General features: G+C 68.1%; 206 protein-coding genes, 2 tRNA genes and 2 pseudogenes (2 of these 210 running past the window's edge). 89 read left to right on the plus strand and 121 right to left on the minus strand.

Annotation, left to right across the window (positions count from 1 at the left end; all coding sequences use genetic code 11):
- The 20 genes from AC099J_RS08355 to AC099J_RS08450 form a co-directional block, all read left to right on the plus strand.
- Window positions 1-369 carry the 3' end of an STAS domain-containing protein gene (locus AC099J_RS08355; protein WP_479614770.1) on the plus strand. 1,323 nt of this gene lie to the left of the window's left edge, so 369 of the gene's 1,692 nt are visible here — the last part of the coding sequence; the start codon falls outside the window, past its left edge; its stop codon occupies window positions 367-369.
- A 91-nt stretch (window positions 370-460) separates the two neighbouring features.
- Window positions 461-1,006, plus strand: coding sequence for an ATP-dependent protease subunit HslV (gene hslV / locus AC099J_RS08360; RefSeq protein WP_479614771.1), 546 nt, complete (start codon window positions 461-463; stop codon window positions 1,004-1,006).
- A gap of 13 nt (window positions 1,007-1,019) precedes the next feature.
- Entirely contained in the window at window positions 1,020-2,381 is a 1,362-nt protein-coding gene (gene hslU / locus AC099J_RS08365) for an ATP-dependent protease ATPase subunit HslU (protein WP_479614772.1), read from the plus strand.
- Between the two features lie 295 nt (window positions 2,382-2,676).
- A complete protein-coding gene (gene mraZ / locus AC099J_RS08370) occupies window positions 2,677-3,111 on the plus strand; it encodes a division/cell wall cluster transcriptional repressor MraZ (protein WP_479614773.1) in 435 nt (144 codons plus the stop codon).
- Between the two features lie 9 nt (window positions 3,112-3,120).
- Window positions 3,121-4,080: a 16S rRNA (cytosine(1402)-N(4))-methyltransferase RsmH gene (gene rsmH / locus AC099J_RS08375; RefSeq protein WP_479614774.1), complete on the plus strand. Its 960-nt coding sequence runs from the start codon at window positions 3,121-3,123 to the stop codon at window positions 4,078-4,080.
- Between the two features lie 94 nt (window positions 4,081-4,174).
- Window positions 4,175-4,507, plus strand: a complete 333-nt coding sequence (gene ftsL, locus AC099J_RS08380; protein ID WP_479614775.1) for a cell division protein FtsL — start codon at window positions 4,175-4,177, stop codon at window positions 4,505-4,507.
- A 172-nt stretch (window positions 4,508-4,679) separates the two neighbouring features.
- Window positions 4,680-6,428 (plus strand): peptidoglycan D,D-transpeptidase FtsI family protein, encoded by a 1,749-nt coding sequence (locus AC099J_RS08385; RefSeq protein WP_479614776.1) that lies wholly within the window; start codon window positions 4,680-4,682, stop codon window positions 6,426-6,428.
- Window positions 6,428-7,924 carry a UDP-N-acetylmuramoyl-L-alanyl-D-glutamate--2,6-diaminopimelate ligase gene (locus AC099J_RS08390; protein ID WP_479614777.1) on the plus strand — a complete coding sequence of 499 codons (1,497 nt, stop codon included), beginning with the start codon at window positions 6,428-6,430 and terminating at the stop codon, window positions 7,922-7,924. Before AC099J_RS08385 ends, AC099J_RS08390 begins: the two co-directional genes overlap by 1 nt.
- Window positions 7,924-9,303 carry a UDP-N-acetylmuramoyl-tripeptide--D-alanyl-D-alanine ligase gene (locus AC099J_RS08395; protein ID WP_479614778.1) on the plus strand — a complete coding sequence of 460 codons (1,380 nt, stop codon included), beginning with the start codon at window positions 7,924-7,926 and terminating at the stop codon, window positions 9,301-9,303. The genes AC099J_RS08390 and AC099J_RS08395 overlap by 1 nt, the downstream gene beginning before the upstream one ends.
- Window positions 9,293-10,471 (plus strand): phospho-N-acetylmuramoyl-pentapeptide-transferase, encoded by a 1,179-nt coding sequence (mraY, locus tag AC099J_RS08400; protein ID WP_479614779.1) that lies wholly within the window; start codon window positions 9,293-9,295, stop codon window positions 10,469-10,471. Before AC099J_RS08395 ends, mraY begins: the two co-directional genes overlap by 11 nt.
- Window positions 10,468-12,192: a UDP-N-acetylmuramoyl-L-alanine--D-glutamate ligase gene (gene murD / locus AC099J_RS08405; RefSeq protein WP_479614780.1), complete on the plus strand. Its 1,725-nt coding sequence runs from the start codon at window positions 10,468-10,470 to the stop codon at window positions 12,190-12,192. The genes mraY and murD overlap by 4 nt, the downstream gene beginning before the upstream one ends.
- A complete protein-coding gene (gene ftsW / locus AC099J_RS08410; RefSeq protein ID WP_479614781.1) occupies window positions 12,189-13,448 on the plus strand; it encodes a putative lipid II flippase FtsW in 1,260 nt (419 codons plus the stop codon). Before murD ends, ftsW begins: the two co-directional genes overlap by 4 nt.
- Before the next feature lie 58 nt (window positions 13,449-13,506).
- Window positions 13,507-14,580, plus strand: coding sequence for an undecaprenyldiphospho-muramoylpentapeptide beta-N-acetylglucosaminyltransferase (gene murG / locus AC099J_RS08415; RefSeq protein ID WP_479614782.1), 1,074 nt, complete (start codon window positions 13,507-13,509; stop codon window positions 14,578-14,580).
- 79 nt (window positions 14,581-14,659) lie between these two features.
- The gene (gene murC / locus AC099J_RS08420) at window positions 14,660-16,063 is read left to right on the plus strand and encodes a UDP-N-acetylmuramate--L-alanine ligase (RefSeq protein ID WP_479614783.1); all 1,404 of its coding nucleotides are present in this window, start codon (window positions 14,660-14,662) and stop codon (window positions 16,061-16,063) included.
- Entirely contained in the window at window positions 16,060-17,028 is a 969-nt protein-coding gene (locus AC099J_RS08425; protein ID WP_479614784.1) for a D-alanine--D-alanine ligase, read from the plus strand. The genes murC and AC099J_RS08425 overlap by 4 nt, the downstream gene beginning before the upstream one ends.
- Window positions 17,025-17,834, plus strand: coding sequence for a cell division protein FtsQ/DivIB (locus tag AC099J_RS08430; protein ID WP_479614785.1), 810 nt, complete (start codon window positions 17,025-17,027; stop codon window positions 17,832-17,834). Before AC099J_RS08425 ends, AC099J_RS08430 begins: the two co-directional genes overlap by 4 nt.
- Window positions 17,835-17,854: 20 nt before the next feature.
- Entirely contained in the window at window positions 17,855-19,084 is a 1,230-nt protein-coding gene (gene ftsA / locus AC099J_RS08435; protein WP_479614786.1) for a cell division protein FtsA, read from the plus strand.
- Between the two features lie 190 nt (window positions 19,085-19,274).
- On the plus strand, window positions 19,275-20,501 hold the full coding sequence (gene ftsZ, locus AC099J_RS08440; RefSeq protein WP_479614787.1) for a cell division protein FtsZ: 1,227 nt from the start codon (window positions 19,275-19,277) through the stop codon (window positions 20,499-20,501).
- Window positions 20,502-20,702: 201 nt separating this feature from the next.
- On the plus strand, window positions 20,703-21,626 hold the full coding sequence (gene lpxC, locus AC099J_RS08445) for a UDP-3-O-acyl-N-acetylglucosamine deacetylase (protein WP_479614788.1): 924 nt from the start codon (window positions 20,703-20,705) through the stop codon (window positions 21,624-21,626).
- 11 nt (window positions 21,627-21,637) lie between these two features.
- Window positions 21,638-21,814 carry a hypothetical protein gene (locus AC099J_RS08450; protein WP_479614789.1) on the plus strand — a complete coding sequence of 59 codons (177 nt, stop codon included), beginning with the start codon at window positions 21,638-21,640 and terminating at the stop codon, window positions 21,812-21,814.
- Window positions 21,815-21,884: 70 nt separating this feature from the next.
- Here AC099J_RS08450 and AC099J_RS08455 read toward each other — a convergent pair whose 3' ends face one another.
- A complete protein-coding gene (locus AC099J_RS08455) occupies window positions 21,885-22,082 on the minus strand; it encodes a hypothetical protein (RefSeq protein ID WP_479614790.1) in 198 nt (65 codons plus the stop codon).
- 317 nt (window positions 22,083-22,399) lie between these two features.
- Here AC099J_RS08455 and AC099J_RS08460 point away from each other — a divergent pair, with 317 nt between their 5' ends.
- Window positions 22,400-23,671 carry a phospholipase D-like domain-containing protein gene (locus AC099J_RS08460; RefSeq protein ID WP_479614791.1) on the plus strand — a complete coding sequence of 424 codons (1,272 nt, stop codon included), beginning with the start codon at window positions 22,400-22,402 and terminating at the stop codon, window positions 23,669-23,671.
- A 74-nt stretch (window positions 23,672-23,745) separates the two neighbouring features.
- Here AC099J_RS08460 and AC099J_RS08465 read toward each other — a convergent pair whose 3' ends face one another.
- The 14 genes from AC099J_RS08465 to AC099J_RS08530 form a co-directional block, all read right to left on the minus strand.
- Window positions 23,746-25,476: an alkaline phosphatase D family protein gene (locus tag AC099J_RS08465; RefSeq protein WP_479614792.1), complete on the minus strand. Its 1,731-nt coding sequence runs from the start codon at window positions 25,474-25,476 to the stop codon at window positions 23,746-23,748.
- A 238-nt stretch (window positions 25,477-25,714) separates the two neighbouring features.
- The gene (locus tag AC099J_RS08470; protein WP_479614793.1) at window positions 25,715-26,641 is read right to left on the minus strand and encodes a carbohydrate kinase family protein; all 927 of its coding nucleotides are present in this window, start codon (window positions 26,639-26,641) and stop codon (window positions 25,715-25,717) included.
- 40 nt (window positions 26,642-26,681) lie between these two features.
- Window positions 26,682-27,620: an ABC transporter substrate-binding protein gene (locus AC099J_RS08475; RefSeq protein ID WP_479614794.1), complete on the minus strand. Its 939-nt coding sequence runs from the start codon at window positions 27,618-27,620 to the stop codon at window positions 26,682-26,684.
- A 55-nt stretch (window positions 27,621-27,675) separates the two neighbouring features.
- Window positions 27,676-28,677 (minus strand): ABC transporter permease subunit, encoded by a 1,002-nt coding sequence (locus AC099J_RS08480; RefSeq protein ID WP_479614795.1) that lies wholly within the window; start codon window positions 28,675-28,677, stop codon window positions 27,676-27,678.
- Window positions 28,678-28,717: 40 nt separating this feature from the next.
- The gene (locus tag AC099J_RS08485) at window positions 28,718-30,289 is read right to left on the minus strand and encodes a sugar ABC transporter ATP-binding protein (protein WP_479614796.1); all 1,572 of its coding nucleotides are present in this window, start codon (window positions 30,287-30,289) and stop codon (window positions 28,718-28,720) included.
- Window positions 30,282-31,541, minus strand: coding sequence for an ROK family protein (locus AC099J_RS08490; protein WP_479614797.1), 1,260 nt, complete (start codon window positions 31,539-31,541; stop codon window positions 30,282-30,284). The genes AC099J_RS08485 and AC099J_RS08490 overlap by 8 nt, the downstream gene beginning before the upstream one ends.
- Window positions 31,542-31,709: 168 nt before the next feature.
- Window positions 31,710-32,258 (minus strand): crossover junction endodeoxyribonuclease RuvC, encoded by a 549-nt coding sequence (gene ruvC, locus AC099J_RS08495; protein ID WP_479614798.1) that lies wholly within the window; start codon window positions 32,256-32,258, stop codon window positions 31,710-31,712.
- Window positions 32,259-32,268: 10 nt separating this feature from the next.
- On the minus strand, window positions 32,269-33,252 hold the full coding sequence (locus AC099J_RS08500; protein ID WP_479614799.1) for a phosphatidate cytidylyltransferase: 984 nt from the start codon (window positions 33,250-33,252) through the stop codon (window positions 32,269-32,271).
- Window positions 33,252-33,872, minus strand: coding sequence for a lysophospholipid acyltransferase family protein (locus AC099J_RS08505; RefSeq protein WP_479614800.1), 621 nt, complete (start codon window positions 33,870-33,872; stop codon window positions 33,252-33,254). Before AC099J_RS08505 ends, AC099J_RS08500 begins: the two co-directional genes overlap by 1 nt.
- A gap of 18 nt (window positions 33,873-33,890) precedes the next feature.
- Entirely contained in the window at window positions 33,891-34,673 is a 783-nt protein-coding gene (gene mtgA, locus AC099J_RS08510; protein ID WP_479614801.1) for a monofunctional biosynthetic peptidoglycan transglycosylase, read from the minus strand.
- Window positions 34,674-34,849: 176 nt separating this feature from the next.
- Window positions 34,850-35,692, minus strand: coding sequence for a shikimate dehydrogenase (gene aroE, locus AC099J_RS08515; RefSeq protein WP_479614802.1), 843 nt, complete (start codon window positions 35,690-35,692; stop codon window positions 34,850-34,852).
- A gap of 13 nt (window positions 35,693-35,705) precedes the next feature.
- Complete coding sequence (locus AC099J_RS08520) at window positions 35,706-36,566, minus strand: energy transducer TonB (RefSeq protein ID WP_479614803.1); 861 nt, start codon at window positions 36,564-36,566, stop codon at window positions 35,706-35,708.
- Window positions 36,563-38,641 carry a ribonuclease catalytic domain-containing protein gene (locus AC099J_RS08525; RefSeq protein ID WP_479614804.1) on the minus strand — a complete coding sequence of 693 codons (2,079 nt, stop codon included), beginning with the start codon at window positions 38,639-38,641 and terminating at the stop codon, window positions 36,563-36,565. The genes AC099J_RS08520 and AC099J_RS08525 overlap by 4 nt, the downstream gene beginning before the upstream one ends.
- Window positions 38,642-38,684: 43 nt before the next feature.
- The gene (locus AC099J_RS08530) at window positions 38,685-39,284 is read right to left on the minus strand and encodes a YqiA/YcfP family alpha/beta fold hydrolase (protein ID WP_479614985.1); all 600 of its coding nucleotides are present in this window, start codon (window positions 39,282-39,284) and stop codon (window positions 38,685-38,687) included.
- A 113-nt stretch (window positions 39,285-39,397) separates the two neighbouring features.
- Here AC099J_RS08530 and AC099J_RS08535 point away from each other — a divergent pair, with 113 nt between their 5' ends.
- Together AC099J_RS08535 and rodA are read left to right on the plus strand one after the other, a co-directional pair.
- On the plus strand, window positions 39,398-40,933 hold the full coding sequence (locus tag AC099J_RS08535) for a GGDEF domain-containing protein (RefSeq protein ID WP_479614805.1): 1,536 nt from the start codon (window positions 39,398-39,400) through the stop codon (window positions 40,931-40,933).
- Between the two features lie 86 nt (window positions 40,934-41,019).
- A complete protein-coding gene (gene rodA / locus AC099J_RS08540; protein WP_479614806.1) occupies window positions 41,020-42,174 on the plus strand; it encodes a rod shape-determining protein RodA in 1,155 nt (384 codons plus the stop codon).
- A 5-nt stretch (window positions 42,175-42,179) separates the two neighbouring features.
- Here rodA and AC099J_RS08545 read toward each other — a convergent pair whose 3' ends face one another.
- From AC099J_RS08545 to AC099J_RS08560, 4 genes are all read right to left on the minus strand, one after another.
- Window positions 42,180-44,336, minus strand: coding sequence for a peptidase domain-containing ABC transporter (locus AC099J_RS08545; RefSeq protein WP_479614807.1), 2,157 nt, complete (start codon window positions 44,334-44,336; stop codon window positions 42,180-42,182).
- The gene (locus AC099J_RS08550; RefSeq protein WP_479614808.1) at window positions 44,333-45,646 is read right to left on the minus strand and encodes an HlyD family secretion protein; all 1,314 of its coding nucleotides are present in this window, start codon (window positions 45,644-45,646) and stop codon (window positions 44,333-44,335) included. The genes AC099J_RS08545 and AC099J_RS08550 overlap by 4 nt, the downstream gene beginning before the upstream one ends.
- Window positions 45,643-47,370: a cholesterol oxidase substrate-binding domain-containing protein gene (locus tag AC099J_RS08555; RefSeq protein ID WP_479614809.1), complete on the minus strand. Its 1,728-nt coding sequence runs from the start codon at window positions 47,368-47,370 to the stop codon at window positions 45,643-45,645. Before AC099J_RS08555 ends, AC099J_RS08550 begins: the two co-directional genes overlap by 4 nt.
- Window positions 47,371-47,541: 171 nt before the next feature.
- Window positions 47,542-47,835 carry a hypothetical protein gene (locus AC099J_RS08560; protein ID WP_479614810.1) on the minus strand — a complete coding sequence of 98 codons (294 nt, stop codon included), beginning with the start codon at window positions 47,833-47,835 and terminating at the stop codon, window positions 47,542-47,544.
- A 255-nt stretch (window positions 47,836-48,090) separates the two neighbouring features.
- Between AC099J_RS08560 and tldD the strand changes: the two genes are divergently transcribed.
- Together tldD and AC099J_RS08570 are read left to right on the plus strand one after the other, a co-directional pair.
- Window positions 48,091-49,563 (plus strand): metalloprotease TldD, encoded by a 1,473-nt coding sequence (tldD, locus tag AC099J_RS08565; protein WP_479614811.1) that lies wholly within the window; start codon window positions 48,091-48,093, stop codon window positions 49,561-49,563.
- A gap of 199 nt (window positions 49,564-49,762) precedes the next feature.
- Window positions 49,763-50,884, plus strand: coding sequence for a 3-deoxy-7-phosphoheptulonate synthase (locus tag AC099J_RS08570; RefSeq protein WP_479614812.1), 1,122 nt, complete (start codon window positions 49,763-49,765; stop codon window positions 50,882-50,884).
- Between the two features lie 128 nt (window positions 50,885-51,012).
- Here AC099J_RS08570 and mpl read toward each other — a convergent pair whose 3' ends face one another.
- Window positions 51,013-52,416 carry a UDP-N-acetylmuramate:L-alanyl-gamma-D-glutamyl-meso-diaminopimelate ligase gene (gene mpl, locus AC099J_RS08575; RefSeq protein ID WP_479614813.1) on the minus strand — a complete coding sequence of 468 codons (1,404 nt, stop codon included), beginning with the start codon at window positions 52,414-52,416 and terminating at the stop codon, window positions 51,013-51,015.
- A gap of 58 nt (window positions 52,417-52,474) precedes the next feature.
- Here mpl and AC099J_RS08580 point away from each other — a divergent pair, with 58 nt between their 5' ends.
- From AC099J_RS08580 to AC099J_RS08610, 7 genes are all read left to right on the plus strand, one after another.
- A complete protein-coding gene (locus AC099J_RS08580; protein ID WP_479614814.1) occupies window positions 52,475-53,068 on the plus strand; it encodes a hypothetical protein in 594 nt (197 codons plus the stop codon).
- A gap of 50 nt (window positions 53,069-53,118) precedes the next feature.
- Window positions 53,119-53,616, plus strand: coding sequence for a TlpA family protein disulfide reductase (locus tag AC099J_RS08585; protein WP_479614815.1), 498 nt, complete (start codon window positions 53,119-53,121; stop codon window positions 53,614-53,616).
- A 144-nt stretch (window positions 53,617-53,760) separates the two neighbouring features.
- Window positions 53,761-54,216 carry an acetyl-CoA carboxylase biotin carboxyl carrier protein gene (gene accB, locus AC099J_RS08590; RefSeq protein ID WP_479614816.1) on the plus strand — a complete coding sequence of 152 codons (456 nt, stop codon included), beginning with the start codon at window positions 53,761-53,763 and terminating at the stop codon, window positions 54,214-54,216.
- A gap of 126 nt (window positions 54,217-54,342) precedes the next feature.
- Window positions 54,343-55,692: an acetyl-CoA carboxylase biotin carboxylase subunit gene (gene accC, locus AC099J_RS08595; protein ID WP_479614817.1), complete on the plus strand. Its 1,350-nt coding sequence runs from the start codon at window positions 54,343-54,345 to the stop codon at window positions 55,690-55,692.
- 33 nt (window positions 55,693-55,725) lie between these two features.
- A complete protein-coding gene (gene prmA, locus AC099J_RS08600) occupies window positions 55,726-56,616 on the plus strand; it encodes a 50S ribosomal protein L11 methyltransferase (RefSeq protein ID WP_479614818.1) in 891 nt (296 codons plus the stop codon).
- Between the two features lie 23 nt (window positions 56,617-56,639).
- Complete coding sequence (locus tag AC099J_RS08605) at window positions 56,640-58,199, plus strand: DUF3426 domain-containing protein (protein WP_479614819.1); 1,560 nt, start codon at window positions 56,640-56,642, stop codon at window positions 58,197-58,199.
- Window positions 58,200-58,231: 32 nt separating this feature from the next.
- On the plus strand, window positions 58,232-59,134 hold the full coding sequence (locus AC099J_RS08610) for a carbohydrate kinase family protein (protein WP_479614820.1): 903 nt from the start codon (window positions 58,232-58,234) through the stop codon (window positions 59,132-59,134).
- Between the two features lie 275 nt (window positions 59,135-59,409).
- Here the strand turns inward: AC099J_RS08610 and AC099J_RS08615 are convergent, their stop codons facing one another.
- From AC099J_RS08615 to AC099J_RS08650, 8 genes are all read right to left on the minus strand, one after another.
- Entirely contained in the window at window positions 59,410-59,955 is a 546-nt protein-coding gene (locus tag AC099J_RS08615; protein ID WP_479614821.1) for a histone, read from the minus strand.
- A 183-nt stretch (window positions 59,956-60,138) separates the two neighbouring features.
- Window positions 60,139-61,407, minus strand: coding sequence for a ribonucleotide-diphosphate reductase subunit beta (locus AC099J_RS08620; protein WP_479614822.1), 1,269 nt, complete (start codon window positions 61,405-61,407; stop codon window positions 60,139-60,141).
- Between the two features lie 172 nt (window positions 61,408-61,579).
- The gene (locus AC099J_RS08625) at window positions 61,580-64,552 is read right to left on the minus strand and encodes a ribonucleoside-diphosphate reductase subunit alpha (RefSeq protein WP_479614823.1); all 2,973 of its coding nucleotides are present in this window, start codon (window positions 64,550-64,552) and stop codon (window positions 61,580-61,582) included.
- Window positions 64,553-64,892: 340 nt separating this feature from the next.
- A complete protein-coding gene (gene ampD, locus AC099J_RS08630) occupies window positions 64,893-65,516 on the minus strand; it encodes a 1,6-anhydro-N-acetylmuramyl-L-alanine amidase AmpD (protein WP_479614824.1) in 624 nt (207 codons plus the stop codon).
- Entirely contained in the window at window positions 65,503-66,987 is a 1,485-nt protein-coding gene (locus AC099J_RS08635) for a sigma-54-dependent transcriptional regulator (RefSeq protein ID WP_479614825.1), read from the minus strand. Before AC099J_RS08635 ends, ampD begins: the two co-directional genes overlap by 14 nt.
- 2 nt (window positions 66,988-66,989) lie before the next feature.
- Window positions 66,990-68,741 carry a sensor histidine kinase gene (locus tag AC099J_RS08640; protein ID WP_479614826.1) on the minus strand — a complete coding sequence of 584 codons (1,752 nt, stop codon included), beginning with the start codon at window positions 68,739-68,741 and terminating at the stop codon, window positions 66,990-66,992.
- On the minus strand, window positions 68,741-68,965 hold the full coding sequence (locus AC099J_RS08645; RefSeq protein ID WP_479614827.1) for a PP0621 family protein: 225 nt from the start codon (window positions 68,963-68,965) through the stop codon (window positions 68,741-68,743). The genes AC099J_RS08640 and AC099J_RS08645 overlap by 1 nt, the downstream gene beginning before the upstream one ends.
- The gene (locus AC099J_RS08650) at window positions 68,962-69,774 is read right to left on the minus strand and encodes a cytochrome C assembly family protein (protein ID WP_479614828.1); all 813 of its coding nucleotides are present in this window, start codon (window positions 69,772-69,774) and stop codon (window positions 68,962-68,964) included. Before AC099J_RS08650 ends, AC099J_RS08645 begins: the two co-directional genes overlap by 4 nt.
- A gap of 87 nt (window positions 69,775-69,861) precedes the next feature.
- Between AC099J_RS08650 and ffh the strand changes: the two genes are divergently transcribed.
- Window positions 69,862-71,232, plus strand: coding sequence for a signal recognition particle protein (ffh, locus tag AC099J_RS08655; protein WP_479614829.1), 1,371 nt, complete (start codon window positions 69,862-69,864; stop codon window positions 71,230-71,232).
- 111 nt (window positions 71,233-71,343) lie between these two features.
- On the opposite strand, the gene mdoH is transcribed toward ffh, so the two are convergent.
- The 8 genes from mdoH to AC099J_RS08695 form a co-directional block, all read right to left on the minus strand.
- Window positions 71,344-73,377 (minus strand): glucans biosynthesis glucosyltransferase MdoH, encoded by a 2,034-nt coding sequence (gene mdoH, locus AC099J_RS08660; protein WP_479614830.1) that lies wholly within the window; start codon window positions 73,375-73,377, stop codon window positions 71,344-71,346.
- 223 nt (window positions 73,378-73,600) lie between these two features.
- Entirely contained in the window at window positions 73,601-75,025 is a 1,425-nt protein-coding gene (locus tag AC099J_RS08665) for a sigma 54-interacting transcriptional regulator (protein ID WP_479614831.1), read from the minus strand.
- Between the two features lie 11 nt (window positions 75,026-75,036).
- The gene (locus AC099J_RS08670; protein WP_479614832.1) at window positions 75,037-75,735 is read right to left on the minus strand and encodes a hypothetical protein; all 699 of its coding nucleotides are present in this window, start codon (window positions 75,733-75,735) and stop codon (window positions 75,037-75,039) included.
- A complete protein-coding gene (locus tag AC099J_RS08675) occupies window positions 75,725-77,143 on the minus strand; it encodes a sensor histidine kinase (RefSeq protein WP_479614833.1) in 1,419 nt (472 codons plus the stop codon). The genes AC099J_RS08670 and AC099J_RS08675 overlap by 11 nt, the downstream gene beginning before the upstream one ends.
- Entirely contained in the window at window positions 77,140-78,498 is a 1,359-nt protein-coding gene (gene miaB, locus AC099J_RS08680) for a tRNA (N6-isopentenyl adenosine(37)-C2)-methylthiotransferase MiaB (RefSeq protein ID WP_479614834.1), read from the minus strand. The genes AC099J_RS08675 and miaB overlap by 4 nt, the downstream gene beginning before the upstream one ends.
- Window positions 78,499-78,578: 80 nt before the next feature.
- Entirely contained in the window at window positions 78,579-78,992 is a 414-nt protein-coding gene (locus tag AC099J_RS08685; RefSeq protein ID WP_479614835.1) for a hypothetical protein, read from the minus strand.
- A 93-nt stretch (window positions 78,993-79,085) separates the two neighbouring features.
- Window positions 79,086-79,376, minus strand: coding sequence for a type II toxin-antitoxin system RelE/ParE family toxin (locus AC099J_RS08690; protein WP_479614836.1), 291 nt, complete (start codon window positions 79,374-79,376; stop codon window positions 79,086-79,088).
- Window positions 79,376-79,813: an antitoxin PaaA2 family protein gene (locus AC099J_RS08695; protein WP_479614837.1), complete on the minus strand. Its 438-nt coding sequence runs from the start codon at window positions 79,811-79,813 to the stop codon at window positions 79,376-79,378. Before AC099J_RS08695 ends, AC099J_RS08690 begins: the two co-directional genes overlap by 1 nt.
- 154 nt (window positions 79,814-79,967) lie before the next feature.
- On the opposite strand from AC099J_RS08695, the gene AC099J_RS08700 reads away from it, so the two are divergent.
- The gene (locus AC099J_RS08700) at window positions 79,968-82,121 is read left to right on the plus strand and encodes an FUSC family protein (protein WP_479614838.1); all 2,154 of its coding nucleotides are present in this window, start codon (window positions 79,968-79,970) and stop codon (window positions 82,119-82,121) included.
- 20 nt (window positions 82,122-82,141) lie between these two features.
- Here the strand turns inward: AC099J_RS08700 and AC099J_RS08705 are convergent, their stop codons facing one another.
- The 7 genes from AC099J_RS08705 to argH all read right to left on the minus strand — a co-directional run bounded on the left by AC099J_RS08705 (window position 82,142) and on the right by argH (window position 89,103).
- On the minus strand, window positions 82,142-83,458 hold the full coding sequence (locus AC099J_RS08705) for a type II toxin-antitoxin system HipA family toxin (protein WP_479614839.1): 1,317 nt from the start codon (window positions 83,456-83,458) through the stop codon (window positions 82,142-82,144).
- Between the two features lie 36 nt (window positions 83,459-83,494).
- Window positions 83,495-83,800, minus strand: a complete 306-nt coding sequence (locus AC099J_RS08710; RefSeq protein ID WP_479614840.1) for a helix-turn-helix domain-containing protein — start codon at window positions 83,798-83,800, stop codon at window positions 83,495-83,497.
- A 72-nt stretch (window positions 83,801-83,872) separates the two neighbouring features.
- Entirely contained in the window at window positions 83,873-84,931 is a 1,059-nt protein-coding gene (speB, locus tag AC099J_RS08715; RefSeq protein WP_479614841.1) for an agmatinase, read from the minus strand.
- A 4-nt stretch (window positions 84,932-84,935) separates the two neighbouring features.
- Complete coding sequence (locus tag AC099J_RS08720) at window positions 84,936-85,772, minus strand: ABC transporter substrate-binding protein (protein WP_479614842.1); 837 nt, start codon at window positions 85,770-85,772, stop codon at window positions 84,936-84,938.
- 47 nt (window positions 85,773-85,819) lie between these two features.
- A complete protein-coding gene (locus AC099J_RS08725; RefSeq protein ID WP_479614843.1) occupies window positions 85,820-86,587 on the minus strand; it encodes an amino acid ABC transporter ATP-binding protein in 768 nt (255 codons plus the stop codon).
- Entirely contained in the window at window positions 86,584-87,492 is a 909-nt protein-coding gene (locus AC099J_RS08730; RefSeq protein ID WP_479614844.1) for an amino acid ABC transporter permease, read from the minus strand. Before AC099J_RS08730 ends, AC099J_RS08725 begins: the two co-directional genes overlap by 4 nt.
- 123 nt (window positions 87,493-87,615) lie before the next feature.
- Window positions 87,616-89,103 (minus strand): argininosuccinate lyase, encoded by a 1,488-nt coding sequence (argH, locus tag AC099J_RS08735; protein WP_479614845.1) that lies wholly within the window; start codon window positions 89,101-89,103, stop codon window positions 87,616-87,618.
- Window positions 89,104-89,160: 57 nt separating this feature from the next.
- Here argH and AC099J_RS08740 point away from each other — a divergent pair, with 57 nt between their 5' ends.
- Window positions 89,161-90,138: a LysR substrate-binding domain-containing protein gene (locus AC099J_RS08740; protein ID WP_479614846.1), complete on the plus strand. Its 978-nt coding sequence runs from the start codon at window positions 89,161-89,163 to the stop codon at window positions 90,136-90,138.
- Window positions 90,139-90,147: 9 nt separating this feature from the next.
- Here AC099J_RS08740 and AC099J_RS08745 read toward each other — a convergent pair whose 3' ends face one another.
- Window positions 90,148-90,906 carry an IclR family transcriptional regulator gene (locus AC099J_RS08745; RefSeq protein WP_479614847.1) on the minus strand — a complete coding sequence of 253 codons (759 nt, stop codon included), beginning with the start codon at window positions 90,904-90,906 and terminating at the stop codon, window positions 90,148-90,150.
- 55 nt (window positions 90,907-90,961) lie between these two features.
- Complete coding sequence (locus AC099J_RS08750; protein ID WP_479614848.1) at window positions 90,962-91,786, minus strand: TauD/TfdA dioxygenase family protein; 825 nt, start codon at window positions 91,784-91,786, stop codon at window positions 90,962-90,964.
- A gap of 237 nt (window positions 91,787-92,023) precedes the next feature.
- On the opposite strand from AC099J_RS08750, the gene AC099J_RS08755 reads away from it, so the two are divergent.
- The 3 genes from AC099J_RS08755 to AC099J_RS08765 all read left to right on the plus strand — a co-directional run bounded on the left by AC099J_RS08755 (window position 92,024) and on the right by AC099J_RS08765 (window position 93,870).
- Window positions 92,024-92,995 carry a Bug family tripartite tricarboxylate transporter substrate binding protein gene (locus AC099J_RS08755; RefSeq protein WP_479614849.1) on the plus strand — a complete coding sequence of 324 codons (972 nt, stop codon included), beginning with the start codon at window positions 92,024-92,026 and terminating at the stop codon, window positions 92,993-92,995.
- 165 nt (window positions 92,996-93,160) lie between these two features.
- Window positions 93,161-93,373: a DUF4258 domain-containing protein gene (locus AC099J_RS08760; RefSeq protein WP_479614986.1), complete on the plus strand. Its 213-nt coding sequence runs from the start codon at window positions 93,161-93,163 to the stop codon at window positions 93,371-93,373.
- 20 nt (window positions 93,374-93,393) lie between these two features.
- Window positions 93,394-93,870 (plus strand): helix-turn-helix domain-containing protein, encoded by a 477-nt coding sequence (locus tag AC099J_RS08765; RefSeq protein WP_479614850.1) that lies wholly within the window; start codon window positions 93,394-93,396, stop codon window positions 93,868-93,870.
- 45 nt (window positions 93,871-93,915) lie between these two features.
- On the opposite strand, the gene AC099J_RS08770 is transcribed toward AC099J_RS08765, so the two are convergent.
- From AC099J_RS08770 to AC099J_RS08780, 3 genes are all read right to left on the minus strand, one after another.
- A complete protein-coding gene (locus tag AC099J_RS08770; protein ID WP_479614851.1) occupies window positions 93,916-95,862 on the minus strand; it encodes a M61 family metallopeptidase in 1,947 nt (648 codons plus the stop codon).
- Between the two features lie 71 nt (window positions 95,863-95,933).
- Window positions 95,934-96,656 (minus strand): DsbC family protein, encoded by a 723-nt coding sequence (locus AC099J_RS08775; RefSeq protein WP_479614852.1) that lies wholly within the window; start codon window positions 96,654-96,656, stop codon window positions 95,934-95,936.
- Between the two features lie 31 nt (window positions 96,657-96,687).
- Window positions 96,688-97,842 (minus strand): FAD-dependent monooxygenase, encoded by a 1,155-nt coding sequence (locus AC099J_RS08780; RefSeq protein WP_479614853.1) that lies wholly within the window; start codon window positions 97,840-97,842, stop codon window positions 96,688-96,690.
- An 89-nt stretch (window positions 97,843-97,931) separates the two neighbouring features.
- On the opposite strand from AC099J_RS08780, the gene AC099J_RS08785 reads away from it, so the two are divergent.
- A complete protein-coding gene (locus AC099J_RS08785) occupies window positions 97,932-98,858 on the plus strand; it encodes an MOSC domain-containing protein (protein ID WP_479614854.1) in 927 nt (308 codons plus the stop codon).
- A gap of 63 nt (window positions 98,859-98,921) precedes the next feature.
- Here AC099J_RS08785 and AC099J_RS08790 read toward each other — a convergent pair whose 3' ends face one another.
- The 4 genes from AC099J_RS08790 to AC099J_RS08805 are packed head-to-tail and all read right to left on the minus strand — an operon-like array spanning window position 98,922 to window position 103,048.
- A complete protein-coding gene (locus AC099J_RS08790) occupies window positions 98,922-99,815 on the minus strand; it encodes a sugar phosphate isomerase/epimerase family protein (protein ID WP_479614855.1) in 894 nt (297 codons plus the stop codon).
- A 7-nt stretch (window positions 99,816-99,822) separates the two neighbouring features.
- The gene (locus tag AC099J_RS08795; protein WP_479614856.1) at window positions 99,823-100,449 is read right to left on the minus strand and encodes an NIPSNAP family protein; all 627 of its coding nucleotides are present in this window, start codon (window positions 100,447-100,449) and stop codon (window positions 99,823-99,825) included.
- 14 nt (window positions 100,450-100,463) lie between these two features.
- On the minus strand, window positions 100,464-102,209 hold the full coding sequence (locus AC099J_RS08800; RefSeq protein WP_479614857.1) for an FAD-dependent oxidoreductase: 1,746 nt from the start codon (window positions 102,207-102,209) through the stop codon (window positions 100,464-100,466).
- Between the two features lie 14 nt (window positions 102,210-102,223).
- Window positions 102,224-103,048 carry an IclR family transcriptional regulator gene (locus AC099J_RS08805; RefSeq protein ID WP_479614987.1) on the minus strand — a complete coding sequence of 275 codons (825 nt, stop codon included), beginning with the start codon at window positions 103,046-103,048 and terminating at the stop codon, window positions 102,224-102,226.
- 258 nt (window positions 103,049-103,306) lie between these two features.
- Between AC099J_RS08805 and AC099J_RS08810 the strand changes: the two genes are divergently transcribed.
- The 6 genes and pseudogenes from AC099J_RS08810 (at window position 103,307) to AC099J_RS08835 (ending at window position 108,975) form a co-directional block, all read left to right on the plus strand.
- Complete coding sequence (locus AC099J_RS08810; protein WP_479614858.1) at window positions 103,307-104,101, plus strand: shikimate dehydrogenase family protein; 795 nt, start codon at window positions 103,307-103,309, stop codon at window positions 104,099-104,101.
- Between the two features lie 186 nt (window positions 104,102-104,287).
- On the plus strand, window positions 104,288-106,090 hold the full coding sequence (locus tag AC099J_RS08815; protein ID WP_479614859.1) for an FAD-dependent oxidoreductase: 1,803 nt from the start codon (window positions 104,288-104,290) through the stop codon (window positions 106,088-106,090).
- Window positions 106,091-106,179: 89 nt separating this feature from the next.
- Window positions 106,180-106,278, plus strand: a pseudogene (locus tag AC099J_RS08820) (GTPase); the annotation flags it as partial.
- Window positions 106,279-106,433: 155 nt separating this feature from the next.
- Complete coding sequence (locus AC099J_RS08825) at window positions 106,434-107,219, plus strand: DUF3427 domain-containing protein (protein ID WP_479614988.1); 786 nt, start codon at window positions 106,434-106,436, stop codon at window positions 107,217-107,219.
- A gap of 94 nt (window positions 107,220-107,313) precedes the next feature.
- On the plus strand, window positions 107,314-107,934 hold the full coding sequence (locus AC099J_RS08830; protein ID WP_479614860.1) for a class I SAM-dependent methyltransferase: 621 nt from the start codon (window positions 107,314-107,316) through the stop codon (window positions 107,932-107,934).
- Window positions 107,935-107,940: 6 nt separating this feature from the next.
- Window positions 107,941-108,975, plus strand: a complete 1,035-nt coding sequence (locus AC099J_RS08835; protein ID WP_479614861.1) for an HNH endonuclease family protein — start codon at window positions 107,941-107,943, stop codon at window positions 108,973-108,975.
- Between the two features lie 150 nt (window positions 108,976-109,125).
- Here the strand turns inward: AC099J_RS08835 and AC099J_RS08840 are convergent, their stop codons facing one another.
- Together AC099J_RS08840 and AC099J_RS08845 are read right to left on the minus strand one after the other, a co-directional pair.
- Window positions 109,126-111,174, minus strand: a complete 2,049-nt coding sequence (locus tag AC099J_RS08840) for an acyltransferase family protein (protein WP_479614862.1) — start codon at window positions 111,172-111,174, stop codon at window positions 109,126-109,128.
- Window positions 111,175-111,574: 400 nt separating this feature from the next.
- Window positions 111,575-112,246: a recombinase family protein gene (locus AC099J_RS08845; RefSeq protein WP_479614863.1), complete on the minus strand. Its 672-nt coding sequence runs from the start codon at window positions 112,244-112,246 to the stop codon at window positions 111,575-111,577.
- 519 nt (window positions 112,247-112,765) lie between these two features.
- Between AC099J_RS08845 and AC099J_RS08850 the strand changes: the two genes are divergently transcribed.
- Window positions 112,766-114,022 (plus strand): hypothetical protein, encoded by a 1,257-nt coding sequence (locus AC099J_RS08850; RefSeq protein ID WP_479614864.1) that lies wholly within the window; start codon window positions 112,766-112,768, stop codon window positions 114,020-114,022.
- 687 nt (window positions 114,023-114,709) lie between these two features.
- Here AC099J_RS08850 and AC099J_RS08855 read toward each other — a convergent pair.
- Window positions 114,710-115,849, minus strand: coding sequence for a tyrosine-type recombinase/integrase (locus tag AC099J_RS08855; RefSeq protein ID WP_479614865.1), 1,140 nt, complete (start codon window positions 115,847-115,849; stop codon window positions 114,710-114,712).
- Window positions 115,850-116,027: 178 nt separating this feature from the next.
- On the opposite strand from AC099J_RS08855, the gene AC099J_RS08860 reads away from it, so the two are divergent.
- Complete coding sequence (locus AC099J_RS08860) at window positions 116,028-116,534, plus strand: hypothetical protein (protein WP_479614866.1); 507 nt, start codon at window positions 116,028-116,030, stop codon at window positions 116,532-116,534.
- 543 nt (window positions 116,535-117,077) lie between these two features.
- On the opposite strand, the gene AC099J_RS08865 is transcribed toward AC099J_RS08860, so the two are convergent.
- Complete coding sequence (locus AC099J_RS08865; RefSeq protein WP_479614867.1) at window positions 117,078-117,800, minus strand: hypothetical protein; 723 nt, start codon at window positions 117,798-117,800, stop codon at window positions 117,078-117,080.
- A 305-nt stretch (window positions 117,801-118,105) separates the two neighbouring features.
- Between AC099J_RS08865 and ychF the strand changes: the two genes are divergently transcribed.
- The 3 genes from ychF (at window position 118,106) to AC099J_RS08880 (ending at window position 121,516) form a co-directional block, all read left to right on the plus strand.
- On the plus strand, window positions 118,106-119,197 hold the full coding sequence (gene ychF / locus AC099J_RS08870; RefSeq protein ID WP_479614868.1) for a redox-regulated ATPase YchF: 1,092 nt from the start codon (window positions 118,106-118,108) through the stop codon (window positions 119,195-119,197).
- A gap of 529 nt (window positions 119,198-119,726) precedes the next feature.
- Window positions 119,727-121,109 carry a DUF3422 family protein gene (locus AC099J_RS08875; protein ID WP_479614869.1) on the plus strand — a complete coding sequence of 461 codons (1,383 nt, stop codon included), beginning with the start codon at window positions 119,727-119,729 and terminating at the stop codon, window positions 121,107-121,109.
- Between the two features lie 14 nt (window positions 121,110-121,123).
- Window positions 121,124-121,516 (plus strand): VOC family protein, encoded by a 393-nt coding sequence (locus AC099J_RS08880; RefSeq protein ID WP_479614870.1) that lies wholly within the window; start codon window positions 121,124-121,126, stop codon window positions 121,514-121,516.
- A 33-nt stretch (window positions 121,517-121,549) separates the two neighbouring features.
- Here the strand turns inward: AC099J_RS08880 and AC099J_RS08885 are convergent, their stop codons facing one another.
- The 8 genes from AC099J_RS08885 to AC099J_RS08920 all read right to left on the minus strand — a co-directional run bounded on the left by AC099J_RS08885 (window position 121,550) and on the right by AC099J_RS08920 (window position 130,770).
- Entirely contained in the window at window positions 121,550-121,888 is a 339-nt protein-coding gene (locus tag AC099J_RS08885) for a DUF1161 domain-containing protein (protein ID WP_479614871.1), read from the minus strand.
- 42 nt (window positions 121,889-121,930) lie between these two features.
- The gene (locus AC099J_RS08890) at window positions 121,931-122,935 is read right to left on the minus strand and encodes a Bug family tripartite tricarboxylate transporter substrate binding protein (RefSeq protein ID WP_479614872.1); all 1,005 of its coding nucleotides are present in this window, start codon (window positions 122,933-122,935) and stop codon (window positions 121,931-121,933) included.
- Between the two features lie 59 nt (window positions 122,936-122,994).
- Window positions 122,995-124,164 (minus strand): CaiB/BaiF CoA transferase family protein, encoded by a 1,170-nt coding sequence (locus AC099J_RS08895; protein WP_479614873.1) that lies wholly within the window; start codon window positions 124,162-124,164, stop codon window positions 122,995-122,997.
- Window positions 124,165-124,212: 48 nt separating this feature from the next.
- Complete coding sequence (locus AC099J_RS08900) at window positions 124,213-125,061, minus strand: oxepin-CoA hydrolase, alternative type (RefSeq protein ID WP_479614874.1); 849 nt, start codon at window positions 125,059-125,061, stop codon at window positions 124,213-124,215.
- Window positions 125,058-126,179: an acyl-CoA dehydrogenase family protein gene (locus AC099J_RS08905; RefSeq protein ID WP_479614875.1), complete on the minus strand. Its 1,122-nt coding sequence runs from the start codon at window positions 126,177-126,179 to the stop codon at window positions 125,058-125,060. The genes AC099J_RS08900 and AC099J_RS08905 overlap by 4 nt, the downstream gene beginning before the upstream one ends.
- A gap of 10 nt (window positions 126,180-126,189) precedes the next feature.
- Entirely contained in the window at window positions 126,190-127,368 is a 1,179-nt protein-coding gene (locus AC099J_RS08910) for an acyl-CoA dehydrogenase family protein (RefSeq protein ID WP_479614876.1), read from the minus strand.
- Window positions 127,369-127,382: 14 nt separating this feature from the next.
- Window positions 127,383-128,570 carry an acetyl-CoA C-acyltransferase gene (locus AC099J_RS08915; protein ID WP_479614877.1) on the minus strand — a complete coding sequence of 396 codons (1,188 nt, stop codon included), beginning with the start codon at window positions 128,568-128,570 and terminating at the stop codon, window positions 127,383-127,385.
- Window positions 128,571-128,637: 67 nt separating this feature from the next.
- On the minus strand, window positions 128,638-130,770 hold the full coding sequence (locus AC099J_RS08920) for a 3-hydroxyacyl-CoA dehydrogenase NAD-binding domain-containing protein (RefSeq protein WP_479614878.1): 2,133 nt from the start codon (window positions 130,768-130,770) through the stop codon (window positions 128,638-128,640).
- Window positions 130,771-130,868: 98 nt separating this feature from the next.
- On the opposite strand from AC099J_RS08920, the gene AC099J_RS08925 reads away from it, so the two are divergent.
- Window positions 130,869-131,777, plus strand: coding sequence for a LysR substrate-binding domain-containing protein (locus AC099J_RS08925; protein ID WP_479614879.1), 909 nt, complete (start codon window positions 130,869-130,871; stop codon window positions 131,775-131,777).
- A gap of 968 nt (window positions 131,778-132,745) precedes the next feature.
- Here the strand turns inward: AC099J_RS08925 and AC099J_RS08930 are convergent.
- Window positions 132,746-134,359, minus strand: a complete 1,614-nt coding sequence (locus AC099J_RS08930; protein ID WP_479614880.1) for an ABC transporter permease — start codon at window positions 134,357-134,359, stop codon at window positions 132,746-132,748.
- Between the two features lie 101 nt (window positions 134,360-134,460).
- On the opposite strand from AC099J_RS08930, the gene AC099J_RS08935 reads away from it, so the two are divergent.
- From AC099J_RS08935 to AC099J_RS08945, 3 genes are all read left to right on the plus strand, one after another.
- Window positions 134,461-135,531, plus strand: coding sequence for an ABC transporter ATP-binding protein (locus tag AC099J_RS08935; RefSeq protein WP_479614881.1), 1,071 nt, complete (start codon window positions 134,461-134,463; stop codon window positions 135,529-135,531).
- A 227-nt stretch (window positions 135,532-135,758) separates the two neighbouring features.
- Window positions 135,759-136,052 (plus strand): BrnT family toxin, encoded by a 294-nt coding sequence (locus AC099J_RS08940; RefSeq protein ID WP_479614882.1) that lies wholly within the window; start codon window positions 135,759-135,761, stop codon window positions 136,050-136,052.
- A gap of 34 nt (window positions 136,053-136,086) precedes the next feature.
- Complete coding sequence (locus tag AC099J_RS08945; protein WP_479614883.1) at window positions 136,087-136,326, plus strand: hypothetical protein; 240 nt, start codon at window positions 136,087-136,089, stop codon at window positions 136,324-136,326.
- Between the two features lie 22 nt (window positions 136,327-136,348).
- On the opposite strand, the gene AC099J_RS08950 is transcribed toward AC099J_RS08945, so the two are convergent.
- A complete protein-coding gene (locus tag AC099J_RS08950; protein WP_479614884.1) occupies window positions 136,349-137,644 on the minus strand; it encodes an acetyl-CoA hydrolase/transferase family protein in 1,296 nt (431 codons plus the stop codon).
- 145 nt (window positions 137,645-137,789) lie between these two features.
- Here AC099J_RS08950 and AC099J_RS08955 point away from each other — a divergent pair, with 145 nt between their 5' ends.
- Window positions 137,790-139,256, plus strand: coding sequence for a sensor domain-containing diguanylate cyclase (locus AC099J_RS08955; RefSeq protein WP_479614885.1), 1,467 nt, complete (start codon window positions 137,790-137,792; stop codon window positions 139,254-139,256).
- Between the two features lie 60 nt (window positions 139,257-139,316).
- On the opposite strand, the gene AC099J_RS08960 is transcribed toward AC099J_RS08955, so the two are convergent.
- Genes AC099J_RS08960 through AC099J_RS08985 form a run of 6 tightly spaced genes read right to left on the minus strand, consistent with a single transcriptional unit; the run spans window position 139,317 to window position 143,841 of the window.
- Window positions 139,317-140,060: a lysophospholipid acyltransferase family protein gene (locus AC099J_RS08960; protein ID WP_479614886.1), complete on the minus strand. Its 744-nt coding sequence runs from the start codon at window positions 140,058-140,060 to the stop codon at window positions 139,317-139,319.
- Between the two features lie 3 nt (window positions 140,061-140,063).
- Entirely contained in the window at window positions 140,064-141,359 is a 1,296-nt protein-coding gene (locus tag AC099J_RS08965; RefSeq protein WP_479614887.1) for a dihydroorotase, read from the minus strand.
- Window positions 141,360-141,363: 4 nt separating this feature from the next.
- A complete protein-coding gene (locus AC099J_RS08970) occupies window positions 141,364-142,332 on the minus strand; it encodes an aspartate carbamoyltransferase catalytic subunit (RefSeq protein ID WP_479614989.1) in 969 nt (322 codons plus the stop codon).
- Window positions 142,329-142,829, minus strand: a complete 501-nt coding sequence (gene pyrR, locus AC099J_RS08975) for a bifunctional pyr operon transcriptional regulator/uracil phosphoribosyltransferase PyrR (RefSeq protein ID WP_479614888.1) — start codon at window positions 142,827-142,829, stop codon at window positions 142,329-142,331. The genes AC099J_RS08970 and pyrR overlap by 4 nt, the downstream gene beginning before the upstream one ends.
- Entirely contained in the window at window positions 142,826-143,245 is a 420-nt protein-coding gene (ruvX, locus tag AC099J_RS08980; protein WP_479614889.1) for a Holliday junction resolvase RuvX, read from the minus strand. Before ruvX ends, pyrR begins: the two co-directional genes overlap by 4 nt.
- Window positions 143,242-143,841 carry a YqgE/AlgH family protein gene (locus AC099J_RS08985; RefSeq protein ID WP_479614890.1) on the minus strand — a complete coding sequence of 200 codons (600 nt, stop codon included), beginning with the start codon at window positions 143,839-143,841 and terminating at the stop codon, window positions 143,242-143,244. Before AC099J_RS08985 ends, ruvX begins: the two co-directional genes overlap by 4 nt.
- Window positions 143,842-143,885: 44 nt before the next feature.
- On the opposite strand from AC099J_RS08985, the gene AC099J_RS08990 reads away from it, so the two are divergent.
- The gene (locus tag AC099J_RS08990; RefSeq protein WP_479614891.1) at window positions 143,886-145,370 is read left to right on the plus strand and encodes a cryptochrome/photolyase family protein; all 1,485 of its coding nucleotides are present in this window, start codon (window positions 143,886-143,888) and stop codon (window positions 145,368-145,370) included.
- Window positions 145,371-145,397: 27 nt separating this feature from the next.
- On the opposite strand, the gene pgmB is transcribed toward AC099J_RS08990, so the two are convergent.
- The 7 genes and pseudogenes from pgmB to AC099J_RS09025 all read right to left on the minus strand — a co-directional run bounded on the left by pgmB (window position 145,398) and on the right by AC099J_RS09025 (window position 156,658).
- Complete coding sequence (gene pgmB, locus AC099J_RS08995; protein WP_479614892.1) at window positions 145,398-146,051, minus strand: beta-phosphoglucomutase; 654 nt, start codon at window positions 146,049-146,051, stop codon at window positions 145,398-145,400.
- Between the two features lie 31 nt (window positions 146,052-146,082).
- Window positions 146,083-148,521, minus strand: a complete 2,439-nt coding sequence (locus tag AC099J_RS09000; protein ID WP_479614893.1) for a glycoside hydrolase family 65 protein — start codon at window positions 148,519-148,521, stop codon at window positions 146,083-146,085.
- A gap of 628 nt (window positions 148,522-149,149) precedes the next feature.
- Window positions 149,150-154,357, minus strand: a complete 5,208-nt coding sequence (locus AC099J_RS09005; protein WP_479614894.1) for a FimL-related protein — start codon at window positions 154,355-154,357, stop codon at window positions 149,150-149,152.
- A 52-nt stretch (window positions 154,358-154,409) separates the two neighbouring features.
- A pseudogene (locus AC099J_RS09010) lies at window positions 154,410-154,924 on the minus strand (methyl-accepting chemotaxis protein); the annotation flags it as partial.
- Between the two features lie 548 nt (window positions 154,925-155,472).
- On the minus strand, window positions 155,473-156,000 hold the full coding sequence (locus AC099J_RS09015) for a chemotaxis protein CheW (protein WP_479614895.1): 528 nt from the start codon (window positions 155,998-156,000) through the stop codon (window positions 155,473-155,475).
- Between the two features lie 8 nt (window positions 156,001-156,008).
- Window positions 156,009-156,440 carry a response regulator gene (locus tag AC099J_RS09020; protein ID WP_479614896.1) on the minus strand — a complete coding sequence of 144 codons (432 nt, stop codon included), beginning with the start codon at window positions 156,438-156,440 and terminating at the stop codon, window positions 156,009-156,011.
- Window positions 156,441-156,484: 44 nt separating this feature from the next.
- Window positions 156,485-156,658 carry a rubredoxin gene (locus AC099J_RS09025; protein ID WP_479614897.1) on the minus strand — a complete coding sequence of 58 codons (174 nt, stop codon included), beginning with the start codon at window positions 156,656-156,658 and terminating at the stop codon, window positions 156,485-156,487.
- A gap of 99 nt (window positions 156,659-156,757) precedes the next feature.
- Here AC099J_RS09025 and thiD point away from each other — a divergent pair, with 99 nt between their 5' ends.
- The 3 genes from thiD (at window position 156,758) to AC099J_RS09040 (ending at window position 159,868) form a co-directional block, all read left to right on the plus strand.
- On the plus strand, window positions 156,758-157,699 hold the full coding sequence (gene thiD, locus AC099J_RS09030) for a bifunctional hydroxymethylpyrimidine kinase/phosphomethylpyrimidine kinase (protein WP_479614898.1): 942 nt from the start codon (window positions 156,758-156,760) through the stop codon (window positions 157,697-157,699).
- Window positions 157,700-157,734: 35 nt separating this feature from the next.
- Entirely contained in the window at window positions 157,735-159,033 is a 1,299-nt protein-coding gene (gene hemL / locus AC099J_RS09035) for a glutamate-1-semialdehyde 2,1-aminomutase (RefSeq protein ID WP_479614899.1), read from the plus strand.
- 97 nt (window positions 159,034-159,130) lie between these two features.
- Complete coding sequence (locus AC099J_RS09040) at window positions 159,131-159,868, plus strand: glycine zipper 2TM domain-containing protein (RefSeq protein ID WP_479614900.1); 738 nt, start codon at window positions 159,131-159,133, stop codon at window positions 159,866-159,868.
- Window positions 159,869-159,934: 66 nt separating this feature from the next.
- Here AC099J_RS09040 and purH read toward each other — a convergent pair whose 3' ends face one another.
- From purH to dusB, 3 genes are all read right to left on the minus strand, one after another.
- On the minus strand, window positions 159,935-161,539 hold the full coding sequence (purH, locus tag AC099J_RS09045; protein WP_479614901.1) for a bifunctional phosphoribosylaminoimidazolecarboxamide formyltransferase/IMP cyclohydrolase: 1,605 nt from the start codon (window positions 161,537-161,539) through the stop codon (window positions 159,935-159,937).
- Between the two features lie 77 nt (window positions 161,540-161,616).
- Window positions 161,617-161,853, minus strand: a complete 237-nt coding sequence (locus tag AC099J_RS09050; protein WP_479614902.1) for a Fis family transcriptional regulator — start codon at window positions 161,851-161,853, stop codon at window positions 161,617-161,619.
- A complete protein-coding gene (gene dusB / locus AC099J_RS09055) occupies window positions 161,850-162,887 on the minus strand; it encodes a tRNA dihydrouridine synthase DusB (protein ID WP_479614903.1) in 1,038 nt (345 codons plus the stop codon). Before dusB ends, AC099J_RS09050 begins: the two co-directional genes overlap by 4 nt.
- A 129-nt stretch (window positions 162,888-163,016) precedes the next feature.
- On the opposite strand from dusB, the gene AC099J_RS09060 reads away from it, so the two are divergent.
- Window positions 163,017-163,496 (plus strand): YqaA family protein, encoded by a 480-nt coding sequence (locus AC099J_RS09060; RefSeq protein WP_479614904.1) that lies wholly within the window; start codon window positions 163,017-163,019, stop codon window positions 163,494-163,496.
- Between the two features lie 108 nt (window positions 163,497-163,604).
- Here the strand turns inward: AC099J_RS09060 and AC099J_RS09065 are convergent, their stop codons facing one another.
- The 7 genes from AC099J_RS09065 to AC099J_RS09095 all read right to left on the minus strand — a co-directional run bounded on the left by AC099J_RS09065 (window position 163,605) and on the right by AC099J_RS09095 (window position 173,068).
- Window positions 163,605-164,066, minus strand: coding sequence for a DUF2501 domain-containing protein (locus tag AC099J_RS09065; RefSeq protein ID WP_479614905.1), 462 nt, complete (start codon window positions 164,064-164,066; stop codon window positions 163,605-163,607).
- 27 nt (window positions 164,067-164,093) lie between these two features.
- A tRNA-Arg gene (locus tag AC099J_RS09070) sits at window positions 164,094-164,168 on the minus strand.
- Between the two features lie 25 nt (window positions 164,169-164,193).
- A complete protein-coding gene (locus tag AC099J_RS09075; protein ID WP_479614906.1) occupies window positions 164,194-168,387 on the minus strand; it encodes a translocation/assembly module TamB domain-containing protein in 4,194 nt (1,397 codons plus the stop codon).
- A 62-nt stretch (window positions 168,388-168,449) separates the two neighbouring features.
- Complete coding sequence (locus AC099J_RS09080) at window positions 168,450-170,396, minus strand: autotransporter assembly complex protein TamA (RefSeq protein WP_479614907.1); 1,947 nt, start codon at window positions 170,394-170,396, stop codon at window positions 168,450-168,452.
- 4 nt (window positions 170,397-170,400) lie between these two features.
- The gene (locus AC099J_RS09085) at window positions 170,401-171,594 is read right to left on the minus strand and encodes a vWA domain-containing protein (protein ID WP_479614908.1); all 1,194 of its coding nucleotides are present in this window, start codon (window positions 171,592-171,594) and stop codon (window positions 170,401-170,403) included.
- 21 nt (window positions 171,595-171,615) lie between these two features.
- Entirely contained in the window at window positions 171,616-172,221 is a 606-nt protein-coding gene (locus tag AC099J_RS09090) for a GNAT family N-acetyltransferase (protein WP_479614909.1), read from the minus strand.
- A 4-nt stretch (window positions 172,222-172,225) separates the two neighbouring features.
- Entirely contained in the window at window positions 172,226-173,068 is an 843-nt protein-coding gene (locus AC099J_RS09095) for an AAA family ATPase (RefSeq protein ID WP_479614990.1), read from the minus strand.
- Window positions 173,069-173,155: 87 nt separating this feature from the next.
- Here AC099J_RS09095 and AC099J_RS09100 point away from each other — a divergent pair, with 87 nt between their 5' ends.
- Window positions 173,156-173,833 carry a c-type cytochrome gene (locus AC099J_RS09100; protein WP_479614910.1) on the plus strand — a complete coding sequence of 226 codons (678 nt, stop codon included), beginning with the start codon at window positions 173,156-173,158 and terminating at the stop codon, window positions 173,831-173,833.
- Between the two features lie 43 nt (window positions 173,834-173,876).
- On the opposite strand, the gene AC099J_RS09105 is transcribed toward AC099J_RS09100, so the two are convergent.
- Window positions 173,877-174,317 (minus strand): DUF1841 family protein, encoded by a 441-nt coding sequence (locus AC099J_RS09105; protein WP_479614911.1) that lies wholly within the window; start codon window positions 174,315-174,317, stop codon window positions 173,877-173,879.
- A gap of 80 nt (window positions 174,318-174,397) precedes the next feature.
- Here AC099J_RS09105 and AC099J_RS09110 point away from each other — a divergent pair, with 80 nt between their 5' ends.
- Genes AC099J_RS09110 through pcaF form a run of 3 tightly spaced genes read left to right on the plus strand, consistent with a single transcriptional unit; the run spans window position 174,398 to window position 177,008 of the window.
- Window positions 174,398-175,105 carry a 3-oxoacid CoA-transferase subunit A gene (locus AC099J_RS09110; RefSeq protein ID WP_479614912.1) on the plus strand — a complete coding sequence of 236 codons (708 nt, stop codon included), beginning with the start codon at window positions 174,398-174,400 and terminating at the stop codon, window positions 175,103-175,105.
- Window positions 175,102-175,758, plus strand: a complete 657-nt coding sequence (locus tag AC099J_RS09115) for a 3-oxoacid CoA-transferase subunit B (RefSeq protein ID WP_479614913.1) — start codon at window positions 175,102-175,104, stop codon at window positions 175,756-175,758. The genes AC099J_RS09110 and AC099J_RS09115 overlap by 4 nt, the downstream gene beginning before the upstream one ends.
- Before the next feature lie 44 nt (window positions 175,759-175,802).
- Window positions 175,803-177,008 carry a 3-oxoadipyl-CoA thiolase gene (gene pcaF / locus AC099J_RS09120; protein WP_479614914.1) on the plus strand — a complete coding sequence of 402 codons (1,206 nt, stop codon included), beginning with the start codon at window positions 175,803-175,805 and terminating at the stop codon, window positions 177,006-177,008.
- 337 nt (window positions 177,009-177,345) lie between these two features.
- Here pcaF and AC099J_RS09125 read toward each other — a convergent pair whose 3' ends face one another.
- On the minus strand, window positions 177,346-178,026 hold the full coding sequence (locus AC099J_RS09125; RefSeq protein WP_479614915.1) for a surface-adhesin E family protein: 681 nt from the start codon (window positions 178,024-178,026) through the stop codon (window positions 177,346-177,348).
- Window positions 178,027-178,210: 184 nt separating this feature from the next.
- Here AC099J_RS09125 and AC099J_RS09130 point away from each other — a divergent pair, with 184 nt between their 5' ends.
- Window positions 178,211-178,966 carry a sulfite exporter TauE/SafE family protein gene (locus AC099J_RS09130; RefSeq protein ID WP_479614916.1) on the plus strand — a complete coding sequence of 252 codons (756 nt, stop codon included), beginning with the start codon at window positions 178,211-178,213 and terminating at the stop codon, window positions 178,964-178,966.
- Between the two features lie 21 nt (window positions 178,967-178,987).
- On the opposite strand, the gene kefC is transcribed toward AC099J_RS09130, so the two are convergent.
- On the minus strand, window positions 178,988-180,805 hold the full coding sequence (gene kefC, locus AC099J_RS09135; RefSeq protein ID WP_479614917.1) for a glutathione-regulated potassium-efflux system protein KefC: 1,818 nt from the start codon (window positions 180,803-180,805) through the stop codon (window positions 178,988-178,990).
- A gap of 31 nt (window positions 180,806-180,836) precedes the next feature.
- Complete coding sequence (locus AC099J_RS09140) at window positions 180,837-181,454, minus strand: NAD(P)H-dependent oxidoreductase (protein ID WP_479614918.1); 618 nt, start codon at window positions 181,452-181,454, stop codon at window positions 180,837-180,839.
- A gap of 62 nt (window positions 181,455-181,516) precedes the next feature.
- Here AC099J_RS09140 and AC099J_RS09145 point away from each other — a divergent pair, with 62 nt between their 5' ends.
- Window positions 181,517-182,155: a nucleotide-binding protein gene (locus AC099J_RS09145; protein ID WP_479614919.1), complete on the plus strand. Its 639-nt coding sequence runs from the start codon at window positions 181,517-181,519 to the stop codon at window positions 182,153-182,155.
- Window positions 182,152-182,607: a MaoC family dehydratase gene (locus AC099J_RS09150; RefSeq protein WP_479614920.1), complete on the plus strand. Its 456-nt coding sequence runs from the start codon at window positions 182,152-182,154 to the stop codon at window positions 182,605-182,607. Before AC099J_RS09145 ends, AC099J_RS09150 begins: the two co-directional genes overlap by 4 nt.
- Here the strand turns inward: AC099J_RS09150 and AC099J_RS09155 are convergent.
- Window positions 182,598-183,092, minus strand: a complete 495-nt coding sequence (locus tag AC099J_RS09155; RefSeq protein ID WP_479614921.1) for a tRNA (cytidine(34)-2'-O)-methyltransferase — start codon at window positions 183,090-183,092, stop codon at window positions 182,598-182,600. The genes AC099J_RS09150 and AC099J_RS09155 overlap by 10 nt on opposite strands.
- A gap of 15 nt (window positions 183,093-183,107) precedes the next feature.
- Window positions 183,108-183,629: a ComF family protein gene (locus AC099J_RS09160; protein WP_479614922.1), complete on the minus strand. Its 522-nt coding sequence runs from the start codon at window positions 183,627-183,629 to the stop codon at window positions 183,108-183,110.
- Between the two features lie 209 nt (window positions 183,630-183,838).
- Here AC099J_RS09160 and AC099J_RS09165 point away from each other — a divergent pair, with 209 nt between their 5' ends.
- From AC099J_RS09165 to AC099J_RS09195, 7 genes are all read left to right on the plus strand, one after another.
- Entirely contained in the window at window positions 183,839-184,741 is a 903-nt protein-coding gene (locus tag AC099J_RS09165; protein ID WP_479614923.1) for a biotin synthase, read from the plus strand.
- A gap of 164 nt (window positions 184,742-184,905) precedes the next feature.
- On the plus strand, window positions 184,906-185,382 hold the full coding sequence (locus AC099J_RS09170; protein WP_479614924.1) for a DUF2244 domain-containing protein: 477 nt from the start codon (window positions 184,906-184,908) through the stop codon (window positions 185,380-185,382).
- A 37-nt stretch (window positions 185,383-185,419) separates the two neighbouring features.
- Window positions 185,420-186,607: a cytochrome c oxidase subunit II gene (coxB, locus tag AC099J_RS09175; protein ID WP_479614925.1), complete on the plus strand. Its 1,188-nt coding sequence runs from the start codon at window positions 185,420-185,422 to the stop codon at window positions 186,605-186,607.
- Window positions 186,608-186,640: 33 nt separating this feature from the next.
- Window positions 186,641-188,263, plus strand: coding sequence for a cytochrome c oxidase subunit I (gene ctaD, locus AC099J_RS09180; RefSeq protein WP_479614926.1), 1,623 nt, complete (start codon window positions 186,641-186,643; stop codon window positions 188,261-188,263).
- 5 nt (window positions 188,264-188,268) lie between these two features.
- Window positions 188,269-188,385 (plus strand): cytochrome oxidase small assembly protein, encoded by a 117-nt coding sequence (locus AC099J_RS09185; protein ID WP_479614927.1) that lies wholly within the window; start codon window positions 188,269-188,271, stop codon window positions 188,383-188,385.
- A 10-nt stretch (window positions 188,386-188,395) separates the two neighbouring features.
- Window positions 188,396-189,007 (plus strand): cytochrome c oxidase assembly protein, encoded by a 612-nt coding sequence (locus AC099J_RS09190; protein WP_479614928.1) that lies wholly within the window; start codon window positions 188,396-188,398, stop codon window positions 189,005-189,007.
- A gap of 33 nt (window positions 189,008-189,040) precedes the next feature.
- Window positions 189,041-189,922: a cytochrome c oxidase subunit 3 gene (locus AC099J_RS09195; RefSeq protein WP_479614929.1), complete on the plus strand. Its 882-nt coding sequence runs from the start codon at window positions 189,041-189,043 to the stop codon at window positions 189,920-189,922.
- A gap of 46 nt (window positions 189,923-189,968) precedes the next feature.
- On the opposite strand, the gene AC099J_RS09200 is transcribed toward AC099J_RS09195, so the two are convergent.
- Window positions 189,969-190,202: a twin transmembrane helix small protein gene (locus AC099J_RS09200; RefSeq protein WP_479614930.1), complete on the minus strand. Its 234-nt coding sequence runs from the start codon at window positions 190,200-190,202 to the stop codon at window positions 189,969-189,971.
- Between the two features lie 26 nt (window positions 190,203-190,228).
- Here AC099J_RS09200 and AC099J_RS09205 point away from each other — a divergent pair, with 26 nt between their 5' ends.
- Genes AC099J_RS09205 through AC099J_RS09225 form a run of 5 tightly spaced genes read left to right on the plus strand, consistent with a single transcriptional unit; the run spans window position 190,229 to window position 194,312 of the window.
- Window positions 190,229-190,948, plus strand: coding sequence for an SURF1 family protein (locus AC099J_RS09205; RefSeq protein ID WP_479614931.1), 720 nt, complete (start codon window positions 190,229-190,231; stop codon window positions 190,946-190,948).
- On the plus strand, window positions 190,941-191,618 hold the full coding sequence (locus AC099J_RS09210) for a hypothetical protein (protein WP_479614932.1): 678 nt from the start codon (window positions 190,941-190,943) through the stop codon (window positions 191,616-191,618). Before AC099J_RS09205 ends, AC099J_RS09210 begins: the two co-directional genes overlap by 8 nt.
- Window position 191,619: 1 nt before the next feature.
- Entirely contained in the window at window positions 191,620-192,786 is a 1,167-nt protein-coding gene (locus tag AC099J_RS09215) for a COX15/CtaA family protein (RefSeq protein ID WP_479614933.1), read from the plus strand.
- Complete coding sequence (cyoE, locus tag AC099J_RS09220; RefSeq protein ID WP_479614934.1) at window positions 192,783-193,694, plus strand: heme o synthase; 912 nt, start codon at window positions 192,783-192,785, stop codon at window positions 193,692-193,694. The genes AC099J_RS09215 and cyoE overlap by 4 nt, the downstream gene beginning before the upstream one ends.
- Before the next feature lie 3 nt (window positions 193,695-193,697).
- Window positions 193,698-194,312 (plus strand): SCO family protein, encoded by a 615-nt coding sequence (locus tag AC099J_RS09225; RefSeq protein WP_479614935.1) that lies wholly within the window; start codon window positions 193,698-193,700, stop codon window positions 194,310-194,312.
- Between the two features lie 81 nt (window positions 194,313-194,393).
- Here the strand turns inward: AC099J_RS09225 and rpoH are convergent, their stop codons facing one another.
- Complete coding sequence (gene rpoH, locus AC099J_RS09230; protein WP_479614936.1) at window positions 194,394-195,335, minus strand: RNA polymerase sigma factor RpoH; 942 nt, start codon at window positions 195,333-195,335, stop codon at window positions 194,394-194,396.
- A 211-nt stretch (window positions 195,336-195,546) separates the two neighbouring features.
- On the minus strand, window positions 195,547-196,221 hold the full coding sequence (locus AC099J_RS09235) for an alpha/beta hydrolase (RefSeq protein ID WP_479614937.1): 675 nt from the start codon (window positions 196,219-196,221) through the stop codon (window positions 195,547-195,549).
- 203 nt (window positions 196,222-196,424) lie between these two features.
- Between AC099J_RS09235 and AC099J_RS09240 the strand changes: the two genes are divergently transcribed.
- A complete protein-coding gene (locus AC099J_RS09240) occupies window positions 196,425-197,396 on the plus strand; it encodes a PEP-CTERM sorting domain-containing protein (RefSeq protein WP_479614938.1) in 972 nt (323 codons plus the stop codon).
- 24 nt (window positions 197,397-197,420) lie between these two features.
- On the opposite strand, the gene AC099J_RS09245 is transcribed toward AC099J_RS09240, so the two are convergent.
- From AC099J_RS09245 to AC099J_RS09260, 4 genes are all read right to left on the minus strand, one after another.
- Window positions 197,421-197,741, minus strand: coding sequence for a helix-turn-helix domain-containing protein (locus tag AC099J_RS09245; protein WP_479614939.1), 321 nt, complete (start codon window positions 197,739-197,741; stop codon window positions 197,421-197,423).
- The gene (locus AC099J_RS09250) at window positions 197,742-198,116 is read right to left on the minus strand and encodes an autoinducer binding domain-containing protein (protein WP_479614991.1); all 375 of its coding nucleotides are present in this window, start codon (window positions 198,114-198,116) and stop codon (window positions 197,742-197,744) included.
- 71 nt (window positions 198,117-198,187) lie between these two features.
- The gene (locus AC099J_RS09255; RefSeq protein ID WP_479614940.1) at window positions 198,188-198,922 is read right to left on the minus strand and encodes an autoinducer binding domain-containing protein; all 735 of its coding nucleotides are present in this window, start codon (window positions 198,920-198,922) and stop codon (window positions 198,188-198,190) included.
- Window positions 198,923-199,170: 248 nt separating this feature from the next.
- Window positions 199,171-200,187, minus strand: coding sequence for a Bug family tripartite tricarboxylate transporter substrate binding protein (locus tag AC099J_RS09260; protein WP_479614941.1), 1,017 nt, complete (start codon window positions 200,185-200,187; stop codon window positions 199,171-199,173).
- A 224-nt stretch (window positions 200,188-200,411) separates the two neighbouring features.
- On the opposite strand from AC099J_RS09260, the gene AC099J_RS09265 reads away from it, so the two are divergent.
- Entirely contained in the window at window positions 200,412-201,152 is a 741-nt protein-coding gene (locus tag AC099J_RS09265) for a hypothetical protein (RefSeq protein WP_479614942.1), read from the plus strand.
- 9 nt (window positions 201,153-201,161) lie between these two features.
- On the opposite strand, the gene ftsY is transcribed toward AC099J_RS09265, so the two are convergent.
- Window positions 201,162-202,352, minus strand: a complete 1,191-nt coding sequence (gene ftsY, locus AC099J_RS09270) for a signal recognition particle-docking protein FtsY (RefSeq protein WP_479614943.1) — start codon at window positions 202,350-202,352, stop codon at window positions 201,162-201,164.
- A 29-nt stretch (window positions 202,353-202,381) separates the two neighbouring features.
- Here ftsY and AC099J_RS09275 point away from each other — a divergent pair, with 29 nt between their 5' ends.
- From AC099J_RS09275 to coaD, 4 genes are all read left to right on the plus strand, one after another.
- A complete protein-coding gene (locus tag AC099J_RS09275) occupies window positions 202,382-203,800 on the plus strand; it encodes a M16 family metallopeptidase (RefSeq protein WP_479614944.1) in 1,419 nt (472 codons plus the stop codon).
- A 4-nt stretch (window positions 203,801-203,804) separates the two neighbouring features.
- Window positions 203,805-205,268, plus strand: coding sequence for a M16 family metallopeptidase (locus AC099J_RS09280; RefSeq protein ID WP_479614945.1), 1,464 nt, complete (start codon window positions 203,805-203,807; stop codon window positions 205,266-205,268).
- Window positions 205,265-205,888, plus strand: coding sequence for a 16S rRNA (guanine(966)-N(2))-methyltransferase RsmD (gene rsmD, locus AC099J_RS09285; protein ID WP_479614946.1), 624 nt, complete (start codon window positions 205,265-205,267; stop codon window positions 205,886-205,888). The genes AC099J_RS09280 and rsmD overlap by 4 nt, the downstream gene beginning before the upstream one ends.
- 82 nt (window positions 205,889-205,970) lie before the next feature.
- Window positions 205,971-206,471, plus strand: a complete 501-nt coding sequence (gene coaD / locus AC099J_RS09290; protein ID WP_479614947.1) for a pantetheine-phosphate adenylyltransferase — start codon at window positions 205,971-205,973, stop codon at window positions 206,469-206,471.
- Window positions 206,472-206,480: 9 nt separating this feature from the next.
- On the opposite strand, the gene AC099J_RS09295 is transcribed toward coaD, so the two are convergent.
- Entirely contained in the window at window positions 206,481-207,185 is a 705-nt protein-coding gene (locus AC099J_RS09295) for an alpha/beta fold hydrolase (protein ID WP_479614948.1), read from the minus strand.
- A 74-nt stretch (window positions 207,186-207,259) separates the two neighbouring features.
- Here AC099J_RS09295 and AC099J_RS09300 point away from each other — a divergent pair, with 74 nt between their 5' ends.
- Window positions 207,260-207,955 (plus strand): histidine phosphatase family protein, encoded by a 696-nt coding sequence (locus AC099J_RS09300; protein ID WP_479614949.1) that lies wholly within the window; start codon window positions 207,260-207,262, stop codon window positions 207,953-207,955.
- A 47-nt stretch (window positions 207,956-208,002) separates the two neighbouring features.
- On the opposite strand, the gene AC099J_RS09305 is transcribed toward AC099J_RS09300, so the two are convergent.
- From AC099J_RS09305 to AC099J_RS09340, 8 genes are read right to left on the minus strand one after another with little or no spacing between them, the layout of a single operon-like run.
- A complete protein-coding gene (locus AC099J_RS09305) occupies window positions 208,003-208,962 on the minus strand; it encodes a Bug family tripartite tricarboxylate transporter substrate binding protein (protein WP_479614950.1) in 960 nt (319 codons plus the stop codon).
- Between the two features lie 34 nt (window positions 208,963-208,996).
- Window positions 208,997-209,521 (minus strand): carboxymuconolactone decarboxylase family protein, encoded by a 525-nt coding sequence (locus tag AC099J_RS09310; RefSeq protein WP_479614951.1) that lies wholly within the window; start codon window positions 209,519-209,521, stop codon window positions 208,997-208,999.
- 26 nt (window positions 209,522-209,547) lie between these two features.
- On the minus strand, window positions 209,548-210,915 hold the full coding sequence (locus AC099J_RS09315; protein WP_479614952.1) for a tetratricopeptide repeat protein: 1,368 nt from the start codon (window positions 210,913-210,915) through the stop codon (window positions 209,548-209,550).
- A gap of 19 nt (window positions 210,916-210,934) precedes the next feature.
- Window positions 210,935-212,419: an ABC transporter substrate-binding protein gene (locus tag AC099J_RS09320; protein ID WP_479614953.1), complete on the minus strand. Its 1,485-nt coding sequence runs from the start codon at window positions 212,417-212,419 to the stop codon at window positions 210,935-210,937.
- A gap of 54 nt (window positions 212,420-212,473) precedes the next feature.
- Window positions 212,474-213,502: an ATP-binding cassette domain-containing protein gene (locus AC099J_RS09325; protein WP_479614954.1), complete on the minus strand. Its 1,029-nt coding sequence runs from the start codon at window positions 213,500-213,502 to the stop codon at window positions 212,474-212,476.
- On the minus strand, window positions 213,499-214,488 hold the full coding sequence (locus AC099J_RS09330; RefSeq protein ID WP_479614955.1) for an ABC transporter ATP-binding protein: 990 nt from the start codon (window positions 214,486-214,488) through the stop codon (window positions 213,499-213,501). Before AC099J_RS09330 ends, AC099J_RS09325 begins: the two co-directional genes overlap by 4 nt.
- A complete protein-coding gene (locus AC099J_RS09335; RefSeq protein ID WP_479614956.1) occupies window positions 214,485-215,351 on the minus strand; it encodes an ABC transporter permease in 867 nt (288 codons plus the stop codon). Before AC099J_RS09335 ends, AC099J_RS09330 begins: the two co-directional genes overlap by 4 nt.
- Window positions 215,352-215,406: 55 nt before the next feature.
- Window positions 215,407-216,366 (minus strand): ABC transporter permease, encoded by a 960-nt coding sequence (locus AC099J_RS09340; protein ID WP_479614957.1) that lies wholly within the window; start codon window positions 216,364-216,366, stop codon window positions 215,407-215,409.
- Between the two features lie 108 nt (window positions 216,367-216,474).
- Between AC099J_RS09340 and AC099J_RS09345 the strand changes: the two genes are divergently transcribed.
- The gene (locus AC099J_RS09345) at window positions 216,475-216,747 is read left to right on the plus strand and encodes a YfhL family 4Fe-4S dicluster ferredoxin (RefSeq protein ID WP_479614958.1); all 273 of its coding nucleotides are present in this window, start codon (window positions 216,475-216,477) and stop codon (window positions 216,745-216,747) included.
- On the opposite strand, the gene pth is transcribed toward AC099J_RS09345, so the two are convergent.
- From pth to AC099J_RS09380, 7 genes are all read right to left on the minus strand, one after another.
- Entirely contained in the window at window positions 216,738-217,391 is a 654-nt protein-coding gene (gene pth, locus AC099J_RS09350) for an aminoacyl-tRNA hydrolase (protein ID WP_479614959.1), read from the minus strand. The genes AC099J_RS09345 and pth overlap by 10 nt on opposite strands.
- A gap of 121 nt (window positions 217,392-217,512) precedes the next feature.
- Window positions 217,513-218,214, minus strand: coding sequence for a 50S ribosomal protein L25/general stress protein Ctc (locus tag AC099J_RS09355; protein ID WP_479614960.1), 702 nt, complete (start codon window positions 218,212-218,214; stop codon window positions 217,513-217,515).
- 99 nt (window positions 218,215-218,313) lie between these two features.
- The gene (locus AC099J_RS09360) at window positions 218,314-219,288 is read right to left on the minus strand and encodes a ribose-phosphate pyrophosphokinase (protein ID WP_479614961.1); all 975 of its coding nucleotides are present in this window, start codon (window positions 219,286-219,288) and stop codon (window positions 218,314-218,316) included.
- Window positions 219,289-219,336: 48 nt separating this feature from the next.
- Window positions 219,337-219,413 (minus strand) — tRNA-Gln (locus AC099J_RS09365).
- A 30-nt stretch (window positions 219,414-219,443) separates the two neighbouring features.
- Window positions 219,444-220,298: a 4-(cytidine 5'-diphospho)-2-C-methyl-D-erythritol kinase gene (gene ispE / locus AC099J_RS09370; RefSeq protein ID WP_479614962.1), complete on the minus strand. Its 855-nt coding sequence runs from the start codon at window positions 220,296-220,298 to the stop codon at window positions 219,444-219,446.
- Entirely contained in the window at window positions 220,295-220,810 is a 516-nt protein-coding gene (locus tag AC099J_RS09375) for a lipoprotein insertase outer membrane protein LolB (protein WP_479614963.1), read from the minus strand. The genes ispE and AC099J_RS09375 overlap by 4 nt, the downstream gene beginning before the upstream one ends.
- Window positions 220,811-220,815: 5 nt before the next feature.
- The gene (locus AC099J_RS09380) at window positions 220,816-222,582 is read right to left on the minus strand and encodes a tetratricopeptide repeat protein (protein ID WP_479614964.1); all 1,767 of its coding nucleotides are present in this window, start codon (window positions 222,580-222,582) and stop codon (window positions 220,816-220,818) included.
- A gap of 47 nt (window positions 222,583-222,629) precedes the next feature.
- Here AC099J_RS09380 and mutM point away from each other — a divergent pair, with 47 nt between their 5' ends.
- Window positions 222,630-223,445, plus strand: a complete 816-nt coding sequence (gene mutM, locus AC099J_RS09385; RefSeq protein ID WP_479614965.1) for a bifunctional DNA-formamidopyrimidine glycosylase/DNA-(apurinic or apyrimidinic site) lyase — start codon at window positions 222,630-222,632, stop codon at window positions 223,443-223,445.
- Complete coding sequence (mutY, locus tag AC099J_RS09390; RefSeq protein WP_479614966.1) at window positions 223,442-224,524, plus strand: A/G-specific adenine glycosylase; 1,083 nt, start codon at window positions 223,442-223,444, stop codon at window positions 224,522-224,524. Before mutM ends, mutY begins: the two co-directional genes overlap by 4 nt.
- Here mutY and rapZ read toward each other — a convergent pair.
- Both rapZ and recN read right to left on the minus strand, forming a co-directional pair.
- Window positions 224,478-225,389, minus strand: a complete 912-nt coding sequence (gene rapZ / locus AC099J_RS09395) for an RNase adapter RapZ (protein ID WP_479614992.1) — start codon at window positions 225,387-225,389, stop codon at window positions 224,478-224,480. The two genes, mutY and rapZ, sit on opposite strands and share 47 nt — an antisense overlap.
- A 35-nt stretch (window positions 225,390-225,424) precedes the next feature.
- Window positions 225,425-225,521, minus strand: partial view of a DNA repair protein RecN gene (gene recN, locus AC099J_RS09400; protein WP_479614967.1) — the final stretch only. Its footprint extends 1,550 nt past the window's final position; the window shows 97 of its 1,647 coding nt (coding positions 1,551-1,647); its start codon lies off the right edge, out of view; it ends in the stop codon at window positions 225,425-225,427.

The raw sequence follows: 225,521 nt of genomic DNA on the forward strand, positions 1-225,521 counted from the left end.
ACCGAGGCCAGCTGCCGCTTCGTCGACCTGGGTGCGGATGTCGACGCGCCACCCGTGGCGGCCGTGGCGTCGCCCGATGGCGAGCCGCCGGTCGTGAGCGGCACGTTGACGGGCGTGTTGACCGACGACGCCACCGATGCCCTGTCACCATTCGAACGGCAAGGCCTTGGCGACGGTCTGGTCGTGGTGTCGTGCGAACATCTTGTGCGAGCCGATTTCGCCGCGACCGGATCGATCCTGACCTGGGCAGCGGCGCAGCAGGCGGCAGGCCGGCGCGTGCAGTTCCGTAACCTGCACCGGCTGGTGGCGATCTTCTTTCATGTGGTCGGCGTGGGCGAGTACGCCGCGCTGCAGTCGCGCCGCCACTGATCTGCCTGCGCGGCCGCCGGCCGCCTTTCCCGGTGCCGGCCCTTGACCGCCGGCGCTTGTATTTCCAGACTTCAACCCCAAGATCGTCCCCATGGAGCAATTTCACGGCACCACCATCGTCAGCGTTCGGCGCCAGACACCGCAAGGCGTGCAAGTGGCGATCGGCGGCGATGGGCAGGTCACGCTGGGCAACATCGTCATCAAGGGCACGGCCCGCAAGGTACGCAAGATCTACCACGGCAAGGTGCTGGCCGGCTTTGCAGGCGCCACGGCGGACGCCTTCACCTTGTTCGAGCGCTTCGAGGCCAAGCTGGAAAAGCACCAGGGCCACTTGGTGCGCGCCGCCATCGAGCTGACCAAGGACTGGCGCACCGACCGCGTGCTGCGCCGGCTGGAGGCCATGCTGGCCGTGGCCGATCACTCGGCGTCGCTCATCATCACCGGCAACGGCGACGTACTGGAGCCCGAGCGCGGCATCGTCGCCATCGGCTCGGGGGGTGCGTATGCGCAGTCGGCTGCCATCGCGCTGCTGGGCAACACCGAGCTCTCGGCCGAAGACATCGTGCGCAAGTCGCTGGAGATCGCGGGCGAAGTCTGCATCTACACCAACATGCAGCACACCATCGAAACGCTCTGAACTGACCGATCACATGTCTGCGATGACCCCCCAGGAGATCGTCTCCGAACTCGACCACCACATCGTCGGCCAGCAGCAAGCCAAGCGGGCCGTGGCGATTGCGCTGCGCAACCGCTGGCGCCGCCAGCAGGTCGAGGAGAAGCTGCGCGCCGAGATCACGCCCAAGAACATCTTGATGATCGGCCCCACCGGCGTCGGCAAGACCGAGATCGCGCGGCGCCTGGCGCGGCTGGCCGATGCACCGTTCATCAAGGTCGAGGCGACCAAGTTCACCGAGGTCGGCTACGTCGGCAAGGATGTGGACGCCATCATCCGCGACCTGATCGACATCGCCGTCAAGCAGACCCGCGAGCAGGCCATGCGCAAGGTGCGCGTGCGCGCAGAAGATGCGGCGGAAGACCGCGTGCTGGACATCCTGCTGCCGACGGCGCGTGTGCCGGCCACCGATGGCGGATTCGGCTTTTCGGCCTCCAGTGCCCCGGTCGCACCACCCGCCGACAGCACCGCCCGCCAGGCCTTTCGCAAGAAGCTGCGCGAGCACCAGCTGGACGACAAGGAGATCGAGATCGACGTGGTCGACTCCAAGCAGCCGCTGGAGATCATGGGCCCGCCCGGCATGGAGGAGATGACCGAGCAGTTGCGCGGCATGTTCAGCCAGATGGGCCAGCAGCGCCGCAAGACGCGCAAGCTGCGCATCGGCGAGGCCCTGACGCTGCTGGCCGACGAAGAGGCCGGCAAGCTGGTCAACGAGGAAGAGATCAAGACCCTGGCAGTGCACAACGCCGAACAGAACGGCATCGTCTTCATCGACGAGATCGACAAGGTCACCTCGCGCAGCGAAGGCACCTCGGGCGAGATCTCGCGCCAGGGCGTGCAGCGCGACCTGCTGCCGCTGGTGGAGGGCACGGCCGTCACCACCAAGTACGGCGTGGTCCGCACCGACCACATCCTGTTCATCGCCTCGGGTGCCTTTCACCTCTCCAAGCCCAGCGACCTGATCCCCGAGCTGCAGGGCCGCTTTCCGATCCGCGTGGAGCTGCAATCGCTCTCGGTGCAGGATTTCGAAGCCATCCTGACGCAGACCCACGCTTCGCTGGTGCGCCAGTACCAGGCGCTGCTGGCGACCGAGAACGTCACCGTCGAGTTCACCCCCGAGGGCGTGACCCGGTTGGCGCACATCGCGTTCGACGTCAACGAGCGCACCGAGAACATCGGCGCGCGCCGCCTGTCGACCGTGATGGAGCGGCTGCTGGACGACGTCAGCTTCGACGCCGCCCGGCTGGAAGGGCAGACGGTGGTGGTCGACGCCGCCTACGTCGATGTGCGGCTGGCAGAACTCAGCCGCAACGAAGACCTGTCGCGCTACATCTTGTAGCAACCGCACGGCGGTTTGTCCTACAGGCACGGGGCCTGCGGCGGTATGCCGTTTGTCGCCCCGCACTTCTCAGCCGCCGCATGCACTAGCGGCTCTAAGTGCTTCATTTGAAATGACTTTCCCTGTCTTGCGCATCGCAAGTCTGGCCTAAGTCGTTGATTTGATTACAAAAATACTTGACCCCCACCTTGCCGTGCGGGGGTTTCCTGCTACAGTGGGAAAAAGTGCAATTAAGTGGGATTTTGGGGGTTCGCCGAACCCCTTTTGCCCGTTGCGCTGATCAAGGTGGTACGTCGTGTTTCAAGGGCCTTCGTCGCTCAGTCTGGATGCAAAGGGTCGCCTGTCGGTGCCGACCCGGCATCGTGACGTCTTGAGTAAAACGGAGTCTGGTGGCGGCGCGCTCACTATCACACGGCACCCGCACGGCTGCCTGTTGGTGTTTCCGCGCCCGGAATGGGAGCAGTTCCGCGTGCGTATCGCGGCGCTGCCGGTGTCGGCCCAGTGGTGGAAGCGCATCTTTCTTGGCAACGCCATGGATGTGGAGATGGATGCCGCTGGCCGGGTGCTGGTCGCGCCTGAACTGCGCGAGGCCACCGGCATCGGGAAAGAAGCGATTCTGCTCGGGATGGGCAACCATTTCGAGCTGTGGGACAAGGCCACGTACCAGGCCAAGGAGGCCGAGGCGATGCAGGCGCCTACTCCGGCAGCCCTCGAGGATTTCACTTTCTGAAAGCCCGCGGTGGAAACGTCATGGACACACACCACCGTCTTGTTGAACGAAGCAGTCAACGCTCTTTTCAACGAGACCATGCCGGATGCAGCCGGCGGGGCAGGCGCGCGCACCTTTGTCGACGCCACCTTCGGCCGCGGTGGGCATAGCCGCCTGCTGCTGTCGCGGATGACGCCGACGGACCGGCTGGTCGCCTTCGACCGCGATCCTGAGGCGGTGGCAGCGGCAGCGCAGATCGAAGATGCACGGTTTTCCATCCGGCACCAGGCTTTTCATGCCCTGGGCGAAATGCCTGCGGCCAGCGTGGCCGGCGTGTTGATGGACCTGGGCGTCAGTTCGCCGCAGATCGACGACGCGGGGCGTGGCTTCAGTTTTCGGCTTGACGGCCCCTTGGACATGCGCATGGACACCACTCGAGGCCAAAGCGTGGCCGAGTGGCTGGCCACTGCCGAACAACACACCATTTCGGAGGTGATTCGTGACTATGGCGAAGAACGGTTTGCTCTTCCGATTGCAAAGGCGATTGTTGCTCGCCGACAAGAACGGGGCCCAGTTTCAACCACCGCCGAGCTGGCCCAGCTCGTGGCTGGCGCGGTCAAAACCCGCGAGCCGGGCAAGGACCCTGCAACGCGCACATTTCAGGCTCTTCGGATTTTCATCAATGCCGAGCTTGAAGAGCTGCAACAGGCGCTGAGCGCCAGCCTGCGGGTGCTGCAGACGGGCGGTCGGCTGGTCGTCATCAGCTTCCATTCGCTGGAAGACCGCATCGTCAAGCAGTTCATCGCCCGCCATGCGCGCGAGGTGGTGGACCGCCGCGCGCCCGACTGGATGCTGGCGCAGCCGGCCTCGCTGCCGCTCGTCGCGCTGGGCCGCGTCAAGCCGAGCGCGCAAGAGATCGCCGGCAACCCGCGCTCGCGCAGCGCGGTGATGCGCATTGCCGAGCGCACGGCGGCGGAGGTGGCAGGATGAGCGAAGCGCAGTTCCGGCGCCGGGCCGCCCCAAGGCGGAACGCGGCCCCCTCTGGGGGCAGCGCAGTACAGGCAGTGACAAGCGTGGGGGCCCTATGACCCGTTTGAACCTCGTGCTGCTGGTCGCCGTGATGGTCAGCGCGCTCTATCTGGTGCGCACCCAGTACGAGTCGCGCCGGCTGTTCACGGCGCTGGACCGCGCCACCGCACAGGCGCACCGGCTCGATGTGGAGCTGGACCGCTTGCAGGTCGAGCGGCGCGCCCAGGCCACGCCGCTGCGGGTCGAGAAGCTGGCCAAAGAGCAGCTGCAGATGCGCACCGCCACGCCGGCCATCACGCAATACATCAGCGCCACCACGGGCGCACCGATCCCCATGCCCGCGCTGCCGGCCGCGTCGGCGCCGCAACCAACGGGAGTCAGACGATGAGCGCCGCGCCGGGCCGCCCCAAGCAAGCTCGCTCCGCAGGCGAAGCCGAAGCACTGCCAGTGCGCGCCGCGCCGGGCCGCCCCAAGCAAGCTCGCTCCGCAGGCGAAGCCGAAGGCACCCGCGTGTGTGCCGCACGGTGCCGCACCGCATGGCGTTGCGCGAAGGAATCGACATGAGCCCACAGGGCAGCCGCAGCGTGCGCTACACCTCCAGCCCCCTGCTGGCCAGCAAGACGCCGGTGTGGCGCAGCAAGTTCGTGGTCGCCGCGTTGGCGCTGGGCTTTCTGGGCCTGACGGCGCGTGCCGCCTACATCCAGGTCGTCAACAACGATTTCTTCCAGCGCCAGGGCAAGGTGCGCTTCATGCGCACGCTGGAGTTGCCGGCCAACCGTGGCCGCGTGATCGACCGCAACGGCCTGATCCTGGCCTCGAGCGTGGTGGCGGCCAGCATCTGGGCCAGCCCCGAGGATGTGGAGCGTGACCCGGCCAAGCTGCGCCAGCTGGCCAAGCTGCTGGACATGCCGCTGGCCGAGCTGAACAAGAAGCTCGAAGACGAAGACAAGACCTTCGTCTGGCTGCGCCGCCAGCTCGACGACCCCATCGCCCAGAAGATCGAGGCGTTGAAGATCCCCGGCATCCACGCGCGCAAGGAATACAAGCGCGAGTACCCCGAGGGCGAGGCCGCCGCGCACGTGGTCGGCTTCACCAATGTCGAAGACAGCGGCCAGGAAGGTGTGGAGCTGGCCTTCAACCACGAGCTGGCCGGCAAGGCCGGCTCGCGCCGCGTCATCAAGAACCGCCTGGGTGGCGTGGTCGAGGAAGACCTGGACAACCAGGTGCTGCCGGTCGATGGCCGTGAGATCCAGCTGTCCATCGACAGCAAGGTGCAGTTCTTCGCCTACCAGAAGCTGCGCGACGCGGTGGCCCAACACAAGGCCAAGGCCGGCAGCGTGGTGGTGCTGGACGCCATCACCGGCGAGGTGCTGGCATTGGCCAACTACCCCAGCTACGTGCCCGACAAGCGGCGCAACCTCTCGGGCGAGCAGCTGCGCAACCGCGCCATCACCGACACCTTCGAGCCCGGCTCGACCATGAAGCCCATCACGGTGGCCATGGCGCTGGAAGCCGGCCGCATCACACCGCAGACGCTGGTGGAGACCGGCCCCGGCCGCTTCCAGCTGGGTGGTTTCACCATCAGCGACACGCACAACTACGGCACGCTGACGGTCGAGGGCGTGATCCAGAAATCGAGCAACGTCGGCGCACTGAAGATCGCGCAGAAGATGACCCCGCACGAGATGTGGGACACCTACACGGCCCTGGGCTACGGGCAGAAGCCGCAGGTGCAGTTCCCCGGCGCGGTCACCGGCCGGCTGCGGCCGTGGAAGAGCTGGAAGCCGGTCGAGCAGGCCACCATGTCCTACGGCTACGGCCTGTCGGCCTCGTTGTTCCAGATGGTGCAGTCGTACAGCGCCTTCGCGCACGACGGCTCGATCATTCCCGTCACCATGCTCAAGAGCACCGAGCCGGCCGTCGGCACCCGTGTGTTCTCGGCCAAGAACGCGGCGGCCGTGCGGCACATGCTGCAGATGGCCGCCGGCCCCGGCGGCACCGGCCAGCGCGCGCAGACCGTGGGTTATTCCGTCGGCGGCAAGTCCGGCACGGCGCGCAAGCAGGCCGGCAAGGGCTACGCGGTCGGCAAATACCGCGCCTGGTTCACCGGCATGGCGCCCATCGACAAGCCGCGCGTGATCGTCGGCGTGATGATCGACGAGCCCAGCAACGGCACCTACTACGGCGGCACCGTGGCCGCCCCGGTGTTCAGCGAAGTGGTGCAGCAGACCCTGCGCATGATGGGCGTGCAGCCGGACATGGCGGTGCAGCCCCAGGTGATCGCCGAAGCCGTCGAGGAATCGTTCTGATGCAGGCGCTGGCTTCCCCAATCGACGCCGCACTGTGGCTGCGTGGCCGCGTCACCGGCGCGCTGCAGACCGACAGCCGCCGCGTCGGACCGGGCGACGGCTTCATCGCCTGGCCCGGCGCGGCCACCGATGGTCGGCGCTTCGTCGGCCAGGCCCTCGCGCAGGGCGCCACCGCGTGCCTGGTCGAGCGCGAGGGCAGCCAGGCGTTCGGCTTCGCGCAGGCCGGCGTGGCCGCGTTTGCCGGGCTCAAGGCTGGCTCCGGCCCCATTGCCGCGGCCTACTACGAACAGCCCTCGCACGCGCTGGATGTGTTGGCCGTCACCGGCACCAACGGCAAGACCTCCACCGCCTGGTGGCTGGCGCAGGCCCTGTCGCGCGCGCAGCAGGCACAGGACATCGCGCCGCGCGGCTGCGCCGTGGTGGGCACCTTGGGCACCGGCGTGCCACCGGCCGTGGTCAGCACCGGCATGACCACACCCGACCCGGTGCTGCTGCAGGCGCGGCTGCGCGAGTTCGTCTCCACCGGCCTGGCGGCCTGCGCCATCGAGGCCTCGTCCATCGGCATTGCCGAGCACCGGCTCGATGGCACGCGCATCCGCGTGGCCATCTTCACCAACTTCACGCAGGACCACCTGGACTACCACGGCAACATGGACGCCTACTGGCGCGCCAAGTCCGCGCTGTTCGGCTGGCCCGGCCTGGCCGCTGCGGTGGTCAACATCGATGACGCGCGTGGCGCCGAACTGGCGGGCACGCTGGCGGCATCCAAGCTGGATGTGTGGACCGTTTCCATGGCCAGCCCGGCGCGCCTGATGGCGACCGACATCGGCTACGAGGGCGATGGCCTGGCCTTCACCGTGCTTGAGGGTGGCGACACGGCCCGCCTGGCCACGCCGCTGATCGGCCAGTACAACGTCTCCAACCTGCTGGGCGTCATCGGCACACTGCGCGCGCTGGGCTTCGGCCTGGGGGCGGCCGTGCAGGCCTGCGAGGGCCTGCTGCCCGTGCCCGGCCGCATGGAACGCCTGGCGGCCGAGGGCCAACCCACGGTGGCCATCGACTACGCCCACACCCCCGACGCGCTGGAGCAGGCGCTGCGCGCGCTGCGGCCATTGGCCGACGGGCGCGGCGGCCGGCTGTGGTGCGTGTTCGGCTGCGGCGGTGGCCGCGACGCCGGCAAGCGGCCCCTGATGGGCGCGCTCGCCGAGCGCCATGCCGACCACCTCGTCGTCACCAGCGACAACCCGCGCCACGAAGCGCCCGAGACCATCATCGAACAGATTCTTCAAGGCCTGGCCCGGCCGGGCGCCGCCCAGGTGCAGCCCGACCGCGCCCGCGCGATTGCCGAAACCCTGGCCAAGGCCGGCCCCTTGGACGTGGTGCTGCTGGCCGGCAAGGGCCACGAGACCACGCAGGAGATCGCCGGCGCGCTGCTGCCGTTCTCCGACCGCCAGCAGGCCGAGGCCGCGCTCGTTGCCCGGGGGGCTGCGCTGTGATGCATCTGCAAGACGCGCTGGCGTGGATCCCCGGCGGCCGCCTGCACGGTGCCGGCACCACGGCCATTGCCCGCGTGCACAGCGACACGCGCAGCCTGGGCGCGGGCGACCTGTTCGTCGCCATCTGCGGCGAGCGCTTCGACGCCAACACCATGGTGGCCGAGGCCCGGGCCCGTGGCGCCGCTGCGGCCCTGTGCACGCCCGGCGCCAGCGGTGGCTTTGCAGCGCACGGCCTGCCCTGTATCGAGGCGGGCGACACCATCGCCGCGCTGGGCGCGCTGGCGCGTGGCTGGCGCAACCAGTTCGCGCTGCCGCTGATCGCGGTGACCGGCAGCAACGGCAAGACCACGGTGACGCAGATGGTCGCCTCGATCCTGCGCGCTGCGGCTGGCGACGCCGCCTTTGCCACACAAGGCAACCTGAACAACGACATTGGCCTGCCGCTCACGCTGCTGCGCCTGCGCGCCGAACACCGGCTGGGCGTGGTCGAGCTGGGCATGAACCACCCGGGCGAGATCGCGCAGCTGGCCGCCATCGCCCAGCCCACCATCGCGCTGGTCAACAACGCGCAGCGCGAGCACATGGAATTCATGGCCACCGTGGAGGCAGTGGCGCGCGAGAACGGTTCCGTCATCGCCGCGCTGCCCGCCACCGGCACGGCCGTGCTGCCGGCCGGTGATGCCTTCACGCCGCTGTGGCGCGACTTGGCCGGCACCCGCCCGGTGCTCACTTTCGGGCTGGATGCTGCCGACGCCGACGTGCGCGCCGATGCGCCCACCTGGGCCGGCGGCGCCTGGCAGGTGCGCGTGCACACGCCGCAAGGCAGCTTCGATTGCAGCCTGCACATCGCCGGCCGCCACAACGTGCAGAACGCGCTGGCCGCCACGACTTGCGCGCTGGCCGCTGGTGTGCCGCTGCCCGCCATCGCACAAGGCCTGTCGGCGTTCGAGCCGGTCAAGGGCCGCTCGCGTGCGCTGGCGCTGGCCGGCGGCGTGACGCTGGTGGACGACAGCTACAACGCCAACCCCGATTCCGTGGCCGCTGCCATCGCCGTTCTTGCCGACCTGCCGGCGCCGCGCCTGCTGGTGCTGGGTGACATGGGCGAGGTCGGCAGCGAAGGCCCGCGCTTTCACGCCGAGGCCGGCGAACAAGCCCGCGTCGCCGGCATCGAGACGCTGCTGGCCACCGGTGCGCAGAGCGCCGCCGCCGTGGCGGCATTCGGCACTGGTGCCCGGCATTTCGACGAGGTCGACGCCCTGGTCGCCGCCGTGCGCGCGCTGCGCCCGGCCGCAGCCAGCGTGCTGGTCAAGGGCTCGCGCTTCATGAAGATGGAGCGCGTCGTCGACGCACTGCTGCAGGAGGGCACCCATGCTGCTTAGCCTGGCCCAGTGGCTGCAGACGCTGTCGCCCGAACTGGGCTTCCTGCGCGTGTTCCAGTACCTCACGTTCCGCGCAGTCATGGCCGCCATGACGGCGCTGCTGATCGGCATCGGCATGGGTCCGTTCGTGATCCGCAAGCTGCGTGCGCTGAAGATCGGCCAGCCAATCCGCGGCTACGGCATCGAAGCGCATCTGGCCAAGAGCGGCACGCCCACCATGGGCGGCGTGCTGATCCTGCTGTCCATCGCCATCTCCACGCTGCTGTGGTTCGACCTGTCGAACCGCTTCGTCTGGATCGTGCTGCTGGTGACCTTCGGCTTCGGCGCCATCGGCTGGGTGGACGACTGGCGCAAGGTGGTCAAGAAAGACCCCGAAGGCATGCGCTCGCGCGAGAAGTACTTCTGGCAATCGGTCGTCGGCCTGGTCGCGGCCCTGTACCTGGTGTTCAGCATCTCGGAGAACTCCAACCTGCGCGTGTTCGAGCTGTTCCTGTCGTGGGTGCAGTCCGGCTTCGACCTGAGCCTGCCGCCCAAGGCCGGCCTGCAGGTGCCCTTCTTCAAGGAGATGAGCTACCCGCTGGGCGTGCTGGGCTTCGTGGTCTTGACCTACCTGGTGATCGTGGGTTCGAGCAACGCCGTCAACCTCACCGACGGGCTGGACGGGCTGGCCATCATGCCGGTGATTCTGGTGGGCTCGGCGCTCGGCGTGTTCGCCTATGTCACGGGCAGCTCGGTGTTCTCGCGCTACCTGCTGTTTCCGTACATCCCGGGCTCGGGCGAGCTGCTGATCTTCTGCTCGGCCATGGCCGGCGCCGGGCTGGCGTTCCTGTGGTTCAACGCGCACCCGGCCCAGGTGTTCATGGGCGACGTGGGCGCGCTGGCGCTGGGCGGCGCGCTCGGCACCATCGCTGTCATCGTGCGCCAGGAAATCGTGCTGGCCGTCATGGGCGGCATCTTCGTGGTCGAGGCGCTGTCGGTCATCGTGCAGGTCAGCTGGTTCAAGTACACGCGTAAGAAATACGGCGTGGGGCGGCGCCTCTTGAAGATGGCGCCGCTGCACCACCACTTCGAGAAGAGCGGCTGGAAAGAGACGCAGGTCGTCGTGCGGTTCTGGATCGTCACCATGCTGCTGTGCCTGGTCGGCCTGTCGACGTTGAAGCTGAGATGAAGCACCTGCAAGACCTCCACGTGCTGATCCTGGGCCTGGGTGCTTCCGGCCTGGCGATGGCGCGCTGGTGCGCGTCGCACGGGGCGCACGTGAGCGTGGCCGACACGCGCGAGGCACCGCCGCAACTGGCCGTGCTGCAGGCCGAGCTGCCTGCCGTGCGCTTCGTCGCCGGCCCGTTCAGCGCGGCGCTGATCGACGGCCAGCCGGTGCGCGCCGTCTACCGCTCGCCCGGCCTGTCGCCAGAACAGCTGGCGCCGGTGCTGGACGCGGCGCGTGCGATCGGCCTCGTCGTCGGCGGCGAGCTGGATCTGTTTGCGCAGGCGTTGAAGGATCTGGGCGACGACGGCCAGCTTGCCTTGCCGCTGGATGCAGACCCCGATGCCCAACTCCCTTTGCCCTTGGAACAGGGAGAGGGTGAAGACGCGGCGGTCGATGCGCCAGCGCTCACCGCCGAGGGCGCGGCCCCGGCCGTCATCGTCGGCCACAGCGAGGGGGGGGAAGACCTGGACGAGCCCGCCACCGTCGTCGCTCTGCCGCCCGCCGCCACCGGCTACCACCCCGCCGTGCTCGCCATCACCGGCACCAACGGCAAGACCACTGTCACTTCGCTCACTGGCCAGCTGGTCGAGCGCGCCGGCAAGACCGTCGCCGTGGCCGGCAACATCGGCCCCACACTGCTGGACACGCTCGCCGCGCACATCGCCGCCGACACCTTGCCCCAGGTCTGGGTGCTGGAGCTGTCCAGCTTCCAGCTCGATGCCGCCACCGGCTTCGAGCCCACGGCCGCCACCGTGCTGAACCTGACGCAGGACCACCTGGACTGGCACGGCAGCATGGCCGCGTACGCCCAGGCCAAGGCGCGCATCTTCGGCACGTCGACCTTGATGCTGCTGAACCGTGACGACGCCGGCGTCATGGCGCTGCTCCCCAAGCCCGTGCCCGTCAAGGGCTCGCGCGCCAAGCCCGTGCAGCGTGAATACCTGAGCTTCGGCGCCGACCTGCCGCAGCGCCCCGGCGACTACGGCCTGGAGGTCGTGCACGGCATGGCCTGGCTGGTGCGGGCGCTGGAAAGCGATGGCTTGAAGCGCCGCCGCAGCGAAGGCGCCGAAGAGCTGCACCTGCAGCGCCTGATGCCGGCCGACGCGCTGCGCATCCGCGGCCGGCACAACGCCGTCAACGCACTGGCCGCGCTGGCGCTGGCCAGCAGCGCAGGCTGCGCGCTGGCGCCCATGCTGTATGGCCTGCGCGAGTACCGGGGCGAGCCGCACCGGGTCGAGCCCATCGCGCTGCTGCAGGAAGTCGAGTACTTCGACGACAGCAAGGGCACCAACGTGGGCGCCACCGTCGCGGCGCTGCTGGGCCTGGGGGCCGAGCGCCGTGTTGTCGTCATCCTGGGCGGTGATGGCAAGGGCCAGGACTTCACGCCGCTGGCACCCGCCGTGGCGCAGCATGCGCGCGCCGCCGTGTTGATCGGCCGCGACGCCCCGCTGATCCGCGCGGCGCTGGAAGGCACCGGCGTTGCGTTGCTCGACGCGCCCAGCCTCGAACAAGCCGTGCGCCTGGCCGCCGGCCGCGCCCAGAGCGGTGATGCCGTGCTGATGTCACCAGCCTGCGCCAGCTTCGACATGTTCCGCCACTACGAGCACCGGGCCGAGGTCTTCCGCGCTGCGGTGCAGGCGCTGGCCGACGAGGCTGGCGTGTCGATGGAGTCATCGCTATGAACCTGCCCAGCCTGCGCATCCCCGGATGGTTCAGTGGCCTGCCCAAAGCCGCCGCCGACGCCTTGCCCGTCCGTTTGGGCACATCCAACATGGCCCGCACACCCGCCACACCGGTGCGCGTGCTCGGCTTCGACCAGACGCTGCTGTGGGTCACCGTGGCGCTGCTGGCGTTCGGGCTGGTGATGGTCTATTCGGCCTCCATCGCGATGCCGGACAACCCGCGCTTCCAGCGCTACGCGCACACGCATTTCCTGGTGCGCCACGCGATTTCGATCGGCGTCGCTTTTGTCTTCGCGCTGCTGGCGTTCCAGGTGCCGATGGAGACCTGGGAGAAGTGGGCGCCGCGCCTGTTCCTGCTGGCGCTGTTGTTGCTGGCGCTGGTGCTGGTGCCCGTCATCGGCAAGGGCGTGAACGGCGCGCGCCGGTGGATTTCGGTCGGCATCATGAACTTTCAGCCCTCCGAACTGGCCAAGCTCGCCGTCGTGTTCTATGCGTCCAACTACATGGTGCGCAAGATGGACGTGAAGGAGAACTTCTGGCGCGCCGTGCTGCCCATGGGCGTGGCCATCACGCTGGTGGGCGTTCTGCTGCTGCTGGAGCCCGACATGGGCGCCTTCATGGTGATCGCGGTCATTGCGATGGGCATCCTGTTCCTGGGCGGCGTCAACGCACGCATGTTCTTCCTGATCGCGGCGGTGTTGCTGATCGCCTTCAGCCTGATGATCCTGACGTCCGAATGGCGGCGCGAGCGCATCTTTGCCTACCTCGACCCGTGGGACGAAAAGCACGCGCTGGGCAAGGGCTACCAGCTGTCGCATTCGCTGATCGCCATCGGCCGCGGCGAGATCTTCGGCGTCGGCCTGGGCGGCAGCGTGGAGAAGCTGCACTGGCTGCCCGAGGCGCACACCGACTTCCTGCTGGCCGTCATCGGCGAGGAGTTCGGCCTGGTCGGCGTGGTCATCGTCATCGGCCTGTTCTTCTGGCTGATCCGCCGCATCATGCACATCGGCCGCCAGGCCATCGCGCTGGACCGCGTGTTCGCCGGCCTGGTGGCGCAGGGCATCGGCCTGTGGATGGGCTTTCAGGCCTTCATCAACATGGGCGTGAACCTGGGCGCATTGCCGACCAAGGGGCTGACGCTGCCGCTGATGAGCTTCGGCGGTTCGGCCATCCTCATGAACGTGATTGCCATCGCGGTGGTGCTGCGCATCGACTACGAATCGCGTCAGCTGATGCATGGGGGGCGCAGGGGATGAGCAGCGCACGGCCGCCCGAAGCTGCTCGCACCGCAGTGCGAAGCGCGGAGGTTTTCGAATGAGCCATCTGGTCGTCATGGCAGCAGGCACCGGCGGGCATGTGATTCCCGGGCTCGCGGTCGCGCGCGAACTGCAGTCGCGCGGCTGGAGCGTGAGCTGGCTGGGCACGCGCACGGGCATGGAGAACCGTCTCGTGCCGCCCTCGGGCATTCCGCTGGACACCATCGGCTTCTCCGGCCTGCGCGGCAAGGGACTGGTGCACACCATGACCGGCGGCGTGCGGCTGCTGGGCGCTTTCTGGTCGTGCCTGCAGATCTTGCGCCGCCGCCGCGCCGACGTGGTGCTGGGCATGGGCGGCTATGTCTGCTTCCCTGGCGGCCTGATGGCCAGCCTGCTCGGCAAGCCGCTGGCGCTGGTCAATGCCGATGCCGCGCTGCTGATGAGCAACAAGGCGCTGTTGCCGATCGCAGATGCCGTGGCCTTCGGCTTCGACGGTGCAGCCGTCGCCCGGGTCAAGAATGCCCGCGTCACCGGCAACCCGGTGCGTGCCGAGATCGAGGCGCTGCCGGCACCCGCCCAGCGCTTCGCCGGCCGCAGCGGCCCGCTGCGTGTGCTGGTGGTCGGCGGCAGCCTGGGCGCCCGCGTGCTCAACGAAACCCTGCCGCAGGCGCTGGCCTTGCTCGATGCCGCAGGGCGCCCACAAGTGCTGCACCAGACCGGCCAGGGCAACGACGCGAGCGTGCTGGCCGCCTATGCGCAGGCCGGTGTGCAGGCCGAAGTGCGGCCCTTCATCGAAGACATGGCCCTGGCGCTGGCCGAGTGCGATGTGGTGGTCTGCCGCGCCGGCGCCGTCACCGTCAGCGAGTTGTGCGCGGCGGGTGTCGCCGCCGTGCTGGTGCCCCTGATCGTCAGCACCACCTCGCACCAGCGCGACAACGCGCAGTGGCTGGCCGGCCATGGCGCCGGCATCCACCTGCCGCAGGCGGGGCTGACGCCGCGCGACCTGGCCGACCTGCTCGCAGGATTCACGCGCGATGCGCTGCTGGCCATGGCCGGCAAGGCGCGCGCTCTCGCAAAACCCCAGGCGGCCGCCCGCGTCGCCGACCAGATCGAAGGCCTGGTGGCCGCATGAACCACGCAATCCGCCCCATCTCCTCCGTCGCGCACCATGCGGCCGACGACGCCGCGCTGCTTCCCTGCGGAGGTGCACGATGAAACACGCGATTCGCCACATCCACTTCGTTGGCGTGGGCGGCGCCGGCATGAGCGGCATCGCCGAGGTGCTGAGCAACCTGGGCTATGAGATCTCGGGCTCGGACCTGTCCGACAGCGCCACGCTGCGCCGGCTGGCCGACCTGGGCATCCAGACCTTCGTCGGCCACGACGCCGCGCACGTGGCCGGTGCCGACGCCGTGGTCACCTCCACGGCCGTGCAATCGGCCAACCCCGAGGTGCAGCAGGCCCGCGCCATGCGCATCCCGGTCGTGCCGCGCGCGCTGATGCTGGCCGAGCTGATGCGCCTGAAGCAGGGCATCGCGATCGCCGGCACGCATGGCAAGACCACCACCACCAGCCTGGTCGCCAGTGTGCTGGCGGAGGCCGGCATGGACCCGACCTTCGTCATCGGCGGCAAGCTCAACAGCGCCGGTGCCAACGCCAAGCTGGGCAGCGGCGACTACATCGTGGTGGAGGCCGATGAGTCCGACGCGTCGTTCCTGAACCTGCTGCCCGTGATGGCCGTCGTCACCAACATCGACGCCGACCACATGGAGACCTACGGCCATGACTTCGGCCGGCTCAAGGCCGCGTTCGTCGACTTCCTGCACCGCATGCCGTTCTATGGCACGGCCATCCTGTGCACCGACGACGCCGCCGTGCGCGAGATCGTGCCCCAGGTCACCTGCCCGATCACCAGCTACGGCTTTGGAGAAGACGCCCAGGTGCGCGCCATTGACGTGCGCCCGGTCGGCGGCCAGATGCATTTCACGGTGCAGCGCCGCAATGGCGTGACGCTGCCCGACCTGCCCATCGTGCTGAACCTGGCGGGCCGCCACAACGTGCTGAACGCACTGTCGGCCATCGCCGTGGCGGTCGAGCTCAACGTGCCCGACGCCGCGCTGCAAAAAGCCCTGGCCGAATTCAAGGGCGTGGGCCGGCGCTTCCAGATCCATGGCGACGTGGTGGCGGCAGACGGCGGCCCGGTCACCGTCATCGAAGACTACGGTCACCACCCGGTCGAGGTGGCGGCCACGCTGGCGGCGGCGCGCGGTGCCTACCCGGGCCGCCGGCTGGTGCTGGCCTTCCAGCCGCACCGCTACACCCGTACGCGCGACTGCTTCGAGGATTTCGTCAAGGTCATGGGCGAGGCCGATGCTGTGCTGCTGACCGAGGTCTATGCCGCCGGCGAGGCACCCATCGTGGCCGCCGACGGCCGCGCGCTGGCCCGCGCGCTGCGCGTGGCCGGCAAGGTCGAGCCGATGTTCGTGGACGACGTCGCCGAGTTGGCCGGCGTGATCCGCGACAACGCGCACGGTGGCGACGTCGTGCTGTGCATGGGCGCTGGCTCCATCGGTGCCGTGCCAAGCAAGGTGATGGACATGGGAGCGCTGCCATGAGTCAGGCATCCAGCATGGGCAAGGTCGCGGTGCTGATGGGCGGCAGCTCGGCCGAGCGCAACATCTCGCTGCTGTCGGGCAACGGCGTGCTGGACGCGCTGCGCCTGGCCGGGGTCGACGCGCATGCCTTCGACCCCGCCGAGCGCGGCCTGCACGAACTCAAGAGCGAGGGCGTGGCCCGCTGCTTCATCGCGCTGCACGGCCGCCACGGCGAAGACGGCACGGTGCAAGGTGCGCTAGAGCTGCTGGGCATTCCCTACACCGGCTCCGGCGTGATGGCCTCCGCCATCGCCATGGACAAGGTCATGACCAAGCGCATCTGGGAGGCCTGCAGCCTGCCCACGCCGCGCTACCAGGTGCTGCAACCCGGCGCGCAGGAACTGGCCGACGTGCGCACCGTGCCCGATGCGCTGGGCCTGCCGCTGATCGTCAAGCCGCCGCGCGAGGGCTCGTCCATCGGCGTGACCAAGGTGGCGGGCTATTCGCAGATGCTGGACGCAGTGCAACTGTCGGCGCAGTACGACCCCGATGTGCTGTGCGAAGAGTTCATCGAAGGCGAAGAAGTGACCTGCGCCGTGCTGGGTGCGGGCGCCGATGCGCAGGCCCTGCCGGTGATCCGCATCCAGGCGCCCGAGGGGGCCTACGACTACCAGAACAAGTACTTCACCGACGAGGTGCGCTACCTCTGCCCGAGCGGCTTGCCCGAAGACGAAGAGCGCGAGATCCAGCGCATCGTGCTGGCCGCCTACCGCGCGCTGGGCTGCCGTGGCTGGGGCCGCGCCGACCTGATGATCCGCGCCAGCGACCGCAAGCCCTTCCTGCTGGAGATGAACACCTCGCCCGGCATGACCGGCCATTCGCTGGTCCCCATGTCCGCGCGCGCCGCCGGCATCGACTACCCCGCGCTGTGCGTGCGCGTGCTCGCCGCAGCCACGCTCGACACCCCCGCCAAGACCAACGCATGAACGCCGCGCTGTCCGCCCCGGTCGATGTGAAGCTGATGAACGTGACAGCCACGCTGTTGTTCGCCGTCTTCGCCGGCCTGGCGCTGGGCGCGTTGTGCCTGTGGGTGGTGCGCCAGCCGAGCTTTGCGCTGGACGCGATCGAGGTGCGCGGCGACGTCACGCACAACAACGCCGTGACGCTGCGCGCCAACGTGGCGCCGCACCTGCGCGGCACCTTCTTCACGGTGGACCTGGACACCACGCGCAGCGCCTTCGAAAGCGTGCCCTGGGTGCGCCGTGCCGTGGTGCGCCGTGCGTTCCCGAACCGGCTCGCCGTCTCGCTGCAGGAGCACCAGGCCGCGGCCTATTGGGGCGCGGAGAGTGGCTCCAAGCTGCTCAACAGCTTCGGCGAAATCTTCGAGGCCAACGTGGACGAGGTGCACCGCAACGACCTGCCGCGCCTGCTGGGGCCAGAGGGGCAGTCGGGCCAGATCCTGGGCATGTACCGCACGCTGGCGCCGCTGTTCGATCCGCTGGACAGCGCCGTCAGCCAGCTGGAGCTGACCGGCCGCGGCAGCTGGCGCGTGCAGATGGACACCGGCGCCGTGGTCGAGCTGGGCCGTGGCACGCCGGAGGAGATCGAGGCCCGCATCGCGCGCTTTGTGAAGACCGTGACGACCGTGGCCGGCCAGTACGGCCGTGGCGTGGATGCATTGGAGTCGGCCGACCTGCGCTACCCCGAGGGGTTCGCGCTGCGGCTGCGCGGCGTGACCACGGTGACGACCGCCGTGCCGCCGCCCAGGAAGCCGACCCGACCGAGCCGATAGACAAGACAACTGGACCTGATATGGCAAAAGAGTACAAAGATCTTGTAGTGGGGCTGGACATCGGCACCGCCAAGGTGATGGTGGTGGTGGCCGAGGTCATGCCTGGAGGCGAGCTGAAGCTGGCCGGCTTCGGCGTGGCGCCCAGCAACGGCCTCAAGCGAGGCGTGGTGGTCAACATCGACGCCACGGTGCAGAGCATCCAGCAGGCGCTGAAAGAGGCCGAGCTGATGGCCGACTGCAAGATCTCGCACGTCTACACCGGCATCACGGGCAGCCACATCCGGGGCATCAATTCCAGCGGCATGGTGGCGGTGAAAGACCGCGAGGTCACGCAGGCCGATGTGGCGCGCGTGGTCGAAACCGCCAAGGCCATCAACATCTCGACCGACCAGCGCCTGCTGCTGGTGGAGCCGCAGGAGTTCGTGATCGACGGCCAGGACGTGAAGGAGCCGATCGGCATGAGCGGCATCCGGCTCGAAGCCAAGGTGCACATCGTGACCGGTGCGCAGAGCGCGGCCGAGAACATCATCAAGTGCGTGCGCCGCTGCGGGCTGGACGTGGACCAGCTGATGCTGAACCCGCTGGCCTCCAGCCTGTCGGTGCTGACCGAAGACGAGCGCGAACTCGGCGTGGCGCTGGTGGACATCGGCGCCGGCACCACTGACGTGGCCATCTTCACCGGCGGCGCGATCCGCCACACCGCGGTGATCCCGATCGCCGGCGACCTGATCACGAGCGACATCGCCATGGCGCTGCGCACGCCGACCAAGGACGCCGAAGACATCAAGGTCGAGAACGGTTTCGCCAAGCAGCTGCTGGCCGACCCGGACGCGCAGGTCGAGGTGCCGGGCCTGGGCGACCGTGGTCCGCGCATGCTGAGCCGCCAGGCGCTGGCCGGTGTGATCGAGCCGCGCGTGGAAGAGATTTTCTCGCTGGTGCACCAGGTCATTCGCGAGTCCGGCTTCGAGGAGGTGCTGTCCTCCGGCATCGTGCTGACCGGTGGCAGCGTCGTCATGCCTGGCATGGTCGAACTGGGCGAAGACATTTTTCTGAAGCCCGTGCGGCGCGGCGTGCCCAAGTACGGCGGTGCGCTGGCCGACATGATCGCGCAGCCGCGTGCGGCCACCGTCATGGGGCTGCTCGAAGAGGGCCGCATCGCCCGCATGCGCGGCTTCAAGGTGGCACAGAAAAACGGGTCGATGAAGACGGCGATGGGCCGCGTCAAAGACTGGTTCGTCGGCAACTTCTGAAAGGCATCGATGTCATACCCCCCTTGCATCGAGGCCTGGCCGTTGTGGCTGGCGCGTGGCAGCCCGCCACGGCATACGCGATGGCGGTGCACCCATCCGCCGCCGGCGCGTTGACGCACAAGATTTCGGATAGACAGACAAAACAAACCCAGGCAACTGCAACTTATTTTTTGGATTGAAGGAGAAGAACATGCCCATCGAAATGATTGAAGTCGAAGAGTTCAACCTCGGTACGCAGATCAAGGTGATCGGCGTCGGCGGCGGCGGCGGCAATGCCGTCGAGCACATGATCGGCTGCGCCGTGCAAGGCGTGGAGTTCATCAGCGCCAACACCGATGCCCAGGCGCTGAGCCGCACGGCTGCGCACAAGACCATCCAGCTGGGCACCAGCGGGCTGGGCGCCGGCAGCAAGCCCGACAAGGGCCGCGAGGCAGCCGAGGCGGCGGTCGACGACATCCGCGCCGCCATCAGCGGCGCGCACATGCTGTTCATCACGGCTGGCATGGGCGGTGGCACCGGCACCGGCGCGGCCCCCGTGATCGCGCGCGTGGCCAAGGAGATGGGCATCCTGACGGTGGGCGTGATCACCAAGCCCTTCGACTTCGAAGGCCCCAAGCGCATGTCCAATGCCGAAGCCGGCCTGGCCGAGTTGGAGGCGAATGTCGACTCGCTGATCGTGGTGCTCAACGAGAAGCTGCTCGAAGTGATGGGCGACGACGCCACGCAGGACGAAGCCTTCGCACACGCCAACGACGTGCTGAAAAACGCGGTGGGCGGCATTGCCGAAATCATCAATGTGCCCGGCCATGTGAACGTGGACTTCGAAGACGTGCGCACCGTGATGGGCGAGCCCGGCAAGGCCATGATGGGCACCGCCGTGGCGGCCGGCCCCGACCGCGCGCGCATCGCCGCCGAGCAGGCCGTGGCCTGCCCGCTGCTGGAGGGTATCGACCTGTCCGGCGCCAAGGGCGTGCTGGTGCTGATCACGGCGGCCAAGGGTTCGCTGAAGCTGGCCGAATCGCGCCTGGCGATGAACACCATCCGCGCCTACGCCTCGGCCGAAGCGCATGTGATCTACGGCACGGCGTACGACGACAGCCTGGGCGAGCACATCCGCGTGACCGTGGTGGCCACCGGCCTGTCGCGCCAGGGCGCGCGCCGCGCGGCGCCTCCGCTGCAGGTGGTGCAGCGCAACGGCACGGACGGCACGGGCTTTGCGATCCCCACGCTGAACGCCGCCAGCCTGATCGGCGCCGGCGTGGGCGGTGTGGCCCAGCCCGACTACGAGTCGCTGCGCGGCCCGGCGGTCTGGCGCACGCCGAACCGCACCCAGGCCACGGCGCGTGTGGATGCGTTGTCGTCTGGCGGCATGGACGACTACGAGATTCCGGCGTTCCTCCGTAAGCAGGCGGACTAGTAGAGACCAACCCCCTGCGCGGCTGCGCCGCTTCCCCCTTCTGCTGCGCGAAGGGGGACGCACCCAGCGGCCTGGCAGAGCCAGTTCCGCGGGTGCCTTGGCCGGGCTGTGTGTCCGCATTGATTCTGGCAATCAGCGCCATGGTTGCCGCAAAGGCCTTGTGAGGGGCCAGTTCGCACCACGCCAACTAAAATCGTCTGCATGCTTGCCCAACGCACTCTCAAGTCCATCACCAAGGCCGTGGGGGTAGGGCTGCACAGCGGCCAGCGGGTCGAGCTGACGCTGCGCCCGGCGCAGCCGGACACGGGCATCGTGTTCCGCCGTGTCGACCTGCCCGAGCCGGTGGACATTCCGATCAGCGCCGCGGCCGTGACGGACACGCGCATGGCCTCCACGATCTCCAGCGGCAGTGCCAAGGTGCACACGGTCGAGCACCTGATGTCGGCCTGCGCCGGCCTGGGGCTGGACAACCTCTACGTGGACATCAGCGCCGAAGAGGTGCCGATCCTCGACGGCTCGGCCGCGTCGTTTTTGTTCCTGCTGCAGAGTGCCGGCATCGAGCTGCAGAAGGCGCCGCGCCGCTTCATCCGCGTAACGCAGCCGGTAGAGGTGCGCGAAGGCGAGGGTGCCAACTTGAAGTGGGCACGGCTCGACCCGTACCACGGCTTCAAGGCCAGCTTCGAGATCGATTTCGACCACCCGGCCGTCGACCAGACTGGCCAGCGCGTCGAGTTCGACATGTCCACCGATTCCTATGCGCGCGACATCGCTCGCGCACGCACCTTCGGCTTCACGAAAGATGTGGAGATGATGCGTGCCAACGGTCTGGCCTTGGGCGGCGGGTTGGACAACGCGATCGTCATGGACGATTACAAGGTGCTCAACAGCGATGGGCTTCGTTATGACGACGAGTTCGTCAAGCACAAGATCCTCGATGCGATGGGCGACCTGTACCTGATCGGCAAGCCGCTGTTGGCGGCCTACAGTGCCTTTCGCTCCGGCCACGCGCTGAACAACAAGCTGTTGCACGCGCTGCTGGCCCAGCCCGATGCCTACGAGATCGTCACCTTCGACGACGAGCGCAAGGCGCCCGAAGGTTTCGCCCAACCGGCCCGCGCCTGGTAACGCAGCACCGCATGCTGCTGTTTCGCTGGGCCATCTTTTTCCTGTTGATCGCGGCCGGCGTGCTGTTCGCGTTCTATGCCGGCACCGGCCAGGCGCGCTACAAGCGGCTGGGCCTGGTCACGCTGAAGTGGACGCTGATCGCCGCGTTCGGCTTCTTTGCCGTGCTGATCCTGGAGCGCATCGCATGACGTGAGCTGGTGCGCGCCATCAGGCCGCGCAGCAGCGGGCGTCTTCGCGGATCGCTGGAGCCGCTCGTTCTCAGTTCAGAGGCTTTTCTTCTGTCGGCACGGGCGCCGCCTCGTCGGGCATCTTGGGCTCGTCAGACGCGTGGTGTTCCATCGGTGTCTTCTTGCCAGGCTGCGGCGTCGCGGCGGCGCCCGGTGCGATTTCTTCGTTGTTGTGCTTCTTTTCCTGCTGCACCTTTTTGTCGTGGGCAACGTTGCGTGGGTCGGTCATGGGTGATCCTTCGAATAGTGGACCGCCATGTTGAGTTTGCGCAGGCACCACGCCGGTAGGACACCGCGACGTTGTGGGGCGGACTGCAGGCAGAGTTGCCTTCGAGGGCATCGAACAGCGTTCAGCGTCGCGGTGTCGCCGGACTTCATCGGCCCACGCGGCATTCGAGCCATCACAGCCGGCACAGCGCTGATCAGTGATCGTCGGAAGAACCCATAAGATCGGCCTTGCCGCAGCGGCGAGAACGAGCATTCTTCAGCGTTCGCGTGGCCCTGAAGGCGCTAACAGCGCCGTACCGCTCCCAAAGGAATCACCCCTTGTCCACCAGTTCTCCATGGCTGTATCTCTTCCTGTCCGGCGGCATTTGCGTCGTGCTCGTCGGCGTGATCTGGTCGATCCGGCGGCACCGCGCGCCCACGTTGCGCGTGGAATGTGAAACACCCATCAGCCGGCTTGCGCCCTCGATCGCAGGCCTGACGCTGGGGACGGCGCTGGGCGGCAACCGGGTGGAGATTTTGGAGAACGGAGCGTTCTTCGACGCCCTGTTGGACAGCATCGCGGGCGCGCAGCAGACGGTGCATTTCGAGACCTTCTTGTGGAAGCAGGGCGTGCTGGGGCAACGCCTGGCCGATGCGATGACGGCCAAGGCCAGGGCCGGCTGCAAGGTGCGCGTGATGCTGGACGCCGATGGATCGAAGGAGGCGGGCAAGACGGCGATCGCGCAGATGCGCGAAGCCGGTTGCAGGGTGGAGTTCTTCCACAAGCGTGCCTTCGTCAACATCGGCGTGCTGAACGACCGCACCCACCGCAAGATGCTCATCGTCGACGGCCGCGAGGCGTTTGTGGGCGGGCATTGCATCGTGGACAACTGGCTCGGCGATGCACAGGACAAGGAGCACTTCGCCGACCTGAGCGTGCGGCTGCACGGCCCCATCGTCAACAGCATTCAGAGCGCCTTCAGCGAGAACTGGGGCGGCCATACCGGCGAGCTGTTCCTGGGTGACGACGTGTTTCCACACCTGGAGCCGGCCGGCGAGATCGTGATCCACGCGGCGTTTGCCAAGCCGCATCGTTCGGCGCCCGCCGTGAAGATCCTGCACCACACCGTCATCTGCCTGGCACGGCGCCGCATCTGGATTCAGAACCCCTACTTCATCCCGGAGCCGGAAGCCATCGACGCATTCGGCGCGGCCGTCCAACGCGGCGTGGACGTGCGGGTGCTCATGCCCTCGACGGCCGGGTCAGACAACCCCATGGTGCAGCACGCCGGCCACCGCAACTTCGAGAAGCTGCTCAAGTGCGGCGTGCGGTTGTTCGAGTACCCGCACACCCTGTTGCACCAGAAGGTCATGACGGTCGATGGCTGCTGGAGCGCCATCGGGTCGAGCAATTTCGATGACCGCTCGTTCGAGACCAACGATGAGATCACGCTGGGCATCACCGACGAACGCACGGCCGAGCAACTGGACGCCGTCTTCGAGAAGTACGTGGCGCGTGCGCAGGAGATCGACCTGCACACCTGGCAGCACCGCGGCACCTGGCACAAGCTCAAGGACAACGTGGCCTACCTGTTCAACGAGCTGCTGTGAGGCCGCGCGCGTCGCAGCCAGAGCGCGTCGTGCGACGTGGAAGAAGGTGTCTCACTGCGCTGGGACGAGCGCCCTCAGGCGTCCAGGATGGTTCTGTTGTTGATGCCCGGCAAGCTGCGCAGGGTCTTGACCGTCCTGGCCTGGTAGTCGCGACTCCAGACGGTATCGACCTGGACCCACTCGCCACGCGCTTCGCTGGGCGTCAAGGTCAGCACCACGTAGCCACGGTGGCTGCATTCGGCATAGCGAAGGTCGGGGATCATGTCGGGAAACGCATCCTCCAGCACGACGCTGGAGATCAGCGGCAGCGTGCGCTCGAAGCCAGGCGAGCTGACCGACGCCGTGGCGAATTCCACGCCCACGTGCGCGCCGCTTGCATCCGTCAGGTCGCTTGCCCATGCGTTGTGGGTGTCGCCGGCCAGCGAAATCAGGTTCTTGTCCAGACCACGCGCCACGGCCAGCACCGACTCGCGCGCGGCCGGGTAGCCGTCCCATGCGTCCAGGTTGTACGGGGCGCGTCGCTGATCCATCAGCGCCCGCTGCGCATCGCTGCGCAACGGTTCAGGTGTGGCCTTTGCCAATGTGTATTCGGCAAGCGTCTCCACGGTCAACGACGCGGCGACCGACAGGGGAATCTCCATGCGCGCCATCAGCACCTGCTGGCCCAGCACCTGCCAGGTGGCCGTGGACGCCGTCATCTGCGCGGTCAGCCAGGCCGACTGCTCGGTGCCCATCAGCTGTCGCCCGGCGCCGAGGCCCACGCCATCCAGAAAGTCTGGCAGCGTGAGCTGCTCATCACGACCGATGAGCCGCGTGTCCAGTATGTGGAGCGACGCCAGCGCGCCAAAGTCGAAGCTGCGGTAAATCTTCAAGGGATTGGCCGCATCGGCCACGCGGATCGGCAGCCATTCCTGCCAGGCCTGCACCGCAGCGGCACGGCGCGCGGCAAAGCCTCCTTCGGACGATGCATCGTGGTTGCCAGCGCCGCCCGACCATGCGTTGTCGGCCACATCGTGGTCATCCCACACGGCGATCAACGGTACGGCAGCATGCAGCGCGCGCAGGTCGGGGTCTGTCTTGTACTGCGCGTGCCGCAGCCGGTAGTCGGTCAGGGTCAGGAGCTCCTGCCGGGGGCTGGACTCGCGGTCGATGACGAACGCCGTCTGCGATGCGTAGCCCAGCAAGCCGTATTCGTAGATGTAGTCGCCCAGGTGCAGCGCGGCGTCGATATCACCACGCTTGGCCACGTCGGCGTAGACGTTGAAGTAGCCGGCGGGAAAGTTGGCGCACGACAGCACGGCCAGCTTGACCTGGCTGACGTTGCCTGTGGGCAGCGTCTTGGTCCGTCCGATGGGCGAACGCTCTGCCCCGTACGAGAAGCGGTAGTAGTAGAGGCTGGCCGGTAGCAGCCCCGTCACATCAACCTTGACCGTGTAGTCCTGCGCTGGCCCGGTCGCCAGTGTGCCGCGCCCGAGGATGGCGCCGAAGTTGGCGTCGCTCGAGAGTTCCCAGCCGACAGCGAAGTCGCCGGGAGCACTCGGCGTCACACGGGTCCAGAGGATCACGCGGTCTGCGAGCGGATCGCCGCTGGCAACGCCATGCACGAAAGCTTCGCTCGCACTTTCCGAGGGCGGTGGGCTGCTGCTGTCTTCATCGCCGCCGCCGCAGGCCGACAACGCGGCACCGGAGCCAACCGCCATGGCGTACAGCATGGCGCTGCGGATGAATCGTCTGCGTGAGAACTCAGCGTCAGGCGCGCGATCGGGCCGCGAAGCCGCTGTCTCGTCGGAAAATTTGTTGTTCATTGGCGCTCTTTGTGCAGGGGGTGGCAAGGTGCCGCCCAAAGGAAGCGAGCGTTGCCGGGCCGACCCGCTTGCGCAGTAGGCTTGCATGCGCAAACGGCGTCGGTGTGGTCTGACGTCGGAACCGTCGTGGTGCAACTGCCCACCGACCCCGGCAACGCGTAGCCCCAAGCGCAAAGGGCCGCGCCAAACAACTTCGGCGCGGCCCCCGTTTCGTACATCGCCGCAACGCGGCAAGGGATCAGGCCAACTCCGCCCGCCGCGGCATGTCGGCCCCGCGCCGTGAACACGTGATCGACGCGGCCCGCGCAGCGAAACGCAGCATGGCCGACATGTCGTGCACGCTCAACGCGTCCAGCTTCTCGGGCGACAAGGCGTCGTGCTCTTGCAGCCAGGTCAGCATCGCCCCCTGGAACGTGTCGCCAGCGCCGACGGTGTCGATCACGTCCACCAACAGCGACCGGGCCGTGGCTTGGCCAGCACGGCCCCAGGCTTCGCTGCCGGTGGCGCCGCGCGTCACGACCACCAGGTGCGCGCCGCCGTCCAGCCAGCGCTGCGCCACCTGCGCCGGCGCTTCGTCGGGATAGAGCAGGCCCAGATCCTCGTCGCTGACCTTCACGATGTGCGCCAGACGCGTCATCTCCTGCACGATGGGCAGCCAGTGCGCGACGCGCGGCTCGACGTTCAACCGCACGTTGGGGTCATAAGCGATGAGCCGCCGGGGCCGCTCGCGCGCGGCCAGGTGGCGCAGCGCCGTGCCCACCGGCTCCACCGCCACCGCGTACGAGCCGAACTGCAGCACCTGCGTGTCCGCCGGCAGTTCGGGCAGCGTCTCGACTGTCAGCTGCCGGTCGGCCGCGCCATGGCCGTGGAAGGCGTAGCTCGGCACGCCCGTCGCGCCCACGCTGACGACCGACAGCGTGGTCGCAGCGCTGTTGCGCGACACCAGCGCGGTGCCCACGCCTTCGTCGCGCAGCATCTGCATCAGGCGCTCGCCCGGCACGTCTTGCGACAGCGGGCAGAGGAACTGCACCGGCTGGCCCAGCCGCGCCAGGCCGACCGCCACGTTGAAGGGCGAGCCGCCCACCCGCGCGTCCAGCAACAGGCCGGTCGCCGTGCTGTCGCGCACATACACATCCATCAGGGCTTCGCCACAGACCACGAACATTGCGTCTTCCTTGGTTGGTTGTCAGTTGCGCAGCGCGCGCTCAGCGTGGCGTCGACCAGCCCTTGTAGTCCTTGATCGTGGTGCGTGTCAGCAGCACAGACGGCAGCAGCACCATGGATTGCGCCGGCTTCTTGCCATTGAGCACGTCCTGGCCGATCTCGACCGCCTTCTGGGCAATCATGTAGGGGTCCTGGCTGGCCGAGGCCTGGATCTGGTTGTCGGCCTTCAGTGCGGCCTCGATGTCGGGCGCGCCGTCGACCGAGGTGATGACGATGTTCTTGCGGTTCAGCTGGCGCGCGGCCAGATCGGCGCCGATGGCCTGCGGGTCGTTGATGGCGAACACCGCGTCCACCTTGGGGAAGCGCGTGAGGTGGTTCTGCATCACGTTCAGGCCGCCTTCGCGCGAGCCCTTGGCGTCCTGGTCGTCGGACAGCACCTTGATGTCCGGGTTCTTCTTGAACACCGACTTGCAGCCGTTGACGCGGTCGATCACGGCCGAGACCTGCGGGCCGTTCTGGATGATCACGTTGCCCTTGCCGCCCAGCTTCTCGACGATGTACTGGCAGGCGATTTCGCCGGCCTGCACGTTGTTGGTCTGCACGGTCGCATCGGCACCGTTGGCCGCCACGTCCACGCCGATCACGGCGATGCCGGCCTTCTTGGCCTTCATGATGGCCGGCTCGATGGCGCGTGCATCGACGGCGTTGACCAGGATCAGGTCCACGCCCGAGGCGATGAAGCCGTCGATCTGCGAGAACTGCTTGTTCAGGTCGTAGTCGGCCGACAGGGCCGTCACCTTGGCGGCCGGGTTGAACTGCTTGGCCTTGGCTTCGGCGCCCTTGGCCAGCGTCACGAAGAACGGGTTGCCGAGGGAGCCCAGCGTGATGCCGACGCTCTTGATCTGCTTGTTTTGGGCGTGGGCCAGGGGTGCCGACAGGGCGGCGGCGATGGCGGCGAGGGCGATGAGGTGTTGACGCATGAATGTCTCCTTTGGGTCGACTGGGGGTGGGTGAAAAATTGAAGTGGGCTCGTGATCAGGTACGGGCCGAATCCTTGCGGCGGTAGCGATCGAGGGCGACGGCGCCGATGATCACCAGGCCCTTGACGATGTACTGCCAGATGTCGGAGACGCCCATCAGGATCAGGCCGTTGGTCAGCACGGCGATGATCAGCGCGCCGATCAGCGTGCCCAGGATGGAGCCGGTGCCGCCGACGAAGCTGGTGCCGCCCAGGATCACGGCGGCGATCGCATCGAGTTCGTAGGACGAGCCCAGTTGCAGCCCGTTGGCCGCATACAGCCGGGCCGAGGCCATGACACCGCCCAGGCCGGACAGCAGGCCCGAGGCGCAGTAGACGAACAGCAGCACGGCCCAGACCTTGATGCCTGCCAGGCGTGCGGCCTCGGGGTTGCCGCCGACCGAGTAGATGTTCAGGCCCAGCACCGTGCGGCGCAGAATGAACCACGACAGCGCCACGACGCCGAAGGCGATGATCACCAGCCAGGGGATGCCCAGCACGTTGCCGTTGCCGATGAAGGCGAAGGGCAGGTTGGGGTTGAACACGGTGGTGTCGTTGCCCAGCAGCCGCGCCACACCACGCACCGCCGTCAGCGATCCCAGCGTGACGATGAACGGTGGCAGCTTGACGAAGGCGATCAACACGCCGTTGATGAGGCCGAACAGCAGCCCGGCCGCCAGGCCGGCGACGATGCCCATCATGCCCAGGCCGGGGATGTTGGACACCAGCATCGCGGCCACGGCCGAGACGGCGAGGATGGAGCCGACCGACAGGTCGATGCCGGCGGTCAGGATCACGAAGGTCATGCCGGCGGCCAGCACGATGTTGATGGACGCCTGCTGCGTCATGATCGACAGGTTCTGCAGACTGAAGAAGTTCTCGCTGGCGAAGCTGAAACCGATGCACAGCAGGATCAGGATGGGCAGCATGCCGAGCGCGCGGATGATCTCCTTGCTGCGGGCGCTGGAGGAGGGGGCAGGCCCGGCAGCAGCCGGGGTGGCGGTCAAGGGTGAGGCCATGGTTGTCTCCGTGGTGGTTGTGTGGTGAGAAGGGCGTGGATCAGTGCAGCGTGGGCGCTGCGGTGGTGACGGTGGTGGCACCGGTGGCCAGTGCGACAATGTTTTCCTGCGTGATGGCCAGGCCGCTGGCGCCGCCGACTTCACCGACCAACCGGCCCTCGCGCATCACGACCACGCGGTCGCAGACGCCGACGACTTCGGCCAGCTCGCTGGAGATCACGAGCACGGCCACGCCGCGGCGCGCCAGCTCGTCGATCAGGCGGTAGATCTCGCTCTTGGCGCCGATGTCCACGCCGCGCGTGGGCTCGTCCAGGATCAGCACCTTGGGCGCCAGTTCCAGCAGGCGCGCCAGCAGCACCTTTTGCTGGTTGCCGCCGGACAGCGAGCCCACGTTGACGCGCGGTGAGGCGACGCGGATCGAGAGCTGCGCAATCGCGTCGCGGGCACGCTCGAAGGCGCGCTTGCCGTCCATCACGCCGCCGGCGTGGGCGTCGCGCGGGCAGACCATCACGTTGATGTTGTCGCGCACCGAGAGGTCCAGAAACAGGCCCTGGCCCTTGCGGTCTTCCGTCAGGTAGAGGATGCCGGCGCGGATGGCGTCGATGGGTTGCCGGATGTCGAGCACGCCTCCGCTGCCGTTCAAGATCACCTCGCCGCCGGTGCGCTCGTCGGCGCCGAAGATCAGGCGCGCCAGCTCGGTGCGGCCGGCGCCCACCAGGCCGGCCAGGCCCAGCACTTCGCCGGCATGCAGGTCCAGGCTGCAGCCGCGCACGCGCCGGCCATCGGTCATGTCCTTCACCGTCAGCACCTGTGCGCCGGTGTGCTGGCCGTGGTGTTCCTTGCGGTAGAAGCCGGACAGGTCACGCCCCACCATCATCTTGACGAGCTTGTCGCGCGACAGCTCGGCGCGGGTGAGCGTGCCGACGTAGGTGCCGTCGCGCAGCACCGTCACTTCGTCGGCCAGCTCGTCGATCTCGTCCATGCGGTGGCTGATGTACAGGATCGCCAGGCCTTCTTCGCGCAGCTTGCGGATCAGCACGAACAGGCGGTCGGTCTCGTGCGTGGACAGCGGCGTGGTCGGCTCGTCCATCACCAGGATGCGGCAGTCGAACTGCATGGCGCGGGCGATCTCCACCAGCTGGCGCTGCGCGATCGACAGCGTCTCCACGCGCGTCGTCGGGCCGAAGTCGGCGCCCAGGCGCTGCAGCGTGCCGGCGCACGCGGCCGTCATGCCGGCGCGGTCGACCAGGCTGCCTTTGGTCAGGGGGCGGCCCATGTAGATGTTCTCGGCCACCGTGAGGTTGGGCGCCAGGCTCAGCTCCTGGTAGATCACCGAGACGCCCAGGTTCTTGGCAGCCAGCGGGCCGTCGATGTTTGCGAGCTGGCCGTCGATGCGGATCTCGGCGCCGGCGTCGGGCATGTAGGCGCCTGAGAGGATCTTCATCAACGTGGATTTGCCGGCGCCGTTCTCGCCCATCAACGCATGCACCTGACCGGCGCGGGCGCTCAAGCGCACGTTCTGCAAGGCTTTGACGCCGGGAAAGGTCTTGGAGATGCTGCGCAGCTCCAGCAGTGGGGCGCCCGCAGGCGGGGGGGTGGCGAGGTCAGGCATGGACGATCTCCGATGGGCCGTGCGCGGACACGGTGGGGGATGAATGGCCGCGCAGCACATCGGCGCGGGGCGAGAAGCTGAAGAACATCGGCAGGCTGGCCGCGCCGATGGCGCCAGCGTCGGTGCGAAAGCTGCCGCGCAGCAGGCGGGGCGTGTGGCGCGCCTCAGGGGCGATGGCGCGCAGGCCGGCCTCGGTGCGCTGCAGCAGCGCGTCGATCAGGCCGCCGTCGATGTCGCAATCGATCACCACGGCCGGCACGTCCAGCACGGCCAGCGCGGCGCGCAGCGACGGCACGAAGGCGTCGACGCAGTCGTCCAGCCATTCGTTGACGGCCGGCCCACCAGCGGCCACGATGGCTTGGAGCTGCGCATTGCCGTGCACCTCGATGCCGTGGTGCCGCACATGGCGCGACAGCGCGTTCAGCGAAGCGCGCGACAGCAGGATGTCCCACTGGCCGCCCAGTGCCGGGGCTGAGGCGAGCGTGCTCGGCAGCACCGGCATCAGGCCCAGGTCGGCGCCGTTGCCCGAGCTGCCGCGCAGGCTTTCGCCGCCGATCACCGCGCCTGCGCCCAGCGCCGCGCCGATGAACACGTAGAGAAAGTCGTTCTCGTGGCGGCCGACGCCGAACACCAGCTCGGCGATGGCGGCGGCGTTGCCGTCGTTTTCCTTGAACACCGGCAGCTGCACGGCCTGCGACAGCAGGGTGCCGAAGTCGACCTGGTCCCAGATGCGGAAATCAGCGTCCAGCCCCAGCTGGCGCAGCCAGCTGCCCAGGTTGTAAGGCTGCGCCAGGCCGACGCCGGCCAGGCGGCGCCGCTGCGTGGGCGAGAGCTGGGCCAGTACGGTGGCGATGTCCTCCCGCACGATGGCCAGCGCCTGGTCGGGGTGGGGCAGCGACTGGTCGTGTGCTACGCGCGCCAGGATGCGGCCGCCCAGGTCGATCAGCACGGTCTCGATGCCGGTGCGGTCCAGCCGCACGCCGATGCCGTAGGCGCCCGCCGGGTTGATGCGGTACAGGCCGGCCGGCTGGCCGCGCTGGCCCTCCTGGCGCCGGCCGGCGCTTTCGATCAGGCCGGATTGCTCCAACGACTCGACGATGCTGCCCACGGCCGTGTTGGTCAGCTGGGCCCAGCGGGCCAGGTCGGCCTTGGACGCCTCACCGGCGCGGCGCAGGCGCTGCAGCAGGCTGCGCTCGTTGTACTGGCGCAGACTGACAGAGTTGGTGCCGCGGCCGGGGCCTGCTGGTTTCACGTCATGTCTCCTGTTTGAGGGTCGTTTGAATTAATTAATTCAACTTGAATAAATTCTAGTGACGCCGATCGATACGCTCATGCAGGGTTAACCCGGGAAGCGCTGCAACCAGACGTAAAAAGCGGAAAAGCGCGCCGTGGCGCGCTGGGGGGCCGGGCAGTGCCGCGTCTAGCGGATGCGTCCGCCGCGGTACATGCTGGTTGTGGTCCGCGTCAGCGGCGTGGCTGCCGCCAGGCGTGCCATGGCCTGGCCCACGTGGGCATGGGTGATGGCCAGGCCCAGCGCGTCGGCAGCGTCTTTGCCGGGCAAGCCGGGCAAGCCCAGCAGGCGCTTGACCATCTCCTGCACCTGGCTCTTGTCGGCCCGGCCGTGGCCGACGATGGCCTTCTTCATCTGCAGCGCCGTGTACTCGGCCACCGGCAGATCGCGCGAGACCAGCGCCGTCAGGCAGGCGCCGCGGGCCTGGCCGAGCAACAGCGTGGACTGCGGGTTCACGTTGACGAACACGATCTCGACCGCAGAGGCCTGCGGCCCATAGCGGGCCGTGATCTCGCAGATGCCGTCGAACAGTACCTTGAGCCGCGCCGGCAGGTCGCCCATGGCCTGCGCCGAGGTACGGATGGTGCCGCTGGCCACGTACTGCAACTGCTTGCCCTGGGCGTCGATCACGCCGAAGCCGGTGGTCTGCAGGCCAGGGTCGATGCCCAGAATCCTCATGGCGAGCGGCTCAAGCGCTGAAGTACCAGCGCGCCGAGTGGAAGAACACCGGGGCCGCAAAGCACAGCGCGTCCACCCGGTCCAGCAGCCCGTTGGCGCCGGTGACCGAGCGGCCTTCGTTGCCCCAGTTGGTCACCCCGCGGTCGCGCTTGAGCGCCTTCATGACCAGGTGGCCCATGCTGCCCGAGACGCAGGCGACGGCGCCCATGGCCAGCGTCTCCAGCGGGCGAAACGGGGTGATGGCCGTCAGCAGCACGCCCAGGCTGCTGGCCACGGCGACCGAGACGGCCCAGGTGGCCCAGTTGAAGCTCTGGCTGACGGCCGGCGCCGACGGGGGCCGCGGCCAGCGCCGGGCCGCGAGGTGCTGGATCACCATGCAGCTCTGCACCACGAACACCAGGAAGAAGACCAGGAAGGCGCTCTTGCCCTCGTAGTCGCGCAGCGAGAGCAGCAGCAGCGCCGGCACGTGGCTGAGGCCATAGACGCAGACCGTGATGCCCCACTGCAGTTTGGCGTTGCGCTCCAAAAAGCGCAGCGGGTCGCCCGCCAGCGCACTGACCACCGGGATGGCCAGGAACACGTAGACCGGGATGAACACCGTGAACAGGTCGAAGCGTTGTGTGCCCACCAGCCAGTACTGCGCCGGCAGCACCACGAAGAAGGCCAGCACCAGGCTGCGGTGGTCGCCGCGCCCGGTGGGCGACAGCGTGATGAACTCACGCAGCGCGAAGAACGAGACCAGCGCGAACAGCACCGTGGCCACACGCGGCCCCAGCGCCCAGCCGATCCAGAAGATGCTGACCATGAACCACGAGGTCTTCAGCAGCACCCACCAGTCTGCGTGCGCGGCCTGTCGGGCCTCGTCGGTGTCTTGCCGGTTGCGCGCCGACAGCACGACCAGCACGGCCGTGACCAGCGCGAGCAGGCCGAACACCAGCACGAACAGTGCGCCGACCTGCTCGGACGGGGTGAGGCTGCGCAGCCAACGGTTCATCAAATGTCTTTCAGTGCGATCACGGCGGCGCGCGCACGGTCCAGGAAAGCACGGCGCTCTTCGCCGTCTTCGACGCGGATCGGTGCGCCGAAGGTGACCGAGCACAGGATCGGCACCGGCACGACCTCGCCCTTGGGCATCACGCGCTGCACGTTGTGGATCCAGGCCGGCACCAGCACCACCTGCGGAAAGCGCAGCGCCAGGTTGTACAGCCCGGCCTTGAACGGCTGCGGCTCCTCGGCGTTGCCGCGCGTGCCCTCGGGGAACAAGATGATGGAGTCGCCACCATCGAGCGCCTGCGCCAGCGGGGCCAGCGGGTCCTGGCCCTCGACGCGCTCACGGTCCACATAGACGGCGTTGAACACGGCGCTGGTGATCCACTGCCGAAAGGGGGTCTTGGTCCAGTAGTCCTTGGCGGCGATCGGCCGTGTGATGCCGCGCAGTTCGGCCGGCAGCGCGGCCCAGATCATGACCAGGTCGGCGTGGCTCTGGTGGTTGGCGAAATAGATGCGCTGCTCGGCCTTGGGCGGGCAGCCATGCCAGCGCGCCTGGGCACCCGTCAGCGCGCGCACCAGCCACAGCAGCAGCCAGCCCATCAGCTTGGCGCGGTTCGATGTCATGCCCGGGGTCTTGTCGCGCTATGGCAGTTGCACATCGCCCATGCGGGCAACGATGGTGTTGGCGCGGCTGGCCAGGTAGCGCGACTGGGGCAGCTTCTCGTAGTGGCGCGGGCGCGGCAGCATGACGGCCAGGCGCGCGGCCTCGTAGGCGCTCAGCCTGGCGGCGCTCTTCTTGAAATAGTGCTGCGCGGCGGCTTCGGCGCCGAACACGCCTTCGCCCCATTCCACGCTGTTCAGGTAGATCGCCAGGATGCGCTGCTTGTCCAGCAGCGCCTCCAGCATCAGCGTCAGCACGAATTCCTGGCCCTTGCGCAGCAGCGTGCGTTCGCCCGAGAGGAACAGGTTCTTGGCCAGCTGCTGCGTGATGGTGGAGCCGCCGACGATCTTGGGGCCGCGCACCGGTTTGTCCGGCGCCCGTGCGCTTTGCCGTTCAGCGCGCGCCTCGGCTTCCTCGTTCTTTTCCCAGGCCTTCTCCAGCGCTTCCCAGTCCACGCCGTCGTGCTGGCGAAAGCCGGCGTCTTCCGAGGCGATCACGGCGCGCTTGAGATGGTCGGCGATCTGGTCGTAGTCCACCCACTGCTGGCGCCAGCGCCAATCGCGCGGCGGCGCAACGGCCTTGCCGCCCTTGCCGGCTGGCGCAGGCGCAGGCCCCTGCGTCGCCAGCCGCCAGGCCTCGGAGCGCTGGAAGGTCGTGGACTGCGGATCGATTACCGCCATCAGCGCGATGCGCCCGACGAAGAACAACTGCAAGGCCAGCCCGGCCACGACGAGCAGCAGCAGCCAGCGGCCGAAACTGCGCATGTCAGTGGGCGCCCGGCCGCCCGAAGCCACTGAGCGCCCCCTCGGGGGGCAGCGATACGCGGAGCGATGAGCGTGGGGGTTTCAATTCGTGGGCGCCCGGCCGCCCGAAGCCACTGAGCGCCCCCTCGGGGGGCAGCGGACCTCGCGAAGCGGGGTAGCGTGGGGGTTGTGTCATCTCAGTGATCAACCAAGGCGCGCAGTTCGGCCAGCACCTGGGCCGAGGGCGGCCGCACGCCGCGCCACAGCGCGAACGACTCGGCCGCCTGCTCGACCAGCATGCCCAGGCCATCGCGCGCCGTGGCGCCGTGCTGGCGCGCCCAGTCCAGAAAACCGGCAGCAGCCGGGCCATACATCATGTCCACCGCCAGTGCGCCGGGCTTAAGCACGCTGGCGGCCACGGGGATGCCGGCGCCCGCCAGGCTGCTGGCACTGGCGTTGACGACGATGTCGAAATCGCCCTGCACGTCGGCCAGGCCGCAGCCGACCAGCGCGCAGCCGTGCGCGGCGGCCAGCGCGGCATGGCGTTGCACCAGGCTGCGCGCCTTGTCGGCCGTGCGGTTGGCGACGACGATGCGGCGGGCGCCGGCACCCACCAGCGGGCCCAGCACGCCGGCTGCGGCACCGCCGGCGCCGATCATCAGCAGGTCGCGCCCGGCAATGGTGACGCCGGCATGCTGTGTGATGTCCTGCACCAGGCCGGCGCCGTCGGTGTTGTCGGCGTGGATGCCGCCTGCGCGCAGGTGCAGCGTGTTGGCGGCCTCGGCCAGCCGCGCCCGGTCGGACAAGCTGCTGGCCAAGGATGCGGCCTCGAACTTGAACGGCACGGTGACGTTGCAACCCCGGCCGCCCTGGGCGATGAAGTCGCGCACGGCGGCGTCGAAACCGTCCAGCGGCACCAGCTGGCGGCCATAGGCCATGCGCTGACCGGTTAGCTCGGCAAAGCGCGCGTGGATCCAGGGCGAGCGGCTATGCGCCACCGGGTGGCCCATCACGCAGTAGTCATAAGTGTCGGTCGTCATATCGAAATTAGCGTCACTGCGCGCTGACGTTGGTTTGCAGGGTCGCGTCGCGCGTGAAGCGAAAGCGCGAGACCACCAGGATCTGGTCGGCCTTGCGGCGCATGGCCTCGGTGAAGGTGCCGAAGGGCGCGGCGCTGCGGGCGATGGCCTCGGCCCGGCGGTCCAGCGTGCGGTTGCCCGAGCTCTCCACCACCTCGGTGGCCAGCACCTGGCCGCTGTGGTCCACCGTCACGATCATCAGCAACTCGCCATACAGCTTCTTGCCGTTCAGCTCGGGAAAGTTCTGCGTGCCCTTGTCTTCGACGCGGCGGCGCAGGGCGTCGTAGTACAGGGCGTAGACCTCTTCGCGTGTAGCCGGGCTGACGACACGGCGTTTGGGCCGGGCGTTTTCCATCTGCACGCGGCGTTCGATCTCGGCCAGGTGCTTGAGCAGCTGGCGCCGCTTCTCTTCCTGCGCCGGGTCCAGTGGTGCGCTGCCCGGCTGGGTCGGGTCGGGTGGCATGGTGGCCAGCGCGCGCGCGATGCGGGCCAAGAGGGCGGTCTGCTGCTCCTGCATGGCCTCCAGCCGGCGCTGCGTCTCTTCCATGGCATCGCCCACATCGCTGCGCGGGGCAGGCGGCAGCGGCGAGGTCGCGCGGCCCTTGGTGGCTTCGCCGCCGCCGGCCAGATTGGCCTGGGCGACGGCCGTGGCCTTGTCCGGCACTTCCTGCGACTTGGCGTTGACCAGGATCACTTCCAGCGGCGTGTCCTGGAACACACGGTTGAAGCCCTCGGGGTCGATGAAGCGCACGCTCAGCACGGCAGCATGCACCACCACGGACGCCACCAGGGCGACCTGCAGGGTGCTGAGCTGGCGCAGGATGCGGAGGTTCACGGCGCCGGATTATCAGCGTCGGCGGCCACCGGCGCGTCCATGTCCACAGCAATCGCGATCGGGCCGGCGGCGGCTTCTTCTTCGTCCTCTTCAGCGGGCGCTGCATCGGCAGGCGCGGCGGTGCCCGCCACGTCCAACCGCTCGACCACCGTGCCGGCCACGTCCAGCGTGATCAGGTCGATCTCGCCCAGGCGCACGCGCACCTGCGCGCCGCGCGGCAAGTCCTGCGCGCCCATCACGCCCAGCACCAGCGGCAGCGTGTCGGCACGCACCAGGCCCTCGCGCACCACGGTGCCCACGATCTCGCGCATGCCTTGCTGCTGCAGGTACTGCAGCGTCCAGAAGCGCTCCATGCCGCCCTGAAAGCCGTTGTAGGCGCTGTAGGCCGCATCGAACATGGAGATGATGGAGAACAGGTCGGCGTCCTTGGGCTTGAACGGCGCGGCCAGCGCGGCCGTCTTGCCATGGCGGGCGCAGGCGATGATCTGCCACTGGTTCACCAGGTCCACGTAGCGGCGCAGCGGTGAGGTGCTCCAGGCGTAGCACTTGACGCCGATGCCCGCGTGCGGTTGCGCCCGGGTGCCCATGCGCACCTTGACGCCGGGCGCCAGGCTGGCCTGGCTGCGGTAGATGCCGGGCACGCCGCACTCGGCCAGCCAGCTGCCCCAGGTGCTGTTGGCCAGGATCATGGCCTCGGCCACGATCAGGTCCAGCGGCGCGCCACGGCGGCGCACGCTGATTTCCACCCGCTCGGCACCGGCCGGCTCGTCGCCCAGCGGCGCTTCGGCGCTCTCGACCAGGCGGAAGTTGTAGTCCGGCCGGTTGAAGACCTCGGGCTTGCCGCGCACCACCTCGCGCTGCGCCTTCAGGTGCTGGGCCAGCCGGTGCAGGAAGGCCAGCTGCGCCGGCGCGACGCCGGCCAGCCCGGGCTCTTGCGCCACACCGTCGGCGGTGCCGGCCTGCGCCAGCCACTCTTCGGTCACCAGCGCGTCCAGCTGGTCATGGCGCAGGTTGGCGGCGATCGGCACGCGCTCCAGCCGGGTCTCGCTGTCCAGCACGGCCAGCGTTTCGGCGTCCAAGCGCACGTACAACGAGACGGCCGGGCAGTCGCGCCCTTGCAGCAGCGTGTAGCGCTGCACCACGGCGTCCGGCAGCATGGTCAGCTTGTGGCCGGGCATGTAGACCGTGGACAGGCGGGCGCGGCCCAGCTGGTCGATCGGCGTGCCGGGCGCGATCGCCAGCCCCGGCGCGGCGATGTGGATGCCCACTGTGATCTGGGCTGTGCCAAGCCCCTGCACCGACAGCGCATCGTCGATCTCGGTAGTCATCGAATCGTCGATCGAGAACGCCTGCACGGCTGCCACCGGCAGCGTGTCGGTGATCTCGGGCGCCTGCAGCGTGGCAAAGCCCGTGCCCTTGGGGAAGTGGTCGAACAGAAAGCGCCGCCAGTGGAACTGGTAGGGCGAGTCGATGGCCCCGGCGCGTTGCAGCAGCGCCAGCGGCGCGGTCTGCGTGGCACGCGAGGCGTCGACCACGGCCTTGTATTCGGGCGCGTTCTTGTCCGGCTTGAACAGGATGCGGTAGAGCTGGTCGCGCACCGGCGCCGGGCAGTTGCCTTCGCCCAGTTCGCGCGCCCACTCGTCGATTTGCAGCTGCAGCAAGCGCTTTTTCTCGATGCCTGCTAGGGCTTGCTGCACCGTCTCGGCCGGCGCCTTGCGAAAGCGACCCTTGCCGGCGCGGCGGAAATAGTGCGGCGCCTCGAACAGGCGCAGCAGCGCGGCGGCCTGCTGGACCAGCGTGGCGTCGTCGCTGAAATAGACGCGCGCCAGGTCGGCGAAACCGAACTCTTCGTCGCTGGCGAATTCCCAGGCCAGGTCCAGCTCGATGGTCTGCGCCAACGCCTGGGCCTCGCGCAGCAGAACCTCCGGGGCAGGTTTCTCGAACTTCAGCAGCAGGTTGGCGGCCTTGACCTTGACCCGCTTGCCGCTTTCCAACTCGACCTGGGAGGAGGCTTCCGCCTCCGACAGGATGCGCCCGGACATGAACTTGCCGGCTTCTTCGAACAATGCGTACATGCGCTCTATTGTCTGTGAGCCGGATCGGGGCTTCGGCGATGGCTCAGTCCAGGCCCAGGAATTCGAAGACCTCGTCCAGATGGGCGGCGAAATCACTGAGCGCGTGGTCGCCGCCCTCCAGCAGCCGGATGCGCGCCAGCGGCCAGCGCGCCACCATCTCGCGCCAGTCCAGCACCTCGTCGCCCTTGGCGATGACCGCGAACGTGCGGGCCATGGCGGCGCGGGCGGCCGGGCTGTCGGGCCCGGTTTCCATGGCCCGCAGTTCGTCCACATAGGCTTGGTGGAAGAAGAAGCGCTGCGTCGGGTCGTGCCAGGCGGTCAGCTCGCCGATGTGGCGGGCCAGGTCGCGCGCCGGGTGCACGGCCGGGTTCAGCAGCACGGCGCGGCAGCCGGTCTGCTCGGCGATCCAGCCAGCGTAGAAGCCGCCCAGCGAGGAACCGATCACGGCCATGCTGGCGCGCGGCCAGCCGGCAGTGCCCGCCATCAGCATCTGTGCCGCCTCGCGCGGCGAGGGTGGCAGCTGCGGGCACCACCAGGTCAGGTGCGGGTGGTGCGTGCGCACGTGCTCGGCGCACAAGCGCGCCTTGGTCGATCCGGGCGACGAGCGAAAACCGTGCAGATAGAGCAGGTGGGTGGTGGGCATCGGCATGGTGGTGAGGCGAAAGAAGATTTCAGATGGCAACATCTGTGCGTTTTGTCTGACATTTTGGATACGATCACTGGCTTTACCGAACCGGTGTCGTCACGATCCATCCCATGGCAGACCGATCGAGCAGTGAAATCGCGCGTGAGACGTTCAAGCTCCTGGCCGGCAAGCGCCTGGCGCCCACGCCGGAGAACTACCAGATCCACTACCACGAGGTGGCCGGGACGCTGATCCCGGCGCACTTTCCATCGGAACACTTGCGCGCAATTGCCGCGGCGCTGCCGGCCCACAACCCGGGTCAGGAAAAGCAACTCGGCCTGCTCACGTCGGCCATCGGTCAGCGCAGCTGGGACAAGTTCGAGGCCGCACTGGTGGCCTATGTGCAGGTGGGCATCGCGGGTGCCGCGGCCCGCGCCAGCACCATGGGGGAGCTGGAAGCGGCAATGCCGCAAGGCGGCGTGGCGGCGCTGCTGGAACAGATGGCCCGCGTGATCGAAAGCGCGATGCCGGCGCTGGACCTCGAAGACGAGCGCTTCGTCGAGCAGGCCGGCGAGACGGTGCGCACCTTGCGCCAGGCGCCGGACGACCTGGCGCCGCTGCGCCAGCAACTGGCCAATTTCTCGCACCGCCTGTCGTTTGCGGCCGAGGACCAGGCCGAGATCAAGACCTCGCTCTTGCACCTGGTGCACCTGGTGTTCCAGAACATCAGCGAACTGTGTGTGGAAGACCGCTGGCTGCGCGGGCAGATCGACGCGCTGATGAGCGCCGCCACGCCGCCTTTGAGCCTGCGCCGGCTCGACGATGTGGAGCGCCGCTTGAAGGACGTCATCTTCAAGCAGGCCGAGGCCAGGGGCCGGGCCAACGAGGCGCAGGCGCAGATGCAGCAGCTGCTGGCGACCTTCATCGAGCGTCTGTCGCAGATGTCGGAATCGAGCAGCGCCTACCACGGCAAGATCGAGAAGTGCGCGCGCCAGATCGAGCAGGCCAAGAGCATCGAGGAGCTGGGCCCGGTGCTGCAGGACGCGATTGCCGCGACCCGCGCGATGGCGCTGGAGACGGTGCATTCGCGCGACGAACTGCAGGCCATGCGCGCCAAGACCGAGCAGGCCGAGCGTGAGATTTCCCAGCTGCATTTCGAGCTGGACCGCATGAGTGCGCAGGCGCGGCACGACGCACTGACCGGCACGCTGAACCGCCGCGGCCTGGACGAGACCATGACCCGCGAGATCGCCACCGCCGCCCGCAAGGGCAGCGCGCTGTGCGTGGCCCTGCTCGATCTGGACAACTTCAAGAAGATCAACGACCAGCTGGGTCACGAGGGCGGCGACGCCGCGCTGTTGCACCTGGCCGACGTGGCGCGCCAGGCCGTCCGCCCGCAGGATTCGCTGGCCCGCTATGGCGGCGAGGAGTTCGTGATCGTGTTGCCCGACACCGTGCTGGAGGCCGGCATCGCCGTCCTCAAGCGCCTGCAGCGCGAGCTGACCACGCGCTATTTCCTGCGCGGCAACGACAAGGTGCTGATCACCTTCAGCGCCGGTGTAGCCCAGATGGTGCCGGGCGAAGACATGGCGTCTGCGCTCAAGCGCGCCGACGACGCCATGTACCTGGCCAAGCGCACCGGCAAGAACCGGGTGCTGGGCGCCTGACGGCGGTTGCCCCCCGCCAGCGCATGACCTTGCGCGCAGGGTGATGTTGCGCCTGCGGGCGTGCGGGCGCGCTGGATAATCCCGCGATGGCCGCCGTCCTCGATACCCCTGCGCTGTGGCGCCGCGCTTTGCCGCTGTTCCGTGGCTTCGACGGCCCGCTGGCTTTTGCCATCTTCATCCTGGCCGGGGCCGGCATGCTAATCATGTATTCGTCGGGCTTCGACCACGGCACGCGCTTCGTCGACCATGGCCGCAACATGCTGCTGGCCGGCGCCATTCTGTTCGTGGTGGCGCAGGTGCCCCCACAGCAGTTGATGAAGTTTGCCGTGCCGCTGTATGTGGTCGGTGTGGGGCTGCTGATCGCGGTGGCGATCTTCGGCGTCACGAAGAAGGGTGCGCGGCGCTGGATCGATCTGGGGATCACCATCCAGCCCAGCGAGATCCTGAAGATCGCCACGCCGCTGATGCTGGCCTGGTGGTTCCAGAAGCGCGAGGCCCATCCACAGCCCATGGATTTCGCGGTCGGCGCGGTGCTGCTGCTGATCCCGGTGGCCCTCATCATGCGCCAGCCCGATCTGGGCACGGCGCTGCTGGTGATGTCTGCCGGGCTCTCGGTGCTGGTGTTCGCCGGCCTGTCGTGGAAGCTGATCGTGCCGCCGCTGCTGCTGGCCCTGGTGGGCATCGGGCTGCTGGTGGTGCTGGCGCCCACGCTGTGCGCGGACGGGGTGCGCTGGGTGGTGCTGCACGACTACCAGCAGCAGCGCATCTGCACGCTGATGGACCCGGGGCGCGACCCGCTGGGCAAGGGCTTTCACATCATCCAGGGCATGATCGCCATCGGCTCGGGTGGCGTCTTCGGCAAGGGCTTCATGCAGGGCACGCAGACGCACCTGGAGTTCATCCCCGAGCGCACCACCGATTTCATCTTCGCCGCCTTCTCCGAAGAGTTCGGCCTGATCGGCAACCTGCTGCTGATCCTGGCCTTCGTGTTCCTGATCCTGCGCGGCCTGGTGATCGCGCTGGAGGCGCCCACGCTGTTCTCGCGGCTGCTGGCCGGCGCCGTCACGCTGATCTTCTTCACCTACGCGTTCGTGAACATGGGCATGGTCAGCGGCATCCTGCCCGTGGTGGGCGTGCCGCTGCCGTTCATCAGCTACGGCGGCACGGCCATGGTCACGCTGGGGATGGGGCTGGGCATTTTGATGTCCATCGCCAAGTCCAAGCGCCTGCTGCAGTCCTGACCGGGTCAGCCGGCCGCGGGCGTAAACATCGCCGCCACCGGCGCATCCAGCGCCACCTTGCCGTGCTGCAGCGCGATGACCCGGCTGGCGCTGGCGATGGTGTCGGGCCGGTGCGCCACGATTATGCGGGTCAGCTGCAGTGAGGCGATGGCGCTGTTGACCTGTTTCTCGCGCGCCACGTCCAGGTGGCTGGTCGCCTCGTCCAGCAGCAGGATGCGCGGCCGCTTGTACAGGGCGCGCGCCAGCAGGATGCGCTGGCGCTGCCCGCCCGACAGCACCGTGCCCATGTCGCCCACCAGCGTGTTGTAGTGCATGGGCATCTGGGCGATGTCGTCGGCGATGGCGGCCATCTGCGCGCAGGCCTGGACCCAGGCACGGTCGGGTTGCGGGTCGAAAAACGCGATGTTGTCGGCAATCGACCCGGCAAACAGCACATCGTCCTGCAGCACCGTGCCGACCATGCTGCGCAGCGTGTCCAGGCCCAGCGTCTGCAGCGTCTCGCCGCCGATGCGGATCTCGCCTGCGGTGGGCGTCAACACGCCCAGCAGCAGGTTGACCAGGGTGGTCTTGCCGCAGCCCGAGGGGCCGATCAGGGCCACCGACTCCCCGGCCGCGATGTGCAGGTCCACGCCCTGCAGCACGGCGGGCTCGTACGCGCTGTAGGCAAAGTGCAGGCCACGGATGGCGATGTCGGCCGGGCGCGGCGCGGCATCGGCCTCATGGCTTGGATGCAGACCCTCGGTGGGTTCCGGCGGCGTGTGCACGATGTCGGCCAGCCGCTCGCCCTGCAGCCGCAGCATGCGGAACTCGAAGAACTTGTCGATCAGGCCGCCCACGCGGCTGACGAACTGGGTCTTGTAGGCCATGAAGGCCAGCAAGGCGCCCACGGTGAAACGGCCGTCGATCACCATCGTGGCGCCGAGCCAGACGACCAGCAGGTTCTCGACGCCGAACAGCAAGCCGTTCCACTGCTGGTAGAGCAGCCGCAGCTTTTGCGTGCGCAGCCCGGCGTTGACCTGCTCGATCAGCAGCGTGAGCCAGGCGGCGCGGCGTTCTTCCTGCCGCTGGAACAGCTTGATGGTCTTCACGCCGCGCACGGTTTCCAGGAAATGGCTGTGCTGGCGCGCGCCGTGCACGATCTCGGCCTCGGTGGCGCGCCGCAGCGGCGCATACCAGGCCCAGCGCCCCAGCAGGTACAGCAGCATGGCGGCGCAGGCCATCGCGCCGAGCGCCGGGCTGTAGACGAACATCATCACCAGCGTGATGGTGGCCATCAGGCCGTCGAGCACCGCGCCCAGGAAGGAGGTGGTCAACGTGGCCTGGATGCTGTCCACCGCGCCGAAGCGCGACACCACATCGCCCAGATGCCTGCGCTCGAAGTAGTGGGTGGGCAGGCGCAGCAGGTGGCCCAGCACGTTGGCGCGCCATTGCACGCTGAGCATGGTGCCCATGCCCATCAGCGTCCAGCTGCGCGCCGCCGACACGGCCTGCTGCATCAGCATCAGCAGGCCGAAGCCCACGACCAGCACGCTCAGCAGGTCCCGGTCCTGGCCGACGATGACGTGGTCCACCACCCACTGCATGAAGAACGGGCTGGCGAGCGCGAAGGTTTCCAGCACCAGCGAGAGCAGCAGGATCTGCCCGAACGAGCGGTACAAGCCGGTCACCCGCCCCAGCAGGCTGCCGAGCTTGACCGACGGCGGCGCCTCCTTGGGCGTGAAGTCCACATCGGGCCACAGCTCCAGCGCCACGCCGGTGAACGAGCCGGACATCTCGGCCATCGGCAGCCGCCGCTCGCCATGGGCCGGGTCGAGCACGGTCACGTGGTGCTTGCCCACTGCGGTCAGCACCACGAAATGGTTGAAGTCCCAGTGCAGCACGCAGGGCAGCTTGAGCTGGCCCAGGTCGTGCAGCGCCAGCTTGACCGGCCGGCTGCCCAGCTGCATCTGCCGGGCGACCTGCAGCAGGTGCGCCAGCGTCGCGCCCTTGAGCGACACCGGGAAGCGCTGGCGCAGCGTGACCAGGTCGGTGGCGTCGCCGTGGTGGCGCGCCACCATGGCCAGGCAGGCCAGGCCGCATTCGGTGGCTTCGGTCTGCAAGACCAGAGGCGGCGCGCGGCCCAGGCCCAGGGCGAGCCGGTTCAGCAGGGTGCTGTCGCTCACAGCTTGCCTGCCATGCCGTACAGCGGCTCCAGCACCCATTCATACAGGCGGCGCCGGTCCTGCATCACATCGGCCTCCACCACCATGCCGACCTGCAGCGGCCACACCCGCTGGGCGGCGTGCATGGTCTGCGACTGCAGGGTGGCCGTGATGCGGTAGAGCGGCTCGTTGTGGGCGGCTGCGGCGCTGGGCAGGGCGCCGGTGGCCGCCAGTTCGGCCGCAGGCAGGGCGGTCTTCGCAATCGCCGCCACCACACCCTCGGCCTGGCCGAACTTCTGGTACGGGTAGGCCTGGTAGCGCAGGCGCACGGTGTCGCCCACGCGGATGAAGCCGATGGCGCGGCTCGGCGCATACAGGTGGGCCTGCAGCACCGCGCCTGCGGGCACGATGCTGAGCAGCGCGCGCCCGGGGTCGGCGGTTTGCCCGGCCTCGGCCACGATGGCCGTCACCACCCCGGCCTGCGGCGCGTGGATGACCAGCTGCCGCAGCGACTCGCTCTCGGCCAGTTCCTGCTCCACGCCCAGGCGGTTGCGCTCCAGCTCGGCCAACTGGGCCTGGTGGCGCAAGGGCAGGGCGCGCAGTTCGTCGCTGCGCGCCTGGATCTCCTGGGCGGTATGGGCCTGCTCACGCAACAGGCCCTGCAGCTTGACCTGCTGGTCCAGCAACTCGGCCTGCCGCTGCTGGGCCTGCTCTTTGGAATAGAAGCCCTGCGCCACCAGGTCTGCAGAACGAGCTTCCGATTCCGCCGCGAGCGTGGTGCGCTGGCGTTGGCTGGCGATCTGCCCGTCCAGCGTGTCTGCCTGCGCCTTCAGCCGTGCGAGCCGGCTCGCCAGGGCGCCGTGCTCCTGCGCCTGCAAAGCCAGGGTCTGCGCCATCTGGGCCTGCAGGGATGCGCTGCGTTGGCGCACGCGCGCGCTCACCGTGGCGTACACGCCGCTGCCCGGGGGCCCGCTGGTGGACTGGCGGTCGCTGCCCAGCTCGAACAAGGCCTGGCCCTGCTGCACGCTCTGGCCTTCTGCGACCCGCATGCGCTGCACCACGCCCGACTGCGGCACGTGCACCCGCACCAGCCCGGTGGACGGCATCAGGTGGCCCGACAAGGTGCTGCGCTGGGTGTAGCTGCCCCAGGTGAAAAAGCCCACCACCAGCAGCCCCATGCCACAGGCCAGCGCCGTCCACACGCTGTAGCTGAGTGGCCGCACCATCGTGATGCTGCCGAGCCAGTTGCGGTGCTGCCGCTCCAGCGCCTCGGGCCGGAACAGCGGCGGGGCGGGCGGGTGGGTGGTGGTGTGGGCGCCCGGCGCGCTCAAGGCAGCAGCCGGTCCAGCAGCGGCGAGCTGAAGACGCGGTACGGGTCGTGCCGGTTGTAGGCGGCCTGGGCTTCGTCCCACCGCTCGCCTGCGGCTTGCCCGTCGCGGTAGGCCTGCGGCACGGTGTGGTCGAGCACGTGGGCATCGTCCCAGGCGGCGGTGTCGGTGTAGCCCCAGCCTTTGGACCATTCGGGCCGCACGGCGGCGTAGCTGCCCGAGAAGTTCGACAGCATCCACTGCTCAATCTCGCGGTAGAAGGCGTTGGCATGCGGGGTGCCGGGCACGGTGAGGATGTCGAACCACACGGCCACCGTCCATTCGGGGTGGTCGGGCCGGGGGCGTACAGCCGACAACGCGGGGGCCACTGCGCCAGGCAGCGCCACGTCGCCAGGCTGGTCCAGGCCGGTCACGCGGATCTCCACCGGGCCGTTCATCGGGTACTTGCCGCTGCGTTGCCAAGCGTCCACGCGCGACTGGTAGAAGCTGGTGAACTCATGCAGCGTGCGTTGCACATCCGAACGCCTCGTCAGCACCGCATAGCCGTTGGCGGTGACGCGCAAGGTGGTGGGCTTCACATACAGCAGCAGGTCCTTGGACCAGCCCCACAAGTCCAGCGACAGGGTGCTGGCCAGGCCGAGCGCCGAAATCTTGGCCTGCGTCTGCCCGAACAGCGGCGTGAGCCAGGGCTCGCCGCGCACGATGCGCGCGAGCAGATCGGTGATCTCAATCGGTACGTTGTCCGAGAACACGTAGTTGAACGGCCCCCACACGCGGCGCGCCAGCAGCGGCTTGGTGGGCGAGACGCTCCACACCTTGAGCCACGGGAAGGCGGTGAAGGGGAACCAGATGGCTTCGACCCGGCCGGCGGTGTCCAGAAAGCTGGTGAAGGTGCGCCCCCCGCTGCCCTGGGGTGCAAAGAGTTCGGCGGCCGAGATGTCCATGCGGCTCTGGCAACGCAGGCGCTGGTTGGTGCCGACCTGCAAGTGGGCCGCGACGATGAAGGCCCGGCCCAGGTGCACCAGCAAGGGTGCGATCGCCGGGTCGTTGCGGGCAAAAGTGCGCAGCACATACATTTGCTGCGCGTTGTCGAACACCACCGCCGTGAGCGACAGCACGAGGTTGCTGACCGAGCCGTAGGTGTGCCCCGGCTTGCGGGTCTCGCCCCTGGCGGGCACTGCGGTGCCATGGCCGTCGATGGCCAGCACGCCGCCCAGGGTCAGGTCGCCAGGGGCGGGCATGGCGGCGAGGCCAAGCCCGGCGGCCTCCAGGCGCGTCAGCAGCGCCTGCATGCTGATGCCGGTCTGGGCTGTCACCGTGCAGGGCGACGCGTGCGTGTCCACGGTGACGGCTGTCAGGTGCCGGGTGGTGTCCAGCAGCAGCACCGCAGCGCAGGCTGGCGTGCCAGCGGCCAGGGTGAGCGGCGACCAGTTGTGCATCATGCCGCGCGGGCGCACCTTGTAGCCTGCGTCGCGCGCCCAGTTGACGATCTCGACGACCTCATCGGCAGAGCGCGGCGCGCAGGTCCAGACATCGTCCACGGCCAGGTCGCCGGCCCAATTCTTGAAGCTTTGCCGGTACAGGTGGATGTGGCTTGGAAAGGCAGGCGGCAAGGCGCAGTCAGCGGACGCGTGGGCGGTGCCGAGCTGCGAGAACGGCAGCCAGGCCCCCAGCAGGCCGGCGCGGGCCAGGAAACGGCGGCGATCGGTGGTCGAGGTGTGGGACATAGAGAGATGGAGGAGACGCCGCCAAAGCGTGCGCAGCCGCACCCACGCGGGCAAGCGCGGGCACACATGGGCAAAGGCGCGCAGGGGCGCGATGGCGGCAGGAGCGTGGAGATCTGCGGTGAAAGGCCGGGCAGGCCGATTTGGCTGCCCGGCCTGTGGTCTACCGCTCGATCAGGGCCATTCGGTGTTGTAGTGGTAGGGCACGGGACGCTGCGGGCCCCCCACGGCGGTGGCCACGGCCTCCACCGTCGTGAAGATGGCGTAACCGCCGGTATCGGCCGCCGCGTGGATGCCGATGCCGACCGGTCCGAGCTGATTGAAGGTCTGGCCGACGGACGAGATGACGGCCGTGTTCAAGATCTGGTTGGCCGCCACATTGGCGTTGTGCAAGGTGCTGCCGATCAGGCTGCCGAAGAAGCCGGCGCCGCTGACCTGGTCGACTTCATGGGCGCTCAGGACGGACATGGATGATGCTGTTTGTTGGTGCATGTTTCTCTCTGAATGGACGGAAGGTTGTGAGATCCGCCAATTTCGCGGCCGCAGAATTGACCAGCAGAAGTTAACACCATACGATCAAAAAAATTGCATCGCGTCGTATTCAATGTTTCAAATCATGTGCCAATTAATTGAAGTGTGTACAAAAAGCGACGTGCATGGCGGGCAAGCTGGCAAAACAAAACGGGTATCGGCCATCGGGTAGCGCTTCCTACAATGGGCCGCATGATCTCTCGCGAACCCACCCTCGAACGTCTTGCCATCGCCCAATCGCTTCTGCTGGAACCGTTTGGCCTGACACCCGCCCACCTCAGCCGCGCGCTGGCCGAGATCACGGCCCACAAGGTCGACGACGCCGACCTGTACTTCCAGTACACGCGCAGTGAGGGTTGGAGCCTGGAGGAGGGCATCGTCAAGACCGGCTCCTTCAGCATCGACCAGGGCGTGGGCGTGCGGGCGGTCAGTGGCGAGAAGACGGCGTTCGCCTATTCAGACGACATCTCTGAGGCCTCGCTGCTGGATGCAGCCCGCACCGTGCGCGCGATCTCCTCGGCCGCGCAGAACAAGCGCTCGAAGGTGCCGGCGCAGAAGGTGGCGCGCAGCCGTTCGCTCTACGTCGGGGTGGACCCGATCGCCACACTGGACAGCACGGCCAAGGTGAAGTTGCTGGAACAAGTCGAGCAGCGCGCCCGCGCGAAGGATCCGCGCGTGGTGCAGGTCATGGCCGGCCTGGCCAGCGAATACGACGTGGTGCTGATCGCACGCGCCGATGGCCTGCTGGCCGCCGACGTGCGGCCGCTGGTGCGCCTGTCGGTCACGGTGATCGCCGAGGCCAAGATCGGCGGCACCGTGCGGCGCGAGATCGGCTCGGGCGGCGGCGGCGGGCGTTTTGGCCTGGCGTATTTCGACAGCGAGCGCATCGACGAGTATGTGGAGCAGGCCGTCACCGCCGCGCTGACCAACCTGGAGGCGCGCCCCGCGCCGGCGGGCGAGATGACCGTGGTGCTGGGCGCGGGCTGGCCCGGCATCCTGCTGCACGAGGCCATCGGCCATGGGCTGGAGGGTGACTTCAACCGCAAGGGCTCCAGTGCATTCAGCGGCCGCATCGGCCAGCGCGTGGCCGCCAAGGGCGTGACGGTGCTGGATGACGGCACGATCGCCGACCGCCGCGGCTCGCTCAACATCGACGACGAAGGCCACGCCAGCCAGCGCAACGTGCTGATCGAGGACGGCATTCTGAAGGGCTACATCCAGGACGCCATGAACGCGCGCCTGATGGGCGTGAAAGCCACCGGCAACGGCCGGCGCGAGAGCTATGCCCACATCCCCATGCCGCGCATGACCAACACCTACATGCTGGGTGGCGACCGCGAGCCGGCCGAGATCATCGCCAGCATCAAGAAGGGCCTGTACGCCAGCAACTTCGGCGGTGGCCAGGTCGACATCACCTCGGGCAAGTTCGTGTTCTCGGCCAGCGAAGCGTTCTGGGTCGAGAACGGCAAGATCCTCTACCCGGTTAAGGGCGCCACGCTGGTGGGCAACGGCCCGGACGCGCTGACGCGCGTGAAGATGATCGGCAACGACATGAAGCTCGACTCGGGCGTCGGCACCTGCGGCAAGGAAGGCCAGAGCGTGCCGGTGGGCGTGGGCCAGCCGACGCTGCGCATCGACGGCCTGACCGTCGGCGGCACGGCCTGAGCTTGAAGTAGCCGTGCTACATTTGCGCGCCATGCCAGCCACTCGCGCTTTTTTCTTTGCCTACTTTTGGTTCCCGGAATCCGGCGGACGAGAGGCGCGCGCTTAGAGCAGCTAGCGAAGAACCTCCCAGAACCGCCGGTACCGCAAGGACCGGCGGTTTTTTGTTTTGGCCCCCAGAGATCAACCACAGGAAGAGACCATGAGCACGCAGCAGAACCCCGACGCCTGGTACGCGAACGTCGACAAGACCAGTCAAACCGACGACGAACGCATCAAGGACATCAACGTGCTGCCGCCTCCTGAACACCTGATCCGGTTCTTCCCGATCCGCGGCACGCCGGTCGAATCGCTGATCGGCCGCACCCGCACCAGCATCCACGACATCATGGCCGGCAAGGACGACCGGCTGCTGGTGGTCATCGGCCCGTGTTCGATCCACGATCCGGTGGCCGCGCTGGAATACGCGCGCCGCCTGAAGGTAGAGCGCGACAAGCACGCCGACACGCTGGAGATCGTGATGCGCGTCTATTTCGAAAAGCCGCGCACCACGGTTGGCTGGAAGGGCCTGATCAACGACCCCTACCTGGACGAGAGCTTCCGCATCGACGAAGGTCTGCGCATCGCGCGCCAGCTGCTGATCGACATCAACCGTCTGGGCCTGCCGGCTGGCAGCGAATTTTTGGACGTGATCTCACCGCAGTACATCGGTGACCTGATCGCCTGGGGCGCCATCGGCGCGCGCACCACCGAGAGCCAGGTGCACCGCGAACTGGCCTCGGGCCTGTCGGCGCCGATCGGCTTCAAGAACGGCACCGACGGCAACATCCGCATCGCGACCGATGCCATCCAGGCGGCAGCGCGCGGCCACCATTTTTTGTCGGTGCACAAGAACGGCCAGGTCGCCATCGTCCAGACCAACGGCAACAAGGATTGCCATGTGATCCTGCGTGGCGGCAAAGCGCCGAACTACGACGCCGCCAGCGTCGATGCGGCCTGCCAGGAGTTGGCCGCGACCGGCCTAGCGCCCACGCTGATGGTGGACTGCAGCCACGCCAACAGCAGCAAGCAGCACGAGAAGCAGGCCGAAGTGGCGGCCGAGGTGGCGCGCCAGGTGGCAGGCGGTTCGCGCCAGGTGTTCGGCCTGATGGTGGAGAGCCATCTGCAGCCTGGCGCACAGAAGTTCAGCCCCGGCAAGGACGATGCGCGCGCGCTGGAGTACGGCAAGAGCATCACCGACGCCTGCCTGGGCTGGGAGCCCTCGTTAGGGGTGCTGGACGTGCTGTCGCAGGCCGTGACCCAACGGCGCGCTGCGGGGCGCTGAGGGCGTCGGGCTGCCGTCTGGCGGCGGTCCCCGGCCCGGTGCCGTTGCGGCTGTGGCTGTGACTGTGGCTGCGACTGCGACTGCGGTCGCCGCTGTTGGAATCGGCGTCGCGCCTCCGGCAGTGCCGCTCAACCGCCGAAGCGCTGGCCCAAGGCGTCCAGCAGCCGCTGGTGAATGCCGCCGAAGCCGCCGTTGCTCATGCACAGCACCTGGTCGCCAGGCCGCGCTGCCGCGACCACCTGGCCGACCAGCGTGTCGATCGTGCCCGCCACCTGCAGCTTCTCGCCCATGCCGGCCAGCGCCTGCGCCGGGTCCCAGCCCAGGCCGGCGCTGTGGCAGAAGGCCAGGTCGGCGGCTTCCAGACTCCAGGGCAGGCGTGCATTCATGGCGCCCAGCTTCATGGTGTTGCTGCGCGGCTCGAACACCGCCAGGATGCGGCCGCCTTCTGCGCCTTCCTGCATCTGCGCGCGCAGACCGTCCACCGTCGTGCGGATGGCCGTGGGGTGGTGCGCGAAGTCGTCGTAGACCCGAATGGCGCCGCCGGCTGCCGGCACGCTGCCGCGCAACTCCATGCGGCGCTTGACGTTCTGGAAGCTCTGCAGCGCGGCCGCCGCCTCGGCCGGCGCCATGCCCAGGTGCTGGGCGGCGGTGATCGCCGCCAGCGCATTCATGCGGTTGTGCAGGCCCGACAGTGCCCACTGCAACTCGGCCACCGGACGGCCCTGGTCGAGCACCGTGAAGCGCTCGGCCGTGCCCTCGGCAGTGAAGCGCCCGCCGGCGCCGAAGCCGACCGATTCGCTCCAGCAACCCTGGCCCAGCACGCGGGCCAGCGCAGGCTCTTCGGCGTTGAACACCACACGGCCCTGCGAGGGCACCGTGCGCACCAGGTGGTGGAACTGCCGCTCGATCGCCGCCAGGTCGTCGAAGATGTCGGCGTGGTCGAACTCCATGTTGTTCAGCACGGCAGTGCGTGGCCGGTAGTGCACGAACTTGCTGCGCTTGTCGAAGAAGGCGGTGTCGTATTCGTCCGCCTCGATGACAAAGCTGCCGCCCGGCTTGCCGAGGCGGGCCGAGATTCCGAAGTTGAGCGGCACGCCACCGACCAGAAAGCCAGGTTCCAGCCCCGCGCATTCCAGCACCCAGGCCAGCATCGAGGTCGTCGTGGTCTTGCCATGCGTGCCGGCCACGGCCAGCACATGGCGACCGGCCAGCAGGTGCTCAGCCAGCCATTGCGGGCCGCTGGTGTAGGCGGCGCCGGCGTCCAGGATCGCCTCCATCAGCGGGAACTTGGGGCTGCCGTCCGCGAGGCGCGCACGGGAGACCACGTTGCCGACCACGAACACGTCGGGTGCCAGCGCCATCTGGTCGGCACCGAAACCCTCGATCAACTCGATGCCCAGCGCGCGCATTTGGTCGCTCATGGGCGGGTAGACGCCGGCATCGCAGCCCGTGACGCGGTGGCCGGCGCTGCGGGCCAGGGCCGCCAGGCCGCCCATGAAGGTGCCGCAGATGCCGAGGATGTGAATGTGCATGGGGCGGGATTCTAGGAGTCCGCAATGGGCATCCGGGCCGGGGGCACAATCCCGACCCATGGACAATGCAAGTGCAGAAATCGCGGCCGTCGCAGCCCGCTTCGTGGTCGAAGAAGGGCTGGAGTGGGGGCCGGCCAAGCGCCGCGCACAGAAGCAGCTGGACCTGGGGCCGCGTGCGCGGCTACCCGACAACGAGATGCTCGAAGACGCGGTGCGCGAGTACCTCGAACTGTTCTGCGCTGAGACGCAGCCCGCCGAACTTGTGGCGCTGCGCCGCCTGGCGCTGGTGTGGATGGAGCGGCTGCAGCCTTTTCGCCCCTACGTGTGCGGCAGCGTCTGGCATGGCACGGCGACGCGCCTGTCGGACATCTACCTGCAGCTGTTCTGTGACGATTCCAAGTCCACCGAAATCGCCCTGATCGACCGCGGCGTGCGCTTCGTGCCCGCCACGGTCACCGGCTTTCGCGGTGAGCCGGTCGAGGCGCTGAGCATCAGCAGCCTGTGCCCGGAGCTCGGCGAGCACGTGGGCGTGCACTTGCTGGTGCATGACCTGGACGACCTGCGCGGGGCGCTCAAACCCGACACCCGCGGCCGCACGCCGCGCGGCAGCACCGAGGCGCTGCGCCGCCTGCTGCAGGAGGCGGCGGCGTGACGGGGCCGGCACCGCTCACACCCCCTGCGTCTGGCCGTCGGCGCCTGGTCGTGGGCGCTGGGGCCGCAGCCCTGGTCGCGGGCGCTGGCGTCGCGTGGTGGGCGCAGCGCTCCAGGCCGGATGCGGACCCTGCTATCGCCGGACTGTGGGCGCTGCAATGCGAGCGGCCGGACGGAACCAAGCTGGACATGGCGGATTTTCGTGGCCGTCCGCTGCTGGTGAACTTCTGGGCCACCTGGTGTCCGCCCTGCGTCGAGGAGCTGCCGCTGATCGATGGCTTCTTCGCCCAACATGCCGGCAACGGGTTTCAAGTGGTCGGGCTGGCGGTGGACAAGCCGGCGTCCGTCCGCACATTTCTGGGCCGCACACCTGTCTCTTTCCCAGTCGGCATCACCGGCATGGAAGGCCTGGCGCTGCTGCGTACGCTGGGGAACACCGGTGGCGGTTTGCCGTTCACGCTGGTGCTGTCGGCCACAGGCAGTGTGCATAGCCGTAAAATGGGTCAAATTTCCTTGCAGGAATTGCAGGGCTGGGCTCGCGAACTCTGACGCGCATCGTCCCAGCAGCCCTGAGGTACACCGCAGCGAAGAGCGCTGATCGGCGTAGAACATCGTCAAAGCACACTAAAAGCGGAAGTTGGCTGGAATTGGGTTAGATTCCAGCTCTTTTCGTTTGGTGCGACAGGAGCTTACATGGATTTGCGCAAACTCAAGACCCTGATCGACTTGGTCTCGGATTCCAACGTCTCCGAGCTGGAGATCACAGAAGCCGAAGGCAAGGTGCGGATCGTCAAGGGCGTACCGGCCGCCGCTCAGGTCTATGTTCCCGCCCCGGCGCAGCCGGCGCCCGTCGTCGACGTCGTCTCCACCACGGCCATCTCTGCGGCTGCGGCACCCGCAGAGCCCGTCATCAAGGGCCACCTGGCGAAATCGCCCATGGTCGGCACCTTCTACCGCTCTTCCAGCCCGGGCGCCAAGGCCTTTGTCGAAATCGGCAGCGTCGTGAAAGAGGGCGAGACCGTCTGCATCATCGAAGCGATGAAGATCCTGAACGAGATCGAGGCCGACAAGGCCGGCACTATCACGCAGATCTTGTGCGAGAACGGCCAAGCCGTGGAGTACGGGCAGCCTCTGTTCGTCATCGAATAAGCCGCCTCATGTACAAGAAGATTCTGGTTGCGAACCGGGGCGCTCGCGCCTTGGCGCGGACGGACGCAGTCCGGCACATTGCACTGGCGCGCGTAGCGTGCTGGGCGGTTTCGCCGCGGAGCCCCCATGTTTAAGAAAATCCTGGTTGCCAACCGCGGCGAAATCGCCCTGCGGATCCAGCGCGCCTGCCGCGAGCTGGGCGTCAAGGCCGTCATGGTCTATTCCGAAGCCGATCGCGACGCCAAGTACGTGCGCCTGGCCGACGAGGCTGTCTGCATCGGCCCGGCGCCCTCGGCGCAGAGCTACCTCAACATGCCGGCCATCATCTCGGCTGCCGAAGTGACTGACGCCGAGGCCATCCACCCCGGCTATGGCTTCCTGAGCGAAAACGCCGACTTCGCCGAGCGCGTCGAAAAGAGCGGCTTCCAGTTCATCGGCCCCACGCCGGAGTCGATCCGCATCATGGGCGACAAGGTCGCCGCCAAGCAGGCCATGATCAAGGCCGGTGTGCCGTGCGTGCCGGGCTCTGAGGGCGAGCTGCCCGATGACCCGGTCCAGATCCGCCGCATCGCCCGCACCATCGGCTATCCGGTGATCATCAAGGCCGCCGGCGGCGGTGGTGGGCGCGGCATGCGCGTCGTGCACACCGAGGCGGCGCTGGTCAACGCCGTGCAGATGACCAAGGCCGAGGCCGGCGCGGCGTTCGGCAATCCGGCTGTCTACATGGAGAAGTTCCTGCAGAACCCGCGGCACGTGGAAATCCAGGTGCTGGCCGACAAGTTCAAGAACGCCGTCTACCTGGGCGAGCGCGACTGCTCCATGCAGCGGCGCCACCAGAAGGTGATCGAAGAGGCCCCCGCGCCGGGCATCCCGCGCAAGCTGATCGAGCGCATCGGCGAACGCTGCACGGCGGCCTGCAAGCGCATCGGCTACCGCGGCGCCGGCACCTTCGAGTTCCTCTACGAAAACGGCGAGTTCTATTTCATCGAGATGAACACGCGCGTGCAGGTCGAACACCCGGTGACCGAGCTGATCACCGGCGTGGACATCGTGCGCACGCAGATCATGGTGGCGGCCGGCGAGAAGCTGCCGTTCACACAGCGCCAGATCGGCATCCATGGCCACGCCATCGAATGCCGCGTGAACGCCGAGCACCCGTACAACTTCATGCCTTCGCCGGGCCGCATCACGACCTGGCACCCGCCGGGCGGGCCGGGCGTGCGCGTGGACTCGCATGCCTATGCGAACTACTTCGTGCCGCCGAACTACGACTCCATGATCGGCAAGATCATCGTGCACGGCGACACGCGCGAGCAGGCCATGGCGCGCATGCGCACGGCCCTGGCCGAGACGGTCATCGAAGGCATCAACACCAACATCCCGCTCCACCGCGAGCTGATGGTGGACGCCAAGTTCATGGCCGGCGGCACCAACATCCACTACCTGGAAGAGTGGCTGTCGCAGCACAAGCGATGAGGTTTCCCGCGCTGGCGGCTTGAGGACGAGAGCATGTACGAAATCCGTCTGATGTGCCCCGAAGACCGGGTCGAGACGCTGAGCGAGGCGCTCGAAGCGCTGGACGCGCTGTCCGTCAGCGTCGAAGACGCCGACGCGCAGACCGATGCCGAACAGGCCCTGTTCGGCGAGCCCGGCATGCCGCCACCGGCCGAGGGCTGGCAGCGCTCGCGCCTCGTCGCCTTGTTCGGTACCGAAGAGAGTGCGCGCGAAGCCGGTGCGCTGCTGCAGGCGCAGGACTTCTTCGCCAGCTGCCAATGGCTGGGCATCGACGCCGTGCCCGAGCAGGACTGGGTGCGGCTCACGCAATCGCAGTTCACGCCGGTCGAGATCACCCCTGCGTTCTGGATCGTGCCGACCTGGCACGAGCCACCGGCGCAGGCGCAGCAGGTGATCCGGCTCGACCCGGGCCTGGCCTTTGGCACCGGCACGCACCCCACGACCCGCATGTGCCTGCGCTGGGTGGCGCGCCATGGGGTGGACGCCGGGTGGGGCCGGGTGCTGGACTACGGCTGTGGCTCCGGCATCCTGGCGATCGCCGCGGCTAAGCACGGCGCCACAGAGATCGACGCGGTCGACATCGACGAGGCGGCCGTCACCTCCACGCTGGCCAACGCCGCCGCCAACGGCGTGCGCCTGCACGCCGGCCTGCCGGACCGCGCCCAGGGCGAATATGCGGTGGTGCTGGCCAACATCCTGGCCACGCCGCTGAAGATGCTGGCGCCACTGCTGTGCGCGCACGTCGGTGCTGGCGGCAGTCTGGTGCTGGCCGGCATCCTGGAGCGCCAGGCCGACGAGCTGCAGGCCGTCTACGCGCCTTACCTGCCGCTGCAGGTGGCCGACCGCGAAGACGGTTGGGTGTTGATGACCGCCCAGCGCGCCTGAAGGCAGGCCGGCCGACCGCGCCCATGAGTCTCATCACGCGCTGCCCGTCCTGCGGAACCTCGTTCCGGGTGGTGCCCGACCAGCTGCGCATTTCGCAGGGCTGGGTGCGCTGCGGCCAATGCGCGGAGATCTTCGACGCCTCGCAGGCCCTGCGGGACTCCGTTACGCCGGCTCCCGCGTCCACCCCCGTCGCATCACGCCTCGCCGTGCCGCTGGCGGCTGCGCCGCAGGCCGATGGCGGCGACGATGGCCATGGCCATGACCTTGGCAACGGCTTCGCCGATACACACGCCACCTTCGCCAACACCACCAACGAGCCCGCGCGACCGGCAGGCGCCGCAGAGGATGCGCCTTGGCAGCCGCAGTCTCCCGCAGGCGACGCCGGTACGCCCACGCTGGTCGACATGGCGCCCGCATGGCCTCAGTCCGCCGCGTCCGAAATGCCGGTGACCGATTCCGTCGCGTCGCTGGACATGGAGTTCGCCGACTACCGGCAGACCCAGGTGCAGCCCGAGAGCGAGCCGGCGCCGCTCGCGTTCGATGGGCTGGAGGTGCGGCATGGACGAGATCTGTCCGACGCGTCCGATGTGCCTGGTGTGCCCGGCGCCACCGACGGCTCCGACGCCCCCGTCGCCCCTGTCGCCCCCGTCGCCTTCGGCGCGTCCGACGCCTCCACCGCCCCAGATACCCCCGGTGCGCCCCATTCGCCGAATGCGTCGGATGCGTCCGCTTTGACCCAGGCCTCCGATGCGTCCGTCCGTGCCGAGCCGCGGGCCGACGGCGCGGGCCCCGCCTCGCCCGCCGGGCCTTCGCAGCAGTCTGCGCCGCCTTTCGCCCCGTTGCCCCCGGCCGAGCTGGGCCCCGGTCGGCTGCACGTCACGCCGGTCGAGCCCGTCACCCGCGCGCGCTCCGCCGCTGTCTCGTCGCTGGGCGGCCTGCCCCTGTTGCGCCGTGAAGCGGCCGAGGCACCAGAGCCGCCGCCGCTGCCCCCCACCGTCACCGCCCGCCCGCCCGCGCCCAGGCCGCTGGACCCTGCCGTGGCCGAGCTGTCGTTCATGCGCGATGCCCCCATCGCCGCCGTGCCGGTGCCGCCACCACCGCCGCGTGCGCGCCACCTGCGCTGGGCCGGCGTTGCGGGTGCGCTGCTGCTGGCGCTGGTGTTGCTGCTGCAATGGCTGGTGCACGAGCGCGACCGCCTCGCCGCCGCCGCGCCCGCGCTGCGGCCCGTGGTGCAGGCGCTGTGCGTACCGCTGCGCTGCAGCGTGCAGGCGCCGCGCCGCATCGACGCCGTGGTCATCGACGGCTCGTCCTTCGTCGCGTCGGGCGAAGATGGCTACCGGCTCGGCTTCAACCTGCGCAACCGCGCATCGCACGCCGTCGCGCTGCCGGCCCTTGTGCTGTCGCTGACCGATGTGCAAGAGCAGCCCGTGGTGCGCCGCGTGCTGCTGCCGGCCGAGCTGGGCACGCCGCCTGCGGAGTTGCCCGCGCACGGCGAATGGGCCGCCAGTGTGGACTTGCGCATGGCCGACAACGCCGGCCGGGCCCGGGTCGTGGGCTACCGGCTCGACGCTTTCTATCCCTGATCTTTATTCCCCGAACTCTCACCGGTACCACCATGGCCAGCATCATCTGCGGATCTCTCGCGTTCGACACCATCATGACTTTCGAGGGCAGGTTCTCGGACCAGATCCTGCCGGACCAGATCCACAACCTGAACGTCTCCTTTCTGGTGCCGGGCCTGCGGCGCGATTTCGGCGGCTGCGCCGGCAACATCGCCTACGGCCTGAAGCAGCTGGGCGGCGTGCCCTTGCCCATGGCCACGCTGGGCAGCGACAGCGCGGACTATCTGCAGCGCCTGTCCGAGCTGGGCATCAGCACCGAATACGTGCGCGAGGTGCCGGACAGCTACACCGCGCAGGCCATGATCATGACCGACCAGGGCAACAACCAGATCACCGCCTTCCACCCCGGCGCGATGATGCAGGCCCACACCACCTGCATCACCGCTCGCGCTGACGTCAAGCTGGGCATCATCTCGCCGGACGGGCGCGACGCCATGCTGCAGCACGCCGAGCAGTTCGTCGAAGCCGGCATTCCCTTCGTGTTCGACCCCGGCCAGGGCCTGCCGATGTTCGACGGCGCCGCGCTCAAGCACTTCATCGACCTGGCCACCTGGGTCACCGTGAACGACTACGAAGGCAAGATGCTCAGCGAGCGCACCGGTCTTGGCTTTGCCGAGCTGTCGCGCCAGGTGCAGGGCTTGGTCGTCACCCTCGGCAGTGAGGGCAGCGAGGTGTGGGTCAACGGCGAGAAGACGCTCGTCGCCCCGGTGCAGGCCACCGCAGTGGTCGACCCCACCGGCTGCGGCGACGCCTACCGCGCCGCGCTGCTGTATGGCCTGGAGCAAGGCTGGCCCCTGGCCCGCTGCGCCGCCCTGGGCAGCCAGCTCGGCGCGTTGAAGATCGCCCAGCGTGGGCCGCAGAACTACGTCGTAGACGGGGCCGCACTGGACCTCTGACGCACTTGCGCGGCCGGCCCGATGGCCCGACCCTGCGGGGTGGCGGGTGAGCGGCCGCCCGCCCGCCTACGACATCGCCATGACCACCACTGCACAGCTGTAGCTGGGGCAACCGTCCTGAGCCCTGGGGGCGGGGCAAAGCCGAAGGTCCAGGGCAGCGCGCCACATTCATTCCGCACTGACCCGCAACTAGGATTACGTCGGCGATCGCCCAAAGAAAAAGCCCGGCATCTTTCGACACCGGGCTTGCATGCGCGCTTTGCAGCGCGCGTGGCTCAGGGCTTGCTGGCCGTCGGGAAGGGCCAAGCGGCTTGCGGGTTCAGCGTGGTCTGCGTGGCAGACGCTGGGGCAGGGGCAGGCTTGGCGGCAGCGGGCGCGGCCGCGGCTTTCTTGGCGGCCTTCTTGGTGGCTGCTTTCTTGGCGGGCGCTGCGGGAGCGGCCTTCTTGGCGGGAGCGGCGGCCTTCTTGGCGGCTGCCTTCTTCGCCGGAGCGGCCTTTTTCGCGGGCGCTGCCTTCTTCGCTACAGCCTTCTTGGCCGGAGCGGCTGCCTTCTTGGCGGGCGCAGCCTTCTTGGCCGGAGCGGCCTTCTTCGCGGGTGCAGCCTTCTTGGCGGGCGCAGCCTTCTTCGCGGGAGCGGCCTTCTTGGCCGGAGCAGCCTTCTTCGCAGGCGCCGCCTTCTTGGCCGGAGCGGCCTTCTTCGCGGGCGCCGCCGCCTTCTTGGCTACGGCCTTCTTCGCGGGCGCAGCAGCCTTCTTTGCGGGAGCGGCTTTCTTCGCCGGTGCAGCAGCCTTCTTTGCGGCTGGTTTCTTTGCAGTTGCCATTGATTTCTCCTTGATCGGATTACAAAGAGCACTTCATGCGGGTTGGGCCGCTTGAAGCGATGCATGGCGTTGGAACCGAAGTCCCAGCGCCATGGATTCGAGAACGCGCAACGCCCGCACTCTGGCGGTGCTTGGGTGGGTTGCGCGTGATGCCGTGAAGCATGTTCTTTTCTTGGATGGACTTCAGTCCCAGGACAGCGCCCCACCGGATTGGTACTCGATGACGCGGGTCTCGAAGAAGTTGCGTTCCTTCTTCAGGTCGATCATCTCGCTCATCCAGGGGAACGGGTTCTCTTCGTTCGGGAACAGCGCCTCCAGCCCGATCTGGGTGGCGCGGCGGTTCGCGATGTAGCGCAGGTAGCCTTTGAACATGGACGCGTTCATGCCGAGCACGCCGCGCGGCATGGTGTCTTCGGCGTAGCGGTATTCCAGCTCGACAGCCTTTTCGAACAGCGCCTTGATCTCGGCCTTGAACTCGGATGTCCACAGGTGCGGGTTCTCCAGCTTCAGCTGGTTGATCAGGTCGATGCCGAAGTTGCAGTGCATGGACTCGTCGCGCAGGATGTACTGGTACTGCTCGGCGGCGCCCGTCATCTTGTTCTGCCGGCCCAGCGCCAGGATCTGCGTAAAGCCGACGTAGAAGAACAGGCCTTCCATCAGGCCGGCGAAGACGATCAGGCTCTTGAGCAGCGTCTGGTCGTTCTCGTGCGTGCCGGTGTGGAAGTGCGGGTCGCTGATGGCCTCGATGAAGGGGATCAGGAACTGGTCCTTGTCGCGGATCGACTGCACCTCGTTGTAGGCGTTGAAGATCTCGCTCTCGTCCAGCCCCAGCGACTCCACGATGTACTGGTAGGCGTGCGTGTGGATGGCTTCCTCGAAGGCCTGGCGCAGCAGGAACTGGCGGCACTCCGGCGCGGTGATGTGGCGGTAGGTGCCCAGCACGATGTTGTTGGCGGCCAGCGAATCGGCGGTGACGAAGAAGCCCAGGTTGCGCTTGACGATGCGGCGCTCGTCTTCGGTCAGGCCGTTCGGGTCCTTCCACAACGCGATGTCGCGCGTCATGTTCACCTCTTGCGGCATCCAGTGGTTGGCGCAGGTGGCGAGGTACTTTTCCCAGGCCCACTTGTACTTGAACGGCACCAGCTGGTTGACGTCGGTCTGGCCGTTGATGATGCGCTTGTCGGCCGCGTTCACGCGGCGCGCGACGGGTGCTGGCTGCGTGGCCGGCGTGCGTGCAGCGGGAGTACGCGCAACGGCTGCAGCGGGCGTTGAAACGGGTGTGGATGCGGGGGCGATGGCACCGTCGTCGAGACGGCGCGCGGCCGCAGGCTGCACGGTTGCGGAGGGGGCGTACACGGAATCAGGAGAGACCAATGCCTCGCGGTTCCCGATGGAGCCGCCGTGCGTGGCAGATGGCGAGGAGGGCTTGACTTCGTCGTCCCAGGTGAGCATAGATTTTCCAGTGCGCAGATTATGAAAGCGGTGCTGTGAAATGCAAAGGACTCAACAGCATTCGGGCTGTGCACCGCGTGTGTTTGTTGCTCTGTCGCATCGCAAACGAGTGCTTCGTTCGCGATGCGATGCAGGCCGAACGCAGGTTGCTCATGCGCCTGCGTTCAAGCCCTCACTGGCAGGCTTCGCAAGTGGGGTCGTCGACGCCGCAGAACTTCACGTCGGTGGCCGGAGATGCCGCCAGCGGTGCGCTCATCTGCGCGTCCATCTGCGCGCGCGCCTTGGCCGCAGCCACGTCCATCGCGCTCATCTTCGGCGTGCTGTCCGTACCCGACGAGACGGCGTTCATGCGGCCTGCCGTGACGGTCGATTTCTCGGCGTGCGTGGCCCCGCGCGTGCGCAGGTAGTAGGTGGTCTTCAGGCCACGCGTCCACGCCAGCTTGTAGGTGTCGTCCAGCTTCTTGCCCGAGGCGCCAGCCATGTAGATGTTGAGCGACTGCGCCTGGTCGATCCATTTCTGGCGGCGTGCTGCGGCCTCGACCAGCCAGGTGGTCTCGACCTCGAACGCGGTGGCGTAGAGCGACTTGATCTCCTGCGGCACGCGGTCGATGGGTTCTAGCGAACCGTCGAAGTGCTTGAGGTCCATGACCATCACGTCGTCCCACAGGTGCAGACGCTTCAGGTCGCGCACCAGGTAGTGGTTGATGACGGTGAACTCGCCGGACAGGTTGGACTTGACCGACAGGTTGCCGAAGCAGGGCTCGATCGACGCGTCCACGCCGATGATGTTGGAGATCGTCGCGGTCGGCGCGATGGCCACGCAGTTGGAGTTGCGCATGCCATCCATCTTGATCTTGGCGCGCAGCGCGTCCCAATCCATCGTGGCCGAGCGGTCGACTTCGACGAAGCCGCCGCGGGCCTGGTGCAGCAGCTCCAGCGTGTCCAGCGGCAAGATGCCCTTGCTCCACAGCGAGCCCTTGTAGCTGGAATAGCGGCCGCGCTCGGCGGCCAGATCGGTGGAGGCCCAGTAGGCGTAGTAGCAGATGGCCTCCATCGAGGTGTCGGCGAACTGCACGGCTGCATCGCTGGCGTAGGGGATGCGCAGCTCGTACAGCGCGTCCTGAAAGCCCATCAGCCCCAGGCCCACCGGGCGGTGGCGCAGGTTGGAGTCGCGCGCCTTCTTGACGGCGTAGTAGTTGATGTCGATCACGTTGTCCAGCATGCGCATGGCCGTGGAGATCGTCTTCTTCAGCTTGTCGTGGTCCAGCACCTGCGTGGCGGCACCGTCGGCGCCGCGTGCGCCTTCCTTCAGATGCTGCAGCAGGTTGACCGAGCCCAGGTTGCAGACGGCGGTCTCGGTGTCGCTGGTGTTCAGCGTGATCTCGGTGCACAGGTTGGACGAGTGCACGACACCCACGTGCTGCTGCGGCGAGCGCACGTTGCAGGCGTCCTTGAACGTGATCCAGGGGTGGCCGGTCTCGAACAGCATCGTCAGCATCTTGCGCCACAGGTCGGCAGCCTGCAGCGTGCGGCTGGGCTTGATCTCGCCGCGTGCAGCCTTCTCTTCGTAGGCCGCGTAAGCCTTCTCGAAGTCGGCGCCGAAGAGGTCGTGCAGGTCCGGCACGTCGGAGGGCGAGAACAGCGTCCAGGTGCCTTTCTCCATGACGCGGCGCATGAACAGATCCGGGATCCAGTTGGCCGTGTTCATGTCGTGCGTGCGGCGCCGGTCGTCGCCGGTGTTCTTGCGCAGCTCCAGGAACTCTTCGATGTCCAGGTGCCAGCTTTCCAGATACGTGCAGACCGCGCCCTTGCGCTTGCCGCCCTGGTTCACGGCGACTGCCGTGTCGTTGACGACCTTCAGGAACGGCACCACGCCCTGCGATTCGCCGTTCGTGCCCTTGATGTGGCTGCCCAGGGCGCGCACGCGCGTCCAGTCGTTGCCCAGGCCGCCTGCGAACTTGGACAGCAGGGCGTTTTCCTTGATCGACTCGTAGATGCCGTCCAGATCGTCAGGCACGGTCGTCAGGTAGCACGACGAGAGCTGCGAGCGCAGCGTGCCGGCGTTGAACAGCGTGGGCGTGCTGGACATGAAGTCGAACGAGGACAGGACCTCGTAGAACTCGATGGCGCGCGCCTCGCGGTCGATCTCGTTCAGCGACAGGCCCATGGCCACACGCATGAAGAAGGCCTGCGGCAGCTCGATGCGGGTCTTGCGCACGTGCAGAAAGTAGCGGTCGTACAGCGTCTGTAGGCCCAGGTAGTCGAACTTCAGGTCGCGCTCGGCCTTCAGGGCCGCGCCCAGACGCTTCAGGTCGAACTGCAGCAGCTTCTCGTCCAGCAGCTCGTTGTCCACACCCTTCTTGATGTAGAGCGGGAAGTAGTCTGCATAGCGCTGGGCCATCTCGGCTTGCGTGGATTCCACGTCCAGCACTTCCTTGACGATGGTGTGCAGCAACAGGCGCGCCGTGGCGTAGGTGTAGTCCGGGTCCTTCTCGATCAGGGTGCGGGCGGCCAGGATGGCGGCCTTGTAGACCTCTTCGATCGGCACGCCGTCGTACAGGTTGCGCATGGTCTCGGCCACGATCGGGTCGGGCTTCACATCGGCGCCCAGGCCGGCGCAGGCGTCGGCAATCAGCTGCTGCAGCTGGCCCAGGTCGAGCGCAATGCGCTCGCCGCCGTCCAGCACGTGGATGGTGGGGGCCACGGGCTGCGCCTGCTCGCCCTGGCGCTGGCGTTCCTGGGTGCGGCGTTCGCGGTACAGCACATAAGCGCGGGCGATCTCGTGGTGCCCGCCGCGCATGAGGCCGAGCTCGACCTGGTCCTGCACGTCTTCGATGTGGAAGGTGCCGCCACCCGGGCGCGAGCGCACCAGGGCGCGTGTCACGGCCTGGGTCAGGCTGTCGACCTGCTCGCGCACGCTGGCCGAGGCCGCGCCCTGCGTGCCGTGCACGGCCAGGAAGGCCTTCATCATCGCCACGGCGATCTTGGTCGGCTCGAACGGTACGACGGCGCCGTTGCGGCGGATGATCTGGTAGTGCGCCAGCATGCTGGCAGGCAGGGTGTCGGCAACCGTGCCGCGGCCGGTCGGTTGGCCCTGTGTGGGCGTGGCATGCGAAGTGGATGGGAGGTGAGCTGCGCTTTGCATGGCTTCCTTTGATGGCAACGAAAAGGGGGAGGAATCCGGCGGCTGCGGCACCACCGCAACATGGGTGGAGGGCTGCCAGGGGGATCGGTGGCGCACACTATATCTAGGGTGTGGAGCTAATTCAAGCCACTACCGGTAGTGTATCCGGGTGCTTTTCCCCTCTGCAGATGAGGGCCGCGGGGTGGGCTGCAAGTGCGGCCCGGCGCCGGGCCTTTGGGCATCGGTGTGTGGCCGGCACAAGCCCCTGCGCACGCGCGTTGCGGGGCCATTCCGTCCGCCAGGCGGCATGCCTGCTGGGTTCGCGTCGCCGGCCTGCGCGCTGGCCATGTGACGCGCTGTTTCAATCGCGCTGTGTGCGCGTCACCACATCGGGAAAACACCGGGCCGGCCAAGCCAGGCCGCCGCGCAATGCCGACCAGTCGAAGCCCGGCCCCGGGTCTTGTTTGCGGCCCGGCGCGACGTGCTCGTGGCCGGCCATGTGGTTGATCGGGTAGCGCTGTGCGATGGCGGTGCACAAGCCGACGAGCGTGTCGTACTGCGCCGGCTCGAACGGCCCGCCCTCGATGCCTTCGAGCTCGATGCCGATGGAGTCGTCGTTGCACTCGTCGCGCCCGCGCCAGTGCGAGCGCCCGGCATGCCAGGCGCGCTCGTCGCAGTCCACGAACTGCCACAGCTCGCCGTGGCGGCGGATGTAGAAATGCGCCGACACCTGCAGGCTGCGGATCTGCTGGAAGTAGGGGTGGGCGTCCCAGTCGAGCTGGTTCATGAACAGCGCCTGCACGTCCTCGCCACCGTAGACGCCCGGCGGCAGGCTGATGGAGTGCAGCACGATCAGGTCGATCGCCGCGCCCGCCGGCCGTGGCCCGCAGTTGGGCGAGCGTTGGCGCCGCGCGTACCGGTACCAGCCGCCTTTCCAGATCGCGCGCGTGCTAGGTGGCGCGGGGGCGCTCTCAGGTGTCGTCATGGGGCTCGTTGTCCTGCGGCGTGGCGATGTTGAGGCGTGCGATGCGGTAGCGGATCTGGCGCAGCGACAGGCCCAGCCGCGCCGCCGTGGCCGTGCGGTTGAAGCCGGTTTCGTGCAGCACGCGGATCAGGATGGCGCGCTCCTGCTGGTCCAGGTAGCCCTGAAGGTCGCTCGGCGTCTCGCCCGGTGCAGGCGCAGCCGCTGCATCGCTGTAGCCCAACGGCATGCTGTCGGAGGCTGCGAAGCCGCTGTCCAGCTCATCGCCCTCGCTCATGGCCACGGCGCGGTGCAGCAGGTTCTCCAGCTCACGCACGTTGCCGGCCAGCGGGTGCTGCTGCAGCTCGAGCAGCAGCGCGGCGGAGGGTGGCGGCACCGGCATGCCGGACTCGTGGGCGATGCGCGCCAGCAGGGCCTGGCACAGCGCCGGCAGGTCGTCGCGGCGTTCACGCAGGGGCGGCACCTGGATCTCGATCACGTTGAGCCGGTAGTACAGGTCCTGGCGGAAGCGGCCAGACTTCACGTCGGCGGTCAGGTCGCGGTGCGTCGCACTGACGATGCGCACGTCCACCGTGTCCTCCTGCGTCGAGCCCAGCGGCCGCACGCTGCGTTCCTGGATCGCACGCAGCAGCTTGGACTGCATGGCCAGCGGCAGGTCGCCGATCTCGTCCAGAAACAGCGTGCCGCCGCGCGCTGCCTGGAAGTAGCCCGGCCGGTCCGCCAGCGCGCCGGTGTAGGAGCCCTTGCGCGCGCCGAAGAACTCGGCCTCCAGCAGGTTCTCCGGAATGGCGCCGCAGTTCACCGCCACCAGCGGCCCGCTGGCGCGGTGGCTGCAGGCGTGCAGCGCCTGGGCCACCAGTTCCTTGCCGGTGCCTGATTCGCCGCGCACCAGCACCGGTGCCATGCTGCGCGCCACCTTCTGGATGCGCTGCTTGACCTGGCGCATGGGTTCGGATTCGCCGACCAGGCGGTCCAGCATCGGCTGGGCGCTGGTGGCGCGTTCGCCTGTGGAGGGCCTTGCCATGGCGCCCGGGCGGGAGGGTGCGCGCAGCGCCGGCTGGGCCAGTTCCTGCACGGCCGAGGCCACCACCGCGCGGAACTGCTTCAGGTCCACCGGCTTGGTGAGGTAGTCGAAGGCGCCGGCCTTCAGCGCCTCGACCGCGCTCTCGGCCGAGCCATAGGCCGTCATGACGACGAAGCGCTCGGGCCGTTGCTGCGCCCGCAGCCCGTGCAACAGCGCCAGGCCCAGGCCATCGGGCAGCCGCATGTCGCTGATGACAGCGTCAAAGCGGTGCTCCTGCAGCAGTGCCTGCGCCTGCGCCAGCGTGCCGGCGGCCTCTACGCGGTAGCCCTCGCGCAGCAGCGTCAGCTCATACAGCGTGCACAGGTCCGGCTCGTCGTCCACCACCAGGATGTAGGCGCCCGCGCGCGGCGGCCGCAGTGGCGCGGAATCTTCGGACGGCGGGTGCGCCATGGTCATAGGGTGTGCAGGTGCGACGGGCGCGTAGTGCCTGCCCCGGCGATCGGCTTGGGCGGGCGGAACTGCACGAAGAATTCATTGCCCTGCACCGTCTGGCCAGCCACCCGACGCGCAGCGCGCTGGTAGCCAATGGTGGCGCGGTGGCGCTCGCACAGTTCGCGGCAAATGTACAACCCCAGCCCGCTGGAGCGGCTTTCCGACGAGAAGAAGGGCTCGAACAGGTGCTGCTCGACCGAGTGGTCCAGCGGCGGGCCGTCGCTCCATACCTGCAGGCTGGATTGGCGCTCGGGCGACAGCCGCGTCGACACCTGCAGCGCGGCCGGCGCTGCGCTGACGTAGCGCAGCGCGTTGTCCAGCAGGTTGACCAGCACGCGGCGCAGGTGGTCGGTGTCGAAGTCCACTGGCAGGCCCTGCGTGCCCAGGTCCAGGTGCAGCTTTCGCTGCTGCGGCGCGTGCCGTGTCCAGTCGTCGCAGATGGCGCGCACGCCTGCGTCCAGCAACAGGCTGGGCGGCGAGGTGCGCCCGGCCGCGGGGATGCGCGCCACGTCCAGCACCTCGTCGACGATCTTGGACAGACGCTGCGCGTTCTGCCGCACCATGCGCGTGAGCTGCTTGTGGGCCGGGTCCTGCAGGTCTTCGTCGAGCAGCGCGTTGGCCTGCGAAATCGCGGCCAGCGGGTTGCGGATCTCGTGCGCCACGGCGGCCGACATGCGGCCCATGGCGGCCATCTTCTCGGTGCGCAGCCGCGCCTCCACTTCGCGCAGGTCGTGCAGGAACATCACGCACAGGCTTTCGTGGCGCAGCCCATGCGTCTCGGTCATGCGCGTGCGCACCCGCACGCGGCGCGCGCCCTTGCCGGGGTTGCGCAGCACGATGTCGGCACTCTGCGTGCTCTCGCTGTCGAAGGTGCGCCGCGCCATGTCGATCAGCGGCGCCCAGCCGGACCGGGCGTCCAGCGCCAGCGCCGCGCGGTCCTGCGTGCCGCCCACGCCCAGCAGCAGCCGCGCCGCCGGGTTGGCCGCGCGCGTGCGGCCCGCCGCATCGACCACCAGCACGCCATCGGCCAGCGTTTCGATGACCAGTTCGTTGACCTGCGTCTGCAGCCGGGCTGCCTGTTGGCTGGTCAGCGCCAGCTGTTCCTCGCGCACCAGCCGGGCTGCCAGCTGGTTGGCCAGAAAGGCCACCAGCAGATAGCCCAGGCCGGTCAAAACCGTCTGCAGGTAGCGCGTGGTGACTTCGCCCACGCCGCGCGCGGCGCCCCACCAGGTCTCGGCCACCAGCAGCAGCGTGATGAACAGGGCCGTGCCGATGGCCATCGCGCGCGTGCCCAGCACCGCCGTCAGCAGCAGCGGCACGCCCAGCAGCGGCGTGTAGTTGATGGCGCCGGCCTGCGAGACGTGCAGCAGCGCGATGACCAGCACGTCCATGCCCACCGTGGTGAGCCAGGTCGGGTCCAACGCGTGGCGCGGCAGGCGCGGGCGCGCCAGCAGACGCACGGCCAGGGTGCTGGCGAAGTAGGCGCCGCACACTCCCAGCACCCACTGCGGCACGCTGTCGCTGAGCGCGTACAGCGTGGCCTGCAGCAGCAAGATGGCCAGCGAGATCATGACCCGCGCCGTCATGAAGCCCAGCCAGGCGCGCGCCATCGCCAGATCGCCGACCTGCGCCGCGGCGCCCTGCGATGCATCGGCCACCACCGGCGGGTCGGGCACGAAGCGCGCGTCCTTCAAGGCCTCGCGCGCGGGCATCAGGGGCCTTCGATCTGGCGCCGGTGTTCCACGCTGCAGTACACGCCCTTCGCGCTGCGCTCGGCGTCGGCCAGCGGCAGGTGCAGGCCGCAGGCGGCGCAGCGGACCATCTCGGCCTTGGCCACTGGCTTGCCGCGTGGCGGGCCGGCCTTGGGCGGCGGCCGGCGCGACCGCCACAGCCACACGCCGAACGCCACCACCAGCAGCACGATCAGGAACTTCATGCGGGCACCCGGGCGAGCAGCACTTCCATCACGAAGCGCGAGCCCACATAGGCCAGCAGCAGCAACCCGGAGCCGGTGTACAGCACACGCACGGCGGTGCGGCCGCGCCAGCCGAAACGGGCCCGGCCCAGCAGCAGCACTGCGAACGTCAGCCAGGACAGCAGCGAGAACACGGTCTTGTGGTTCCAGGTCCAGGCGCCGGCGGCCACGCCGTACAACGATTCGCCGAACAGCCAGCCGGCCGCCAGCGTGGCCGTCAACAGCACGAAGCCGGCCTGCACGAAGCGAAACGTCAGCCGCTCCAGCGTAAGCAGCGGCACGCCGGTGAACGAGGCCTGCACATGGCGCATGGCACGCTCGGCGCGCTGCATCATCCAGGCGTGGACCACGGCCGCCGCGAACAACCCGTAGGACGCGATGCCCAGCGCAAAGTGCAGCGGCAGCCAGGGCGAGGCGCGGTCGTGCAGCGGCGTGCCGGGAAACACCAGTGCCAGCAGCACGGCGGCGGCGCCGAACCCGGCCAGCGCCCAGCGTGCGCGCAGTTGCGGGAAGACGTGGCTTTCAACGGCGTAGACCGTCAGCACCAGCCAGGCCGTCACCGACAGCGCCGGCGCGAAGCCGAAACGCGGCGTGGCCGCGAACAGCAGGCTCCAGCAGAGCACCGTGCCGTGCAGCAGCCAGGCGGCCAGCAGCGCGGCGCGGCTGGCTGGCACGTTGAGCCGCGAGGCCGCAGCCGCAGGCACGGCATAGGCAATTGCGGCCGCACCCGACAGCAGCACGGTGGCCAGGGTCGCGCTCGGTAAAATCATGGCTGCAGTTTAGCGGCTCGCCCCTCTGGCGCAGCGGCTCTTTCCCCTCCACGCAACCCGTGCTCCTCGATGGAGCGAAGGATCTCCATGGCGTCCGCCCTCACAGAAAAGTTGTCACGCCTGGTCAAGGAAATCCGCGGCCAGGCCCGCATCACCGAGGCCAACGTCTCTGACATGCTGCGTGAGGTGCGCATGGCGCTGCTGGAGGCCGACGTCGCCCTGCCCGTGGTGCGCGAGTTCATCGCCCGGGTGAAAGAGAAAGCCCTCGGCCAGGATGTGCTGGGTTCGCTCTCGCCCGGCCAGGCGCTGGTCGGCATCGTCAACCGCGAGCTGGCGACCACCATGGGTGCCGGCCTGCCAGGCGGTGAACTCAATCTGGCCGCGCAGCCGCCTGCCGTGGTGCTGATGGCGGGCCTGCAAGGGGCCGGCAAGACCACCACCACCGCCAAGCTGGCCAAGCATTTGATCGAGCGGCGCAAGAAGAAGGTGCTTACCGTCTCCGCCGACGTCTACCGCCCGGCCGCCATCGAGCAGCTCAAGACCGTCACCAAACAGGCCGGCGCCGAGTGGTTCCCCAGCACCGGCGAGCAAAAGCCGGTCGACATCGCGCTGGCCGCGCTGGACTACGCGCGCAAGCACTATTTCGACGTGCTGCTGGTCGACACCGCCGGCCGGCTGGCCATCGACGAGGCGCTGATGCGCGAGATCCGCGAGCTGCATGCCGCCGTGAACCCGGTGGAGACGCTGTTCGTCGTGGATGCCATGCAGGGCCAGGACGCGATGAACACGGCCAAGGCCTTCTCGGATGCGTTGCCGCTGACCGGCATCGTGCTGACCAAGACCGACGGCGACTCGCGCGGCGGTGCGGCGCTGTCGGCCCGCCACATCACGGGCGCGCCGATCAAGTTCGCCGGCACCAGCGAGAAGATCGACGGCCTGGAGGTGTTCGACGCCGAACGCCACGCCGGCCGCGTGCTGGGCATGGGCGACATCGTGGCGCTGGTCGAGCAGGTCACGGCCAATGTGGACGTGGCGGCCGCGCAGAAGCTGGCGGCAAAGGTCAAGAGCGGCGAGAGTTTCGACCTGAACGATTTTCTGGGCCAGATCCAGCAGATGAAGCAGATGGGCGGCCTGTCCAGCCTGATGGACAAGCTGCCCTCGCAGATGACGGCCAAGGCCGGCCACGTCGACATGGACCGTGCCGAGCGCGACATCCGCCGCAAGGAGGGCATCATCCACAGCATGACGGCCCAGGAGCGCCGCAAGCCCGAGATCATCAAGGCCACCCGCAAGCGCCGCATCGCCGCAGGGGCCGGCGTTCAGGTGCAGGAGGTCAACCGCATGCTGAACGAGTTCGGCCAGATGCAGGACATGATGAAGAAGATGAAGGGCGGCGGCCTCATGAAGATGATGAAGCGCATGGGGGGCATGAAGGGCATGCCCAAGATGCCGTTTTGAGGGTCTTCCTGGGCCCATGAAAAAAGCGCCTCGTCGAGGCGCTTTTTCTTTGGCAGCCGCTGCACTGGCAGCGGCCGATTTGTCAGGCCGCCGTTGCCAGCGGCCCGGTCCTCAAGCTGCCAGGGCCAGGGGCCGCAGCGGCCGGCTGGCATGCAGCCAGGCGCGGCGCAGCACCGCCGGCGACCAGCTTTCTTCGGGAATCAGCAACCAGCGCTGGCGGCGCATGGCCGAGCCGATGTCGCTGCGGCTGGTCAGCACGCTCATGGGGATGGCCAGCAGCAGCGGCAGGCCCACCGGCACCAACCACGTCAGCGCGCCCGGGTCGATCATCGCAATACCGACGCCCAGCAGCGCGATCACGCCGCCCATCGGGGCCAGGCTGCGGGCAGCGTCGCTCCAGCGCAGCGCAGCGGCTTCGCGGGGGGGCGACTTCCATTCCAGCTTCAGGCCGGTCAGGGCCACCAGAACGAACAGCGAGTGGGCCAGCATGCGCACCGGCGACTGCAGCATGGCGAGCACGCTTTCCAGCGCGGCGCTCTTGATCAGGCCCAGCGTGCCACCGTAGCGGCGCTGCTCGCCCTGAATCAGCACAGCGGCCATGCCCAGCAGGCGCGGCAGGAACAGCACGGCCAGCGTCCAGATCCACAGGCCGATCAACTCAGCCGGCACGGCCGACAGGCCGTTGCCCACGGTGTGCAGGCCCACGGTCTGCGGCGTGCCCGACAGCCACAGCGCGGTGCCCAGCGTCATGAAGGCCAGCCAGATCGGGGCCGACAGGTAGGACATGGCGCCCGTGATGAACATGGCGCGGTGCACACCGGAGATACCGGGCTCGGCCATCAGGCGGGCGTTCTGCAGATTGCCCTGGCACCAGCGGCGGTCGCGCTGCAACTCGGACAGCAGGTCCGGCGGCTGCTGCTCGTAGCTGCCGGTCAGGTCAGACACCAGCCACACGTGGTAGCCAGCGCGGCGCATCAGCGCGGCTTCAACGAAGTCGTGCGACAGGATGCCGCCGGCCAGGCCGCCGCTGCCCTTGATCGGGGCCAGCGCGCAATGCTCCATGAAGGGCTTCACGCGCAGGATGGCGTTGTGGCCCCAGTAGTGCGACTCGCCCAGCTGCCAGTACTGCATGCCCAGCGTGAACAAACGGCCCGTCATGCGCGAGGCGAACTGCTGTGCACGGGCGTGCAAGGTCTGGTGGCCGATCGACTGCGTGGCGGTCTGGATGACGCCGGCGCGGGGGTGCACCTCCATCAGCTTGACCATGGAGGTCAGGCAGTCGCCGCTCATGACACTGTCGGCGTCCAGCACCACCATGTACTTGTAGTCGTTGCCCCAGCGGCGGCAGAAGTCGGCCACGTTGCCGGCCTTGCGGTGGGTGCGGCGCTTGCGCAGACGGTAATAGACCTCGATCGCCGGGCCGCCTTCCTGGGCCAGCACGGCGCGCAGGTCTTCCCAGGCAGCGCGCTCGGCCTGCTGGTTTTCCGGCTTGTTGCTGTCCGACAGCACGAACACGTCGAAGGCTTTGCCCTGGCCCGTGGCCAGCACCGATTCGCAGGTGGCGCGCAGGCCGGCGAACACCGTGGCCACGTCCTCGTTGCAGATCGGCATGATGATCGCCGTGCGGGCGTCGGCGCCGGTCGGCATGGGGTGGTTGTCCACCTCGCGGGCCGACAGTGCGTGGGCGTCACCGCGCAGCACGACGAAGAAGCCCATCAGTGCCGTGCCGAAGCCCGACACGATCCAGGCCGACAGCAGCGCAAACAGCGACAGCTGGCCGATCTCCAGAAACTTGTTGTCGTAGTTCGGTTGCACGGCGGCAAACAGGCTGGTGGCCACGGCCGAGGTCAACAGCACGATCAGCATCAGCGCCATGCGGCGCCGGCCGGCGGCCTGCTGCCACGCTTCAGGGGCTTCGGCGGGGCGCTCGGCGGCGGCCGGGCGCATGCCCGGGATGGCCATCAGGGCGGCGGTGCCCAGGCTGTTCCAGAAGCCACGCCAAGGGCGGGGCGTCATCGAGCCACGGTTGATGGGCGGTGCGGTGACCGAATTCGGATGGCGTTCGGCGCGCAGGTCGCTGCGCTGGCGTTCCCACGAGCGTCCTGCGATTTGCCGCCCGACGCGGGCGAAATGGTGCTGGTTCATGGAGTCTTCGCGGTTGGTAGAGAGGGGTGAGACGTTGCTCATATGCACTACTCAATGCAAACCCCATGCCAGGTCGAAAAGACGTTGTGAATCAACAGCTTGCGCGCTATTTTCCGGGTTGCTGCAGATCGGGCCGCGAAACGGCCATCAAAACCCCCGAATTTGTCGCCAAACAGCGACAGGTATGGGCCCCGCTCAGGCTGACCCTATATGAATCAACAACTTAACCCTGTCGCGGATCGGCGACGGGGTCTGCGGTGCCCGGGCCGGCCTCGCCCTTGAACAGGCCGGGTGTCAGCTCGTGCTTCTGCATCAGGCGGTAGAACTCGGTGCGGTTGCGGTCGGCCAGGCGGGCCGCGTCGGCGGCGTTGCCGTCGGTCAGCTTCAACAGGCCGATCAGGTATTCGCGCTCGAACTTGCGCTTGGCTTCGGCATACGGCAGCACCTCGATGGCGGGCGTGCGCAGCGCGCGCTGCACCAGCGCCAGCGGGATCAGCGGTGTGGTGGACAGCGCGCAGACCTGTTCCACCACGTTGTGCAGCTGGCGCACGTTGCCGGGCCAGGCGGCCGTGGTCAAGGCTTTCAGGGCCTCCGGCGCGAAACCGGACAGGCGCTTGCTGTATTTGGCGGCCAGGCGCTGCAGGAAATGCTGGGCCAACAGCGGAATGTCTTCGCGCCGCTCGCCCAGCTCGGGCAGCGTCAGCGTGACCACGTTCAGGCGGTAGTACAGGTCTTCACGGAACTGGCCGGCGGCCATGGCGACTTCCAGGTCGCGGTGCGTGGCCGACAGGATGCGCACGTCCACCGGGATCGACTGGCTGGAGCCCAGCGGCCGCACGGCGCGTTCCTGCAGTACGCGCAACAGCTTGACCTGCAGCGCAGGCGGCATGTCGCCGATTTCGTCGAGCAGCAGGCTGCCGCCGTCGGCCGCCTGGAACAGGCCCTTGTGGTTGGTCACCGCATCGGTGAAGGCGCCGCGCACGTGGCCAAAGAGTTCGGATTCGAGCAGCGCCTCGGGGATGGCACCGCAGTTCACGGCGACGAAGGGCTTTTTCGCCCGGCTGCTGGCGCGGTGGATGGCGCGGGCCAGCAATTCCTTGCCGGTGCCGCTGTCGCCCAGCATCAGCACGCTCGCATCGGACTGGGCCACCATCTGCGCCTCGGCCAGCACCTCGGCCATGCGGCCCGAGCGGCTGACGATCTCGTCGCGCCAGCTCTCGTCGCCGCCGCCCCTGGGCGCCTGCACCACCGGGGCGGACAGCGCCAGCGCCTGGGCGATCTTGTCCAGCAGTGCCTTGCCGTCGAAGGGCTTGGTCAGGTAGGTGAAGACGCCGCGCGCCGTGGCCTCGACCGCGTCGGGAATGGTGCCGTGCGCGGTCAGCAGGATCACCGGCAGCGCGGGGTGCCGCGCCCGCACCAGGTCGAACAGCGCCAACCCGTCGCGACCGGGCAATTGCACGTCCGACAGCACCAGCTGCGGCTGCTCGATGTCCAGCTGGTTCAGCGCCGCCTCGGCCGAGCCCACGGCGCTGACGCGGTAGCCGGCGGCCGTGAGCCGCATCGACAGCAGCCGCAGCATGTCGGCATCGTCATCGACGACCAGGATGTGGGCCCGGTGCGCTGCGGTGGGGGAAGAGGCCTGGGGCATGGGGAGAGTTCTCAAGGCGGCGGCTTCGGCGAACCATTCGGCGGCGCCGGGCGTGAGGTCAGGCTGCGTTCGATGGCGCGCACCGCTTCCAGCCGCTCGTTCAGCAGATCGATGCGGCGCTGCTGCTCGCGCACCTGCTGGGTCTGCTGGGCCAGTTGGTCTTCCACGCGGCGCTGCTCGGCAAAGCGCGTGGCCAGCAGGCCGGCCAGCGGGTGCAGGCTGCGCGCGTCCTCGCGCGTGTTGCTCAGCACGCGGGCCACCAGGGCCTGGGCGCGCACCAGATCGTTCGGCGCGCGGGTTTGCGACAGGGCCAGCGCCAGCTGCAGTTCGTCGCCGGGCTGACGCGCGGCGTCGGGAATGTCGGCCAGCCGGGCCAGCTCCAGCGCCAGCTCGGCGCTCGGCAGCCTGCGCAGCCGTTCCGCGTAGACCAGCATGCCGTGGCTGGCGGTGCTGCTGTCGGGCCGCACCGCGCCGGGCAGGCCGCCTTGAACGGGCGTGCTGATGGCGGGTGCCGCCGGCATCGCCGGGTTGGTGGGGGGCGGGGTGGCCGGTGCGGCAGCGACCGGCGTGGCCGCCGGGGCTGACGGTGGCGCAACGGCGGGCGTCGGCGGCGGTGGAGGCCGCAACGCGCAGGCGCTCAGCAGCGCCACGGAGGCCAGCGCCGGCCAGCGCGCGCGCGACGCGCGGTAGGCGCGTGGTTCAGGGCACATGGGGTAGTTCGATCCGAAAGTGGGCGCCGGGACCGCCGGCCAAGAGCGTCATCTTGCCACCGTGCGCGGCAACGTACTCGTGCACGATGGAAAGCCCGATGCCGTTGCCCCGGACGGCGCCCTCGGGCTGGCGCTGGCCACGGTAGAAGGGCTCGAAGATGCGCGCCCGGTCGGCCTCGGCCACGCCCGGGCCCTGGTCGATCACGTCGATCACCACCTGCTGCTGCACCCGCGCCAGCCGCAGCGCAATGCGCCCGCCCGGCGGCGAGAAGCGGATGGCGTTGGACAGCAGATTGGCCAGCGCCGTGCCGATCTTGGTGGCGTCCACGCTGGCCACCAGGCTTTCGCCCTCGACCTGCACCATCAGCTGGTTGGCGCGCCATTGCAGGCGCTGGGCGTCGACCTGGTCCTCGATCAGCTGCAGCACATCCACGCGCTCGCGCTGCAGGTGGCTGGCGTCGAACGCGGCGGCGTTGAAGCGCAGCAGCGCCTCGATCTGGCTTTGCAGCTGCACCGTGTTCTGCCGCAGGATGGTCGCCACCTCGCGCTGGCTGTCACTCAGCTCGCCGACCACGCCGTCTTCCAGCAGCGACACGCCTTCACGCAGCGCCGCCAGCGGCGTCTTCAGCTCGTGCGAGATGTGGCGCAGAAAGCGCGCCTTGTCGGCGTCCAGCTCGGACAGCCGCAGCCGCAGCCAGTCGAGCTGCTGGCCGATGCGGTGCACGTCGGACGGGCCGGGAATGTCGATCGGCGTGTCCAGCTCGTTCTGGCCGAGGCCGACGATGGCGCGCTCCACCCGCTTGAACGGCCGCGCCAGCCAGATGCCTAGCGCCACCGCCAGCAGCAGCGCCAGCGCCACCATGCCGATAACCTGCCGCGTGATCTGCATGCGGCTGGTGTCCAGCTCGGCGTTCAGTGCGCCGCGTCGCTGCTGGATGGCGGCCTGCATCTGCTGCGCGATGGCCGAGTTCAGTGCGTCCAGTTCGCGGAACTCGGCGGCCAGCCCGCGCTCGCGTTCCAGTGCCGTGTCGCTGTCGCCCTCCATCAGCCGAACGATCTTGGCCAGCTGGCCATGCCAGCGCGCGGCCAGCGGCGCCGGCAGGTCGGCCGGCTGCAGGCTGGCCACGATCTTGCGGGCCTCGGCAGCCGCTTCTTCGAAACGCCGGCGCAGCAGGTTGTCGTTCAGGATCAGCGACTGGCGGGCCGCCCGCTCCATGGTGGCGCTGCGCTCCGTCAGCGTCTGGGCGGCGCCGTTCAGCTCCAGCGTGCGCGCCGAAAACCCCAGGCTGCGCGCCATCAGCCCGTCGAAGGTGAACACTGCGCGCAGCGCCACGCCGCCCAGCAGCACGGCGATCAGCAGAAAGGCCAGCAGCAGCAGCTGGCGAAACGAGCCGCGTGGCAGCTTCACGCAGCCGCGTCCGTCGTGCAGACCTCGCCGCGCAGCGAATACGAGTTCGCCGCGGTCACGCGCACATCGATCATCTGGCCAACCAGCCGGGTCGGAGCGGGGAAGTTGACGACGCGGTTGCACTCGGTGCGGCCCATCAGCTCGGGCACGTCGCCGTAGTTGCGCTTGGCTGGGCCTTCCACCAGGATGCGCTGCACCGTGCCCACGCGGCGCGCGGCGATGGCGCGCACGTTGGCGTCGACCACGCCCTGCAGGTGCTGCAGGCGCTTCAATTTCACGTCGTGCGGCGTCTCGTCCGCCAGGTTGGCGGCCGGCGTGCCGGGGCGCGGGCTGAAGATGAACGAGAAGCTGTTGTCAAAACCGATGTCGTCGATCAGCTTCATCATCTTGCCGAAGTCTTCCTCCGTCTCGCCGGGGAAGCCGACGATGAAGTCGCTGCTCATCGCCATGTCCGGCCGGATCGCGCGCAGCTTGCGCACGGTCGACTTGTATTCCATGGCCGTGTAGCCGCGCTTCATGGCCATGAGGATGCGGTCCGAGCCGTGCTGCACGGGCAGGTGCAGGTGGCTGACCAGCTTGGGCACGCGGGCATAGACCTCGATCAGCGGCAGCGTGAACTCGTTGGGATGGCTGGTGGTGTAGCGGATGCGTTCGATGCCGGGGATCTCGGCCACCGTCTCGATCAGTGTGGCGAAGTCGGCGATCTCGTCGCTGCCCTTGTTCGCCTCGCCCATGCGGCCCCGGTAGGCGTTCACGTTCTGGCCCAGCAGCGTCACCTCTTTGACGCCCTGGTCGGCCAGGCCGGCGATCTCGACCAGCACGTCCTCGAACGGGCGCGAGACTTCTTCGCCGCGCGTGTAGGGCACCACGCAATAGCTGCAGTACTTGGAGCAGCCTTCCATGATCGAGACGAACGCCGTTGCGCCCTCGACGCGCGCCGGCGGCAGGTGGTCGAACTTTTCGATCTCGGGAAAGCTGATGTCCACCTGCGGCTTGTTCAGGCGCGCGCGCTCGTCCAGCATCTGTGGCAGGCGGTGCAGCGTCTGCGGGCCGAACACCACGTCTACATACGGCGCGCGGGCGATGATGGCGTCGCCCTCCTGGCTGGCCACGCAGCCGCCCACGCCGATCTGCACGCCCTTTTTCTTCAGGTGCTTGACGCGGCCGAGGTCGGAGAACACTTTCTCTTGCGCCTTCTCGCGCACCGAGCAGGTGTTGAAGAGGATCAGGTCGGCTTCCTCCACGTCCTGCGTCGGCTCGTAGCCCTGGGCCGCGTGCAGCACGTCGGCCATCTTGTCCGAGTCGTACTCGTTCATCTGGCAGCCGAAGGTTTTGATGAAGACTTTCTTGGTCATGGCGTTCTCGCGGGGCGGCAGGGGCAAAGGGAAGCGGGCGGCGCGGGCCGCTCCGAGGGGACGGGCGGGGAAGGTGCGGCCTACTGCCCGTACTTGGGCAGCAGGTGGAACGGCGTCTTGCCGTCGTCCCTGGGGCGGGTGTCTTCTTCGAAGGCGAAGATGAAGTTGCGCTCGCGCGTGGCGCCGGGCCGCTTGAGCGCCGCCTCGGCCTGGTTCAGCAGCCAGACCTCGTGGATGAGGCCGTTCGATTCGCGCACGTAGTTCACCACCAGGCGTTCGCCGGCGATGTGGGAGGACAGCACCATCTCGTTGCGCGGCCCGCGGATGCGTGCGCCGGGCGAGAGCCGGTCGGCCTTGCCGTCCAGCACCACCTCGGGCGGCATGGTGACCTGCAGCACGCCGCGCAGCGCGGCGACCGGAAAGTCGCGCACCTGTGCCTGGGCGGCTGTGGCGAGGAGGAGGGTGGAGGCGATCAGGGGAAGGCAGCGGTTCATGGTGTTCATCCAGAGGCTGGGAGGGGGGATTTTAGGGGGCGGGCGAAAGCGCTCGCTACGGGTTTGTCATCGCGCGGCCGGCGCTCGGCGCCGTCACGCATCTGGTGGCCACTTCTGGGCGGTGTGGAGCACGCGCAGCACGGTCACCGTGCCGCCTGCGTCCTCGATGCGGTAGACCATCACGTAGTTGGGTCGCACGACGATTTCCCGTGTGCCCTTCACACGGCCTGCCCGGTAGAGCGTGGGCCGCTGCCGAGCTTGCTCGGCCTTGGCCTCGAAGTCTTGGTCCAAGGCCACCGCTGCGGCCGGGTTGTCCTGTGCGATGTAGTCCATGATGCTCTCGCGATCAGCGAGCGCCATCGGACGCCATACCAGGCGGGGCACTATGCGCGATGCTGCAGTGCGGCCCTTCGTTCGGCGAAGAGCGCGCGGGCTTCTTCATCCGATACGCTCTCGCGCGGGTCATCGACGCTGGCCTGTACCTGCTCACGGAACCAGGCGTCGTAGGCGGCCGCTTCGTGTGCGCGTTTCAGGGCCTCGGCCCGGTCGGGACGGCGGGTCGCCGTGGCCGGGTCCGGGTCATAGCCGGCCGCGTCCACCTCGAAGCGGGCGATGCCCACCGCCTTGAGGTAGGCAACCAGCGTCTCCAGCCTGCGAAACAGGCGCACTTGCCGGCTGCGCTGTGCGGCCAGTGGCCGCTCCGTCTTGCCGGACTTGACCAATACCGACCAGCCGCCACTGTGGCCCACGATCTGAGCACCCCTGACGGCCCCAGCCTCCACCAGGCGTGACAAGGTGCTGTGGTCGATTGTTTCTGTCATGGGGTCACCTGGTTGATTGCTGCATCCGCGCTGCATTTAACAGTTGTGATGTTAGCGGTTAACTGTTGTTCGCACCTGTTGAAGCTGCAGCTGTGCGAGGTGCTGGTGGCATCGCTGGCTACCATCGCCTGTTCTTTCCGAAGGGACGACCGCGTTGACCCCAGCCATCCGCGACATCCGCCGCTGGCCCTGGCACCTGCCGGCCCATGTGCTGAGCGGCATCGGCGTGGCGCTGGGCGTGCTGGTGGTGCAGCTGGTGGTGGGCGCGGCCGGCGGCACGTCTGCTGCCCTGCTGGCCTCGGGCGGCGCCATCTTCGCCAGCCTGGCCGATACGCCCAACCCGCCGGAGCGCACCTGGCGCCGCGTGGCCATGGGCGCCACCGTGGGCTTGGTCGCCAGCGTGCTGATCACGCTGCTGCGCGGCCATGCGCTGGCGCTGGGCGTTCTGATCGTGGCCCTGGCCTTCGGCGCCAGCATGCTGCTGGCCTGGGGCGTGCGCGCCGGGCCCATCTCGTTCGTGCCCATCCTGGCTGTGGTCTTTACCATGGCCGGGCCGCCGCCGCAGGGCTGGCAGGCGCAGGCGGTGCATGCCGGGTGGACGGCGCTCGGCGGGGCGTTGTACTGGGCCTGGGCGCTGCTGGCGGCACGCCTGCTGCAGCCGCGTTACCGCGCGCTTGCACTCGACGGTGTGCTGCAGGCCACGGCGGCGCTGTTCCGCTCCCGCGCGCGCATGCTGGCGCTGGAGCCGCGCGCCGCGCAGGGCGCGCTGCCGCTGCAGGATTGGATGCAGCGCCAAGTGGCGCTGGACGAGCGTCTGCAGGCCGCGCGCGACCTGCTCTTCGCGGCCGCCGGTACGCCCGAGGCTGAGCGCCAGATCGCCGTCCTGCTGCGTGCCATCGACCTGCGCGACACCCTGCTCGGCAGCGAGCTCGACCTGGACCTGCTGGGCGTCGACGCCGCAGCCGAGCGCCTGCGCCTCGCTCTGGCCGCACGCATCGAAGCCACCGCCGCCATGCTGGAGCGCACGGCCACCGCCGTGCAGTTGGCACTGCCGCTGGACAGCGTGGCCGGGGCAAGGCCCGTAGCCGACGGCCTGCCCGCCGCCGTCGAAGGTTTTGCTGCTGACCCGCGCCGCCGCGCGCTGGCCGGTGCGCTGCAAGACCGCGCGCTGCACCTGGACCACGACCTCGCACAGATGCTGGCGGCCTGGCAGGGCGCGGCCACGCCGGGGCCGCTGCACGCGGCCGAGCTGCAGTTCTTCCTATCGCCCGAAGGCTTTCCGCTGGCTGGGCTGCGGCCGCACCTGCGCCTGGGCTCGCCGGTCCTGCGCCACGCCATCCGCAGCGCCGTGGCGCTGGGCACGGCTTATTTCCTAGCGCTGGCGCTGCCGTGGACATCACACCCGCACTGGCTGGTGCTCAGTGTGGCGGTGGTGTTGCGCGGCAACCTGGACCAGACGCTGTCGCGCCGCGATGCGCGCGTGGCCGGCACCGTGCTGGGCTGCCTGTTGGTGCTGCTGTTCGCATCGTTGGGCCAGTACTGGCTGTCCGGTGTGGTGTTCCTGGTGGCGGCCGGCACGGCCCATGCCTTCGTCAACGTGCGCTACTTGGTGACGGCCGTGGCCGCCACGGTGATGGCGCTGCTGCAGGCCCACATGGCGCACCCGGCTGGCGGCTTCGACATCGGCGAGCGGCTGGGCGACACGGTGCTGGGTGCGCTGCTGGCCTGGGCCTTCTGCTACGTGCTGCCGGCCTGGGAACGGCGCAGCCTGGTGCGCCTGGTCGACCGCGTACGCAGTGCCGCCCGCGCGCTGGTGCACGAGAGCGTCCGCTGGCCCGAGCCCGGCCAGGCCGACGTGCCGCTGCGCCTGGCGCGGCGCGAGTTCTACGAAGCCATCGGCGGCATCGCTGCCAGCGCACAGCGCAGCCAGGCCGAGCCCACGCGCGTGCAGATCGCGCTGCCCGCCATGGCCACGCTGCTGACGCGCTGCCATGTGTTGCTGGCCCAGTTGGCGGGCGTGCGCACGCTGCTGGAGAGACGGCGCGAGCGGCTGGACCCGCAGGCCACGCAGGCCGTGCTGCACGAGGCGGTGGCCCGCATCGACCGGCTGCTGGCGCCGGGCAGCGGCGCTGCCCAAGAGGCGCGGGCGACGGTGCCGGGAGGGCTGGCCCCGCCCGTGCTGCGCTGGGTCGAAGAGCCCGACGAACTGCTGCCCTGGCTGGAGCGCCGGCTGGGGTTGGTGGCCGACAGCGCTGCTGAGGTGGCGGCGGCTGCGGCGGCCGTACGGCCCGCCAGCGCGAGGGGTTGACGCGAGGCCTGAGCGGGGGCCTAGCCAGCCGTGCGCCGCTGTCGCCGCGCCCACGCCTGCACCGAAGGATTGCCCTGCACATGCGCCCAGATGGCCTGGCGCTGGGTGGCCGTCAGCGGCAGCTCGCCCAGCAGCGCGGGCCACAGCGTCATGGCCCGGTCCACCGTCTCCTGCACCGCCGCGCGCAGCGTGACTTCGGATAGTTCCCACGCATTGGCCAACTTGCGCAGCACGGCCGGCGTCAGCGCGGCGGCACCCGTCTGTCCGGGCACGAACTTCAATGCATGGCCGCGCCCGCCCAGGTAGGCCGCGTAGGCCACGATGTCATAGGCCGGCGCCAGCCGGGGCGCGTGCGGGTCGGTGTAGAGCAGGCTGAAGTTCTTCAGGTGCGCGTCATAGTTGCCCAGCAGCTCGTTGACCTTGATGCGGCGCACCAGCTCCAGCAGATCGGCGTGCGCGTCGGCACTGGCGATGCGCAGCGCCAGGCCGAGGGCGGCATAGGTGCCGTCGTACTTGGCGTCGGGGTCCATGCCCTGGGCCTGGGCCATGTCTTCCATGTGCAGCCGGCCGTTGGGCGTGGGTGCGTCCCGGTCGAAGCGGCGCACCAGCAGGAACTGCCGGTCGTCCTCGCGCAGCTCGAACGGCAACCGCGCGGCGATCGCACTGAGCGGCTTCAGTTCGACCTCGCAGGTCACCACGCCGGCCGCGCGGGCCAGCGCCATGGCGGAGAACTCCACCTCGGGCAACTGCGGGTAGTCGCTGGCCGGCAGCTTGCCGATGAAGTGCACATTCGTGTCGAGCTTGGAGCGCATCACGTAGCGGCCGCCGGGTGCCTGCACCAGCGCCACCTTGGGCTGCACGCCGGAGATGGACTGCGCTTCGGGCGTGGGCAGCTGGCCCGAACTCATCTCGTAGGCGTCGCGGCCCTGGCCGATCAGCCGGCCCAGCGCGGGCTCGTCGAGCTGCTCGCGCAGCGCGTAGACATTGCCGGGCAGGTCGGTGCCGCAGTAGGACAGCAGGCCCAGCTCGTCGTCCGGCGGCAGGCCGGCATCGGCCAGCAGGTGCTTGCGCAGCCGGCCTTCGGGCAGCAGCCCGCGGAAGAACGGGGGCAGGCGGCCGTTGCCCGGCCCGCGGTTCACCGCCAGCGTGGGGCTCAGCAGCTGGGTGCGGGTGGCGTCCTCGGTCTCGGCCAGGTAGAGCTGCGAGAGCACCGGCCGCGCCGGGTCGAGCGCGTAGGCATCGTCGACGTGGAAGTAGACGCGGCCGTCGTCCAGGCCGAACAGCGAGCCGACATCGACCTGGCCCAGGCGGATGCGCAGGGAGCGGACGACGCTCATGGGCTTGTGTGGTTGGCGAGTGCGGGCGGCTTCACGTCAACTGCGCCCGCGTGGCGCGGCGATGGGCGTCAGTGCGGCGAGCCGGCGTTGCAGCGCGGTCGGCTCCAGTGCGCTGTCTCCTGCCGCAGCAGCCGCGATGGACCGAGGCACCAGCGCCAGATCCAGCCCCAACTGCTCGCACAGCGCCAGCAAGGTGGCCAGCTCGACATTGGCTTTGCCGGTCTCCAGCGCCTGCACGGTGTTGCGGTGCAACCCGGCTGCCGCGCCCAGCTCCGCGGCTGATTGGCCCAAGGCCTTGCGGGCTTTGCGGATTTGGATGCCGAGGGTGGCAAGCGTGCTCATGCCTGCAATTTAGCACTTCATGGTGTTCATTTCAACGAAATGCATTTTATGAAGTGCGTGGCTCCGATTGCGCTAACGCGTCTCGACCTGCCCCAGCGCATGCGCCACCAGACACAGCTCCAGGAACAGCACCTGCGCCCCCACCTGCGCCGTGTTCGTCGTCGCGTCGTATTGCGGCGCCACCTCGACCACGTCGCCGCCGACGATGTCGCAGCCGCGCAGGCCGCGCAGGATGGCCAGCACCTCGCGTGGCGTCAGCCCGCCCACCTCGGGCGTGCCGGTGCCGGGCGCGAAGCCGGGGTCGATGCCGTCGACGTCGAAGGTCACGTAGACCGGGCCGTCGCCGACCACTTCGAGCGCCCGGGCGATCACGGCGTCCGGCCCCATGCGCATCACGTCTTCGGCGTGCAGCACGGTCATGCCGGCGTCTTCGGAGAATTCCCACAGGTATTCCGCGCCGCCGCGAATGCCGATCTGGATGCTGCGTTCCGGGTCCAGCACGCCGTCCAGCACGGCCTGGCGGAACGGGCCGCCGTGGTGAAACTTGGAGCCCTCGTACATGCCGCCGGTGTCGCAGTGCGCGTCGATGTGCACCATGCCCACGGGCCGGTCGCGGCCCAGCGCGCGCAGGATGGACAGCGTGATCGAGTGGTCGCCGCCGACCGACAGGGGGATGACGCCGGCCGCCTTCACGCGCGTGTAGAAGGCCTCGATGTCCTCGTGGCAGCTCTCCAGGCTGAAGCGGCTGCGAAACGGCACGTCCCCCACATCGGCCACCTTCAACGTGGTCATCGGCGCGATCTTGAGCGCGTGTTCGATCGGGCCCACGCGCTCGATGCCGCGCACCGCGCGCGGCCCCAGGCGCGCGCCGGCGCGGTTGGTCACGCCCAGGTCCATGGGCACGCCGATCAGGGCCACGTCCAGCCCGCCGAAGTCGGGCAGATCCGGCGCCTCGGGCCGGTAGTCGGTGCTGAGGAAGGTGGCCGCGCCGGAGAACGGCCACTTGCGCCGGTCGCCGCCGTCTGAGAACTGCTGGTCGGCCACGGCGCGGAACACCGGGTCGTCGCTCTGCGCGCCGCTGGCCTCGGCGTATTTGCGGCGCAGGGCTTCGAGTCGTTCGGGGGTGGTCATCGCGTCACTGGCCCTTGTTCACGCCGAACTCGGGCAACGCGTTCTGGCGCATGTTGTATTTGGCGAGCAGCGCGTCGTAGGTGCCGCTCTTGCGCAGCGCGTCCAGCGCGGCCTTGACGGCATCGCGCGTGGCGGTGTCGGCCTTGGTCGTGGGGATGCCAGCCAGGTTCTCGGCGAAGGGTTCGCCCAGCAGCACGTAGCTGTTCGGCTCCAATTTCTGGAAGTAGGGCAGCGTCTCGTTGCCCTGCACGGCGGCGTCGAGGCGGCCGGTCTTGAGCTGGGTGCGCGCGTCGACCGATCCTTCGGTGCCCACCACGGTGATCGCCGGTTTGCCCTTGCCTTCGCAGTTGGCCCTGCTCCAATCTGCCATCTGCGTTGGCCAATTGGTCGAGCGGCTGGCGCCCACCTTCTTGCCACACAGGTCGGCCATGGTCTTGATGCCGGCAGCGGCGCCGGCCGGCGTTGTGTAGAACTGCGGGCCGGTGCGCAGGTAGTCGACGAAGTCCACCGTCTCGCGCCGCGCGGGCAAGTCAGACATGCCGGCCATCACGATGTCGACGCGGCCCGTGGTCAGCGATGGCAGCATCTGCGCAAAGCCGATCTCTTGCCATTCCACCGGAACACCCATCTCCTTGGCGATGGCCTCGCCCAGTTCCACGTCGAAGCCCATCAGCTTGTTGCTGGCCGGGTCCTTGTACGAAATCGGCGGGTAGTTGGGCTGGGTGGCGATGATGAGCTTGCCCGCCTTCTTGATGCGCGCGGGTGCCTCGACGGCGATGGCGCTGGTGGCGAGTGCGGCAAGCACGGTGGCGGCCAGCAGGTGGTGGGCGATGGTCTTCATGGGGGCGGCTCCAGGGGGGTGGGATGGATCGGGAAAGAAGGCGGCGATCACGTGATCACTGCCGCGATGAACTCCTGCGTACGCGGGTGCTGCGGTGCCGTGAGGATCTGCGTGGCCGTGCCGTGCTCGACGATGGCCCCGCCGTCCATGAACACCACGCGGTCGGCCACTTCGCGTGCAAAGCCCAGCTCGTGCGTGACGACCACCATGGTCATGCCGCTTTTGGCCAGGTCGCGCATGACAGTCAGCACTTCGCCGACCAGTTCCGGGTCCAGCGCAGAGGTGGGCTCGTCGAACAGCATCAGCTGCGGCTGCATGGCCAGCGCGCGCGCAATCGCCACGCGCTGCTGCTGGCCGCCCGAGAGTTCGCTGGGGTAGTGGTTTTGCCGGTCCGCCAGGCCGACGCGGGCCAGCAACTCGCGTGCCTCGCGCTGGGCCTCCATGCGCGGGCGGCGCTGCACGGTGACGGGGCCTTCGGTCACGTTTTCCAGCACCGTCATGTGGGCGAACAGGTTGAAGCGCTGGAACACCATGCCGACCTTGCGACGCTGGGCCGCGACCTGCGCGTCGTCCAGCGGGTGCAGGGCCTGGCCGACGATGCGGTGCCCGGTCAACTCGCCATCGACCCAGATGGCGCCGGCGTCGATGCTTTCCAGCTGGTTGATGCAGCGCAGAAGCGTGCTCTTGCCCGAGCCCGAGGGGCCGATGATGCACAGCACCTCGCCCGGGGCCACTTCGAGGGAGATGTCTTTCAGTGCGTGAAAGTTGCCGAAATGCTTGTCGACAGCGGCGATGCGGACCATCGGGGCCGTCATGCGCCTGCCCCTTCAGCCTTGGCGGCGACGGTGGTGGCAGCCGGCGCGCCGGCAATCGCGCGCCTGACCTGCCCCCGCGCGAAGCGCTTCTCCAGCACCATCTGGCCCAAGCTGAGAAGCGTCACCACGGCCAGGTACCAGACGCTGGCGACCAGCAGCAGCTCGATCACCAGCCCGTTGGCGTAGTAGACCGTCTGTGCGCTGCGCAGGATGTCGGGGTACTGGATGACGCTGGCCATGGCCGTCAGCTTCACCATGCTCACCACCTCGTTGCCCACCGGCGGGATGATGACCCGCATCGCCTGCGGCAGCACGATGCGCCGCAGCAGCGTGAGGCGTGTCATGCCGATGGCCTTGGCCGCCTCGGTCTGCCCCAGGTCGATCGACAGGATGCCGGCACGCACCACCTCGGCCGTGTAGGCGCCCTGGTTCAGCCCCAGGCCCAGCAGCGTGGCGACGAAGGGCGTCATCACGTCCACTGTGCGCCAGCTGGCCACACCGGGAATGCCCAGCGTGGGGAACACCAGCGCCAGGTTGAACCACAGCAGCAACTGCAGCAGCAGCGGCGTGCCGCGAAACATCCAGATGTAGAACCCCGCCACGCCGCGCAGCACCGGGTTGGGCGACATCTTCATGACCGCGAACAGCACCCCGCTGGCCAGGCCCAGACCCATCGCCAGCACCGTCATGACGAGCGTGAAGCCCAGGCCGGTGAGGATGGATTTGGCGGTGAGGAACTGGGCCACAACCGGCCAGTTGATCTGGCCCTGCGCGAAGGCGCGCACCACCAGCGCGAGCAGCGCCAGGATGGCCGTGGCCGCCAGCCAGCGGCCCACATGGTGGCGGCGCACGCGGGGCAGGCGGGTGGCATCGGGCGGGGAGGCCGCCGGGGCAAATGTGGTCATCGGTGGTCTCCAGCGAAGGCGCGCGGCAGTCGATGCAAAGGATCGGTCGTTCCCCCTCTTCCCAACCCGTTGACCGCAAGGGGCGAGGGGCTCAAGCGGCGGGCTGACGTGGCGGGCTTCATCTCAAGCCCTTGCCGGTGCATGGCCACCGTTGGCCCAGTGCCGCTGCGCCGCCACCTTGGCCTGCAGCCGCGCCAGTTGCTCGGCCACGCGCTCGGGGGCAGTGCCGCCCCAGGCACTGCGCGCCGCCACTGCGCTCTCCAGCGTCAGATGCGGCAGCAGCGCGGCCGTCAAGCGCGGGTCGATGGCGGCCAGATCGCCCTCCGTCAGCGCCTCCAGCTCGACGCCCTGGCGCTCGCAATACAGCACGGCCGCGCCCGCCACTTCGTGTGCCTGGGCGAACGGTGTGCCCTGGCGCGCCAGCCAGTCGGCCACCTCGGTGGCCAGCGTGAAACCCTCGCCAGCCTGCGCGCGCATGCGGGCCGTGTCCACCCGCCAGGTGCGCACCATGCCGGCCACGGCTGGCAGGCACAGGGCCAGCGCATCGACGCTGTCGAACACCGCGTGCTTGTCGGCGAACAGGTCGCGGTTGTAGGCCAGCGGCAGCGATTTGCAGGTGGCCAGCAGGCCCGTCAAGTTGCCGATCAGCCGGCCCGAGATGCCGCGCGTGAGCTCGGCGATGTCCGGGTTTTTCTTCTGCGGCATGATCGATGAGCCGGTCGAGAAGCTGTCGTGCAGCCGCATCCAGCCGAACTGGCGGCTGCACCACAAGCAGATCTCCTCGCACAGGCGCGACAGGTCCACACCGATCTGCGCCGCGACGAACAAAAACTCGTTGGCATGGTCACGGCTGGCGACGGCGTCGATCGAGTTGTCGCAGGCGCCCAGGTAGCCCATCTCCTGCGCCGCCATCTCCGGGTGCATCGCAATGGCCGAGCCGGCCAGCGCGGCCGCACCCAGCGGCGAGCGGGCGGTGCGCCAGTCCCAGTCGTGCAGCCGGTCCAGGTTGCGGGCCAGTGCCTGTGCGTGCGCCAGCAGCTGGTGGCCCCAGACGATGGGCTGCGCGGGCTGCAGATGCGTGAAGCCGGGCGCCAGCGTCGTGGTGTGCTGCCCGGCCTGGGCGATCAGCGCGTCCATAACGTCCAGCAGCATGCCGCCCAGCCCGCGGGCCTGCTCGCGCAGGTACAGGCGCAGGTCGTTGGCGGTCTGGTCGTTGCGCGAGCGGCCGGCGCGCAGCTTGCCGCCCAGCGGCCCCAGGCGCTCGGTCAGCAGGCGTTCGATGAAGGTGTGCACATCCTCGTCGCGCGGCGCGGGCACGGATCGGCCGGTGGCGATGTCGGCCTCGATCTCGTCCAGCGCGGCCAGCATGCGCACCGTCTCGCCGGCGTCCAGCAGGCCGGCGCGTTCCAGCTCGCGGGCATGGGCACGGCAGCCGCGCAGGTCTTGCGGTGCGAGGCGAAAGTACGATGGCGGCGAGGTCGACAGGCGCATCAGCGCGGCATCGGGGCCGCTCTCGAAGCGGCCGCCCCACAGCAGGCCGGCCTCGGCAGGCGGGGCGTCGCCGGGCTGGTGGCTGCCGTGCGGCGTTGCGTTCTGGCTTGGATGTTGCATGCCTTGCATTGAAGCGGCAGGCCCCTGGTCGCACAATCCATTTAATCTCATCGACCCATGACGAACACGCATGCGCCCGACTCGGTCGGCCTGGACGCGGCACCGCCCAGCCGGCGACTGCCGCCGCTGGCCGCGCTGCGCTTTTTCTGTGTGGCGGCGCGCACCGGCAGCTTCACGCGCGCGGCTGAAGAGCTGTGTGTGACACAGGGCGCCGTCAGCCGCCAGGTGCTGCTGCTCGAAGAGTTCTACGGCCAGCCGCTGTTCCTGCGTCAGGCGCGCGGGCTGGTGCTGACGGAATCGGGCCAGTTGCTGGCGCAGACCGCCAGCACCGCGCTGGAGCAGATCGCGCGGACGACGCAGGTGCTGCGCCGGCGCATGGAGCTGCGCGAACTGCGCTTCATGATGCCCACCTGCGTGATGCTCTGGGCCATGCCGCTGGTGATGCGGCTGCAGGCGCAGCACCCGGGCTTTCGGATCGCGGTGAACACCACGCTGTCGCACGCGCTGGATGAAGAGCGCTTCGATGCGGGCATCGTCTACGAGCGGCTGGACGCCGCGTTGCCGCGCCACCGCCTGCTGTTCGCCGAGCGGCTGACGCCCGTGTGCTCACCGCGCATGACGCAGGTGGCGCAGGGCGCGCAGGCGCTACGCGTGCCGGCCGACCTGGCGCGCAGCGTGCTGCTGCATGCGCGGCCCGACCACCAGGACTGGCGCCAGTGGCTGGACGCCTCGCGGCTGGACCAGATCGACCCGGCGGTGGGGCTGGATTTCCAGACGCTGGATCTGTCGAACTCCGCTGCGGCCGAGGGCTATGGTGTGGCGTTGGGCGACCGCGTCATCGCGCAACCCGCCATCGACAGCGGCCGGCTGTGCGCGCCGTTCGATATCGATGTGGAGACCGGGTACGGCTACTTTCTGTGCTGGCATGAAAGCCATGCCGAGCGGGCCGAAATTCTGCATCTGGGGGCGATGTTCAGCGCGGCGCTGCGCGAGAGTGCGGCGGAGCCGGTGCGGCCGCTGCTGCGCAAGGGCTGACGGCAGGTTTCACCCCTCCCGGTTCAACTGGCGCGCCACGACGCTGCAGGTCCCCACCAGCTGCTGGGCGCAGTCCATCATGCGGTCCTGCATGCGGTGGCGGGGGCCGGCCACGGCGACGGCCAGCGTTTCGCGGCCGACGGTGAGGAACGCGGCCACGGCCCAGACGTCGTCTACGTTTTCGCCGTGCGTCTGGAAGAAGCCGGCCTGCCGGCTCTGCAGCACCTCGGCCACCAGCGCATCGGCCTCGGTGATGGTGGCCGGCGTGATGCGCGTCAGCGCCCGGCCGGCCACCCATTCGCGCAGCGCCGGCTCTTTCAACGCGCCGAGCAGGGCCTTGCCGATGGAACTGGAATGCAGCGGCTTGAGGTCGCCCGGGTGTGCCGAATAGCGAATCGCATGCAGGCCTTCGAGCACCTGGAGATAGACCACCGCATCGCCCTGGCGCTTGCCCAGGATCACGGTCTCGCCCGTTCCGTTGCGCAGCTCTTCCAGCAGTGGCGTGGCGTGCTCGATGAACGGGTCGCTGGCGTCGATCTCGCGCATCACGTCGAGCATGCGCCGCGTGGGGTACAGCGCACGCGGATGCGCCAGCGTGTAGAGGTAGCCACGCGCGGTCAGCGTGTTGACGATGGCGTGGCAGGTGCTCTTGGGCATGTCCACGGCCTCGGCCAGGTCCGTCAGCGACAGCGGCCTGCGGCTGGCACGGAACGCCTCGAAGATGTCGATCACGCGGTCGACTGCGGTCACGCTGCCTGCTGCTGCCATGGGTGCTCCTGGTGGGCGGAAATTATGGTCCGCCTGTGCAGGGCCGGCCGCAGGGTCAGACCGGCCGGTCCCCCTGCAGCGTGATGCGGTGCATCACGCGGCGGTGCCCGTGGTAGTCGTTCACCGGGTTGTGCTGCGCGCAGCGGTTGTCCCAGAAGGCGATGGTGTCCGGCTCCCATCGGAAGCGGCAGGTGAACTCGGGCTTGACCTGGTGCGCGAACAAGAAGTGCAGCAGCGGCGCGCTCTCCTCGTCCGTCAGGCCCACGATGCCGGCCGTGTGCGCCACGTTCACGTACAGCGCCTTGCGGCCGGTCTCGGGGTGGGTGCGCACAACGGGATGTTCGGCGCGGTATTCCTTGGGCGCCTCCTGCTTGCCGTCGCTCTTGATGCGGTCCTCGCGCGTCTTGCTGACGTCGGCCTTGGCCGAGCTGCTGATGCCCACCAGCGGATCGAGCAGCGTCTTCATCGTCGGCGACAGCGCCTCGTAGGCTGCGTACTGGCTGGCGAACATGGTGTCACCGCCGTACGGCGGCGCTTCGCGCGACAGCAGCATCGAGCCCATCGGCGGCTCTTGCAGGTAGGTGGTGTCCGAATGCCAGATGCCGCCGAAGTTGGTGGTCTCGTGCTCCAGCTTCTTGACTTCGATGATGTGCGGGAAGCCCTCCAGCCCCTTGACGAACGGGTATTCGATCGGCTCGCCCATGGCCTTGGCGAACTGCAGGAACTGCGCTGGCGTGAGCGGTTGGCGCTTCAGGAAGATGACCTGGTGATCGAGCAGCGCGCGGCGGATCTCGGCCGCCGATTCGGGCGTGAGCTGCGTTGCCAGGTCGATGTCCAGCAGTTCGGCGCCCAGCGCGCCGGCGATTCGTTTCACATGCATGGTGGGCCTTGTGGTCGTGATGGTGGTCGGGGTGGCGGCACTCTAGCCCCGCGCCCCGGCGTGCCGTTCGGCCGGGCGAACAAACCGGGGCAGGGCGCGCCCCGCCGTGCTGATATCCAGCGCTTGTTCAGCCGGCTGAATTTCGCGCGCAGGAATTCCCGCTTGTGGCCAGGCGGGTGGGGCGGTGTACTGCAGGGCTTCGCGCCAGCCGGCGCAGACTCTCAAACCGGAGATCCGATGTCCCCCACGCGCACTCTGAAGACCCTGCTCACCACAGCGGTGCTGGCCACCGCCACGTTGGCCGGCGCGCAGTCCACCTACCCCAACCGGCCGGTCAAGATCGTCGTGCCGCAGACGCCGGGTGGCGCGTCCGACGCGCTGGCCCGCATCGTCGGGCAGAGGCTGACCGAAAAATGGGGCCAGCCGGTGGTGGTGGAGAACCGCGCTGGCGCCGGCGGCAACGTCGGCATGGAGGCGGTGCTGGCCGCGCCGGCCGACGGCTACACGCTGCTGATGACCTATGTGGGCACCCAGGCCATCAACGGCGCGCTGTACAAGGGCTTGACCTTCGACCCGGGCCGTGACTTCGCGCCCGTGGCCACCTTGGCCACCGTGCCCTTCGTGGTCGTCGCCAAGGCCGGCGCCGCCTTCAAGACGGCAAGCGAGCTGGCCGATGCCGCGCGTGCCGGCCGCGTCACCTACGGCTCGGCCGGCAACGGCTCGGTCAACCACCTGCTCGGCGAGATGTTCAGCAGCGCGGCCAACGTGAAGATGGTGCACGTGCCCTACCGCGGCGCGGCCCCGGCGCTGCAGGATTTGCTAGGCGGCCAGATCGACGTGGTGTTCACCAGCCTGCCGTCGGTGGCCGGTCAGATCCGCACCGCCGCGCTGCAACCCATCGCCGTCACCAGCCGGCAGCGGGCGGCGGCGTTCAACACCATTCCCACGGTGGCCGAAAGCGGCTTTGCCAGCTTCGACGTGAGCCCGTGGTTCGGCCTTGTGGCGCACAAGAACATGCCGCGCGAGCTGATCGCCAAGGTCAACCAGGATGTGAACGAGATCCTGCGCAACAAGGACGTCGCCGAGCGCTTTGCCGCGCAGGGCGCCGAGCCCTATGCCACGACGCCGGCCGAGTTCGCGACCGTGCTGGCGGCCGACATCGAGAAGTGGGGCGCAGTGGTGCGCGCGTCTGGGGCGAAGATCGACTGATCGATCGTTACAGCAAAAACGCGACGCCTTGATTGGGAGTACGATCACCATCGAGGCATAAAAATTATGGGTTGCGAGGCGCTGAGAAAGAAGAGCAAAGACCAGTTAGCCAAGCACATTCGCCTGGTTGCGAAGGTCACGGCCAACGTCGTGCTGACGGTCCACATGAAGCGGCGGATGCAAGAGAGAAGGGTGACGGCGTCGATGGTCTACGAGTGCCTGCGGCTTGGGCAGATCGTGCAGGTGCCTGAGGAAAACCACCAGAAGGGCACGCTGGAGTGCCGCATGGAGCGGTACTGCGCGGGCTGCAACTGCACGGTCGTGGTGGCCCTGAACGACGACTACCCGGACCTGATCTGCGTGACGGCTTGGATCTAAGCGCGATGAAAGGAAAAACGATGTACCACTACACCGAGAGCGGGCTCGACAACGTGTGGCTGGAAAACGGCTACACGGAGCGCAAGACGCCTTACGGCAAGGGAGTCTCCATCGACGATGCGGATGGGCTGCACAAGGTGCTGGTGAGCGCCATTCTGAACAAGAAGGGTCGGATCACCGGGAAAGAGCTGCGCTTCCTGCGCATCGAACTTGGGTTGTCGCAGGACAACCTTGGCACGTGCCTCGGGTCCACCGACCAATCGGTCAGCCTGTGGGAGCGCACTGGCAAGGTGCCAGCGACCAGCGACGCACTCGTGCGGCTGATGGTGATCGAGCGATTGCGTGGGAACGAAACGGTGACGGCGGTTCTGGATCGGATCAACGATGTAGACCGTCTGGTGCATCAGAAAATCGTGGCCAGAGAATCGCGGCGCAGGTGGACGTCCGAGGTCCAGGATGGGGCCGCCGAAGGCGCGCACACCGCCTTGGCGGCCTGAGTCACAAGGTCAGTTCACACGTTCAAGCGGTGGCGTAGGCCAGGATCAGGCAGTCTTCGCCCCCGCCGCGCGACCCAGCCAGGCCTCCACGGCCAGCGCGTTGTCGATGGCCAGCCGCCAGGTCTTGCCCTCGCCTGGGGCCGGCAGCTCCAGCCGCAGCCGCAGCAGGCGCTGGTCGCGCGCGATCAGCGCTGTCAGGTGCCGCGTGCGGCCGGCATACAGCGGCAGGTCGTCCAGGCGGCTCAGGCGCCAGCCGCCGTTCTCGGTCTCCACGCCCAGCCACTCGTCGCCCGCAGCAAAGCCGGCCTGCTCGGCCAGGCCGCCGCGCAGCACCATCTTGACGTGCACGCCAGGGCCATCGCCTACCCGCAGGCCCAGGCGCTGCGTCAGCTGGGCGGGGTCGTCGTGCACCGCCACGCCGTGGCGCGTCAGGAGCTCGCGCAGCGGCAACTCGTCGCGCCCGTGCACCCAGGCGGCCAACTCGGCGTCCAGCGGGCGGCCGGCGGCATCGGCCAGCACGGCGGCCAGGTCGGCCTCGGCCAGCGGGCCGGCATCGCAACGGGCCCACAGTGCGCGCATCACGTCGTCGAGCTGGGTGCGGCCCTCGGCGCGCAGCGTCAAATCCAGGCACAGCGCCACCAGCGCGCCCTTGGCGTAATAGCTGACGGTGGCGTTCGGCGTGTTCTCGTCCGAGCGGTAGTACTTGACCCAGGCGTCCATGCTGGCCTCGGCCACCGACTGCACCAGCCGGCCCGGCGTCTGCATGACCTGGTTGATGGTCTTGTTGAGCAGCCGCACGTAACCGGCGTTGTCCAGCAGCCCGGCGCGGCGCAGCAGCAGGTCGTCGTAGTAGCTGGTGAAGCCTTCGAAGAACCACAGCAGCCGTGTGTACTGCTCGGCGTCGTAGTCGTAGCGCGCGAACTCGGCCGGGCGCAGGCTCTTGACGTTCCAGGTGTGGAAGTACTCGTGGCTGATCAGCCCCAGCAGCGTGGTGTAACCCTCGGCCTGGCGTGTGGTGTGGCCGGCAGGCGTGCCCTCGCCGTTGGCATTGCCACTGCCATTGCCATTGCCGGTCGCTTCATCGCGGCGCGGCAGGTCGCGGCGGTTGCAGAGCAGGGCCGTGGAGTTGCGGTGCTCCAGCCCGCCGTAGCCGTCGTCCACCGCGTTCAGCATGAAGACGTAGCGCTTGTGCGGTGGGCGCGCGCTGCGGGGTGCGCTCTTGTCGGCCTTGTCCGATGGCTTCTCGCCCTTGTGCGACGGGTGCCAGAAGCGGATCTGCTCCTCGCAGATCTTCTGCGTGTCGTGCAGCAGCCGCGCGCCGTCGAACGATGGCGGCGCGCCGGCCACCACGAAGCGGTGCGGAATGCCGCCGGCCTTGAACTCACCCTGCCAGAAGTGGCCCAGCTCGAACGGGCAGTCGACCAGCTCGTCGTAGTCGGCCGCGCGGTAGTGGCCGAAGCCGGCGGCATCGACCTGCACGCTGGCAAGGCCGGTCGCCACGTGCCAGTTGGCTGCGGTGCGCGATGCCACCAGCTCGAAGCCATGCGGCTGCGCCTCGTGGCCGTGCACGCGCAGGCACAGGCTGGTGCCGTTGAAGAAGCCGCGGTGGCTGTCCAGGAAGGCCGTGCGCACCGAGCTGTCGTTGGCATACACCACGTAGCGCAGCACCAGCGGCTTGCCGGGCTCGGCCGTCAGGTCCCAGCTGTGCTTGTCCAGCTGCACGCATTCCACGGCGCGGCGGCCCTGGTGTGCCTCCAGCTGCTGCAGGTGCTTGGAGAACTCGCGCACCATGTAGCTGCCGGGAATCCACACCGGCAGCGAGACGCGCTGCAGCGCCGAGGGCTGCTGCACCGTCAGCGTCACCCGGTACAGGTGGGCGTGCAGGTCGGCCAGTTCGACGCGGTAGGCAACAGGGGGGGTGTCGTGGTGCGGGTCAGAGCCCGTGCTGCGCGCCGCCGGAGCGTGGGGCGCGGGGGAGGAAAGCGTCGGCATGTACCGAGAATACAGGAGCGCCCGTGGCGCTACGGGCGCGCCGGCACCGCTCGCGCGATGCCGGGTGCCGCTCAGTTCTTCTTGCTCGCGGCGACCAGCATCTGCTCGACCTCGGCCCCTGGCACGGCCCCCGGCACGCGCGTGCCGTCTGCGAACAGCAGCGTCGGCGTGCCGGTGATCTTGTGCTTCTTGCCGAAGTCCACGTTGCGCGCGATGGCGGAGGCGTCGCATTGCGCGGCCGGAATGACCTCGTTGCGCAGCATCCAGCCCGACCAGACCTTGGCCTTGTCCTTGGCGCACCAGACGTGTTGCGACTTGGTCAGCGAATCCGGCCCGAGCACCGGGTAGAGGAACAGGTGCACGGTGACGTTGTCGATCTTCTCCAGATCGCGCTCGAACTTCTTGCAATACCCGCAGTTCGGGTCGGCGAACACGACCAGCTTGCGCGAGCCGTCGCCGCGCTTCATCGTGAAGGCGTCCTTCAGCGGCAGCTGCCTGAAATCAATGGCCGTCAGCTTGTCCAGCCGTTCCTCGGTCAGGTTGCGCCGGGCCTTGGTGTCGTAGACCTGGCCCTGGATCAGGAAGTTGCCTTCAGCATCGGTGTAGACGATCTCGGCGCCGGCGAGCCGCACCTCGTACAGGCCGGCCACGGGGGTCTTGCTGACCTCCTCGATCGCCGGCAATTGCGGCAGCCGCTCGGCCAGGTTCTTGCGGATCGCCGCCTCCTGGGCAAAGGCCGGCAGGGCGGCCAGGAGCAGGGCGGCAAGGGCGCCGCGGCGCAGGGAAAGCTTCATCGGATGGTCCATTCAAAAGGGTAGCGAGAGGTCACTGGCCATTGGCGCGGCGCGCGACCCAGGTCTTGATCGGTCCGCTGCGCTCGAAGCCCTTCATGCCCCAGTTGCGCAGCCCCTGCCAGGCCGGCGTGTCGTGGGCGAAGAGCTGCTGCAGCCCGTCGGTGGCCAGGCGCATGGCCGCCAGCGCGGTCTTGCGAGCGCGTTCGTAGCGGCGCAGCAGGCGCAGGTCGGCCACGCTGCGCCAGGGCTCGCGCGCGCGCAGCACGGCCACCAGTTCTGCGGCGTCGCCCAGGCCCAGGTTCAGCCCCTGGCCGGCCAGCGGGTGCACGGTGTGGGCGGCGTCGCCGGCCAGTGCCCAGGCCAGGGCCTGGCCATCGGCCGCCGTGCGCACGCCCGCGAAATGTCGGGCCTGGGCCAGTTGCAGCGGCCAGACGGCGCGCTCGCCGATGACCTGCAACGCGCCCAGCGCGCCGTGGCTGAGTTGTTCCAGCGCCTGCGCGAACGCGGCATCGTCCAGCGCCATGCTGGCGGCCACGCGGTCTTGCGGCAGCGACCAGACCACGGCCACCGTGTCGCCATTGGCGCCGCCCAGCGGCAGCAAGGCCAGCACTTCATTGGCCAGCAACCATTGCCGTGCCACCTGGCCGTGGGGCTGGGCGCATTGCAGGCGCGTGGCAATGGCGCTCTGGCCGTAGGGGTGCACGTCGTAGTCCACTCCCAGCTCGGTGCGGGTGCTGCTGGCCTTGCCCTCGCAGACCACCGTCAGCGTGGCGGCGGGGGCGGTATCGCACAGCTCGATCTGCGGCTGGTAGCGCACAGCCTCGGCCAGGCGCTGCTCCAGCGCAGGCACGTCGACGATCCAGGCCAGCGGCACGCCCTGGCCCTGGCCCTGGCGTGCGGCGTCGAAATGAACCTGGCCACCGTCGTCGCCGACCACGTGCATGGCCTGCACCGGTGTGGCGTGCGCGGCGTCGGGCCAGCAGCGCAGCGATTCGAGCAGCTCGCGTGAGGCCAGGTTCAGCGCATACGCCCGCACATCCGAGGTTTCGCCGCCACGGCGCGCCGCGCCGGCCGGCGGCGCCACCAGGGCCACGCGCAGGCGCTCACGTGCCAGCAGCAAGGCCAGCGTGCGGCCCACGATGCCGCCGCCGCGGATGCAGATGTCGAACGCAGGGGATGAAGGCATCGCGGGATTGTAGGAGTCGGGTTTGCCGGGCCGGGGCAGGCTGGCCGGGCACAATTCGTGTCCCCTTGCCACCCGGAAGTTCCCCCACCGTGACCCTCTCTGACGCTGCCCCACCTACCGGCCCCGACACCCCCACGCGCGACGTGGAGGCCCGCATCGCGCGGTTGTTCGTCTACCCGGTCAAGTCCTGCGCCGGCGTCGAGGTGCCCGAGGTGCTGCTGACCGAGACCGGCCTGGAGTTCGACCGCGCCTGGATGGTGGTGGACGAGGCCGGCGTGTTCGTGACCCAGCGCGAGCTGCCGCGCATGGCGCTGATCCGCCCGCAGCTCAAGCACTTCGAGATGGTGCTGCGCGCGCCCGGCATGCTGGCCCTGCACATCGCGCTGGACACGGTGGAGGCGCCGGTGCAGGTGCGCGTGTGGCGCGACCGCGTGCAGGCCTACGACATGGGCGATGTGGCCGCCCAGTGGTTCAGCGATTTCCTGAACGCCGAGCGGCCGGCCGGCACGCCGCCCCGCGCGCTGCGCCTGGTGCGCTTCGACCCGGAGCACAAGCGCCTGTCCAACAAGCGCTGGACCGGCGATGTGGACGCGCAGACCCAGTTTGCCGATGGCTTCGCCGTGCTGGTGCTGGGCCAGTCGGCATTGGACGGCTTGAACGCGCGGCTGCAGGCGGCCGGCCACGCGGCCGTGGGCATCGAGCGCTTTCGCCCCAACATCGTGCTGGAGGGCATCGACGCGCACGACGAAGACCGCTTGGACGTGCTGCACATCGCCACGGCCGATGGCGTCGCGCAGCTGAAGATGGTCAAACCCTGCCCGCGCTGCCCGATCCCCAACATCGACCCGGCAACCGCCCTGTCCAGCCCCGAGGTGGGCGATGCAATGCAGGCCTACCGGGCGCTGGAGGTGGTCGACGGCGCGATCGCGTTCGGCATGAACGCCATCGTGCTGGACGGCATCGACCACGCGCTGCGGCCAGGGCAGGCGGCGAGCGCCGACTTTCGCTTCGACTGAAGCACGTCGGCAGCGCCGCCGAAACACTGGCTCAGGCCGCCAGGCCGCTGATCAGCCGGCGGACTACCCCGTGTACGGCCGGCTGGCCGCCAGGCACTCTGCCGCCCAGGCCGACGGGCTGGCCTGCTGCTCGCGCTCCAGGTTCACCACCTCCACGCTGATCGGCAGGTCGGCCGGCAGCGCATCGAACAGGCCTTTCAGGTCGATGCTGCCCTCGCCCGCCGGCAGCCGGGCACAGCGCGCGGTGTGGATCAGCGCCTCGGTGCTGAAGTGCGTGCCGGCCTCGGCATCGCAGATCTGCGCGTAGTGCAGCAGCCCGCGCGGGATGGCGCGGATGTCCTCCCGCGTGGTCGCCGACCGGCCGAAGTGCAGCGCATCGACCAGGATGCCGGCATTCGCAGGCGTGCCCGCATTGCGCACGATGCGCAGCGCCGCCTGCGCGTGGGGCACGGCCGTCCAGGGCATGAATTCCAGATCGGCTGTCATGCCAGAGGGCTGCATCGATTCGCACAGGCGCGCGAAGTTCTGCGTCAGCCGCGCCTCGTCGGGGTCGTCGCCGGCCACCAGGATGGCCTTGGCGTTCAGGCTGGCGCCGATGTCGATCAGCGCGTCCCAGCGGTGCACATCGAAATCGGCACCGATGCGGATGAGTTCCAGGTCGAACACGCCCACGCCCGTGTCGCGCTGCGCGGCGATCGTCTCGCGCAGGGCCTGGGGCTGGCCCAGCAAGTGCTGCTGTGGTGCGCCGGGTGCGTTGGGCCACAGGCGCAGGCCGACGAAGCCGTAGCCATGCGCCGCCGCGATGCGGATGGCCTCGGCCGGCGTGCTGCGGTGGGAGGTCAGGTAGGCGAGAGAGTAGGCGCGGGCCACCGCGCCCCCCACGGCGTGCGGCTCACTGCCCGCCGGGGACGCTGTGTTGTGCGCGATGTCGCCCGTCGCCGCGGCGTTGTGTGTCATCACCCTCTCACTTCAGCGGCGAGACGGCCGTGGGCAGCGCGATGGTGGACACCATCTCGGTCGTCAGGTGCGCCGGCCCGCCCTTGGGCGGCCAGATGCCTTGGGCCACGGCGTCGGCGCGGGCCTTGCTGCGCGCGTCCAGCGTGGGGTAGGCCCAGATGTTGGTGAAGCGCGCCGCGCCGTCCAGCGCCACCATGGCGACCACGCAGGGCGAGATCTTCTCGCGCGGGGGCAGGTACTCGCGCCACAAAGCGATCGTGGGCCGCGTGCCGCCGGGCTGGATGCCGTAGCTGCGGATTTCGTAGACCGGCCCGGTGGTGCCCGACTCGGCACTCGGCCGCACCGGCGCCATCCACGGGAAGCCCTCATAGCTGTGCTGCTCCAGCCGCTGGTAGAAGTCGCCGCAGCCGAAGGGGCTGCTGCTCTGCTGTGTGCGCGCGCGCTCGGCCTGCAACGCGGCCAGGTCGGCAAAGCCGCGCAGCACCAGCATCTGGTTCAGCACGCCGATGTCGCTGGTCCAGCAGCCCAGCAGTTCGCCGCCGGCCTCGGGCGCCAGGCAATACGCCTGGACCTGGGTGGCGGCCCGCGCGGCGGTGCCCATGGGCAGGGTGAGGGTGGCGAGTTCGTAGTACATGCAAGGCTCCTGGTTCAAAAAGGGTCGGATGCGGGCAGCGGTTGGCCGGCCGCATGGTGGGCGGCGATGAAGCCGAAGGTCAGCGCCGGCCCCAGCGTGATGCCGCCTGCGGGGTAGTGGCCGCCCATCAGGCTGTTCATGTCGTTGCCGGCGGCGTACAGGCCGGCGATCGGCTGGCCGCCTGCATCGAGCACACGTGCGCTGGCGTCGGTGCGCAGACCGGCGAAGGTGCCCAGGCTGCCGGGCACGATGCGCACGGCGTAGAACGGCCCCTGCACCAGCGGTGCCATGCAGGCGTTGACGCGGTGCGGCGCGGCCTCGCCCTGGATGCGGTTGTAGGGCGTCTCGCCCTTGGCGAACTCGTCGTCGCGGCCGGCTTGGGCCATCGGGTTGTAGCGCGCCACCGTGGCCTGCAGGCCGGCGGCGTCGATGCCGCAGGCCACTGCCAGCTCGGCCAGCGTGCGGCCGCGGCGCAGGTAGCCCCGGCGCAGCATGGCGCCCATGGGCATGGGCGCGGGTTTGACGGCGCCCAGGCCAAAGCGGCGGATGAAGCGGTGGTCGCACACCAGCCAGGCCTGCACCGGCGTGCCTGCGGGCGTGGCGCGTAGTAGGCCCTGCACGAAGTCGTGGTAGCCGTCGGCCTCGTTGACAAAGCGCCGGCCGTCGGCGCACACGGCGATCAGGCCGGGCTTGGCGCGCTCGATCAGGTGCGGAAAATGCGCCACCGTGCCGTCGGCGCGCGGCACCAGCGAGACCGGTGCCAGCGCGGCGGCGTGCGCCAGGTCACGGGCGACGCAGGCGCCGGCCGATTCGCCCAGCCTCAGGCCGTCGCCGGTGTTGCCGGGGCTGGCGGCCGACCAGTGCTCGGCGCCCGTGGGCGCGTGCGGCAGCAGCGCTTTCTTGCGGTCGGTGTCGTGCGGAAAGCCGCCGCACGCCAGCACCACGCCACGCGCGGCGCGTACCGTCACCGCCCCCTGCGGGCCGCGCACCACGGCGCCACACACACGGGTGCCGTCGCGCAACAGCCGCTGCGCCGGGTGGGCGGTCAACACCCGCACGCCGGCCTCAAATGCCGACGCCGCCAGCGCTGCGACCATGGCGTTGCCGTTGACCAGCCGCATGCCGCGCCCGTGCAGCAGCCGGTCGCGCGCATAGGCGGCCAGCCGCCCGGCCACGTAGCGCCAGGAAGCGAACGAGGTCGTCGCGTCCAGGAAGTGCCGCAGCTCCCGGCCGGAGGCGATGCCCATGCCCCACAGCGTGGTTTCGGGCAGGGGCGGCTTCAGCTCGCGGATGCGCGCGCCCAGGCGCCGGCCGTCGAAGGGTGCGGCGCAGACCGAGCGGCCGCCCGTGCCGGCATGCGGCGCGCGGCCGTGGAAATCGGGGATGGCGTTGCCATCGGCGAACTGCAGCGCCGTGCGGCGCTGAAAGAAGTCCACCGCGCGCGGCCCCTGCTCCAGGAAGATGCGGGCGCGGGCCTCATCGAACTGCGCACCGAGTTCGTGGCGCAGGTAGGCCAGCGGCTCGGCGATGTCCTCACGAATGCCGGCGGCCTGCGCCAGCGGGTTGCGCGGGATCCACATCCACCCGCCGGACCAGGCCGTCGTGCCGCCGTATTGCGCCTCCTTCTCCACCACCACCACCGACAGGCCCAGCTGCGCTGCTGTGACGGCGGTGGCCAGGCCGCCGGCGCCCGAGCCGATGACCAGTAGGTCGCAGTCGAGCGCGTTGGAGGAGGGTTCAGGCGATGGGTTGGCAGGCATGGAGGAGGGCGCCCTCAAGGCGCGTAGATCGGCACCCGGCCGCGCGGGTTGGCCCCGCCGGGCGAACGCTGGAAGAACGGCGAGGTGCCGCTGGCCGCCGCCATCTGCTGGGCGGCGTCCAGCAGCGGCGCGGCCAGCGCGTGCATGCGCGCTTCGGTCAGCCGGGCGGACGGGCCGGCGATGGTGATGACGCCAATGGGCGGCTGGCCCTGCAGCTGCACGACGGTGGCCATGGCCGACAGCCCGGCTGTGTAGGTATCGACCGTGACGCTGTAGCCACGCGCCCGGGTGGCCTGCACCATGGACAGCATGTCGGCCAGCGTGCGCGGCGCGTTGGGGCCGTAGTCCTCGGGCTGGCCCAGGCCCTGGCGTGAGGCCAGGCCCACGGCTTCGTCGTCGCTCAGCGCCGCCATCCACGCAAGGCCCGATGAGGAGCACGACAACCGTGCGTCGCTGCCCATGTCCGGGTCGTAGCGCAGGCCCTGGCGTGCGCCCTGGGCACGCGCGACCCAGGTCAGCCGCTCGCCATCGATGACGGACAGGCGCACCAGTTCCCCCGATTGCTCGGCCAGCCGGTCCAGCAGCGGCTGCGCGAAATCGACGAGGCCGCTGTTCGACAGGAACGACAGCCCCATCGCCACCAGCTTGGTCGTCAGCATGTAGTGGCCCAGCTCGCGCGGCTGGCGCACGTAGCCATAGCGCACCAGGTCGACCAGCAGCCGGTGGGCGGCGCTGCGCGGCATGTTGAGCTGGTCGGCGATGGCAGCCAGTTCCAGCCCCTCGCCGTGCCGGGTCAGCAGCTCGAGGATGCCCAGCGTGCGTTCGAGCACGCCGCTCATGGCGTGGCCTTCGGCGCCGGGGGCACGGCGCACAGCTGGGCGGATGGTGGGGGTACGCAGCGCATGAGGGTTCCTGGTGAGTCTGGAGAGCGGCGAGCGTACGGGATGGGTTCAAGTTCTTCGTCAAGTCGACTAGATTGAACTATAGTCAAAAATGGAATGATGTTCAAATATTGAACTTTGTTCTAAACGATTCTAAAATCAAAGCCACCACCGGCCCCGGCGCAGTGCCCAGGCCCACCACAGGAGACTTTGCAGATGCCCGAGACCGAACTGAGCGGCGCCACCCGCATCCACTACATCGTTGGCGACCCCATCGCCCAGGTGAAATCGCCTGCGGGCGTGACCGCTGCCTTCCACGCGCTGGGCATGGACGCCATGGTCATGCCGGCCCATGTGGCGCCGCGCGACCTGGCGGGCTGGGTGCGTGGCGTCTCGCTGGCGCAGAACGTGGACGGCATCATCGTCACCGTGCCGCACAAGTTCGATTGCGCCCCGCTGTGCGGCACGCTGTCGGAACGCTCGGCCTTCCTCGGCGCCACCAACACCATGCGCCGCAACCCGGACGGCAGTTGGCACGGCGACATGTTCGACGGCACGGCCTGCGTGGCCGGCATCCGCGACCGGGGCGGCGAGCCCGCCGGCAAGCGGGCGTTGCTGGTCGGTGCCGGCGGTGCGGGCTCGGCGATTGCGCATGCGCTGGTGATGGCCGGCGTGGCGTCACTGGCCATCCACGACGGCGACCCGGTGCGCCGCGACGCGCTGGTCGCGCGGCTGGGGGGGCTGGGCCGTTGTCCCGTCACTGCCGGATCGCCGGACCCGAGCGGCTTCGAGCTGGTCGTCAACGCCTCGCCCGCCGGCATGCGCGAGGGCGACCCGTTGCCGGTGGACGTGGAGCGCCTGGCGCCCGGCACCTTCGTCGCGTGCGTGGTCACCATGCCGGCCGTGCCGCCGCTGATCGCCGCCGCCCGGGCGCGCGGGCTGCCCACCTCTACCGGCGCCGACATGTTCGCTCGCGTGCGCGATCTGATCGTCGAGTTTCTGGCGAAATGACGAACCCCCCAGTCTGCGCGCTGCGCGCTCCGCCAACCCCCCTCTGCTGCGCGAGGGGGGCGCACCCAGCGGCCTGGCAGAGCCAGTTCCGCGGGCGCCCCCGCATGGCCTGCTCCGCGGCCTTCGGCCCACAGGGTGTGCACGCCTCTTCTTGCGACGCGCTGCGTCGCGCAATGGATCGCTGAAATGAAAATTCTCGACTCCCTGGCCGATCTGCCGGCCGATGCCACCTTCGACGTCGCCGTCATCGGCGCAGGCGGTGCCGGCATGGCGGCCGCGCTGTTCGCGGCGCTGGAGGGCGCGCGCGTGCTGCTGATCGAGCGCACCGCCCATGTGGGCGGCACCACGGCGTTGTCCGCCGGCACCACCTGGGTGCCCGGCACGCGGCTGGGCGCCAGCGTCAACCCCGGCGACACGCTGGCCGAGGCGGCGCGCTACCTGACCAACGCCATCGGCGAGCGCACGCCCGCCAGCCTGCGCCAGACCTTTCTGGACGAGGGCGCCGCCGCCATCGACGCGCTGGCCGAGCGCACCGAGGTGAAGTTTCGCCCCTACGCCAAGCACCCCGACTACATCTCCGACCTGGACGGCTCCACGCTGGCCGGCCGCGCGCTGGAGCCGCTGCCGTTCGACGGCCGCACGCTGGGCCCGTTGTTCGGGCTGGTCCGTCAGCCCATCCCGGAATTCACAGTCCTGGGCGGCATGATGGTCGACCGCACCGACATCAACCACCTGCTGGGCATGAAGGGCTCGCTGGCCTCGCTGCGGCACTCGGTGGGCATCGTCGCGCGCCACGGGCGGGACCGCCTCCGCCACCCGCGCGGTACCCGGCTGGTGATGGGCAACGCGCTGGTCGCGCGGCTGCTCGCCTCGCTGGCGCAGCAGCCCCAGGTCACGCTGGTGCTGCGGACGCAGGTGGAGCGGTTGGAGCAGGGCGGCGCGGGCAGCACCGGAACGGCCGGCAGGTCCGACAGCGGCGCCGGCAGAACCGGCGGCAACGGCCACGGCAACGGCAACGGCAACGGGGCCGTCACGGGCCTGGTGCTGACGCAGGCCGACCATCGCCGCTCGGTGGTCGTGCGCGGCGGCGTGGTGCTGGCCAGTGGCGGCTTCAATCGCCATGCCGAACGCCGCGCCGCGCTGCTGCCCGGCGTCGACATGGCGTGGTGCCCGGCCGCGCCCGGCCATACCGGCGAAGCCCATGCGCTGGCCGAATCGGCCGGGGCGCACTACGGTGAAGGCGGGCTGAGCGCGGCCTTCTGGGCACCGGTCTCGCGCCGTCAGCGGCCAGACGGCAGCTGGGCAGTGTTCCCGCATTTCGTGATGGACCGCGCCAAGCCCGGCATGCTGACCGTGAACCAGGCCGGCGAGCGCTTCGTCAACGAAAGCACCTCCTACCACCTGTTCGGCCTGGCGATGCAACAGGCCGGCGCCGTGCCGGCCATCCTCGTCTGCGACGCCGAGGCCCTGCGCAAGTACGGCCTGGGCATGGTGCACCCTGGCGGCAAGGGCCTGGCGCCGTTCCTGGCCGATGGCTATCTGGTGCGCGGCGACACCGTGGCCGACCTGGCGCGCGCGCTGCAGATCGACGCCGGCCGGCTCAGCGCCACCGTGGCCCGCTTCAACCAGCATGCCCGCGCCGGCAGCGACCCCGACTTCGGGCGCGGCACCACGGACTACCAACGCAACATCGGCGACGCCACCTGGCCCGGCCCCAACCCCTGCCTGGGGCCGCTGGAGCAAGGCCCGTTCTACGCGGTGCGCCTTTACCCCGGCGACATCGGCGCGGCCACCGGCTTTGCCACCGACGGCCATGCCCGTGCGCTGGACGGCGCAGCCCAACCCATTCCCGGCCTGTACGCCGTGGGCAACGACATGCACTCCATCATGGGCGGCGTCTACGCAGCGCCGGGCATCACCATCGGCCCCGGCATCGTGTTCGGCCGGCTGGCCGCACGGCACGCAGTGGCGCGCGCGAAGGCGGGCTGACGGCCGGTGGTTCCGCAGGGGCCGGGCAGGCCGGCTAGAGGGCCCCCCTAAAATGCGCGGTTCCCCCGAATCTTGCTGAAAGCCCTGCCATGAGCCTCCAATGCGGCATCGTGGGCCTGCCCAATGTGGGCAAGTCCACCCTTTTCAACGCGCTGACCAAGGCCGGCATCGCGGCTGAGAACTACCCGTTAGGCTGGACTCGCTGAAGCCGTCTTGAGGATCAACAGCTTGCTGGCATATGCTGGGCAGCGCTGGCAAATCCCGGACCAAACACAAGTAAACCTTCGGAGGTATCAGCCAGGTGGACTCACCCATCCCAAGGCTGCCCAGCGCAGATCAAGGCGTGTCTCCCGGGGAGCGATCAGACTACCCTTTCGTTGTCGGCGCTTCATACACCCGGGCCGACGTGTTCCGGGTCATCGGTCTGGTTCCAGCACCTGCCGGGGGCCCGTGGTTCACCGGCTACACCGCTCACGGACAAGACTGGTTCATCTTCTGCGGAGTAGGTGTGCCCGGCCGGACGGGGCACGACTACGACAACCACTTCGACGGTGACAGACTCGTCTGGTTCGGCAAGGGCAACACCACGTTGCGGCAGCCCGCCATCCAGAAGCTTATTCATCCTGACGGGCAGGTCTACGTGTTCTTTCGAGCGGCTGACCGGCAGCCGTTCACCTTCGCAGGTGTCGGTGAGGCATCAGAGGTCGCTGATCAGACGCCTGTCCGGGTCGTCTGGGCATTTCAAGCGCCTGGGGGCGCCCGTCTACCCACCCGCGCGCCCGAGGAAATCGACCCGGAAGACGTGCCCACGGTGTTCGAAGGTGCGCGCCGCACGGTGCAGGTCAACGTCTACGAGCGCGATCCGAGTGCCAGGCGCGCATGCTTGGCTGTCTGGGGCACCCGATGCGTGGTCTGTGCGTTCGACTTCGCAAAGCGCTATGGCGAGCTTGGCGAGGGCTTCATACACGTGCACCACCTCAAGCCGCTGGGTGAGGTTAGGGAGGGCTATCTGTTGGACCCGGTTGCGGACCTGCGCCCCGTATGCCCGAACTGTCATGCCATGCTGCATCGACGCAAGCCGGCATTGAGCATCGAGCAGCTGCGAATCCTCTTGGGCGAGGGGCGCTAGAGACGGTCAGGTTGCTGATCATGCTCACGGACCAGCTGGTGACCTGTGCACTATCCAGCTCTCACCACACGCTTATCTGGTGTAGCGTCTCGACATGGATTCACAGACCCTGACTTACTACGCCCGCAACGCATGCGAGGTCGCCGACCGTTACGAGTCTGTGGTCAACGGGCTTGCCCAGCACTTTGAGCGCGCCTTCCCGCCAGCTACGCGTGTGCTCGATGTGGGCTGTGGGTCTGGGCGTGACCTGGCTCAGCTCCACCAGCTCGGCAGGGATGCTTACGGGCTTGATGCCACCCCGGAACTGGTGGCGCTGGCGCAGGACATGCACCCGGAGCTTCGCGGCCGCATCGTCCAAGGAGTCCTTCCGAATGTGGGCGTGCCGTATGGTGGTGCTTTCGACGGGGTGCTTTGCTCAGCGGTTCTGATGCACATCTCGTTGGACCAGCTCTCGGGCGCTGTGAACTTCATCCATAGCTGCCTACGACCGGGCGGGCGGTTGCTCTACTCGGTGCCCAGCAGGCGAGAGGACGCAGGCGCGGCGAATCACCGGGATGCACAGGGCCGGCTGTTCGTGCCCAACACTGCCGATAGACTGTGCAAGCTCTTCGAGCAGCAAGGCTTCGCGGTGGTGGAGCGCTGGACCGATGACGACAGCCTGGGGAGGGGCGGGGTGGCCTGGGCCTCGATCCTGATGCAGCTGAGCACACGCTAGGGCGCCGTGGTCGAGAGTCCCTTTATCCCGGCGAACCCTACCGTTGAAGACTGCTGGCGCGGGGTGGTCCTCTACGGCCGGAACACCGCCAGCTACAAGTTCTCGCTGGCGTCTGCACTCCTGAAGTTAAAGCCTGAGGCCGGCGCACTGGTCAAGCTGGAAGAGCTGGCCCCGGTGTTTGCTCAGACCATCGCGGAACACATGCTGGCGGCCCCCAAGCAGATCACTACGAAGGACGGCAAGTTCATCCAGGCCTGCATGGCATTCAACCAGCACAAGGATCTGAATCGGCTGGTAGACGCCGCTGTCGCCCACGGCTTTGCCAACGTCATCGACGCCTTCCATGTGGTTGGGTCTGCGCCGGTGCACCATTCCTTCTTCATCGACGAGCGGCGGGCCAACCGGGGCATCCGCATCACTGACGAGTTCAGCCTAATGCTGGCGGGTGCGCAGGCGGTCAACCTGGATGGAGAGGTTACCGGGCGCTGGAACTTGGTCGAGACCGCCTGGAACCTGGGTATCGCCACCAATCTGCTGGCGGTCGAGCACGACGCAGACTTGGGCGAGGTGTTCGCCATTGATGCGTCACGCGGGCGGCGCAGCGTGACCAGCAGTCGCAACGCGCTCAACGGCTACCAGAAAGGGCACTGCTTCTACTGCGGCACCGGCCTGCGGATACACGGGGCCGGCATGAACGTGGACGTGGACCATTTCTTCCCCCACCGGCTGAAGCAGGCGGGCATGGCCGCGAACCTGGACGGTATCTGGAACTTGGTGCTCGCCTGCCCGGCTTGCAACCGTGGGCCGAGGGGGAAGTTCGACCGTGTTCCATCGATAAGGCTGTTGGAACGGCTACACCAGCGCAATGAATATCTGATCGGGAGTCACCACCCTCTGCGGGAGACCTTGATGCGCCAGATAGGCGCGAGCGTCCCGCAGCGCATTGATTACCTCAATCGGGCTTACCAGCTCGCGCAGCTTTCACCGCGGTTGGCATGGGAGCCGGTGCCGCGCCGGTCCTCGGCAGACCACTTCGCATGATGTAGTGCGCTGGCGGGGTTTAAGCCCACGACTTCGCGCCAGCGACACAGCACGGTTTGGCCGACTTTGTAGCACGACGGTGTAGCAGCGGGCGAACGGGATCGTTTTGACAACTGACAAACATAACGCCCAAAAACCCTAGTGCCAACACTAGTCTGCGTGGGCTGGCGCAGCTGGGACCTGCGTCGCCTGCTCAACAAGAATTTGGCGCAGCGCCGTGCCCTTCTGCATTATCCACCACGGCGCGAAATGATCGCGGTCGATCAAAGTTGGAATATGAGAGCCACCATCGAGCACACGACAGGCAGCGTCAGTGCACAAGTCGTCTCGTAACGAAACTCTATGAAGTGGCAACGACGACGAGGCGCCCTCGAATACTCTGTCCAAGTAGCGTCGCCCTGCACCGTTGAATTGCAGGTCTTGAAATGAAGTGACCTGCTCCAGGCCTAGGAAATGCCGACGCATTGAAATTGCAAAGATATTGAACGGTGCAATTGGAGACTGGTCAATAACTACGACCTTCTTCCCCATCCGCGCCAGTTCAATCCAAGCGGCGCGATTATCTTTCACAGCTGCTTCGAAACGCAAAGCACCCTCTTCACGCGTGCACTGACCATTGACCACACGACACAGACCTGCAACACCGCTCCAATTACCTGCTATGACGACCGTCGAATAATCTGATCCTGCTGCAATTTCAAGTGCCTCTTTTACGTAGCGGTCACACTTGTAACCCGTTGCGGTCCTATTGAATCCACTAATAGGAGGGCACCCGCTGCTCGTGAAAAACACCACGGGCGACTTAACGTTATGTCGGAACCAAGCATATAGGTGCTGAGCGTGCGAGTCCCCGATAACTACAATTTTTTTCCCCGGAGCCGCTTCATTCATGTAGCACGGCGCTAGTTTATCTTGGCGCGCACCCGAGTTCTGACAACCCACAGGAATAATTGGCTGGCTCCTGACCCTGGACAGGTTCTCGTAGAGTGCTTGGTGTTGGCCCGTGCGTGAAATCCAGCCATCAGATTCAAAGATGAAAAGCGACGCTGCACAAACAACCCCAACTCCACAGATCCCACCCGCCACCACACCCTGAAGAGCGTGTCTCTGCTTGTTGTATCTGACCCGCTTTTCAACTAGCTCGTAAGATAGCCAACCTAGAGCGATGCTAACTGCAATGCCACCCAACTTCATCAGGGCTGAGTAAGACGCAAACTCAGGATGCCCATCAAAGAAATTGAGCGCAACGCTGACAGGCCAGTGCCAAAGATAAATCGAGTAAGACCACAGGCCCACGCACTGCACAACTGTGCTATTGGTCACTTTGAAAATGAGACCCGCTTGAGAGTGGCACACCAACGCTCCAATTGTCAGCGCAACTGGCGCGGCAGCCAAAAAGCCCGGCCATTTGGCCTCCCAGTCCCCGACGCTGGCGATCAGTGCTACGATCAAAAGTCCGATGAAACAAAGCGCCTGAATGCACCCTCGCCAACGCGGGGCACTCCGATCCACTTTCGATTCAGTTAAGTAGACCACCCCGCCCATCAACATCTCCCAGCCTCTGGGGAGCAACGAAAAAAAGGCAGCGGTTTGATTGGTTTCAGTTGCCCAGAGACTGTATAGAAACGAAAGTGCCGCGAGTGGCAAGATTGCAACGAGCACGTGCTTATCGTTCAAACTTACACTGGGCTTAAGCGTCCGAGACAGACGCGCAGCTGCCATTAGTAAGAATGGATAAATCAGGTAAAACTGCCATTCGACCGACAGCGACCATGTGTGCAGCAGCCATCGCTCATCTGGTCCGGAACTAAAGTAACCAACTCCCTTCTTGAACTCTTCGTTGCTGTAGAAAAGCACGGCACCACGAGCTTGCTTCGCCATGTCGGCATAATCCAGCGGCGGCAGCAGGACTGCTCCAAATACTAGCAGCACCAGCACCAGCACGAGTAGCGCAGGCCAAATGCGGGCGATACGGGCTCCCACGAATGCCCAGTAGTGGAATTTTTGCAGCCGTAGGTCTGCAATAATGATCTTGGTCATCAAATAGCCAGAGATCACGAAGAACACGTCTACTCCGAGAAAGCCGCCCCCGAATCCTGGAACATCGAAGTGGAATAAGACGACCAATCCGACGGCTAGCGCCCGCAAGGCGTTGATGTCAGGACGAAACGATTCCCTCGAACCGAGATGTAATTTCATCGAGTTGTTTCTTGAACGCCCATTTCAGGCTCGCAATAGTAAGTCATGGCCATTTGGTGCTCTCACCCGGCTAAGTTCAGGCGACTAAGCACATGAAATGATTAAGAAGAGATTCGGGTATTCCCCGCGCGGATTAAACAGGGTTCGGCTTTGAACTTGAATTGTAACAGAGTGTTTAGGGGCTTTTTACAGGTAGAGGGCTGAACACTGGGCGATGTGCGTGTGGGCTACGAAGACCAGCAGCCCTTGCGAACCTTACGGGCAACGACTTTTTGTTTGTTCGCACTGAGAAACCTTGCGTGTGGGCTGTCGCATGACCATCGCCGACGTAGCAGCGAGCTCGCCGTTACAAGCGGTTAGGCCCCACCTTCACGTGCGATAGCAATATGACTTCCTCGGCTTATGCGGTAGCCAGGCGCGCCATCACCCTTTGCACTTGGACAAGTGTCCAGTCGCCACCCCGCGGGCTCTTGATGCCTAGAGTGTTCAGTTCGGCGATCATGGCCCGCTGAGACAGTTCGCGCGCCCGAAACCCGGCCACCAGCCCGCGCAGCCGTGCCGCAAATGCATCGGCAGCTTCTCTGCGTTCTAGGACATATCGACGCAAGTTGGCAGGCCCGGTGGCGCCAAGGACGACGCCCCGGGCTTTGGCCGCCGCAAGCGCCGCCCGGGTGCGCTCGCTGATCTGGTCGCGCTCCCACTCGCTCATGACGGCGTGCATCTGGATCATGACCTTGTTGGCATGGGGCATGTCAGCTGCGATGAAGTCCACACCGGTCTCGATCAGGCCCGAGACGAAGTGCACGTTCCGGGCGAGCCGGTCCAGCTTCGCGATCAGCAAGGTGGCACCAGTCTTCTTGCACAGGGCTAGCGCCGCCCGCAGTTGAGGGCGCTGCTCGAGCGCGTTCGCACCCTTGCCGGTCTCGGTCTCGAAAAACTCGGCAACCGCCGTTCTTGCCCGGTCGGTGAGGAACCTGGCGACCGCGTGCTGCTGTGCTTCGATGCCAAGACCGGAGGCTCCCTGACGCTGGGTGCTGACGCGGTAATAGGCGACGAACTGGTTCTGGCTCATGGTGGCGTGATCCGATCGGTGAAGGTGGATACATGAAAGGACGTCGGTCCTGCGTGTATCCAAAGCCTACCCAGGCAACGATCGAAAGAGAAGGACGCCGTTGTATCGGCGAGGACGGTCACCTCGCCGATGCTGGCTGTGCTACCGCGACGAGCCACCCGTCCGCTCCCTACAATGGGAGTTGTCCAGGAAGCGTCGGTCGGGTTCGTCAGCATGTGCCGCTGAACCGGCATGACGCGCGGCCCACGACGCCTTGTTTGTTGCATGTTGGTCCTTGCCGGGGCTTCTGTGTTCAGCAACTTGGCGCCCGCGGCTTGAGGCCTGGGTGATCCCCGCATGACATGGGACGTCGGCCTCTGGTGAGGTCTGCCCGCACCTTGCAGCCGAGCCCACCACACGAGCTTCCGAGCTGCAGAAACGCACTTAGGCGAAAGCAATCGCTACCGGCCTTCGACAACCAGTCGGGGGCAGTGCTGTTCGAATCGAATCGGCCCGCGACGATTGCTATGGACCGCTCTCATGACCTATTCACACATGCTCGCCACCCACGCGGAGGCCGACGGCGTCATCATCGAACGCGAGCACGATCGCGCCCAGCTCAGGGCCAATCAAACAGGCAAGCCTGTGAACTTGCGCTCTACGAACGGGCAGAAAATCATCTTGTCTCCTATGCCCTCAAGCCAGAACTGGGAGCCCAGGACCACCGATCAAATCGAGCGTGACTTACGAATTTATGGGTGCCGGAAAGGACCCAAGCAGACCACGACCCTCGCCCCGGCGCATGATGACTCCCAGGACTCGGGAAATGACGATGGTCTGGAAAAGCTGTTGGCTGCTCTCGAGGACGCTCCTGGTGCACCGCCGATCCGTGGGGCTGATGGACCGCCGCCCCACATTCCCGTATCCACAACGACAGACGCGGGCGGGCATGGTGCCAGCACCGGGCAGCCGTGCTCTAGCAAGACCTCCACCCCCTGCGCTGTAACACCTGCAGGCACCGCCACAGTCCTTGCACCTCGTGCCCACCGGCTCGACAAGTTCCCGGTCGAGGAAGCGGTTTTTGCCGCATCCGGCAACGCGACGTCGGAGCTTGAACGGATCTGCCGCCCGGTCTTGACCGCTGCGGACTATGTCGCAGTGCGCAGTGCTTACTGTGCGGCGGCCGTGCAGCTCAACCTGGAGGGTCGCGTCGCGCCGGCATTCCGGCCGCCGATCAACGTGAACGCCAAGAGGGGCGATCCGATCTACATGCAGCTCTTTCGGGACCAGCTTGTGATCGACTACCACTGGTGCCATGCAACAAAGATGGACCTTGTGCCTACTGAACCTCATCACTCAGCCTTTTGGGACCTCGCCAGCAAGTTTCCGTTCAACAGCGCGTGGAAGGTGGCCCAGATGAGGTGGCGTGGTGGCTTCCGTGCCGATGAGGCCCTCGGACTGACCACCTTGCAGCAGTGCCAGACCGTGCGTCTTCGCGGTATCGAGCTTCAGAAGAGGGTGAAGGCAACGACCAGCCAATACCAGGATTCGAAAGGGATGTTCTCGACCAAGCGTTCGATCGCTATGCGCAAGATCGGTGAGTGGACGGAGCGGGCGCCTCGGATGAAGTCTCTGCGTGAGGAATACCAGAACTTGTGGCTCGCACGCGAAATGCTGGGGCCCGAGAACCTGCAACTCGTTCCTCAGCTGCTGGCGATGATGGACGGGGGCGCCGTCAAGGACCGCAAGACCATCAAGGAAAAGCTCGCGACGCTCGACAGGCACCTGGGAATGTAGCGTCGACCCCACTCCCGGCGGCGATGCGGCGGCCCTGCGGGGAATCGACGGGGGGATGTGGGGGACTTCTAACGCCTCTGGACGCAAAAAAATCCAATGGTTTCAACCGGCTACTGCCTTTCGATCCGGGCAGCCGCTGGACAAGGAACAAGCAAGAGATAGGAGGCAGGAGTGAGGAAGGAAAATTAAAGAGGGAGAACCGGGCCCGCCCGGAACACACCACTTTTTCTATCTTCTACTTTTGACTGCTTCTGACGGGACGTGAGTGAACCTGTTCAGGTCCGATGCTGACGGTGTTCGGATTGGGCGAGCGCACCCGGAACGCAGGGTGAATTCAGCGACATCATCGAGTTGTAATCCACCAGCGTCAGCACCGGCTGTGAAGCCCCGGGAGCGCCCTGCATCAGTAGTGGACCTTGCACCCCTTATGCGCATCATTGAGTAAGGCAGGCCCTTGGCGCCGCTTTTTTCCTGCCGCTCAAAAGCGGTGCTTATAGGGCCACCGGAAGACCGCGCCGGGAGCCTACCTGTAAGCACGAGCACGGCCTCGAGCTGTCCTTGAAGCTGAAGAAGAGCCCCGGGCGTGCGCAAGCTTTTGCGCAAGATCAACGCAAGAAGTGTCAGGTCGATTTTCGGGGCACGGTCATTAACGCAAAATTGTGCAGCTAGACAAGCTGGTCTTGACGTTCAAGCAGGTTTCTTGATCATCGAGACCAGCGTTTCCTGGATGCGCTCAAGAGGCGCCCGGACGTCCTCTGTGGTCAACGCCACGTAGTGCCGGTGCAGCACGTCGCCCTTGGGGGGCGTGTGGTTGAGAAGTCGGCGCAGCACCGCGTCGCCCACACCGATGCGCTCGCCCACCGTCGCCACAATCTTGCGCAGGTCGTGGAGCATGAAAGCCGGCGACCCCGCGCGGGCGGCCATCTTCGACAGGTGGTCAGCGGCAACGCCCGCGAACAGCTCGTCTCCCGGCCCGAGCCCTGCACAGCGACGCTCTAGGAGCTCGTGCAGCACCGGGGTGATGGGTAGGGTGTGGGGCTTGCCGTTCTTCGTCTCAGGGACCCGCAGGACGGCTCCAGTGAGGTCGATCTGATCACGCCGGAGGTCGCGTGCTTCGTTGCGCCGCAGACCCGTCCAGAGCACGAGCATCAGCAGGTCACGTTGACGCTCGCCGAGCTGGTCGACAGCATGCTTCCAGGTTGGGAGGTCGCGCTCTTGCAACACACGGGCGCGGGGCTGGGCGCGGTCGGGCAGCAGGCCGATGATGGCCAGCCGGGTGAAGGGCGAGACAAGTTCGCAGCCGTGCATCGCGTTCGCAAACTTGAACACCGCGCCCAGCATGCCGCGAGCGAGCTCTACCAGCGCTGCGCCCTTGGCCTGGGCGAACGCCTGGCAGTGCGCCGTGAACGCCGGCTGTGCGAGGTCACCCACCGACTGATCTAGCCAGGTGGAAAAGTGCGTTCGAAGCAGTGAGTCGTAGCGCTTCTGCGACGACGCCTTGATGCCCTTGGCCGCGCAGTAGGTCACGACCGTCGCGCGCAGCGTCGGTAGCGCCGATGTCGGTGCTGGTTGAGCTGGTCGAATGCCCTGCCGGCACTGCGCGAGAACCACCATTGCACGGCCGCGCGCGTCTTCGACGCTCATTGTGGGCCAGTGGCCGAGGTTCATGCGGAACTGCTTGCCCGCAATGCTCGTGGCGACCCGGAAGGTGCGCTTGCGCGGGTTCATGCGCACGCAGAAGCCGCTCAGCACTCGGTCGCGCAGAAGTCGACCGTCGGAGATCGTGCTGCGTTGTAGCAGCGCCTCGCTGATCAAAACAATTGGCATCGCTCCTCCAGGGTCAGGGCCATCCTACGATGCCAATTCGCTAACCAAGCTGGCACCAATGTGACGCGATACCGACTAGCGGGGCGGGCGATTGCCATGGGATAGCCGGAGCAGTGGGCCCGCCGGCATGCCAACTACCGAGGCCTACCGGCGCGGTCGAGAGTGACAATCGTGATCTATGACGAATGAAGACCCCGCATCTCACTACAGATGGCACTACGCCCCTCTGCAATACCTGGCCAAGATGATTTCTTCTGGAGCGCTGAAGCCTTCGAATACAGGGGCGAGTTCTGAGCAGCCTCTGCTGTGGTTTTCGGCAAATCAGCGTTGGGAGCCCACTGCCACAAAGATGGTCTCCACCGCCAAAGGACCGAAGCGCATGACATTCGCTGAGCAGGAGAGGCGCTTCGGCGCTATGCGATTCGGCATTGCTTCTGATGATCGACGCCTCATGAACTGGACTGCCGCTTGCGAGTTTGCAGGCACTTCTTTAGAGCAGGTCAAAAGCATGGAAGCCGCCGGCCGGAAGCTTGGCGCGAAGCCCGGGGACTGGTTTGCTACGGGAGTCGATGTTCAACTGGCTGGCCTCCGGTTCGAGGTCTGGCGAGACTCCAGGTGGCAGGAAGACGGCCCCCAGAAACTCATCGATCAATGGGCAAGTTTGCTTCGCGTAACCTCAGCCTAGTCAGTGACTGGTAGGTGCGCGCGATGCCGTCGTGAATCTTTTCGGCGACTGGCAGCGGAGACGAGAGAATTCCCGGCACTCCACGTATGCATTGAGCTTGCGATACATGACCGGGCGCTTCCATCGCGCCGTGGAGGTCGACGCTCACTTGCCCGCGCCCTGCGAGATGCGCTGGCTCTCAATGACGACCCGGTCGCGACGCGACCGTTGCCGCGGGGCTGTAGCCAGGTGACACGACCACATCGGTCGACCTCGTAATGCCGACCTTGATGAGGTTGTTGCGCTCGGAGTAGGCCAAGTAGACGTAGCCTACGCAGAGCATCGCAGCTGGCATGCGATATTTCAGTTATGTCACGGCTTTGGTCCGCAGCGTGTGCCGCCGACCTCGCGCGGCGCAACGCCGTAGGCGCTTGCGGCAGGTCCCGACCGACAGCGCCTGCCGATCCTTCTTGCTCTATCTGCCACCATCCAAAAGGAGCGAAAGGGAAACGTGCTGGATCTTGAGGAACTTGAGCTGTTCGTTGGTCAGCATTGCCATGCGAGTCATCCCTTTGTGAACATTGCAACAACATCCCGAAGCATCTGCGCAGCCCGGTCCTGCTGGACTTGCTCAACCTTTGTGAACTCCGCCACGTCGGTGGCAAGCTCCAGCTCGTGCCGCAGCAGGCACACCAGCTGAGCGAGTCCTCCATGGCAGGGGCGGACCGTCTCAAGCATTTTCAAGCCGTCGCGAGCTCTCCATTCAATGTGACGTCCGGGGCCGTCCCGGCCGACGGCCTCACGGTATGGAGCGGCGGAAATTTCGCAGTGAAGCAGTGCCTTCGTGAAGAGTTCCGGTAGCGACCTTGCATGAAGCGCCGCTTCGGCGTCGGCGATCAGCCAGACCTTTGCGAGGACGGTGGTGACTTCAAGCAGCGGCTGCAAGTTGGGACGGGTTCCATCTGGGCAGTCGGGGAGGCCCGCTATGTGCGCTATCAGGGCCTGGCACTTTTCAACGCCCTCAAGGTAGACCTGACGCTTCGCCGAGATCGCGCGGTCTGCTCGCTTTTGCGCTGCTTCATGGTCTAGCTTCAGTGCAGCCTGATCGCGGTCATGGTCCAGCTGCATCTTGAGGCGCTGGGCGCTGCTTCTGTTTGCCGCAAGGACGCCAAATACTGAGACCGTCGCGGCGATGAGTGCACCTAGTGCTGCTGCGATGACCGTGTCCGGAGGACGCCCCACCATCTGCAAGCCAGGAAATCCCGCGGCGACACCCAGCACTGCCACCACCGCTCCAGCGGCTGCACCACCTCCAAAGATCGCCCATGCTCTCCCCTCCTTGCGGGAATTCTCTCCGAGCTGTTGGTTGACCCTAGACACGCGGTTGCGTAACCAACGTCCCTGTCGCTGACCAATACAATCGACAGCTGCTTTCCCCAGGCAAAACGAGGACAAAACCCTCCCGCTGCCGTAGCACCCCCGGTCGTAATGTCGTGCTCGCCTGCTCGTGGCGCTTCGCGCGGATCGGGCATATCGACGACGCCCGTGTTGGGCTCGATGGTGCAGAAGGGGTTGATTTCAAAGGAATTTCCATGAGCCTCCAATGCGGCATCGTGGGCCTGCCCAATGTGGGCAAGTCCACCCTTTTCAACGCGCTGACCAAGGCCGGCATCGCGGCTGAAAACTACCCGTTCTGCACCATCGAGCCCAACACGGGCGTGGTCGAGGTGCCCGACCCGCGCCTGGCCAAGTTGGCCGAGATCGTCAAGCCCGAGCGCATCGTGCCGGCCATCGTCGAATTCGTCGACATCGCCGGCCTGGTGGCCGGTGCCAGCACGGGCGAGGGCCTGGGCAACAAGTTCCTCGCCCACATCCGCGAGACCGACGCCACCGTCAATGTGGTGCGCTGCTTCGACGACGACAACGTGATCCACGTGGCTGGCAAGGTCGACCCGATCTCCGACATCGAGGTCATCCAGACCGAGCTGTGCCTGGCCGACCTGGCCACCGTCGACAAGGCGCTGCACCGCCACACCAAGGTCGCGCGTTCCGGCGACAAGGACGCGCAAAAGCTGGTCGCCCTGCTCGAGCGCTGTCACGCCGCGCTGAACGAGAACATCCCCGTGCGCGCACTGGAATTCACGAAGGAAGAGCAGCCGCTGGTGCGCAGCTTCAGCCTGATCACCGCCAAGCCCGCGATGTTCGTCGGCAACGTGGCCGAAGACGGTTTCGAGAACAACCCCTACCTGGACCGTCTGAGGGAATACGCCGCCAAGCAGGGCGCGCCCGTGGTCGCCATCTGCGCCAAGATCGAGGCCGAGCTGTCCGAGATGGACGACGAAGACAAGACCATGTTTCTGGCCGAGATCGGCCAGGACGAGCCGGGCCTGAACCGCCTGATCCGCGCCGCCTACAAGCTGCTGGGCCTGCAGACCTACTTCACCGCCGGCGTGAAGGAAGTGCGCGCCTGGACCATCCACATCGGCGACACCGGCCCGCAGGCGGCCGGCGTCATCCACGGCGATTTCGAGAAGGGCTACATCCGCGCCCAGACCATCGGCTTCGACGACTACATCGCGCTCAAGGGCGAGCAGGGCGCCAAGGACGCGGGGAAGATGCGGGCCGAGGGCAAGGAATACGTCGTGAAGGATGGCGACGTGATGAACTTTCTGTTCAGTTCCTGATGCGTTTGGCACGGCCTGATCCGTGCTGCGCTCCCATAGACCCGCTGGGTATGCAGCAGCGCGACGTGGCCGCTCGGACAGCGCGGCAGGCCGTGGCAGCGTTCTGCGGCGCGGGCAAGGGCGGTACCGTGGAGCATCTGCTGGCAGACCGACGTGCCGACGCACAGCGGGAAGCGGCCAAGCACAGCAGGTCCACGACCGGAGCGCGCAGTTAAGTCGGCGTGACCGCCGCGCCGGGCCGCTTCGAGCAAGCTCGCACCCTCGACGAAGCGGAGACGCCCCAGTCAGCGCTCACCGCCCGGCTCTGCAGAGCACCGAGTGCCCGCTCCAGCGTCGAAGGTCGCTACGTGCTGGACACCGCCTGCGAAGTCCCGGCCCTGCGATGGCAGCCTGCGCGTGCTCGGGCACTGCGCGCGTTGACGAAGCCGCTCATCCAGCCCGCAACGGCACCATGCCGCGCAGGTGCCTGGCCCCACAATAACGCCCGCCCGCCCGCCCGCCCGTCAACCGGCCCGTACGCCCGCCACCCATGCTCCACCCTCTTCGCCTGCCCCAGCACCCCGATCGCGCGCTGCTGCACAACGAGGTCCATGCGCGCCCGCCCGAGGCACTGTCGGCGCCGTTGGCCATTGCCCACGTCGTCATGCTCAGCGGCGAGGGCGGCAGCGAGGCAAGCCGTGCCCATCTGGCGACGCTGCTGCGCGACCACCACCTGGCGCCGCCGGACGAGCACACCACGCACCTGCGCATCGACGTCGGCGGCTTTCGGCTGCGCTGGGAGCTGCACACCGAGTTCGTCAGCTGGACGTTCACAGTGCCGTTGCCGGCCAGTGCTGATGCCGAGGACTGTGGCGACTCCGACTCCGACTCCGACTCAGATTCCGGTGCCGGTGCCGGTTCCGGTTCCGGTTCCGCTTCAAGCACGCAGCGCCCGCCCGGCCCGCCTGCCAGCGCCACCGAGGCCGTGCCGCAGCAGTGGCTGGCGGCGCTGCCTGGCCAGTGCCTGTGCAGCCTGAATGTGTGGGTGCTGGACACGCCGCCCGGCTCAAGCGCCGCCGTGCGCCAGCTGCTGCGCGAAGACACGCTGGTCGGCTCCCGCGTGACGGACGGCCGGGCTGAGGTCTATACCGATTTCGGCATCCACGCAGATGGCTTCTCGCGCTTCGTGCTGCTGCCAGGCCAGTTGCCACGCCGCCGACTCGGCCGGCTGGTGCAGCGTGTGCTGGAGATCGAGACCTACCGCCTGGCGGCCATGCTGGGCCTGCCCGCAGCGCGGCGCGCCAGCAGCGTGCTGGCCAGCGCCGAGAGCGAACTGGCGGCCCTGGCCGAAGCCATCCGCACTGCCGATCGCGAGGCCGAGCCGGCGCTGCTGGACCGCCTGACGCGCCTGGCCGGCCAGGTCGAGAGCCAGCACGCGGCCACGCATTCGCGGCTCTCGGCCAGCGCTGCGTACTTCGAGCTGATGGACCGGCGCATCCACGAGATCGGCGAGGTCAAGATCGAAGCGCTGCAGAGCATCGGCGAGTTCATGGAGCGCCGTCTGACGCCGGCCCGCAAGACCTGCGAATGGGCAACGCGCCGGCAGGACGCGCTGTCACAGCGCGTCTCTCGCATCAGCAACCTGCTGCGCACGCGGGTGGAGATCGAACAGCAGCAAAGCGCGCAGGCGCTGCTGGCCACGATGAACAGCCGGCAGGACTTGCAGCTCAAGCTGCAGTCCACGGTCGAAGGCCTGTCGGTCGCGGCCATCACCTATTACATCGTCGGCCTGGTCAGCTACCTGGCCAAGGGCGCGCAGAAGATCGGCTGGCCGCTGGCGGCCGAGACCACGGCGGCGCTGGCGATCCCGGTGGTGGCCCTGAGCGTGTGGTGGTCGCTGCGGCGGCTGCACCAGCGGGTGTTCAAACACTGAAGGATGCTTGTTCCATGATCCACCACCTCGACCACCTGGTTCTCACCACGGCACGGCCAGAGGCCTGCGTGGACTTCTACACGCGCGTGCTCGGCATGCAGCTGGAGACCTTCGTCGGCGGCACGCCGCCGGTGGAGCGCCGGGCGTTCAGGTTCCGCCAGCAGAAGATCAACCTGCACGTGCAGGGCAGCGAGTTCGAGCCCAAGGCGCACCTGCCCGTGCCCGGCGCGCTGGACCTGTGCTTCATCGCCGAGGCGCCGCTGGACGAGGTGATCGCCATGCTGGCGGAGCGCGGCTGGCCGGTGTTGGAGGGGCCGGTGCTGCGCACGGGCGCGACGGGCAAGATCCGCTCGGTCTATGTGCGCGATCCGGATTTCAATCTGATCGAGATTTCCGAGCGGGTGTGAGCGATGGTCGGGGTGCTCCGATGGACCCGCGACCTACCGCCGGCAGTTGCCACCCACCGACACTGTGCCATCGCGGCACTCGGTCAGGATGTCGTCGCCGCGCAGGGCCCGGGCTGCTGCGGATGTGCCTTGTGCGCCCGCGCCGCTGCTGTGCTGCAGGTAGACGATCTTCTTGCTGCCGCGTTCGCAGTTGCCCACCACGCGGCCTTCGGCGCTGGCGTCTGCGTCCACCGTGGTCACCGTGAAGCGGCTGACGCCGTTGGCGGCGATGCGCGCCTCAATGTCGGCACGCAGCTCTTCACACGTGAGGGCGTGGCTGGCCGGGCTTGCCAGCAGGGCGGCCAGGGCCAGGGGGAACAGCGGCGTTTTCATGGCAGGCAAGTTTAGTGCTGCGTGCCACCCGCGGTGTGACGGTCAGTCCAGCTTGGCGCCCGACGCCTTGACCAGTTTTTCCCAAATCGGCGCATCTTTTTTGTACGCGGCGTCGAACGCCTCGGGCGAGCCGGCCACGACGGTGAAGCCCAGGTTGGCCACCCGCTCGCGCATCTCCGGCATCTGGAAGACGGCGCCCACTTCCTTGGCCATGCGCTGCACGATCTCGACTGGCGTCTTGGCCGGCGCCGCCATGCCGACCCAGCCGACGATGCGGTAGGCGTCATCGTTCATGCCCTGCTCGGCGAGCGTGGGCACGTTGGGGAGCACGGCCATGCGCTGGTCGCCGGTGACGCCGATGACCTTGAGCTTGCCGGCGTCGATGTGCGGCTTGGTGTTCTGCGCGCTGGAGAACGCCATCTGGATCTGGCCACCCAGCAGGTCCTGCACCATCGGCGCCTCGCCCTTGTACGACACGTGCGCCATGTCGGCGCCCAGCGCCTGGCTCATGAAGGCGCCGGCCAGGTGCGCGTACGAACCGATGCCATAGGAGCCGTAGGCCACCTTGCCCTTGTTCGCCTGGATGTACTTGCGCAGTTCGGCTGCGTTGCTGGCCGGCACGCTGGGGTGCACCACCAGCAGGACGGGCGCGATGGCCAACTGCGAGACCAGCACCAGGTCCTTGCGCGGGTCGTACGGCAGCTTGGTGTAGAGAAACTGGTTGATCAACAGCGAGGTGCTGAGCGAGACCGTGAAGGTCAGCCCATCGGGTGCGGCCTTGGCCACCGCATCGGTACCGATGATGCCGCCCGCACCGCCCTTGTTGTCGACGACGACCGGCTGGCCCAGGCGCGGGCCGAGCTTGTCGGCCAGCATGCGGGCCATCGCGTCAGTGGCGCCACCGGCGTTGAATGGCACGACGATCTTGACGGGCCGCGACGGCCAGCCCGCCTGGGCATGGGCGAACGGGGTGGCCAGCAGCGTGCCGGCGCCCAGTGCGGCGGCTTGAGCCAGCAGCGTGCGGCGCGAGGGGGTGGAGCTCTTCATGGGAATCTTTCGGGGAAAAAAAGTGGGGCGCACGGTGCGCCCCACGGGACACAGGCAGGTCAGTCCTGGCCCAACCATTCCTTCAGCACCGCATCGCGGTCGGCGCCCAGCTGCGGCGGCGGCATGCGAATCGGCAGGCGCTGGCCATCCATGCGGTAGGGCGGCGCCAGCACATGGGTGCTGCCGGCCACCGGGTGCGGCTGCTGGGTAACCAGGCCGTCTTCGGTGGCGCGTGGCGAAGTCAGCGCCTCGTGCAGGCCGAGCACCTCGCCGCAGGGGATGCCGGCGTTGGTCATGGCGGTGACCAGGTGGTCACGCTTGCGGCTGCCGATCTCCTTGTAGAGCTCCGGCAGCAGCACGGCGCGGTGCTGGCCGCGCCCCAGGTTGGTCTTGAAACGCTCGTCGGCGGCCAGGTCGGGCCGTTCCAGCGCGTCGATGCACAGCCGCTCGAACTGCGCGTTGGTGCCCACGCTGATGATGACCGGGCCGTCGGCCGCGTCGAACACGCCATAGGGCACGATCGACGGATGGGCGTTGCCGTACTTCGGCGGATCGCTGCCCTGCAGCAGCGCCTCCAACCCGCTGTAGGCGGTGATCATCAGGCCGCAGTCGAACAGTGCCATCTCCACGTGCCGGCCCACGCCGGTCTGCTGGCGCTGGTAGAGCGCGGCCAGCACGGCCTGGGCGCTGTACATGCCGGTCATGAGGTCAACGGCAGCGATGCCGAACTTCAGCGGGCCCTGGCCCTCCTCGCCGTTCATGGCCATGATGCCGGCCTGGCCCTGGATCACCAGGTCGTAGCCGGGGCGCTTGGCCTCGGGGCCGCCGCGGTTATAGCCGGTCACCGAGCAATAGATCAGGCGCGGGTTGATCTCGCGCAGCTGCTCGTAGCCCAGGCCCATCTTCTCCATGCCGCCGGTCTTGAAGTTCTGCACCACCACGTCGGCCTTGGCGACAAGCTGGCGCGCAGTGGCCTGGCCCTCAGGCGTCGCCAGGTCCAGCGTGATCGACCGCTTGTTGCGGTTCATGCTGTTGAAGTAGGTCGTCTCGGTCTTGCCAACGCGCAGGCCCCAGTCGCGCGTATCGTCGCCGCGGCTGGGGTGCTCGATCTTCACGACGTCGGCACCGAAATCGCCCAGCACCTGGGCGCACAGCGGGCCGGCCAGCACGCGCGAAAAATCAAGCACGCGCACGCCGGCCAGCGGCAGGTTGGAAGTGTTGGCAGTCATCCAGTCAGTCTCCTGTAGTTCTCGTTAGCGCCATTCTGCGCAGCGCGGTCATCGCTGGCGCAGCTTGGCGAAATCGGCCTGGCGTTTGCCGAGGAATGCGCCGATGCCCTCCTGCGCTTCGTCGTCGCCCTGGCTCTGCACCATGAAGCCGGCTTCCAGCTCCAGCTGCTCGTCCAGCGTGCGCGCATGGGCGCCACGGCACAGCGCCTTGATGCGGGCGCTGGCGCGGTCGGGGCCCTGCGCCAGTTGCGCGCCGAGCGCGATGGCTGTGGCCTCGGCGCTGCCGGCATCGACCAGACGGTTGACGGCGCCCAGGCTGTGCAGGCGCTCGGCCGTGACGCGCTCGCCCAGCAGGCACAGCTCGGTCAGCACCTGGCGCGAGACGAACTCGGCGAGGAACGAGGTCAGCCCGCCATCGGGCGTCAGGCCCACCTTGATGTAGGTGGCGCTGAAAAACGCCGTGCGCGAGGACACCAGCAGGTCGCAGGCCAGCGCGACGGAAAGGCCCGCGCCGGCCGCGCCACCCTCGACGGCGGCGATCACCGGCTTGGCCGTGTCACGCAGCCGGCGCACGAAGCCGTGCAGCAGCTCCAGCCGCTCGCGGCGGTCGGCGGGCGCCATGTCGCGGCGGGTGATCAGCTGGTTCAGGTTGCCGCCAGCGCAAAAGAAGTTGCCCGCGCCGGTCAGCACGACGGCGCCGATGGTGGGGTCGGCTTCGGCCTCGACCAGGGCGGCGGTGGCGGCCAGGTAGAACTCGGCCGACAGCGCGTTGCGCGCGGCCGGGTTGTTGTTCACCAGCACCAGCACCGCACCCTCGCGCCGCGTCAGCAGCGCTTCAGTCGACACGGATGTGCCTGCGGTGCCAGCTTGCTCCGGGCGGCCCGGCGCTCCGCTCATGCCGCTTCCTTGCCCAGTGCGATGTAGCGCGCCAGGTGGAAGTCCTCGTCGCCCAGCTGGTGGTCGATCATGACCAGCCGCTTGGCGTAGTGCGACAGCGGCAGTTCCCAGGTCATGCCGATGCCGCCGTGCAGCTGCACGCTCTCCTCGGCCACCAGCGTGCCGACACGGCCGATGGTGAACTTGGCGGCCGACACAGCCTTTTCGCGGGCGACGCGGTCACCGCTGTCGACAGCGGCTGCCACATTGATGACGGCCGAGCGGGCCTGTTCGATCTCCAGCAGCACATCGGCCATGCGGTGCTGCAGCGCCTGGAAGCTGCCGATCGGCACGCCGAACTGCTTGCGCGTCTGCAGGTATTCCAGCGTGGCCTGGCGCGCCACGTCCATGGCACCCAGCGATTCGGCGCACAGCGCGACGATGCCGCGGCCGACGGCGTGCTCGATGGTGGCCAGTGCCTGGCCCTCGGTGCCCAGCAGGGCATCGGAGTCGACCGTCACATTGTCGAACGTGACCTGGGCCACGCGGCCACCGTCGACGGTGGTGGAGCCTTTGATCGAGACGCCCGAAGCTGTGGCCGGCACGAGGAACAGCGACAGGCCGCTGCCGGTGCTGGCCGACACCACGAACAGCGTCGCCGCCTCGCCCTGCTGCACCATGGCCTTGGTGCCACTCAGTTGCCAGCCGTCGGCGGTCTTCGTGGCCGTGGTCGCCACTTCGTCCAGCGCGTAGCTGCCCGGCTCGCCATGGGCGAACGCGGCGATGGTGCTGCCGTCGATGATCTGCTCCAGGTGCGCGCGCTGGGCTTCGTTGCCCGCCTTGGCAATCGCGCTGCCGGCCAGCACGGCGCTGCCCAGCAGGGGTTCGACCACCAGGCCGCGGCCCAGCGCTTCGAAGACCACGGCGATGTCGAAGCCAGCGCCGCCGTAGCCGCCATCGGCCTCGCTGAACAGCGCGCCGATGGCGCCGAGTTCGGCGAATTGCTGCCACTGCTCGGCGCTGTAGCCCTGCGCGGACTTGGCGAGCTTGTGCCGCGCCTCGATGCCGTATTGCTCGGCGACGTACCGGTTCAAGGTGTCCGCCAGCATGCGGCGGTCTTCGGTGTGTTCGAAGTTCATGCGTGTCTCCTCACAGGCCCAAGATCATCTTGGAGATGATGTTGCGCTGGATTTCATTGGAGCCGCCGAAGATCGACAGCTTGCGGTTGTTGAAGTAGCTCAGCGCGGCGTTGGGCGCTTCGTCGGCGCCGGGGTGCCAGCCGCCTTCGCCCGCCAGTGCCCGCGCCTCGGGGCCCATGGCGCGGCGCAGCAGCGATGTCAGTTCCTGGCGGATCACGGTACCGCGGATCTTCAACATCGAGCTTTCTGCGCCCGGCACACCCCCACCGGCCACGGCGGCGATCACCCGCAGGTTGGTGGTCTTCATGTTCTCCAGGTCGATCTCGACCTTGGCCACGCGGGCCGCGAACAGCGGGTCGTCCAACAAGGGCTTGCCGTTCTTCTGCACCTTGGCCGCAGCGTTCTTGAGCCGGGCCAGCGCGGCGATGGAGAAGCCCACGCCGGCGATGTTGGTGCGCTCGTAGGTGAGCAGGTACTTGGCGCAGTCCCAGCCCTTGTTCTCTTCATAGACCAGGTTTTCGGCCGGCACGCGCACGTCGGTGAAGAACACTTCGTTGACTTCGTGGGCACCGTCCAGCGTGATGATGGGGCGGATCTCGATGCCGGGGCTCGTCATGTCGATCAGCAGAAAGCTGATGCCCGACTGTTTCTTGGCCGCCGGGTCGGTGCGCACCAGGCAGAAGATCATGTTGGCGTGCTGGCCCAGCGTGGTCCAGGTCTTCTGGCCGTTGACGATGTAGTCGTTGCCGTCCTTCACCGCCGTGGTCTTGACGCCGGCCAGGTCCGAGCCCGCGCCCGGCTCGCTGTAGCCCTGGCACCACCAGTCGTCACCGTTCAGGATACGCGGCAGCCAATAGCTCTTCTGCGCTTCGTTGCCGTACTTGATCAGCACCGGGCCGAGCATGTTGACGCCGAAGGGCACGATGCGCGGCGCGTAGGCAACGGCGCACTCATGCTCGAAGATGTATTTCTGCGTGGCGCTCCAGCCCGGGCCGCCGTAGGCCTCGGGCCAGTGGTTGGCCAGCCAGCCACGCTTGTTCAGCTTGGCGTGCCAGGCTTCCATGTCGGCCTTGGAAAGGTGCTCGCCGTCGCCGACCTTGTCGGAGAGTTCGGGCTTCAAGTTCTCGGCCAGAAAGGCGCGCACCTCGTCGCGGAACGCGGTGTCTTCGGGGGTGAAATTCATGTCCATGATGGCAACTCCGATCAGTAGATTTCGAACAGGCCCGCAGCGCCCATGCCGCCGGCGATGCACATCGAGACGACCGCGTACTTGGCCTTGCGGCGGCGGCCTTCCAGCAGCACATGACCGGCCAGGCGTGCGCCCGTCATGCCGAAAGGGTGACCGATGGAAATCGCGCCGCCGTTCACGTTCAGCTTCTCGTGCGGGATGCCCAGCTGCTGCTGGCAGTACAGCGCCTGCGAGGCGAAGGCTTCATTCAGTTCCCACAGGTCGATGTCGTCCACCGTCAGGCCGTGGCGCTTCAACAGCTTGGGAATGGCGTAGACCGGGCCGATGCCCATCTCGTCGGGCTCGCAGCCGGCCACGGCAAAGCCGCGGAAGGCGCCCAGGGGTTTCAAGCCCAGGCGCTCGGCTTCCTTGGCCTCGACCATCACGCAGGCCGATGCGCCGTCGGACAGTTGCGAGGCATTGCCGGCGGTGACGAACTGGTCCGGCGCGCGCACCGGGGCCAGCTTGGCCAGGCCCTCGTACGTCGTGCCGGCGCGGTTGCAGTTGTCCATGGTCGCGGTCACTTCACGGTGCGTGACGGCCTTGGTTTCCTTGTCGGTCACCGCCATGGTGGTGGTGCAGGGCACGATCTCGTTGTCGTAGATGCCGCCCTTTTGCGCGGCCTCGGTGCGGCGTTGGCTTTCCGCCGAGAAGCGGTCTTGTGCTTCGCGGCTGATGTTGTAGCGCGCGGCCACGATGTCGGCGGTCTCGATCATCGCCATGTAGAGGGCGGGCATGCGCTCGACCAGCCACGGGTCCATGCCCGAATCGCCGGCATCGGTGGCGCTGCGGGTGCGGATTTGCGAGATGCTTTCCACACCGCCTGCGACCATGGCCGGCGCACCGGCCACGATGGCACCGGCCGCGCTGGCAATGGCCTGCAGGCCGGATGCGCAAAAGCGGCTGACCGTGAGGCCGGCCACCGACAGCGGCAGCCCGGCGCGCAGTGCCGCCTGGCGGCCGACGTTGCGGCCGGTGGTGCCCTCGGGGTAACCGGTGCCCAGGATCAGGTCTTCGATCAACGCCGGGTCCAGGCCCGAACGCTCGACGGCGGCCTTGACGGCGAACGACGCCAGCGTGGGGCCGGGCGTGATGTTGAATTCACCTCGGTGCGACTTGGTGAGGGGCGTACGGGCGGTAGATACGATGACGGCTTCGCGCATGGCGGGTCTCCTTGTGGTTGTGCAGGAAAGCGCCCGCTGTGCGCGGGCGCGGGGAAATCGAACGGGCTCAGCTCTTGTTCAGGCTGGCAAAGTTGCGGCCTTCTTCGACCAACTGGACGAGCAGCGGCGCGGGCTGCCAGAAGAGCGGATCTTCCTTGGCAAAGGTGCGGATGTCCTCCAGCACTTTGGCCAGGCCGGTCATGTCGGCCCACTGCATCGGGCCGCCGCGAAAGCGCGGAAAGCCGTAGCCGGAAATGAAGGTCACGTCCACGTCCAGCGGCCGCAGGGCGATGCCTTCGGCCACGACCTTGGCGCCTTCGTTGACCATGGCCGCCATGTAGCGCCGCATGATTTCTTGTTCGGTGAGCTGGCGCGGCGTGATGCCGGCGCGCGCACGTTCGGCGTCCACGATGGCCAGCACTTCGGGGTCTTCTACGCCGGTGCGTGCGCCCTGCGGGTACTGGTACCAGCCGCGGCCGGTCTTCTGGCCGAACCAGCCGCGTTCGCAGATGCGGTCGGCCACCTGCACGTAGCGGGCCTTGGGGTCGCGCGTGGCCGACTTGCGCTTGCGCGTGGCCCAGCCAATGTCGCCACCGGCCAGGTCCGACACCTGGAACGGGCCCATGGGGTAGCCAAAGTTGCGCACGGCCGCGTCGATGGCGTAGGGCGAGGCGCCGTCTTCCATCATGTGGTCGGCGGCCTGGCGGTACACGGCCAGGATGCGGTTGCCGATGAAGCCGTCGCACACACCAGCGCGCACCGGCACCTTCTTGAGCTTCTTGGCCAGTTCGAACGCGGTGGCCACCACGTCGGCGCTGACCTTGGCCGGCACCACGATCTCCAGCAGCTTCATGATGTTGGCCGGCGAGAAGAAGTGCAGGCCGATCACGTCGCCCGGCCGCGAGATGCTGGCAGCAATCGCGTCGATGTCCAGGTACGAGGTGTTGGTGGCCAGCACGGCGCCCTGTTTGCAGACCTGGTCGAGTTCCTTGAACACGGCCTTCTTGACCTCGATGTCTTCGAACACGGCTTCAATCACCAGGTCGACGTTGGCAAAGGAGGCGTAGTCGGTGCTGCCTGCGAAGCGCGCCATGACCTTGGCCTTGCCCTCGGGCGTCATGCGGCCCTTGGCGACCAGGCCGTCGTAGACCTTTTCGACATTGGCGCGGCCACGCGCAATGGAGGCGTCATCACGCTCGACCATGGTCACCGGCAGGCCGGCGTCCAGCGCCGCGACGGCAATGCCGGCGCCCATGGTGCCGCCGCCGACCACACCCACCGACTGCAGCGCACGCGGTTTGGCGGCTGCGGCTTCAGGCACCTTGACCACGTCGCGCTCGGCGAAGAAGGCGTGGATCAAGCCCGCGCGCTGCGGGCTGTCCAGGCACTGCATGAACAACTCGCGCTCGAACTTGATGGCCTCGTCGAACGGCTTGTCGAGGGCGGCCTCGACCGCGTCCACGATCTTGTGGGGCGAGAACAGGTTGCGGGATTTTTTCGCCTGCTCGGTGCGCGCGGCGGCGATGGCGGCGCGGCTGGCCTCCACGTCGGCCAGGGCGGTGGCGTCACGCGAACGGCGCGGGCCGGCGCCTGCGGCCAGCAGCTCCTGCGCGTAGGCCAGGCCCTCGGCCAGCGTGTCGTCGCTTTTGGCCACGCGGTCGACCAGGCCCAGCTTCAGTGCTTCAGCGGCGCCCAGGTGGCGGCCGGTCAGCATCATGTCCAGCGCAGGGGCGGCGCCCATCAGGCGCGGTGCGCGCTGCGTGCCGCCGGCGCCAGGCAACAGGCCCAGCAGCACTTCGGGCAGGCCGAGCTTGGCGTTGGCGACAGCAATGCGGTAGTGGGCGCCCATCGCAACTTCCAGCCCGCCGCCCAGCGCGGCGCCATGGATCGCGGCGACGACGGGCTTTTTCAGTGCCTCGATGCGCTTGCAGACGTCGGTCAGCAGCGGGGCCTGCGGCGGCAGACCGAATTCGCGGATGTCGGCGCCGGCGATGAAGCTCTTGCCGGCGCCGACGATCAGCACGGCGGCAATGCCGGCGTCCTGCTCGGCCTGGTCCATGGCCGCGGCCAGGCCGCGGCGCACGGCCACGCCCAGTGCGTTCACGGGTGGGTTGTCGACGGTGACCAGCAGCACCTTGCCATGTAGCTGGGTGCGCACCACTTGCTCGTTGTGCGCGTCGGGGCCTGTCGTATTCGCCATGCGTTGTCTCCTGCGTTTGTGTGGGCCTGATTGTTGGACTGGAAAAGCTGTTTGACAATCCCATAAGTCCTGTACATGCTGTCAAGCCAAATTGAACAATGAGCCTCGATGTCCAATCCCTGACGCTGCTCGTCCACATTCTGGACGCTGGCACCCTGTCTGAGGCCGCGCGCCGGCTGAAGATGAGCCGCGCCAACATCAGTTACCACCTGAATCAAATCGAACGCGCCATCGGCCAGCAGTTGATCCGCCGCACGACGCGCAGGCTGGAGGCGACCGAGATCGGCCTGAAGCTGTATGAGCACGGCCGCGTGATCCAGAACGAGCTGATGGCCGCGCGCGAGGCCGTGGCCACGCTGGGGCAGGAGCTGGGCGGCCGCGTGCGGCTCTCGGTCCCCAGCGGCTATGGTCAGCTGGCCATGTCGCCCTGGCTGCTGGACTTCAAGCGGCTGTACCCGGCCATCGTGCTGGACGTGCTGTTCGAGAACCGCATCGAAGACTTGATGCGCGAGGAGATCGACATTGCGGTGCGCGTGCTGTCGGACCCGCCGCAGAACCTGGTGGCGCGCGACATGGGGCCGGTGCGCTTCATCGCCTGCGCCTCGCGCGGCTATGCCGAGAGCGCCGGCCTGCCGCAGCGGCTGGAAGATCTGCAGGGCACGCCACTGCTGACGGCCGCCGTGATCGGCAAGCAGTTGCGCCTGGCGGCCTACCTGGATGGCGAGCGGCACGAGGTGCTGCTGGAGCCGACGCTGATTTCGGAGAACTTCATGTTCCTGCGCGATGCCATCGTGGCTGGGCTGGGGGTGGGGCTGGTGCCGGACTATGTGGTGCGTGATCTGGTGGAGAGCGGGGCGGTGGTGACGGCGCTGGATGCCTGGCGCTTGTCGATCTTCGGTACGCACATGCATTTGTTGTACATGCCGAATCGGCACCATACGCGGGCGATGGCGACGTTCATCGACTATGTGTTGCAGCGGGCGCGGGCTGCGGCGCCGGTTGTGTAGCAGCGCCGTGGCGTGCGGGGGTCGATGCCGTCGGCGCGCTGATCCAGCCGAGCTCTAGCAACGGGGGCAGCAACTCCGGCCGCAGGCCGAGCGAAGCAAAGGCCCGAATCGTTGGCCGAGCGCAGCGATGGCCCGACCGTCCCCGTCCCCGCTCCCACCCCTGTGCCCACGCCGAGGAGCGCAGTGCCATGGGTGGCGCGGAGCATCGCGCGCTTCGTTGTCATGCTCATTGCACTTTGTTTGAGCTGAACGAACGCAGTGAGTGGTGCGAGTTGTGCAATGCACCCATGGCAGGAGCACCGCAGGTTGCCCGTAGCGCAGCGGAGGGACGTGGGAACCGGGGTCGCCCTTTCTTTGGTTACTTTCTTTCGGCGAAGCGAAAGAAAGTGACTGCGCTGCCGGGCGCATATCCCGGCACCTCTCCGCGAGTGCGGCAATGCCCTCCGCAGGAGCGAACAAGTTCTCCGCAAGCCGCAAGCCGGAAGGCACGTTTCCGCTGGCGCGGTGCTTGATAAAAGGTGCGGGGTTTCGCCCCCGCGGACGACTCACTTTTCTTGCTATCGCCCAAGAAAAGTAAGCAAAAGAAGGCGACCCCCGGTTGCCGCGTCCCTCCGCTGCGCTCCGGGCAACCTGCGGTGCGCGCGGCCTGGGCGCATTGCACAACTCGCACCACTCACTGCGTTCGTTCACCTCGAACAGGTGCAATGAGTCAGATAACGAAGAGCATGATGCTCTGCGCCGCCCAGTCCACTGTGCTCCTCGGCGCGTCCACAGGGGGAAAGCCCGGGGACGCACGGGCCATCGCTGCGCTCGGCTTGGGGGGCGGGCCATCGCTGCGCTCGGCCTGGCGCTTGGCCCTTTGGTGCGCTCGGTTTGGAGCTTGGGGCTTGGGCCTTTGGTGTGCTCGGCCTGCTGTCTCCGTTCGTCGGCGCGAGGGCGCGCCGACAAGACGCCAGACTGCTTGCGCCTCAACCCGCCTTCTGCCGCAACGCGCGGCTCAGCAACATCACCGGGAGCAAGCCCACCAGCACCAGCGCCAGCGAGGGCAAGGCCGCTTCCCCCAGGCGTTCGTCGCGCGCCAGCTGGTAGGCCACCACGGCCAGCGTGTCGGTGTTGAAGGGGCGCAGCACCATGGTCGCCGGCAGCTCCTTCATGACATCGACGAACACCAGCAGCGCCGCCGCCGCCGTCGAGCGCTTGAGCAGCGGCCAGTGCACGCGCCGCATCAGCACCAGGCCACCGGTGCCCAGCATGCGCGCCGAATCATCGAAGCTGGCGGGGATGCGCGCATAGCCGCTTTGCACCGACTGCAGCGCCACGGCGCAAAAGCGCACCAGGTAGGCCCAGACGATGCCTAGCGCCGTGGCCGTGACCCAGTAACCCGCGCTGCTTTGCGGCGCGGCCTGTTGCAGCCAGCCGACCGGCAGCAGCAGGCCGACGACGATCACCGCGCCGGGCACCGCGTAGCCCAGGCTCACTAGCTGCACGGCCAGGCGCTGCAGCTTGCGCGGCGTGCGCCGCACACAGAAGGCCAGAAACAGCGCGATCGCCACCGCCAGCGCCGACGTCAGTGCGCCCAGCCAGATGCTGTTGCGCGCCCACAGCAGGAAGCGGTCCCAGGGCAGCACCGACCAGTCGGCCACCAGCGGGCGCAGCATGAACAGCACCGGCAGCACGAAGCCCATCAACACCGGCACGCCGCAAATGGCCAGCGCCACCCAGCGGCGCCTGCCCGTGAGCAGCACCGGCTGTGCGTCGCCGCCACCCTGGCGCCCGCGCGTCGTGGCGTAGCGCATGCGCGCCTGGGCTCTTTGCTCCAGCACCAGCAGCAGCACGACCACAGCCAGCAACATGGTGGCCAGCTGGGCGGCGGCGATGCGGTTGTCCATCGCCAGCCAGGCCTTGTAGATGCCGGCCGTGAAGGTCTGGATGCCGAAGTAGCTGGAGACGCCGAAATCGGCCAGCGTCTCCATCAGCGCCAGCGCCGTGCCGGCGGCGATGGCGGGCCGCGCCATCGGCAACGCCACCTCGCGGATGCGGCGTGCCAGCGGCGCGCCCAGCAGCCGGGCGGCCTCCATCAGATGGGCGGCACGCTCGGCCAGCGCGGTACGGGCCAGCAGATACACATAGGGGTACAGCGAGAAGGTGAAGACCCAGGCCGCGCCGCCCAGGCTGCGCACGTCGGGCAGCACGCGACCGCTGAGGCCCAAGCTCGCGCGCAGCCAGGTCTGCGCCGGCCCGCTGAACTGCAGGAAGTCGGTGTACGCGTACGCCACCACGTACGCCGGCATGGCCAGGGGCAGCAGCAGCGCCCATTCCATGGTGCGGCGGCCCCGGAAATCGAACACCGTCACGCAGACGGCGCTGGCCGTGCCGACCAGCACCACGCCCAGCGCCACCATGGCGCTCAACGCCAGCGTGGTGCCGACATAGCCGGGCAGCACGGTCTGACCCATCTCGCGCAGGATCTGCGCCGTCTCGCCGTTCCACTGCGCCCAGGACGCCAGCACGGCCAGCACGGGCAGGCTCAGCACGGCGGCGACCAGCAGCATGGGTGCGAGGGACAGCCAGCGACGGGGCATGGAGGGGAGTGGGGAAGGAGAAAGAGAGCGGTGCGGCAGTCAGCGCCGACAGGGTGTAGCAGATGAGAATTGTACGCATCACGCTGCCTACAATCGGCTGCATGTTCCTCGATGTCTCCCACCTTGCCGTGCGCTACGCCGGTCGCCCCCGGCCGGCCGTGGACGATGTGTCGTTCGGCCTGGCGGCGGGGGAGATCGGCGTGCTGATCGGCCCCTCGGGCTGCGGCAAGACCACCTTGCTGCGCACTGTGGCGGGGTTGGAGCCAGCGCATGCGGGTGAGATCCGACTGTCGGGCACCGTCGTCAGCAGCGCCGCGCACCAGTTGCCGGCCGAGCAGCGCCGCATCGGCATGGTGTTCCAGGATTACGCGCTGTTTCCGCACCTGGACGTGGGGCGCAACGTGGGCTTTGGGCTCAGCGCGTTGCCGCGTGCCGAGCGGGCCGCGCGCGTGGCCGAGGTGCTGGCACTCGTGGGTCTGGAGGGCGCCGAGCGGCGCGCGCCGCACGAGTTGTCAGGCGGCCAGCAGCAGCGCGTGGCGCTGGCCCGCGCGCTGGCGCCGCGGCCGAAGCTGCTGCTGCTGGACGAGCCGTTTTCCAACCTGGACGTGGATTTGCGCGAGCGCCTGGCGCACGAAGTGCGCGGCATCCTGAAGGCGGCCAAGGCCACGGCGCTGTTCGTCACGCACGACCAGCTGGAGGCCTTCGCCATCGGCGACGCCATCGGCGTCATGCACGAGGGCCGCCTGCACCAGTGGGCCGATGCCTACACGCTGTACCACCGCCCGGCCACGCGCTTCGTGGCGGATTTCATCGGCCACGGCGTGTTTGCACCGGTGCGCGTGACGCCCTACGAGGGCGGTGTGCGCATGGAGACGCCGCTGGGCATCGTCAACGGCAGTGCTGCCGCGCAGGCGGCGGCCAGCCTGCAGGAGGGCGGCCCGCTGGACCTGCTGCTGCGCGCCGACGACGTGGTGCACGACGACGCCGCGCCCATCAAGGCCGAAGTGCTGCGCAAGGCGTTCCGTGGCTCGGAGTTCCTCTACACACTGCGCCTGGCCTCGGGCGAAGAGCTGCTGGCCCACGTGCCCAGCCACCACGACCACCGCATCGGCGAGTGGATCGGCGTGCGGGCCGATCTGGACCACGTGGTGACGTTTCCGCGGGGTGGGTAGGCTTGCCGCACCACCAGGCGATTTTCCGGCAGGCGTTGAGGAAGGTGCCGTGGAGGCGGCGGCACAAGGGCGGGTCGCATTCTTGCGGGCGATATCCAAGGAGTTGGATGTCCGGGTGCGTGAATGGCGAGACGAATGGGGGTGAACGGGCGGTCCTCCTGAATTCGGCTCCCTGAGCGTCCGGTCCATGTGTTGACAATGTCAATACACGAGCCACAATGCCCGGTATGGACGTCGAGTACGAGCACCACGGCGAGCTGTTCGTCTGGAACCGCACCAAGGCCGAATTGAACTGGCGCAAACATGGTGTGAGGTTCGAGGAGGCCGCCAGCGTGTTCTTTGACCCTTTGTTCGTGCTGACCGATGCGTCGCGCAACGATGAAGCGCGCGACGCTGCCATTGGCTTCGATGCGAATGCGCGCTTGCTCTTCGTGGTGCACATCGAGATCGAGGATGTGTGCATCCGCATCGTTTCGGCGCGCCGCGCCGAGCCCCGTGAGGAGGCGATTTATGCTGACTGAACGCTTGAGATCCAGGTTGAAGAAGGACCGCCCGATGACGGCGATCACGCTGCGCATCCCGGTGGACGTCGTCGAGTCGATGAAGGCCATCGCACCGCAGCGCGGGTTCTCGGGCTACCAGGCTTTGCTTAAGGCTTACCTGAGCGATGGCCTGCGGCGTGATGAAGCGCAGTTCGCAGCGCACTCGCACGCGCGCCTGGTCGATGCCCTCAAGCGCCGCGGCGTGTCACCGGAACTCATCGAAGAGGCGGAGCGCGACCTGTCGGAGACTTGACGTCCCGCGCGCTACCAACCCCTCACACCAGCTTCAACGCCCGCGCCTGCGCCGTCAACTCGCCCCGGAAATCCGGGTGCGCAATGGCGATCAGCTCCTGCGCGCGCTGCTTGGCCGATTTGCCGCGCAGCTGGGCCACGCCGTACTCGGTCACCACATAGTGGATGTCGTTCTTGCTGGTGCTCACGTGCGTGCCGGGCGACAGCGAGGGCACGATGCGCGAGATGGTGTCGCCCTTGGCCGTGGACGGCAGCACGATGAAGGCCTTGCCGCCGCGTGAGCGGTTCGCGGCCCGCACGAAGTCCGATTGCCCGCCGGTCCCCGAGTACGGCGCATGGCCCAGACTTTCGGAGCCGCACTGGCCCAGCAGGTCGATCTGCAAGGTGGCGTTGATGGCGATCAGGTTGTCGTTCTGCCCGGCCAGCATCGGGTCGTTGGTGTAGTCGACCGGGTGCATCTCCAGCGCCGGGTTGCGCTCCATGTATTGGTAGAGCTTGCGCGAGCCCAGCGCAAAGGTTGCCACCGTCTTGCCCGGCAGATAGTTCTTGCGGCTGTTGTTGACAGCGCCGGCCTCGATCAGCGTCAGGATGCCGTCGCCCAGCATCTCGGTGTGGATGCCCAGGTCGTGCTTGTGCGTGAGCTGCATGACGACCGCGTCGGGGATGCCGCCGTAGCCGATCTGCAGCGTCGAGCCATCGTCGATGCGCTCGGCCACGTAGCGGCCAATGGCCTCCTGCACCGGCCCGATGGTGGGTAGCCCCACCTCCATCACCGGCTCGCTGCTCTCCACCAGGGCCGTCACCTGCGAGATGTGGATGCGGCAGTTGCCGTATGCAAACGGCACGTTCGGGTTCACCTCCAGCACCACGGCGCGGGCCTTGGCGACGGCCGCCATGGTGTAGTCGGCGCCCAGGCTCAACGCCAGCCAGCCATCAGCGTCCATCGGCGATGCCATGCTGAACACCACGTCGGCGGGGATCAGCCCGCGCTCGATCTGCGCCGGGATCTCGGAGAAGTAATTGGGGATGAAGTCGATCCACCCGGCCTGCCCGCCGGCCCGCGTGGCGCCGCCGTAGAACAGCGCCACGTGCCGCACATGCTGCGTGGTCTCGGGATCGATGTAGGCGTACTTGCGCATCGCCAGGATCTGCGCGACCTTCACGTCCAGGAAGTCGCGCCGCTGCTCGGACAGGGCCGTCAGCAGGCTGGGCGGCTCGCCCACGCCCGTCGGCACCATGATCATGTCGCCGTTGCGGACGTGGCGGACGGCATCGGCGGGCGCGACCCGTTTTTGTTGGTAGTCGGAGAGGTGTGACATGCGCGCACTATGCCGCGTTCATGCAGCCCTGTCGATGCGGCCGTGGCCTGCCATCCAAGGTGCTGCCAAAGGGTGTACCGTGCCCGATGAACCGCGCGGCCGGGCCAGCCGGCTGCCACTTCGCCCACCCACAATCGTGGCCACCATGACCCTCTCCAGTGCGACCGATTTCGAACAGATGTTCGAATGGGCCCCCGTCTCCCTCTGGCTCGAAGACTACAGCGCGCTGAAGGACCTGTTCGATACCTGGCGCGCCCAGGGCGTGACCGACCTGGAGGCACACCTGCGCGCCGTGCCTGCGCGGCTGCAGCAATGTGCCGCCTGCCTGCGCCTGCTGCAGGTGAACCGCAAGACCCTGGAGCTGTTCGCCGCCGGCAGCCAGCAGGAGCTGCAGGAGCGGCTGCACGAGGTCTTTCGCGACGACATGCTGGCGCTGATGCTGCCCGAGCTGCTGGCGCTGTGGCAGGGGCAGCTGGACTACGCCAACGAGACCGTCAACTACGCGCTGGACGGGCGGCGCATCGACGCGCAGATCCGCGTGCGCGTGCTGCATGGCTACGAGACCCGCTGGAACCGCGTGCTGGTCTCGCTCGAAGACGTGACCCAGACCGCGCTGGCGCGCCGGCAGCTGGCCGCCAGCGAGCAGCATGCGCGCGACCTGTTTCAGTATTCGCCGGTGTCGCTGTGGGTAGAGGATTTCAGTGGGGTCAAGCAGCTGCTCGATGAGGTGCGCGCGCAGGGCATCCAGGACTTTCGCGTGTTCCTGAGCGTGCACCCCGAGTTCGTGAGCCGCTGCATGGAGGAGATCCGCGTGCTGGAGGTGAACCGCCAGACGCTGGACATGTTCGGCGCCTCGAGCCAGGATGAGCTGCTCGCCCGCCTCGACCAGGTGTTCCGCGATGAGATGCACGACAGCTTCGCCGAGCAGCTGATCGATCTGTGGAACGGCAAGACCGTGCAGACGCGCGAGGTCATCAACTATGGGCTGGGCGGCGGCCTGCTGAACATCCACATGCAGTTCGCTGTGCTGCCTGACCACACCGCGAACTGGGACCTGGTGCTGGTCTCGCTCGTGGACATCACGGCGCGCAAGAAGGCCGAGGCCTACCTCGAATACCTGGGCAAGCACGACTCGCTGACGCGCCTGCGCAACCGCGCGTTCTATGTGGAAGAGCTCAACCGCATCTCCCGCAAGGGGCCCTGGCCACTCGGCGTGCTGGCCATCGATCTCAACGGCCTCAAGCGCATCAACGACAGCGATGGCCACGTGGCCGGCGACGCGCTGTTGCGCCGCGCTGGCGAAGTGCTGGCCAGCGCGACGGCAGGCCAGCCCTGGTGCATGGCACGCATCGGGGGCGACGAGTTCGTGGCGCTGATGCCCGGCGCCGACGAGCGCGTGGGGGCGGAGCTCAAGGCGCGCATTGCGTCGATGGTGGAGCTGAACAACCAGTTCTATCCGGGGCACCACCTGTCCATGGCCATCGGCGTGGCCTGCGCCGCGCGTGCCGCAGAGGTCGAAGACGCACTGCATGCGGCCGACCAGGCGATGTTCGATGCGAAGACCCGCCACTACCAGGAGACGGGTGTGGAGCGCCGCCGATCGGCGGGTTGAGCAGGCAGCGGCACCGCGATGCGGCGGACTGTCGCCACGCCGGGCGGCCGCACACTGGGGTCAACCAGTCAACCGCCGCAGCCGTTCGACTTCGCTCTGCAGGTCCTGCGCCCAGCCGCGCCGGTCGCGCCCGGCCGGCATCTCGGGCGCGCCATAGTGCACATGCGCCACCAGCCCCGTGGCCCCCAGCGTGCGCCAGACCGATCCCACCAGCGTCTCATCTCCCACGAAGCTGGGCGCAAAGCTGGTCGGGCCGCGCACACCATCGGCAAAGCGCAGCGCCACCGGCTGGGCGTGCGCGTTGGCGCTGATGGCGGCCTGCACCAGGTTGGCATGGAAGGGCAGCAGCGTGCGGCCGTCGCCGGTCGTGCCTTCGGGGAAGATCGCCACCACGTCACCGGCCATTAGACGGTCGCGCATGTGGTGCACCACGCGCATCGCATCACGCCGCGAGGCGCGCTCGATGTAGAGCGTTCCGGCGCCGGTGGCCAGCGCACCGACCAGCGGCCAGTGGCGGATGCCCGCCTGTGCCACGAAGCGGCAGTAGCCGGCCGCGTGCAGCACCACGATGTCCAGCCATGAGATGTGGTTGGCCACCAGCAGCGCCGGCCCTGCGGCCAGCGGCGCGCCGCCCACCTGCAACTCGATGCCCGCCAGCGTCAGGATGCCGGCCGACCAGCGTTGCACGGCCTGCTCGCGCTCGGCCGCGCCCCAGCCGGGAAAGCGGGTCTTGATCGTCCACAGCCCGCCCGCCGCATGCGCCAGCAGGCGCAGCAGCCGCCACAGCGCCCGCGCATGGCGCATCGGTCAGCCGGCGCCGAACGCGAGGTGGCCGCCGACCAGCGTCCAGCGCACGCGGCCGGGCAGCTCGTAGCCACTGAACGCCGTGTGCTTGCCCTGGCTGCGCAGCGCGTCGTCGGTGACCGTCCATCGCGCCTGCGGGTCGAACACGCAAACGTCGGCCACACCGCCCTCGACCAGTTGGCCGATGCTGGCCTGCAGCGTGCCGAGTGCCCCGCCCAGCACGGCGGCGGGTGCGGCGCTGATGGTGGAAAGCGCACGCGCCAGCGGCACCCCTTGCTCATCGCTCCATTTGAGGGCCAGGCTGAGCAGCAGCTCGACGCCGGTGGCACCGGGCTCGGCTTCGGCGAAGGGCAGGGTCTTCTCATCGGTGCCCACCGGGGTGTGGTCGGAGACCAGCGCGTCGATGCTGCCGTCGGCCAGCGCGGCGCGCAGCGCGTCGCGGTCGCGCTGCTGGCGCAGGGGTGGGTTGACGCGGGCGCGGCTGTCGAAGTAGCCGATGTCCTGGTCCGTCAGGTGCAGCGAGTTGATGCTGACGTCGCAGGTGACCTTGAGCCCGGCGGCACGCGCCTGGCGCACCAGCTCGACCCCGGCAGCGCTGGAAATGCGGGCCAGGTGCACGCGCGCATCGGTGGTCTTCATCAACTCGAAGATGGTGTGCAGCGCGATGGTCTCGGCCGCCACCGGCACGCCCGACAACCCCATGCGCGTGGCCAGCGGCCCGCTGGCAGCCACGCCCTTGCCCAGGTCGCGGTCCTGCGGGCGCAGGTGCACCGTGAAGCCGAAGGTGCTGGCGTATTGCAGCGCCCGCTGCAGCACCTGGATGTTGGCCAGCGGCACCTCGGCCTGGCTGAAGCCGACGCAGCCGGCCTCGGTCAGCTCGACCATCTCGGTCAGCACCTCGCCGGCCAGGTTGCGCGTGAGCGCGCCCAGCGGGAACACGCGGGCCTGGTGCAGCTTCTCGGCGCGCGACTTCAGCATTTCCACGAGACCGGGCTCGTCCAGCACCGGGTCGGTGTCGGGCGGGCAGACCAGGCTGGTCACGCCCCCGGCGACGGCGGCGGCCATTTCGCTCTCCAGCATGCGTGCGTGCTCATGGCCGGGCTCGCGCAGCCGCATGGACAGGTCCACCAGGCCGGGCATCACGATGCAGCCGGCCGCGTCCAGCGTGCGGTTGGGCTTGAACTCGGGCGAGGCCTGGCCAATGGTCAGGATGCGGCCGGAGCCGATGGCGATGTCGCAGACCTTGTCCAGGCCTGACGCCGGGTCGACCACGCGGCCGTTCTTGATGAGCGTCTTCATGTCCTTATGCCTCGTTGCCCGCGACGATGCCCATGACCGCCATGCGCACCGCGATGCCGAAGGTGACCTGCGGCAGGATCACGCTCTGCCGGCCGTCGACCACGGCCGAGTCGATCTCCACGCCGCGGTTGATGGGGCCGGGGTGCATCACGATGGCGTCGGGCTTGGCCAGTGCCAGTTTGGCGGGCGTGAGCCCGAAGCTCTTGAAGAACTCCTGGCTGGAGGGCAGCAGCGCGCCGCTCATGCGTTCGTTCTGCAGGCGCAGCATGATGACCACGTCGCAGTCCTTGATGCCTTCTTCCAGCGTGTGGCACACGCGCACGCCCATGTGGGAGAGGTCGCTGGGCACCAGCGTTTTCGGGCCGACCACGCGCACCTCGGCGCAGCCCAGCGTGGTCAGGCCGTGGATGTCCGAGCGGGCCACGCGCGAGTGCAGCACGTCGCCGACGATGGCCACGGTGAGGTTGCTGAAGTCCTTCTTGTAGTGGCGAATGGTGTACATGTCGAGCAGCCCCTGCGTGGGGTGCGCATGGCGGCCGTCGCCGGCATTGATCACGTGCACATGGGGCGCCACGTGCTGAGCGATCAGGTAGGGCGCGCCCGATTCGCTGTGCCGCACCACGAACAGATCGGCCGCCATGGCCGACAGGTTGGCAATCGTGTCCAGCAGCGATTCGCCCTTGGCGGCGGAGGAGCGCGCGATGTCCAGGTTGATGACGTCGGCCGACAGACGCGTCGCCGCGATCTCGAAGGTGGTGCGCGTGCGCGTGCTGTTTTCGAAGAACAGGTTGAACACGCTCTTGCCACGCAACAGCGGCACCTTCTTGACCTCGCGGTCGTTCACGCTGACGAAGTTGGCGGCGGTGTCCAGGATCTGCGTGAGGATGTCCCGGGGCAGGCCTTCGATGGACAGCAGGTGGATCAGCTCACCGTGCTGGTTGAGTTGGGGGTTGCGTCGGGCCAGCACGGTCAGCCCTCGATCTTGAAGGAGAACGCACCGCCTTCGGCGCGCGCCAGCGCCAGCGACTGGCTTTCGGGCAGCGTCACGCGCGCGGCAGCGAAATCGGCGTGGATGGGCAGCTGCCGCCCGCCACGGTCCACCAGCACGGCCAGGCGCACGATGGCAGGGCGGCCGTAGTCGAACAGCTCGTTCAGCGCGGCGCGGATGGTGCGACCGGTGTAGAGCACGTCGTCCAGCAGCAGGATGTTGGCGCCCTGCACGTCGAAGGCCAGCGTCGTCTTGTTGCCGCTGCCGCCCACCATGCCGCGCTGGGCGAAGTCATCGCGGTGCATGGACGAGGAGATGATGCCGGGCGCGCCGCTGCGCTGCAGATCGGCCTGCAGCCGCTCGGCCAGCCAGGCGCCGCCGGAGGCGATGCCCACCAGCTGGGTCTCAGCGGTGTACAGGGGCGTGACGCCGCGCATCAGCTCGCGATACAGCGCCTCGGCGTCCAGGGTCAGGGTGCTCATGTCAAACCTCTCAAGAATTGCTCCAGGATGATGCAGGCCGACGCCGCATCCGCGTCGCGCGCGCCGCTGGCGAGGGCTTCGGTCGTGCTGTAGCGCTCGTCCACCTCGTACACCGGCAGCTTCAGCCGGCCGCGCAACTGGCGGGCGAAGCGGCGGGCGCGGTCCGTGTTCTCGTGCGCGGCGCCGTCGGGATGGAAGGGCACGCCGACCACCAGCGCATCCGGTTGCCATTCGCGCACGCGGGCTTGGACATGCGCGAAGCGGGCGTCGCCTTCGGCCTTGATCGTGGCCTGCGGCGTGGCGGTGCGCGTCAGTCGGTTGCCGACCGCGACCCCGGTGCGCTTGGTGCCGTAGTCGAACGCCAGAAATGATTGGAAATGCGGGGGAACGGCTTGGGCGTCTGCGGCAGCGCTCACGCGTGCCCCGCTTGCGGCGACAGCATCCACGACTGCAGGCCCAGCAGCAGCAGGGCGCGGTCGTAGCGCTCGGCGATCGGCGTGTCGAAGATGACGGCGGCGTCGGCTTCCACGGTCAGCCAGCTGTTCTCGGCCAGTTCCGATTCGAGCTGGCCTTCGCCCCAGGCCGCGTAGCCCAGCGAGACCAGCACCTTGCGCGGGCCGGCGCCGGTGGACAACGCCTCCAGCACATCCTTGGAGGTGGTCATCTCCAGCCCGCCGGGGATCGTCATGGTCGAGGCGTAGATGCTCTCGTGGTGGTTCGGCGGTGCGGCTGACACGGCCTCGTGCAGCACGAAGCCGCGCTCGGTCTGCACCGGGCCGCCCTGCAAGACCGGGTTGTTGGTCAGGTCTTCACGCCGCAGCGGCAGGTCGACCTTGTCGAACAGGTTCTTCAGATTGATGTCGCTGGGCTTGTTGATCACCAGGCCCAGAGCGCCGCGGGCACTGTGCTCGCACAGGTAGACCACGCTGCGCGAGAAGGTCTCGTCCTGCAGACTCGGCATCGCAATCAGGAAATGATGCGTGAGGTTCATCGGCGCAGAATCTGAGCTCATGCCCAAATTTTAGCGGCGTGGCGCTCATTCGAATCCCCCGAAGCATGGACAAAAAATTTGCCACTGGCCTGATGTGGTTCCGGCGTGACCTTCGCGCCCATGACAACGCTGCCCTCTACCACGCGCTGCGCTCCTGCCACCAGCTGCATTGCGTGTTCGTGCTGGACACCGACATTCTGGATCCGCTGCCGCGCGCCGACCGGCGGGTGGAGTTCATCCTGGCGGCACTGCAGGAGCTGGACGCCGACCTGCGCCGCATCGCCGGTGCACCGCATGCCGGCCTGATCTGGCGCTATGCCAGCGCCCGCGATGCCATTGCCGAGCTGGCGCGCACGTTGCATGTGCAGGCTGTCTATGCCAACCACGACGACGAGCCGCTCGCCCTGGCGCGAGATGCCCGCGTGCGGGGCGACCTGGCCGGCGCCGGCGTGGCCTTCCTGACCAGCAAGGACCATGTCGTGTTCGAGCGCGACGAAATCTTGACGCAGGTGGGCCGGCCTTACAGCGTGTTCACGCCCTACAAGAGGGCCTGGCGGGACAAGGTCGACGACTTCTACCTATCGTCCTATCCTGTGGCGCGCCATGCCCAGGCGCTGGCCACGCGGCCCGAGGCGGAGCGTCGGCCAGTGCCCACGCTGCAGGACATCGGTTTCGCGCCGACCAACCTGGCCGAGCTGAAGATCCCGCTGGGCGCCAGCGGCGGGCGCGCGCTGTTCGACGAATTCTGTGAGCGCATGGACCATTACCACGTGGCACGCGACTACCCGGCTGTGAAGGGGCCGAGCTACCTCTCGGTGCACCTGCGCTTTGGCACGGTGTCGATCCGCCAGCTGGCGGCGGCAGCGCATGCGCGCCAGGGCGAGCAGGGCGCGGCGGTGTGGCTGTCCGAGCTGATCTGGCGCGATTTCTACGCCCAGATCCTGGCGCACGCCCCGCATGTGGCCACGTCGGCCTTCAAGCCCGAGTACGACGCCATCAAATGGGAGCGCGGCAAGCACGCCGAGGCGCTGTTTGCCGCCTGGTGCGAGGGCCGCACCGGCTACCCGATCGTCGACGCCGCCATGGCCCAGATCAACCAGAACGGCTACATGCACAACCGGCTGCGCATGGTGGTGGCCAGCTTTCTGACCAAGGACCTGGGGATCGACTGGCGCCGTGGCGAGGCGTACTTTGCCGAGCACCTGAACGACTACGACCTCGCGTCCAACAACGGCGGCTGGCAGTGGGCCTCGTCCAGCGGATGCGATGCGCAGCCGTACTTCCGCATCTTCAACCCGGTCAGCCAGAGCGAGCGCTTCGATGCCGAAGGCAAGTTCATCCGTCGCTACCTGCCGCAGCTGGCCGACCTGCCCAACGTGCTGATCCATGCACCCTGGCGCGCCAGCGAGATCGAGCTGACCGCCGCCCGCGTGGTGCTGGGCCAGGACTACCCGCGGCCCGTCGTCGACCATGCCGAAGCGCGCGAACGCACGTTGGAGCGTTACGCGGTGGTCAAGAAGCCGCTCGACGCCAGGCCCAAGCGGCGTTGAGCGCGGCGCCCTGCCGTGTCACGTGCCTCAGCGCAAAAAGGCCGCCGGGTGGAAGCCCAACAGGTCGGGCATCACCACGTCGGCGGTGTTCAGCACCTGCGGGCTCCCGATGCCCACCGCGAACATGCCGGCGCCCTTGATTGCCTGCACGCCGGCCACGGCGTCCTCGATGCCGACGCAGCGCGCCGGCGCAACCCCCAGGGCCAGCGCGGCCGAGAAAAAAATCTCGGGGTCGGGCTTGCCGCGCACCACACCGGCGGCGTCGACGACGTGGTGGAACAGGTCCGCAATGCCCAGCCGCGCCAGCACGGCCTGGGCGTTCTTGCTGGCCGAGGCCAGCGCCAGGCCCCAGCCGCCGTCGCGCACGGCTTGCAATGCGGGGCGCGCGCCGGGCAGCAGGTCGCTGGCTGACATGTCGGCCAGCGAGGCCACGTACGCCGCGTTCTTGCGCGCGGCGAGCTGCTCGCGCTCGTCATGGCCGAAGGGGCGCGTGGCGCCGGCCAGCAGCAGGTCCAGCGAATCCATGCGCGACAGGCCTTTGAGCTGCTCGCCGATCTGCGGGTCGAAGGGCAGACCGAGTTCCAGCGCCAGATCGCGCCAGGCGGCCAGGTGCTGGCGGGCGGTGTCGGTGATGACGCCGTCCAGGTCGAAGATGAATGCGTGGGTGAAACGGGAAGCCACGGGGATGCGCCTCGGGTGGTGGAAACAGGATTCAGGCGAACTGCAGTGCCGACGGGGCGGCCACTGGCAGCGCTGGTGGGGCCGGCGGAGCCGGCGGCGCCGCCAGCGGCAGCGTCATCTCGGTGCGCTCACCGCCCAGCACGTGGGTCTGGCCACCGTGCCGCAGGGCCAGCCAGCGGCCTTCGAGCAGGCGGTAGGTGCAGCCAGCGGCGTCGACGCTGAGCTGCAGCTGGGCGCCAGCCAGCCGCAGCTTGAAGCTGTAGCGCGTCCAGCGCGCCGGCAGCGTGGGCGAGAAGGTCGGTGTGCGCTTGTGCATGCGCAGGCCGGCAAAGCCGGCCACCACGCCCAGCCAGGCACCGGCCATGGCGGCCGTGTGCACGCCGTGGCGGGTGTTGTGGTGGTGGTCGTCCAGATCGGCCCGGGCGCCCGCGGCGAAGTAGTCGAACGCCTTGTCGTGGTAGCCCACCTCGGAGGCGATGATCCCGAAGATGCAGCGCGACAGCGACGAGTCGTGCGTGGTGATCGGCTCGTAGTAGTCGAAGTCGCGCCGCTTGTCGGCCAGGCTGAACTGCTCGCCCAGCAGCAGCAGCGCCAGCAGCACGTCGGCCTGCTTGCAGATCTGGTGCCGGTAGATCACCAGCGGGTGGTAGTGCAGCAGCAGCGGGCGCCTGGGCGCGTCGCCATCCGGCGTGGCGGCGTCGAAGGGCCAGCGCGGCTTGGCCAGAAAGCCATCGTCCTGCGGGTGCACACGCTGCGCGGCGTCGTAGGGCACGAACATGTGGCGCGCGGCGTCTTGCCAGAGCTCGGCCTCGCGCAGGTCCAGGCCGATGCGCACCTGCAGTTGCAGCAGCTGGCCGGCATGGTGGTCCGCCAGCCACTGGACCAGCTCGCCCGCGAAGCGCAGGTGCATCTGCGCCATGGCGTTGGTGTAGAAGTTGTTGTCCACCAGCGCCGTGTATTCGTCTGGCCCGGTCACGGTGTGGATGCAATATCGCCGCGTGCTGCCGTCGTCGAAACGGCCTTCCTGGAAATGCCCCAGGCCCAACCAGATGCGGGCGGTCTCCAGCACCAGTTCGCAGCCGCAGCTGAGCATGAACTCGTCGTCTCCGGTGGTCTCCCAGTAACGCTTGACGGCGAAGGCGACGTCGGCGTTGATGTGGTACTGGGCCGTGCCGGCCGGAAAGTACGAGGAGCATTCCGGCCCGCTGATGGTGCGCCAGGGAAACAGCGCGCCCTGGGCATGGGCCATCTCGCGGGCGCGGGCGCGGGCCGAGCCCAGCGTGTTGTAGCGAAACTCCAGCAGCTTGCGCGCGATCTGCGGCTGCGTGTGCAGCAGCATCGGGAACACGTAGATCTCGGTGTCCCAGAAGTAGTGGCCGTCGTAGCCGCTACCGGTCACGCCCTTGGCGGCGATGTTGGTGCGGCCATCGCGGCCCACCGATTGCAGCAGGTGCAGCTGGTTGAAGCGCATGCCCTGCTGCAGCGCGTCGTCGCCCTCGATCTGCACGTCCGACTCCTGCCAGAAGCGCTCCAGGTAGGCGGCCTGCTCGGCGCACAGCGCGTCGAAGCCGGCCTGCACGGCCTGCGCCACGGCGTTGCCCAGCAGCATGGGCAGGTCGGCTGCAGGCGCGTGCTGCGAGCTCATCAAGCCGAAGATCTTGTCCAGCCGCAGCGGCTCGCCCTGCACCAGCTCGGTCTCGAAGCGGTGGCCCAGGCAGGCGGCCGTGCCGGCGTCCTGCGCGGTGATCACGCCCTGGGCGGCGTGCGTTGCACCGTTGTGCATGGCGCTGGCCACGTGCAGCTCGCTGCGCTTGGTGCGGTGCACCAGCAGCACCTGCTGGTCGCGCCGCTCAGCCGACACCTCGACGAGCGACTTGGCCGCCTGGGCCGAGCCGACGCGCGGGTCGTCGCTGACCTCCATCTCCTGTGCCCGGGCATCGATGAACGACTCGATGACGACACGCGCCGGCCCGTCGAGCACCTGCAGCGCATAGCGCAGCGCGCAGATGGCATCGCGCTCCAGGCTGACCAGCCGGGTGCTGTGCACGGCCACGCGCCGGCCATTTGGTGAGACCCAGGTGAAGCTGCGCGTGAGCAGGCCGCTGCGGAAATCCAGCGTGCGCTGGTAGTCCTCGATCTGCCCGGTGCGCGGGTCGAAAGGCTCGCCATCGATCTGCCAGGCCACCGCCTTGGCGTTGGGCACCGCGACCAGGAACTGGTGGTGCCGGGCCAGACCGTAAGCGTTCTCGGCGTAGGCGATGTCCTCCTCGTCGTAGAAGCCGTTCAGATAGGTGGCGTTCTGTTCGGTGCCCGGCCAGCGGACGCCTTCCTCGTGCGCACCGCGCAGGCCGATGCGGCCATTGCCCAGGCAGAACAGGGTTTCGTGCAGGGCGGCCCGCTCGGGGTCGAAGCGCGATTCGTGCAGGCTCCAGGGAGCCACGCCCAGGGGGGATGCGTCGGAAGTTGGCATGGCGTCAGTCACGGCAAAGTGGGGGGGGCGGCTCAGTGAGCGGCAGGGCGAAATCGACACGCCGGCAACCAGCGCCGAGCAGGTACACCGACCCTGTCGAAGCCATGACGCTGGCCGACAAGATGGTGCTGCTGAACGCCGGCGAGCCGGTGCGGTGCTGCGGCAGCGTGGCCCAGGTCGGCGTACCGCTGGAGCTCTAGCATCTTGCTGGCCTTGCGTACGCGCTCGTCGATCGTGGCGTTCTGCGTCTTCAGCAAATGGGGAGGGTGATGCCGGTTGTGTGAGAGCCGGCCATGGCACAGCCCAGGGAGGCCGCCGCGATGAGGATTCGGGGGGTGATGCGCACGAGAGATCTCCGGAAAACTTGTTGTAGCTTTGGACGCCTTGACATGTGTCCAAAGCGCGAGGGAGATTGTGTCCAAAGCGCTTTGAATGCAGCTTGGTGGTTTACCCTGGTAACTGGGTTGTCACCGGTATGCGTGGGCCGAGTGCCGAGCGGAAGGCGCGTTTTCGCGGCGTTGCGCTTCGCCATCCATGGCGAGCCGGTGACGGGCCTGCCGCGGCTGCACGCTGCGGCTGGTGGCGGGCGGAGAGCGGTGGGCCGGCGTGGTCAGCGCGGCCCGTCGATTCAGCTGCCGGACGCCTGCGGTACGCTGGCGTTGGCAGTGGCCGCATAGCGGCGCACCAGGCTCAACAACTCTTCCTCGGCATAGGGCTTGCCGAGGTAGTGGTCCACGCCGATGGCGCGTGCGTGCTCGCGGTGTTTCTCGGCCGTGCGCGAGCTGATCATGACGATGGGCAGGCCACGCAGCCGCGCGTCGGCGCGGATGTGGCGTGCCAGGGCGAAGCCGTCCAGCCGCGGCATTTCGATGTCCGACAGCAGCACGGCGGGGATCTCGTGCTGCAGCAGCTCCAGGGCCTGCTGGCCGTCGCTGGCCAGGGCCACGCGCCAGCCGTCGCGCTGCAGCAGACGCTGGATGACGCGGCGCACGGTCACGGAATCGTCGACCACCAGCACCAGCGGCGCCGCAGTGGCCGGCACCTGCGTCACCAGGCTGCCGTCGCCGTTGCGCAGCGCCCGGTCGTGCTGGGCCTGGCGCGCCTGCGCGCCGTGCACGCTGGCCAGCGCCACCGGGTTGTAGACCAGCACCACGGCGCCGGAAGCCAGCAGCGACAGGCCGGTCAGCCCGGCCAGCCGTGACAGCTGCGGCCCCGGGCTCTTGACCACCACTTCCTGCTGGCCCAGCACTTCGTCGACATGCAGCGCCAGCCGTTGTTCGGCGCTGCGCAGCACCAACACGCTGGCGTGGCGGCCCGGGGTCTCCAGGCTGGCGCCGCTCGATTGCAGCAAGGCCCCGGCCCAGTAGAACGGCAGCGCCTGGCCGCCGTCCGCGCGGTCGTCGGCGTGGCCGAACTGCTCGCTGCGGTAGGCCTCGGCCAGGGCGTCAGCGTCCACGCGCCGCACTGCTTCGACCAGATTGCTGGGCACGCCGAAGCGATGCTCGCCAGCCCGCAGCAACACGACCTGCGCGACGGCGGTCGCCTGTGGCAGCACGAGGCGAAAGGCCGTGCCCTGGCCGCTGGTGCTGCGGGTTTCGATGCGGCCGCCCAGGGCCTGCACCTCGGCGCGCACCACGTCCATGCCGATGCCGCGCCCGGCCAGCGCGCTCACCTGGCGCGCCGTGCTGAAGCCGGGCAGGAAGATCAGGTCGGCGGCCTCACCGGGCGACAGCCGGCGGCCCGAGGGCAGCAGCCCCAGCGAGAGCGCCTGCGCCTGGATGCGCGGCAGGTCCAGCCCGCGGCCGTCGTCGGCCACGCGCAGGGCCAGGTCATGCGCCTCGTGCTGCAGCGTCAGGGTGATGGCGCCAACCTGCGGCTTGCCAGCCGCGATGCGCGCGTCCGCATCCTCGATGCCGTGGACCACGGCATTGCGCAGCAGGTGCTCGAAGGCGGGGACCAGGCGCTCCAGCGTGCCGCGGTCCAGTTCGAGGGGGCCACCCTCGATGTGCAGCTGCGCCTGGCGGCCGGCGTCGCGAGCGGTGTGGCGCACCACGGCGTGCAGGCGTTCGGCTGCGCTGTCCAGGGCCACCATGCGCGTGCGCATCAGGTCGTGCTGCAGTTCGCGCGCCTGCCGGGCCTGCGCGGCCAGGTCGTCCTCGGTGCCGTCGATGGCGCTTTGCAGCGTGCGCTGCACGGCGGCCACATCGCCGACCGACTCGGCCATCATGCGCGTCAGTTCCTGCATGCGTGTGAAGCGGTCGAACTCCAGCGGGTCGAAATCCTGCGCGGCATCGCGGACCTGCGCCAGGCGCGATTGCATCTGCGATTCGGCCTGCAGCTCGACGTCGCGCAGCTGCCGGCGCAGGCGGTCCAGGTTGTCGCCCAGGTCGCCCAGCGCTTCGCGCAGCGGGGCCAGCCGCGACTCGAGCCGCGCGCGGGTGGTCAGCACCTCGCCGGTCTGGCTGGTCAGCCGGTCGAGCAGCTGGGAGGGGACGCGCACGGTCTGCTGGGCCATGGCGCGTGGCGCCGCGCCGGGGGGCTGTGCGCCGTCCGACGCGGGCGAGCCCAGGTCGTCGAACGCGGCTGCGTGGGTGGCGGTGCGGACGGCCTCGGGTGGCCCGGCTGCCGGGTCCATCAGCGTCTGCAGGTGTCGGGCGCGCAGCTGCGCCAGGTCGGCCTGCAGCACATCGAACCGCGCCAGCAGCGGCGTGATCTGCGCGGGGTCGACGGCACCTTCGGCCAGCACGTCGATGGCGGATTCCAGCCGGTGCGCCTGCTCGCCCAGCCGCACCGCGCCGGCCAGGCGGGCGCTGCCCTTGAGGGTGTGCAGCAGGCGCAATGCCTCGCTGCGTGCGGCGTCGTCGATGGGTTGGGCCTGCCACTGCTGCAGCGCGGCGGCCAGCCGGGGCAGCAGGGCGTGGGCCTCGTCGTCGAAGACCGGGAACAGATCGGCGTCCGGGCGGTCGATGAGGTCGATCGCGGGCTCGGCCGGGTGGTCGGCCACCGGCTGGGGGGTGGCATCGGGCGTGGCTGTGCCTGGCGTGTCCTGCGAGTCCTGCGAGTCCTGCGTGTGGGGAGTTGGCGGCGCGGCTTCGGCGGCCGAGAGATAGGCGTCCAGGGCCTGCTCCACGGCTGGCAGGGGCTCTTTCACGAATCCTGCGGCCAGCTGGTGCAGCAGCCGGCGGATGTCTTCGGCCGCGTCCAGGAAGACGCGCGTCTGGTCGGCATCGGCCGGTCCGCGCGTCTGCGCCATGGCCAGGGCCTGTTGCAGCCGGCGCGCCAGCCGGGACAGCGCGCCGAAGCCGACGCTATCGGAATGGCCGGCCAGCGCATGGGCGGCGCTGGCTGCGCGGTCGTGGACGGGCAGGTTGGGTGCAGAGTCCTGCTCGCTCAAGGCCGCGAGCAACGCGCGTGAGCACTCGTCGGCCTCGTTCAGGAAGGCGTTGGTCCGGGCCGGGTCGAGGTCCAGCGGGCCGCTGGCGGCGGGCGCGGCTTGCGTGTGCGCAGGGCTTGCGTCGGACTCCGGCGAGGGCGCGTCCTGCGTCAGCGGTGTTGCAGCGATCAGGGAGGGCGCCACCGGGGGGTGCGCCACCGGGTAGGGCGCAGTCGATTCCGGGTCAGGCTGCGACTGCGACAGTCGCTCGGAATCAGGCTCGGATCTGGGCTCAACTTCTGGCTCCGCCTCGGCTGCTGGCTGGGGCTCAGCTTCGGGCCTGGACTCGACTTTGGACCTCGACTCAGCTTCCGCCTCAGCCTCAGCTTCTGCTTCTGCGTCAGCTTCTGGCTCAGCTTCTGGCTGGAGCTCAACGTCTGGCCGCGGCTGGTCGTGAGGCTCTGGAACGAACTCGAGCTTTGGCTCCGGCTCCGGCTCCGGCCCGAACTCGGGCTCGGATTCGAACTGCGTCGCCACAGCTGCATCCGACGCTGCCGCTGGTGCTTGCTGCGCGTCCTGCGCTGCGGCCGGTGCGTCGGTGGCCGGCCCCGGGGCTGCCGGCGCGGCCGACAAACGGCGGAACACGTCCTGCGCATCGTCCCAGGCGAACAGCGTGTCGGCCTGCGTGCCTTGGTGGGCCAGCATGTCCACCAGGAAGCCGAGCGCACCCAGGCTGCTGCCCAGGCGTTCGAAGCTCGCGCTGCGCAGGCCGGCGTCGTCCAGGTCGTGGGCCATGTAGCCTTCCACCGTCGCGCGCATGCGGGCCACGCCGTGGGCTGCGGCCTCCAGCCCGATCACGGCGAGCACGCCGCGCATCTGCGCCAGCAGCACGACGGCTTTGCCCAGGACGACCTTCTCGCGCGGTGCGCGGAAGTACTGGTCCAGCGTCTGCTCGATCTCGGCCAGCGCGCGGCGCAGCGCATCGGCCGCGCGGGCCAGGCTCTGGCGTTCGTGCAGGCGGTGGTGGAGCTGCTCCAGCCAGGGTTCCGGCGGCTGGGCGTCGCCGCCCTGCGCGAGATGGTCCAGCCGCCCGGCCAGGCAGGCGGCGCGTGCACGCAGCACGGCGTCGTCTTCGTCCAGGTGTTCGCACGCGAGCTCCAGGTACAGCACGGCATGGGCCACCTCGAGAGCGAGCGGGGCCGCCGGCGTGACGCCCATGTGCGCCACGGCCTCCACGGCGCGCTGCAGCGCCTGCGTCAGCACGGCGCTGTCCGGGTGCAGTCGGGCCATCGATTCGCCGACCTGGGCGAACTGCTCGTGCACGGTCTTGAACCGGTGTACGTCGCCGTCTGCCAGAGCCGCCCAGGTCTCGCTCGCGATGGCGAGGCGCTTGCGCACCAGGGCGCGCAGAGCCGGGTCGAAGCGGCCGAAGCGGCGCTGCTCGTAGTTCACAGCCGGCGCGTCTGCCAGGCCGTGGGCGGTGCGCACGGCTGCCAGCGCGGGCGCTGCGGTATCGGCCGGCAGTTGTGCCCGCGCGCAGTGGAAGAGCAGATCCTGCGTCAGTTTGTCGGAGGGGGCGGCGTCGCCGCGCGCCAGCGCCACGTACTGCGTCAGCACGCGCGAGGCGATGCGCTTGGCGTACAGGTCCGGGGGTACCAGGCCCAGCGCCACGGCTTCGAAGTAGCCGGCCGCGATGCCCCAGAACGCCTGTGGGCCCGGCGCCGTGGCGGCTGCGGCCAGGCCTGCGCTCAACAGCTGCAGGTCGCGCGCGGCGGCGGCGTCGCCGGTCTTGACGAGCTTGAGCACGCCCTGGTCGAAGCGTGCGCGCGCTGGGGCGCCGTGTGCCAGCGGCGCAGTGCCGTCCGGCAGCACCGGCGTATGCCAGTCGAACGGCGGTGTCCATAGATCAGCCGGGTGGCTTTGCGTCTGGCCGGCCACCGCTTGCACGTCACGGTACTGTGGGAACAGCTCCACCGGTGAGACCGGCTGCGCGGCCAGCACGGCCTGCAAATAGTCGGCCACGGCCAGGCCCGCCTGCTCGATGCGGGTGACTGCCTCGTCGGTGCGGGTGGCGGGCTGCGCAATCAGGCGTGCCACGGCCGCCTCCATGGCCTGCAGCACGCGGGCCGGCGCCTGCTGTCCGACCATGGCCAGCGCGCCGGCACCCTGGTGCAGGGCATCGCGGGCCTGCGCCAGGTGGCCGGTTTCGGCGCTGGCGCTGGCGCCGGTGCCGATGCCGGTGCCGGTGCCGGTGCCCGTGCCCGTGCCCGTGCCCGTGCTGGCGTTGGCGTTGGCGTTGCCCGGGTCGCCCGGTGGCGTTGCGGCCTCGGGTTCGCGCAGCTGGCGGCGCAGGGCTTTGGCGGCCATGTCCAGCGACTTGCGCAGCTCGTCCAGCACCCACGCCACGGGTCCGAGGTCTTGCTGATCAGCGGCCGCGCCGCCCTGGGGTTCCGTGCGGGTCATGGGCACCTCAAGTGGTCGGGGGGCGATCGTGTGGGGGAGGCAGGGTCTGCGTCTCGCGGCCGGTGGCGCTGCCCAGCTGCTCGATCAGCGCGGCCAGCTGGCGTGACACGCCATCGATTTCGGCCAGCGCCGCGCCAGCGGTGTCGGACAGCCGGGCACCGGTCACCACGTCCTGGGTGGCGCGGTCCATGGCTGCGGCCGCTTCCTGGGTGTCGGCCTGCAAGGTCTCGACCAGCGCTGCGATCTGCCGCGTGGCCTGGGCCGAGCGCAGCGCCAGCCGCTGCACTTCGCCTGCCACCACGGCAAAGCCACGCCCTGCCTCGCCGGCGGACGCCGCCTGGATCGCCGCATTCAGTGCCAGCAGCTGCGTCTGGTCGGTGATGTCGGCGATCAGCGCTGTGGCCTGGCCGATCTCCAGCGACGATTCGCCCAGCCGCTTGATGCGCTTGGCCGTGTGCTGGATCTGGTCGCGGATCGCATCCATGCCGGCGCTTGCGTCGCGATGGCGCACAGGCCGGCGTCCGCCACGTGGCGCGAACGCACGGCCACCTCGCGGGCCTCGTGGGCGGCGGTGTCGCGCAGGCCAGCCAGCAAGCCGTGCAGCCGGTCGAGGTCGGCTTGCTGGTCAGCCGCATCGCGTGGCGGGGCCTGGTCCTCGCGCGGCGGCGCTGCACGGTCGCGGCGTGCGGCCAGCAACGTGGCACCCAGCCAGGCAACGAGCGCCAGACCAGCCAGCAGCGCCATGCCACCCTCGCCGCGCCACCCGGCCCACGCGGTCAGGCAGGCCAAGGCCAGCAGGCCCGCAAGCCGCAGAGCAGAGGGCAGCCAAGGCGAAGCCACAGCTGGCGTCATCTCAACGACCCGCTACGCGGCGCGCTACGGCCTGCCCATGCGCCGAGGGCCGCCCAGTCAGGCCGGCCGGAGCACCCGCGGAACTGGCTCTGCCAGGCCGCTGGGTGCGCCCCCCTTCGCGCAGCAGAAGGGGGGAGCGGCGCAGCCGCCTGGGGGGTTGGTCTCCATGCTCCGCGGAACTGGCTCTGCCAGGCCGCTGGGTGCGCCCCCCTTCGCGCAGCAGAAGGGGGGGAGCGGCGCAGCCGCCTGGGGGGTTCAAGAGATCACGCATCGATGGCCACGAACGACGGCGTCTGCGCCAGCACGCGCAGCTGGATTTCCTGCCACGGCAGTCCTGCAGCGTCCGTGTGGATGCGGCCGAAGTACGGCGGCGCCCCCTCCAGTGCGGGGGCCACGTGGGCGAAATCGTCGTGGCCACGCAGTCCGGCCAGTCGGTCGATGCGCAGCGCGCAGTGCAGGCCGATGGCGGCGTTGAAGGTCAACAGGTGGGCATTGACAACGGGCGCATCGCTGCGCACGCCCAGCGCGTCGACGGCCAGGTAGTGCGCGAGGTCCACCACCGCGCAGACGCTTCCGCGCAGGTTGACAACGCCCAGCAACCAGGGCCGCGTATAGGCCACAGGCTGCGGCGCCATGCTGGGGAAGACTTCGCCGGCCTGCGCCAGCGGCACCAGGTAGCGGCCACCGCCGGCCTCCAGGGCCAACCATTGCGCGGCGGCTGGTGCGGCCGCATCGTCGGCGTGGGCGAGCGGCTGCGACGCGGGGTCGGGCAGGTCTGCGTCGTGGGCCATGCGCGGCGTCAGCCTGGCATGTGGGCGCTGGCGTCGGCAGCGGTGCCGTCGGGCAGGCCCTTGCTTGCGAACTGCTGCACGGCCTGCAGCAGCTGGTCCTTGGTGAACGGCTTGGTCAGGTAGTCCTGCGCGCCCACCATGCGGCCGCGCGCCTTGTCGAACACGCTGTCCTTGGAGGAGAGCATCACCACCGGAATGGCGGCAAAGAGTGGGTTGCGCTTGAGGATGGCGCAGGTCTGGTAGCCGTCCAGCCGCGGCATCAGGATGTCGCAGAAGATGATCTGCGGCGGCTGGTCGTGGATGCGGGACAGGGCGTCGTAACCGTCTTCAGCCAGCAGCACCTCGTGGCCGCCCTGCTTCAGGAAGATCTCGGCGCTGCGGCGGATGGTGGTGCTGTCGTCGACCACCATCACGCGCAATCCGGTTGCCGTGGGGGTCATGGCATGGGCGTGGTTGACGCGTGCGGGCGCTTCGTCCGCGTGGCTCAGATCTCGACCATTTCGAAGTCTTCCTTGCGGGCTCCGCACTCGGGGCAGGTCCAGTTCATCGGCACCTGTGCCCAGAGGGTTCCGGCGGCGATTCCGTGCTCCGGCGCACCGGTGGCCTCATCGTAGATCCAGCCGCAGATCAGGCACATCCAGGTCGTAGGTTCGGTCACAGCGTAGGGGTCGTTCGAATAGAATGCGGCGATTGTATAGAGGCGGTATGAGCGCAATGCTCGTTGAAATTCGAACCAGGTCTCGCCTGCACTCGCCTGATGACACAACCCCCTGACACCTCCATCGAAGACGCAGCACCAGCCACTGAAGACGATGCCGACGCCGGCCCGGCCTGTGTCATCGTCTTCAACGCCAACGACCCCAGCGGCGCGGGCGGGCTGAGCGCCGACGTCACCACGATCGCATCCGTCGGCGCCCACGCGTTGCCGGTGATGACCGGTGCCTATGCCCGCGACACGGCCGAGATCTTCGACCACTTCTGCCTGGACGAAGACGCCGTCGCCGAGCAGGCGCGCGCCGTGCTCGAGGACATGGCGGTGCAGGTCATCAAGGTCGGCTTTGTCGGCAGCGCCGAGAACATCAGCGTGATCGCCGAGCTGACCGCCGACTACGCCGATGTGCCGGTGATCGCCTACATGCCCAACCTGTCGTGGTGGGACGCGGACCAGATCGACGCGTACCTGGATGCCTTTCGTGAACTGATGCTGCCGCAGACCAAGGTGCTGGTCGGCAACCACAGCACCCTGTGGCGCTGGCTGCTGCCCGACTGGAGCAGCGAGCGCCCGCCCGCGCCGCGCGACATCGCCAAGGCGGCCGCCGACAAGGGCGCGCCCTACACGCTGGTGACCGGCATCCTGCTGCCCGACCAGCATGTCGATAACGTGCTGGCGTCGCCGCAGACGGTGCTGGCCAGCGCGCGGTTCGAGCTGTTCGAGGCGGTGTTCTCGGGTGCCGGCGACACCTTGTCGGCCGCGCTGGCGGCGCTGCTGGCCGGCGGCGAGGAACTGGGCGAGGCCGTGACCGAAGCGCTGACCTACCTGGACCACAGCCTGGACGGTGGCTTTCGCCCCGGCATGGGCCATGTGCTGCCCGACCGCATGTTCTGGGCCCAGCCCGAAGACGACGAAGACAGCGATGACCCCGAGGGCGGTGACGAATCCCGCGACATCGGCGGCATGCCCAGCCAGACCCGCCACTAGGAGCCCGGCCCACCGGCGCATCTGCAAAGGATTTCATGAACAACGAGCAACTGTTCGCGCGTGCCCAGCGCGTGATTCCCGGCGGCGTGAATTCGCCCGTCCGCGCGTTCCGCGCCGTCGGCGGCGTGCCGCGCTTCATCCAGCGTGCCCAGGGGCCACACTTCTGGGACGCCGAGGGCCAGCGCTACATCGACTACATCGGCTCGTGGGGGCCGATGATCCTGGGCCACGGCCACCCGGCCGTGGTCGCGGCGGTGCAGGAAGCCGTGGTCCAGGGCTTCTCGTTCGGTGCGCCGACCGAGCGCGAGATCGAGCTGGCCGAGGCCATCCTCGCGCTGGTGCCGTCGATGGACATGGTGCGCCTGGTCAGCTCGGGCACCGAGGCGGCCATGAGCGCGATCCGCCTGGCGCGCGGCGCCACCGGCCGCAAGAAGATCATCAAGTTCGAAGGCTGCTACCACGGCCATGCCGATGCGCTGCTGGTCAAGGCCGGCTCGGGCCTGGCCACCTTCGGCAATCCGACCAGCGCCGGCGTGCCGCCCGAGGTCGTGCAGCACACGCTGGTCCTCGAATACAACGACATCGCCGCGCTGGAGCAGGCCTTTGCCGAGCACGGCGCCGAGCTGGCCTGCCTGATGATCGAGCCGATCGCCGGCAACATGAACTTCGTGCGTGCCAGCGTCCCTTTCATGCGGCGCTGCCGCGAGCTGTGCACGCAGCACGGCGCGCTGCTGGTGTTCGACGAGGTCATGACCGGTTTTCGCGTGGCGCTGGGCGGCGCGCAGAGCGTCTATGCGCGTGACATCGCCGGCTTCGCGCCGGACATCACCGTCATGGGCAAGGTCATCGGTGGCGGCATGCCGCTGGCGGCCTTCGGCGGCAAGCGCGCGGTCATGGAACAACTGGCGCCGCTGGGGCCGGTCTACCAGGCGGGCACGCTGTCAGGCAACCCGGTGGCCACGGCCTGCGGACTGGCAACGCTGCGCGAGATCGCCAAGCCCGGCTTCTTCGAACAGCTGTCACAGCAGACCCGCACCCTCGTGGCCGGGCTGCAGCAGGCGGCCGATGCCGAGGGCGTGCCGTTCTGCGGCGATAGCGAGGGCGGCATGTTCGGCTTCTTCCTGCTGGGCACGCTGCCGCAGAATTACCGCGAGGTGATGCGCACCGAGGGCGCTCGCTTCAACCGCCTGTTCCACGGCCTGCTGTCGCGCGGCGTCTACATTGCCCCAGCGCTGTACGAGGCCGGCTTCGTCAGCTCGGCGCATGGCGAGGCCGACATTGCCGAAACGCTTGCCGCCGCGCGCGCAGTGTTCAAGGAACTCGCAACAGATTGATACAGGCCCCGGGTCCACACCGGGCTACCGTGGTGCGTTGCAAAGCCGGTGTAAAGGCCGCAACTTTTCCGGGGTCTTGGGGCTCCAAGGAATCACCATGAAACAACACCTTCTTTTGTGCGTCGCTGCCCTGGCTGGCACCGCCGTGTCGGCCCAGGAAATGGGCACTGTCCTTTCCGCCACGCCGGTGGTACAGCAGGTGGCGGTGCCGCGTTTGGTGTGCCAGGACCAGACCGTGGTCTCATCCGCTGCACCCAGCGGCGCCGGCGCCGTGATCGGCGCGATCGCCGGCGGTGTGCTGGGTAGTGCCTTCGGCGGTGGCAGCGGACAGGTGGCCGCCTCGGCCTTCGGTGCGCTGGGCGGCGCAGTGGTCGGCAACCAGATGGAAGGCTCATCGGGGCCGCGCTATCAGACGGTGCAGAACTGCAGCACGCAGACGTTCTACGAGAGCCGCACCGTGTCCTACAACGTGGTCTACGAATACGCCGGCCGCCAGTACACCTCGCAAATGGCCTACGACCCAGGGCCGACGATGCCGCTGCAGGTCAGCCCGCTCGGCAGCGCACCGCCGCCGCCGGTGCAGGCGCCTGCGCGCATCATCTCCGGCACCACGTATGTGCAGCCATACGCGCAGCCGTACGGGCAGCCTTACGGCGAGACGGTCACGGTGTTGCCGCCCACCACGGTGTACCGGGACGAACCGGTCTACGCCGGCCCTTCGATGTATGTGGCGCCCTTGGCCATCGGCCTTGGTTTGGGCGTGATTGCCGGGCGTGCGTGGGGCCCGCGCCATTTCCACGGGCCGCCGCGCGGTCATTACAGACACCGGCGCTGATCCGTCAGCCACAAAAAAGCCAGCCGCAACGGGCTGGCTTTTTTGTGGGCGCGCGGCTTGCCGCAGTCAGTGGCGGAAGTGGCGCACCCCGGTGAACACCATGGCCACGCCGCGCTCGTCGGCGGCGTCGATCACCTCCTGGTCGCGCATGCTGCCACCGGGCTGGATCACGCAGCTTGCACCGGCGTCCACCACCACATCCAGCCCGTCGCGGAATGGGAAAAACGCGTCGCTGGCGACCACCGTGCCGGCCAGGGACAGTTGGGCGTGTTCGGCCTTGATGCTGGCGATGCGGGCCGAGTCCAGCCGGCTCATCTGGCCCGCGCCAACGCCCATCGTCATGCCACCCTTGCAGAACACGATGGCGTTGCTCTTGACGTACTTGGCGACCTTCCACGCGAACAGCAGGTCTTGCAGTTCCTCGGGTGTCGGCTGCTTGTTGGTGACCACTTTCAGGTCGGCCAGCTGCAACTCGTGGTTGTCGGCGGTCTGGATCAACAGGCCCGAGCCGACGCGCTTGACGTCCATCGCGTTGCGGCCGTTGTCCCAGTCGGTGGCGCCACCGGCGGGCAAGGCGATCTGCAGCACGCGCACGTTCTGCTTGGCCTTGGTGGACTGGAACAGCGCCAGCGCTTCATCGCTGTAGCCCGGCGCCATCAGCACCTCGACAAACTGCTTGTGGACCTGCTGCGCCGTCGCCAGGTCGACCGGGCGGTTGAACGCGATGATGCCGCCGAAGGCCGAGGTCGGGTCGGTCTGGAAGGCCTTGCTGTAGGCCTGCAGCGCATCCGTGCCGATGGCCACGCCGCAGGGGTTGGCGTGCTTGACGATCACGCACGCCGGCGCGTCGAAGCTCTTCACGCATTCCCAGGCGGCATCGGCATCGGCAATGTTGTTGTAGGACAGCTCTTTGCCCTGCAGTTGCCGGGCCGACACCAGCGAGCCGGGGGCCGGGTACAGGTCGCGGTAGAAGGCGGCCTGCTGGTGCGGGTTCTCGCCGTAGCGCAGGTCCTGCAGCTTGATGAAGCGGCCGTTGCTCTGCGCCGGGAACAGCGCTCGCACGGGTGCGGGCTGGCCTGCGCTGGCCTCGAAATCGACCGCCGAGAGAAAGTCGCTGATGGCGCCGTCGTAGTCGGCGATGCGGTTGAACGCCGCCACCGACAGCGCGAAGCGCGTCTTGTCCGACAGCTTGCCGCCTGCAGCCTGCAACTCGGCCAGCACGGCGTCGTACTGGCTGGCGTCGGTCAGCACGGCCACGTCCCGCCAGTTCTTGGCGGCGCTGCGCACCATGGCCGGGCCACCGATGTCGATGTTCTCGATGGCGTCTTCCAGCGTGCAGCCGGCCTTGGCCACGGTAGCCTCGAACGGGTAGAGGTTGACCACCAGCAGATCGATGGTGTCGATGCCGTGCACGGCCAGTGCCTGCATGTGGGCCGGCAGCGCGCGCCGCGCCAGCAGGCCGCCGTGGATCTTGGGGTGCAGGGTTTTCACACGGCCGTCCAGCATCTCGGGAAAGCCGGTGTGGTCGGCCACCTCGGTCACCGGCAGGCCGGCGTCGGCCAGCAGCCTGGCGGTGCCGCCGGTGGACAGCAGCTTGACGCCCAGCGCGTGCAGGCCCTGGGCCAGCGCGAGCACGCCGGTCTTGTCGGAAACGGAGATCAATGCATTCATCGGATGGGACTCACGGAAAGGAAAAGGGGCAGTGCGGCAGGGCCGAGAGCGCCGCTGCAGATGGCGCCAGGAAGGGCTCAGTCGAGCAGCTTGTGGTCGACCAGCTTCTTGCGCAGGGTGTTGCGGTTCAGGCCCAGCCATTCGGCGGCGCGCGACTGGTTGTTCTCGGCATGCTGCATGACGACCTCGAGCATGGGCTTTTCGACGGCCCGGATCATCATCTCGTACACGCCGCCCGGCTCGATGCCGTGCAGGTCCTTGAAGTACGCCTCCAGGCTGGTCCGCACACATTCGTCAATACTTTTCTTGCTCACGCTGCGGTCTCCCAAGTCTTGTTGTGTTCCGCTTGTGCGGTGGGCATGCGGTCGTGCCGCATGCCCAGTTCGTCCATGAAGTCGGCCACAGCGGCCAGTTGCGCCAGCGGCTGCTCCAGCAGGTTCATGCGCTGGCGAAACGCCTCGCCCCCGGGCGCCGCGCGCAGGTACCAGCCGATGTGCTTGCGCGCCGAGCGCACGCCGGTGTAGTCGCCATACAGCGCGTAGTGTTCTTCCAGATGCGCCAGCAGCAGGCGCCGCACCTCGGCCACCAGCGGCGGCGCCAGGTGTTCGCCGGTTGCCAGGAAGTGCACGATCTCGCGAAAGATCCAGGGCCGGCCCTGGGCTGCGCGGCCGACCATCACGGCGTCGGCGCCGGTCGCGGCCAGCACCTCGCGGGCGCGCTCGGGCGTGGTGATGTCGCCGTTGGCCACCACCGGCACGCGCACCGCGGCCTTGACCGCGGCGATCGTGTCGTATTCGGCCTGGCCGCTGTAACCCTGTTCGCGCGTGCGGCCATGCACCGTCAGCATCTGCACGCCGGCGCTTTCGAAGGCGCGGGCCAGGGCCACGGCGTTGCGCTGCTCGGCGCACCAGCCGGTGCGCATCTTCAGCGTGACCGGCACGCCATGCGGCTGGGCAGCGGCCACCACGGCCTGGACGATGGCCAGTGCCAGCGCCTCGTTCTGCATCAGCGCCGAGCCTGCCCATTTGTTGCAGACCTTCTTGGCTGGGCAGCCCATGTTGATGTCGATGATCTGCGCGCCGCGCTCGATGTTGTAGGCGGTGGCTTCGGCCATCATGGCCGGCTCGGTGCCGGCGATCTGCACGGCGATCGGCGCCACCTCGCCGGTGTGGTCGGCGCGGCGCGAGGTCTTCAGCGAAGCCCACAGATCGCGCCGCGAGGTCACCATCTCGCTGACGGCATAGCCCGCGCCCAACTGCTTGCACAGCTGGCGGAACGGGCGGTCCGTCACGCCCGCCATAGGGGCGGCGAAGACGTTGTTCGCCAGGGCAAATGGGCCGATCTGCATGGAAAAGCGGGGGAGGGGGTGGCGGGCGCGGGGTGGGGGAGCGATTCTAGCTGCCTCATATTTCAGCAATTGAAATGGAGTGCAAGCGCGGCGTCTGCCTACAAAACGCCCCCCTATACTGGCGCGCCCATGGAAGCCTGGCTGAACCAACTCCTGACCGCGCTGGCCCTTCCGGAGTTCGGACTGAGCACGGTATTCGTGGTCTCGTTCATCTCTGCGACGCTGCTGCCGCTGGGCTCCGAGCCGGTGGTGTTCGGCCTGGTCAAGCTCAACCCCGAACTGTTCTGGCCTGCCATCGGCGTGGCCACGGTGGGCAACACGCTGGGCGGCGCGGTGGACTGGTGGATCGGCTACGGCGCGCACAAGGTGCATGACCGCTACCGGCATTCATCGACCCATCTGCGCGTGCTGGGCTGGTTGCAGCGGCTGGGCCCCAAGGCCTGCCTGCTGGCCTGGTTGCCGGCGGTGGGCGACCCGCTGTGCGCGGTGGCCGGGTGGTTGCGGCTGTCGTTCTGGCCGTGCCTGTTCTACATGGCCATCGGCAAGTTCCTGCGCTACCTGATGATGACGGGCGCGCTGGTCTGGGTGTTTCCGGGCGGCTGGCACTAGCGGCTCGCTTGGGCGGCTGGCGTTGGCCCAGGGTGGCTCGCGGCCGGGAAGGCCGAGCGTTCAACGTCACCGAGCCCAAGGCCAGAGGCCTGGCGCCTGCGTCTCAGTTCAGAGCAGCGATTTGGCGTTGTCCAGCACGTAGTCGCAGGCCTTTTCCTTCAGGCTGGACTGGACCTTCGACATGTCGAAGCTCTTGCCGTCGCCGCCTGAGAGCATGCCGGCAAGGCCGCTCTGGTAGCCCGGGTCCTTCTCTTCCTTGCCGCCCAGGCCGGCCTTGCGCAGCAGCGAATCCTTGATGCCGCTGGCGCCACCACCCAGGTACTTGTTCTTGATGCAGTACTGCACCACGCCGGCAGCGTTGCCGGCCGTGCTGCCGCTCATGCTGGGCATGCCCAAGCCGCCGAGCATGCCGGCAGCCGAGCCTGCGCTGCCGCCGCCGCTGCCACCCAGTTGCTCCTTGGCGGCGCCCTTGAGTCCATCCAGCAGTCCGGTGGCGTGGACCGAGGCACCGGTGCACAGCACGAGCGTGGCGGCAACGGCGATGGTGGGGAGGGAGAAGGATGAACGCATGGCAACTCCGGTGAGGTGGGTCGGGAGTGGTCCCCTCGACAGGAATCGAACCTGTATCTAGCGCTTAGGAGGCACTCGTTCTATCCATTGAACTACGAGGAGCTAGGCGAAGATTGTAGGGGGCCGTTCAGTCGTAGCTGAGCGTGTAAATCAGGTCCACGCCGCTCTGCGACCCGGCCTGCCCGCGCAGAGCGAGGTTGCGCGTCAGGTCGTAGAAGATGTAGAGCGTTCCCAGGCTGCCGGCCAGGCTGGCCTCGTAGCTGACGTAGATCTGGTCGGTCAGGCGCTTGCCCAGCGTGATGGCCGAGCCGCTGGCGTCCTCGCCCGAGCCCGGGCCCTTGAAGCCGATTTCGTCCAGCCCAAGGCGGGAGGCGAAATTGCCGCCGCCGCCCTTGGGGCCAAACCCGCCCAGCAGCGCCAGCGCTGCCTGCTGCATCACGGCCGCCTCGGCTCCGCCGCCGGCCGTGGAGCGGCCCAGCAGCATCCACGACAAGGTTTCCGCGTCGGTCAGCGTCGGGTCCGAATACAGCGCCACGCGCGGCGACTGCGCTGTGCCGGTGATGCGCACGCCGGCCTTCTGCGCCAGGTTCGGCCGCACGGCGAGGATGTCCAGCGCCGGGTTGGCCACCGGCCCGTTGAAGCTGGCCAGGCCGGACTCCACATCCAGCTGCTGGCCATAGGCGCGGTAGCGGCCCTGCACGGTGCGGATCTGCCCGGTCACGCGGGGCTCGCCGCCGGTCACAGCATTGCTGACGATCTGCAGCTGCCCGCCCAGACGAGTGACCAGCCCGTGGCCCTGCACCGCGAAGTCGTTGCCCATGTCGATGCTGACGGCGATGTCGGGCGTCTTGGCCGGCACGGCCTTGGCCGACTTTGCCGCGGCGGCATCGGCGCTGGCCTGTGCGCGCGCCTGTTTGGCGCGGGCTTCAGCGTCGATCGCGGCGGATCGGATGGTGACGTCCGTGCCCAGCGTGGGGGCGGTCTCGTCTGGCAGGATGATGACGCCGCGGTCGGCGGTGATGGCGCCGCCCACCGTGAGCTGGCCCTCTTCGAGCCGGGCCTGCAGATCACCCGAGACCGTGACCTGCCGGTCGCTGCGCACCAGCACCCGCAGCCGGCGCAGCTGCGCCTGCAGCGCCATGCGGATGGCCGAACGGTCGGCCGAGGCCTGGTCCCAGCGGATGTCGCCGGTCACGCGCAGCTCGCCGCCGTCGCGTGCAGCCTCGCTGCTGACGGTGCTGAGATTGCCACTCGGGCCGGCGATGCGGGCGCGGCTGGCACTGCCACCCTTCAGGCTCAGTTCTTCCAGTGTCAGCCGGTTGCCGGCCAGGCTGGCGCGCAGCCGGCCGTCACGCAGCTCGATGCCTTCCACGGCAGCGCGCACGGCCAGGCCATCGGCCGAGAGCGTGCCGTTCCATTGCGGCACGGCGCGCGTGCCCGCCAGCGTGGCGTTGGCGGCCAGCGTGCCGTCGATGCGCCAGGCCGGTGGCGCGAACATGGACCAGACGCCGATGTCGGGCAGGCGCGCCGCAATGACGCCTGACAGCGGCGCATCCTCGGCCCAGCTGAAGGCGCCGTCCTGCTGCACCACGCGCGAACGCACGTCGGCGCTGAGTTGGCCGGCGCGTTCGCTGTCCCAGTTGAGCTGTGCGCGCACCGCCAGGCCCTCGGCGCTGAGCACCAGCTCGGCGCGGCGGATGCCGGCCGGCGTGGCTGGTGCGTCGATCGTGCGAGCGCCGTCGTAGCGGGTTTCGCTGGCGGTGCCGGTGCCTTCGGTGTGGATGCGCCGCACCAGCGCGGCGTCGCCTGCGCGCACCTGCAGGTCGCCGCTGCGCCGTGCCAGCCGGACGTCGGCGCGCAGGGTGTCCAGGGCGTCGATGTCCCACGCGCCGTCGAACACCAGATCACCGCTGATGCCGGCGCGCTGCAGGGGACCGGGCTGGCCGGGTGCCGAGAGCGCCTCGGCCCAGGCCATGGGCAGGCCGAGCAGGCGGCCACGGCTGCGCAATTGGACGCGCGCCGGGGCTTGCGCGGTGGCGCCGGCGGTCTGCACCAGCAGCAGCGGCTCCCACTGCAGCTGCACGCTGCCGGCCACCGGGCCTTGCACGGTCGCGCTGCTGCCCGAGCTTTCGACCCGCCAGCCAGGTCCGGCGGTCTTGCGCACCGTGGCGTTCAGCGGCGCTTGCAGCTGCAATGCCCAGGGAGCGGGCGTCTTGGTACTGGCAGCGTTGGCCGGGGCAATCGTGGCGACAGAGGCGCGCAGGCTGGCCAGTGCCAGGCGCCACTGGTTGGGCCCGCTGATGCCGCCACTGGCGCGGGTGTTCAATGTCACGCGCTGCGTGCCGACCGTGGCGGTGCCGTCGACGTCCAGGGTGGCCTCGGCCGGGGTGCCGGCGAGCCGGGCTTTCAGGTCGCGCAGTTGCACGCGTGTCGCTGGCGGCGGCGGTGCGGCACTGGCAGGCGCAGCGGCGGTCACCGCAGCCGGCATCGTGGATGGCGCTGCCCCGGCTGTGGGAGCGGGCACAGCCGTCGCACCAGGTGCTGCAGGCACAGCCATCGCACCCGGTGCCGCAGCGGCTAGCGCTGCGGGCAACTGCAAATCGAGCCGGGGTGCGTCCAGCGCCATCTGCACAGCCAGGCCGCGCACGGGAGTGCCCGGGTCAGCCAGCTGTTGCTGCAGGCTGGCCCAACCGCCGTCATAGCGCAGGTCCAGCTTGGCGGCGCCGGCCATGCGGCTGCCGGCGAACACGTTGGCCAGGCCGGGCAGGCTGGCGACCCAGCGCTGCAAGGCAGCGGCGTCGCGCAGGTCGACCTGGGCCTGGGCCTTGCCTTGCTGCGGGGCGAGATTGCCGTCTACGTGCGCCGTGGCGCCGGGAACGGTCAGGTCCAGCCGACCGCTGCCGGCCTGGTTGGCAATCTGCGCCTGCACCTGGCCGGTGATGCGCGCCGGGCCGGCGTCGATGTGCAGGGTTCTCAGATCCAGCGCCTGCGTCGGCTGGTGCCACTGACCCTGCGCGCGCAGGGTGTCGACCCGCAGCCCGCCGAGCAGGGCTGCACCGGTGGCCGCGCCGCGCGGCGCCGGCGCAGCTTGCAGTGCAGCATCGAATGCAATGGTGTCTGCCTGCTGGCTGGCGCCAAGCGTGCCGCTGACGGGCGCAGCGTCCAGCGTGCTGAACAGCTGCGCCGGTCGCACGCCGCGCACCTTCGCCTCGACCTGCCAGGGCGCCGGTGCCGGGCTGTAGCGGCCCTGCAGCTGGATGTCACCCCCGCCCGCCTCGATGGTGCTGGCGGGGATGGTCCAGTCCTGCCCATCCAGCCGGGCGGTGGCGTCGATGCCGGCCAGTGGCAGGCGCTGCCGGTCCCAGGGGCCGGGCAGGGCGTTGCGGGCCTGCAGGCGCGCCTGCCAGGCGGTGGCGGCGCCGGCCTGCGCCGGTGGCACCGGGCCGGCGGCCACGGTGCCCGAGAGGTCGGTGCGCGGCAGGCCGGGCCAAAAGCGTGCGGCGTCGATGCGCGCGAACTCGCCCTGGGCACTGACGACCGGCTGCGGCTGCCAGGGCGCGATCACGGCGTCCAGCGTGGCACGCATGCCGTCGGCCGCCCCGTCCTTCGGTGCCACGCGGGCTGCCACCTTCAACCGGCCATCGGGCTGGGCCAGCGTGCCTTGCACATCGGCTTCGGCTTGCACCACCAGAGGCGCCACGCCTTCGGCCATCGGCGCGCTCACGGTGCCGCGCAGCGCGGCGGTGAGCGCCATGGGTGCGGCACCCTGCATCGTCAGCGTGCCTGCGTAGCGGCCGTCTGCCACCTCGACGCCGTCCAGCCGCAGCTGGTGTTCGCTGCCGGCGTAGCGGTAGTGGCCTGCTAGGCCACGCACGGTGAGCGGGCTCTCAGCTGCCCAGACGATCTCGCGCACGTCGAACGGCAGCTCGATGTCGATCGGCAATGTGACGCTCTGCAAGGGTTCGCCTGCGGGCGAGGCGGTCGGTGGGCCGGGCGTCAGCACCACGCGGTCGGCCTGGAACTGGTCGACCTGCAACCGCCGGTCGAGCAAGGGGCGCAGCTGCCAGCGCAACTGCAGGCCGCTCACTTCCACGCGCAGCGCCGGGCTTTCCCACCGCAGCCAGCCGAGCTGGCCGCCCGCGCGCAACGAGCCTGTGGCCTCGCGCACCTGCAGCGTCTGGCCGGCCGGCAGGTGGCGTGCGGCAAAGGCCAGCGTGGTCGGTAGCGATTGCGGCGTGCCGGCCCACCACCAGCCAGCGCCGGCAACTGCCAGAGCAGTGGCCACCAGACCGGCGCCCGTCCAGCCCAGCGCGCGCAGCACAGGGCGACGGCGGCGCGGTGCCGGCGACGCCAGCGGCGGGGTTGGTTCAGGTGCAGCCGCGTTCAAAACGTAAAGCCCAGGCGCACGTGCACGCGGACGCCGCCCTCGCCGAAGCCATGCGCCAGGTCGGCCTGCACCAGCCCGACAGGGCTATACCAGCGGACGCCGGCACCGGCGCCCACCTTGTTGTCGAATTCGCTGAACCGATCGGCCACGGCACCGGCGTCGACAAAGGCCACGGCTTCGAAATCGGTCAGGGCGCCGTTCCACACCACGGGGTGCTGCAGCTCCACGCTGCTGACCGCCACGTAGCGGCCGGCCACCGTGGTGTCGTTGGTGTAACCGGCGCCGATCTTGCGGTACCCGAAGCCGCGCACCGTGGTGTCGCCACCGGTCAGGAACAGCTGTGTGGCCGGGATCTGCGCCTGGTCATTGGCCACCACGGCACCGCCTTCAGCGCGCAGCTGCAGCCGCGCGCGCCGGGCGCGGGTGGCCGGGCCTTCGCCCGCGCGAACCTGGTAGAGCGGCACGAAGCCCAGCCAGCGCGCCACTGTGCGGCTGTAAGGGTAGTAGCCCCCCAGCAGCGTGGTGCCCAGGCCCACTTCCAGCTGCAGCCCTTGCCCGCGCCTGGGCCGCGTGTTGTTGTCGAAGTAGCGCCCGGTCCAGCCCCAGTTGGCGCTTACGGTGGAAGCCGGTGGCGGCGCATCGGTGCCGACGCTCTTGGCATAGTCGTACTGGCCGAACCAGCTGCGGTCGATATGGTCGGTGGACTTGCTGCGCCCGTAGCGCACGCTGCCGCTGGTCACGTCGAAGCTGCCCGACTGTTCACGCTGCACCAGGGCCGAGCCGAACCAGCGCCAGTAGCGCTCGTCCAGCAGGCCGCTGAGCGAGGTGCCGATCGACTGGTTCTTGCCATCCAGCGACAGCCGTGACACAGCGCGCCAGTCCAGCAGCGGAATCTTGTTGTGCGTGTGGTCGCCACTGATGCGCGGGCCACTGTCGGTGGTGTAGCCCACACCGAACACCAGCTTCTGCAAGGCCGCCTCGCGCACCTGGGCGATCACCGGCACGCTCGATGGGTCGGCGCCGTCGGTCTCCAAGGTCAGGAACACGGACTCGTAGAAGCCGCTCGCCGCCAGTCGCGCCTGGGTGTCCAGCAGCTTCTGCTGGTCGTATTCCTCGCCGGTCGGCAGCTGGGCGATGCGCACGCCGTTGACCGTGCTGTAGCGCTGGCCACCGCGTATTTGCAGCTGGCCGAAACGGTACGCGGGGCCGGAGTCGAAGCGCACGCCCAGGTCGGCCAGTTGCCGGTCGGCATCGACCTGCGCGCTGCTCTCGGCGATGCGGCCCAGGGGGTAGCGCCGCGCCGTCAGGCTGCGCGTGGCGTTCGTCTTGGCGCCATCCCATGCGGACTGGGTGAAGGTCTCGCCGCTGGCCAGCGACCAGTCGCGCTGCAGCGCGGCGCGGCGACGGCTGGCCTGCGGCGTGTCCTCGGTGATGGCACCTTCGAAATCGAGCTGGACCTTGCCGACACTCGTCAGCGGCCCAGGCGCGACCGTGATGACGATGGCATGGCCGGCGTCACGGTCCTGCGGCGTGTCCAGCAGTTCCAGCGTCAGCGTGGGAGTGAAGTGGCCCAGCGTGGCCAGCAACTGGCGCGCATTGGGCTCGGCGGCGGCCATCAGGCGAGACAGCTCGGGCACGGCCAGGTCGTCCAGCTTGCGGTAGCGCTGCAGGTCCAGATGGGTCTCGAGAAACTCGCGCGCGGGATTGGGGCCGCGCACCTCGATGGTGAAGGCATCGCGCTGGCCGCGGGCCGCGCCGGCTTCGCCATCGCGCGTCTCCTTGGCGGCCTCTTCGGTCTTCATCACCTGGGTGCCGTCGTCCGGCGTGCGGCTGGCCTCAGCGTCGGCAGGCCTCAGCAAGCCGCAGCCAGGGAGCACCAGCACCACCACCAATAAAAACGCCGGCCACCAGGCCGGCGCTCGCAACACGACCGCAACTGACATCAACTCATTTTGACAGCAGGCGCATTGCGTCCTCGAGCCCCTTCAACGTCAAGGGATACATGCGTTGGCTCATCAACTGCTGCACGACGCTGATGCTTTGCCGGTATTGCCACACGCCTTGCGGCTCCGGGTTGATCCAGGCGAACTTGGGAAACGCGTGCGTCAGCCGCTGCAGCCACTCGGCCCCAGGCTCTTCGTTGTTGTATTCGACGCTGCCGCCGGGCTGCAGGATTTCGTACGGGCTCATCGTCGCATCGCCGACGAAGATGAGTTTGTAGTCCTTGTTGTACTTGCGGATGATGTCCCAGGTCGCGAACTTCTCGGAGAAGCGGCGCCTGTTGTTCTTCCACATGAAGTCGTAGACGCAGTTGTGGAAGTAATAGAACTCCATGTGCTTGAACTCGGTCTTGGTGGCCGAGAACAGCTCCTCCACACGCGCGATGTGGTCGTCCATGGTGCCGCCCACGTCCATCAGCAGCAGCACCTTCACATTGTTGTGGCGCTCGGGCACCATCTTGATGTCCAGCCAGCCGGCGTTGGCTGCCGTGGCCCGGATGGTGTCGGGCAGGTCCAGCTCTTCCTCGTGGCCTTCGCGCGCGAACTTGCGCAGCCGGCGCAGTGCGATCTTGATGTTGCGTGTGCCCAGTTCCTGGCTGTCGTCGTAGTCCTTGTAGGCGCGCTGGTCCCACACCTTCACGGCGCTTCTGTTGCGCCCCTTTTCCTGGCCGATGCGGATGCCCTGCGGGTTGAAGCCGTTGGCGCCGAAGGGCGAGGTGCCGCCGGTGCCGATCCATTTGCTGCCACCTTCGTGACGCTCTTTCTGTTCCTCGAAGCGCTTCTTCAACGTCTCCATCAGCTCGTCCCAACCCATCTTCTCGATCTTGGCTTTTTCCTCCGGGGAGAGTTCGAGCTCGAGGTTTTTGCGCAGCCATTCGAGCGGCACGTCCTTGGTGAAGTCGGCCACCATTTCCACGCCTTTGAAGTAGGCGGCAAACGCACGGTCGAACTTGTCGTAGTGCTTCTCGTCCTTCACCAGCGTCGTGCGGCTGAGGTAGTAGAAGTCGTCGATGGCATAGCCGCCGTCGTCACTGGCCGGGCCCACCACGCCCTGCTTGAGCGCGTCCAGCAGCATCAGATATTCCTTGACCGAGACCGGCAGCTTGGCCGAACGCAAGGTGTAGAAGAAGTCGATCAACATGATGGGGCCCGGTGACGTCGTTCAGGATGCGGTGCGCGGCCTGTCCCGCAGATACAGCAACTGCGCCTTCGCCTCGGGCCATTCACCCGAGCGCATGCTGTACATCACCGTGTCGCGGATGGTGCCGTCGCGGCGCAGGGCGTGGCCACGGATCACGCCGTCCTTGCTGGCGCCCAGGCGCTCGATGGCGGCCTGCGACGCGAAGTTGAAATTGTCGGTGCGCCAGCCGACCACGTGGCAACCCAGCGTGTCGAAGGCGTGGCCCATCAGCAGCAGCTTGGCGGTGGTGTTGACGTGCGAGCGCTGGCAGCGCTTGGCGTACCAGGTGTAGCCGATCTCCACGCGGCGCACGGCGGGCAGGATGTCGTGGTAGCTGCTGCAGCCCAGCACCGTATCGGTCGACTCGTCGACCACGGCGAAGGCGAAACGGTGGCCGGCAGCGCGGCCGGCCAGGGCGTCTTCGATGTAGGCACGGGTCTGCTCGGGTTCCGGCACCGAGGTAACGCGAAGGCTCCACAGCGCACCATCCGCTGCGGCTGCGCGCAACCCGGCCTCGTGGTCGAGCGTCAACGGCTCCAGGCGAACGCCACGGTCGCGCAGGGTGATGGGTTCGACGAAGCCGGTCATCGTCTTATCGGTTGTGCCGCTGCATGAACACCAGCTTCTCGAACAGCGTCACGTCCTGCTCGTTCTTCAGCAGGGCGCCCACCAGCGGCGGCACGGCGACCTTGTCGTCCTTGCTCTGCAGTGCTTCGGCGGAGATGTCTTCGGCCACCAGCAACTTGAGCCAGTCCAGAAGTTCGGATGTCGACGGCTTCTTCTTCAGACCGGGAAGGTTGCGCACGTCGTAAAAGGTCTTCATGGCCGCCGTCAGCAGCTCTTTCTTGAGGCCGGGGAAGTGCACGTCGATGATCAGCTGCATGGTCGCCGCATCGGGGAACTTGATGTAGTGGAAGAAGCAGCGGCGCAAAAACGCGTCCGGCAATTCCTTCTCGTTGTTGGAGGTGATGAACACCAGCGGCCGGTGCTTGGCGCGGATCAGCTCGCGCGTCTCGTAGCAATAGAACTCCATGCGGTCGATCTCGCGCAAAAGATCGTTCGGAAACTCGATGTCGGCCTTGTCGATCTCGTCGATCAACAGCGCCACCGGTTGATCGGCCGTGAAGGCTTGCCACAGCACGCCCTTGACGATGTAGTTGTGGATGTCCTTCACGCGCTCGTCGCCGAGTTGCGAGTCGCGCAAGCGGCTCACCGCATCGTACTCATACAGGCCCTGCTGCGCCTTGGTGGTCGACTTGATGTGCCACTGCAGCAGGGGCAGGTTCAGCGCCGCTGCCACCTCCTCGGCCAACATGGTCTTGCCGGTGCCAGGTTCGCCCTTGACCAACAGCGGGCGCTGCAGCGTGGCCGCCGCATTGACCGCCAGCATCAGGTCCTGGGTCGCGACGTAATTGTTGGAGCCTTGGAACTTCATGGAGCTGAGAAAGGAGGGTTGAGGCATGTGCCGGATATACTCAAAGGCTGATTCCCGCCCTGATTTCCTTGAGATTGTGCGCGCAAAATGAATATGTTGAAGACCACGGTGTTTGCGTTTGCTGTCGCCTCTGTGACGGCCCTTTTCTCTGTCGCTCAGGCGCAGGAGATCAAGGGCAATGCCGCCACAGGCAAAGGCAAGGTGGACATGTGCATAGGCTGCCACGGCATCGTCGGCTACCAGGCCTCGTTCCCCGAGGTCTACAAGGTCCCAAAGATTTCGGGTCAGGGCGCGGCCTATATCAGCTCCGCGCTGAATGCCTACAAGACCGGTGCGCGCAAGCACCCTTCGATGCGGGGCATTGCCGATTCGATGACCGACCAGGACATCGCCGACGTGGCCGCGTATTACAGCGCCAGTGGCGCCGTCGAAGGTGCAGCGCTGCCCGATGCGCCCTCCAAAGAGCCCAGCGCCCAGGTCGCGGCCCTGCTGCAAAAGGGTGCTTGCGTGTCCTGCCACGGCGCCAACTTTGCCAAGCCCATCGACCCGAGCTACCCCAAGATCGCCGGGCAACATGCCGACTACCTGTTCGTCGCGTTGAAGGCCTACAAGGTCGAGAGCACGACAGGGATGGTGGGCCGCAGCAACGGGGTGATGGCACCCATCGCTAAGCAGTTCTCCAACGCCGAACTCAAGGCGATGGCCAACTACCTGCAGAGCCTGCAGGGCGACCTGAAGACGGTGCCGGAGTCGCGCTTCCGCTAATCGCGCAGCTTCTGCCGAACAAGCCCGCCGCGTGCGGGCTTTTCTACGCCCGGTCCTGGGTTGCGCGGCGCTGCACGCAGTCGATGTAAGCCGCACCATCGGGCGGACGGCCGGCGCGCTGGGCCTCCCACATCATGCGGCCCAGGCACTCCATGACCTCGTGGTGCGCATCGTGCAGTGACTGGCGCCGGCGCTCCAGCAACTCGACCGCCTGGCGGATGCCGCGTGGCTGGTCGATCGAGCATTGCTCGCTGATTGACAGGTGCATGGACAGGTGCAGGAACGGGTTCTGCGTGCCGTCCTGGCCGTCGTAGACGCGGGCCAGTGCCGCATCGACATCGGCCAGATCGGCGTGGTACTCGGGGTGCTCGGCGACCCACTGGCTGGCGAGAGTTTCGATGGCCTCCATGGGCTGGTTTCCCTGGGCTTTGGCATGTGCGCCGCAGAAAAAACGGCGCACGTCGGCTTGCGACGGATTGAACATGCGGCAAGCCTAGCACGCAGCGCCCGGTGGCTCTGATGCACTCCTAGAATGGCCCGCCCAACCAACGCATCCACGGTCCCATGATCAACAAGATTGCCCCCTCGATCGCCGAGGCCCTGGCCGGCGTGCAGGACGGCGCCACCGTCATGGTCGGCGGCTTCGGCACCGCCGGCATCCCCAACGAGCTCATCGACGGGCTGATCGCGCAGGGCGCGCGTGACCTCACCCTCGTCAACAACAACGCCGGCAACGGCGACACCGGCCTGGCCGCTCTGATGGCCGCCGGGCGCGTGCGCAAGATCATCTGCAGCTTTCCGCGCCAGGCCGACAGCCATGTGTTCGACGCGCTGTACCGCAGCGGCAAGATCGAGCTGGAACTGGTGCCGCAGGGCAATCTGTCCGAACGCATCCGGGCCGCCGGGGCCGGCATCGGCGCCTTCTTCTCGCCCACCGGCTACGGCACCGAGCTGGCCCTCAACGCCGATGGCACGCCGAGGGAGACGCGTGAGATCAACGGCCGCCACTACGTGCTGGAGATGCCCATCCATGCCGACCTGGCGCTGGTCAAGGCCGAGCGCGGCGACCGCTGGGGCAACCTCACCTACCGCAAGTCGGCGCGCAACTTCGGCCCCAGCATGGCCAGTGCCGCAAAGACCACCGTGGCCACGGTGCACGAGATCGTGCCGCTCGGCGGGCTGGACCCGGAACACATCATCACGCCCGGCATCTACGTGCAGCACGTGGTGCTGATCGAGCGCGTGGCCACTCAGGCAGGAGGTGCACGATGAGCTACGCCAAACGCAGCAAGAACGAATTGGCCGCCCGCGTGGCGCAGGACATCTTCGACGGTGCCACCGTGAACCTGGGCATCGGCCAGCCGACCCTGGTGGCCAACCACATCCCTGCCGGCCGCGAGGTGCTGCTGCACAGCGAGAACGGCATCCTGGGCATGGGCCCGGCACCGGCTGAGGGCGAGGAGGACTACGACCTCATCAATGCCGGCAAGCAGCCCGTCACGTTGCTGGCGGGGGGCTCGTATTTCCACCACACCGACAGCTTCGCGATGATGCGCGGCGGCCATCTGGACATCTGCGTGCTGGGCGCGTTCCAGGTCAGCGTGGATGGCGATCTGGCCAACTGGAGTACCGGCGAGCCCGGCGCCATTCCTGCTGTGGGCGGCGCCATGGACCTGGCCATCGGCGCCAAGCAAACATGGGTCATGATGGACCTTCTGACCAAGCAGGGCGCCAGCAAGATCGTTCCGCGCTGTACCTATCCGCTCACCGGCATCGGCTGCGTCAAGCGCATCTACACCGACCTGGCCACCTTCGCTTGCACGCCGCAGGGCCTGCAGTTGATCGACGCGGTGGAGGGGCTGGGGCATGCCGAACTCGAACGTCTGGTCGGCCTGCCGATCGCGCCGGCATCTGGCACCCGTTGAGCCAACGTCGGCCATTGGGCCGAACCAAACGACAAGGAGACACTATGAGCACCCAAGCCTTCATCTGCGACGCCATCCGCACGCCGTTCGGCCGCTACGGTGGTGCGCTTGCCAGCGTGCGCACCGACGATCTCGGCGCCATCCCGATCAAGGCGCTGATGGCGCGCAACCCCAAGGTCGACTGGCAGCTGGTGGCCGATGTTCTGTATGGCTGCGCGAACCAGGCCGGCGAGGACAACCGCAACGTGGCCCGCATGTCGGCGCTGCTGGCCGGCCTGCCGATCGAGGTGCCGGGCGGCACCATCAACCGGCTATGTGGCTCGGGCCTGGACGCGGTGGGCAGCGCAGCGCGCGCGATCAAGGCGGGCGAGGCGGGGCTGATGGTCGCCGGCGGGGTCGAGAGCATGAGCCGCGCGCCCTTCGTGATGCCCAAGGCCGAAAGCGCGTTCAGTCGCAACAACGCCGTGTACGACACCACCATCGGCTGGCGTTTCGTCAACAAGCGCATGAAGGAGCTGTACGGCGTCGACTCCATGCCCGAGACCGCCGAGAACGTCGCCGTTGACCACAAGATCGAGCGTGCCGCGCAGGACCGCATGGCCCTTGCCAGCCAGCAGAAGGCCGTGGCGGCGCAGAAGTCGGGCTTCTTCGATGCAGAGATCACGCCGGTCGTGATCCCGCAGAAGAAGGGCGACGCCGTCGTCGTCAGCAAGGACGAGCACCCGCGCGAGACCAGCTTGGAGACGCTTGCCAAACTCAAGGGCGTGGTGCGGCCGGACGGCAGCGTCACGGCCGGCAATGCCAGCGGCGTCAACGACGGCGCCTGCGCGCTGCTGCTGGCTGACGAGAAGACCGCCGCCGCCCAGGGCCTCGTGCCCAAGGCGCGCGTGGTCGGCATGGCCACGGCCGGCGTGGCGCCGCGCGTGATGGGCATCGGCCCGGCGCCCGCCACGCAGAAGGTGCTGGCGCTCACCGGCCTGAAGCTCGAACAGCTGGACGTCATCGAGCTGAACGAAGCCTTTGCCGCCCAGGGCCTGGCCGTGCTGCGCATGCTGGGCTTGCAGGACGATGACCCGCGCGTGAACCCCAACGGCGGCGCCATCGCGCTCGGCCACCCGCTGGGCGCCAGCGGCGCGCGGCTGGCGACGACGGCCGTGAATCAGCTGCACAAGACCGGCGGCCGCTACGCGCTGTGCACCATGTGCATTGGCGTGGGGCAGGGCATTGCCGTGGTGCTCGAACGCGTCTGAACTGGGGACCGCCTTCAGGTCCTGTCCTCTCGCGCTGGCTGCCGCCTTGCTCGGCACAACACCGGGTGACCAGGTGTAGCGCACTGCGCTGCTGCCCAGGTCAAGCCGCTGTTTGCCGATGAGAGAGAAGACCGGCTCGTCGTATGGCGGCAAAGCCAAGCCCCATGCGGGGCCGCGAAACCCTGGCCGCCGCCATGAAGCCCGGTGGCAAGCCGCTGGCGTTCAACCATTCGCCTTCTTCACGCCCGTGCCGGAGCCTTCGATCAAGATGGGCCTGTGCAGGCCATGGGCATCGCGCTGCTGACCGCGCTCGCGCCGTAGCGGGCAGTTGCGTGGCTTACCGCGCGGTGGGTGCGCCGGGCCGCACGGGCGATGGTGGCGGCACACCAGGCAGCGGTTCGAGCAGCGCATCTGGGCGCGGTTCAGGGCGCGCATCAGGCGTTGGGGCTACTGCTGCTGCGCCGTCCGTCCCAGAGCGCAACGGTTCGGCCGGTGCGGCCGGTGCGGCCCGATCTTGCGCGGCTTGCGGCGGCGCGGCGGCGACCTGGTGCTGTGCAGTGTGTCCGGCTTCGCGCGCCTGCTCGGCCCTCGGCCTGCACGCGGACTGGTGCATGGCTTCTTCCATGTCACCGGGGATCACCAGCGCAGATTCGGTGGCCGGTGTTTCGCTGGCCAGGACCCGGCCCTGGGCCATGGCACCTTCGTAGTACAGGCGCGCCAGTATGCGCATGCTGCTGCGCTTGCAGTCGAACTCGATGAGCTGCTTGGACGACCCGATCTGGAACAGCTTCCAGCGGTGCGGCGTTGCGTAGTCGGTGATGAACCAGGCCTGGCGCGGGTTCGGCAGGAAGAAGCCGACCACCCGGCCGTGCCGCGAGCGTTCGCTGGCCACATCGGTGTAGACCGTGACGCCGCTGGACGCAGGCCCAGGCAACTGGGTCCATTCGGCCGCCCGGGCATGCAGGCAGACTGTCAACGTGACCAGGGCCGCAGCGGCCAGGCGGAGCAGGGGTTTCAAGCGCATCGTGCCCCGGTTATCGGCCGTGGCGGCGCGCGCTTGAGCGCCGTGTCGCCTGCAACGCGCGCGCGTCGGCTGGCCTACACTCCTGCGCGCCGGCCGGCAGGCATCCCTGTCGTCTTGGCGCGGACCCGTCCACCATGCCCCATCCAACCCCTCGCTGCCGCACTGCCTGACCGAGTCCATGGAGTGGTCATTCATCACCGGCTGGGCGTTCTATGCCACCGCAATTCCCGCCGTGCTGCTGATGGGCTTGTCCAAGAGCGGCTTCGGCGCCGGGCTGGGGTCGCTGGCGGTGCCGCTGATGGCCTTGGCCATTCCGGTGCCGCAGGCTGCAGCTCTGTTGATGCCGGTGCTGCTGCTGACCGACATCCTGAGTGTGCACGCGTTCCGGCGCGAGATCGACAAGGCGCTGCTGTGGCTGCTGATCCCGTTCGGCTTGCTGGGCACGCTGGTGGGCACGGCGCTGTTCCGCGTGCTCGATGCGCGCGCCGTGGCCACGCTGGTGGGCGTGTTCACGCTGACGTTCCTGGCGCAGCGCTGGCTGTTTCCGCCGCGTGCCGACGCGCCGCCGCCGCCGCGCTGGGCTGGGCGTGTGCTGGCCACGGTGTCGGGGTTCACCAGCTTTGTCTCGCACACCGGCGGCCCGCCGCTGAATGCGTACGTGATTCCTTTGAGGCTGCCGCCGGTGCAGTTTGCCGCCACCATGGCCGTGTTCTTCCTCTGCATCAATTTGTCTAAGTGGATCCCGTACACCTGGCTGGGCCTGTTCGACGCGCGCAACCTGGCCACCTCGGCCTTGCTGTTGCCGTTTGCACCGGTGGGCGTGTGGGCCGGTGTGCGCATTGCCAAGCGCATCTCGCAAAAGCTGTTCTACCGGCTGATCAACATCGGCATGCTGTTGACGGGCTGCAAGCTGCTCTGGGACGGGCTGCGCTAGGAGAGTGGGCCGCCCACGCTTCTAGTCGTCCCAGCCGGGCGCGCGGCGCTTGCGCTGCGCTTCACGTTCGCGCGCAAGTTGCTCTTCCAGCTGTTGACGGCCTTCGCGGGCCACGGCGATGAACTTGGCCCTGTCCTTGTGGTGCGGGAGCATCTGCTCGAACAGCGCGAAGTTGTGGCTGCGAAAGCGCATGACCTGCTCCCGCGCCTCGTAGGGCGTGCTGCCCAGCAGTTCCAGCACGCTGCGCGCGCTGCGCAGGCTGGACTCGAACAGCTCGCGCTCGACCATCTGCACGCCACGCTCGCGCAGGGCGGTCCAGTGCGTCACGTCGCGCGCGCGGGCGACGATGTGCAGATGCGGGAAGTTGTGGCGCGCCATGTCGACGATGCGCAGGCTCTGCGCCGTTCCGTCCACCGCCACCACCAGCACGCGCGCGCTGGCGGCGCCCGCCACGCGCAGCAGGTCCAGCCGCGAGGCGTCGCCGTAGAACACGCGAAAGCCGAACGGGCGGATGGCCTCGATCATGTCGGCGTCATGGTCCAGCACCGTGCACTGCCAGCCCTGGGCCAGCAGCGCACGACCGACGATCTGCCCGTAGCGACCGAAGCCAGCGATGATGATCGGCGCGCTCTGCGGCTCGGAGATCTCGGCGGGCTTGGCGCCCTGCGCGCGGTTCAGGCCCGGCAGCAGGTACCGGTCCAGCAGCACCATCAGCAACGGGCTGAGCAGCATCGACACGGCCACGGCGCCGGTCAGCAGCGAACTTTGCTCGGCCGTCAGCACGCGTGCGCTGGTGGCGGTCTGGAACACCACGAACGCAAACTCGCCGCCCTGCGCCAGCAGCAGAGCGAACACCGGTCGTTCGGCCAGCGGCACGCGCATCGCCACCGCCAGGCCGTAGATCAGCACCAGCTTGATGCCCAGGAAGCCGCAAACGATGAGCGCCATGGTGCCGGGCGAGCGCAGCAGGACGGCGAAGTCGACGCTCATGCCCACGGCGATGAAGAACAGGCCCAGCAGCAGGCCCTTGAAGGGCTCGATATCGGTCTCCAGTTCGCGCCGGTACTCGCTTTCGGCCAGCAGCACGCCGGCCAGGAAGGCGCCCAGTGCCATCGACAGGCCGACGCTGAGCATCAGGGTGGCGGTGCCGACCACCAGCAGCAGCGAGGCGGCGGTGAAGATCTCGGGCGTGCGGCTGCGGGCGATCCAGCGCAGCACCGGGCGCAGCAACAGTGGCCCCACGAGCACGATGGCGGCAATCACGCCGACGGTCTTGGCTGCCTGCAAGCCCGGGTTGCCGCCGCCTGCCGCCGCAGAGGCCGCGCCCAGCAGGGGCAGCAGGGCCAGGATGGGGATGGCTGCGACGTCCTGGAACAGCAGAATGGACAAGCCCGCCTGCCCGCTGCGCGTGCCCATGAGCTGTCGCTCGCCGAGCACCTGCAGCGCGATGGCCGTGGACGACAGCGACAGGCCGAGCGCCGCCACCAGTGCGATGCGCCAGTCAAAGCCGCAAGCCAGAGCTACGCCGAAGATGGCCAGTGCGCAGGCTGCCACCTGCGCCGTGCCGCCACCGAAGATGGGCTTGCGCAGCTTCCACAGCCGGCGCGGCTCTAGTTCCAGGCCGACCAGGAACAGCATGAGCACCACGCCGAACTCGGCGAAGTGCAGGATGTCCTGCACGTTGCGCACCAGGCCCAGGCCCCAGGGGCCGATGGCCATGCCAGCCGCCAGGTAACCGATGATCGCGCCCAGGCCCAGCGCCTTGGCCAGCGGCACCACGAGGACTGCTGCACTGAGGTAGATGAAGCTGTTGGTCAGCCAGGATGGGGCGTGGTCCATGGTCCGGTGCGGTGGCTTGGTGCGGGTGCGCTCAGCGCCAGGCGGGGTGGCTGCGCAGGCGGTCGCAGAACTGCTGCACATGGGCCTCGACCTGCGGCCGCCCTGTGCTGTCGGCGCCGCGCAGCACCAGGGGTGGCAGCAAGCGCATGCCGCACAGGGCGGCCGCCTGGCGGTAGGGGCCCAGGAAGGCTTCGTTGGCCTCGTTCTCCTGCAGGCCGGGGTCGGTGTCTTCTGTGCCGTTGGCCGAGGCGACCAGCCAGAGATCCTTGCCGCGCAGGGCTGTGCCCGGCGTGCCGGCGGGCGCCTGGTCGCGCGAGCCCGGTTCGACCGAGGCCGCGCCGTAAGCCCAGCCGTAGCGCAGGACTTCGTCGAGCCAGAGCTTTTGCAGCGCGGGCATGCCGGACCACTGGATCGGGTGCACCAGCACCAGCAGCTGGGCGGCCTCGACGTGGGATTGCTCGGCCGCCACGTCGATGTAGTAGTCGGGGTAGCGGGCGTACAGGTCCTGAATGCGCAGCCCGGGTGTGCTGTGGGCCATGGCGCCGGCGGCTGCCATGAGCCGCTGCGTGACCCGTGAATCGCGCCAGCGCGGATGGGCGGCAACCAGATAGATGCCGGCGTCAGCAGGCGGTGCGGGGGTGTCGGGCATGTCGGTAACATAGCGCAAAGCCAGTCCCTGCCAGGGCGGCGCCAGCACATGGGGAGGATCGGATGCCGGTTGTGGTCGTTGCCAATCCAAAAGGGGGCGTCGGTAAGTCGACGCTGGCCACCAATGTCGCGGGCTACTTCGCGGCGCAGGGGCATGCCGTGATGCTCGGCGACGCCGATCGCCAGCAATCGTCACAGCTGTGGCTGAAGCTGCGGCCCCCTGCGGCACGCCCGATCCGCACCTGGGAGATGAACGCCGACCTGATCGTGCGGCCGCCCAAGGGCACGACGCACGTGGTCATCGACACCCCGGCCGGTCTGCACGGCTGGCGCTTCAAGGATGTCATCAAGATGGCGGACAAGCTGCTGGTGCCCTTGCAGCCCAGCATCTTCGACATCTTCGCCACGCGCGACTTCCTCGATGAACTGGCCGAAAGCCGCCACGCGGGCAAGATCCAGGTCGGCATCGTGGGCATGCGTGTCGATGCCCGCACGCTCGCGGCAGACAAACTGCGCGAGTACGTGGCCAGCCTGGGTATTCCGGTGCTGGGCGAGCTGCGCAATACCCAGAACTATGTCCACCTGGCGGCGCGCGGGCTGACGGTTTTCGATGTCGCGCCGCAACGGGTCGAGAAGGACCTGGAGCAGTGGCGGCCTCTGTGCGAGTGGTTGGATACCCCCATGAAGGAGACACGAGGATGAAGGTTTTCAAGACGCTGGACGAACTGTCCGCCCTGGTCGGCCAGCAAGTCGCGGTGAGCGACTGGATCACAGTCACGCAGCAGCAGATCAATCTGTTCGCTGAGGCCACCGGCGACCACCAGTGGATCCACATCGATGTGGAGCGCGCGAACGCGGGGCCCTTTGGCGCGCCGATTGCACACGGGTTCCTCACGCTGTCGCTGCTGCCCAAACTGTTCGAGGCCGCGCTCAAGGTCGAGCAGGCGCGCATGGGCGTGAATTACGGGCTGAACAAGGTGCGCTTCATCACGCCGGTGCCGGCGGGCAGCCGCCTGCGCGGCCACCTGAAGCTGATCAGCAGCGACCCCATCGACGGCAACGGTGTGCAGCAGGTGTGGGAGACCACGGTCGAACTCGAAGGGCACGCCAAACCGGCGTGCGTGGCCGAATCGGTGGTGCGGCGCTACGCCTGAACATCCTGCGCCGTCGAGGCCGCGCCAGCGAAGCCGCATTGGCGCCAGGCCTCGAACACCGTGACCGCCACGGCGTTCGACAGGTTCAGGCTGCGCTGGCCGGCGCGCATCGGCAGCTTGAGCCGGCGCTCGGCGGCGAAGCCCTCGCGCACCGCAGGCGCCAGGCCGCTCGTCTCCGAACCGAACACCAGCCAATCGCCCGGCGCGAACACGACCTCGTGCACCTGCCGGGCGCCGCGCGTCGTCATCGCGAACATGCGGTCGTGGTGTGGCGCTGCGGCCGCCAGCAGGCTGGGCCAATCGGCGTGGCGGCGCAGCTCGGCGTACTCGTGGTAGTCCAGCCCGGCGCGGCGCAGGAGCTTGTCGTCCATCGAGAAGCCCAGCGGCTCGACCAGGTGCAGGCTGCAGCCGGTGTTGGCCGCCAGGCGGATGACATTGCCGGTGTTCGGCGGGATCTCGGGGGCGACCAGAACGATGTGGAACATGCGGCGATTGTCGGTTCAGGCTTTCGCCGTGCGCGCCAGCACGATGGCCGTCACCCGGGCGGCGCCGGCCTCGCGCAGCGTGCGGGCTGCGGCATACAACGATGCACCACTGGTCATCACATCGTCCACCAGCACGGCATCGCTTGCCTGGATGCACGCGGCCCGTAGAGGGTCAACGGCGAATGCGCCCTGCACGTTGCGGGCGCGCTCGGCGATGCCCAGCGCCAGTTGCGGAGCCGTGTCGCGGATGCGCAGCAGCAGCCGTGCGTCGGTCTTGCGCGGGGCGATGCGGCGGGCGATCTCCAGCGCCTGATTGAAGCCGCGTGCGCGCAACCGCTGCGCCGACAGCGGCATGGGCAGCACGACATCGCAACGTTCGAGCGCCGGTTCGACCCACGGCGCGTGCAGCAGCAGGTCCGACAACATACCGGCGGCACCGGGCTGTTGCTGAAATTTGTAGCGGGTGATGCAGTCGGACCAAGGAAACGCGTAGGCCACGGCGCACAAACAGGCGTCCAGCGGCGGTGGTTGGCGCACACACGCGCCGCATTGCGCAGCGCCGCCGGTGATCGGCAACGCGCAGGTGCGGCATCGCGGCTCTGGCTGGGCAAAGCGCCGGATGCAGCCTTCACACAGCGGTTGCCCCTGCCACGAGTGGCACACAGCGCACTGGCTGGGCAGGGCCGCGAGGGCCGAGGCTAGCCATTGGCGCAGCATGGCATCAATATACTCGCGGCGCCTTTCCCATGAGCAGCCAACGCCCCCCCACCATCGATCCCGTCGCCGCTGCGCGCTGGGCGCAGCAGCCGATCCAGACTTCCGCGTGGCTGCACGAGGAGGTTGGCCGGCGGATGGCCGAGCGGCTGCAGTGGATCCACCACCAGCCCTCGGCCTGGGCCGACTGGTCGCCGATGCGCGGCGGCATGGGCGCGCATGCCGCGCTGAGACAGCGCTATCCGCAGGCGACCTCCTATGTCGTAGAAGCGGTGCCCGCGTTGGCGGAGCAGGTGATCGCGGAATCGACCGACGCCTGGTGGCGGCCGCGCCGCTGGCGTGCGCCGGCGCAGCATGCGGGCATGCCGCCGGTGGGTGGCGTGCAGATGGTGTGGTCCAACATGCTGCTGCACCAGGTGGCCGATCCCCAGGCACTGATTGCCCAATGGGCTCGGGCGCTCGGGGTCGACGGGTTTCTGATGTTCTCCTGTCTCGGACCGGACACCATGCAGGAACTGCGCGCCATCTATGCCGCGCGCGATTGGCCGCCGTGCGGACATGCTTTCACCGACATGCACGACTGGGGCGACATGCTGGTGCAGGCGGGCTTTGCCGAGCCCATCATGGACATGGAGCGCATCCGTCTGACCTATGCAACGCCGGACCAACTGCGCCAGGATTTGCGCGAACTGGGCCGCAACCTGCACCCCGCGCGGTTCGGTGCATTGCGTGGCCGCCACTGGCGCGGGCAACTGGATGACGCGCTGCTGGGCCTGGCCGATCCGCAGGAGCAAGGGCGCCTGCCGCTGACCTTCGAAATCGTCTACGGGCATGCGTTCAAGCCGGCGCCGCGGGTGCGTCTGGCGCCCCACAGTGCGGTGTCTTTGGACGATATGCGCAGCATGCTCCACCACAGCGGGAAACCGGCCGAATGAGACCCGGCGCGCCTGTGGGCGCAGGCCGTTTCGCGGCCGGGTGGGAAAAGTTCCGGGGCTACAATGAAGGGTTTCCGAAACACCCGGGTATCCCCCCACGTATCGATCTGGTGGTCCGCAGGCATTTGCTCGCTGGAACGCCATCTTCTTGTTGAACGGTGTCCGTGACGAATCTGGTTTTTCGCTTCGCCACTGTCTCAGGCCAGAGCATCCACTGGTTCCTGAGGCGCAACTGTTCCGTCACGCCCGCGCAACTGGGCTGGATGTACGCATCGATCTGTGTGGTGTCATTGGGTATCGGTACAGTTTTCTGGATGCAGGGAGCCAAGCTGATCCTCCCTTTTGCGTGGTTGGAGGTGCTGGTCGTCGGCATCGCCTTCCTGGCGTACTCGCGTCATGCAACCGATGGCGAGCGCATCTCTTTACAGGACGACCGCCTGGTGGTCGAACTGGAGAATGCGGGACGCCTGGAGCGCGCCGAGTTCCGCCGCGAATGGGTTCGGATCGAGCCCAAGACCGGCGATCACTCGTTGATCGAGGTGTCGGGTCAAGGGCGGCGTGTCGAGGTGGGGCGGTTTGTGCGTCCCGATCTGCGTCCGGCATTGGCGCGTGAATTGCGGATGGCTTTGCGCGGCGCCTGAGAAGGTGCAGTTCATTGAGGTTGAAGAAGTAAAGACGATGAAAATGATCAGGAACAAGCTGACTTCCCTGCTGCCTACCGCCGTCGCCACTGCGGGTGCGTGGCTCGCCTCGGCCGCGCATGCGGTGAACGATCTGCCGGGCGGCCCGGCCGTCCGCCAGCTCAATCTCGCGCCCGCTGTCACCAAGATTGCCGAAGAGCAGCAGTGGCTGCACTGGTTCATGCTGATCGTCTGCACCGTGATCTTCGTCGCGGTGTTCGGCGTGATGTTCTATTCCATCTGGAAGCACCGCAAGTCGCAGGGCTACAAGGCCGCGAACTTCCACGAGTCGGTGACGGTGGAAATCATCTGGACCATCGTCCCCTTCGTCATCGTGATCCTGATGGCGCTGCCCGCCACCAAGGTGGTGGTCGCCATGAAGGACACCAGCAATGCCGACCTCACCATCAAGGCCACCGGCATGCAGTGGAAGTGGGGCTACGACTACCTGAAGGGCGAAGGCGAAGGCATCGGCTTCGTTTCCACGCTGGACAGTTCGCACCGCGCCATGTCCAACGCCGGCGGCCCCAAGAGCGGCGAAACGGTCGACGACTACCTGCTCAAGGTCGACAACGCGCTGGTGGTGCCCGTCGACAAGAAGGTGCGCATCATCACCACGGCCAACGATGTGATCCACGCTTTCATGGTGCCGGCCTTCGGCATCAAGCAGGACGCGATCCCCGGCTTCGTGCGCGACACCTGGTTCCGTGCGGAGAAGATCGGCAGCTACTACGGCCAATGCGCCGAGCTGTGCGGTAAGGAGCACGCCTACATGCCCATCCACGTGAAGGTCGTCTCCGCCGAGGACTACACCGCCTGGGTCGATGGCGAGCGCAAGAAGATGGCGGCCAAGCTCGATGACCCGACCAAAGTCTGGACACTCGACGACATCCTCAAGCGCGGCGAGCGCGTCTATGCCGCCAACTGCGCCGCCTGCCACCAGGCCAACGGCAAGGGCGCTGGGCCGATCAAGGCACTGGACGGCTCGGCCGTCGTGCTCGATGCCGACCACGCCAAGCAGATCGCGATTCTGTTGAACGGTGCGAACAACGGCGCCATGCCGGCGTGGAAGCAACTGAGCGATACCGATCTCGCGGCCGTGGCCAGCTACACCAAGAACACCTGGTCCAATAAGACCGGCCAGCTCGTGCAGCCGGCCGAAGTTCTGGCCCAGCGCGGCAAGTAAGCGGCGGTCCAACGTCATCACAAGGCAAGCAAGATGAGTGCAGTTCTCCACCCCCACGACCACGCGCACGACGACCACCATGACCACCATGCGCCCACCGGCTGGCGGCGCTGGGTCTATGCGACCAACCACAAGGACATCGGCACGTTGTACCTGCTGTTCTCGTTCACCATGCTCATGGTGGGCGGTGTACTGGCACTGCTCATCCGCGCCGAGCTGTTTCAGCCGGGCCTGCAGATGGTCAACCCCGAGCTGTTCAACTCTCTTACGACCATGCACGGCCTGATCATGGTGTTCGGCGCCATCATGCCGGGCTTCGTGGGCTTTGCGAACTGGATGATCCCGCTGCAGATCGGCGCGTCCGACATGGCGTTCGCGCGCATGAACAACTTCAGCTTCTGGCTGATGATCCCGGCCGCGCTGATGCTGGTGGGCTCATTCTTCATGCCCGGCGGCGCGCCCGCTGCGGGCTGGACGCTCTACGCGCCGTTGACCCTGCAGATGGGCCCGTCCATGGACGCCGGCATCTTTGCGATGCACATCCTGGGCGCCTCGTCCATCATGGGCTCGATCAACATCATCGTGACCATCTTGAACATGCGCGCACCGGGCATGACGCTGATGAAGATGCCGATGTTCTGCTGGACCTGGCTCATCACCGCCTACCTGCTGATCGCCGTCATGCCCGTGCTGGCCGGCGCCATCACCATGACGCTGACGGACCGCCACTTCGGCACCAGCTTCTTCAACCCCGCTGGCGGCGGCGACCCGGTGATGTACCAGCACATCTTCTGGTTCTTCGGCCACCCCGAGGTCTACATCATGATCTTGCCGGCCTTCGGCATCGTGAGCCAGATCGTGCCGGCCTTCGCGCGCAAGCGGCTGTTCGGCTACGCATCCATGGTGTATGCCACCTCGTCCATCGCCATCCTGTCGTTCATTGTCTGGGCGCACCACATGTTCACGACCGGCATGCCGGTCACGGGCCAGCTGTTCTTCATGTACGCAACCATGCTGATCGCCGTGCCCACAGCCGTGAAGATCTTCAACTGGATTGCCACCATGTGGCAGGGTTCGATGACCTTCGAGACGCCCATGCTGTTCGCCGTCGGCTTCATCTTCGTGTTCACGATGGGCGGTTTCACGGGCCTGATCCTGGCCATGGCGCCGATCGACATCCAGCTGCAGGACACCTACTACGTCGTCGCGCACTTCCACTACGTGCTGGTGGCCGGCTCGCTGTACGCCATGTTCGCGGGCGTCTACTACTGGCTGCCGAAGTGGACGGGCGTCATGTACAACGAAGGGCGCGGCAAGCTGCATTTCTGGTGGTCGCTGATCGCGTTCAACGTGACCTTCTTCCCGATGCACTTCCTGGGTCTGGCCGGCATGCCGCGCCGCTACGCCGACTACCCCATGCAGTTTGCCGACTTCAACGCGGTTGCCACCGTGGGCGCGTTTGCGTTCGGTATCGCGCAGGTCTACTTCTTCGTCTTCATCGTTCTGCCGTGCATGATGGGCAAGGGCGAGAAGGCCCCGCAGAGGCCCTGGGAAGCGGCTGAAGGCCTGGAATGGGAAGTGCCGTCACCGGCGCCATTCCACACCTTCGAGAATCCGCCCAAGCTGGACGCCACCGCTACGCGTGTGATCGGTTGATGCCGATGTCTTTGCCACCCGAGAAGAAGAAGCAGAACCTGCGGATGGGCTTGGTCCTGTTGTCCGTGGCGCTGGCGTTCTTCGCGGGCTTCATGGTCAAGATGGTCGTTCTGGGCAGGTGAGGCAGCCGGCATGAGCATTCGACGCGCCAACCTCCGCATGGTGGGCAAGCTGGCGGTTGTAACCGCTGGCATGTTCGCATTCGGCTATGCGCTGGTGCCGCTGTACAACGCGATCTGCGAGATGACAGGCATCAACATCCTGTCGCTGAGTGAGCGCCAGGTGCCGGGCGTGTCGTCCAACCTCACGCCGGCCAACACCCAGGTCGACCGCAGCCGCACGATCACGGTGGAGTTCGATGCGAACTCGCGTGGGCCGTGGGAGTTCAAGCCTGCGATGCGTTCGATGCAGGTGCACCCCGGCGAGATGGCCACCGTGATGTACGAGTTCCAGAACGTCCAGAACCGGCGCATGGCCGCGCAGGCCATTCCGAGTTATGCGCCGCGCCAGGCCGCTGCACACTTCAACAAGCTCGAGTGCTTTTGCTTCACGCAGTACACGCTGGAGGCGGGCGAGAAGAAGGAATGGCCGGTGGCGTTCATCATCGATCCCAAGCTGTCCAAGGACGTGACGACGATCACCTTGTCATACACCTTTTTCGAAGTTGGCGGCAGGACCCCGCCGGCGCCGACAGGCTCGACGGCAGACGCCGGCCTGCTGGCGCCTGCGGCGCGGGGTTCGTGACAGAAGAATGAATGAGAAATTGCAGGAGCTGAAATGAGTTCAACCACCCACGGAACCACCCCGTACTACTTCGTGCCTCCGCCATCGCGGCATCCGGTGATGGCCGCCATCGGCCTGTTCTTCGTGATCCTTGGAGCTGGTCAATGGATCAACGGCGCGGATTGGGGCAAATGGTCGCTGGCCTTCGGCATGCTGTTCTGGTGGGTCGTGCTGTACCAATGGTTCCGCGACGCCATCAGCGAGAGCCAATCCGGCTTGTACGGCCGCAAGATCGACCTGTCGTTCCGCTGGAGTATGAGCTGGTTCATCTTCTCCGAAGTGATGTTCTTCGGCGCGTTCTTCACGGCGCTGTGGTGGATGCGGGCGCACTCGGTGCCGTCTCTGGGTGGCCTGGACAACGCACTGCTTTGGCCCGACTTCAAGGCCGTGTGGCCGAGCATGGCCGCCGGTGTGACCGGTTCGCCTGCCGGCATCGTCGAACCCTTCCAGACGATGACGCCGTTCTGGCTGCCGACGATCAACACCGCGTTGCTGCTGTCCTCCGGCGTCACGCTGACGATCGCGCACCACGCCCTCCAAAAGGGCGAACGTGCCCGCACCATTGCCTTCATGTGGGCGACGGTGCTGCTGGGCATCGTGTTCCTGTTCGTGCAGGGTTACGAGTACGTGCACGCCTACCGTGACCTGAATCTGAAGATGAATTCGGGACCGTACGGCTCGACCTTTTTCATGCTGACCGGGTTTCACGGTTTCCACGTGCTGATCGGCATGCTGATGCTGCTGTTCATCACGCTGCGACTCATGAAGGGCCACTTCACGGCCGAACGCCATTTCGGCTTCGAGGGTGCTGCGTGGTATTGGCACTTCGTGGACGTGGTGTGGCTGGGCCTGTACGTCCTCGTGTACTGGCTCTGACGCGCCGCGCCGCCCTTTCTTGCAAAAGGCCGCGCAGCGGCCTTTTCTACTTGCCGGTCGGAATTCCGGTCGGGTGCAGATAACCCAGCTTCCAGCCGATCAGGATGCAGACGAACAGCAGGATGGACAGGCCGACACGCACCGCCAAGGCACGCGCCATGTGGTTGGCGCGAGGCTTGCCGTCGGCATCCTGCGTCGTGCCGCCGCGCAGCATGAAATACAGTGCCGCGCCCAGGCTGGCGATGATGGCGATGAAGGCGGCCAGTGCGAAATAACCCATCGCGGGATTATCGGGCGCGCGCGCGCATGCGCTTCTGGGTGATCACCATCGCCACGCTGCTGGGCGTGGTGCTGACCGCGTCGCTGGGGCGCTGGCAGCTGTCGCGTGCCGCCGAGAAAGAAGCGTTGCAGGCAGCCATCGAAAGCCAGGGACGCACGCCGGTGCTGGACGCGCGCGGCCTGCTCGGCGCCACGGAGACCGGCCCGCTGATGCACCGGCCGGTGCGGCTGCGCGGCCTGTGGATCCAGGAACGCACGGTCTTTCTCGACAACCGCCAAATGCGTGGTCAGCCCGGTTTCTATGTGGTCACGCCCTTCGCGCTGGAAGGCACGGAGCACGTCGTGCTGATCCAGCGGGGCTGGGTGCAGCGCAACTTCGTCGACCGCAGCGCCTTGCAACCCGTGCCCACGCCGGCCGGGCTGGTGGAGATCGAGGGCGTGGTGGCACCTGCGCCATCCAGGCTTTACGAGTTCGCGGGGGAGGACACAGGCCCGATCCGGCAGAATCTCGACCTGCGCGCGTTTGCGGCCGAGACGCATCTGCCCTTGTGGAGCGCGTCGGTGCAGCAGACTGGTCACGATGCATCAGGCTTGCTGCGCGAATGGCCCGCCCCGAACACCGGGGTTGCCAAGCACTACGGCTACGCGTTTCAGTGGTTCGGGCTCGCTGCCCTGCTGACAGGTCTTTATGTCTGGTTCCAATTTATCCGACGCCCCTCCACTGCGGGGCGCGAATTCCATGTCTGACGCCGATCAGCCGTTGGGGCTGACCGTGCACTCGCTGCCCACGCCGGCCGAGGCCACCGATGCACCTGCCGGCCGCACGCGTGCGGGCCGCTGGAAGATGCTGCTCGTGGTGCTGGTGTGCGCTGCGCCCGTTGTGGCCTCGTATTTCACCTACTACGTGGTGCGCCCCGATGGCCGGCGCGTCTTCGGCGAACTCGTCGAGCCGCAACGCCCGCTGCCTGATCTGCAAGGCATCGATCTGGCCCAGCGCAGCGTCAACCTGCGCAGCCTCAAGGGCCAATGGCTGGTGGTCAGCGTTGCCGACGGCGCCTGCGATGCCCTGTGCGAGAACAACCTCTACCTGCAACGCCAGCTGCGCGAAAGCCTGGGCAAGGAGAAGGCCCGTGTCGACCGCGTCTGGCTGGTCACCGGCCCTGCGCCCGTGCGTGAGCCGCTGCGCCCTGCGTTGAGCGATGCCACCGTGCTGCAGGTCGATCAGTCGGCGTTGTCGCAGTGGCTGGCGCCGGCTGCAGGTCAGGCACTGAGCGACCACTTGTACATCGTCGATCCCATGGGCAACTGGATGATGCGCCTGCCGCCGCGCCTGGACGCCGCCGGTGCCGCCAAGGCCAAGCGCGACCTGGAGCGACTGCTGCGCGCATCCGCCTCGTGGGACGAAGCAGGTCGCTGAGATGGATCCTGTCGCTGCCTACGATTGGTCGCCTCTGGCGCGCATGATGCTGCTGGGCGTGGTGATCGCGCTTGGCCCGCTGGCCTGGGTCTGGATGCGCCACCGCGGGGCTTCCCCGACCCGTCGGCGCCAGGCACTGACCGTGCTGACGTTGTTTCTCACCTTCGATCTGGTGCTGTTTGGTGCGTTCACGCGGCTGACCGACTCCGGACTGGGCTGCCCGGACTGGCCGGGCTGCTACGGCAATGTCAGCCCGCTGGGCGCCCGGGCCGAGATTTCGGCTGCCGAGGCCGCCATGCCGACCGGGCCGGTGACCCACACCAAGGCCTGGATCGAGATGGTCCACCGGTACCTGGCGACGGCCGTCGGCGTGTTGATCCTGGCCATGGCGGCAGCGGCCTGGGCGCAATGGCGGCGCGAGCCGCGTGCCTCAGCGGCCAGGCCCTGGTGGCCCACGCTGACGCTGGTCTGGGTGTGCCTACAAGGCGCGTTCGGTGCGTGGACGGTAACGCTCAAGCTGTTTCCCGCCATCGTCACCCTGCACCTGCTGGGCGGCTTGGCTTTGCTGGCACTGCTGTGTGCCCAAGTGGCGCGCGACGCGCGCGCGGGTGGCAGCCTGACCATCGTGCGGCTGCCTGGCGGCGTCCGCAAGCTGCTGCTGGGCACCGCCGCCCTGGTCGTGGTGCAGATTGCGCTGGGTGGCTGGGTCAGCACCAACTATGCCGTGCTCGCCTGCAGCGACTTTCCGATGTGCCAGGGCCGCTGGTGGCCCGAGATGGATTTCTCTCAGGCGTTCCAGGTCTGGCGACCGCTGGGGCGGATGCAGGACGGCAGCCACATCCAGTTCGCGGCGCTCACCGCCATCCACTACACACACCGGCTGGCGGCCTACGCAGTGCTGGCGGCGCTGGCGTTGCTCGCGTGGCGGCTGTGGCAGGTGCCGGGCTTGCGGCGGCCGACGCGCTGGCTGGCGGCCCTGGCAGCGTGGCAGTTCGGCACGGGGCTGTCCAACGTCGTGCTCGGCTGGCCCCTGATTGCCGCCGTGTCACACACCGGCGGCGCTGCCGGCCTGGTCGTGGTGCTGACCTGGCTGGTCTGCGCCACGCGGCCGGCGCCGTGGCAGCCCGATGGCGTGCAGCGCCTGTCGGGCGTGGAGGCGCTGCGATGAGCGTTGTGGAACCCGTTGCGACTGCGGCAGTGCCACGCGTCTCGCGTGTCCGCCAGTTCTACTCGCTCACCAAACCCCGCGTGGTGCAGCTGATTGTGTTCTGCGCCTTCATCGGCATGGTGCTGGCGGTCCCCGGTGTGCCCACGTGGGCCGAGGTGCAGCGCATGGCGATCGCCAGCCTGGGCGTCTGGCTCGTGGCCGGTGCGGCAGCCGCCTTCAATTGCCTGGTCGAGAAGGGCATCGATGCGCGCATGAAGCGCACGGCCTGGCGGCCGACGGCCAAGAACGAACTGGGCGATGGGCAGACGTTGCTGTTCTCCGGCGTGCTGTGCGCGGCCGGCTCGGCGCTACTGTACGTGGCCGTCAACCCGCTGACGATGTGGCTCACGTTTGCCACCTTCGTCGGCTACGCCGTCATCTACACCGTCATTCTCAAACCGCTGACGCCGCAGAACATCGTCATCGGCGGTGCCTCGGGCGCCATGCCGCCGGTGCTGGGCTGGGCGGCGATGACCGGCGACGTCGGCCCCGAGGCGCTGATCCTGTTCCTGATCATCTTCCTGTGGACGCCGCCGCATTTCTGGGCGCTCGCGCTGTACCGGGTGGAGGACTACCGGAAGTCCGGCCTGCCCATGCTGCCCGTCACCCACGGGAACGAATTCACCCGGCTGCAGGTCTTCCTGTACACCTTGATTCTGTTTGCGGCATGCCTGCTGCCCTTCGTTTACGGCATGAGCTCCTGGCTCTACCTGGCGGCGGCCATCGGGCTCAGCCTGGGGTTCTGCGCCTACGGCTTTGCGCTGTGGCGCAATTACTCCGATGCGCTGGCGCGCCGGACATTCCGCTTCTCCCTGATCCATCTGAGCGCGCTGTTCGCAGCCCTGCTGCTCGACCACTACCTGATCTGACCCATGACGAACCGACGTGCGGCCTTGCGCCGTTGCTCCCAGTTGCTCGCTGCCGGCGCCGGCCTGGTCTGGCTGGCGGGCTGCAGCGAACAAAAGACCAGCTTCGCCGCCGTGGACATCACCGGCGCCGACTACGCGCGTGATTTCCAGCTAACCGACCACAACGGCCAGCCGCGCAGCCTGAAGGATTTCAAGGGCAAGGTGGTCGTGGTGTTCTTCGGCTTCGCGCAGTGCCCGGATGTCTGCCCCACCTCGATGGCCGAGCTGGCCCAGGTCAAGCAGGCCCTCGGTGCGGATGGCGACAAATTGCAGGGCTTGTTCGTCACGGTCGACCCTGAGCGTGACACACCCGAGGTGCTGAAGGCCTACATGGCCAACTTCGACCCCAGCTTCCTGGCGCTGCGCACCTCGCCCGAGGGGCTGACGGCGCTGGCCAAGGACTTCAAGCTCTACTTCAAGAAGGTCGAAGGCAAGACCCCCACCAGCTACACCATGGACCACTCAGCCGGAAGCTACGTCTATGACCCGCAGGGCCGGCTGCGCCTGTATGCGCGCTATGGATCGGGCGCCGAGGCGTTGACAGCCGATGTGCGGCAACTCTTGAAGCAGGCCGGCTGACCTTCGAGCCCCCAAGCAAAACGCCAGCTCTCAGGCTGGCGTTTTCAATTGGCGTGAGCGCGGCCCGCAGGCCGCGCCGGATCAGGCGTAGACCGCCAGCGCCTTCTTCATCTTCTTCATGGCTGCCGATTCGATCTGGCGAATCCGCTCGGCGCTGACACCGTAGTCAGCCGCCAGCTCGTGCAGCGTCATGCCGCCGGAGCCGTCGTCGTTCACCTTCAGCCAGCGCTCTTCGACGATGCGGCGGCTGCGCGGGTCCAGGCCATCCAACGCCGTGCTGATGCCATCGCTGGCCAGCACGTCGCGCTGGCGCGCCTCGATCAGGGCCGTCGGTTCCTGCTTGGCATCGGCCAGATATGCGATCGGGCCGTAGCTGTCTTCACCATCGTCCGACGGGCCGGGGTCGAGCATCACGTCGCCACCCGACAAGCGGGCTTCCATCTCGATCACGTCTTCGCGCTTGACATTCAACTGCTGCGCCATGGCGCCGATCTCGCCTTCGCTCAGCGTGTCACGGTGCGTGGCGCCATCGAGTGCAGCGGCGTCGGATTTGTAGGTCTGCTTCATCGAGCGCAGGTTGAAGAACAGCTTGCGCTGGGCCTTGGTGGTCGCCACCTTGACCATGCGCCAGTTCTTCAGGATGTACTCGTGCATCTCGGCCTTGATCCAGTGCAGCGCGTAGCTCACCAGACGCACGCCCTGATCCGGGTCGAAGCGCTTCACGGCCTTCATCAGGCCCACGTTGCCTTCCTGGATCAGATCGCCGTGCGGCAGACCGTAGCCCAGGTACTGGCGTGCGACGGAGACCACCAGGCGCAGGTGCGACAGCACCAGTCGGCCGGCGGACTCGACATCGTTGTCGTTCTTGAGTTTGCGCGCGTACTCCTGCTCCTGCTCCAGCGTGAGCATGGGCAGCCGGTTGACGGCCGAGATGTACGCGTCCAGGTTGCCCAGAGGGGGAACCAAAGCCCACGGATTCGAGGCCGCAAGCGCAGTGGACACGGCTCCAGTTTGAATGTTCATACCAGATTCCTTTCCTTCTAGGCGTCATATTAGCACTCTCAATAAGTGAGTGCTAAAGCGCCGCGGAACAGCCGGAGTGGCCCTAGGGTTTCCCCTGGATCAGACCGCTTAGAATCGGAAATTGTTGTTCCAATTCAATGCACTTCAAGCGGTCCACCGACTGACAGCTGACGCCATCACCGTGTTAGGACCGTGTGACGAGCACTTTGGTTCAAGCCGCTGGCAGCACCTGGCGTAGAAAGGCCGAGATGTCGGCGATCTCGCGCGGGTGCACGCTGTGCGGCATCGGGTAGGTGTGCCACTGGACGGGATGCCCCAGCGCGACCAGCGCATCGCGCGCGGCCTCGGCGCGTGACATCACCACCACCGGGTCGGCAGTTCCGTGCGCCATGAAGATCGGCGTTGCAAAGTTGGCCGGGTGACGTTCGGTGGCCAGCGCATCGGCCAGCGGCAGATAGCCCGACAGCGCCATCAGCCCGGCCAGCCGCGCCGGATGGCGCAGGCCGGTGTGCAGCGTCATGGCGCAGCCCTGTGAAAAGCCGGCCAGTACGATGCTTCTGGCCGGAATGCCGCGCGCCACCTCGTGGGCAATCAGCGCTTCGATCGCCAGCTCCGTGCGCGCGATGCCCTCGGCATCCTCGTGGCGCATCAGGTCGGGCGTGAAGATGTCGTACCAGGCGGGCATCTCGAACCCGTTGTTGATCGTGACCGGCATCACCGGCGCGTGTGGGAAGACGAAGCGGATCGGCGCACAGCCCGTCAGATCGAGCTCTGGCACGATGGCTGCGAAATCATCGCCACTGGCGCCCAAGCCATGCAGCCAGATGACGGCGGCGGTGGGCGAGGGGGCGGTTTCAATCTGGATGGTGTCGAGCAGGGTGGTCATGGTGGTTCCGGGGCGCAAAGCGCAGATGTTAGGGGGCAGTTACGGTGGCGGGTCGGAACCTGTTGTTTTGAGTAGTTTGCAGCGAGCCACCCATCCGGTCCAATGCTGTGCGCTGCAGGCACTCGGGTCAGTTCTATTGCCCGTCGACGCGTCGCACCGACGATCGCTCGCACAACCACGGCAGTGTGCCTTGCAAGCGAGGCATGCTTACGCCAGAACCCAAACACAGGCTTGAAATGTTCGGAAACTACGCACGGAAATTCATCGGCGCTGTCGGTCTTGTCGCCATTCTGGTGCCTGCACTTGCCCAGGCCGCTCCGCAATACGCCTCGGAGGTAGCGGTCACCGGCTTTAACCGGGTAAGCCCGACTCTTGGCTTTGGCGCGCCTCTATTTGAGCCCGTCGGATCCCAGTCATCGGACCTGGTGTCCGATGGCCGCACCGTGGACTACGCCGGGTTGGATGTTGCCGGCGATGCTGCCCAGATGACCCTGAACTACTCGGGGCGAGCCCAAGCAGGGCCGCAATCTCTGAAAGCTGGAGTCCAGGCATCGCTGGCGAACCCCTTTTACAACGAATGGAACCCGCGTTACGTGTTGTTCGGAGGCACCAACCCGGAAGGAATTCCAACCTCCTTGTCAGTCGACGCCCGGGCGTCGTTGAGCGATGACCTGCAGGTCGACGGTGGCCCTGGCCTCCACTACATCACAGCCCTGCTTAGGATCGTTGGGGGGCTCAAGGGCTTTCAGCCTACCAACGGTTGGGTGGGACATTCGTCCGCCACGCTCCGAGATGCGCAGGGCCAGTTTTACTATTCAGGCGTCGAGTCAGTGGAGAGAATGGTCGACGTCGAGGTTTCGACCCAGCGGCATACGGTGTACTCAGGACACGCCTACTTTTTCCTGGAGTTGGCAGCGAGCGTCTACTTCGACATTGCGCAGGATGAACGGATTCCCGCCTCGTACGACGGCTACTCGGATTTCTTTAACGCCGTCACCATCGACAGTTTTTCTGGCTTCGACATCAACGGAAACCCGGTGGATCTGCATAGTGCCGTTGGAAGTGATGGCCACGCGTATGCCACCACCCGCGTCGGTGAGGTTCCTGAGCCCGGCGTGCTCGGGCTCTTCGCGCTTGGTCTGGTGGGTATCGCGGTACGTCGCAAGGTAAACTGAAGCTCGCAAGCGCTTCTGCAGGCGTTAGCGCAATGGGCTCGCGTCGCAGCACACTGTGTCGGAAGCCGTGTGCGGCATGCCGTGCAGCATGCCAAGAACCAGGGCACGAAAGACATCGGCGGCGACGTTCTCTACCTGCAGTTTGCGGACCGGGTTGTCGATATGGAACCGCACTGTGGACAGCTTGAGGCTCAAGATTGTGGCCGTGTCCACGGCGGTCTTGCCATCCGCGGCCCATCGCAGCGCTTCAGTTTCGCGGCGTGTCAGCGGCGCGCCGTTTACCCTCGCCCACTGCGTTCGCAAGTCGTTGAGCACCAGGCGGTGCGCGAGCACCTGCAGCGCCACTTACTTGGCAAGCAGCTCTGTGGCGTCCAGGGGCTTGGCGGCCCGGGCAAGACTGAACATGCCGCGCACGCCTAGCCCATCGTGCACGGCTTGCGACCAACCGTAGCAAAGGCCGACGGATGCGGCGTCGTCTCTGAAAATCGGGGCTTGGGCCAGGACGTTTTCAGTCCAGACCAGCGGAGTGGTGTGGACTTTGCACCACCGCACAACTGGGTCGACTTCCCGATACCGTCGCGCCCGATATCGCGTGAACCAGTCACTGCCGAAGTTGCTCACGACATGTGCAGCAGGGCGCGCTGCTGGGTGTGGCAGCCAGACCACGGTCGCGAAGCTTTCGAACCCGAGTTCGATGGCGGCGGCGACCAGCGCCTTGATGGTGGGCTCAGATGCGGCGCCATCGCGTGGTCGCTCACGGTCTGTTTGGGTGCAGGTTTCACGGCTTCACCCTAGTCGAGCAGTTGCATGACCTGGGCGCGCGCGACCATGGATGAACGGTTGACCGTCTTCAGCTTGGCGGCGCAGTTCTTGAGATGGAAGTTGACGGTATGCACCGAAACATCGATCTGCGCGGCGACTTGCTCGGCGGTCATCCCGTCAGCCATGCGGCGCAGAACCTCCTTCTCGCGGCGGGTCAGTGCGACGGCGGGAACCGAGCCTGTATCTGCATGGGGTAGCGTGCGGCCCAACACAGCGTGGGCGACTTGAACCAGATATTGCATCCGCGATTCCTTGTGCCGGAGCTCGGTTGAGGTGATTGGCTCGGCGGACCGGGACAGCGTGAGCATGCCGCCGACGCCGATGCAGTCGAGGCTGGATTGCGTCCAGCCGTGGCGCAGGCCGGCTGCTTGCGCCTCGTTCCACAGTTGCGGCACATCTTCGAACAGCTTGGCGCTCCACGTTTGCGGGGTTTGACTCCGTGAGCTGTTACGCACAACTGGGTCGATATTGATGTAGCCGGCCTGTGCATATCGTTGCCGCCAAGTGAAGGGTTGGCTACTGATCTGCAGTGTCTGTGCTCGATTGAACGGGAGGGCCTGCCGCAGCACAAAGTCGCAGTGGTCGAAACCAAGTTGTCGTGCCGCTGTGTCGACCGCATCGAATGCTGCCGGCGGGTTCGGTGCTCCGCCAACGGCTTGCAGCAAATCCCCGCGCCAGTTGCAGATTGCCGGCTCTGGATCCATCTCACACTTCCCCTACAGCACTCGACTGAGTACTCAGCTGCAAATTTTATGAACTGGTGTGTGCAATATTGGCGCGCAGGACGCTTGAGACAGTAGGACGAAAGTGCCCAGATAGCGGGAGTTGAATGGCGCCAAACTTCCTAGGCCAGGACCCAAATTTTCCTGGCCATCGGTATTGCGAGGTTTTGCCCGGGAAGCTGCAGGCCGGCGCCGAGCCCAGCCATGAGGTCAAAAGATCGCTGCCGAGATCAATCCAGCTTCGCCCCCGAAGCCTTCACCACCTTGGCCCATTTGTCCGTCTCGCGCTGCATCAGCGTCGTCAGTGCCTCGGGCGTGCCGGGGTTGGGCTCCAGGCCCAGCGTGGCCAGCTTTTCCTTCACGTCCGGCAGCGCCAGCACGCGGGCGACTTCCTGGCTGATGCGCAGCTGCATCTCGCGCGGCATGCCGGCCGGGCCGAGCAGGGCGAACCACGAGGTGGCCTCGAAACCGGGCAGGCCAGCCTCGGCGAGGGTGGGGATGTCGGGCGCGGCCGGCGAGCGCTGCGCACTGGTCACGCCCAGCGCCTTCAGCTCACCCGACTTCACCAGCGGCAATGCCGACGGCATGTTGTCGAAGATCATCGCGATGCGCCCGCCCATCAGGTCGGGGATCGCCTGGGCCCGGCCCTTGTAGGGGATGTGTTGCATCTTCGTGCCGGCCAGCGTGTTGAACAACTCGCCCGACAGATGGATCGAGGTGCCGCTGCCCGATGAGCCGAAGGCCAGCGGCTCGCGCTGGGCCAGGGCCACCAGCTCCTTCACGTTGTTGGCCGGTACCGACTTGTTCAGCACCAGCAGGTTCGGCGTGGACGCCAGATAGCTGATCGGTGTGAAGTCCTTCATGTGGTCGTAGGGCATCTTGGCGTACAGCGCCGGGTTGATGGCGTGGGTGCCCACCGTGCCGATGACCAGCGTGGCGCCATCAGGCGCGCTCTTGGCCACGATGTCGGCGCCGATGTTGCCGCCAGCCCCGGGCTTGTTGTCCACCGTGATCGGCTGGCCCAGGCCGCTCCATTTGTCGGCCAGCACGCGCGCTAGCGTGTCGGGTGCGCCGCCGGGCGGGAAGGTCACGACGATGCGCACCGGCTTGGTGGGCCAGGTGGCTGTCTGAGCCATGGCGGGTGCCTGAACGCCCGCCACCAGAACGGCGGCAGCGCACAGCAGCCGGGCGGCGAAACGGGTGGGCAAACGTGCGGGGGAGTGGGCGGTGATACGGGTGGTCGACATGTCGGCAGGTCTCCTGTAGTTGAAGCGGCAAGCTTACGGGGCGACGGCGCGACGGGTCGTGGGGTCTTACCCATGCCCTTGCCGGCGCCACCTTGATCACAGAGCGCTCGAGCGTCTGCGCGACAATCCTGCGGTTTTCAGCGACCCACCGGCCACGCACCCCGCATGCAAGTGGGTGGCCGGCCATCCGATTCATGCTTTCCCGTCTATTGACTTCCTGCTGCATGGGCGCGGCCCTGGCCGGCGCCGTGCCGGCCGCCATCGCCCAGGCGGCCCCGCCATTTCATCTGGTCCAGCGCATCGACGAGATGCTGGTGGGCGTGGACACCATCGCCCTCGACGTGGTGGGCCGCGACCATGTGGCTGGCACCTACTTCCTTGTGCATGCGCGCAAGCCCACGCCGATGATCGGCTACGCCAACTACGTGGTCGAATGCCGTGAGCCCAGGCGCATTGCCGTGCTGTCGTCGGTCATGCCCTCGGGGCGGCTGGAGCCGCAGACGCCCTTCCTGCAGCCGCCTCGGCGCAGCGGCCAGATCGACGTCGGCCAGCTGAGTTTCTCGCCGGTGCATGTGATGGACGGCACGGCCTTCGTGGCCGCCTTCTCCTGCCAGGCCAGCAGCGCACCAGGGCGGGCGGCGCAGATCGCGCGCGAACTGGTGGAGCAGGGCGGGCCTGCCGACACCCAGAGCCTGTATTGCGACATGCGGCCCGATTCGGGCAAGACGCCGCGCCGGGTCGAGGTGCGCTTCAGCCCGGCCGATGACGTGGTGGCCGTGAACGGCCGCTGGCTCAGTTCCGGCTTTCTGGTGAAGGACGAAGTGGTGTTCGGGGCCGGCGCGCAGTGGCGCATCGACCGCCGCCAGCGCACCGCCCGGCTGGTGCGCGACAACGGCAAGCAGCTGTTCAAAGGTGCCTGCGATACAAAGCCGCCGCCGGCCGAGCCGGTGGCCGGCGGGCGCTGAGCGGGCGGCTCAGCCCAGCAGCGCCTGCGCGAATTCGCGCGCGTCGAAGGTTTCCAGGTCTTCCAGCTTTTCGCCGACGCCGATGAAATAGACGGGGATCGGCCGCTCCTGCGCGATGGCCGCCAGCACGCCGCCCTTGGCCGTGCCATCCAGCTTGGTGACGATCAGGCCGGTCAGGCCGATGGCGTCGTCGAACGCCTTGACCTGGGCCAGCGCGTTCTGGCCGGTGTTGCCGTCGATGACCAGCAAAACCTCATGCGGCGCGCTGGCATCGGCCTTGGCGATCACGCGGCGCACCTTCTTCAGCTCTTCCATCAGGTGCAGCTGCGTGGGCAGGCGGCCGGCCGTGTCGACCAACACCACGTCCTTGCGGCGGGCACGGCCGGCGTTGACAGCGTCGTAGGCCACGGCGGCTGGGTCGCCGCCCTCCTGGCTGATGATTTCCACGTAGTTGCGGTCGGCCCAGACAGCCAGCTGCTCGCGCGCAGCCGCGCGGAAGGTGTCGGCCGCCGCCAGCAGCACCGAGGCCTTGTGGGTCGCCAGGTGGCGCGTCAGCTTGCCGATGGAGGTGGTTTTGCCGGCCCCGTTCACGCCGGTGACCATGATCACTGTGGGCTGGTGCTCACCGATGACCAGTGGCTTTTCCAGCGGCTGCAGCAGGTGGGCGATGGCGTCGACCAACAGGCCTTTGACGGCCGAGGGCTCGGTCGTGCGCGATTCCTTCACGCGGCGGCGCAGATCGGTCAGCAAGTGCGTGGTGGCCTTGACACCGGTGTCGGCCATCAGCAGGGCTTCTTCGAGCTGTTCGTACAGCGACTCGTCGATGCGGGTGCCGGTGAACACGGTGGTGATCGACGAGCCGGTCTTGCGCAGGCCGACTTTCAGCCGGTCGACCCAGCCTTTGCGCTCGGCCGCCGTGGCCTGCGTCACGGCCACTGGCTCCGGCAGCGGCACCGGGGCGGGCAGCACGGCAGGCGCGGACGGAGCGACAGGCCCGTTCTCGGCCGACTTGCCGCCGAAGGGCTTACGCAACCAGTCGAGCGTCGAACGCGCTGCGGGCGCCTCCGCCGGCAGCGGCGGCTCAGGTCCGAAAGCCGGTGCCAGGGCAGGTGCGACAACGGGCGCCAACGCCGGTGCCGGCAGAGAGTCGGCCGGCGGTTGCGCGGGAGTTGGCGTCTTTTTCTTGAAGAAACTGAACATTTCGCGGGTTCTTAGAATCGGATCATTCTATGAAACGCCTTATCTCCTGGTGTGTCCTGGCCGTCTGCATGGCCAGCCCGCACGCCCAGACGCCGCTTTCGGCGCCCCCCGCCCCAGGCGTTGCCGCCGCGCAAGCGCAACAGTTTCAACTGGCCAACGGCATGACCCTGATCGTCAAGCCCGACCGCCGCGCCCCCACCGTGGCCCACATGGTCTGGCTGCGGGTGGGCAGCATGGACGAGGTCGACGGCACCAGCGGCGTCGCCCATGTGCTGGAGCACATGATGTTCAAGGGCACGCCCAACCTGAAGGTGGGCGAGTTCTCACGCCGCGTGGCGGCGCTGGGCGGGCGCGAGAACGCCTTCACCGGCCGCGACTACACCGGCTACTACCAGCAGATCCCGGCCGACCGGCTCGAAGAGGTCATGCGGCTGGAGGCCGATCGCTTTGCCAACAACCAATGGGCAGACGATGAATTCCGCCGCGAGCTGGAGGTCGTCAAGGAAGAGCGCCGCCTGCGCACCGACGACTCGCCGCGTGCCCAGCTGTACGAGGCGTTCAGCGCCACCACCTTCCTCGCCTCACCCTACCGCCGCCCGGTGGTGGGCTGGATGAGCGACCTGGACGCCATGACGCCGGACGACGCGCGGGCCTTCTACCAGCGCTGGTACACGCCCGCCAATGCAGCCGTCGTCGTGGCCGGCGACGTGGACGTGGCCGAGGTGCGGCGCCTGGCCGATCGCATTTACGGCGCCATTCCCGCCCGCGCCGTGCCCGAGCGCAAGCCGCGCCTGGAGCCGGTGCAAAGCGGCATCCGGCGCATGGACTTCAAGGCGCCGGCTGAGCAAACCTATGTGCTGATGGGCTTCAAGGTGCCCAAGCTGGAGAAGATCGATGGCAGCGATGACGCACTGGCGCTGACCGTGCTGTCCGCTGTGCTGGACGGCTACTCCGGCGCGCGTCTGGAGCGGGCGCTGACGCAGGGTGCCGACCGCGTGGCCGACAGCGTGGGCGCCAGCAACGGCCTGATGGGCCGTGGGCCGCAGCTGTTCATGCTGGAGGGCGTGCCAGCGGCTGGCAAGACCGCCGAGCAACTCGAAGCCGCATTGCGTGCCGAGGTGGCCCGCGTTGCCCGCGACGGCGTCAACGAGGCCGAACTGAACCGGGTCAAGACCCAGTGGGTGGCCGGCCAGATCTACAAGCGCGATTCGGTGTTCAGCCAGGCCCGTGAGCTGGGCAGCAACTGGGTCGGCGGCTTCGGGCTGGACCTGTCGGACCAGCTCATCGCCCGGCTACGCCAGGTGACGGCCGGGCAGGTGCAATCGGTGGCGGCGCGCTACTTCGGTGACGACCAGCTGACGGTGGCGGTGCTGCGCCCACAGCCGGTGGACCCGGCCCGCAAGAAGAAGCCCGCGACCGACCGGCCCGCTGGCGATCTCCAGCATTGACGACATGCGACCCGACACCGATATGACGACCCACATTTCCCCGGCACGCCGCCTGGCCTGCGCCGCCACCCTGGCGCTGGCCGCCGGCAGCGCCGCCGCTGCCATCCCGATCCAACACTGGACGCAGCCCAGCGGTGCCCAGGTCTATCTGGTCGAAAGCCCGGCCATTCCCATGGTGGACGTGCAGCTCGATTTCGACGCTGGTGCGCGCCGCGATCCGGCCACGCAGGCGGGCCTTTCCAGCGTGACGGCAGGGCAGAGCAACAAGGGCGTGCGCGCTGCCTGTGCGCCGGCGGCCAGCGCGAACACGGGCACGGGCACGGGCACGCGCACTGGCGTTGGTACTGGCGCAGCCACTGGCGTTGGCACCGGCACCGGCACGTCGCAACCCTGCGCGCCCGCGCTGGACGAGAACGCCATCAGCGAAGCCTGGGCCGATCTCGGCGCGTCGTTCGGCGGCGGCGCCACCAGCGACCGCATGAGTTTTTCGCTGCGCTCGCTGACCTACCCCGACCTGCTGCCCAAAGCCGCTGCATTGGCCGCGCGCCAACTGGGCGAGCCGGCGTTCAACGACGCTGTGTGGCAACGCGACCGCGAGCGCTTCCAGGCGTCGCTCAAAGAGGCCAACACCCGGCCCGCGACGATTGCCGGCCGCGCCTTTGCCGAGGCCGTCTACGGCGGCCATCCCTATGGTCAGGAAACGACCGCGCAGAGCCTGGCCGCCATCGGCGTGGCCGACATGCGCGCCATGTACGAGCGCGCCATCCTGCCGTGCCGGGCCAAGGTCAGCGTGGTCGGCGCCGTCAACCGCGCCCAGGCTGACGAACTGGTGCGCACGCTGCTGTCGCGTCTGCCGGCCACGGCCTGCGCACCGCTGCCGGCGGTGGCCGAGGTACCGGCGCTGACCCGCGCCGTCGAGCGCGTCGTGCCGTTCGAGGCGGCGCAGGCGCAGGTGCTGATCGGCCAGCCCGGCTACAAGCGCGACGACCCGGATTTCTTCGCGCTGACGGTGGGCAACTACATCCTGGGCGGCGGCGGTTTCGTCTCGCGGCTGACCAACGAGGTGCGTGAGAAGCGCGGCCTGACCTACAGCGTCTACAGCTACTTCGCGCCCGGGTTGCATGCCGGCGCTTTCACCATGGGCCTGCAGACCAAGGCCAGCCAGGCGCAGCAGGCCATCGCCGTCGCGCGAGAGACGCTGGCGCGCTTCGTGGCCGAAGGCCCGACCGAGGAGGAGCTCAAGGCCGCCAAGGACAACCTGGTCGGCGGCTTTGCGTTGCGCATCGACAGCAACCGCAAGCTGCTGGACAACGTGGCCAACATCGCCTGGAACGGCCTGCCGCTGGACTATCTGGACACCTGGACGCAGCGCGTGCAGGCCGTGCGCGTGGCCGACATCCGCGCCGCCTTCGAACGCAAGCTGCAGCCCGAGCGGCAGGTGACGGTGGTCGTGGGGGCTGCGCCATGAAGGGGCGCGCCGCCGCCGCCGACGCGCCGGCGAAAAAGCCCACCAGGCCGGTCAAGCGGGCCAGCCTGCCTGGCGAAATTCGCATCATCGGCGGCCTGTGGAAGCGCACCAAGTTGCCCGTGGCCGATGTGGAGGGCCTGCGCCCCACGCCCGACCGCGTGCGCGAGACGCTGTTCAACTGGCTGGGGCAGGACTTGGCCGGCTGGCGCTGCGTCGACATGTTCGCCGGCAGCGGCGTGCTGGGCTTCGAGGCCGCCTCGCGCGGCGCCACCGAGGTGCGGCTGTTCGAGACCGACCCGTCGCTGCTGGCCCAACTGGCCAAAGTGCAGGCGCGGCTGCAGGCCGGCGCGGTGCAGATCGCCCGTGGCGATGGCGTGGCGCTGGCCGGGCGGCTGGCGCCGGCCAGTGTGGACCTGGTGTTTGTCGATCCGCCGTTTGCCGCCCCGGTCTACGACGGCGCCTTGGCTGCCGCGCTGCGCATGCTGGCCCCCACCGGACGCATCTACCTGGAAGCGGCCGAACGCTGGGGCGACGAGCGCCTGGCCGCCCTGGGCCTGGCTTTGGAGCGCCACCTGAAGGCCGGCGCCGTGCACGCCCACCTGCTGGCACGCGCTGCATAATCGCGCGCCAACGCCCCGGCCGAGACAAGCCGGCCCCGTCCAGGGGTCGGAACCGCAGGGTGCACACCACAGGAGAGCCGCCATGTCGCACAAGGTAATCGCCGTCTACCCCGGCACATTCGACCCCATGACCTTGGGCCATGAAGACGTGGTGCGCCGCGCCGCGCAGCTGTTCGATACGGTGATCGTGGCCGTGGCAGCCGGCCACCACAAGAAGGCGCTGTTCAGCCTGGACGAGCGCATCGACATGGTGCGCGATTCGGTGCGGCCCTATCCGCAGGTCAGCGTCGAGAGCTTCGGCGGCCTGGTGCGTGACTTCGTCGTCGCGCGCGGCGCCAAAGCCATGGTGCGCGGGCTGCGTGCGGTGACCGATTTCGACTACGAGTTCCAGCTGGCCGGCATGAACCGCACGCTGATGCCCGAAGTCGAGACCGTGTTCCTGACGCCGGGCGACAAGTACCAGTTCATCTCCAGCACCTTCGTGCGCGAGATCGCCACGCTGGGGGGTGAGGTCGACAAGTTCGTCTCGCCCTATGTGCTGCGTTGCCTGGCCGTCAAGCTGCGCGGTGAGCAGCGCGCCTAGGCGCTCGCTTCAAGCCGGCAGGCGCCCCAGCCAGTCCAGCAGCAGCCGGTTCACGGCGTCGGGCTGCTCCATCGTCAGCATGTGGCCGCAGCGCGGCAGCAGGTGCAGTTCTGCGCTGGGCACCAATGCGGCGATTTCGCGTGCGCAGTCGGCCGGTGTCAACGCGTCGGACTCGCCGGTCACCACCAGCGTCGCGCAGCGCAGCGTGGGGAGATGCGAGCGGGCGTCGGGCCGGGCGATGACGGCGCGGTTCTGGCGCACCAGTTGGTCGGCACCGGCGCGTTGGACCAACGCAAGATAGCGCGCGCTCAGGCTCTTCAGGTCGGGGTGCTGCCGATCGAAGGCGAACATCACGTTGGCGCGCAACACTTCTTCGGCCCGGCCGGCGTCGAACAGCGCGATCGCCTGCTCGCGCAGCCGCTGCATGTCGGCCGTCTCCGGCCGGGCCGTGGTGCCGAGCAAGGCCAGCCCGCGCACCCGGGCCGGTGCCTGGCGCGCGGCCTCCATCGCGACCATGCCGCCCATCGAGGCGCCGCACAGCACCAGCGGGCCGGCGTGCTCGTCCAGCACTGCCGCCGCCATGGCTTCGATGCTGGCGCAGCGCGTGGCCACGTCGGTGACCTGCGCGTTCCAGCGTGCGGGCAGGACGCTCAACTGGTCGCGCCACATGCCGGCATCGCAGGCCAGGCCGGGAATCAGGAGCAATCTGGACATTTGTTATCTAAATAGGGGGTAAGACTGGTTCAACTCGTGAAGCTTATGTCATGCCCACTCCGGATAATCGAGGCATGACCCGCCTGATCCTCGTACGCCATGGTGAGACCGACTGGAACCGCGAGCTGCGCTTTCAGGGCCAGGTCGACGTGCCGCTCAACGATGTGGGCCACGAGCAGGCCCGCCGCGTGGCAGCACGGCTGGGGCGCGACCAGCCGCACCGCGTGGTCACCAGCGACCTGTCGCGTGCGCGGCAGACGGGCGAGCCACTGGCCGAGCTGCTGGCCCGGCGCGGCGCGCCCGATCCGTTGGAACTGTCGGCGCTGCGGGAGCAGAACTTTGGTGTCGTCGATGGCATGAGCGTCGACGAGATCAAGCGCCGCCACCCGCAAGCCTGGAACCGTTGGGTGGACTTCCAGGCCGACTACGCTTTCGACGGCGGCGAGAGCACCCGCCACTTTCACCAGCGTGTCGTGCAGGGCCTGCGCGCATTGGTGGACGCGCACATCGGCCAGACCCTGGTCGTCGTCACGCATGGCGGCGTGCTGGACATGGTCTGGCGCAGCGCCCGCGGGCTGCCCTTGGACGGGCCGCGCCAGAGCCACATTCCCAACGGCGGGGTGAACCGCCTGCAGGTGCATGTGGACGCCGATACCCATCGGCTCGACATCCTGGATTGGGCCGACATCGCCCATCTGGATGGCATGCCGCCGCAGCCGGTGTACGACCAGGCGCGCCTGGCGCAGATCCGCCAGCGTGTCGAGGTCTAGGCAGACCCCCGGGCGGGCAGGGATCGCCAGCGCCGCAGGGCGGCCGATCAGTCGAGTTGCACGTTCAGCGTCTTGATCAGCGCTTCCATCTTGCGTGCCTCACCCTGGATGAATTCACCGAACTGCTCCGGCGTGCCCGCCACGACGTCGGAGCCGATTTCCAGCCATTTCTGTTTGAAATCAGGCTCCTGGAAGATGGCCCGAATTTCGCTGTTGAGACGGTCGACGATGGGCTTGGGCGTGCCAGCCGTGGTCGAGATGCCGTGCCATGCGTAGTACTCGAAGCCCGGATAGCCCGACTCGCTGATCGAGGGGACATCAGGCAGCAGAGGCGAGCGGGTCTTCGTAGTGACTGCCAGGGGCCGCAGCTTGCCGGATTTGATGTGCTGCATGGAGCTGCCCAGGATGTCGAACATGCTGGTGATCTGCCCGCCCATGAGGTCCACGATCGCCGGGCCCGCGCCCTTGTACGGAATGTGGGCGAGCTCCACCTTGGCCGTGCTCTTGAACAGCTCGCCGCCCAGATGCTGCGGTGAGCCGTTGCTGGCCGAGCCGAAGGTCACGCGGTTCTCGGGCTTTCTGGCGTAGTCCACATACTGCCGAAAATTCTGGATCGGGCTCTGTTCGGAGACTTCGAGCACGAGCGGGAATTTGGAGATCTGGACCACGGGCGCCAGCTCCTTGATCGGGTCGAAGCCCAGGCGCTTGTACAGGTACTGGTTGGCAGAGAGGTTGCCACTGGCCGCCAGCAGGATGGTGTAGCCGTCCGGCTTGGCCCGGGCGACCTGGCCGGTTCCAATGTTGCCGCTGGCGCCGGCCTTGTTCTCCACCACCACCGGCACATTCAGCCGCTTGGAGAGCGGCTGGGCAATCAGCCGGGCCATCAGGTCGGTCGGGCCACCGGGCGGGTACGGCACCACGAACGTGATCGGCCGCTCAGGCCAGGCGCCCTGCGCCGTCGCCACCAGGGGCAGCAGCAGGGCTGCCAGCACTACACGTCTTTTCATCTGAGTCTCCTTGGGTTTGAACGTCTGGCGCGGCTCAGCGCGCATCGTGAGAGTGGATCTGTAGCGCCTCCAGAAAGCGCGAGACCATGTTGTAGGCCGCCACGGTGGCAGTGATCTCCACCACCTCGCGATGCGCGAATTGCGCGGCCAAGGCGCCGAACACCGCGTCCGGCACCTGCACATGGAGCGTCATGGCGTCCACGTAGGCCAGCAGGGCGCGTTCGCGCGGGCCGAACAGCGAACTGGCCTGCCAGTCGCCCAGCGCCTGCAATTGGGCCTCGGACACGCCCTCCTGCAGGGCAATGGGCGCGTGTTGGTCGGCCTCGTACGGGGCGCGATTCAGCAGGGCCACCCGCATGATGATCAGCTCGCGCAGCGCGCCGGGCAGGGTCGATTTCTGACGGATCGCAGTCAGGTAAGCCAGCCACCCCTCTGCAATGGGCGTGCTGTGCATCAGCATCTGGTAGAGGTGCAGGATGCTGCCGCGCTCGGCGACGATGCGATCGGCCAGGGGGCGGACGTCGGGGCTGCCGGGGTCGGCGTAGGGAATGCGGGCCATGGTGGTGGGTCCTTTCGGGTCGGTCGTCAGCGCCGTGGTTGGCGCGGTCTCGGCGGATGGTCGTGAGCATCGCATGTGGGGCTGATGCCCAGCGCGCCGGCCACGTGGGCCGCTTGCCGCGCCAGCCGCTGGGACTGCGGCTGCAGCCGGGCCTGCTGCTGCAGCAGGTTTTGCGCCTCCACCGCCTGCCCCCCGCGCGCCAGCGCATCGATGTAGATCTGCTGGAACAGGTCGCGCTGCGCGTGGCTGCCGCCGATTTCGCGCAGCCGGGGCAGGGCACGCGCCAGTTGCCGCGCGGCCTCGGGCATGTCGCCCCGGGCGTGGGCCACCAGGCCGACAGCGGCCGGCATGCCGACCTCGCCGCTAACGTCGCCTGGTGGCCGTGACGCGGCACGCTGGCGCAAGTTTTGGAGCAGCACCCCGGCCTCGGGGCGGCCTGCGCGGGCCAGGCCGTACAGGTACTGCAGATCCAGGAAATCCAGCACATGGTCGGCGGTGCGCGGCACCAGGTGGTCGGCCAGATCCTGCCAGCGGCCCCCGACGTCAACTCCGGCCAGTTCCAGGCGCGCCAGCAGCGAGACGGCGTTGATCTGGTCCTGTGAATAGTCCTTGGCCACGCCCCAGACCTGTTCGTCGTACAGGCGCAGCACCGCTTCGGGCTGGTCCAGATCCAGCGAGAAGAGGGCCATGTGCCACCAGTTGTGCGTCACCATGAAGGAGTTCAGGCCTGTCCAGCTGTCCGCTACGGACTGCATGAAGTCCAGACCCTCCGTCAGCCGGCCCTCGGTCAGCATGACGTGCGCCAGCGCATGGTGCGCCCACGGTTCCTTGCGGCACTGCGCGATGGCATGGCGCGCAGCGGCCTCGGCCTCGCGCAAAAAGTGGCACTGCTCCCAGCCGAAGGCCAGCATGCCGTGCAGATAGGGCACCTCGCCTGCCGCCGGCAGCACCTGGCGGGCCAGCCGCAGCATGCCGGGTGCGTCGCCGCGGTTGAACAGGTGGTACTGGCCGAGCTTGACCGACACCAGATCGCGCGGGTGTTCGCGCGCCAACTGCTCGTGCAGCCGGATCGCGCGGTCGAGGTTGCCCTCGACCCAGGCCGTGACAGCGGCGACGAACATGGCTTCGCGCTCGGTCGCGGCACCGGCATCCACGCCCGCCTGCGCGCGCGCCAGCCAGGGCCAGGCCTTCACGGGTGCATCCGGCGTCTCGGCGAACATGTACAGCGCCGCTGCGTAGGCCTGCACGATGGCTGCGTGGTCCGCGGCCGCCACGTCCAGCAGGTGCAGCACGCGGGCCTCGCAGGCGATGAAGCCCTGAACGAAGTCGTTCACGCCGGCCAGGCTGGCAGGCTCGCCCAGCGTGACCGGGTTGCCCAGGCTCTCGGCGTGCATGTTCAGCCGCCGGCGCCCATCACCAGGACAGCGCGGCCAGGTCGTTGGCGAAGATCGGCAGGCTGGTCCACAGGCCCTTGACGCTTCTTTTCGCAATGGTCGGGAACTGCGGCTGGAACAGGAAGCCATTGGCCGCATCGGTGGCTAGCAGGCGTTGCACCTCGCCCAGCAGCCTGGTGCGCTCGGCCGGGGTGCCGGTGTTCATGAGCTTGTCGTACAGCGCCGTGAACTCCGGGTTCTTGTAGCCCCAGTAGTAGTCGGGCTTGGCGTAGTTGCCCAGGTCGAACGGCTCCACGTGCGAGACGATGGTCAGGTCGTAGTTGAAGCCGCCGCCGTAGGTGCCCGACAACCACTGCGCCCACTCCACGTTCTGCGTCTTCACGGCGATGCCGATCTTGGCCAACTGCGCGGTGATGACCTCGCCGCCCTGGCGCGCGTAGGGTGGCGGCGGCAGCGTCATCGTCAGCTCCAGCGGCGTCTTGATGCCGGCATCCAGCATCAGCTGCTTGGCCTTGTCCAGGTTGAAGGCGTTGGTGGCGGTGGTGTCCACGTAGCCCGGCGCGCCCGGCACGTAGTGGCTGCCGATGGCGGTGCCAAAGCCGTCCGCGGCGCCCTCGATGACCACCTTGCGGTCGATCGCGGCCAGGATGGCGCGGCGCACGCGCACGTCGTCCAGCGGCTTCTTGCGGTGGTTGAACGCCAGGATGGTCTTGGCGCGCGAGCCGGCCAGGATGGTCTGGAACTGCGGGTTGTTGCGAAACTGGGCGACGTTGCGCGTGGCGATGCGGGGGAACGCGTCCACGTCGCCGGCCAGCAGTGAGGCGGCCTGGGCTGCCGGGTCCGAGATGAAGCGAAAGCCGATGCGGTTGAGCTTGGCCATGGACGGCTGACGGTAGCCCGGCCACTTGCGCAGCCAGAGCGAGGCGCCCTTGTTGTAGCTCTCAAGCGTGTAGGGGCCGGTGCCCACGGGCTGCGTGGCGTTGCCGGCGGCGCTCTTGGGCTCGACCATGATGGCTGTGGCCTGGCCCAGGGCGAACGGCAGGTCGGGGTCGATCTCCTTGTTCAACAGCACCACGGTGAAATCGTCGACCACCTGCACGCCCAGATTGGCAAAGGTGCGCTTGTCCTTGTTGGTGCTCTTCTCGCCGCCAGCACGCTCGAACGCGAACTTCACGGTCTGGGCGTTGAAGGGCTCGCCGTTGTGGAATTTCACGTCCTTGCGCAGCCGGAAGGTGTAGGTCTTGAGGTCGGGCGAAATGTCCCAGCTCTCGGCCAGCAGCGGCACGACGCGGCCGTCGGGGTTGATCTTGGTCAGCGTCTCGTAGATCGAATAGAGCGTGACCTCGGCGATGGCGGCGGCGGCGCTGGCCGTCGGGTCCAGGCCGGTGGGCTCCAGGGTCATGCCCAGCACCATCGAGTCCTTGCGGGACTGCGCGGCGGCGGGCAGGGTGGCGGCCAGCGCCGTGGCGGCGCCGGTGGTCAGGACGGTTCGACGGTTCAGCATGTCATCGCTCTCCAAGAAAGAAGCGGGCACCAGGGAAGACGGGCGGACCTTACCTCAAACGGGGGCCGCAGCGGGAGGGAGGGCGCGCGGCACGGCGGCCAGCAGCGCCTGCGTGTAGGGGTGCTCGGCGTGCTGGAACAACCGCACTGGGTCGCCGCGCTCTACCACCAGGCCACGGTGCAGCACGCAGACCTCATCGCACAGGTGGTGCACCACGGCCAGGTCGTGGCTGATCAGCAGGTAGCTCACGCCGTGGCGCTCGCGCAGGTCCTGCATCAGGTTCAGCACCTGGGCCTGCACCGAGACGTCGAGGGCGCTGACCGGCTCGTCGGCGACGATCAGTTTCGGCCGCGTGATGAGTGCCCGTGCGATGGCGATGCGCTGGCGCTGGCCACCGCTGAACTCGTGCGGGTATTTGTCCAGGTCGCTTGTGCGCAGGCCCACTTCGGCCAGTGTCTCGGCGGCGCGTTCACGTCGTTCGCGGGCGCTGCTGCGGGCCAATGCCTCCAGCGGCTCGGCCACGATGCGGGCCACAGTCTGGCGCGGGTCGAGCGAGCCATAAGGGTCTTGAAACACCATCTGGAAGTCGCGCCGCGCGGTGCGCAACGTGGCGGTGTCGGCGCGGTGCAGGTCCAGGCCTTCCAGGTGCACGCTGCCCGAGGTGGGCGTGTCCAGCGCCATCACCAGCCGCGCGATGGTGGACTTGCCCGAGCCTGATTCGCCGACGATGCCCAGGCTGCGGCCGGCCTGCAGCGTGAAGCTGACGCCATTCAAGGCCTTCACCTGTGGCGGTGGGCCGAGCAGGCGTTCGCGCGGCAGTGCGTAGTGGCGCACGAGGTCGCGCACGTCGAGCAGCGGGGCGGCTTTCGGCGACGCTTTGCCTGCGGCTGCGGCTGCGGCTGCGGCTGCGGCTGCGGCTGCGGCTGCGGGTGTGGCTGCGACTCCAGCTGCGGTTGCCGTTGCGCCTGCGACTCCAGTGGCGGTTGCGCCTGCGGTGCGAACGGCGTCGGGCTGCCGGGCGGTGCTCACGGGGCTGCCTTCGGCCCCGGCGCGAGTGGCTTCGGCTGGCTGTGCAGGGCTCATGGTGTCTTCGTCTCGCCAACGCGCAGGCAGCGCACGGCATGCCCGTCTGCCAGCACGGTTGCTGCCGGCAGCGCCTGCGTGCAGGCATCGATCGTCAGCGGGCAACGCCCGGCAAAGGGGCAGCCTGCGGGCAGGTCTACCAGCTCAGGCACGCTGCCGGCAATGGTCGAGAGGCGCGCGCCCCGTGCTGCGCCCAGGGCCGGCCGGGCGGCGAACAGCCCTTGCGTGTAGGGGTGCGCGCGGTCACGGAACACGGCCGCCGTGGGGCCGCTTTCGACCACCGTGCCGCCGTACATGACCAGCATGCGCGCGGCGCTGCGTGCGATCACACCCAGGTCGTGCGAGATCAGGATCAACGCCATGCCGCGTTCGGCCACGAGCTCGGCCAGCAGGTCCAGGATCTGTTTCTGGATCGTCACGTCCAGGGCGGTCGTCGGCTCGTCGGCGATCAGCAGGTCTGGCCCGCAGGCCAGCGCCATGGCGATCACGATGCGCTGGCGCTGGCCGCCGGAGAACTGGTGCGGATACGCATCCAGCCTCCGGGCTGCATCGGGAATGCCCACGCGCTCCAGCAGCGCCAGCGCCTCGGCCCGCGCCGCGCTGCGCGACAGGCCACGGTGCAGGCGCAGCGGCTCGGCCACCTGGCGCGCGATGGTGTGCACCGGGTTCAGCGCCGTCATCGGCTCCTGGAAGATCATGCCGATGCGGTCGCCGCGCAGCCGGCACAGCGCGGCATCGGGCTGGCCCACCAGCTCCTGCCCTTCGAAGCGGATGCTGCCCGACACCCGGGCCGTGGCCGGCAGCAGCCCCATCAGCGCCTGCACCGTGAGCGACTTGCCGCAGCCCGATTCACCGACGATGCCCAGCGTCTCGCCGCGCGCCAGCGTGAACGAGACGCCGCGCACGGCCTCGGCCGGGCCGCGCGGCGTCTGCAGGCCCACGCGCAGGTCGCGCACGTCGAGCAGGAGCGAGGCCGGGCTGTTCATCGCGCGCGTGCCAGACGCGGGTCGAGCAGATCGCGCAGGCCGTCGCCCAGCAGGTTCAGCCCCAGCACCGCGAGCGCGATGGCCAGGCCGGGCCACACGGCCAGCAGCGGCTGCTGGAACATCAACGTCTGCGCCTCGCTGAGCATGCGACCCCACGAAGGTTGCGGTGGCTGCGTGCCCAGCCCCAGGTAGGACAGAGCAGCCTCCGCCAGGATCGCGACCGCGAAGCGGATCGTCACCTGCACGATCAGCACGGCCGAGATGTTCGGCAGCACGTGCTGCGGCGTGATCGACCAGGCACCCTTGCCGCAGGCACGCGCGGCCATCACGTACTCGCGCGCCCACACGGCGTTGGCCGAGCCGCGCGTGATGCGCGCGAACATTGGAATGTTGTAGATGCCGATGGCCACGATGGCGTTGACGATGCCGGCGCCGAACACCGCCGTCAGCATGATGGCCGACAGGATGGCCGGGAAGGCCAGCGAGAAGTCGGTCAGACGCATGATGCTTTCCTCGACCCAGCCGCGCCGGGCCGATGCCAACAGGCCCAGAGCCGTGCCGGCGATCAGGCCGATGCCGACCGCGATCACGCCCACGAGGATGGAGGCGCGCGCCCCGACCAGCAGCAGCGAGGCGACGTCGCGGCCGAAGGCGTCCGTGCCCAGCCAGTGGCCGGGCGAGGGGCCTTGCAGCTTGCTGGCCATGTCCATCTCCAGCGGCGGCCAGGGCGTCCACACGAACGAGAGCAAGGCGGCGGCAATCAGCAGCGCCGTCAGCACGGCGCCGATGACGAAGCTGCGGTGGCCCAGCGCGCGCCGCCAGAAGCCGGGCGCTTGCGAGGATGCGGGCAGAACGGCGCTCACGGCGATGCCCTCGTCATCGGTGCGGTGCGAGCGTCTCCGGGCGGCCGGGCGGCACTCATACGTCCGACGCTTTCAGCCGTGGGTCGATCACCGCATACAGCAGATCGACGATGAAATTCACGATGACGACCATGGCCGCCAGCAGCATCACGCAGTTGCGCACCACGATCAGGTCGCGGTTGGCGATCGACTGGAAGATCAACCGGCCCAGGCCCGGCAGGTAGAACACGTTTTCCACCACGATGGTGCCGGCCATCAGCTCGGCGAACTGGATGCCCATGACGGTGATCACCGGGATCAGCGCGTTGCGCAGCACATGGCCCCACAGCACGGCGCGCTGCGCCAGCCCTTTGGCGCGGGCGGTGCGCACGAAGTCTTCGCGCAGCACCTCCAGCACGGCCGAGCGTGTGATGCGCGCGAGGATGGCGGCCTGCACCACGGCCAGTGCCAGGGCCGGCAGCAACAGGGCTTTGATGCCGTTGACCAGGCCGTCCAGCCCCTCGCCCCAGCCATCGAAGCCACCGGCCGAGAACCATTGCAGCTTCACCGAGAACAGCAGGATCAACAGGATGGCGAACCAGAAATTCGGAATTGCGATGCCGACCTGCGTGAGCCCCATCAGGCCGACATCGCCGATCTTGTTGTGCTGGGCAGCGGCCGTCACGCCGACCACCAGCGCCAGCACCGTGGTCAGCACCATCGCCATGACGGCCAATGGCGCGGTGAGCGCCAGGCGTTCCAGAATCAGCTCGAGCACTGGCGAGCCGTAGGCGTAACTGTTGCCGAGTTCGCCACGCGCCAGGCCCGTGACCCAGTGCACATAGCGCGCCCAGGCCGGCTGGTCCAGGCCGAGCTGGCTGGCCAGTGCCGCTACGGCGTCGGGCGCGGCGTCCGGCCCCAGCAGCATCTGCGCGGCGTTGCCCGGCAAGATGTCGAGCACCAGGAAGACGATGACCGAGGCGCCGACCAGTGTGGCGATCAACGTGGCGAGGCGCTTGAGCACGAACAGGCTCATGGCGCCAATGCGGAGTGGATGCGAGGGCGGCTCATCGTTGGGTGCGCATTATGTGGGCTTCACCACGCAGCCACGTGGCACGCACAGGCGCGCGGGATAATCGGCGCCATGGCCCTCACCATCACCGACGAATGCATCAACTGTGACGTGTGCGAGCCCGAGTGCCCGAACGACGCCATCAGCATGGGCGAGAGCATCTACGAGATCGAGCCCTCGCGCTGCACCGAGTGCGTGGGCCATTTCGATGAGCCGCAGTGCGTGCAGATCTGCCCGGTGGCCTGCATCCCGGTGCACCCGGACTTCATCGAAAGTCAGGAAGGCTTGTGGGCCAAGTACCGCCGGCTGCAGCTTGACGCCGGCAAGGTTGTTGATCAGGCCTGAGGCGGCACGAGCGGGGGCACCGATGGCGCCACCGCAGGCGGCGGCTCGGCCCGTGGTGGCTTGGGGCGCGGCGGCTTGCTGGTGTGGATCTGCATCATGGCCTGCGTGAAGTCGCCAGCCACCAGCAGTGGTACGGCGCGCACCGAGCGGTCGATGGATTCCTCGATGCCATCCAGATGCTCGCGCGAGGGCTTCTTCAGCACCCAGCCCAGCACCTGGTCCTTCGCACCGGGGTGGCCGATGCCCAGGCGCAGCCGCCAGTAGTTCGGTGACCCGAGTTGTGCGTGGATGTCGCGCAGGCCGTTGTGGCCGGCGTGGCTGCCGCCCTGCTTGAGCTTGACCTGGCCGGGCACGATGTCGAGCTCGTCGTGGGCGACCAGCACTTCTTCGGGTGCGATCTTGAAGAACCGTGCCAATGCCGCGACCGATTTGCCCGAGAGGTTCATGAAGGTCTGCGGCTGTAGCAACCAGACCGTCTGGCCCTGGATCTGCGTGCGCGCGGCCAGGCCGAAATAGCTTTTCTCAGGCACGAGCGTCGCCTTGAGCTCCCGCGCCAGCGCGTCGATGAACCAGAAGCCGGCGTTGTGCCGGGTCTGGTCGTAGTCCGGGCCCGGGTTGCCCAGGCCGACGAAGAGCTTGATCATGGCCGTGATTATTCAGGGTAGAGGGCAGGTCTCGAAGCCACCGTGCGAGCGCCTTGGACGTTCGGCAGCGCCAACAAAAACGGCCCGCCGAAGCGGGCCGTCGATGCGCGGCGCAGAAGAATTACTTCTTCTTGGCGGCCGGCTTGGCAGCGGGGGCCGCTGCCGTCTTGGCTGCCGGTGCGCCCTTGGCGCCGGCCTTGCCTGCCGGTGCGGCGGGTGCTGCAGCAGCTGCTGCTGCGGCGGCGTCTGCCGGTTCTTCTTCAGCGGCCGGTGCGGTGGCCGAGGCCAGCACCAGATTGTTCTTGCCGTGGCTGATCCACTTCACGCCTCGGGGCAGCTTGATGTCCTTCAGCGTCACGGTGCCGTTGTTCTTCAGGCCGGACAGGTCGACCTCGATGAACTCGGGCAGATCGCTCGGCAGGCAGTTCAGTTCGAGTTCGGTGGTCACATGGTTGACCAGGTTCTGCTCGATCTTGACGGCTTCGGACTCTTCCTCGCCCTTGAAGTGCAGCGGCACCTTCATGTTCATGCGGGTCTTGGCGTCCACGCGCTGGAAGTCGATGTGCAGCACCAGCTGGCGGTAGGGGTGCATCTGCACGTCACGCAGCAGGACCTTGTCGGTCTGGCCGGCCAGTTCCATTTCCAGAATGCTGGAGTGGAAGGCTTCCTTCTTGAGGGCGTGCCACAGCGCGTTGTGGTCCAGTTCGATGAGCTTGGGCTCGCCCGAACCACCGTAGACGATGCCGGGGGTCTTGCCCGTGATGCGGAGACGGCGGCTCGCACCCGTGCCCTGCAAGGCGCGCTCGAAAGCGACGAATTTCATAGTGAACTCCAGTAAGAGGGCATCGCGACCAACGCCACTCCGGTTTGCAAAAGACGGCGCGCCTGCGAATTCAGGCGGCGTCTGTGGGTTGTCTTCGGGCTAGAACAAATTCTCTTGGTCCGAAAACAAACTCATGACCGACTCGCCGTTGGCAATGCGCAGAATCGTCTCGGCGATCAGCGGTGCCACGGTGAGCTGGCGAATCTTCTTGCATCCGCCAGCGGCTTCGCTGAGCGGGATGGTGTTGGTGACGACGACTTCGTCCAGCGCCGAGCCCTGGGTGATCCGCTCGATGGCAGGACCCGAGAAGATCGGGTGCGTGCAGTACGCATAGACCTTCTTGGCGCCGCGTTCCTTCAGCACCTCTGCCGCTTTGACCAGCGTGCCGGCGGTGTCGATCATGTCGTCCATGATCACGCAGTTGCGCCCTTCGATCTCGCCGATCACGTGCATCACTTCGCTGACATTGGCCTTGGGGCGGCGCTTGTCGATGATGGCCATGTCGCAGCCGAGCTGCTTGGCCAGCGCACGCGCGCGCACCACGCCGCCGACATCGGGCGAGACCACGATCAGGTCTTCATAGTTCTGCAGGCGCAGGTCGCCCAGCAGCACGGGCGACGCGTAGATGTTGTCAACGGGAATGTCGAAGAAGCCCTGGATCTGGTCGGCGTGCAGATCCATCGTCAGCACACGGTCCACGCCCACCGCCTGCAGCATGTTGGCGACCACCTTGGCGGTGATGGGCACGCGGGCCGAGCGCGGCCGGCGGTCTTGCCGGGCGTAGCCGAAATACGGGATCACGGCGCTGATGCGTTCGGCCGAGGCGCGCTTGAGCGCATCGACCATGATCAGCAGTTCCATCAGGTTTTCGTTGGTCGGGGCGCAGGTGCTCTGCACCACGAACACATCGCGTGCACGCACGTTCTGGTTGATCTCGACCGTGACTTCGCCATCGGAGAAGCGGCCCACGCTGGCCGCACCCAGCGTGATGCCCAGATGGTGGGCGATTTCGGAGGCAAGGCCAGGATTGGCATTGCCGGTGAAGATCATGAAATCGGTGTGATGAGGCTGCATGCGCGTCCCGGCGGAGGTGCACCGGGCCACGAGGCCCGATGTGTTGTTTGGCAGGGGAAGAAGGATTCGAACCTTCGCATGCTGGAATCAAAATCCAGTGCCTTAACCAACTTGGCGACTCCCCTACTCAGGAGGACGGCAACACCGCCCACCGATCAATCTTCGCTGGTTGCCCACCCGGCCAAAGGATGAACTTCCATATTGCTGCAGATCCGCACCTGCCAACCTGCAGGCGCTGCGGGATGATCCGCCTGCGCCCACCGTGCAAATACCGCACTGCCAGAGCCCGTCATTCTGCCTGTTTGTTCTTCTTCTTTTCCTGCCGCTTCCAGCCACTTGAGGGCTTGGTTCACGTCAGGGCTCAGGCTTTGAGCAACGCTCTGCAGGTCATTTCGGCCAAAGCCGTAGGGGTCTGCAGCAAAGCCTAAGAGTGTAGCACGCTCCGTATCGCGCTTCAAAATTGGCGACGAAAAAATTCTCGCTGTCTCCAGTCCCTGCGCAGGCTTGGCCACCAGGAAGCGCTGCGGGGGCAGCGTCACAGCCTGCAGCGATTCGCCGATGCCCTCGACCCAGGCGTTGCGCCCGAAGAGGAAAAACGGCACGTCGGCCCCGAGCGCGAGGCCGATGGCCGACAGCTGGCGCACGCTCAGATGCAGCTTCCAAAGCCGGTTCAGCGCCAGCAGGCAACTGGCGGCGTCGGACGATCCTCCCCCCATGCCCGCCTGGCTGGGCACGCGCTTGAGCACGCCGATGTGGGCGCCCAGCGTTGTGCCAGTGGCCTGCTGCAGCGCCCGCGCCGCTCGCAGTGTCAGGTCATCGGGCGGCAGGGCCGGCCCCAGGTCTTCGCGGCTGAGCTGCCCGTCGTGGCGCAACTCGACATGCAGAACGTCGTGCCAGTCGATCAGCATGAAGACCGACTGCAGCAGGTGGTAGCCATCGGCGCGCCGGCCGGTGACGTGCAAGAACAGGTTGAGCTTGGCCGGCGCGGGGATGTCGTAGAGCGCTTTCACGCCGGGGCCTTCGCTGCAGCCTCGAACACCAGGCGCAGTTCGGCCCTGGGCAGGGGCATGGTGCGGCTTGCGAGCAGTCGCCCGTCGGCCACGCGCGACAGGTCGGCCAGCCAGCCCGGCACTTCCGCGGGGCGACCGGCCAGCCAGTCGAACAGCGCAGGTAGGGGCAGCGCCGTGCCGGTCGCGGCGGCGGTCAGCGCATCCATCGAGTCGTAACGTTGTGTCTGTCCGCCCGAGCTCAGCCATGCGCCGTCCGGTTGCCAGCGCAGCTGTGCAAGGGTGGAACCCAAGGGGGAGTAGAGGGCCAGCTCGCCGCGCTCGGCAGACCCGCGCAGCTCGAACGTGGCAGAGAACGATTGCGACGGCGCATCTTCGACCTGCAGTGCCAGACGCCCGCTCCAGTACGCGTCACCCGCCGTGCGGTCCAGCGTGCGTGGCGGTGCGGCGCAGCCGGTCAACACGAGCGCCGTGGCCACCAGCAGCCCCCTCCGGGCCAAGACCATGCCGGGCATGCCGACTACAGCGGCACCCGCAGGCGCTTGAGCGTGGACTGCAGGGTTTCGTTCTCGGCATTCAGCGCCAGGCCTTCGCGCCAGATGGCGGTGGCGCGCTCGCGCTGGCCAGCAACCCACAGCACTTCGCCCAGATGGGCTGCGATCTCGGCGTCGGGCTTAGCCTGGTAGGCATCCGTCAGGATGCGCGTCGCCTCGCGGATGTTGCCCATGCGGAACTCGACCCAACCCAGGCTGTCGGCGATGAACGGATCGTTCGGCACCAGCTCCAGCGCCTTCTGGATGAGCTGCTTGGCCTCAGGCAGGCGCACGTTGCGATCGGCCATCGAGTAGCCGAGCGCGTTGTAGGCGTGGTGGTAGTCGGGCCGGATCTCGATCAGCGTGCGAAGCAGGCGCTCCATCTCCTCGGTGCGGCCCAGCTTCTCGGCCATCATGGCCTGCTCGTACAGCAGCTCGGTGTCCTTGGGCTCGCGCTCCAGCGCGGTCTTGAGCAAGTCGTAGGCGGCCTGGTACTGCTTGGCCTCACGCAACAGTTGTACCTCGGCGTTGAGCTTCAGGCGTGCTTCAGCAGCGTTGCGTTCAGGCAGCGCGCGCAGCATGGCGCGGGCCTCTGTCAGCTTGCCCTGCTTGGCCAGCAGTGAAGCGCGGCGGTTCTGGGCGCTCAGCAGATCGTCCGAGTTTTCGATCTGGTCCAACCATTTCTCCGCCCCTGCAAAGTCCTTGCGCTTCTCGGCCACCTGGGCGAGTGACAGATAGGCCTGCGCCATGGCGCGGCTGCGCACGTCACCGGCCGGCAGTTTCTGCGCCAGCGCGATGAAGCGCTGCAGCGACGCGTCTGCGGCGGTGAGTTCGTTGTCCTGGGCCTGCAGGCTGCCCTGCACCAGCCAGGCCTCGGCGAAGTCCGGGTGCTCGGTCGTCAGGCGCTGCAACTGGGCCGAAGCCTCGGCATAGCGCTGGTTGTCCAGCTGGGCGCGCACATAGGCCAGGCGCATGTCGGGTGACGGCTTGCCCTGCAGATGCTGCAGCACCAGCGCTTCGGCCTGGGGCTGGCGGCGGTCGATCAATTCCATGGCCAGCAACGCAGGCGCCTCGGCGCCGGGTTCGATGGCGTGCCCGCGCGCAGCGGCGTCCAGCGCGCCCGCCGCATCACCGGCTGCCAGGCGCATGCGGCCGATCGATGTCCAGGCGGCTGCCCCGGTGGTCTTGTCGTCCACAAAGCCGGCCAGTGCCTGCTCGGCCACCTGCGCCGCCACCTTGCGATCGGTCACGCGCGCATAGGCCCTGGGGATGGCGTGGATGGTGGAATTGCGCTCCATCGGCGGGCTGGCCGCAATCTCGCTACGCAGCGGCTCCACCGATTCGGCGATCTTGTTCGTGGCGATCAGGATCTGCAGCAGGTAGCGGTTGGCCTCACGCGACGCAGGCAGCGTGTTACGCCACACGTTGGCAGCGCGCAACGCCGCATCGGGCGATCGCGACTGCAGGGCGATCTCGACCGCACGCTGGAACAGCAGCGGATCCTTGGCCTTCACGGCGGCATCCAGGATCAACGCGTAGCCCGTTCCACGTTCTCCGCCGAGCGCGTTGATCTCGCCCAGCAGCAGCTCATAGAACAGCTCAGCCGTCAAAGCCGACTGCGCGGGTGAGGCGGTGTCGGTGGAGTTGGTTGGCGGCTGTGTGGCCGGGGTAGTCTGCCCATGCGCCGGCAACAGGCCCAGCAGTAGTGACAGCGAGGCAAGACCGCGGGCGGCCGGTCGTAGGAGTCGCATCATCGAACCATAATAATCCAAGCCCTTTATCCCTCCATCTTGTCCAGTCGATGCCCGAATTGCCCGAAGTCGAAGTGACGCGAATGAGTTTCGCGGACCGCATCGCGGGCGCGACAGTGACCGGTGTACGCGTGGGCAAGCCCCTGCGCTGGGCCCTGGGCTGCGCGCCGCAAGACTTGGTGGGCCGCAGCGTGACCGGCGTGCGTCGGCGCGGCAAGTACCTGCTGCTTGATCTGGACCAGGGCATGCTGCTGCTGCATCTAGGCATGTCGGGCAGCCTGCGTTTCGCGCCAGCGCATGGCCCGGCGGGGCCGCACGACCATTTCGACCTGGAGACCTCGCACGGCCTCTTGCGGCTGCACGACCCGCGACGTTTCGGCGCCGTCGTCTACGCCGGTGGCGACGATGCGCCTGAAGCGCTGAAGCTGCTCGGCCGGCTCGGCATGGAGCCGCTGGGCGATGCGTTCGATCTGCTCGTCTTTCACGCCGGGCTGCGTCGGCGTGCCGCGCCCATCAAGCAGGTGCTGCTGGCGGGCGACGTGGTGGTGGGGGTGGGCAACATCTACGCATCCGAAGCCCTGTTCCTGGCCGGCATCCGGCCGACGGCGCGCGCGCGACGGCTCAGTCTGGCCCGTGCCCGCAAGCTGCACGCCGCCGTGCGCGAGGTGCTGGCGCGCGCGGTGCTGCGTGGCGGCAGCAGCCTGCGTGATTTTTCCAACGCGCAGGGCGAGCACGGCATGTTCCAGCTGGAAGCCATGGTCTATGACCGGGAGGGCCAGCCCTGCCGCGTGTGCGCATCGCCGATCCGTGCGATCCGCCAGGGGCAGCGCTCCACGTTCTTCTGCGCGCGGTGCCAGAAGGCGTGACGGTCACCCTGCAGGACGCCCGCCAGCCCGGCTGGGCCGCGCAGCAGGTGGTGCAATGGCAGGTGAGCCATGGCCGCCATGCCTTGCCCTGGCAGGGCACGCGCGACCCGTACCGCGTCTGGCTCTCAGAGATCATGCTGCAGCAGACGCAGGTGGCGGCGGTCATCCAGTACTTCGCCCGGTTTCTGGAGCGCTTCCCCGACGTGCAGGCGCTGGCTGCCGCCACGCAGGACGAGGTCTTCGCGCTGTGGGCGGGCCTGGGCTATTACAGCCGCGCGCGCAATCTGCACGCCTGTGCCCGGCAGGTCGTGGCCTTGCACGGCGGGCACTTTCCGCCGTCTGCGCAGGCGCTGCAGACGCTGCCCGGCATCGGCCGCTCGACCGCCTCGGCGATCGCGGCCTTCTGCTTTGCCGAGCGCGCCGCGATCCTGGACGGCAACGTCAAGCGGGTGCTGACGCGCGTGTTGGGCTTTGGCGAAGATCTGGCCCAGCCGCGCCATGAGCGGGCACTGTGGGACCTGGCGACAGAGCTATTGCCGCGCGAGAACCTGCAGCAGGCCATGCCGCGCTACACCCAGGGCGTGATGGATCTGGGCGCCACCGTGTGCAGCGCCCGCAATCCCTCCTGCCTGATCTGCCCCCTGCGCGAGGGCTGCGTGGCCCGGCGTGAAGGCGCGCCCGAGCGCTATCCGGTGAAGACCCGCAAGCTCAAGCGCAGCAGCGCCGCCTGGTGGTTGCTGTGGGCCGAGGACGACGCCGCGCGCATCTGGCTGGCACGCAGGCCGCAGACCGGTGTGTGGGCTGGCCTGCACTGCCTGCCGGTGTTCGACAGTGAAGCCGATCTTCTGAGCGCGGTGCCAGCGCAGCACCGCGCAGCAGCGCAGACCCTGCCAGCGTTCACGCATGTGTTGACGCACAAGGATTTGCTGCTGCACCCAGTACGTGTGCGCGTGACGTCATCTGCCTTGGACGGGGTAGGGGGCGCCTGGGTGGCACCCGAAGCGCTGGTGCACTTTGGCCTGCCCGCGCCGGTCAAAAAATTGTTGAACCCGATTTCTGGCCTTCTGACGGCCCCATGAAACCGCCGCGTGCGTCCAGCTCACGGTGGCGCTTGAGCGTGACCCAGCGCTTGCTGAACGTGCGCGCCAGCTGTTCGACGAGATAGACCGAGCGGTGCTGGCCGCCGGTGCAGCCGATGCCCACCGTTACATAGCTGCGGTGGTCGCGCGCCAGCAGGTCCAGCCAGTGCGTGAGGAACTTGTCGATGTGCGCGAACATCAGCCGCACCTCGGCGCTCTGCTGCAGAAAGCGCGCCACCGGTGCGTCCATGCCGGTCAAGGGTCGCAGGTCCGGGTCGTAGTGCGGGTTGGGCAGCATCCGCACGTCGAAAACGTAGTCTGCATCCAACGGAATGCCGCGCTTGAAGGCGAACGATTCGAACACCAACGTCAGCTGCGCGTTCGGCGCCGAGATCAGCGTCTTGACATAGCCTTGCAGCTGCGACGAACGGATGATGCTGGTGTCCACCACGTGGGCCTGTTCGCGCAGATCGGCCAGCAGCTCGCGCTCCAGCTCGATCGCCTCGTACAGCGCGTGCTGGTGGTCCTGCAGATCGGAACGCGACAGCGGATGCTTGCGCCGTGTTTCCGAATAGCGGCGCACCAATGTGTCAGTGCCGGCGTCCAGAAACAATGACTTCACCATCACGCCCTTGGCGCGCAGGATGCTGAGCTGCGCCGGCACCAGCGGCAGTGAGGTTGCGCTGCGCACGTCCATCGCAATCGCCACACGCTGGGCGCCGCGCGTCTGCTCCAGTTCGGCAAACGTCAGCAGCAGTTCCGGCGGCAGGTTGTCCACGCAGTAGTAGCCGGCATCTTCCAGCGCATGCAGGGCGACCGACTTGCCTGAGCCGGACATGCCGGTGATCAGCACGATCTCCAGCATGGGCGGCGCGGCGTCTGCGGGGGGCGGCGTCAGACTCACGGCGCGCCCAGCATTTCCCTGGCGTGCGCCAGCGTGGTGCCGGACAGGCGTTCGCCGCCCAGCATGCGCGCGACCTCGGCCACGCGCTGTTCG

Source organism: Rhodoferax sp. RT4P68 (genome assembly GCF_056521305.1).

Excerpts from the sequence above, each read along its gene's own strand:
- AC099J_RS08840 (WP_479614862.1), bottom strand. The coding sequence starts at position 111,174 with ATGAAATTACATCTCGGTTCGAGGGAATCGTTTCGTCCTGACATCAAC.
- AC099J_RS08395 (WP_479614778.1), top strand. The coding sequence starts at position 7,924 with ATGCATCTGCAAGACGCGCTGGCGTGGATCCCCGGCGGCCGCCTGCAC.
- AC099J_RS08985 (WP_479614890.1), bottom strand. The coding sequence starts at position 143,841 with ATGAGCTCAGATTCTGCGCCGATGAACCTCACGCATCATTTCCTGATT.
- AC099J_RS08640 (WP_479614826.1), bottom strand. The coding sequence starts at position 68,741 with ATGCCCGCGCGCGAGGCCTTGAAGGACGCGCGCTTCGTGCCCGACCCG.
- AC099J_RS08890 (WP_479614872.1), bottom strand. The coding sequence starts at position 122,935 with ATGAAGAGCTCCACCCCCTCGCGCCGCACGCTGCTGGCTCAAGCCGCC.
- AC099J_RS09105 (WP_479614911.1), bottom strand. The coding sequence starts at position 174,317 with ATGTTCAATCCGTCGCAAGCCGACGTGCGCCGTTTTTTCTGCGGCGCA.
- AC099J_RS09225 (WP_479614935.1), top strand. The coding sequence starts at position 193,698 with ATGACGAACCGACGTGCGGCCTTGCGCCGTTGCTCCCAGTTGCTCGCT.
- AC099J_RS09155 (WP_479614921.1), bottom strand. The coding sequence starts at position 183,092 with ATGTTCCACATCGTTCTGGTCGCCCCCGAGATCCCGCCGAACACCGGC.
- AC099J_RS09195 (WP_479614929.1), top strand. The coding sequence starts at position 189,041 with ATGAGTTCAACCACCCACGGAACCACCCCGTACTACTTCGTGCCTCCG.
- AC099J_RS09015 (WP_479614895.1), bottom strand. The coding sequence starts at position 156,000 with ATGGCCCACGACGCAGACCTGCCCGACCCCGCGTCGCAGCCGCTCGCC.
- AC099J_RS08710 (WP_479614840.1), bottom strand. The coding sequence starts at position 83,800 with ATGAGCACGCTTGCCACCCTCGGCATCCAAATCCGCAAAGCCCGCAAG.
- AC099J_RS09020 (WP_479614896.1), bottom strand. The coding sequence starts at position 156,440 with ATGACCCCCACGGCAACCGGATTGCGCGTGATGGTGGTCGACGACAGC.
- thiD (WP_479614898.1), top strand. The coding sequence starts at position 156,758 with ATGACACAACCCCCTGACACCTCCATCGAAGACGCAGCACCAGCCACT.
- coaD (WP_479614947.1), top strand. The coding sequence starts at position 205,971 with ATGTCGCACAAGGTAATCGCCGTCTACCCCGGCACATTCGACCCCATG.
- AC099J_RS08465 (WP_479614792.1), bottom strand. The coding sequence starts at position 25,476 with ATGAACAACAAATTTTCCGACGAGACAGCGGCTTCGCGGCCCGATCGC.
- ftsL (WP_479614775.1), top strand. The coding sequence starts at position 4,175 with ATGACCCGTTTGAACCTCGTGCTGCTGGTCGCCGTGATGGTCAGCGCG.
- AC099J_RS08815 (WP_479614859.1), top strand. The coding sequence starts at position 104,288 with ATGAAAATTCTCGACTCCCTGGCCGATCTGCCGGCCGATGCCACCTTC.
- AC099J_RS08625 (WP_479614823.1), bottom strand. The coding sequence starts at position 64,552 with ATGCAAAGCGCAGCTCACCTCCCATCCACTTCGCATGCCACGCCCACA.
- dusB (WP_479614903.1), bottom strand. The coding sequence starts at position 162,887 with ATGCAGATCGGCCCATTTGCCCTGGCGAACAACGTCTTCGCCGCCCCT.
- pth (WP_479614959.1), bottom strand. The coding sequence starts at position 217,391 with ATGATCAAGCTCTTCGTCGGCCTGGGCAACCCGGGCCCGGACTACGAC.
- AC099J_RS08895 (WP_479614873.1), bottom strand. The coding sequence starts at position 124,164 with ATGACTGCCAACACTTCCAACCTGCCGCTGGCCGGCGTGCGCGTGCTT.
- AC099J_RS08580 (WP_479614814.1), top strand. The coding sequence starts at position 52,475 with ATGGACAATGCAAGTGCAGAAATCGCGGCCGTCGCAGCCCGCTTCGTG.
- AC099J_RS09040 (WP_479614900.1), top strand. The coding sequence starts at position 159,131 with ATGAAACAACACCTTCTTTTGTGCGTCGCTGCCCTGGCTGGCACCGCC.
- AC099J_RS08955 (WP_479614885.1), top strand. The coding sequence starts at position 137,790 with ATGACCCTCTCCAGTGCGACCGATTTCGAACAGATGTTCGAATGGGCC.
- AC099J_RS08385 (WP_479614776.1), top strand. The coding sequence starts at position 4,680 with ATGAGCCCACAGGGCAGCCGCAGCGTGCGCTACACCTCCAGCCCCCTG.
- AC099J_RS08845 (WP_479614863.1), bottom strand. The coding sequence starts at position 112,246 with ATGAGCCAGAACCAGTTCGTCGCCTATTACCGCGTCAGCACCCAGCGT.
- AC099J_RS08665 (WP_479614831.1), bottom strand. The coding sequence starts at position 75,025 with ATGCCCCAGGCCTCTTCCCCCACCGCAGCGCACCGGGCCCACATCCTG.
- AC099J_RS08605 (WP_479614819.1), top strand. The coding sequence starts at position 56,640 with ATGAGTCTCATCACGCGCTGCCCGTCCTGCGGAACCTCGTTCCGGGTG.
- cyoE (WP_479614934.1), top strand. The coding sequence starts at position 192,783 with ATGAGCGTTGTGGAACCCGTTGCGACTGCGGCAGTGCCACGCGTCTCG.
- AC099J_RS08920 (WP_479614878.1), bottom strand. The coding sequence starts at position 130,770 with ATGGCGAATACGACAGGCCCCGACGCGCACAACGAGCAAGTGGTGCGC.
- AC099J_RS09255 (WP_479614940.1), bottom strand. The coding sequence starts at position 198,922 with ATGGATCCAGAGCCGGCAATCTGCAACTGGCGCGGGGATTTGCTGCAA.
- AC099J_RS08965 (WP_479614887.1), bottom strand. The coding sequence starts at position 141,359 with ATGAAGACGCTCATCAAGAACGGCCGCGTGGTCGACCCGGCGTCAGGC.
- AC099J_RS08945 (WP_479614883.1), top strand. The coding sequence starts at position 136,087 with ATGACGGCGATCACGCTGCGCATCCCGGTGGACGTCGTCGAGTCGATG.
- AC099J_RS08730 (WP_479614844.1), bottom strand. The coding sequence starts at position 87,492 with ATGACCACATTTGCCCCGGCGGCCTCCCCGCCCGATGCCACCCGCCTG.
- AC099J_RS09265 (WP_479614942.1), top strand. The coding sequence starts at position 200,412 with ATGGGCGCGGCCCTGGCCGGCGCCGTGCCGGCCGCCATCGCCCAGGCG.
- accB (WP_479614816.1), top strand. The coding sequence starts at position 53,761 with ATGGATTTGCGCAAACTCAAGACCCTGATCGACTTGGTCTCGGATTCC.
- AC099J_RS08850 (WP_479614864.1), top strand. The coding sequence starts at position 112,766 with ATGACCTATTCACACATGCTCGCCACCCACGCGGAGGCCGACGGCGTC.
- AC099J_RS08570 (WP_479614812.1), top strand. The coding sequence starts at position 49,763 with ATGAGCACGCAGCAGAACCCCGACGCCTGGTACGCGAACGTCGACAAG.
- AC099J_RS09190 (WP_479614928.1), top strand. The coding sequence starts at position 188,396 with ATGAGCATTCGACGCGCCAACCTCCGCATGGTGGGCAAGCTGGCGGTT.
- AC099J_RS08535 (WP_479614805.1), top strand. The coding sequence starts at position 39,398 with ATGGCAGACCGATCGAGCAGTGAAATCGCGCGTGAGACGTTCAAGCTC.
- pyrR (WP_479614888.1), bottom strand. The coding sequence starts at position 142,829 with ATGAGCACCCTGACCCTGGACGCCGAGGCGCTGTATCGCGAGCTGATG.
- AC099J_RS08390 (WP_479614777.1), top strand. The coding sequence starts at position 6,428 with ATGCAGGCGCTGGCTTCCCCAATCGACGCCGCACTGTGGCTGCGTGGC.
- AC099J_RS09080 (WP_479614907.1), bottom strand. The coding sequence starts at position 170,396 with ATGTCAGTTGCGGTCGTGTTGCGAGCGCCGGCCTGGTGGCCGGCGTTT.
- AC099J_RS09065 (WP_479614905.1), bottom strand. The coding sequence starts at position 164,066 with ATGCGTTCATCCTTCTCCCTCCCCACCATCGCCGTTGCCGCCACGCTC.
- AC099J_RS08670 (WP_479614832.1), bottom strand. The coding sequence starts at position 75,735 with ATGTGCCCTGAACCACGCGCCTACCGCGCGTCGCGCGCGCGCTGGCCG.
- AC099J_RS08695 (WP_479614837.1), bottom strand. The coding sequence starts at position 79,813 with ATGACAGAAACAATCGACCACAGCACCTTGTCACGCCTGGTGGAGGCT.
- AC099J_RS08525 (WP_479614804.1), bottom strand. The coding sequence starts at position 38,641 with ATGTACGCATTGTTCGAAGAAGCCGGCAAGTTCATGTCCGGGCGCATC.
- AC099J_RS09110 (WP_479614912.1), top strand. The coding sequence starts at position 174,398 with ATGATCAACAAGATTGCCCCCTCGATCGCCGAGGCCCTGGCCGGCGTG.
- purH (WP_479614901.1), bottom strand. The coding sequence starts at position 161,539 with ATGAATGCATTGATCTCCGTTTCCGACAAGACCGGCGTGCTCGCGCTG.
- mdoH (WP_479614830.1), bottom strand. The coding sequence starts at position 73,377 with ATGAACCAGCACCATTTCGCCCGCGTCGGGCGGCAAATCGCAGGACGC.
- rapZ (WP_479614992.1), bottom strand. The coding sequence starts at position 225,389 with ATGCTGGAGATCGTGCTGATCACCGGCATGTCCGGCTCAGGCAAGTCG.
- AC099J_RS08880 (WP_479614870.1), top strand. The coding sequence starts at position 121,124 with ATGATCCACCACCTCGACCACCTGGTTCTCACCACGGCACGGCCAGAG.
- AC099J_RS08770 (WP_479614851.1), bottom strand. The coding sequence starts at position 95,862 with ATGCCGACGCTTTCCTCCCCCGCGCCCCACGCTCCGGCGGCGCGCAGC.
- AC099J_RS08765 (WP_479614850.1), top strand. The coding sequence starts at position 93,394 with ATGTACCACTACACCGAGAGCGGGCTCGACAACGTGTGGCTGGAAAAC.
- AC099J_RS09345 (WP_479614958.1), top strand. The coding sequence starts at position 216,475 with ATGGCCCTCACCATCACCGACGAATGCATCAACTGTGACGTGTGCGAG.
- lpxC (WP_479614788.1), top strand. The coding sequence starts at position 20,703 with ATGCTTGCCCAACGCACTCTCAAGTCCATCACCAAGGCCGTGGGGGTA.
- AC099J_RS09295 (WP_479614948.1), bottom strand. The coding sequence starts at position 207,185 with ATGTCCAGATTGCTCCTGATTCCCGGCCTGGCCTGCGATGCCGGCATG.
- mraY (WP_479614779.1), top strand. The coding sequence starts at position 9,293 with ATGCTGCTTAGCCTGGCCCAGTGGCTGCAGACGCTGTCGCCCGAACTG.
- AC099J_RS08615 (WP_479614821.1), bottom strand. The coding sequence starts at position 59,955 with ATGGCAACTGCAAAGAAACCAGCCGCAAAGAAGGCTGCTGCACCGGCG.
- AC099J_RS09300 (WP_479614949.1), top strand. The coding sequence starts at position 207,260 with ATGACCCGCCTGATCCTCGTACGCCATGGTGAGACCGACTGGAACCGC.
- ftsW (WP_479614781.1), top strand. The coding sequence starts at position 12,189 with ATGAACCTGCCCAGCCTGCGCATCCCCGGATGGTTCAGTGGCCTGCCC.
- AC099J_RS08855 (WP_479614865.1), bottom strand. The coding sequence starts at position 115,849 with ATGCCAATTGTTTTGATCAGCGAGGCGCTGCTACAACGCAGCACGATC.
- AC099J_RS09375 (WP_479614963.1), bottom strand. The coding sequence starts at position 220,810 with ATGCCCGGCATGGTCTTGGCCCGGAGGGGGCTGCTGGTGGCCACGGCG.
- AC099J_RS08760 (WP_479614986.1), top strand. The coding sequence starts at position 93,161 with ATGAAGCGGCGGATGCAAGAGAGAAGGGTGACGGCGTCGATGGTCTAC.
- AC099J_RS08750 (WP_479614848.1), bottom strand. The coding sequence starts at position 91,786 with ATGCATGTGAAACGAATCGCCGGCGCGCTGGGCGCCGAACTGCTGGAC.
- AC099J_RS08905 (WP_479614875.1), bottom strand. The coding sequence starts at position 126,179 with ATGAACTTCGAACACACCGAAGACCGCCGCATGCTGGCGGACACCTTG.
- AC099J_RS08745 (WP_479614847.1), bottom strand. The coding sequence starts at position 90,906 with ATGGCAGCAGCAGGCAGCGTGACCGCAGTCGACCGCGTGATCGACATC.
- AC099J_RS09355 (WP_479614960.1), bottom strand. The coding sequence starts at position 218,214 with ATGAAATTCGTCGCTTTCGAGCGCGCCTTGCAGGGCACGGGTGCGAGC.
- AC099J_RS08940 (WP_479614882.1), top strand. The coding sequence starts at position 135,759 with ATGGACGTCGAGTACGAGCACCACGGCGAGCTGTTCGTCTGGAACCGC.
- ftsZ (WP_479614787.1), top strand. The coding sequence starts at position 19,275 with ATGCCCATCGAAATGATTGAAGTCGAAGAGTTCAACCTCGGTACGCAG.
- AC099J_RS09240 (WP_479614938.1), top strand. The coding sequence starts at position 196,425 with ATGCTTACGCCAGAACCCAAACACAGGCTTGAAATGTTCGGAAACTAC.
- ctaD (WP_479614926.1), top strand. The coding sequence starts at position 186,641 with ATGAGTGCAGTTCTCCACCCCCACGACCACGCGCACGACGACCACCAT.
- AC099J_RS08485 (WP_479614796.1), bottom strand. The coding sequence starts at position 30,289 with ATGCCTGACCTCGCCACCCCCCCGCCTGCGGGCGCCCCACTGCTGGAG.
- AC099J_RS08645 (WP_479614827.1), bottom strand. The coding sequence starts at position 68,965 with ATGAAGTTCCTGATCGTGCTGCTGGTGGTGGCGTTCGGCGTGTGGCTG.
- AC099J_RS08800 (WP_479614857.1), bottom strand. The coding sequence starts at position 102,209 with ATGCCTGCCAACCCATCGCCTGAACCCTCCTCCAACGCGCTCGACTGC.
- AC099J_RS09210 (WP_479614932.1), top strand. The coding sequence starts at position 190,941 with ATGTCTGACGCCGATCAGCCGTTGGGGCTGACCGTGCACTCGCTGCCC.
- AC099J_RS08915 (WP_479614877.1), bottom strand. The coding sequence starts at position 128,570 with ATGCGCGAAGCCGTCATCGTATCTACCGCCCGTACGCCCCTCACCAAG.
- AC099J_RS09215 (WP_479614933.1), top strand. The coding sequence starts at position 191,620 with ATGGATCCTGTCGCTGCCTACGATTGGTCGCCTCTGGCGCGCATGATG.
- AC099J_RS08885 (WP_479614871.1), bottom strand. The coding sequence starts at position 121,888 with ATGAAAACGCCGCTGTTCCCCCTGGCCCTGGCCGCCCTGCTGGCAAGC.
- AC099J_RS08795 (WP_479614856.1), bottom strand. The coding sequence starts at position 100,449 with ATGTACTACGAACTCGCCACCCTCACCCTGCCCATGGGCACCGCCGCG.
- AC099J_RS08530 (WP_479614985.1), bottom strand. The coding sequence starts at position 39,284 with ATGCCCACCACCCACCTGCTCTATCTGCACGGTTTTCGCTCGTCGCCC.
- AC099J_RS09305 (WP_479614950.1), bottom strand. The coding sequence starts at position 208,962 with ATGAAAAGACGTGTAGTGCTGGCAGCCCTGCTGCTGCCCCTGGTGGCG.
- AC099J_RS09100 (WP_479614910.1), top strand. The coding sequence starts at position 173,156 with ATGAATATGTTGAAGACCACGGTGTTTGCGTTTGCTGTCGCCTCTGTG.
- mtgA (WP_479614801.1), bottom strand. The coding sequence starts at position 34,673 with ATGCGCAGTTTCGGCCGCTGGCTGCTGCTGCTCGTCGTGGCCGGGCTG.
- AC099J_RS08500 (WP_479614799.1), bottom strand. The coding sequence starts at position 33,252 with ATGAACCGTTGGCTGCGCAGCCTCACCCCGTCCGAGCAGGTCGGCGCA.
- AC099J_RS08925 (WP_479614879.1), top strand. The coding sequence starts at position 130,869 with ATGAGCCTCGATGTCCAATCCCTGACGCTGCTCGTCCACATTCTGGAC.
- kefC (WP_479614917.1), bottom strand. The coding sequence starts at position 180,805 with ATGGACCACGCCCCATCCTGGCTGACCAACAGCTTCATCTACCTCAGT.
- AC099J_RS08910 (WP_479614876.1), bottom strand. The coding sequence starts at position 127,368 with ATGGACATGAATTTCACCCCCGAAGACACCGCGTTCCGCGACGAGGTG.
- AC099J_RS08780 (WP_479614853.1), bottom strand. The coding sequence starts at position 97,842 with ATGCCTTCATCCCCTGCGTTCGACATCTGCATCCGCGGCGGCGGCATC.
- AC099J_RS09085 (WP_479614908.1), bottom strand. The coding sequence starts at position 171,594 with ATGTTGATCGACTTCTTCTACACCTTGCGTTCGGCCAAGCTGCCGGTC.
- AC099J_RS08950 (WP_479614884.1), bottom strand. The coding sequence starts at position 137,644 with ATGTCACACCTCTCCGACTACCAACAAAAACGGGTCGCGCCCGCCGAT.
- AC099J_RS08650 (WP_479614828.1), bottom strand. The coding sequence starts at position 69,774 with ATGATTTTACCGAGCGCGACCCTGGCCACCGTGCTGCTGTCGGGTGCG.
- mutM (WP_479614965.1), top strand. The coding sequence starts at position 222,630 with ATGCCCGAATTGCCCGAAGTCGAAGTGACGCGAATGAGTTTCGCGGAC.
- murD (WP_479614780.1), top strand. The coding sequence starts at position 10,468 with ATGAAGCACCTGCAAGACCTCCACGTGCTGATCCTGGGCCTGGGTGCT.
- coxB (WP_479614925.1), top strand. The coding sequence starts at position 185,420 with ATGAAAATGATCAGGAACAAGCTGACTTCCCTGCTGCCTACCGCCGTC.
- AC099J_RS09090 (WP_479614909.1), bottom strand. The coding sequence starts at position 172,221 with ATGACCGGCTTCGTCGAACCCATCACCCTGCGCGACCGTGGCGTTCGC.
- AC099J_RS09325 (WP_479614954.1), bottom strand. The coding sequence starts at position 213,502 with ATGAGCCCTGCACAGCCAGCCGAAGCCACTCGCGCCGGGGCCGAAGGC.
- AC099J_RS08620 (WP_479614822.1), bottom strand. The coding sequence starts at position 61,407 with ATGCTCACCTGGGACGACGAAGTCAAGCCCTCCTCGCCATCTGCCACG.
- AC099J_RS08705 (WP_479614839.1), bottom strand. The coding sequence starts at position 83,458 with ATGAGCGTCGTCCGCTCCCTGCGCATCCGCCTGGGCCAGGTCGATGTC.
- AC099J_RS08900 (WP_479614874.1), bottom strand. The coding sequence starts at position 125,061 with ATGAGCGGAGCGCCGGGCCGCCCGGAGCAAGCTGGCACCGCAGGCACA.
- AC099J_RS08505 (WP_479614800.1), bottom strand. The coding sequence starts at position 33,872 with ATGACATCGAACCGCGCCAAGCTGATGGGCTGGCTGCTGCTGTGGCTG.
- AC099J_RS09260 (WP_479614941.1), bottom strand. The coding sequence starts at position 200,187 with ATGTCGACCACCCGTATCACCGCCCACTCCCCCGCACGTTTGCCCACC.
- AC099J_RS08860 (WP_479614866.1), top strand. The coding sequence starts at position 116,028 with ATGACGAATGAAGACCCCGCATCTCACTACAGATGGCACTACGCCCCT.
- speB (WP_479614841.1), bottom strand. The coding sequence starts at position 84,931 with ATGACCACCCCCGAACGACTCGAAGCCCTGCGCCGCAAATACGCCGAG.
- AC099J_RS09165 (WP_479614923.1), top strand. The coding sequence starts at position 183,839 with ATGAGCAGCCAACGCCCCCCCACCATCGATCCCGTCGCCGCTGCGCGC.
- AC099J_RS09060 (WP_479614904.1), top strand. The coding sequence starts at position 163,017 with ATGGAAGCCTGGCTGAACCAACTCCTGACCGCGCTGGCCCTTCCGGAG.
- AC099J_RS08720 (WP_479614842.1), bottom strand. The coding sequence starts at position 85,772 with ATGAAGACCATCGCCCACCACCTGCTGGCCGCCACCGTGCTTGCCGCA.
- AC099J_RS09360 (WP_479614961.1), bottom strand. The coding sequence starts at position 219,288 with ATGCAGCCTCATCACACCGATTTCATGATCTTCACCGGCAATGCCAAT.
- ruvC (WP_479614798.1), bottom strand. The coding sequence starts at position 32,258 with ATGAGGATTCTGGGCATCGACCCTGGCCTGCAGACCACCGGCTTCGGC.
- AC099J_RS09320 (WP_479614953.1), bottom strand. The coding sequence starts at position 212,419 with ATGCTGAACCGTCGAACCGTCCTGACCACCGGCGCCGCCACGGCGCTG.
- AC099J_RS08610 (WP_479614820.1), top strand. The coding sequence starts at position 58,232 with ATGGCCAGCATCATCTGCGGATCTCTCGCGTTCGACACCATCATGACT.
- murG (WP_479614782.1), top strand. The coding sequence starts at position 13,507 with ATGAGCCATCTGGTCGTCATGGCAGCAGGCACCGGCGGGCATGTGATT.
- aroE (WP_479614802.1), bottom strand. The coding sequence starts at position 35,692 with ATGACGACCGACACTTATGACTACTGCGTGATGGGCCACCCGGTGGCG.
- AC099J_RS09205 (WP_479614931.1), top strand. The coding sequence starts at position 190,229 with ATGCGCTTCTGGGTGATCACCATCGCCACGCTGCTGGGCGTGGTGCTG.
- AC099J_RS09140 (WP_479614918.1), bottom strand. The coding sequence starts at position 181,454 with ATGCCCGACACCCCCGCACCGCCTGCTGACGCCGGCATCTATCTGGTT.
- ychF (WP_479614868.1), top strand. The coding sequence starts at position 118,106 with ATGAGCCTCCAATGCGGCATCGTGGGCCTGCCCAATGTGGGCAAGTCC.
- AC099J_RS08555 (WP_479614809.1), bottom strand. The coding sequence starts at position 47,370 with ATGTCCCACACCTCGACCACCGATCGCCGCCGTTTCCTGGCCCGCGCC.
- AC099J_RS08450 (WP_479614789.1), top strand. The coding sequence starts at position 21,638 with ATGCTGCTGTTTCGCTGGGCCATCTTTTTCCTGTTGATCGCGGCCGGC.
- AC099J_RS08935 (WP_479614881.1), top strand. The coding sequence starts at position 134,461 with ATGTTCCTCGATGTCTCCCACCTTGCCGTGCGCTACGCCGGTCGCCCC.
- hslV (WP_479614771.1), top strand. The coding sequence starts at position 461 with ATGGAGCAATTTCACGGCACCACCATCGTCAGCGTTCGGCGCCAGACA.
- AC099J_RS08725 (WP_479614843.1), bottom strand. The coding sequence starts at position 86,587 with ATGACGGCCCCGATGGTCCGCATCGCCGCTGTCGACAAGCATTTCGGC.
- AC099J_RS09145 (WP_479614919.1), top strand. The coding sequence starts at position 181,517 with ATGCCGGTTGTGGTCGTTGCCAATCCAAAAGGGGGCGTCGGTAAGTCG.
- AC099J_RS08685 (WP_479614835.1), bottom strand. The coding sequence starts at position 78,992 with ATGAACCGCTGCCTTCCCCTGATCGCCTCCACCCTCCTCCTCGCCACA.
- accC (WP_479614817.1), top strand. The coding sequence starts at position 54,343 with ATGTTTAAGAAAATCCTGGTTGCCAACCGCGGCGAAATCGCCCTGCGG.
- AC099J_RS09185 (WP_479614927.1), top strand. The coding sequence starts at position 188,269 with ATGTCTTTGCCACCCGAGAAGAAGAAGCAGAACCTGCGGATGGGCTTG.
- AC099J_RS08960 (WP_479614886.1), bottom strand. The coding sequence starts at position 140,060 with ATGCGCCATGCGCGGGCGCTGTGGCGGCTGCTGCGCCTGCTGGCGCAT.
- ampD (WP_479614824.1), bottom strand. The coding sequence starts at position 65,516 with ATGACGACACCTGAGAGCGCCCCCGCGCCACCTAGCACGCGCGCGATC.
- AC099J_RS09235 (WP_479614937.1), bottom strand. The coding sequence starts at position 196,221 with ATGACCACCCTGCTCGACACCATCCAGATTGAAACCGCCCCCTCGCCC.
- miaB (WP_479614834.1), bottom strand. The coding sequence starts at position 78,498 with ATGACCAAGAAAGTCTTCATCAAAACCTTCGGCTGCCAGATGAACGAG.
- AC099J_RS09380 (WP_479614964.1), bottom strand. The coding sequence starts at position 222,582 with ATGATGCGACTCCTACGACCGGCCGCCCGCGGTCTTGCCTCGCTGTCA.
- AC099J_RS09280 (WP_479614945.1), top strand. The coding sequence starts at position 203,805 with ATGCGACCCGACACCGATATGACGACCCACATTTCCCCGGCACGCCGC.
- AC099J_RS08805 (WP_479614987.1), bottom strand. The coding sequence starts at position 103,048 with ATGAGCGGCGTGCTCGAACGCACGCTGGGCATCCTCGAGCTGCTGACC.
- AC099J_RS08755 (WP_479614849.1), top strand. The coding sequence starts at position 92,024 with ATGTCCCCCACGCGCACTCTGAAGACCCTGCTCACCACAGCGGTGCTG.
- ftsY (WP_479614943.1), bottom strand. The coding sequence starts at position 202,352 with ATGTTCAGTTTCTTCAAGAAAAAGACGCCAACTCCCGCGCAACCGCCG.
- AC099J_RS09275 (WP_479614944.1), top strand. The coding sequence starts at position 202,382 with ATGAAACGCCTTATCTCCTGGTGTGTCCTGGCCGTCTGCATGGCCAGC.
- AC099J_RS08480 (WP_479614795.1), bottom strand. The coding sequence starts at position 28,677 with ATGGCCTCACCCTTGACCGCCACCCCGGCTGCTGCCGGGCCTGCCCCC.
- AC099J_RS08930 (WP_479614880.1), bottom strand. The coding sequence starts at position 134,359 with ATGCCCCGTCGCTGGCTGTCCCTCGCACCCATGCTGCTGGTCGCCGCC.
- ftsA (WP_479614786.1), top strand. The coding sequence starts at position 17,855 with ATGGCAAAAGAGTACAAAGATCTTGTAGTGGGGCTGGACATCGGCACC.
- AC099J_RS09095 (WP_479614990.1), bottom strand. The coding sequence starts at position 173,068 with ATGAAGTTCCAAGGCTCCAACAATTACGTCGCGACCCAGGACCTGATG.
- AC099J_RS09310 (WP_479614951.1), bottom strand. The coding sequence starts at position 209,521 with ATGGCCCGCATTCCCTACGCCGACCCCGGCAGCCCCGACGTCCGCCCC.
- ffh (WP_479614829.1), top strand. The coding sequence starts at position 69,862 with ATGGCGTCCGCCCTCACAGAAAAGTTGTCACGCCTGGTCAAGGAAATC.
- AC099J_RS09340 (WP_479614957.1), bottom strand. The coding sequence starts at position 216,366 with ATGAGCCTGTTCGTGCTCAAGCGCCTCGCCACGTTGATCGCCACACTG.
- pcaF (WP_479614914.1), top strand. The coding sequence starts at position 175,803 with ATGAGCACCCAAGCCTTCATCTGCGACGCCATCCGCACGCCGTTCGGC.
- hslU (WP_479614772.1), top strand. The coding sequence starts at position 1,020 with ATGTCTGCGATGACCCCCCAGGAGATCGTCTCCGAACTCGACCACCAC.
- AC099J_RS08635 (WP_479614825.1), bottom strand. The coding sequence starts at position 66,987 with ATGGCGCACCCGCCGTCCGAAGATTCCGCGCCACTGCGGCCGCCGCGC.
- argH (WP_479614845.1), bottom strand. The coding sequence starts at position 89,103 with ATGCAACATCCAAGCCAGAACGCAACGCCGCACGGCAGCCACCAGCCC.
- AC099J_RS08470 (WP_479614793.1), bottom strand. The coding sequence starts at position 26,641 with ATGTTCGTGGTCTGTGGCGAAGCCCTGATGGATGTGTATGTGCGCGAC.
- AC099J_RS08830 (WP_479614860.1), top strand. The coding sequence starts at position 107,314 with ATGGATTCACAGACCCTGACTTACTACGCCCGCAACGCATGCGAGGTC.
- AC099J_RS09315 (WP_479614952.1), bottom strand. The coding sequence starts at position 210,915 with ATGCACGCCGAGAGCCTGGGCAACCCGGTCACGCTGGGCGAGCCTGCC.
- AC099J_RS08455 (WP_479614790.1), bottom strand. The coding sequence starts at position 22,082 with ATGACCGACCCACGCAACGTTGCCCACGACAAAAAGGTGCAGCAGGAA.
- AC099J_RS08560 (WP_479614810.1), bottom strand. The coding sequence starts at position 47,835 with ATGTCCGTCCTGAGCGCCCATGAAGTCGACCAGGTCAGCGGCGCCGGC.
- tldD (WP_479614811.1), top strand. The coding sequence starts at position 48,091 with ATGATCTCTCGCGAACCCACCCTCGAACGTCTTGCCATCGCCCAATCG.
- AC099J_RS09330 (WP_479614955.1), bottom strand. The coding sequence starts at position 214,488 with ATGAACAGCCCGGCCTCGCTCCTGCTCGACGTGCGCGACCTGCGCGTG.
- AC099J_RS09130 (WP_479614916.1), top strand. The coding sequence starts at position 178,211 with ATGGAGTGGTCATTCATCACCGGCTGGGCGTTCTATGCCACCGCAATT.
- AC099J_RS08430 (WP_479614785.1), top strand. The coding sequence starts at position 17,025 with ATGAACGCCGCGCTGTCCGCCCCGGTCGATGTGAAGCTGATGAACGTG.
- AC099J_RS09150 (WP_479614920.1), top strand. The coding sequence starts at position 182,152 with ATGAAGGTTTTCAAGACGCTGGACGAACTGTCCGCCCTGGTCGGCCAG.
- AC099J_RS08740 (WP_479614846.1), top strand. The coding sequence starts at position 89,161 with ATGACGAACACGCATGCGCCCGACTCGGTCGGCCTGGACGCGGCACCG.
- rodA (WP_479614806.1), top strand. The coding sequence starts at position 41,020 with ATGGCCGCCGTCCTCGATACCCCTGCGCTGTGGCGCCGCGCTTTGCCG.
- rpoH (WP_479614936.1), bottom strand. The coding sequence starts at position 195,335 with ATGAACATTCAAACTGGAGCCGTGTCCACTGCGCTTGCGGCCTCGAAT.
- AC099J_RS08425 (WP_479614784.1), top strand. The coding sequence starts at position 16,060 with ATGAGTCAGGCATCCAGCATGGGCAAGGTCGCGGTGCTGATGGGCGGC.
- AC099J_RS08810 (WP_479614858.1), top strand. The coding sequence starts at position 103,307 with ATGCCCGAGACCGAACTGAGCGGCGCCACCCGCATCCACTACATCGTT.
- AC099J_RS08775 (WP_479614852.1), bottom strand. The coding sequence starts at position 96,656 with ATGAAGCTTTCCCTGCGCCGCGGCGCCCTTGCCGCCCTGCTCCTGGCC.
- AC099J_RS09000 (WP_479614893.1), bottom strand. The coding sequence starts at position 148,521 with ATGCCAACTTCCGACGCATCCCCCCTGGGCGTGGCTCCCTGGAGCCTG.
- AC099J_RS09005 (WP_479614894.1), bottom strand. The coding sequence starts at position 154,357 with ATGACCCGCACGGAACCCCAGGGCGGCGCGGCCGCTGATCAGCAAGAC.
- AC099J_RS08475 (WP_479614794.1), bottom strand. The coding sequence starts at position 27,620 with ATGCGTCAACACCTCATCGCCCTCGCCGCCATCGCCGCCGCCCTGTCG.
- murC (WP_479614783.1), top strand. The coding sequence starts at position 14,660 with ATGAAACACGCGATTCGCCACATCCACTTCGTTGGCGTGGGCGGCGCC.
- AC099J_RS08990 (WP_479614891.1), top strand. The coding sequence starts at position 143,886 with ATGGACAAAAAATTTGCCACTGGCCTGATGTGGTTCCGGCGTGACCTT.
- prmA (WP_479614818.1), top strand. The coding sequence starts at position 55,726 with ATGTACGAAATCCGTCTGATGTGCCCCGAAGACCGGGTCGAGACGCTG.
- rsmD (WP_479614946.1), top strand. The coding sequence starts at position 205,265 with ATGAAGGGGCGCGCCGCCGCCGCCGACGCGCCGGCGAAAAAGCCCACC.
- AC099J_RS08790 (WP_479614855.1), bottom strand. The coding sequence starts at position 99,815 with ATGACACACAACGCCGCGGCGACGGGCGACATCGCGCACAACACAGCG.
- AC099J_RS09200 (WP_479614930.1), bottom strand. The coding sequence starts at position 190,202 with ATGGGTTATTTCGCACTGGCCGCCTTCATCGCCATCATCGCCAGCCTG.
- AC099J_RS09115 (WP_479614913.1), top strand. The coding sequence starts at position 175,102 with ATGAGCTACGCCAAACGCAGCAAGAACGAATTGGCCGCCCGCGTGGCG.
- hemL (WP_479614899.1), top strand. The coding sequence starts at position 157,735 with ATGAACAACGAGCAACTGTTCGCGCGTGCCCAGCGCGTGATTCCCGGC.
- AC099J_RS08875 (WP_479614869.1), top strand. The coding sequence starts at position 119,727 with ATGCTCCACCCTCTTCGCCTGCCCCAGCACCCCGATCGCGCGCTGCTG.
- mpl (WP_479614813.1), bottom strand. The coding sequence starts at position 52,416 with ATGCACATTCACATCCTCGGCATCTGCGGCACCTTCATGGGCGGCCTG.